219 protein-coding genes, 6 tRNA genes, 1 other RNA gene and 1 pseudogene (2 of these 227 running past the window's edge) are annotated in these 230686 nt (G+C 56.0%); 78 read left to right on the top strand and 149 right to left on the bottom strand.

Features of this window, described 5'->3' with window-relative positions; translation table 11 throughout:
• From rimM to ffh, 3 genes are all read right to left on the bottom strand, one after another.
• Nucleotides 1–33, bottom strand: the start of a protein-coding gene (rimM, locus tag I6L58_RS18640) for a ribosome maturation factor RimM (RefSeq protein WP_006178053.1). 507 nt of this gene lie to the left of the window's left edge; 33 of the gene's 540 nt are visible here — the first part of the coding sequence; the start codon lies at nt 31–33; its stop codon lies off the left edge, out of view.
• Nucleotides 34–48: 15 nt separating this feature from the next.
• A complete protein-coding gene (gene rpsP / locus I6L58_RS18635) occupies nt 49–297 on the bottom strand; it encodes a 30S ribosomal protein S16 (RefSeq protein WP_003863133.1) in 249 nt (82 codons plus the stop codon).
• Nucleotides 298–568: 271 nt separating this feature from the next.
• Nucleotides 569–1930: a signal recognition particle protein gene (ffh, locus tag I6L58_RS18630; RefSeq protein WP_006178054.1), complete on the bottom strand. Its 1362-nt coding sequence runs from the start codon at nt 1928–1930 to the stop codon at nt 569–571.
• 165 nt (nt 1931–2095) lie between these two features.
• On the opposite strand from ffh, the gene I6L58_RS18625 reads away from it, so the two are divergent.
• Nucleotides 2096–2887, top strand: a complete 792-nt coding sequence (locus tag I6L58_RS18625; RefSeq protein WP_042322262.1) for a cytochrome C assembly family protein — start codon at nt 2096–2098, stop codon at nt 2885–2887.
• Between the two features lie 18 nt (nt 2888–2905).
• Entirely contained in the window at nt 2906–4192 is a 1287-nt protein-coding gene (locus tag I6L58_RS18620) for an HlyC/CorC family transporter (RefSeq protein WP_042321706.1), read from the top strand.
• Nucleotides 4193–4244: 52 nt separating this feature from the next.
• Here I6L58_RS18620 and grpE read toward each other — a convergent pair whose 3' ends face one another.
• The gene (gene grpE / locus I6L58_RS18615) at nt 4245–4838 is read right to left on the bottom strand and encodes a nucleotide exchange factor GrpE (RefSeq protein WP_042321711.1); all 594 of its coding nucleotides are present in this window, start codon (nt 4836–4838) and stop codon (nt 4245–4247) included.
• 122 nt (nt 4839–4960) lie between these two features.
• On the opposite strand from grpE, the gene nadK reads away from it, so the two are divergent.
• From nadK to bamE, 3 genes are all read left to right on the top strand, one after another.
• Entirely contained in the window at nt 4961–5839 is an 879-nt protein-coding gene (gene nadK, locus I6L58_RS18610; RefSeq protein WP_042321716.1) for an NAD(+) kinase, read from the top strand.
• A gap of 85 nt (nt 5840–5924) precedes the next feature.
• Entirely contained in the window at nt 5925–7586 is a 1662-nt protein-coding gene (gene recN, locus I6L58_RS18605) for a DNA repair protein RecN (RefSeq protein WP_006178059.1), read from the top strand.
• A gap of 138 nt (nt 7587–7724) precedes the next feature.
• On the top strand, nt 7725–8063 hold the full coding sequence (gene bamE / locus I6L58_RS18600) for an outer membrane protein assembly factor BamE (RefSeq protein ID WP_006178060.1): 339 nt from the start codon (nt 7725–7727) through the stop codon (nt 8061–8063).
• A 94-nt stretch (nt 8064–8157) separates the two neighbouring features.
• Here bamE and I6L58_RS18595 read toward each other — a convergent pair whose 3' ends face one another.
• Together I6L58_RS18595 and I6L58_RS18590 are read right to left on the bottom strand one after the other, a co-directional pair.
• On the bottom strand, nt 8158–8445 hold the full coding sequence (locus I6L58_RS18595) for an RnfH family protein (protein WP_058608440.1): 288 nt from the start codon (nt 8443–8445) through the stop codon (nt 8158–8160).
• Entirely contained in the window at nt 8435–8872 is a 438-nt protein-coding gene (locus tag I6L58_RS18590; protein WP_199559838.1) for a type II toxin-antitoxin system RatA family toxin, read from the bottom strand. The genes I6L58_RS18595 and I6L58_RS18590 overlap by 11 nt, the downstream gene beginning before the upstream one ends.
• A gap of 156 nt (nt 8873–9028) precedes the next feature.
• On the opposite strand from I6L58_RS18590, the gene smpB reads away from it, so the two are divergent.
• The 4 genes from smpB to I6L58_RS18570 all read left to right on the top strand — a co-directional run bounded on the left by smpB (nt 9029) and on the right by I6L58_RS18570 (nt 11322).
• Nucleotides 9029–9511 carry an SsrA-binding protein SmpB gene (smpB, locus tag I6L58_RS18585; protein ID WP_006178063.1) on the top strand — a complete coding sequence of 161 codons (483 nt, stop codon included), beginning with the start codon at nt 9029–9031 and terminating at the stop codon, nt 9509–9511.
• A gap of 89 nt (nt 9512–9600) precedes the next feature.
• Nucleotides 9601–9963: a transfer-messenger RNA gene (gene ssrA, locus I6L58_RS18580) on the top strand.
• Nucleotides 9964–10234: 271 nt separating this feature from the next.
• The gene (locus I6L58_RS18575) at nt 10235–10474 is read left to right on the top strand and encodes a DinI family protein (protein ID WP_088209393.1); all 240 of its coding nucleotides are present in this window, start codon (nt 10235–10237) and stop codon (nt 10472–10474) included.
• Between the two features lie 191 nt (nt 10475–10665).
• On the top strand, nt 10666–11322 hold the full coding sequence (locus tag I6L58_RS18570) for a methyltransferase (protein ID WP_088209394.1): 657 nt from the start codon (nt 10666–10668) through the stop codon (nt 11320–11322).
• 44 nt (nt 11323–11366) lie between these two features.
• On the opposite strand, the gene I6L58_RS18565 is transcribed toward I6L58_RS18570, so the two are convergent.
• Nucleotides 11367–11792 carry a hypothetical protein gene (locus tag I6L58_RS18565; RefSeq protein WP_088209395.1) on the bottom strand — a complete coding sequence of 142 codons (426 nt, stop codon included), beginning with the start codon at nt 11790–11792 and terminating at the stop codon, nt 11367–11369.
• A gap of 404 nt (nt 11793–12196) precedes the next feature.
• Between I6L58_RS18565 and I6L58_RS18560 the strand changes: the two genes are divergently transcribed.
• From I6L58_RS18560 to I6L58_RS18545, 4 genes are all read left to right on the top strand, one after another.
• A complete protein-coding gene (locus tag I6L58_RS18560) occupies nt 12197–12463 on the top strand; it encodes a hypothetical protein (RefSeq protein WP_088209396.1) in 267 nt (88 codons plus the stop codon).
• A 67-nt stretch (nt 12464–12530) separates the two neighbouring features.
• Nucleotides 12531–12827, top strand: coding sequence for a hypothetical protein (locus I6L58_RS18555; protein WP_088209397.1), 297 nt, complete (start codon nt 12531–12533; stop codon nt 12825–12827).
• A gap of 741 nt (nt 12828–13568) precedes the next feature.
• On the top strand, nt 13569–14447 hold the full coding sequence (locus I6L58_RS18550) for a GNAT family N-acetyltransferase (RefSeq protein ID WP_176399451.1): 879 nt from the start codon (nt 13569–13571) through the stop codon (nt 14445–14447).
• A gap of 801 nt (nt 14448–15248) precedes the next feature.
• Nucleotides 15249–15560, top strand: a complete 312-nt coding sequence (locus I6L58_RS18545) for a hypothetical protein (RefSeq protein ID WP_088209399.1) — start codon at nt 15249–15251, stop codon at nt 15558–15560.
• A gap of 494 nt (nt 15561–16054) precedes the next feature.
• On the opposite strand, the gene I6L58_RS23010 is transcribed toward I6L58_RS18545, so the two are convergent.
• The 36 genes from I6L58_RS23010 to I6L58_RS18365 form a co-directional block, all read right to left on the bottom strand.
• Nucleotides 16055–16570, bottom strand: coding sequence for a tail fiber assembly protein (locus I6L58_RS23010; protein ID WP_088209400.1), 516 nt, complete (start codon nt 16568–16570; stop codon nt 16055–16057).
• Between the two features lie 2 nt (nt 16571–16572).
• Entirely contained in the window at nt 16573–18282 is a 1710-nt protein-coding gene (locus I6L58_RS18535) for a phage tail protein (RefSeq protein WP_088209401.1), read from the bottom strand.
• Between the two features lie 2 nt (nt 18283–18284).
• On the bottom strand, nt 18285–18836 hold the full coding sequence (locus I6L58_RS18530) for a phage tail protein I (RefSeq protein WP_088209402.1): 552 nt from the start codon (nt 18834–18836) through the stop codon (nt 18285–18287).
• Nucleotides 18829–19743, bottom strand: a complete 915-nt coding sequence (locus I6L58_RS18525; protein ID WP_088209403.1) for a baseplate assembly protein — start codon at nt 19741–19743, stop codon at nt 18829–18831. The genes I6L58_RS18530 and I6L58_RS18525 overlap by 8 nt, the downstream gene beginning before the upstream one ends.
• A complete protein-coding gene (locus I6L58_RS18520; RefSeq protein ID WP_088209404.1) occupies nt 19733–20080 on the bottom strand; it encodes a GPW/gp25 family protein in 348 nt (115 codons plus the stop codon). Before I6L58_RS18520 ends, I6L58_RS18525 begins: the two co-directional genes overlap by 11 nt.
• Nucleotides 20081–20118: 38 nt before the next feature.
• The gene (locus tag I6L58_RS18515; RefSeq protein WP_088209405.1) at nt 20119–21228 is read right to left on the bottom strand and encodes a contractile injection system protein, VgrG/Pvc8 family; all 1110 of its coding nucleotides are present in this window, start codon (nt 21226–21228) and stop codon (nt 20119–20121) included.
• Between the two features lies 1 nt (nt 21229).
• Nucleotides 21230–21445, bottom strand: a complete 216-nt coding sequence (locus I6L58_RS18510) for a tail protein X (RefSeq protein ID WP_088209406.1) — start codon at nt 21443–21445, stop codon at nt 21230–21232.
• Entirely contained in the window at nt 21420–21881 is a 462-nt protein-coding gene (locus I6L58_RS18505) for a phage tail protein (RefSeq protein WP_390881732.1), read from the bottom strand. Before I6L58_RS18505 ends, I6L58_RS18510 begins: the two co-directional genes overlap by 26 nt.
• A 5-nt stretch (nt 21882–21886) precedes the next feature.
• Entirely contained in the window at nt 21887–23785 is a 1899-nt protein-coding gene (locus tag I6L58_RS18500; protein WP_088209408.1) for an AAA family ATPase, read from the bottom strand.
• A gap of 114 nt (nt 23786–23899) precedes the next feature.
• Nucleotides 23900–24187 carry a phage tail assembly protein gene (locus I6L58_RS18495; protein ID WP_088209409.1) on the bottom strand — a complete coding sequence of 96 codons (288 nt, stop codon included), beginning with the start codon at nt 24185–24187 and terminating at the stop codon, nt 23900–23902.
• Between the two features lie 51 nt (nt 24188–24238).
• Nucleotides 24239–24745 carry a phage major tail tube protein gene (locus tag I6L58_RS18490; protein ID WP_088209410.1) on the bottom strand — a complete coding sequence of 169 codons (507 nt, stop codon included), beginning with the start codon at nt 24743–24745 and terminating at the stop codon, nt 24239–24241.
• The gene (locus I6L58_RS18485; protein WP_088209411.1) at nt 24742–26223 is read right to left on the bottom strand and encodes a phage tail sheath family protein; all 1482 of its coding nucleotides are present in this window, start codon (nt 26221–26223) and stop codon (nt 24742–24744) included. Before I6L58_RS18485 ends, I6L58_RS18490 begins: the two co-directional genes overlap by 4 nt.
• Nucleotides 26224–26261: 38 nt before the next feature.
• The gene (locus I6L58_RS18480) at nt 26262–26879 is read right to left on the bottom strand and encodes a phage baseplate assembly protein V (protein WP_088209412.1); all 618 of its coding nucleotides are present in this window, start codon (nt 26877–26879) and stop codon (nt 26262–26264) included.
• Nucleotides 26872–27426 (bottom strand): hypothetical protein, encoded by a 555-nt coding sequence (locus I6L58_RS18475; RefSeq protein ID WP_088209413.1) that lies wholly within the window; start codon nt 27424–27426, stop codon nt 26872–26874. The genes I6L58_RS18480 and I6L58_RS18475 overlap by 8 nt, the downstream gene beginning before the upstream one ends.
• An 8-nt stretch (nt 27427–27434) precedes the next feature.
• The gene (locus I6L58_RS18470; protein ID WP_088209414.1) at nt 27435–28097 is read right to left on the bottom strand and encodes a hypothetical protein; all 663 of its coding nucleotides are present in this window, start codon (nt 28095–28097) and stop codon (nt 27435–27437) included.
• 1 nt (nt 28098) lies between these two features.
• On the bottom strand, nt 28099–28455 hold the full coding sequence (locus tag I6L58_RS18465; RefSeq protein ID WP_088209415.1) for a head-tail joining protein: 357 nt from the start codon (nt 28453–28455) through the stop codon (nt 28099–28101).
• A complete protein-coding gene (locus I6L58_RS18460; protein ID WP_088209416.1) occupies nt 28455–28790 on the bottom strand; it encodes a DUF2190 family protein in 336 nt (111 codons plus the stop codon). The genes I6L58_RS18465 and I6L58_RS18460 overlap by 1 nt, the downstream gene beginning before the upstream one ends.
• Before the next feature lie 71 nt (nt 28791–28861).
• Nucleotides 28862–30982, bottom strand: coding sequence for a ClpP-like prohead protease/major capsid protein fusion protein (locus I6L58_RS18455; RefSeq protein ID WP_390881695.1), 2121 nt, complete (start codon nt 30980–30982; stop codon nt 28862–28864).
• Nucleotides 30930–32450: a phage portal protein gene (locus tag I6L58_RS18450; RefSeq protein ID WP_088209418.1), complete on the bottom strand. Its 1521-nt coding sequence runs from the start codon at nt 32448–32450 to the stop codon at nt 30930–30932. Before I6L58_RS18450 ends, I6L58_RS18455 begins: the two co-directional genes overlap by 53 nt.
• An 8-nt stretch (nt 32451–32458) precedes the next feature.
• A complete protein-coding gene (locus I6L58_RS18445; RefSeq protein ID WP_088209419.1) occupies nt 32459–32674 on the bottom strand; it encodes a hypothetical protein in 216 nt (71 codons plus the stop codon).
• The gene (locus I6L58_RS18440; RefSeq protein ID WP_088209420.1) at nt 32671–34788 is read right to left on the bottom strand and encodes a phage terminase large subunit family protein; all 2118 of its coding nucleotides are present in this window, start codon (nt 34786–34788) and stop codon (nt 32671–32673) included. The genes I6L58_RS18445 and I6L58_RS18440 overlap by 4 nt, the downstream gene beginning before the upstream one ends.
• A gap of 3 nt (nt 34789–34791) precedes the next feature.
• Nucleotides 34792–35295, bottom strand: coding sequence for a DUF1441 family protein (locus tag I6L58_RS18435; RefSeq protein ID WP_088209421.1), 504 nt, complete (start codon nt 35293–35295; stop codon nt 34792–34794).
• Between the two features lie 278 nt (nt 35296–35573).
• Nucleotides 35574–35852: a hypothetical protein gene (locus I6L58_RS18430; RefSeq protein ID WP_088209422.1), complete on the bottom strand. Its 279-nt coding sequence runs from the start codon at nt 35850–35852 to the stop codon at nt 35574–35576.
• A gap of 258 nt (nt 35853–36110) precedes the next feature.
• A complete protein-coding gene (locus I6L58_RS18425; protein WP_088209423.1) occupies nt 36111–36389 on the bottom strand; it encodes a hypothetical protein in 279 nt (92 codons plus the stop codon).
• A gap of 7 nt (nt 36390–36396) precedes the next feature.
• A complete protein-coding gene (locus I6L58_RS18420) occupies nt 36397–37026 on the bottom strand; it encodes a glycoside hydrolase family 19 protein (protein WP_088209424.1) in 630 nt (209 codons plus the stop codon).
• A complete protein-coding gene (locus I6L58_RS18415; RefSeq protein WP_088209425.1) occupies nt 37026–37307 on the bottom strand; it encodes a phage holin family protein in 282 nt (93 codons plus the stop codon). The genes I6L58_RS18420 and I6L58_RS18415 overlap by 1 nt, the downstream gene beginning before the upstream one ends.
• Nucleotides 37294–37680 carry a phage holin family protein gene (locus I6L58_RS18410; RefSeq protein ID WP_088209426.1) on the bottom strand — a complete coding sequence of 129 codons (387 nt, stop codon included), beginning with the start codon at nt 37678–37680 and terminating at the stop codon, nt 37294–37296. The genes I6L58_RS18415 and I6L58_RS18410 overlap by 14 nt, the downstream gene beginning before the upstream one ends.
• Before the next feature lie 78 nt (nt 37681–37758).
• Complete coding sequence (locus tag I6L58_RS18405; protein ID WP_140418830.1) at nt 37759–38493, bottom strand: hypothetical protein; 735 nt, start codon at nt 38491–38493, stop codon at nt 37759–37761.
• 556 nt (nt 38494–39049) lie between these two features.
• A tRNA-Arg gene (locus tag I6L58_RS18400) sits at nt 39050–39126 on the bottom strand.
• A 1027-nt stretch (nt 39127–40153) separates the two neighbouring features.
• Nucleotides 40154–40384, bottom strand: a complete 231-nt coding sequence (locus I6L58_RS18395; protein WP_088209427.1) for a putative hemolysin — start codon at nt 40382–40384, stop codon at nt 40154–40156.
• A 143-nt stretch (nt 40385–40527) separates the two neighbouring features.
• Nucleotides 40528–40710 carry a DUF1187 family protein gene (locus tag I6L58_RS18390; protein ID WP_088209428.1) on the bottom strand — a complete coding sequence of 61 codons (183 nt, stop codon included), beginning with the start codon at nt 40708–40710 and terminating at the stop codon, nt 40528–40530.
• A 61-nt stretch (nt 40711–40771) separates the two neighbouring features.
• Nucleotides 40772–41167, bottom strand: a complete 396-nt coding sequence (locus I6L58_RS18385; RefSeq protein ID WP_088209429.1) for an antiterminator Q family protein — start codon at nt 41165–41167, stop codon at nt 40772–40774.
• On the bottom strand, nt 41167–42141 hold the full coding sequence (locus I6L58_RS18380; RefSeq protein WP_088209430.1) for a DUF7146 domain-containing protein: 975 nt from the start codon (nt 42139–42141) through the stop codon (nt 41167–41169). Before I6L58_RS18380 ends, I6L58_RS18385 begins: the two co-directional genes overlap by 1 nt.
• Nucleotides 42138–43715, bottom strand: coding sequence for a DEAD/DEAH box helicase (locus tag I6L58_RS18375; RefSeq protein ID WP_254082166.1), 1578 nt, complete (start codon nt 43713–43715; stop codon nt 42138–42140). The genes I6L58_RS18380 and I6L58_RS18375 overlap by 4 nt, the downstream gene beginning before the upstream one ends.
• Before the next feature lie 373 nt (nt 43716–44088).
• Nucleotides 44089–44382, bottom strand: coding sequence for a hypothetical protein (locus I6L58_RS18370; protein ID WP_088209432.1), 294 nt, complete (start codon nt 44380–44382; stop codon nt 44089–44091).
• A 1-nt stretch (nt 44383) separates the two neighbouring features.
• The gene (locus I6L58_RS18365) at nt 44384–44611 is read right to left on the bottom strand and encodes a transcriptional regulator (RefSeq protein ID WP_088209433.1); all 228 of its coding nucleotides are present in this window, start codon (nt 44609–44611) and stop codon (nt 44384–44386) included.
• Between the two features lie 124 nt (nt 44612–44735).
• Between I6L58_RS18365 and I6L58_RS18360 the strand changes: the two genes are divergently transcribed.
• The 11 genes and pseudogenes from I6L58_RS18360 (at nt 44736) to I6L58_RS18320 (ending at nt 49440) form a co-directional block, all read left to right on the top strand.
• Nucleotides 44736–45437, top strand: a complete 702-nt coding sequence (locus tag I6L58_RS18360; protein ID WP_088209434.1) for an XRE family transcriptional regulator — start codon at nt 44736–44738, stop codon at nt 45435–45437.
• Between the two features lie 192 nt (nt 45438–45629).
• Nucleotides 45630–45851, top strand: a complete 222-nt coding sequence (locus tag I6L58_RS18355) for a hypothetical protein (protein ID WP_088209435.1) — start codon at nt 45630–45632, stop codon at nt 45849–45851.
• Nucleotides 45852–45911: 60 nt separating this feature from the next.
• A complete protein-coding gene (locus I6L58_RS18350) occupies nt 45912–46178 on the top strand; it encodes a hypothetical protein (RefSeq protein WP_176399452.1) in 267 nt (88 codons plus the stop codon).
• 116 nt (nt 46179–46294) lie between these two features.
• The gene (locus I6L58_RS18345) at nt 46295–46510 is read left to right on the top strand and encodes a hypothetical protein (protein ID WP_088209436.1); all 216 of its coding nucleotides are present in this window, start codon (nt 46295–46297) and stop codon (nt 46508–46510) included.
• Nucleotides 46503–46868, top strand: coding sequence for a hypothetical protein (locus I6L58_RS18340; RefSeq protein ID WP_088209437.1), 366 nt, complete (start codon nt 46503–46505; stop codon nt 46866–46868). The genes I6L58_RS18345 and I6L58_RS18340 overlap by 8 nt, the downstream gene beginning before the upstream one ends.
• Entirely contained in the window at nt 46861–47115 is a 255-nt protein-coding gene (locus I6L58_RS18335; RefSeq protein WP_088209438.1) for a hypothetical protein, read from the top strand. Before I6L58_RS18340 ends, I6L58_RS18335 begins: the two co-directional genes overlap by 8 nt.
• The gene (locus tag I6L58_RS23130) at nt 47087–47308 is read left to right on the top strand and encodes a ParE family toxin-like protein (protein WP_023332562.1); all 222 of its coding nucleotides are present in this window, start codon (nt 47087–47089) and stop codon (nt 47306–47308) included. Before I6L58_RS18335 ends, I6L58_RS23130 begins: the two co-directional genes overlap by 29 nt.
• Nucleotides 47305–47726 (top strand): annotated as a pseudogene (locus I6L58_RS18330) (hypothetical protein). The gene I6L58_RS23130 and the pseudogene I6L58_RS18330 overlap by 4 nt, the downstream one beginning before the upstream one ends.
• A 103-nt stretch (nt 47727–47829) precedes the next feature.
• Nucleotides 47830–48114 (top strand): hypothetical protein, encoded by a 285-nt coding sequence (locus I6L58_RS18325; RefSeq protein ID WP_088209439.1) that lies wholly within the window; start codon nt 47830–47832, stop codon nt 48112–48114.
• On the top strand, nt 48104–48313 hold the full coding sequence (locus I6L58_RS22950) for a hypothetical protein (RefSeq protein ID WP_000050710.1): 210 nt from the start codon (nt 48104–48106) through the stop codon (nt 48311–48313). Before I6L58_RS18325 ends, I6L58_RS22950 begins: the two co-directional genes overlap by 11 nt.
• Complete coding sequence (locus I6L58_RS18320; RefSeq protein ID WP_088209440.1) at nt 48268–49440, top strand: site-specific integrase; 1173 nt, start codon at nt 48268–48270, stop codon at nt 49438–49440. Before I6L58_RS22950 ends, I6L58_RS18320 begins: the two co-directional genes overlap by 46 nt.
• Before the next feature lie 696 nt (nt 49441–50136).
• On the opposite strand, the gene I6L58_RS18315 is transcribed toward I6L58_RS18320, so the two are convergent.
• From I6L58_RS18315 to I6L58_RS18285, 7 genes are all read right to left on the bottom strand, one after another.
• A complete protein-coding gene (locus I6L58_RS18315; protein ID WP_088209441.1) occupies nt 50137–54018 on the bottom strand; it encodes an inverse autotransporter beta domain-containing protein in 3882 nt (1293 codons plus the stop codon).
• A gap of 188 nt (nt 54019–54206) precedes the next feature.
• Nucleotides 54207–55124, bottom strand: coding sequence for a bifunctional helix-turn-helix transcriptional regulator/GNAT family N-acetyltransferase (locus tag I6L58_RS18310; protein ID WP_088209442.1), 918 nt, complete (start codon nt 55122–55124; stop codon nt 54207–54209).
• Between the two features lie 162 nt (nt 55125–55286).
• The gene (locus I6L58_RS18305; RefSeq protein WP_088209464.1) at nt 55287–56606 is read right to left on the bottom strand and encodes an amidase family protein; all 1320 of its coding nucleotides are present in this window, start codon (nt 56604–56606) and stop codon (nt 55287–55289) included.
• A 62-nt stretch (nt 56607–56668) separates the two neighbouring features.
• Nucleotides 56669–57964, bottom strand: a complete 1296-nt coding sequence (gene hisD, locus I6L58_RS18300) for a histidinol dehydrogenase (protein WP_006178070.1) — start codon at nt 57962–57964, stop codon at nt 56669–56671.
• Entirely contained in the window at nt 57965–59107 is a 1143-nt protein-coding gene (locus I6L58_RS18295; protein WP_088209443.1) for a nuclear transport factor 2 family protein, read from the bottom strand.
• 161 nt (nt 59108–59268) lie between these two features.
• The gene (locus tag I6L58_RS18290; RefSeq protein WP_058608452.1) at nt 59269–60240 is read right to left on the bottom strand and encodes a nuclear transport factor 2 family protein; all 972 of its coding nucleotides are present in this window, start codon (nt 60238–60240) and stop codon (nt 59269–59271) included.
• Nucleotides 60237–61307 carry a LacI family DNA-binding transcriptional regulator gene (locus tag I6L58_RS18285; protein ID WP_088209444.1) on the bottom strand — a complete coding sequence of 357 codons (1071 nt, stop codon included), beginning with the start codon at nt 61305–61307 and terminating at the stop codon, nt 60237–60239. The genes I6L58_RS18290 and I6L58_RS18285 overlap by 4 nt, the downstream gene beginning before the upstream one ends.
• A gap of 343 nt (nt 61308–61650) precedes the next feature.
• Between I6L58_RS18285 and I6L58_RS18280 the strand changes: the two genes are divergently transcribed.
• The 6 genes from I6L58_RS18280 to I6L58_RS18255 all read left to right on the top strand — a co-directional run bounded on the left by I6L58_RS18280 (nt 61651) and on the right by I6L58_RS18255 (nt 67767).
• Nucleotides 61651–62889 (top strand): MFS transporter, encoded by a 1239-nt coding sequence (locus tag I6L58_RS18280; protein ID WP_088209445.1) that lies wholly within the window; start codon nt 61651–61653, stop codon nt 62887–62889.
• Between the two features lie 75 nt (nt 62890–62964).
• Nucleotides 62965–64287 (top strand): histidinol dehydrogenase, encoded by a 1323-nt coding sequence (gene hisD, locus I6L58_RS18275; RefSeq protein ID WP_088209446.1) that lies wholly within the window; start codon nt 62965–62967, stop codon nt 64285–64287.
• A gap of 3 nt (nt 64288–64290) precedes the next feature.
• Nucleotides 64291–65055, top strand: coding sequence for an SDR family NAD(P)-dependent oxidoreductase (locus I6L58_RS18270; protein ID WP_088209447.1), 765 nt, complete (start codon nt 64291–64293; stop codon nt 65053–65055).
• A gap of 8 nt (nt 65056–65063) precedes the next feature.
• Nucleotides 65064–65807 carry an alpha/beta fold hydrolase gene (locus tag I6L58_RS18265; protein WP_088209448.1) on the top strand — a complete coding sequence of 248 codons (744 nt, stop codon included), beginning with the start codon at nt 65064–65066 and terminating at the stop codon, nt 65805–65807.
• Nucleotides 65789–66580 (top strand): HpcH/HpaI aldolase family protein, encoded by a 792-nt coding sequence (locus I6L58_RS18260; protein ID WP_006178080.1) that lies wholly within the window; start codon nt 65789–65791, stop codon nt 66578–66580. The genes I6L58_RS18265 and I6L58_RS18260 overlap by 19 nt, the downstream gene beginning before the upstream one ends.
• An 11-nt stretch (nt 66581–66591) precedes the next feature.
• A complete protein-coding gene (locus I6L58_RS18255) occupies nt 66592–67767 on the top strand; it encodes a cupin domain-containing protein (protein WP_088209449.1) in 1176 nt (391 codons plus the stop codon).
• A gap of 60 nt (nt 67768–67827) precedes the next feature.
• On the opposite strand, the gene I6L58_RS18250 is transcribed toward I6L58_RS18255, so the two are convergent.
• The 25 genes from I6L58_RS18250 to tssB all read right to left on the bottom strand — a co-directional run bounded on the left by I6L58_RS18250 (nt 67828) and on the right by tssB (nt 97799).
• Nucleotides 67828–68325, bottom strand: a complete 498-nt coding sequence (locus I6L58_RS18250; RefSeq protein ID WP_088209450.1) for a hypothetical protein — start codon at nt 68323–68325, stop codon at nt 67828–67830.
• A 110-nt stretch (nt 68326–68435) separates the two neighbouring features.
• On the bottom strand, nt 68436–69767 hold the full coding sequence (locus I6L58_RS18245) for a VasL domain-containing protein (protein WP_088209451.1): 1332 nt from the start codon (nt 69765–69767) through the stop codon (nt 68436–68438).
• Nucleotides 69768–69791: 24 nt separating this feature from the next.
• Nucleotides 69792–70235, bottom strand: coding sequence for a type VI secretion system baseplate subunit TssE (gene tssE, locus I6L58_RS18240; RefSeq protein WP_006178084.1), 444 nt, complete (start codon nt 70233–70235; stop codon nt 69792–69794).
• Between the two features lies 1 nt (nt 70236).
• On the bottom strand, nt 70237–70773 hold the full coding sequence (tssJ, locus tag I6L58_RS18235) for a type VI secretion system lipoprotein TssJ (protein WP_176399455.1): 537 nt from the start codon (nt 70771–70773) through the stop codon (nt 70237–70239).
• The gene (gene tssG, locus I6L58_RS18230; protein WP_088209453.1) at nt 70754–71809 is read right to left on the bottom strand and encodes a type VI secretion system baseplate subunit TssG; all 1056 of its coding nucleotides are present in this window, start codon (nt 71807–71809) and stop codon (nt 70754–70756) included. Before tssG ends, tssJ begins: the two co-directional genes overlap by 20 nt.
• On the bottom strand, nt 71809–73572 hold the full coding sequence (gene tssF, locus I6L58_RS18225) for a type VI secretion system baseplate subunit TssF (protein ID WP_088209454.1): 1764 nt from the start codon (nt 73570–73572) through the stop codon (nt 71809–71811). The genes tssG and tssF overlap by 1 nt, the downstream gene beginning before the upstream one ends.
• A gap of 13 nt (nt 73573–73585) precedes the next feature.
• Nucleotides 73586–74326 carry a hypothetical protein gene (locus I6L58_RS18220; protein ID WP_088209455.1) on the bottom strand — a complete coding sequence of 247 codons (741 nt, stop codon included), beginning with the start codon at nt 74324–74326 and terminating at the stop codon, nt 73586–73588.
• 45 nt (nt 74327–74371) lie between these two features.
• A complete protein-coding gene (gene tssA / locus I6L58_RS18215) occupies nt 74372–75949 on the bottom strand; it encodes a type VI secretion system protein TssA (protein WP_088209456.1) in 1578 nt (525 codons plus the stop codon).
• Nucleotides 75949–79242: an ImcF-related family protein gene (locus I6L58_RS18210; RefSeq protein WP_390881731.1), complete on the bottom strand. Its 3294-nt coding sequence runs from the start codon at nt 79240–79242 to the stop codon at nt 75949–75951. The genes tssA and I6L58_RS18210 overlap by 1 nt, the downstream gene beginning before the upstream one ends.
• A 131-nt stretch (nt 79243–79373) precedes the next feature.
• Complete coding sequence (locus tag I6L58_RS18205; protein WP_088209457.1) at nt 79374–80483, bottom strand: hypothetical protein; 1110 nt, start codon at nt 80481–80483, stop codon at nt 79374–79376.
• Nucleotides 80484–80485: 2 nt separating this feature from the next.
• On the bottom strand, nt 80486–80746 hold the full coding sequence (locus tag I6L58_RS18200) for a PAAR domain-containing protein (protein WP_088209458.1): 261 nt from the start codon (nt 80744–80746) through the stop codon (nt 80486–80488).
• A gap of 17 nt (nt 80747–80763) precedes the next feature.
• The gene (locus I6L58_RS18195) at nt 80764–81897 is read right to left on the bottom strand and encodes a T6SS immunity protein Tli4 family protein (protein WP_140418831.1); all 1134 of its coding nucleotides are present in this window, start codon (nt 81895–81897) and stop codon (nt 80764–80766) included.
• Nucleotides 81887–82240 (bottom strand): hypothetical protein, encoded by a 354-nt coding sequence (locus tag I6L58_RS18190; RefSeq protein WP_088209460.1) that lies wholly within the window; start codon nt 82238–82240, stop codon nt 81887–81889. The genes I6L58_RS18195 and I6L58_RS18190 overlap by 11 nt, the downstream gene beginning before the upstream one ends.
• Nucleotides 82241–82249: 9 nt before the next feature.
• Complete coding sequence (locus I6L58_RS18185) at nt 82250–83326, bottom strand: T6SS immunity protein Tli4 family protein (protein ID WP_140418832.1); 1077 nt, start codon at nt 83324–83326, stop codon at nt 82250–82252.
• Nucleotides 83316–84914 (bottom strand): esterase/lipase family protein, encoded by a 1599-nt coding sequence (locus tag I6L58_RS18180; RefSeq protein WP_140418833.1) that lies wholly within the window; start codon nt 84912–84914, stop codon nt 83316–83318. Before I6L58_RS18180 ends, I6L58_RS18185 begins: the two co-directional genes overlap by 11 nt.
• A 3-nt stretch (nt 84915–84917) precedes the next feature.
• Nucleotides 84918–87425, bottom strand: coding sequence for a type VI secretion system Vgr family protein (locus I6L58_RS18175; protein ID WP_088209462.1), 2508 nt, complete (start codon nt 87423–87425; stop codon nt 84918–84920).
• A 57-nt stretch (nt 87426–87482) separates the two neighbouring features.
• Nucleotides 87483–87857 carry a putative T6SS immunity periplasmic lipoprotein gene (locus I6L58_RS18170; RefSeq protein ID WP_088209463.1) on the bottom strand — a complete coding sequence of 125 codons (375 nt, stop codon included), beginning with the start codon at nt 87855–87857 and terminating at the stop codon, nt 87483–87485.
• 89 nt (nt 87858–87946) lie between these two features.
• Nucleotides 87947–88519, bottom strand: a complete 573-nt coding sequence (locus I6L58_RS18165) for a hypothetical protein (protein ID WP_006178102.1) — start codon at nt 88517–88519, stop codon at nt 87947–87949.
• Nucleotides 88516–91155, bottom strand: a complete 2640-nt coding sequence (tssH, locus tag I6L58_RS18160) for a type VI secretion system ATPase TssH (protein WP_217060239.1) — start codon at nt 91153–91155, stop codon at nt 88516–88518. Before tssH ends, I6L58_RS18165 begins: the two co-directional genes overlap by 4 nt.
• A 352-nt stretch (nt 91156–91507) precedes the next feature.
• Nucleotides 91508–91999, bottom strand: a complete 492-nt coding sequence (gene hcp / locus I6L58_RS18155) for a type VI secretion system effector Hcp (RefSeq protein ID WP_006178104.1) — start codon at nt 91997–91999, stop codon at nt 91508–91510.
• Between the two features lies 1 nt (nt 92000).
• Nucleotides 92001–93722: an OmpA family protein gene (locus I6L58_RS18150; protein WP_088209521.1), complete on the bottom strand. Its 1722-nt coding sequence runs from the start codon at nt 93720–93722 to the stop codon at nt 92001–92003.
• A gap of 3 nt (nt 93723–93725) precedes the next feature.
• On the bottom strand, nt 93726–94379 hold the full coding sequence (tssL, locus tag I6L58_RS18145; RefSeq protein ID WP_006178106.1) for a type VI secretion system protein TssL, short form: 654 nt from the start codon (nt 94377–94379) through the stop codon (nt 93726–93728).
• Complete coding sequence (gene tssK / locus I6L58_RS18140) at nt 94376–95716, bottom strand: type VI secretion system baseplate subunit TssK (RefSeq protein ID WP_088209522.1); 1341 nt, start codon at nt 95714–95716, stop codon at nt 94376–94378. Before tssK ends, tssL begins: the two co-directional genes overlap by 4 nt.
• Before the next feature lie 13 nt (nt 95717–95729).
• Nucleotides 95730–97265 carry a type VI secretion system contractile sheath large subunit gene (tssC, locus tag I6L58_RS18135; protein ID WP_102892058.1) on the bottom strand — a complete coding sequence of 512 codons (1536 nt, stop codon included), beginning with the start codon at nt 97263–97265 and terminating at the stop codon, nt 95730–95732.
• A gap of 42 nt (nt 97266–97307) precedes the next feature.
• On the bottom strand, nt 97308–97799 hold the full coding sequence (gene tssB / locus I6L58_RS18130) for a type VI secretion system contractile sheath small subunit (protein ID WP_006178109.1): 492 nt from the start codon (nt 97797–97799) through the stop codon (nt 97308–97310).
• A gap of 862 nt (nt 97800–98661) precedes the next feature.
• Between tssB and I6L58_RS18125 the strand changes: the two genes are divergently transcribed.
• The 5 genes from I6L58_RS18125 (at nt 98662) to I6L58_RS18105 (ending at nt 116594) form a co-directional block, all read left to right on the top strand.
• Nucleotides 98662–99018, top strand: coding sequence for a hypothetical protein (locus I6L58_RS18125; RefSeq protein WP_088208675.1), 357 nt, complete (start codon nt 98662–98664; stop codon nt 99016–99018).
• 690 nt (nt 99019–99708) lie between these two features.
• Nucleotides 99709–111741 carry a BapA/Bap/LapF family large adhesin gene (locus I6L58_RS18120; protein ID WP_088208674.1) on the top strand — a complete coding sequence of 4011 codons (12033 nt, stop codon included), beginning with the start codon at nt 99709–99711 and terminating at the stop codon, nt 111739–111741.
• Between the two features lie 80 nt (nt 111742–111821).
• Entirely contained in the window at nt 111822–113225 is a 1404-nt protein-coding gene (locus I6L58_RS18115; protein WP_058608478.1) for a TolC family outer membrane protein, read from the top strand.
• Nucleotides 113222–115414 (top strand): type I secretion system permease/ATPase, encoded by a 2193-nt coding sequence (locus I6L58_RS18110; protein WP_058608479.1) that lies wholly within the window; start codon nt 113222–113224, stop codon nt 115412–115414. Before I6L58_RS18115 ends, I6L58_RS18110 begins: the two co-directional genes overlap by 4 nt.
• Before the next feature lie 10 nt (nt 115415–115424).
• Entirely contained in the window at nt 115425–116594 is a 1170-nt protein-coding gene (locus tag I6L58_RS18105; protein WP_088208688.1) for an HlyD family efflux transporter periplasmic adaptor subunit, read from the top strand.
• 54 nt (nt 116595–116648) lie between these two features.
• On the opposite strand, the gene I6L58_RS18100 is transcribed toward I6L58_RS18105, so the two are convergent.
• From I6L58_RS18100 to I6L58_RS18085, 4 genes are all read right to left on the bottom strand, one after another.
• Nucleotides 116649–117830, bottom strand: coding sequence for an aminotransferase-like domain-containing protein (locus I6L58_RS18100; RefSeq protein WP_088208673.1), 1182 nt, complete (start codon nt 117828–117830; stop codon nt 116649–116651).
• A gap of 74 nt (nt 117831–117904) precedes the next feature.
• The gene (locus I6L58_RS18095; RefSeq protein ID WP_058608480.1) at nt 117905–118429 is read right to left on the bottom strand and encodes a 2-oxo-tetronate isomerase; all 525 of its coding nucleotides are present in this window, start codon (nt 118427–118429) and stop codon (nt 117905–117907) included.
• 10 nt (nt 118430–118439) lie between these two features.
• Nucleotides 118440–118886: a DUF421 domain-containing protein gene (locus I6L58_RS18090; protein WP_006178119.1), complete on the bottom strand. Its 447-nt coding sequence runs from the start codon at nt 118884–118886 to the stop codon at nt 118440–118442.
• A 9-nt stretch (nt 118887–118895) separates the two neighbouring features.
• The gene (locus I6L58_RS18085; protein WP_006178120.1) at nt 118896–119408 is read right to left on the bottom strand and encodes a hypothetical protein; all 513 of its coding nucleotides are present in this window, start codon (nt 119406–119408) and stop codon (nt 118896–118898) included.
• A gap of 140 nt (nt 119409–119548) precedes the next feature.
• On the opposite strand from I6L58_RS18085, the gene I6L58_RS18080 reads away from it, so the two are divergent.
• On the top strand, nt 119549–119938 hold the full coding sequence (locus I6L58_RS18080) for a YdeI family stress tolerance OB fold protein (protein WP_042321754.1): 390 nt from the start codon (nt 119549–119551) through the stop codon (nt 119936–119938).
• A gap of 76 nt (nt 119939–120014) precedes the next feature.
• Here the strand turns inward: I6L58_RS18080 and I6L58_RS18075 are convergent, their stop codons facing one another.
• Nucleotides 120015–120899: a LysR family transcriptional regulator gene (locus I6L58_RS18075; protein ID WP_058608481.1), complete on the bottom strand. Its 885-nt coding sequence runs from the start codon at nt 120897–120899 to the stop codon at nt 120015–120017.
• A gap of 97 nt (nt 120900–120996) precedes the next feature.
• Between I6L58_RS18075 and I6L58_RS18070 the strand changes: the two genes are divergently transcribed.
• The gene (locus tag I6L58_RS18070) at nt 120997–121599 is read left to right on the top strand and encodes a short chain dehydrogenase (RefSeq protein WP_088208672.1); all 603 of its coding nucleotides are present in this window, start codon (nt 120997–120999) and stop codon (nt 121597–121599) included.
• 131 nt (nt 121600–121730) lie between these two features.
• Here the strand turns inward: I6L58_RS18070 and I6L58_RS18065 are convergent, their stop codons facing one another.
• The 6 genes from I6L58_RS18065 to I6L58_RS18040 form a co-directional block, all read right to left on the bottom strand.
• Nucleotides 121731–123110 (bottom strand): amidohydrolase family protein, encoded by a 1380-nt coding sequence (locus I6L58_RS18065; RefSeq protein ID WP_088208671.1) that lies wholly within the window; start codon nt 123108–123110, stop codon nt 121731–121733.
• A 1-nt stretch (nt 123111) separates the two neighbouring features.
• Nucleotides 123112–124068 (bottom strand): carbamate kinase family protein, encoded by a 957-nt coding sequence (locus I6L58_RS18060; protein WP_088208670.1) that lies wholly within the window; start codon nt 124066–124068, stop codon nt 123112–123114.
• 120 nt (nt 124069–124188) lie between these two features.
• On the bottom strand, nt 124189–125733 hold the full coding sequence (locus I6L58_RS18055) for a xanthine permease (RefSeq protein WP_088208669.1): 1545 nt from the start codon (nt 125731–125733) through the stop codon (nt 124189–124191).
• 11 nt (nt 125734–125744) lie between these two features.
• Nucleotides 125745–127160 (bottom strand): YlbE family protein, encoded by a 1416-nt coding sequence (locus tag I6L58_RS18050; RefSeq protein WP_006178128.1) that lies wholly within the window; start codon nt 127158–127160, stop codon nt 125745–125747.
• A complete protein-coding gene (gene fdrA, locus I6L58_RS18045; protein WP_088208668.1) occupies nt 127160–128701 on the bottom strand; it encodes an acyl-CoA synthetase FdrA in 1542 nt (513 codons plus the stop codon). Before fdrA ends, I6L58_RS18050 begins: the two co-directional genes overlap by 1 nt.
• A gap of 106 nt (nt 128702–128807) precedes the next feature.
• Nucleotides 128808–129413, bottom strand: a complete 606-nt coding sequence (locus I6L58_RS18040) for an ankyrin repeat domain-containing protein (RefSeq protein ID WP_042321764.1) — start codon at nt 129411–129413, stop codon at nt 128808–128810.
• A gap of 321 nt (nt 129414–129734) precedes the next feature.
• Between I6L58_RS18040 and I6L58_RS18035 the strand changes: the two genes are divergently transcribed.
• The gene (locus I6L58_RS18035) at nt 129735–130664 is read left to right on the top strand and encodes a LysR substrate-binding domain-containing protein (RefSeq protein ID WP_042321768.1); all 930 of its coding nucleotides are present in this window, start codon (nt 129735–129737) and stop codon (nt 130662–130664) included.
• On the opposite strand, the gene I6L58_RS18030 is transcribed toward I6L58_RS18035, so the two are convergent.
• Complete coding sequence (locus tag I6L58_RS18030; RefSeq protein WP_006178132.1) at nt 130661–130819, bottom strand: YqaE/Pmp3 family membrane protein; 159 nt, start codon at nt 130817–130819, stop codon at nt 130661–130663. The genes I6L58_RS18035 and I6L58_RS18030 overlap by 4 nt on opposite strands.
• A gap of 179 nt (nt 130820–130998) precedes the next feature.
• Between I6L58_RS18030 and I6L58_RS18025 the strand changes: the two genes are divergently transcribed.
• From I6L58_RS18025 to I6L58_RS18015, 3 genes are all read left to right on the top strand, one after another.
• Nucleotides 130999–131298, top strand: a complete 300-nt coding sequence (locus I6L58_RS18025; protein ID WP_006178133.1) for an ArsR/SmtB family transcription factor — start codon at nt 130999–131001, stop codon at nt 131296–131298.
• 9 nt (nt 131299–131307) lie between these two features.
• Entirely contained in the window at nt 131308–131829 is a 522-nt protein-coding gene (locus tag I6L58_RS18020) for a rhodanese family protein (RefSeq protein ID WP_058608489.1), read from the top strand.
• A 79-nt stretch (nt 131830–131908) separates the two neighbouring features.
• Nucleotides 131909–132088 carry a hypothetical protein gene (locus I6L58_RS18015; protein WP_058608490.1) on the top strand — a complete coding sequence of 60 codons (180 nt, stop codon included), beginning with the start codon at nt 131909–131911 and terminating at the stop codon, nt 132086–132088.
• A gap of 38 nt (nt 132089–132126) precedes the next feature.
• On the opposite strand, the gene stpA is transcribed toward I6L58_RS18015, so the two are convergent.
• Nucleotides 132127–132531 (bottom strand): DNA-binding protein StpA, encoded by a 405-nt coding sequence (gene stpA / locus I6L58_RS18010; RefSeq protein ID WP_042322279.1) that lies wholly within the window; start codon nt 132529–132531, stop codon nt 132127–132129.
• Between the two features lie 458 nt (nt 132532–132989).
• On the opposite strand from stpA, the gene alaE reads away from it, so the two are divergent.
• Entirely contained in the window at nt 132990–133433 is a 444-nt protein-coding gene (alaE, locus tag I6L58_RS18005; RefSeq protein ID WP_042321769.1) for an L-alanine exporter AlaE, read from the top strand.
• A gap of 38 nt (nt 133434–133471) precedes the next feature.
• Here the strand turns inward: alaE and I6L58_RS18000 are convergent, their stop codons facing one another.
• Nucleotides 133472–133816, bottom strand: a complete 345-nt coding sequence (locus I6L58_RS18000; protein WP_006178138.1) for a DUF2002 family protein — start codon at nt 133814–133816, stop codon at nt 133472–133474.
• Between the two features lie 160 nt (nt 133817–133976).
• Here I6L58_RS18000 and I6L58_RS17995 point away from each other — a divergent pair, with 160 nt between their 5' ends.
• From I6L58_RS17995 to leuA, 13 genes are all read left to right on the top strand, one after another.
• Entirely contained in the window at nt 133977–134303 is a 327-nt protein-coding gene (locus I6L58_RS17995; protein WP_006178139.1) for a DUF883 domain-containing protein, read from the top strand.
• 245 nt (nt 134304–134548) lie between these two features.
• Nucleotides 134549–134788 (top strand): glutaredoxin-like protein NrdH, encoded by a 240-nt coding sequence (gene nrdH / locus I6L58_RS17990; RefSeq protein ID WP_042321774.1) that lies wholly within the window; start codon nt 134549–134551, stop codon nt 134786–134788.
• On the top strand, nt 134785–135195 hold the full coding sequence (nrdI, locus tag I6L58_RS17985; protein ID WP_058608491.1) for a class Ib ribonucleoside-diphosphate reductase assembly flavoprotein NrdI: 411 nt from the start codon (nt 134785–134787) through the stop codon (nt 135193–135195). Before nrdH ends, nrdI begins: the two co-directional genes overlap by 4 nt.
• Nucleotides 135168–137312, top strand: coding sequence for a class 1b ribonucleoside-diphosphate reductase subunit alpha (gene nrdE / locus I6L58_RS17980; RefSeq protein ID WP_088208667.1), 2145 nt, complete (start codon nt 135168–135170; stop codon nt 137310–137312). The genes nrdI and nrdE overlap by 28 nt, the downstream gene beginning before the upstream one ends.
• Nucleotides 137313–137321: 9 nt before the next feature.
• A complete protein-coding gene (gene nrdF / locus I6L58_RS17975; RefSeq protein WP_088208666.1) occupies nt 137322–138281 on the top strand; it encodes a class 1b ribonucleoside-diphosphate reductase subunit beta in 960 nt (319 codons plus the stop codon).
• A gap of 378 nt (nt 138282–138659) precedes the next feature.
• Nucleotides 138660–139862, top strand: a complete 1203-nt coding sequence (proV, locus tag I6L58_RS17970; RefSeq protein ID WP_006178144.1) for a glycine betaine/L-proline ABC transporter ATP-binding protein ProV — start codon at nt 138660–138662, stop codon at nt 139860–139862.
• The gene (gene proW / locus I6L58_RS17965; RefSeq protein ID WP_058608494.1) at nt 139855–140925 is read left to right on the top strand and encodes a glycine betaine/L-proline ABC transporter permease ProW; all 1071 of its coding nucleotides are present in this window, start codon (nt 139855–139857) and stop codon (nt 140923–140925) included. The genes proV and proW overlap by 8 nt, the downstream gene beginning before the upstream one ends.
• A gap of 9 nt (nt 140926–140934) precedes the next feature.
• The gene (gene proX, locus I6L58_RS17960; protein ID WP_006178146.1) at nt 140935–141930 is read left to right on the top strand and encodes a glycine betaine/L-proline ABC transporter substrate-binding protein ProX; all 996 of its coding nucleotides are present in this window, start codon (nt 140935–140937) and stop codon (nt 141928–141930) included.
• Nucleotides 141931–142091: 161 nt separating this feature from the next.
• Entirely contained in the window at nt 142092–143276 is a 1185-nt protein-coding gene (locus I6L58_RS17955) for an MFS transporter (protein WP_006178147.1), read from the top strand.
• A gap of 312 nt (nt 143277–143588) precedes the next feature.
• Nucleotides 143589–144119: a transcriptional repressor MprA gene (gene mprA, locus I6L58_RS17950; RefSeq protein ID WP_006178149.1), complete on the top strand. Its 531-nt coding sequence runs from the start codon at nt 143589–143591 to the stop codon at nt 144117–144119.
• Nucleotides 144120–144247: 128 nt separating this feature from the next.
• Nucleotides 144248–145420, top strand: coding sequence for a multidrug efflux MFS transporter periplasmic adaptor subunit EmrA (gene emrA / locus I6L58_RS17945; protein ID WP_006178150.1), 1173 nt, complete (start codon nt 144248–144250; stop codon nt 145418–145420).
• 16 nt (nt 145421–145436) lie between these two features.
• Nucleotides 145437–146984 carry a multidrug efflux MFS transporter permease subunit EmrB gene (emrB, locus tag I6L58_RS17940; RefSeq protein ID WP_006178151.1) on the top strand — a complete coding sequence of 516 codons (1548 nt, stop codon included), beginning with the start codon at nt 145437–145439 and terminating at the stop codon, nt 146982–146984.
• A gap of 198 nt (nt 146985–147182) precedes the next feature.
• A complete protein-coding gene (gene leuA / locus I6L58_RS17935) occupies nt 147183–148832 on the top strand; it encodes a 2-isopropylmalate synthase (RefSeq protein ID WP_088208665.1) in 1650 nt (549 codons plus the stop codon).
• On the opposite strand, the gene I6L58_RS17930 is transcribed toward leuA, so the two are convergent.
• The 19 genes from I6L58_RS17930 to mltB all read right to left on the bottom strand — a co-directional run bounded on the left by I6L58_RS17930 (nt 148829) and on the right by mltB (nt 163415).
• Nucleotides 148829–149593, bottom strand: a complete 765-nt coding sequence (locus I6L58_RS17930) for an AraC family transcriptional regulator (RefSeq protein WP_088208664.1) — start codon at nt 149591–149593, stop codon at nt 148829–148831. The two genes, leuA and I6L58_RS17930, sit on opposite strands and share 4 nt — an antisense overlap.
• Nucleotides 149594–149646: 53 nt before the next feature.
• Nucleotides 149647–150162 carry an S-ribosylhomocysteine lyase gene (gene luxS, locus I6L58_RS17925; protein ID WP_006178155.1) on the bottom strand — a complete coding sequence of 172 codons (516 nt, stop codon included), beginning with the start codon at nt 150160–150162 and terminating at the stop codon, nt 149647–149649.
• 152 nt (nt 150163–150314) lie between these two features.
• Nucleotides 150315–151859: a glutamate--cysteine ligase gene (gshA, locus tag I6L58_RS17920; RefSeq protein WP_058608496.1), complete on the bottom strand. Its 1545-nt coding sequence runs from the start codon at nt 151857–151859 to the stop codon at nt 150315–150317.
• Nucleotides 151860–151942: 83 nt separating this feature from the next.
• Nucleotides 151943–152371 (bottom strand): YqaA family protein, encoded by a 429-nt coding sequence (locus tag I6L58_RS17915; protein WP_058608497.1) that lies wholly within the window; start codon nt 152369–152371, stop codon nt 151943–151945.
• On the bottom strand, nt 152368–152934 hold the full coding sequence (yqaB, locus tag I6L58_RS17910; protein WP_006178158.1) for a fructose-1-phosphate/6-phosphogluconate phosphatase: 567 nt from the start codon (nt 152932–152934) through the stop codon (nt 152368–152370). The genes I6L58_RS17915 and yqaB overlap by 4 nt, the downstream gene beginning before the upstream one ends.
• Nucleotides 152935–153181: 247 nt before the next feature.
• Nucleotides 153182–153258 (bottom strand) — tRNA-Arg (locus tag I6L58_RS17905).
• A gap of 64 nt (nt 153259–153322) precedes the next feature.
• A tRNA-Arg gene (locus I6L58_RS17900) sits at nt 153323–153399 on the bottom strand.
• Nucleotides 153400–153462: 63 nt separating this feature from the next.
• Nucleotides 153463–153539 (bottom strand) — tRNA-Arg (locus I6L58_RS17895).
• Between the two features lie 64 nt (nt 153540–153603).
• A tRNA-Arg gene (locus tag I6L58_RS17890) sits at nt 153604–153680 on the bottom strand.
• A 4-nt stretch (nt 153681–153684) separates the two neighbouring features.
• A tRNA-Ser gene (locus tag I6L58_RS17885) sits at nt 153685–153777 on the bottom strand.
• A 344-nt stretch (nt 153778–154121) separates the two neighbouring features.
• On the bottom strand, nt 154122–154307 hold the full coding sequence (csrA, locus tag I6L58_RS17880; protein ID WP_000906486.1) for a carbon storage regulator CsrA: 186 nt from the start codon (nt 154305–154307) through the stop codon (nt 154122–154124).
• Nucleotides 154308–154548: 241 nt separating this feature from the next.
• Nucleotides 154549–157176, bottom strand: a complete 2628-nt coding sequence (alaS, locus tag I6L58_RS17875; RefSeq protein ID WP_006178159.1) for an alanine--tRNA ligase — start codon at nt 157174–157176, stop codon at nt 154549–154551.
• Between the two features lie 131 nt (nt 157177–157307).
• A complete protein-coding gene (gene recX, locus I6L58_RS17870; RefSeq protein WP_006178160.1) occupies nt 157308–157808 on the bottom strand; it encodes a recombination regulator RecX in 501 nt (166 codons plus the stop codon).
• 70 nt (nt 157809–157878) lie between these two features.
• Nucleotides 157879–158937: a recombinase RecA gene (gene recA / locus I6L58_RS17865; protein WP_042321788.1), complete on the bottom strand. Its 1059-nt coding sequence runs from the start codon at nt 158935–158937 to the stop codon at nt 157879–157881.
• 89 nt (nt 158938–159026) lie between these two features.
• Nucleotides 159027–159524 carry a nicotinamide-nucleotide amidase gene (gene pncC, locus I6L58_RS17860; protein WP_088208663.1) on the bottom strand — a complete coding sequence of 166 codons (498 nt, stop codon included), beginning with the start codon at nt 159522–159524 and terminating at the stop codon, nt 159027–159029.
• Between the two features lie 130 nt (nt 159525–159654).
• Nucleotides 159655–160533, bottom strand: coding sequence for a metal ABC transporter substrate-binding protein (locus I6L58_RS17855; RefSeq protein WP_042321791.1), 879 nt, complete (start codon nt 160531–160533; stop codon nt 159655–159657).
• Nucleotides 160533–161408 carry a metal ABC transporter permease gene (locus tag I6L58_RS17850; RefSeq protein ID WP_088208662.1) on the bottom strand — a complete coding sequence of 292 codons (876 nt, stop codon included), beginning with the start codon at nt 161406–161408 and terminating at the stop codon, nt 160533–160535. The genes I6L58_RS17855 and I6L58_RS17850 overlap by 1 nt, the downstream gene beginning before the upstream one ends.
• Complete coding sequence (locus I6L58_RS17845; RefSeq protein WP_088208661.1) at nt 161405–162058, bottom strand: metal ABC transporter ATP-binding protein; 654 nt, start codon at nt 162056–162058, stop codon at nt 161405–161407. Before I6L58_RS17845 ends, I6L58_RS17850 begins: the two co-directional genes overlap by 4 nt.
• 256 nt (nt 162059–162314) lie before the next feature.
• Nucleotides 162315–163415, bottom strand: coding sequence for a lytic murein transglycosylase B (gene mltB / locus I6L58_RS17840; protein ID WP_006178166.1), 1101 nt, complete (start codon nt 163413–163415; stop codon nt 162315–162317).
• Nucleotides 163416–163605: 190 nt separating this feature from the next.
• Between mltB and gutQ the strand changes: the two genes are divergently transcribed.
• Entirely contained in the window at nt 163606–164571 is a 966-nt protein-coding gene (gene gutQ / locus I6L58_RS17835; RefSeq protein WP_088208660.1) for an arabinose-5-phosphate isomerase GutQ, read from the top strand.
• Here gutQ and norR read toward each other — a convergent pair.
• On the bottom strand, nt 164564–166075 hold the full coding sequence (norR, locus tag I6L58_RS17830) for a nitric oxide reductase transcriptional regulator NorR (protein WP_088208659.1): 1512 nt from the start codon (nt 166073–166075) through the stop codon (nt 164564–164566). The two genes, gutQ and norR, sit on opposite strands and share 8 nt — an antisense overlap.
• 187 nt (nt 166076–166262) lie before the next feature.
• On the opposite strand from norR, the gene norV reads away from it, so the two are divergent.
• Complete coding sequence (norV, locus tag I6L58_RS17825) at nt 166263–167708, top strand: anaerobic nitric oxide reductase flavorubredoxin (RefSeq protein ID WP_006178170.1); 1446 nt, start codon at nt 166263–166265, stop codon at nt 167706–167708.
• Nucleotides 167705–168838, top strand: coding sequence for an NADH:flavorubredoxin reductase NorW (norW, locus tag I6L58_RS17820; RefSeq protein ID WP_088208658.1), 1134 nt, complete (start codon nt 167705–167707; stop codon nt 168836–168838). Before norV ends, norW begins: the two co-directional genes overlap by 4 nt.
• 489 nt (nt 168839–169327) lie before the next feature.
• Here norW and I6L58_RS17815 read toward each other — a convergent pair whose 3' ends face one another.
• The 4 genes from I6L58_RS17815 to I6L58_RS17800 all read right to left on the bottom strand — a co-directional run bounded on the left by I6L58_RS17815 (nt 169328) and on the right by I6L58_RS17800 (nt 174274).
• On the bottom strand, nt 169328–170350 hold the full coding sequence (locus I6L58_RS17815) for a HoxN/HupN/NixA family nickel/cobalt transporter (protein WP_088208657.1): 1023 nt from the start codon (nt 170348–170350) through the stop codon (nt 169328–169330).
• Complete coding sequence (hypF, locus tag I6L58_RS17810; RefSeq protein WP_088208656.1) at nt 170328–172574, bottom strand: carbamoyltransferase HypF; 2247 nt, start codon at nt 172572–172574, stop codon at nt 170328–170330. The genes I6L58_RS17815 and hypF overlap by 23 nt, the downstream gene beginning before the upstream one ends.
• A 6-nt stretch (nt 172575–172580) precedes the next feature.
• Complete coding sequence (gene hydN, locus I6L58_RS17805; RefSeq protein ID WP_006178177.1) at nt 172581–173126, bottom strand: electron transport protein HydN; 546 nt, start codon at nt 173124–173126, stop codon at nt 172581–172583.
• Between the two features lie 134 nt (nt 173127–173260).
• Nucleotides 173261–174274, bottom strand: coding sequence for a LacI family DNA-binding transcriptional regulator (locus tag I6L58_RS17800; RefSeq protein ID WP_088208655.1), 1014 nt, complete (start codon nt 174272–174274; stop codon nt 173261–173263).
• Between the two features lie 214 nt (nt 174275–174488).
• On the opposite strand from I6L58_RS17800, the gene ascF reads away from it, so the two are divergent.
• A complete protein-coding gene (gene ascF, locus I6L58_RS17795; RefSeq protein WP_088208654.1) occupies nt 174489–175940 on the top strand; it encodes a PTS cellobiose/arbutin/salicin transporter subunit IIBC in 1452 nt (483 codons plus the stop codon).
• Nucleotides 175941–175958: 18 nt separating this feature from the next.
• Entirely contained in the window at nt 175959–177383 is a 1425-nt protein-coding gene (locus I6L58_RS17790; protein WP_088208653.1) for a 6-phospho-beta-glucosidase, read from the top strand.
• Between the two features lie 88 nt (nt 177384–177471).
• On the opposite strand, the gene hycI is transcribed toward I6L58_RS17790, so the two are convergent.
• From hycI to hycA, 9 genes are all read right to left on the bottom strand, one after another.
• Nucleotides 177472–177927 carry a hydrogenase maturation peptidase HycI gene (hycI, locus tag I6L58_RS17785; protein WP_088208652.1) on the bottom strand — a complete coding sequence of 152 codons (456 nt, stop codon included), beginning with the start codon at nt 177925–177927 and terminating at the stop codon, nt 177472–177474.
• A complete protein-coding gene (locus tag I6L58_RS17780) occupies nt 177920–178330 on the bottom strand; it encodes a formate hydrogenlyase maturation HycH family protein (RefSeq protein WP_088208651.1) in 411 nt (136 codons plus the stop codon). Before I6L58_RS17780 ends, hycI begins: the two co-directional genes overlap by 8 nt.
• Nucleotides 178327–179094, bottom strand: coding sequence for an NADH-quinone oxidoreductase subunit B family protein (locus tag I6L58_RS17775; RefSeq protein WP_088208650.1), 768 nt, complete (start codon nt 179092–179094; stop codon nt 178327–178329). Before I6L58_RS17775 ends, I6L58_RS17780 begins: the two co-directional genes overlap by 4 nt.
• Entirely contained in the window at nt 179094–179636 is a 543-nt protein-coding gene (locus I6L58_RS17770; protein WP_058608507.1) for a formate hydrogenlyase complex iron-sulfur subunit, read from the bottom strand. The genes I6L58_RS17775 and I6L58_RS17770 overlap by 1 nt, the downstream gene beginning before the upstream one ends.
• Before the next feature lie 9 nt (nt 179637–179645).
• Nucleotides 179646–181355, bottom strand: coding sequence for a formate hydrogenlyase subunit HycE (hycE, locus tag I6L58_RS17765; RefSeq protein WP_058608508.1), 1710 nt, complete (start codon nt 181353–181355; stop codon nt 179646–179648).
• Between the two features lie 15 nt (nt 181356–181370).
• Complete coding sequence (locus I6L58_RS17760; protein WP_088208649.1) at nt 181371–182294, bottom strand: respiratory chain complex I subunit 1 family protein; 924 nt, start codon at nt 182292–182294, stop codon at nt 181371–181373.
• Between the two features lies 1 nt (nt 182295).
• Nucleotides 182296–184110, bottom strand: coding sequence for a formate hydrogenlyase subunit 3 (gene hycC, locus I6L58_RS17755; RefSeq protein WP_088208648.1), 1815 nt, complete (start codon nt 184108–184110; stop codon nt 182296–182298).
• Nucleotides 184107–184715 carry a 4Fe-4S dicluster domain-containing protein gene (locus I6L58_RS17750; RefSeq protein ID WP_088208647.1) on the bottom strand — a complete coding sequence of 203 codons (609 nt, stop codon included), beginning with the start codon at nt 184713–184715 and terminating at the stop codon, nt 184107–184109. Before I6L58_RS17750 ends, hycC begins: the two co-directional genes overlap by 4 nt.
• A 70-nt stretch (nt 184716–184785) precedes the next feature.
• Nucleotides 184786–185250, bottom strand: a complete 465-nt coding sequence (gene hycA, locus I6L58_RS17745; RefSeq protein WP_088208686.1) for a formate hydrogenlyase regulator HycA — start codon at nt 185248–185250, stop codon at nt 184786–184788.
• Nucleotides 185251–185460: 210 nt separating this feature from the next.
• Here hycA and hypA point away from each other — a divergent pair, with 210 nt between their 5' ends.
• From hypA to I6L58_RS17695, 10 genes are all read left to right on the top strand, one after another.
• Nucleotides 185461–185811 carry a hydrogenase maturation nickel metallochaperone HypA gene (hypA, locus tag I6L58_RS17740; RefSeq protein WP_006178194.1) on the top strand — a complete coding sequence of 117 codons (351 nt, stop codon included), beginning with the start codon at nt 185461–185463 and terminating at the stop codon, nt 185809–185811.
• A gap of 3 nt (nt 185812–185814) precedes the next feature.
• The gene (hypB, locus tag I6L58_RS17735) at nt 185815–186678 is read left to right on the top strand and encodes a hydrogenase nickel incorporation protein HypB (protein ID WP_088208646.1); all 864 of its coding nucleotides are present in this window, start codon (nt 185815–185817) and stop codon (nt 186676–186678) included.
• Nucleotides 186669–186941, top strand: a complete 273-nt coding sequence (locus tag I6L58_RS17730) for a HypC/HybG/HupF family hydrogenase formation chaperone (protein WP_088208645.1) — start codon at nt 186669–186671, stop codon at nt 186939–186941. Before hypB ends, I6L58_RS17730 begins: the two co-directional genes overlap by 10 nt.
• A gap of 3 nt (nt 186942–186944) precedes the next feature.
• Complete coding sequence (hypD, locus tag I6L58_RS17725) at nt 186945–188066, top strand: hydrogenase formation protein HypD (RefSeq protein ID WP_088208644.1); 1122 nt, start codon at nt 186945–186947, stop codon at nt 188064–188066.
• On the top strand, nt 188063–189073 hold the full coding sequence (gene hypE / locus I6L58_RS17720; RefSeq protein WP_058608515.1) for a hydrogenase expression/formation protein HypE: 1011 nt from the start codon (nt 188063–188065) through the stop codon (nt 189071–189073). Before hypD ends, hypE begins: the two co-directional genes overlap by 4 nt.
• Nucleotides 189074–189137: 64 nt before the next feature.
• The gene (gene flhA, locus I6L58_RS17715; RefSeq protein ID WP_088208643.1) at nt 189138–191210 is read left to right on the top strand and encodes a formate hydrogenlyase transcriptional activator FlhA; all 2073 of its coding nucleotides are present in this window, start codon (nt 189138–189140) and stop codon (nt 191208–191210) included.
• A gap of 153 nt (nt 191211–191363) precedes the next feature.
• Nucleotides 191364–192362: a siderophore ABC transporter substrate-binding protein EitA gene (locus I6L58_RS17710; RefSeq protein ID WP_058608517.1), complete on the top strand. Its 999-nt coding sequence runs from the start codon at nt 191364–191366 to the stop codon at nt 192360–192362.
• Nucleotides 192362–193399 (top strand): FecCD family ABC transporter permease, encoded by a 1038-nt coding sequence (locus tag I6L58_RS17705; protein ID WP_006178206.1) that lies wholly within the window; start codon nt 192362–192364, stop codon nt 193397–193399. The genes I6L58_RS17710 and I6L58_RS17705 overlap by 1 nt, the downstream gene beginning before the upstream one ends.
• Nucleotides 193399–194160: a siderophore ABC transporter ATP-binding protein EitC gene (locus I6L58_RS17700; RefSeq protein WP_088208642.1), complete on the top strand. Its 762-nt coding sequence runs from the start codon at nt 193399–193401 to the stop codon at nt 194158–194160. The genes I6L58_RS17705 and I6L58_RS17700 overlap by 1 nt, the downstream gene beginning before the upstream one ends.
• Before the next feature lie 16 nt (nt 194161–194176).
• A complete protein-coding gene (locus I6L58_RS17695) occupies nt 194177–195397 on the top strand; it encodes an MDR family MFS transporter (RefSeq protein ID WP_088208641.1) in 1221 nt (406 codons plus the stop codon).
• A 5-nt stretch (nt 195398–195402) separates the two neighbouring features.
• On the opposite strand, the gene I6L58_RS17690 is transcribed toward I6L58_RS17695, so the two are convergent.
• Entirely contained in the window at nt 195403–195747 is a 345-nt protein-coding gene (locus tag I6L58_RS17690) for a nitrous oxide-stimulated promoter family protein (RefSeq protein ID WP_176399431.1), read from the bottom strand.
• A 174-nt stretch (nt 195748–195921) separates the two neighbouring features.
• Between I6L58_RS17690 and I6L58_RS17685 the strand changes: the two genes are divergently transcribed.
• Entirely contained in the window at nt 195922–196152 is a 231-nt protein-coding gene (locus I6L58_RS17685) for a SymE family type I addiction module toxin (protein WP_006178214.1), read from the top strand.
• 113 nt (nt 196153–196265) lie between these two features.
• Nucleotides 196266–198827 carry a DNA mismatch repair protein MutS gene (mutS, locus tag I6L58_RS17680; RefSeq protein ID WP_088208640.1) on the top strand — a complete coding sequence of 854 codons (2562 nt, stop codon included), beginning with the start codon at nt 196266–196268 and terminating at the stop codon, nt 198825–198827.
• A gap of 91 nt (nt 198828–198918) precedes the next feature.
• On the opposite strand, the gene I6L58_RS17675 is transcribed toward mutS, so the two are convergent.
• Genes I6L58_RS17675 through I6L58_RS17665 form a run of 3 tightly spaced genes read right to left on the bottom strand, consistent with a single transcriptional unit; the run spans nt 198919 to nt 201170 of the window.
• Nucleotides 198919–199140: a non-oxidative hydroxyarylic acid decarboxylases subunit D gene (locus I6L58_RS17675; RefSeq protein ID WP_014071539.1), complete on the bottom strand. Its 222-nt coding sequence runs from the start codon at nt 199138–199140 to the stop codon at nt 198919–198921.
• A 10-nt stretch (nt 199141–199150) separates the two neighbouring features.
• A complete protein-coding gene (locus I6L58_RS17670; RefSeq protein ID WP_006178217.1) occupies nt 199151–200578 on the bottom strand; it encodes a non-oxidative hydroxyarylic acid decarboxylases subunit C in 1428 nt (475 codons plus the stop codon).
• Complete coding sequence (locus I6L58_RS17665; RefSeq protein WP_006178219.1) at nt 200568–201170, bottom strand: non-oxidative hydroxyarylic acid decarboxylases subunit B; 603 nt, start codon at nt 201168–201170, stop codon at nt 200568–200570. The genes I6L58_RS17670 and I6L58_RS17665 overlap by 11 nt, the downstream gene beginning before the upstream one ends.
• Before the next feature lie 173 nt (nt 201171–201343).
• Here I6L58_RS17665 and I6L58_RS17660 point away from each other — a divergent pair, with 173 nt between their 5' ends.
• A complete protein-coding gene (locus I6L58_RS17660; protein ID WP_058608523.1) occupies nt 201344–201751 on the top strand; it encodes a MarR family winged helix-turn-helix transcriptional regulator in 408 nt (135 codons plus the stop codon).
• Here the strand turns inward: I6L58_RS17660 and I6L58_RS17655 are convergent.
• Nucleotides 201748–202635: a LysR family transcriptional regulator gene (locus I6L58_RS17655; protein WP_042321811.1), complete on the bottom strand. Its 888-nt coding sequence runs from the start codon at nt 202633–202635 to the stop codon at nt 201748–201750. The genes I6L58_RS17660 and I6L58_RS17655 overlap by 4 nt on opposite strands.
• Before the next feature lie 106 nt (nt 202636–202741).
• Here I6L58_RS17655 and I6L58_RS17650 point away from each other — a divergent pair, with 106 nt between their 5' ends.
• Nucleotides 202742–203953, top strand: coding sequence for an MFS transporter (locus tag I6L58_RS17650; RefSeq protein ID WP_088208639.1), 1212 nt, complete (start codon nt 202742–202744; stop codon nt 203951–203953).
• On the top strand, nt 203950–204327 hold the full coding sequence (locus I6L58_RS17645) for a DUF4440 domain-containing protein (RefSeq protein WP_088208638.1): 378 nt from the start codon (nt 203950–203952) through the stop codon (nt 204325–204327). The genes I6L58_RS17650 and I6L58_RS17645 overlap by 4 nt, the downstream gene beginning before the upstream one ends.
• Nucleotides 204328–204379: 52 nt before the next feature.
• On the opposite strand, the gene rpoS is transcribed toward I6L58_RS17645, so the two are convergent.
• The 13 genes from rpoS to cysG all read right to left on the bottom strand — a co-directional run bounded on the left by rpoS (nt 204380) and on the right by cysG (nt 215466).
• A complete protein-coding gene (gene rpoS / locus I6L58_RS17640; protein WP_013098493.1) occupies nt 204380–205372 on the bottom strand; it encodes an RNA polymerase sigma factor RpoS in 993 nt (330 codons plus the stop codon).
• A 59-nt stretch (nt 205373–205431) separates the two neighbouring features.
• Entirely contained in the window at nt 205432–206556 is a 1125-nt protein-coding gene (gene nlpD / locus I6L58_RS17635; RefSeq protein ID WP_042321814.1) for a murein hydrolase activator NlpD, read from the bottom strand.
• Between the two features lie 115 nt (nt 206557–206671).
• On the bottom strand, nt 206672–207298 hold the full coding sequence (locus I6L58_RS17630; RefSeq protein ID WP_006178229.1) for a protein-L-isoaspartate(D-aspartate) O-methyltransferase: 627 nt from the start codon (nt 207296–207298) through the stop codon (nt 206672–206674).
• On the bottom strand, nt 207292–208053 hold the full coding sequence (gene surE / locus I6L58_RS17625) for a 5'/3'-nucleotidase SurE (RefSeq protein ID WP_006178231.1): 762 nt from the start codon (nt 208051–208053) through the stop codon (nt 207292–207294). The genes I6L58_RS17630 and surE overlap by 7 nt, the downstream gene beginning before the upstream one ends.
• Entirely contained in the window at nt 208034–209083 is a 1050-nt protein-coding gene (gene truD, locus I6L58_RS17620; protein WP_088208637.1) for a tRNA pseudouridine(13) synthase TruD, read from the bottom strand. The genes surE and truD overlap by 20 nt, the downstream gene beginning before the upstream one ends.
• On the bottom strand, nt 209080–209559 hold the full coding sequence (ispF, locus tag I6L58_RS17615) for a 2-C-methyl-D-erythritol 2,4-cyclodiphosphate synthase (RefSeq protein WP_006178233.1): 480 nt from the start codon (nt 209557–209559) through the stop codon (nt 209080–209082). Before ispF ends, truD begins: the two co-directional genes overlap by 4 nt.
• A complete protein-coding gene (ispD, locus tag I6L58_RS17610) occupies nt 209559–210269 on the bottom strand; it encodes a 2-C-methyl-D-erythritol 4-phosphate cytidylyltransferase (protein ID WP_088208636.1) in 711 nt (236 codons plus the stop codon). Before ispD ends, ispF begins: the two co-directional genes overlap by 1 nt.
• Nucleotides 210270–210288: 19 nt before the next feature.
• Nucleotides 210289–210600 carry a cell division protein FtsB gene (gene ftsB, locus I6L58_RS17605; RefSeq protein ID WP_003862095.1) on the bottom strand — a complete coding sequence of 104 codons (312 nt, stop codon included), beginning with the start codon at nt 210598–210600 and terminating at the stop codon, nt 210289–210291.
• Nucleotides 210601–210765: 165 nt separating this feature from the next.
• Nucleotides 210766–211092: a DUF3561 family protein gene (locus I6L58_RS17600; RefSeq protein WP_006178238.1), complete on the bottom strand. Its 327-nt coding sequence runs from the start codon at nt 211090–211092 to the stop codon at nt 210766–210768.
• A 58-nt stretch (nt 211093–211150) separates the two neighbouring features.
• Nucleotides 211151–211756, bottom strand: a complete 606-nt coding sequence (gene cysC / locus I6L58_RS17595; RefSeq protein WP_088208635.1) for an adenylyl-sulfate kinase — start codon at nt 211754–211756, stop codon at nt 211151–211153.
• Nucleotides 211756–213180, bottom strand: coding sequence for a sulfate adenylyltransferase subunit CysN (cysN, locus tag I6L58_RS17590; protein ID WP_088208634.1), 1425 nt, complete (start codon nt 213178–213180; stop codon nt 211756–211758). The genes cysC and cysN overlap by 1 nt, the downstream gene beginning before the upstream one ends.
• Before the next feature lie 9 nt (nt 213181–213189).
• Nucleotides 213190–214098 (bottom strand): sulfate adenylyltransferase subunit CysD, encoded by a 909-nt coding sequence (cysD, locus tag I6L58_RS17585; RefSeq protein WP_006178246.1) that lies wholly within the window; start codon nt 214096–214098, stop codon nt 213190–213192.
• A 9-nt stretch (nt 214099–214107) separates the two neighbouring features.
• Nucleotides 214108–215466 carry a siroheme synthase CysG gene (gene cysG, locus I6L58_RS17580; RefSeq protein ID WP_088208633.1) on the bottom strand — a complete coding sequence of 453 codons (1359 nt, stop codon included), beginning with the start codon at nt 215464–215466 and terminating at the stop codon, nt 214108–214110.
• Between the two features lie 238 nt (nt 215467–215704).
• Between cysG and I6L58_RS17575 the strand changes: the two genes are divergently transcribed.
• Entirely contained in the window at nt 215705–216748 is a 1044-nt protein-coding gene (locus I6L58_RS17575) for an aminopeptidase (RefSeq protein ID WP_088208632.1), read from the top strand.
• A gap of 162 nt (nt 216749–216910) precedes the next feature.
• Here I6L58_RS17575 and cysH read toward each other — a convergent pair whose 3' ends face one another.
• The 3 genes from cysH to cysJ all read right to left on the bottom strand — a co-directional run bounded on the left by cysH (nt 216911) and on the right by cysJ (nt 221238).
• Entirely contained in the window at nt 216911–217645 is a 735-nt protein-coding gene (gene cysH, locus I6L58_RS17570; RefSeq protein WP_006178250.1) for a phosphoadenosine phosphosulfate reductase, read from the bottom strand.
• A 75-nt stretch (nt 217646–217720) separates the two neighbouring features.
• Nucleotides 217721–219433: an assimilatory sulfite reductase (NADPH) hemoprotein subunit gene (gene cysI / locus I6L58_RS17565; RefSeq protein WP_088208631.1), complete on the bottom strand. Its 1713-nt coding sequence runs from the start codon at nt 219431–219433 to the stop codon at nt 217721–217723.
• Nucleotides 219433–221238 (bottom strand): NADPH-dependent assimilatory sulfite reductase flavoprotein subunit, encoded by a 1806-nt coding sequence (gene cysJ, locus I6L58_RS17560; protein WP_088208630.1) that lies wholly within the window; start codon nt 221236–221238, stop codon nt 219433–219435. The genes cysI and cysJ overlap by 1 nt, the downstream gene beginning before the upstream one ends.
• Nucleotides 221239–221543: 305 nt before the next feature.
• Between cysJ and queD the strand changes: the two genes are divergently transcribed.
• Entirely contained in the window at nt 221544–221909 is a 366-nt protein-coding gene (gene queD, locus I6L58_RS17555; RefSeq protein ID WP_167519829.1) for a 6-carboxytetrahydropterin synthase QueD, read from the top strand.
• A gap of 84 nt (nt 221910–221993) precedes the next feature.
• On the opposite strand, the gene queE is transcribed toward queD, so the two are convergent.
• From queE to rlmD, 6 genes are all read right to left on the bottom strand, one after another.
• Nucleotides 221994–222665, bottom strand: a complete 672-nt coding sequence (queE, locus tag I6L58_RS17550; protein WP_006178255.1) for a 7-carboxy-7-deazaguanine synthase QueE — start codon at nt 222663–222665, stop codon at nt 221994–221996.
• A gap of 131 nt (nt 222666–222796) precedes the next feature.
• Nucleotides 222797–224095, bottom strand: coding sequence for a phosphopyruvate hydratase (gene eno, locus I6L58_RS17545; protein ID WP_006178256.1), 1299 nt, complete (start codon nt 224093–224095; stop codon nt 222797–222799).
• An 82-nt stretch (nt 224096–224177) separates the two neighbouring features.
• On the bottom strand, nt 224178–225815 hold the full coding sequence (gene pyrG, locus I6L58_RS17540) for a glutamine hydrolyzing CTP synthase (protein ID WP_006178258.1): 1638 nt from the start codon (nt 225813–225815) through the stop codon (nt 224178–224180).
• Nucleotides 225816–226038: 223 nt separating this feature from the next.
• Entirely contained in the window at nt 226039–226830 is a 792-nt protein-coding gene (mazG, locus tag I6L58_RS17535; protein WP_088208629.1) for a nucleoside triphosphate pyrophosphohydrolase, read from the bottom strand.
• A gap of 66 nt (nt 226831–226896) precedes the next feature.
• A complete protein-coding gene (gene relA / locus I6L58_RS17530; RefSeq protein WP_088208628.1) occupies nt 226897–229128 on the bottom strand; it encodes a GTP diphosphokinase in 2232 nt (743 codons plus the stop codon).
• 51 nt (nt 229129–229179) lie between these two features.
• Complete coding sequence (rlmD, locus tag I6L58_RS17525; protein WP_088208627.1) at nt 229180–230478, bottom strand: 23S rRNA (uracil(1939)-C(5))-methyltransferase RlmD; 1299 nt, start codon at nt 230476–230478, stop codon at nt 229180–229182.
• Nucleotides 230479–230535: 57 nt separating this feature from the next.
• Between rlmD and barA the strand changes: the two genes are divergently transcribed.
• Nucleotides 230536–230686, top strand: partial view of a two-component sensor histidine kinase BarA gene (gene barA / locus I6L58_RS17520; RefSeq protein ID WP_006178263.1) — the start only. It continues 2609 nt past the right edge of the window; the window shows 151 of its 2760 coding nt (coding positions 1–151); it begins with the start codon at nt 230536–230538; its stop codon lies off the right edge, out of view.

The raw sequence follows: 230686 nt of genomic DNA, 5'->3' as shown, positions 1-230686 counted from the left end.
GATCGGTTCAACAGGTGCTTTATTGCTCATCATGACCACCGTGACAGATTAAGCTGCTTTGTTTGCTGCTTTGATCAGCGTAGCAACGCGATCGGAAACGGTAGCGCCCTGGCCAACCCAGTGAGCGATACGATCCAGATCCAGACGAGTTTCTTCTTCTGCGCCAGCGGCCAGTGGGTTGAAGAAACCAACGCGCTCGATGAAGCGACCGTTGCGTGCATTACGGCTGTCGGTTACAACAACCTGGTAGAACGGACGCTTTTTAGCGCCGTGACGAGCTAAACGAATAGTTACCATAACATCCTCTTGTGTGAATAAAACAACCGGGCCCCATCGAGGAACGGAGCCCGGGTGTCATATTAAAAGCCCGAAAATTTTACTGATTTCTGGGGAAATTGCAATCAGCATATGCTTCACATATGCCAAACAAGGGTTATAAGGCGTATATCGGTGCAGCCAGTTTAGTTCCGGCGTGCGCGCAGAAAGCGGAGCGTACACGTAGTACGTGAGCATTTCGAGCACACCCCGGAGCTAAAATGGCAAACAAGATAGCCTTATATCCCTTGTTTTAGCGGCCAGGGAATCCTGGGGGCATCATCCCCTTCATCCCGCGCATCATCTTCGCCATGCCGCCTTTCTTCATTTTCTTCATCATGCGCTGCATGTCGTCGAACTGTTTCAGAAGACGGTTTACGTCCTGCACCTGCATACCGCAACCTGCGGCGATACGGCGTTTACGCGAACCTTTAATGATTTCTGGCTTCGCACGTTCTTTCAGCGTCATTGAGTTAATGATCGCCTCCATACGCACCAGCACCTTGTCATCCATCTGCGACTTCACGTTGTCCGGGATCTGGCCCATGCCTGGCAGTTTGCCCATCAGGCTCGCCATGCCGCCCATGTTTTTCATCTGGCGCAGCTGCTCAAGGAAGTCGGTGAGGTCAAACCCATCGCCTTTTTTCAGCTTGCTGGCCAGCTTCTCGGCCTGCGCACGGTCAACTTTGCTCTCGATATCTTCGATCAGCGACAGCACGTCGCCCATGCCGAGGATACGGGAGGCAATACGATCCGGGTGGAACGGCTCCAGCGCGTCGGTTTTTTCACCAACACCGAGGAATTTGATCGGCTTACCGGTGATATGACGAATAGAGAGCGCCGCACCGCCGCGGGCGTCACCGTCCACTTTGGTCAGCACCACACCGGTTAACGGCAGCGCTTCGTTGAAGGCTTTCGCGGTATTTGCCGCATCCTGACCGGTCATGGCATCGACAACAAACAGGGTCTCTACCGGATTGATAGAGGCATGAACCTGCTTGATTTCGTCCATCATCGCTTCGTCAACGTGCAGACGGCCAGCGGTATCCACCAGCAGCACGTCGTAGAACTTCAGCTTCGCTTCTTTCAGCGCCGCGTTCACGATGTCGACAGGTTTCTGAGCGACGTCAGACGGGAAGAAATCCACGCCAACCTGCTCAGCCAGCGTTTCCAGCTGTTTGATCGCCGCCGGGCGATAAACGTCCGCGGAGACCACCAGCACTTTCTTCTTGTGCTTCTCGCGCAGGAATTTACCCAGCTTACCGACGCTGGTTGTTTTACCCGCACCCTGCAGGCCCGCCATCAGCACCACGGCCGGTGGCTGAGCGGCCAGGTTAAGCACCTGGTTTTCTTCGCCCATTGCCGCAACCAGTTCGTTACGGACAATTTTGACGAACTCCTGACCCGGGGTCAGGCTTTTGTTAACTTCATGCCCAACCGCTTTCTCTTTCACGCGGTTGATGAAATCACGCACGACCGGCAGCGCCACGTCGGCTTCGAGCAGCGCCATGCGGACTTCGCGCAGCGTCTCTTTAACATTTTCTTCAGTAAGGCGTCCGCGGCCGCTGATGTTGCGCAGCGTGCGCGACAAACGATCGGTTAAATTATCAAACATTGTCTCTCGCCTGGGTAGAAACGTTGGGTCGCATAAGCGACACATACACAGAATTTTGCCGGAGTATAACATGAAGGCAGCTTTGTTGTTATGCAACGGTTGGAGCAGGCGTCACGTAACGTTATACTGCTTCTCTTTCTTATTAAGACAACTGTCGACGCCTATATGCCCGTTTTCGCACTGATCGCCCTTGTTGCCTACTCTGTCAGCCTCGCGCTGATTATTCCCGGCCTGCTGCAAAAAAACAGCGGCTGGCGGCGCATGGCCATTCTTTCGGCGGTGATCGCACTGATTAGCCACGCCTTTGCGCTGGAATCACGTATCCTGCCCGGCGATGGCAGCGTGCAAAACCTGAGCGTGCTGAACGTGGGCTCGCTGGTAAGCCTGATGATCTGTACGGTGATGACCATCGTGGCGTCCAAAAATCGCGGCTGGCTGCTGCTGCCGATAATCTACGCCTTTGCGCTGATTAATCTGGCCTTAGCCACTTTTATGCCCAACGAGTTTATTACTCATCTGGAAGCCACGCCGGGAATGCTGGTGCATATCGGCCTGTCGCTGTTCTCGTATGCCACCCTGATTATTGCCGCGCTCTATGCCATGCAGCTGGCCTGGATTGATTACCAGCTGAAAAACAAAAAGCTGGCCTTTAATCATGAAATGCCGCCGCTGATGGTGATTGAGCGTAAGATGTTCCATATCACGCAGGTGGGCGTTGTTCTGCTCACGCTCACGCTCTGTACCGGCCTGTTTTATATGAAAAACCTGTTCAGCGTGGAGAATATTGATAAAGCCGTTCTCTCCATCATCGCGTGGTTTGTCTATATTGTCCTGTTATGGGGCCATTATCATGAAGGCTGGCGCGGTCGCCGCGTGGTCTGGTTCAACGTTGCGGGTGCAGGCATTCTTACTCTTGCCTATTTTGGCAGCCGCTTCATACAGCAATTTGCTGGTTAAGTCATAAAGGAGTTCCCCCTGGAACACATCTCTACCACCGCGCTGATCGTCACGCTGATCGTCATGGTGGTCATCTCCGCCTATTTCTCTGGCTCGGAAACCGGCATGATGACGCTAAACCGTTATCGGTTACGTCATCGCGCGAAGCAAGGTAACCGTGCCGCACGTCGTGTGGAAAAGCTGCTGCGTAAACCTGACCGCCTGATTAGCCTGGTGCTTATCGGCAATAACCTGGTCAATATTCTCGCCTCCGCGCTCGGCACCATCGTCGGGATGCGCCTTTACGGCAACGCGGGCGTCGCCATTGCGACCGGCGTACTGACGTTTGTGGTGCTGGTGTTTGCCGAAGTGCTACCCAAAACCGTCGCCGCGCTCTATCCCGAAAAAGTCGCCTACCCGAGCAGCTTCCTGCTGGCACCGCTGCTGATCCTGATGATGCCGCTGGTCTGGCTGCTCAATATGGTCACCCGGCTGCTGATGCGTATGGTGGGCATAAAAGCGGATGTCACCATCAGCAGCGCGCTCAGCAAAGACGAACTGCGCACCATCGTGAATGAATCCCGCTCGCAAATTTCGCGCCGCAACCAGGACATGCTCCTGTCGGTGTTAGATCTGGAAAAAGTCAGCGTCGACGACATCATGGTGCCGCGCAACGAGATTGTCGGAATCGATATCAACGACGACTGGAAAGCCATCGTCCGCCAGCTGACGCACTCTCCGCATGGCCGCATCGTGCTTTATCGCGACTCGCTGGACGACGCCATCAGCATGCTGCGCGTGCGTGAGGCCTATCGCCTGATGACCGAGAAAAAAGAGTTCACCAAAGAGGTGCTCCTGCGCGCCGCCGACGAAATTTACTACGTACCGGAAGGCACGCCGCTCAGCACGCAGCTGGTGAAGTTTCAGCGTAACAAGAAGAAAGTGGGTCTGGTGGTCGATGAATATGGCGATATTCAGGGTCTGGTGACGGTTGAAGATATTCTGGAAGAGATCGTCGGGGACTTTACGACCTCCATGTCACCTTCTCTCGCAGAGGAAGTCACTCCACAAAACGACGGCTCGGTTCTGATTGATGGCAGCGCGAACATTCGCGAGCTTAATAAAGCCTTTAACTGGCAGCTGCCGGAAGATGAAGCACGCACCATGAACGGGATGATTCTGGAAGCACTGGAGGAGATCCCGGCGGCGGGCACGCGGGTGCGCATCGATCAATACGATATTGATATTCTGGACGTACAGGACAACATGATTAAGCAGGTGAAGGTCCTGCCCGTTAAGCCTTTACGCGAAAGTATCGCCGAGTAATGTTGTAGGCCGGGTAAGGCGAAGCCGCCACCCGGCACTACGGGTCGGCAAATTACGCTTTCGCTTTCGCCACGGTCACCATCGCTGCGCGAATGGTACGGCCATTCAGGGTATAGCCTTTCTGCATCACGCCAAGCACGTTACCGGCCTGAACGTCGTCAGATTCCACCATAGCTATCGCCTGGTGAACGTTTGGATCCAGCGCGACGTTGGTCTCGGCAATCACTTCCACGCCGAATTTGCGTACCACATCCAGCATGGATTTCAGCGTCAGTTCGATACCTTCGATCATCGCCGTGTTGTCCGGGTTAGCCTTGTCAGCCACTTCCAGGGCGCGATCGAGACTGTCGATCACCGGCAGCAGTTCGTTGACAAACTTCTCCAGCGCGAATTTATGCGCTTTCTCAACGTCCAGCTCGGTACGACGACGCAGGTTTTCCATTTCCGCTTTGATGCGCAGTACAGCTTCGCGTTCGCGATTCTGCGCTTCTGCCAGCTGAGTTTCCAGGTTGGCAATTTTTTCATCGCGCGGGTCCACCTGATCAGCAGACGCGTCTGACTCTACGGCCTCAACCTCGTCGTGCTGTTCCGTGATAATTTCTTCCGGGGCTTGCCCCTCAGGCGTTTTCTGTTCTTTACTACTCATGAATTTCTCCGCGTTTTTCTGCATTCATCTCGCTAACTTCGCTTATTATGGGGATCAGTTTCCGGGATTCAAGGGAACAAGACAGATTGTCATCATTCATCAGGCACAAGGACCTCCAGAAAATGAATAATCATTTCAGGTGTATTGGGATCGTCGGGCATCCGCGTCACCCCACCGCATTGACGACACATGAAATGTTGTATCGCTGGCTGAGTGGCAAGGGCTATGACGTGATGGTTGAGCAGCAAATCGCCCAGGAGCTGCAGCTCAAAGGTGTCAAAACCGGCACGCTGGCAGAGATTGGTCAACAGGCCGATCTGGCGGTAGTGGTAGGCGGCGATGGCAATATGCTTGGTGCGGCCCGTACCCTGGCCCGCTATGACATCAAGGTTATCGGAGTCAACCGAGGCAATCTGGGTTTTTTAACTGACCTTGACCCGGACAACGCCCAGCAGCAGCTTGCCGACGTACTGGAAGGCCACTACATCAGCGAAAAACGCTTTTTGCTGGAAGCTCAGGTGTGCCAGCAGGATTGCCAGAAACGCATCAGCACCGCCATTAACGAAGTGGTTCTCCACCCCGGAAAAGTGGCGCACATGATTGAATTCGAAGTCTATATTGACGAGATTTTCGCCTTTTCCCAGCGTTCTGACGGCCTGATTATTTCTACCCCGACAGGCTCCACGGCCTACTCTCTCTCGGCCGGAGGCCCGATCCTCACTCCCTCGCTGGATGCCATAACGCTGGTGCCGATGTTCCCACATACGCTCTCTGCGCGCCCGCTGGTCATCAACGGCGACAGCACTATCCGCCTGCGGTTCTCACACCGCCGGAGCGACCTGGAGATCAGCTGCGACAGCCAGATTGCACTGCCGATACAGGAAGGTGAAGACGTGCTCATTCGCCGCTGCGATTATCACCTGAACCTGATTCATCCCAAAGACTACAGCTATTTCAACACATTAAGCTCGAAGCTAGGCTGGTCAAAAAAATTGTTCTGATTTTGCATCCAGCACTTTACTGTATAAAAAACCAGTTTATACTGTATGAAAACACAGTTATGGTTTTTCATACAGGAAAACAATTATGCTGGCACAACTGACCATCAGTAACTTTGCCATTGTTCGTGAGCTTGAGATCGATTTTCATAGCGGCATGACGGCGATCACCGGCGAAACCGGTGCAGGTAAATCCATTGCCATTGATGCCCTCGGCCTGTGCCTCGGCAGCCGTGCAGAAGGTGATATGGTTCGCACAGGTGCAAACCGTGCCGATCTCTGCGCGCGCTTTTCCCTGAAGGATACCCCGGCGGCACTCCGCTGGCTGGAAGCAAACCAGCTTGAAGACGGACGTGAGTGTTTACTTCGCCGCGTAATAAGCAGCGATGGTCGCTCACGCGGCTTCATCAACGGTACGGCGGTCCCCCTTTCTCAGCTTCGCGAACTCGGCCAGTTACTCATCCAGATCCACGGTCAACACGCTCACCAGCAGCTCATCAAACCTGAGCAACAAAAAGCCCTGTTGGATGGTTATGCAGGTGAGTACGCACTTACTCAGCTGATGGCCGATCACTATCGTCAGTGGCACCAGAGCTGCCGGGAACTTGCGCAGCATCAGCAGCAAAGCCAGGAACGCGCCGCGCGTGCCGAGCTGCTGGAGTACCAGCTGAAAGAGCTGAACGAATTCAACCCGCAGCCGGGCGAGTTTGAGCAAATCGACGAAGAGTACAAGCGTCTGGCCAACAGCGGGCACCTGCTCTCAACCAGTCAAAATGCGCTCAACATGCTGGCAGATGGCGAAGACGTCAACCTGCAGAGCCAATTGTATAATGTGCGCCAGCTGCTGACAGAACTGGCAGGCATGGATAGCAAGCTCGGCGGCGTGCTGGATATGCTGGAAGAAGCGGCCATTCAGATCTCTGAAGCCAGTGATGAGCTGCGCCATTACTGCGAGCGCCTGGAACTCGATCCAAATCGCCTGTTCGAGCTTGAGCAGCGCATTTCCCGCCAGATCTCGCTGGCGCGCAAACATCATGTCACTGCGGAAGAGTTACCTAATTACTATCAGTCTCTGCTCGAAGAGCAACAGCAGCTTGACGATCAGGCCGACTCGCTGGAGACCTTATCCCTGGCGGTGAACCTGCACCATCAGCAGGCGCTGGCAACGGCTAAGCAGCTGCATGACGTTCGCCAGCACTATGCACAGGAGTTGAGCCAGCACATCACCGACAGCATGCGCACGCTGGCAATGCCGCACGGTGTGTTCGCTATTGACGTTCGCTTCGAAGAGACACACTTAACGGCGGAAGGTGCCGATCGCATTGAATTCCGCGTGACCACGAACCCTGGTCAGCCTTTACAGGCTATTTCGAAAGTTGCCTCCGGCGGTGAGCTGTCGCGCATCGCGCTCGCCATCCAGGTAATTACCGCGCGTAAGATGGACACCCCGGCGCTGATTTTCGATGAAGTGGACGTAGGGATCAGTGGCCCGACGGCTGCCGTCGTGGGCAAACTGTTACGTCAACTGGGTGAATCAACGCAGGTGATGTGTGTTACCCACCTGCCGCAGGTTGCGGGTTGTGGTCATCATCACTTTATCGTCAGTAAAGAAACCGATGGTGAAATGACTGAAACGCACATGAAACCTCTCGACAAACGCGCGCGTTTACAAGAGCTGGCGCGCCTGCTGGGCGGAAGTGAGGTCACCCGTAACACCCTCGCTAACGCGAAAGAACTGCTGGCAGCATAAACTTTTTCGGGAGCTCAGGGTCATACAGAACAATAAAAACGCCGCCAGACCGGTTTCAAAGTGGGGCAAGGTCTATTATCATCGGCATATTACATATGAGCCGCGTACTGCTCGGGCCCGAAAAGGAATCAAATCACTATGCGCTGTAAAACGCTGACCGCTGCCGCTGCGGTTCTTCTGATGTTGACCGCAGGCTGTTCCACTCTGGAGAAAGTGGTTTACCGTCCTGACATCAACCAGGGGAACTACCTTACCCCTAACGATGTGTCTAAAATCCGTGTAGGGATGACACAACAGCAGGTCGCTTATGCACTGGGAACCCCGATGATGTCCGATCCATTCGGTACAAACACCTGGTTCTATGTGTTCCGTCAGCAGCCAGGTCACGAAAACGTGACCCAGCAGACCCTGACGCTGACCTTCAGCAGCGCCGGTGTGTTGACCAATATCGACAACAAGCCAGCCCTGACCAAGTAATCAGGCTACTGAATTGCAAAAAGGTGCTCAATGAGCACCTTTTTTGTATTTATCACCTCACCCGCCTGGGGAGAGGACAAGGCTGTTGGGATAATTACTTGCCGGATTTTTCCGCACGTTGACGACGCAGTTCTTTCGGGTCGGCAATGAGCGGGCGATAAATCTCAACCCTATCGCCATCCTTCAGTACATCAGCCAGTTTCACCGGACGGCTATAAATACCTACCTTATTCTTCGCCAGATCGATATCACTGCGAAGTTCAAGCAAGCCCGAAGCACGGATGGCATCTTCCACCGTCGCGCCCTCTTCCAGCGTTACGCGCTGTAAATATTGCTTCTCTGGCAGCGCATACACCACTTCCACAGCAATCTTAAGCGACACTGTAAACCTCTTTGGCGCGGGTGGTGAACGCCTGAACCATATTTGAGGCCAGCTCTTTGAAGATGCGGCCAAACGCCAGTTCGATCAGCTTATTGGTAAATTCAAAGTCCAGATGGAACTCAATGCGACAGGCATCCGCGCTCAGGGGCGTAAACTTCCAGCCCCCCATCAGGGACTTGAAGGGACCGTCCACCAGATGCATCAAAATACTCTGATTATTGGTCAACGTATTGCGCGTGGTGAACGTCTTGCTAATCCCCGCTTTGGACACATCCACTGCCGCCGTCATCTGGGTAGGACCGGATTCCAGCACCCGACTGCCGGTGCACCCCGGGATAAACTGCGGGTAAGACTTCACGTCGTTCACTAACTGATACATTTGTTCCGCGCTGTAAGGAACAAGCGCAGTACGGCTAATCTGAGGCATAGCATTTTCCATGGTCACACAACGGACAAATAATAGCATTTATCACCTGTTAAAAAAACGCTAAGCCTTATCTCGTGCTAATATAGCGCGTTAGACCTCACGGGACGCAATGAGGTGACTTTTTGAAATCAGATTACCGACGGCTTTACGACACTTATGACGAAGAAAAAAGCACATAAACCAGGCTCGGCGACCATTGCGCAGAACAAGCGTGCTCGCCACGAGTATTTCATCGAAGAAGAATTCGAAGCTGGCCTTGCGCTGCAGGGCTGGGAAGTAAAATCGCTGCGCGCGGGTAAAGCGAACATTGGCGATAGTTACGTGATCCTGAAAGACGGCGAGGCCTTCCTGTTCGGCGCAAACTTCACGCCACTGACGGTCGCCTCTTCACACTACGTGTGTGACCCCACGCGTACCCGTAAGCTGCTGCTGAACAAGCGCGAGCTGGAGTCCCTTTACGGACGTATTAACCGTGAAGGCTTCACCGTGGTGGCGCTCTCTATGTACTGGAAAAATGCCTGGTGCAAAGTGAAAATTGGCGTCGCGAAAGGTAAGAAACAACATGACAAACGTACTGATCTGAAAGAGCGCGAATGGCAGCTGGATAAAGCACGTATCATGAAAAACGCAGGACGTTGATTTCGAGCGCTTATTGTACAATTCAATAAGTTAGCTTTCCGGGCTGGTATCCTGAACGAGAAGTCTGGTATACTGTGCCTAACACTATTGGGGCTGATTCTGGATTCGACGGGATTTGCGAAACCCAAGGTGCATGCCGAGGGGCGGTTTGCCTCGTAAAAAGCCGCAAAAAAATAGTCGCAAACGACGAAAACTACGCTTTAGCAGCTTAATAACCTGCTAAGAGCCCTCTCTCCCTAGCTTCCGCTCTTAAGACGGGGATCAAGAGAGGTCAAACCCAAAAGAGATCGCGCGGATGCCCTGCCTGGGGTTGAAGTGCTAAAACTAATCAGGCTAGTTCGTTAGTGGCGTGTCTGTCCGCAGCTGGCGTGCGAATGTAAAGACAAACTAAGCATGTAGTACCGAGGATGTAGAAATTTCGGACGCGGGTTCAACTCCCGCCAGCTCCACCACTTTTGATAGGACTGCAACCGGACAGCGGCAATAAAAACAGCCACTTACGGACACTGACCAGACAGTGCGCAGACCGAGAAAAGACAAAAATATGCACGTGAAATGCACGTGCACTTTAAAAGAACCCCAGATCTCACGGTCTGGGGTTTTTCTATTTGTAACTAAGGGTAACAAAAATACACACCTCCCTCGCGTCGCGCTCGCCTTGACACTGTTTATTTTTATAGTAAAGATGCTGTATGTAACCACAGTAATTTTCCGGAGGCTTTTGTGTTTGTTGAACTGGTTTATGACAAGCGAAATGTAGAGGGACTTGAAGGGGCCAGAGAGATCATCCTGGCTGAGCTAACGAAGCGAGTGCACCAGATTTTCCTTGATGCCGAAGTGAGGGTGAAGCCGATGCAGGCAAACGGCTTGAACAGCGACGCCAGCAAAAGCGATCGGGAAAAGCTGAACCGCATGCTGGAGGAAATGTTTGATGAATCCGACATGTGGCTGATTGCTGATTAAACACTTTGCGCCTTCATCCCGAAAAAGTACAATCCGTTACGACTGGCGGCTATTTGATACTCGCACTATTGGATGATCGCCAGTCTGCCGTAGCTTGTGCTTGCATACCACAGGCTACGGCATCTATAACCTTGTAATCTGTACAAGTTACTGATGTAATTCACAGCACCAACCGTTACAAGGTGAAATCAATGAATATGAAGACTGATGAAGGGGCCAAGGTCTACACACCGCTAACTTTGAAGCTTTATGACTGGTGGGTGCTGAATTTTTCCAATGATTTTGCATGGCGCTGCCCGACAAAAAAGTACCTCCTTCCTCACTTTCTGAGAAATCTCAGTTCAAACCATTTGGATGTCGGAGTAGGAACCGGCTACTACTTAACTCATGCTCCAGATGACTGCGCCATTTCGCTATTAGACCTAAATAATTCCAGCCTTGAGGCAGCTTCGGCAAGGGCTGGGAAGCCGAAGATAAAATACCAAATTAATCATGATGTATTTGAGACTTATCCGGCTCACCTTAACAATCAATTCGACTCCATCTCAATGTTTTATCTCCTTCACTGTCTGCCGGGGACTATGGCCAATAAGGCTATAGTTATAGGAAATGCCAAAATGGCGTTGACTGTCGATGGAGTACTTTACGGTTCAACTATTCTTGGTAATGGCGTAAACCACAATAGTTTCGGAAAATTGCTTATGAATACTTACAATAGCAAAGGAATTTTCTCCAATAAAAATGACTCCGAGGCATCCTTAAGAAAAATACTTTCCGATCATTTTGAAACCGCTGAAGTGAGAGTGACCGGCACCGTGGCTTTATTTTCGGCTTCAGGAAAAAAATAATAGTTACCGCGATCTGATCTTTTACACAGATCGGTTGCGGGACTTCACTCTGTTAGAGTTAGGGTAAAAGCACTATTGCTGCTGACTACCTTTTTCGTCACACCAACGGCTGCCCTCTTCAGTGCTGTGTTAAATGCAATCAGCGTAACCGGGCATGGGGATGATTTGCGACAGTTTGAGTGGCTCTGAAAAAGAAACACATCATCCGGGTAACGCTTTCTCCGTGCCTGGATAATTTTTTTTATCCCTGGCCTTAACTCAATAATGCATTCTTTAAACTTACCCGCTGCTACGAACGTCTGTCTGTCATTGGTCAGATCGTCATATTTAAGTCTGAGAAGGCACAAAGGCCTGACCTGACTCAGATACAACATAGTCCAGAGATCTGACCATACATCAGAAATGGCCTCAAGTTTTCGTTTGATAGCAAAGAATTCATTTAAAGTGAGAATATTCACATCCGTTGACATAGCTGAAGCCATTCCTCTGATCAATACAGAACATAACAACTGCAAATAGGATACCTTGTTAAGATTAAACAATCAGTGTGCCTAAAGCTAGTTCACTTTCAAATGCTATTATTAACCTGCTGAATGCCCTAGTTTCTGTGTTTGCTGATTCTACTGAGCAAGATAAACCACCAATTTAGGTGGTAAAAATCAAATACCAAAATCACGTTTAGTCAAACAGATGACTTCAATCTCCGCAATCCGTATGACACCGATCAATAAACTTAAATTGATCGTTATCACCGATCACAATGTGTGACAAAGATCACTTTTTAGCCGAATCGATTAAGCAAAATACTATTACTGTTTCGTCATTCCAATGATGAGGCTGGCATTTTAGTGTTTCGAGTTCGAGGACTATACACATGCATAAATTACTCTCCCCTCGCCTGCAACAGGACATCCTGCAGGCCCTGTCCATTTTCTTTCCCTATCCGCCAACCGGTAAACAGTACTTCAGTTGTTTTGAGGACATCAGCGAGCTACAGATGGCTGTAAACATTGAAGCTCTTATTGAAAAACGCCTGATTTGCCGCCGGGCTATCTCACGAACTGATGATATCCCCTACGTCAGACTTGCTTATCTTCACCTGACAGAGAAGGGCTTTTCTTATGCCGTTGCACACTGCTGAACTGTCAGAAGGTTCAGGCAGGCCAGAGGCACTGTAGATTAACATCTGCTATGACTGGAGTTTGTAAATGAGTAAATACTTATCAGTCGCAACTTTTGAATGCGAAATTATTTTCTGGCTAAGGGCTCTCTTTCCCTGCCCTCCCGATGCGAAAGATTTCGTTCGCTTTTTTCCTGATGTCAGCATTTCGGAACTGATTAAATGCATTGCGGATCTGATAGACAGACAACTTGTGTCGAAAGCGGCACTGAGATATGAAGACGGCGATGCATATCTGTCATTTCAGGGGCTTGTTCTGACGGCTGACGGATGCACTTATGCACAGCAGCTTGCAAGAGGATGTGCCGGGAAGAGTAATTTTTAGCCGTCTCGTTGATAAACCATTTACTTTATGTAGTCTATGTTTAATTTGTTGAGTGATGTTTGCGGCCCTGTAACCATCTTCAACTTGTTGGACACATATCTGCTTTGATACGTCTTCTTTACTCCATCGAGGACATTACTCATCATTCACTCCTGATAATCGATATCATTGATGAGAACCACTGCTTTCGCGTTCACTCGACGGCAGTGGTAACTTGTTCCCCTCACCATCAAATCCAAGAGCACCAAAGTCATTGACCGTATTCACTCTCACTTCGAGGTAATTTAAATTACATCCAGAGTGCAGTACCTGCCGCTTGCTTGTTTAATAAGCGTTAACTCACAGTTGGTTAAGTAATACCCAATGTGACGCAATCTACAGTTGCGCATGTTCTCCGTCTAACAAATGGATATTGTTTCGTCCTTGTAAGCTCTTGTTTTCGCCAGCGCTTTTTCCGTCGCTTATTGCCGTTCACATAGTCATCGGTAGAATCACAGGCAAGCGTAGAGGAATGTTACAGCGGAGATGCTTCATTCGCTGCAGCTTACAAGGCTTAAGAAGGTCAGCGATGACCTGCTGGAAAACCTTATAGACTACCTCGGCCAAGCTCAAAACTGGGTAAAGTTCAATTTAATTCACTTTAAGTTAAATACACCTTAAACAAATCTGACGGCGTGCTTTACCATTAGAATATAGTTTTAGATTATCATCTTACGAAATTCTAAATGAACGATGGAAAGTATGTTAAAAGCAACCCTGTTAGGATGGAAAGAATGTAGCTTGGATGTTTATAAACAAGCATTTGCTATGTACGGAGGGAGTGTTTGTTGTCATCCAGATGTAATAACATATCTCAGTAACAAACTTGGCAAGGAAGTAAAGTACTATTGCAAAACTCAGGACGACGTTTTGATATGCGCATCGTACTCTATTCAGGGTGGGTTGTGTTTATTTTCAGGAGATTATCCTTTCGTTTATGAAGACATAATAATTCCTTGTAATCCTGACGGAAAAGTTATCTTGCCTTTTAGAACCAAAAAAATGTCGCCAAAGCAAACAGGATTTATACTTAATTCTTTCAGCAATAGATTACTTAAAAATAAAATATGTCACATTAAACAAAATTTTTCTTCAAAAACATCTCGAAAAAGAAATGGAGAAAGGAATCGATTCATAAAAGCGGGCGGTGAAATTTTAAACATTGAATCCTTGTCTTCAAAAGATATTTGTGATGCATATCTCAAACTCTTCAGGTTAAGATGGAAAGATAAACTCAGACCATTCCCAGAGGAAAATCTGTTTGAAACCATTGAACGATTTCGGCATATGTTGTTTGGTGCGGTGCTGACATTAAATGATGAAATTATAGCCATTGACTTGATTTTCAAAACTGAAGCAATCGATTGGGTATATTTCGATGATATAAATGGTGGCTATGACCCTTCTTATAGTGATTTGAGCGTGGGAAGCATTTTGCTCTGGGAGAATTACAACAGAGCGAAAGAACTTTGTCAGGAGGGAAATAAAAAACTCATCTTCTCTCTTGGGAAATATTGCGAGGAATGGGAATATAAGAAAACATGGTGTGAAGTATTATCTTTGCGCAGAACAATTTGTTAAAACTCGCAGGGCTTGAAATGAATTTTATAAGCCCTGTGAAAGTTGGTTTGGCGGTCATTTTATATCTAAAATTCATTTTTGTCACTCGCTTTAGAGAAAGTTAATGCTTATAATTCATTAATGTAATATTCAATTTATAAAACTTATCCTATCCTCTCGTTGCTACTTTCCAACTGAAGATAAGTTTGGCATTCAGTCGTGAGATCTTTGCATTCGCCAGAATGTTTTGTCGCTTAGCCGTTACAGCTTTCATATAGATAACAAGCATTTACTTCAGGATAAAACAAGATTTCATCCGGATCCGAGACCTTATTCTTTCCCACCATATTCCATCGTTGGAAGCTACATGGCCTTCTTGATGAACGTGCTGGGTTTATTATGACACTGCCGGTTTAAAAATTGATGAATTCCGTCAAGGAGCACCGCTTTTCGCGGTTGGACAGCAATATCAATATCCCATGTATGAGAACATTAGCAAATGTCTATCGACTTAAAATTTCCCATGGTTACCCCATAAATCATTTCCCAAAAAAGTCGCTATGCAAATTGCATCATAATCGAAAAAATTAATTTTGACCAAATGCCTACTCGCGAGTATCACCCGCTTTTGCGCCAAGTAACTAATCTTGAACCTACATTCCCAGTTAGCCTTTTTCTTGCTCCTCCCATCCTTCACTGAGCAAGATTCAACCGATCACTTTTTGATCGACAATAACGATCAATGGTTTCAGATTGATCGTTATTAACAATTTCAAAAGACAGGATATAGCTGCTAACTTGTCCATATATTAAGGAGGGTATATGTCAGTAAAATACACGGATGGTGCTAAAGCTTTTCTATGGATGATTTGCGCTCTTACAATGGCTCTTATCCTGTACATTATCTTTCTTTTCAAGCCTACCTCCCCTGCCAGCCCGGTATTCCTTGGCGAAACTCCTCCTGTGTTAATCTCATGTAAAGAGAATAATTATCTGCAAACCATTCCTGAAGGTAAAATCGACATCACACTAAAAGTCTTAACACCTGAATCGCTTGACCGAAGGACAATATGCCTGGTGAGAAAAGAACCTGACTCATGGGCCGTGTATTTCGAAAATAGTAAAGCTGGATGAAACCTTATGGAGGCGAAAATGCTCTTGTTGCTTTATTTCGCTCTTGGATACATTGTTTTCTGTCTGGCAGGCTATGGTTTATTTCATTATTTTATAGATAATGAAGAAGATAAATGACTATTTAAATTCATTTTATATAGGCTATGAACAACCCAAGTTAAAAGGATTTTTTCATTGAAAAAACATTTACCCATACGGTCAGACAGTGAAACTCCGTAATCTTATTCTGTGGGTTGCGCGCGCAGGAGTGCTTGCACTTGTAATTTATTGCTTATTTGCGGTACCTTTCAGGCATGCCCCATCCCATCTCCGAAGTTTTACACGCTTGGTCTCTCATGATTTTTTTCAGCTATTATGAAAATTATACAGGACAACAGGATTGAAATTAAATGGCCTGAGTCCGGTAGAATACCGAACCCCGGCCCTGACAGTCGCTTAACATGAACTGTCCAACTTTATGGGGTCAGTCCAAATTCGGGCTTTTTTGCTGCCTGTTAGTTATCGTCCGGCACCGGTGGCCAATCGATATCCGGCGCGTTACTTGTATCAACACGATTAAGTAAAACTCGGTATTTTTTCCATGCCTGTAACAGCGCTATTTCTGCGTCAGTAGCCTCACCAATATCAACGGCATCCTGAAGCGGAGCAATAGATCTATCCGCTTCCTCCATAAGCTCATTTTTCTTTTGCTCCGCAATTTCGGTAGCACCTGGCCGGATATCAATAAATACGCCATCAGAAAACTTGTAATTCCCTAATACATTGGCTGGTACATCTGCGGGATCGACTTCATATACATCACGCCCTTCCTGCATCCCCATAAATGACACATCTGCCTCGTAAGCAATCACGATCCTGTCATCATCCAAGGATATAGCGCCTTTCCAGTTGCGAAGTGTTTCGTACCAGTCGCGCCCATGAATGTCCTGAAAATACAGTCCCGTGCGCATTATTCCGTTAACTTCTACGTGCTCATATCTGTAAATTGTTGGATTAGTGAATTTGTCCATAATTAATCTCCTACGTTTACCCAGGCGCCAGTTTGCTTGTTGAGATACTGCATTTGACGGTAATAAACCCCTAGCTTTCGTCCGTCGCTTCTGTTTTCCATTGTTATGCCTGTAACGACGCAACCAGCAGGGGACTCCCAATTACCAAAGAAGACATCAGTAGGATTTCGTAGTTGTTGACCTCCACGGCGGAACCCGTTCATAACGCCATAGCGGGCGTCACTCTCAGCTTTCGTGTATGCCTGTCCTGCAGGAGTGTAGTTGCCTTTTGCCTGATAGCGGGCGTCGAAGTTGGTGTAGTTACCGGGGATGATCTGCTCTTTCATTTCCAGACGACCGCTACGCGTATTGATGTATCCGGTTAGTCCGGTTTCCTTTTGATTTGCATCGGTCAGCGTGCAGTAAAAACCGATCCCGTACCACGATTTCAGTAGCATGTTGTTACTAGTGTAACCTGCGGCATCATTACCGCTATACATACCTGTCTTTGACCTGACCCAAAGACCACCATTAAAACCAACCTCTTTCTGAAAGGTGCCACCATTTGTTGCGGAAACCGCATCAACATCACTGGCAGTCGGTTTATTTCGTGTGTGGTATAGCTCTCCCCACGCATTCCATGCGCCACCGGAATCGCCGTTGCGCGTGCGAAATGCAATCCGGTTTCCGTTGCCGTTATACTGCGCTGCCAATTGCACCCGATATTTACCGCTAGAACCAGCGTAATCAAGAACTGAGCCAGTGAAGCCGGGGGTGTTAGTTGCGTTGTCATAGCCAAAACTCACGGAATTTGCAGGGAGGTCATTAAAATCAGTAAGAGGCCTCCCGGCACCTGCCAGCGTTGTCCTCAAAGCCAAAGCGCCGCCATTAACCAGAACACGTCCAGCAGTAATATCATCTTTGGATGTCTGCACATCTTTTGATGCCGCTGTACCGAGAGTGTTTTTAACCGTGTTCAGTTCATCGTTAACCGCTTTAACCGCCTTTGGGGTAGCCGCCAGCGTCTCAGATGTGCTGTCGGTCGCGCTACTGAGTTGGACGATACCCTTTTTCACCGTGGTGGCATCCTGAGCTGTATATTTGCCGTTCGCAAGGTCGTATGCCGCCTTGACCGCTTTAGGTGTGGCAGCCAGCGCCTCAGTCGTACTGTCAATTGCGCTACTGAGCTGGACCAGACCTTTACGCGCAGTCGTAGCATCCAGAACGCCAATGGCTTCACGCGAACTTTTCTGGGCGGGTTCCCCTTTCGCCGCTATCTCAGAAAGATTCTTATCGATGCGCAGAAACAGGCCATCGCCGGTAGCGGCTTTAAGCTCAATGTTCGCTGACTCCGATACCGCAAGGCGGTACTGCAGATTCACGCTGACACCGTTCTCCGGCTTTTCAATCGCGGCACAGTTCGCAACGGAATACAGTTCCCCTGCATCCGTCAGCAGTCCGACTTCCCTCACCACGAACCCGCCCACTCCTGCCGCTAACACCAGCTGAGCAATAAACTGATTCGCCTGGTCCGGGGAAACCTGCAGCGCTGATATCGCGTTACGATAAACCTCGCGTGCCAGTTTCGTCTGCGCCGGATCCGGTTTTACGGCCTGGCCGTTCCCGTCACCCACCACAAAATCTTTAATGATAACGGGCTTCCCGGTCGCAGAGGACTGCGCCTCCAGCTCCTTGCCCCTGTTGGTCAGAATGCTGTAATACTTCTCAGCCATAGCTACACTCCTGCCTCAATAACAACGTCAATCCAGGCGGTAACAGCACCGCCGGTATAATAATTTCCCTTCGCGCCCAGGTCGGCGATCACATCTATTGTGGTCAGCAGGCTGCGAAGATTTTTGGCTTTATCCACCTGGCGGCGTATGCGCTGGTACAGCGCTTCATCAACGGCCTGCAGGCTGTAGACCTCCACACGGAACGTATAGGGATCTTTGCGTGGTTCATCCTCCCACCACTCCACGACGGTCGTCGGCAGGCTGACGGCACTGAGAGAGCGTCGAACAGCCCCGGCAGTACCGCGATGTTGATGAACATACGCGGCATCCTTGATAACCTGCCGTTTTTCCTCCTCCGTCCAGGCCTCTTCCCAGGAATCCACTGCAAACTCCCAGGCAAGCCAGGGCAGCAGATGGGCCGGACAGGTGTCAGGATTTTTCACCTTCCGGACCATGTCAGTATCCAGCCCCGCAATCAGCTCTGTGCCTGCCTGTTCCTGCGCCCGCTCCGGTTGAATGGCTGACGGGGGAAGGAGGGATCGAAATTTATCCACTGGTGCCTCCTTTACGCGTAACGTTTATCGCGCTGCACCAGGGGGCCTGCCCGGCGGCGGCTTCCAGATCGGCCGTCGGGCTGATCAATTTGACCCTTGATACACCAGGCTGCTGCAGGGAAGCGTATATTGCAGAGAGCGGGACGATGGCGTTGATGCGGTGGGAAAGCTGGGTATAGCTCGTCAGCGTGCTGATGGCATTCTCCAGCACCGTCTGCGCATCCGGCCCGTCAGGGATATCGAGTTCAGCCGTGACGGCATAGCTGGCAACGGTGGCACTTTTCACGCTGACATAATCAGTCAGTGGCCTGACTTCATCGGCACTCAGTGTATTCATCACGGTTTCGATCAGGAGAATTCCTGCCTCACCGTTACCCGTTCGCGACAGCACATACACATCCACCTCACCGGGTCGGTTATGGGTCTCCGGCCCGTATGCATCTGCGTCCAGCACATCGTTATCGGCCGATTTGGCATGAAAACGGTACGCGTTGCGTGCACCGGCGGTGTTCAGTTGCGCCCACGAAAGCTGGATGCGCTCGCGAAAAGCGTCATCATTTTCATAGACAGGTTCGACGGGCGGTACCGCATCCGGATCACCGGGGTCAATTACCAGGCGGGAAACGTTGAAGGCCGCCCCCACCTGGTCGAGATCGGCCCCTCTGGCGCTGGCAAGGAAGACCGCCCTTACCGCGTCGTTGACACGCTGAAACGCCAGCGTCAGCTGGTAGGCATTGATTTCCCCCTGTTTATACGCCGGGTCCGATTCCACCAGGGCATCGAACTCCGGATCAAGCTCTCGCAGGCGCGCCAGCCAGCGGGAAAAAATATCGGCGGCATCCGGTACCACAATGGCATCCGGAACCGCCAGCGCGGACAGGTTAATTACGTCGTAGCTACTTGCCATAAATCTGTATGCCTCCGGTGCTGACGGGAAGATTATTCTCTTTGTTGATCCCCTCGATATCGACGACACATCCTGCTTCATCGGCCGGGAAAGTGACCATCACACGCGTAACCCGCAACCGGGGCTCCCAGCGAGCCAGGGCTGAGGCTGTGGCCGCGATAATCCGCAGCCGGGTGAGATCGTCGCGCGGGTTGTCCACCAGCGAAAACAGGTCACTGCCGTAATCACGAACCAGCACGCGGCTGCCCAGCGGCGTGGAAAGGATATCGCTGACGGACTGGCGCAAATGGTCGCTGCCAGACAGGCGTTTACCTGTCCGGCTGTTTACACCGTTCATAATGTTTTTCCGTATGAGGATCGCCAGATGGCGGAGAGTTAACCGAAATAATCCGGGCCGGTTTTATTCTTGCTGCCGGATTTTTTTGAAGGTTTGCGAATATCCACCACCAGATTGTAGGTGTAGCTGAATCCGGCAGGCGTCAGGGAATACACCAGCGATTCCACCACCCAGGCACGATCTTCCCGCTCGCCAAAGCCGGACGTGGATACGCCGGATTCTGCCGTGAGGGGAACGTGTTTCGGGCGACAGGGGCCTGTCACCGTCATTTTTCGTTCGTTACGCCGGGCCTGCGTTTTCTTCGCTTTGGCCTGCTGATCGGCAGTGGCCTTCACGGGCTGCGTGTACGGATTTGCCATGGAGGGGCCATCATGATCAACCGTGGTGGTTTTTGTCTTACCGTCAGCCTCATCGTAATACCGCACGCCGATTTTCCCTGATGACTTTCCTTTGCTGCCGGTGGCCTTTCCTGTGGAACTCCCCCGCTCGCCTTCGCTGTATGACCAGCTGGAGACCTCTTCAGGAGTGATAACCAGTGCGCCTGATTGCTCACCAGAGGCACTGGCCGTGGCCCCCTGACGCAGAAAGAGCCAGTAGCCGCCCGATGGTTTGCTGACTGCGTTCCACGTTCGGGCAAGACGGGTCAGCAGATTCGCGTCGGATTCTGCCACCTGGTCCACGTGATCAATATGGATATTGGCGAGCTCAGCGGCCACCTTTGGGATCAGCCCGTTCTCTTTCGCCACGGTTTTAACCAAATCCGCCAGTCGCAGGTTATCCCAGCTGCGCGTTTTCTGGCTGATCACGTCTCCTGGCTGTTTCTGGGCGTTCATGGGCGCGGCGGTGGCATAAATCTCGATACGACGCGGCGGACCGCTGCTGCCCACGCCGGCCACCACGAACCAGCCTTTGTCCACCAACTGGTCGTTAAAGCCCAGCGCCACGCGAAGTCGCGCGCCTTTTGTCGGCAAAGGGAGGGTTTCTGATAAAAGTGTGATTTTCAGTTCATCCGCTTTTGCCGTGGCGCCGCCGTAATCGGTGAGCGTCAGCTCAGCCAGGCTTTGCTGCAGCGCGCGGGTGATATCCTTCCCCTCCGCGCTGACGCTGAAAGCGGGAGCATATTCCGGTTTAACAGTCTGTTCAGTCATTTTAATCCCACAGTCTGAAGGCCGACTCCTGGACTGGCGGTGCCAGATCCGGCAGGGTGATAAGCAGGCCTGACGGATAAACTGCACCGACATCGGCCAGACCAGGATTCGCTTCCAGAACCTGCGTCACAATATAAGACAGGTTTTCCGTGCCGTAATGCGCCGCACAGACAGCATCCAGCACGTCACCGTCACGGGTTTGATATGTCGTCTGCATAATGTTTCAGCGTCATCGTCCAGTTTTTGTTTCGGTGTCCACCGCCAGGCAGAAAACGACTGGTCGTGTCGGAGAAGTCGATCACCACCCACCAGCCCAGCACATCCCCTTCACCGCTGACCAGCTGCTGTGGCTTGTTCTGGTCGGCGAGATCGTAAAGATCGTTAACCGCATCCACCCCCTTCCGGAAGAACGCATGAGACTCCCCCTCAAGCCGGACGGTGCGCCCGGACTTGCCGGTATACTGCAGCAGATCCTGTTTGCCGATGCGCTCCTGCTCGCTCCATCTCCAGCTGGCCTCCCGGGTCAGCTGGTTATACGCCGTGGTGTCGATGGAAAATGCAAATTCGCCCAGCATCATCATCACACGGGCAGCCTGGGCTCCCCGCGCTGCGCTGGCACCTGCCTGACCGAAGTCTTCAAAGACCGGAATAATCTCACTCACCAGATTTGCCCTCCATCCAGCATGCTGCTGTCACCTTTGAATATGGGGTTAGTTTTCGTCACCCCGACAACTTCATCACCGATCGCCCGTTCGTCCTGCCCGGGTGCGCCGTGGATTTCATAGTGAAACTCAAATCGCCGGTTGTCGGTGAGCTGTCGTGCCGGAGGTGCTTTGTCCGCCAGTTCCAGCTCCTGCAGTAACGCCCCCCAGTCACTTTTATCCTCTTTGCCAGAGTCTCCGGGATCCGGTGCTGGAGGCAGCCGTAACGCTGTCGCTGGCGAATTATCGACATTCACGATTGGGTTAACGGTAAAAGACTCGTCTGATAATCCTGGTGATTTATCCACTGAGGACCAGTTGAGGCTTTTATCAAAAGCAGGTAAGGAAGGAAGTCCGTAATTATTCCAGGCACCGGCAGGTTTGTCGGATGTTTCACGCCCGGGCTGCGCGGGTATCGCCTTGTTCTGGTTGAGTGCTGAATCCCAGGAGAACGGTGCGGTGCTGCTTTCCGGCGTCACATACTTATCGAGTGTATTGTTGAATGTGTCCTCGTCGTCGCGGAAAAATCCACGGGTGTCCCGGTACGATTTTTTCACGTCATCAGGCAGGTCCGGCTTTTCCTTCAGTTGCTGCTCAAACCATTCGCCCTGCCCGTTGCGTTGCGCCGTCATGCGGGCGATATCGACCGAACCCGTCATTGCCAGCGACTTAAGCACGTCCCGCTGATCGCTTCGCTCATCCGGCAGCAGCCAGGACAGTTTTTTTGCCAGCGCGTAGGCCACTTTCCCGACGAAAACAATGCCCTGTCCGAACGTCAGCACGCCGGGGTACAGGTCATTGCGCAGGAAGCTGACAATCCGCTTTATCCCGCCGCCCTTAAACCACTCCGCCATATCGTCCGTCAGACGGCGGATATCCGGTGCCAGCTCGTTACCCAGTTGACCGGAGATTTCCGCCACAGCGGAGGAGAAGACGGTGCGCAAGTTAGTGACGGCGCGATTCCCTGCCATAGCCCCTTCGGCGCCCTCTTTCGTGACGAGGTTATAGCGCCGCTGTTCGTCCATCAGGTCACGGTAGCTCTTGCCGGACTGCTTGAGCAGCATCAACAGCTTGCTGGCCTCGCCGCCAAACAGCGAATCCAGTGCAAACGAGGCCTTCGATTCATCCTGCAGGCTGAGCGCACGCTCAACAATTTTTTCGAACTGCGCCATATCGCTGAGCCCGGCAAAATCACCCGCTTTAAAACCCAGCGTTTCAAACGCATCCTGCAGAGAACCCTGCTTGCCGTTCTGCTTGTACTCCCCCGACTTATGCAGATACTCCTCAAACAGATCGCCGATGTTCTCCCCGTTCATGTCGAACTGTTTCGCGAGCGTATCCCACGCATCAAACGTCGGGATATCGACACCATAGCTTTTCGCCACGCCAGCCCGCCGGGCGGTTTCTGCGTTGGTTGCCGCCGGTGCGATGAGGGTACCCAGTGCGGAAGCCACCACGCCCCCGCCGCCAATCGCCAGCCCGGGAGCAACCATCCCGCCCAGTTGTCCGGCCATACCGAGCCCACGGCGAAACAGCCCTTTGCCGGCTCCTTTGAAGGCTGCCAGCCGTTGCGTCTTCTGCATCTGCTGGTTTAGCTTCTGCTGTTCGGTTTCCGTTTTGCGGATTTCACGGGAGACGTCGCTGTAACGCCGTTTCAGATCGCCAAGGCTTTGCCCGGCCAGTTTTGCACGCTTAATCTCCGCCGCCAGCTTCGCCTGGTCTTTTGTCAGTTTTTCTGAGTGCTTCCCGACGTCCTTCAGGCTCTTTTGCAGGCCGTTCGCTGAACGGCTCCAGGAGCTGTCGATATTGCCGCCAAAGGTAATGACGGCCTTAAGGTTCTGGCTTAATCCGGCCACGGTTTACCGCCTCCACTTCGTCGGTGAGAAAATCAGAAAATACGCTGAACGGCATATCCAGGTATTCCGTCATGGGAAAATGCAGACGCCGCCCCAGAAAACGCATCGCCCGGATTAACTCTCTTTCGGACGCTCCCCGGGCGGGAGCATAAAAACGTTAAACGCGTCCAGCAGTTGGGCATAATCCGCCGCCGTCAGTTGCCAGATATCCTGTTCGCTGAGGTTGCACAGCAGCGCAATCATGCGCGCTTCTTTTTCTTCTTCACTGCCGCGGTCTTTGGAAAAGGCGATACGGTCACGCACCAGAGGCTCGCGCAGTGTCACCTCGTTGAGCGCACTGCCATTTTCAAGCGTGACGGGGGAATACAGTTTGATAACGCGGGTTTCACCAGGAAAAGACATGTTTATCTCCATAAAAAAACGGCCCGCAGGCCGTTGTCAGATGTTTTGAAATTAAAGACGGACTTTCGCCGCCAGGCCGGACAGGACATCCACACCATTCACCCGGCGCGCGAAGCGCTCGGTATCAATGGCAAAAAGCTCGCGGCCATCTTTGGTCTGGCGGTAATAACTCACGGCGATCTCCACCGTGATGGCATTTTCGGACAGACTGTCCTTACCCCGGGCATCCGGCGTAACGGTCTGCACAAAGCCTTCAATCTCCTCGATGGTGCCAAGCGCGGTACCGTTCGCCAGATAGCCCTGATACGCCGTAAAGCGCGGACGGCTGCCGCTGACAAAACCAAAAGCGGTCAGCATGTCCGTATCCACGCCGTAGAATTTCAGCTGGCAGGTCAGCGCCTCCATGCCATCATCCACGGGGGACGGCGCATCCTGCGCGCCGGTACGCAGGTCAGTTTTGACAATGGACAGTGTCGGCGGTGTGAATTCATGCGCCCCCTGAATACGGATCCCCTGCCGGAAGAAGGTCCAGACGCGTAGTGTGTTTTTTTCGCTCATGCTGCCAGCATCTCCTCAAGCGCATAGTTGTTATTCACCCGGACCCGCAGGCTGATAAGCTCAGTCGGCGATTTCGGACCAAAGTCATAGTTGATGTACAGCACGCCCGCCGCCATGCTCTCAGCGGTGTTAAGCTCTTCATCCAGCCAGGCGCGACCGCCGAAAATGGCACCGAGTCCGACCAGCTGGCGCATATAGGCGTTAATCGTGCCGATAATGTCGTCGGCGTTCTCCCGGTCCAGTGGACGGTCAACGTATTCCAGCATCGTTTCCTGAATACTGTCCTCGATGACGTCAGCGGTACGGCGAACCGATTCGAAACGCCACTGCGGATCGGTCCCACACAGGCGGTTCCCCCAGTGCTTAAAACCTGCCCGGCGGATGATGGTGGAGACGTTCTGCATGTTAAGCAGGTTCGCATCGCAGTTTTCATCGCCCAGAATAAATTCGTCGATCTGCTCCACGCCGAGGATGTTGTTGATGTCCTGGTTGGATTTGCTCCACCACCATCCTTTTTCAAAATCGATGCGGGCGCGCAGCCCCGCCGCGAATGCAGAATATGGACGCCAGACCAGCTGGCCGTCGGCGTTGCTGACCTGCACGCGCGGGCGCAGCAGCTCGGTACGCATGCCGTAGGACTGGCGTCGCTGGACCACCTCCTGCAGCGTGGCTTTGGACGCACAGTCAACATACGCCACCGCCCGCAGTTTGCCGGCCATGGTTTCCAGCGCCTTGCCGACGGCATCATCCTCACTGAATCCGGGCGCAATCAGGATGCGGGGCTGATACGTCGTCACGGTTTTCGCTGACGACAGCGCGCGGATCCCGGCCAGCAATGCAGCGCGCGTTTCAGATTCATCACCCTCCTCCGCCTTATTGTTTCCTGCCGCAACACGTACCACGACTGTCAGGGCATTGCGCTGGTCATTAATTTCTGTCAGCGCCTGCTTAAGCGTGCCGGTTTCCCCGAGGCGCGAGAGCATCGTGGTGCCAACAATCGCCACAGGAGTATTCAGCGGGAACGGTTCATCCTCACCGCCAGCAAGCTGAAGCGTAAATGGCGTAACCATGCCGCTTCCCGTTCCGTTGATAACCACTTTCACTGCCGGAACGGATTCCATTGCGTTTTTTACAGCGGCGGAATTTGCAGTAAGTTTCCCTGTTGCATCACATCCCAGCGTTATGTTCAGCGTGGTACCGTCCATTTCAGCGGTGGTCGGTACATCCTGTGGATCGTCCTTATCCGGCACACCTGCTACTGCATTCACAACAATCTGATTACCTGCGCGTCCCGATGCCGCTGCCGTGAAAATCATCTCATTGAAAAGCAACGGCGTACCCGCCGTTCCCGAAGCCGCGACGCCTGCTGATGCATCAGGCGCAGTACCCACCAGACCGATAATTGCCGTCTGGATCGTAGTAACCGCGACCGTACCGGATGTCAGTTCAATCGTTTCCACACCATGTAAATTCGCCATTTATTTTCTCCAGGCATAAAAAAACCTGCTCAAGCAGGTCACTTTTTCTGATTAGGTTTTCCGGTCGTGCCGCCACTGTCTCCACGGTGATCGTGATCATTGAACGTTTTACGGATCCCGCTCATTTTCCCGGTACCGTCCGAAATCTCCTGCGTAGCACCGATATTTCCGGCCACGTTCGTGTCGGCGTTTATCTGCGTTTTCCCCTGCACGGTCAGGGTATCGGTGATTTCCACCGGACCGTCCAGCGTGCCTTTCCCGATGATTTTGTAGGTCCCGCCCTCCGCCAGGGTGATGGTCAGGGCATGCGCGGCACGGTCATACCGGATCTCGGTACCGTCACCGTAGCGGGTGATATGTTCGCTGTCGCTGCCCTCCGGTACCGGCAGACCGCCGGTATTCCAGCCGGGAAACACCCGGCCATTATTCAGCTCGCCCGCCTCCGACAGCACCGTGACCGCATCTCCGACCGCATACGGATTGGAGTCAGCCCGGTTTGCCCCGGAAAAGCCCTGGCAGAGCGGCAGCCAGGTAGTGGTGATGTCGCCCAAATCCACCCGGCACTTCGGTATACCGTCATGCTTAACGGAATGAATAACCCCGCGCCGCACGATATTCGCAAGACGGCGCTGTAGATCGCCCTCGATATCACTCATCGGGTTTTGCCTCGTAAATCAGTTGGTAATCGTCCACATGCGCGCGCCCGATATCCGGGGCCTTGCCCAGCCAGGCCGCTTTCAGAGGAGCATTCAGCTGTGCAAACGGATCGGCACCAAAGGCGGCTGACTGTGTGAAGGAAATTCGCCAGACCAGATAATCATCCATGCGCGGATCAAACTCATCCCGTGACGCATCGATAAAGACGGCTGGATCCAGATGCGTCAGGCCGAACTGCTGGCCGTCAATCCACTGCGTGATATCGGCGGCGGCCGTGCGCAGGAAAATTTCGGGGCGGCTGACGCCAGCCCCTGCCGCATCCACAACCACGAACAAGTCGCAGGCGAGATTCACGTTAAGCTGCCCCTCGTTGCCTCCGCCCTGCTCCCAGCCGTTGATAGAGAAATACACTGCTGGGGTAGTCAGCCCGGTAAAACGGGGCACGTTTTTTTCCGGGTAGGCATCTGCATCACGCACCCACGCAATTTTTTTCAGCGCGCCGGTGACAGCATCGTGATACTGCCCCAGCAGTAATGGCTCGGCCATGATCAACCTCAGACAGAAATACGGGCTTTCACACGCCCGCGCAGATCGGTTTCAAAGTGATGCATGAAAATATCCATCGCCTCCGCAAAGGCGTTATCTTCGATGTAGTTCAGCATCGGCTCATAAATATCAACTTCCGCCTCGCGGGTGCGGCGTGTGTCATGATCGCGAATAACTACCGTTCGCCTGTTCTCACGACGTGAGCGTGCCACTTCCCCGTTTTCATACGTGCGCGGGGTAAGCATGCTGCCCTTTGGCGTAAACCCGGCATTGTCCGCCTGGCGTCGCGCCCTGATAAACCGTCCGGTGGATTTATCACGTCGGGAATGGCGAGGCCGCACCCGCCCGTTAATCCGGCCTTTCAGATCTTTTACCTTGATGGCATTCAGGCCAAACCAGAGACGAAAGTTATCCAGTTTTGACTGAGAGGCGCGATCAAGACGAAAGGAAAGCAGGCGTCGACGCACAAGGTCCAGGCTGCGGGGGGCCAGTCCGTCCTTCAGGTCTGCCATCGCTTTTTTACGCAGGGTAGCGGCGGTACGTTTGAGGGCGCGGGAATACGCTGCCCGAAACTGTTTATGGGTGGCACCGATGTGCTCAGCTATCCGCCAGATGGCATCCACATCGATATCGACGGGCAAATCCCGCCGCAGTCTGGACTCTCGCGCCATATCAGCTCCACTTATTGATGCCCGGCTGCACCTTACCCGGTGCGCCATACGCCAGCGTGACGCGGGTGCGGCCTTCTTCATCAGCCCCGACGTGCGTCACACGATAAGCCGTGCCGTTGATTTCCACGCCGTGGTGCTTCTCAAGCCCCGCAATATCGGCGGTCATCGCGCTGAATGCCGGAGAGCGATCCTGAATTTGCCCCCCGCCGGGCACGTCAACCGGGGCATCAGGCGTCTCGAAAATCACGGTAACAGGTCGCACCTCAGCGTCGATGGTCAGAACGGCGGGCAGCGTCTCGGAAAAAGCCCGGGAGATCCGCGCATCCGCACGGGCCAGCCGGGCACGAAAGCGGTTCATCAGTAGCCCAGCCGGACCGGAACAGTATCGACGTCCGCCGCAGCCGCAGCCCAGGCCGTACCCGCCAGGGGGTTCGGCGTCGCCGACTCACCCGCTTCCACTGTCAGTTTGCCGTCTGCCAGATAGAGCTTCTGACCTACAGTAACCGCCTCCGCCGCTTTTGGCAGAACGAACACGCCCGTGGTATGCAGCACGCCCCACAGCCCTGCAGGGATGTCATCGTGTGCGACGCCCACCAGCACACCCGAAAGCACGGCGTCCCCAGAATGAATATCAGTCGCACCGGTATTCTGAAAATCCAGGGTGTTGCCGTCCTGCTGATAATTTTTCGCCATTTTTCTCTCCGGAAATAAAAAGGAGCAGCACGCGCCGCTCCGTAATAAAAAAAACCGTCAGATGACGGTCATTATTTTTTGGTGACTTTAACCATGCCTCGCCAGTCAAGCGGCGCCACCCCGGCATCGATGCGCACCTTGAAGGCGGCACCGTCAACGGTAAAGCCCTGCTGCTGCTCCAGATACGGCGTATCGATACCGTCCAGATACGCCACCTCGATAGTGTCGCGTCCCTGCGCAGCGGTCAGGTAAAAATCGGTCGGGCTGCTGTCATCCAGACGCGCCTCAGAGGCCACGGTCACAAAGTTCTGGATCGGGTTCACGATACCGCTGTTGGCATCCGCGCCCGGCACGCTTGCAGATTTGATCAGCTGATTAGCCCGGGACTCGATAGCCACTGGCGTCAGCATCCAGGCCGGGCGAATATTCAGACGGCGATCGCCGGATTTTTGCAGCAGCATCGCCTTACGCGCCGTATCCAGGCCTTCGATACTCAGGTCGGCAGAGACCAGGTTGCCGTGGTCAGCGTGGAACAGCGGCTTACCGTCCGACATTTTCGGGTTGCTGGTCAGCACTGCCCACACCAGATCGCCCACGGTGGCACGTGCAGCGAGCCCCATCGCCTGTGGGATACGGGTCAGCATGTCCAGGTCATCGTTAATGATGGTCTGGCGGTCAATGCTGAACAGCTCACCATAGGTCGCCAGGGCAATTGGCTCACCGCGATCCTTGATGGTGACATATTTATATTCCGCCCCGGCGCGGACCTTGCGAAGCGATGCCAGTGATTCAAGACCGACGCGGTGCGCGGTTTTAAAATCGGTCAGCGTACCCTTACGGGTCCACTGTTCGAATGACTCTGTGGCCTCATCCCAGCCCAGCAGCGCCGCCTTGTGCGCCACGTCCATCAGGATATTGCCGAAGTCGCTGCTGCTGTGGGTGAACGCCAGACCGACCATTGCCTGCGCCGTTCCTGCGCCGGAGATCCCGATACCGCGATCCACCAGAGAGGCGCGCGCCAGCTCGCGCAGGGTGTAGCCGTTGTAAGCGTTATCCTTCTCGGCCTGCGCATAGCCCGCGCGGGTCATCACCGCTGCACGAATGGAGTCACCGACCAGATTACCGTTACCGGCATAAAGATGAATGGCCCCCGGACCGGCGCTCGGAGTGGTACCCGCCGCCAGCGCCTGCAGCAGTTTGTCGCGGGCTTTCTCAGCGCTGCAGGTGAAGTCGGCGAGGCACTCCGCCTTCAGCGTGGCGAAGGTGGGGAACGCCTCAAAAACGGCAGAAACCGTGCTCACTCGCTCGGCATTTGATGCCTGCATCTGCTGCTGCAGCTGCTGCGCCAGCGCGGCGACATCGATGTTTGTCATCTGCGGCGCGGGTTGCTGTGTCGCTGGCGGAGTAAGATTCGCTTGTACCGGTGCGGGCTGCTGCACCGGAGCAGGCTGCTGTGGCTGATTCACCGGAGCTTCGGCGCGCGGCGCAAAAAGGGATTTAATCTGTTCTGGCATGTTCTGGTAATCCTTCAGTTTATTTTCATTCACACAGGCCGCGGCCTGCAGTTCAGGTTCAAGCGTGTCGGCGAAACCTTTTTCCACCGCCTCGGCACCGTTAAGCCAGGTCTCCGCTTTCAGCATCGCCTCCAGCTCCTCCTGCCCCAGTCCGGTTTTGTTCATGTAGGCACTGAGCATCAGGGCTTCATTCCGGTCAAGCCAGGCGGCGTAGTCGCGCATGTCGTCAGAGTCCCCGGCAATGCCGCCCCACGGTTTGTGGACCATGATCCAGGCGTTTTCCGGCATGTGCACCGTAGCGCCGGGCAGGCAGACAATCATCGAGGCCATGCTGGCCGCCACGCCGTCCACCCAGATATCCACCTTTGCTTTCAGCCGTGACAGGGTGTTGTAAATGGCAAAGCCCTGCATGACATCGCCGCCGGGGCTGTGGATATGCAAATCCACCGCGCTGGCGTCAAACACCCCCGCCTCCTTACAGTCCGCGACAAACTGCTGGGCAGTGATGCCCCAGCCGCCGATCACGTCGTAAAGGAAAATTTCAACGCGCCCGGCGGCTAGCGCGCGGATCTCATACCAGCACTGCCCGTTTGCCGCATCGACACCAGCCAGGCTGGCGCGGGGGTTAATCATCATCGTCCGGCTCGCGCCGCTTATCGTTTGTTTCTGCCGTTGCATCTGGCATCGCTCCTTTGTCATTGGCGGCGTCGGAATCAAACACCAGCCCGTGTTGACGGTTAAATTCTGTTTCACGCAGTCGCTGGCGCTTAACCTCCTGCGGATTTTTACCCCTGGCCCGTGCCCATTCCGCTTCAGTACCCGCGCCGCCACGCACAATGGCTTTCCACGCGCTGGCCTCTTTACCCGGATCAATCCACGGCATCACAGGCCCGAGATAAAGCGCGTTATAGAGGGAATTCGGATCCACATCCGGCGGGACTTCAACGCCGCTCAGCAGTGCCATCGCTACCCAGGCGCGGTATACAGGACGGCTGTGCTGGCCGACAAACCACTGTTGCAGAACGTTGTAACCTTCGAAGCTTTCCACCAGCTCCTGGCGCTGGGAGCTGTAGGTGCCGTTATAGTCCCGGGCAATACTGGAATAGCTGCCGCGCGTACCTGCGGCCACGGCCCGCATCTGCCCGTTCCGGAATTCATAGAGGTGTACATTCGGACGGTTTGACTCCACCATGCCCAGGTCCTCGCCGGGCCTGAGTTCGTCATAAATCATCCCCGGCGCAATATCGTAGTGACGCTGGCCGCCAGGCGTTGAAAACTCACCGTCATCGCCAAGAGACTGCGCATCGCCACGCTTGATATAGAACCCCAGCGCGGCGGCAATACGGGCAGCGACGCGTTCACTCTCTTCGTAATCCTTAATATCCGAAAGCCGGGTTATGACTCCGTGGATCAGGCTGATACCGCGCAGCTGGTGCAGACGCTTACGTTGCGCCAGGTGAAGCATGTTGTCGGCAGAGACGGTTTTAAGCTCGGCGCTGAAGCGCGTCATGTTTGCCGGATGATATTTGTAAACCCGATATCCGGTGGGTCGCCCCCACTCGTTTACGATGATGCCCTGGCGCACCTGCTGGCCGGCAGTGCTGTTCAGATTGAACGGTACAAAATCCGCCTCCAGCATTTCCAGCGAGAAGGGCACAGAAGTGGCGTGCTGCAGGCCCGGCACATTCCCCCTGACCAGCTGCGTGAACACTTCCCCGTCACGCAGCGCAGAACGCAACAGCAGACGTTCAGCCTCCGGGCGGGTAAACATGCCGGTCACTTCCGGACGCACGGACCATTCAGCCCAGAGCGCCGAAAGCTGCCCGGCAAAATCGGAATGGAGATTGCCCTCCAGATCGAGAGGCTGGGGTTCAACATGGATGCCGTGAGCCCCAATCACCCTGTCTTCCATTTTGTCGAACAGGCCGATCACCAGGTCATGGTTTTCATCCAGCCAGCGGGCCTGTTCCCGCAGGGACTGGCCTGCGGCAAATACCGATGTGTCCGCTGACTGGCTCTGTTTTTTCGCCTTGTGCAGCCGTGAGGGGTTTGCCGCTTCATAAGCATTGAGCCTGAGACGGTCCCGCGCGCGTGCCGCTGCCCACCCGGGAGAAATAGCTCCCAGTGTTCTTTCAAGAATGCCCATAGAATGCCTTACAGAAAGTTAGCGAGTTTGTATGATCCGCCGCGGCTGTTAACCGTCCGCCAGCGCCGCTCCCAGTATTCAAGCTCGTCGCGCAGCGCTTTCGGATCGTGGTTGGTAATGGCGCGACCGTTTACGCCGGTAAAGGAGATACTCTTGCCGTCCAGCGAATCCTGGTAGGCCTGGCGCACCATCAGCAGCGTTTTCCAGATGTCGTCTTTCTTCACAGCCAGCCTCCCCTACCGGAAGACCCGAGCCAGCTGCCGGAGAGTGCTGTGTCCTTTTCAGGTTCAGCCTGGACAGGCGACTGAACAGGTTTTGATTTTTTCACGGATATCTCCCGGGGGCGTTCCCCTTCAAAAATATTTGGATTGAGATCCTGCGGCCCCGCCCATGCAGGGGGAGTTTCCCAGTCTCGAATTTTTTCGTAGCCGCGCAGGACCGCCACGGCATGGGCATAGCAGAACAGGTCAAAGGCTTCGTTGGCACCCTTGCCGGGCTTGCGCCATTTTCCGTCTGCGCCGCGCTCTTCGTAGGTCAGCTCCTCGTAGAACCATTCCCCAAGCCAGTCGGGAAAATGGATATAGCCCGCACCGGGGGTCTCACGGTCCAGGTTGTTGCTGAGCTGATCCTTGAGCAGGTCGGTCTGCAGCAGGTACACCGGCACCTCGCCGCGCGCGTCGGCGCGACGGTCGCTGCGTTCGGTATTATTCGGGTGGGTTTTGGTGATGACTTTCTGGCGTTTTGTACTGTCCCCCTTAACCAGGTAAACACGTTTACCCAGGCCATCACGGCGACACTGGCGCCAGAATTTATAGGCGTTGTCGGTCACACCCTCTTCACCGCCGCTGTCGACGGCCATCGCCAGTACCGGCATACAGCGCGTCGGATCAGCCTGCAGCGCATAGGTCTTCTCCAGCACATCGGAGACCAGCAACTGCCAGTCCTCCGGATACGCGCCGGGGTGAACAGGCTCCGCCTCGCCATGCTCATTGCAGCGCAGGGACTGGCGGATGTTGTAGCGGTCCACCAGCCAGCGCTCGCCGTTTTCGCCATAGCCAATAATCTGCACGACGAAACGGCGCTTTTTTCCCCCCTGGACGTCGACGGCCGCCAGCAGAAAACGCACTTTTGGCGGGACCAGGCGTTTACCGTAGTCTTCTGCTCGCAACATTAACGCATCGGCGCGTCGCTGTTCGCTGGCCGAGCGCGGCAGGTACGGCAGCCCCCAGTCGGTGTTGATTACCGCCTTCAGGGTTTCTTCGCTGCCTGTCGCCTCGTACTCCTGCTCAGCTGTCAGCAGTTTGTACACCAGCTGCGCCCAGGTCTGGTATGCGGCTGCGGGTCCTTCCATCCAGAACGATGCTATGCGCGAACGGCGAGGCTCGCCGGAAATATTGCCGTCACGGTCAATACTCTGGCCTTCACGCAACCAGACTCCCACCCCGTTCAGCTCGCGCTTTTTGTCAGCCGTGATAATACCGTTGCAATGCGGGCAAAGCAGATGGGCCGCCTCACTGGCTTTCACCGGATCAGGCTCATCGCGGTAGCCGGTCATCGCCTCCATCGCTGGCTGAAAATATTCACCACAGTGCGGGCACGGCCAGTACCACCGGCGGCGATCCCCACGGTTGTACAGAGAAAGCGCGCCAGTCGTGGGGGGCGCTTCATGGGGAGACTTGCGCCGCCATTTACTGTCGCGAATGTCCCGGCCTGGCGAACACTCCACCAGGGTCATGCCGGCGGACATAAAGGTGGTGGTACGTTTGGACGCCAGGGTGAAACCATCGCCCTCGCCGTCAATATCCTCGGGGAAACGGTCATAATCCGTCAGCGCCACGCATTTAAAATCTGACGAGGACATGATGTTGATGGAAGGCCAGCCAATCTTGAGATAGTTACCGGCCAGGAACGTCCGATCGTGCACGTTGTTGTCGTTCCGCAACGGGCTCAGGCGTTTAGCAACCTCCGGACTCACGCGGAAGGTTCGCGCCAGACGCTTTTTTGAGTGTTCCCGGGCTTTCTCTTCCGTCATTTGGACGACCAGCATATCCGACGGATCGCAGACGATGTTGTAGACCACCCAGCCATCAACCAGGCCAATCGTTTTACCCGTTCGCGCCGGACCCACAAACACCACCGCATCGTATTCACGCATCGCCAGACAGTTCATCGGCTCAATCACATAAGGGGCAACGGCAGGATCCCACGGGACTGAGTTACCGGCTCCCATCGGGACGCGCATAAATTTCTGTACTGCCTCAGCCACAGGCATACGGCGAGGAGCTTTTAGAATGGCGGAAGCGTTACGCCTGACTTCCGCTGCCGTGGCCTGTTGCATGACTTACTCCTCTTCTGGCATATCCTCCTGTTCCGGTGAGTCGGCCTGCTCAACTTTGAGGGCGATCTGATCGCGCAGATCGTCAATAACCTGCTGCACCCTGACAACGGCAGCAGGGGTCATCGCGCAGTCGCGCTCAAGAATATCGGGTAACGTTTCCAGCACCTGAACCATCGCTTTCGCCATGGAGGAAAACTCTCGGGTGACTTCGGATGCCGGGATCAGCTCCCCGGTTTCCTGCTGAAACTTGAGGCGTTCACGCTCCGACTGGAACCAGGCCTTACGATCGGGGGGAAGCATTTTGTCGACGTCCACCAGCTCGGACGGAGTGGTGCTTGTCAGCAGTTCCCGCAAAATATCGGTAATGGCATAAAGCTTAAGTTTTGGATTGCTGCCGGGTGCGGGTTGCACATTTGCAAGCCTGCCTGCGACCGTCTGCCGGTGCAGATCGGTAATGGCTGCCAGCTGAGTGATATTCAGCCGGAAATTTTTCAGTTCGTTATCCATGATGGTGAACAAAAAATAGTCATTTCGACATCCTGCAAATGCTCAGGACTGAAATATCAAGAGGTTAAACGGATGATGATGAAGCCCATAAAATGCAAAAAACTAGCCGTTTTCCGCGTGTCGTCGCCCCCTCGGTGTTCTGAATCGTCAGGAGTACCTTTTACAAATGATGTTAATTTTCATTTACAAGTTGAGAATTGTCTGTAAAAAAGCCCCGCGTGAGCGAGGCTATAGATATGCTATTTTATTTTGATTATGAAATCTGATTTGACTAGAATTCAGAGACTATTTTTTTGAGACTGTAAATTTTTGAGCTGCTCTTCCATTTCTACTTTCTTTTGCAAATCTGATTCGCCGCCGATTTTTGCCCGCAATTTATCTATTTTCATTTGAATGGCAAGTTTATTTTGTTGCCTGATTTGCTCACTACTTACTTCGTTGATAATTTTTGTTCGGACCGCATTACTTTTTTGCTCTAACTCGGCAAGATGCTGTTCAACATCAGCGAAAGCAGATGATGATACGAAAACAAATAGCGCACAAAGTATATGTTTCATGAAGTTCACCTATCCATCCTAGATGAAACTATCTTAATAATTTTTCCACTTTTGTTCTTAAAGTTATTGTTACATTTGGTTAATTAGTAGGCCATCCCTGCTGACTGCCAATGAATGCACGATATAAGGCTCTAATTCTCCAAGCAATTTGCCTGCCACGCTTTGTTATGCGCCAGGATGTCACGTTTGGTCTGTTTATCCAGCACGTCGATATCGTGATCAGTCAGGTAAATAATTCGGGTCCACAGACACCCTGTATCAACTACCACCGGGGCGGGTGAAGTTTTCGCGCAACTCGCGATCAACATCGTCATCAGGCATGTGATTAACAGTCTGCAGTGCATTACTGGCCTCTTTTGTAACTTCCGCTTTATGTTCTGCCGCGGCGACCGCTGTCGCTGCATTCTCTTCAGTGCGCTGCTGATTAGCTTTTGAATCAGCATTACTGCTGCCGTGGATATGGCCCAGCCCAAAACCACCAACAGCGGCGGCCATTACAGCGCCAATCGCCCAGAAAATTAATTCGATAAAACTCATTGCTACCTCACGCCAGCACGGATTTTGCCATGTTAAACAGCACGCGGCGTTTATCAAGCCCGTTACGGCCGCCGTTTATGAGCAGCGTCACGCGCTCCACGTCGCCTGAATGAAGCAGGCAGCCGTGCGAGACGTAGAACCATGCAGCTGAGCGAGCAGCATATTCATCCTGCTCCAGCAATTCAGGCTGTGTTACCAAATCCAGCTTCAGCGCCTGACCGCAGCTGCGGTAGTTGCTCAGCCCGGTGATTTGCTTCAGGCCGCGCCCGCGATATTTCCAGCCGTCGCCCGCTACCTGATTCCCCAGTTTATCTTTGCCCCACTCGCCGCCGTATACCAGATTGGCAATCGCTTTCTGGTTGGCCGGTTGTGTTGCCGTTCTACCGAGCGCGGCGGCCTGCTGGGGAGTAATGCGGTGCCTGCCAAATATGGGGACCAGGTTTTCCGCCGCATAGTTCAGGTTTTCCACCAGCCGGGTAAAGCGTGTGGACTCATGGCCCATCTGCGCGATGAACATGGCCTGATCTAGCGGTGCGGTTATGCCGTATTCTTTCGTAGCAGTGTCGATATGTGGAAACCAGCGCGAAGCGAGCCCGGCGCTAATGCCAGCCGCCTTTTGAAATAGTGATTGGTTCATTAGTGCCTCAGATGATCAACCAGGCGCGCAACGTTGCCTCTGACGGCCACCAGCACGGAAAGGAAAATAATATTGACCGCAATAGTGGCCCATGAGGAATGAGGATAAATGCCGCACAGATAGGCCAGTGGCACGGCGCTGTACGTGACCGTAATTAGCCAGGCTAAACGCGAAACCCATGGACGGTGGCGTGAATCACCACGTCGATAAAACATAAGGGTAATCACCACCCCGGCGCATAGCAGAGCGTTTAATGTTGCAGTTGGATCATTTAGTACCACCTGAACCTCCCCGACGCGTGATCAGCGCCACCAGTGAGCTTAAGTCCTGCTTGTTCAGGAATGTCAGGATTTGAACGGCTAAGGCAGAAGCTATAACGGCACCGATAGCATCCAGAGGCTTATCACTGTACCCAGTCAAGGAAGTGAGTTTTGAACCCAGCAAACCTGAACCAAGAATGCCGACGATATACGACACCACGAAGTAGGCAAGCCGGCGCAAAACACTTAGATCTGATGCTGTCGCTATATAGAATACAGCCCCTGCGAATGCGCCAAATACCACACCATAATCGGAACCTGTAAGCAACCCGTAGACACTGGCACCAGTCAGCGCAACACCAGTTAGTGCAGTGCTGGAAACCGGGTCAGACATTTAGCCCCCTTATAATGCATTGGACGTATAATCAGGAATTCATAAAAAGCCGCCCGTAGACGGCATGAATATTACAAATTAATTTGAAAAACCTAACGCATGTGTAGCCATCCATCGGCCCGTATTAAAACCGGCAAAGTTCGCTGCGCCCTTACATTTCCCATATTCGGATGGCCCTGTAATGATGGTCTTGTAGCCAGCAATACGAGGCTGATGATATTGAACAGAAATTTTTGGTAACTTCTCACAAGATGGCAGAGATTTGAAATATTCAATAAAGCCAAGTTCTGTTTTATTAATACCTTTGGTACTGCCAGTGATCTGCCATGAGCCAATAGGGATTTCGTTAGTGCCGTCACTCATTGAGCCGTGCCATAAGGATTTATCATTTGCATCTTGCTTAACGTTAAAATAATAAAGGGTCCCACGAACAAAGTTTGTGAAGACTGTACTGCATGAAACACCTGAACCTCCATCAGCGCCGCCGCTACAATTCGAGCTGATCGGCTTAGCTCCACTACCAAACACGGAAAAAATCAGCTGAGCATGCTTCTCAGAAGTAGCAAGAGGCTGAATACCGATATAACCAAGGTTTGCTCCGACAATACGAAATTGCTGAGCGAAATAATATCCTTTAGAAACCGGAGCCTCGTTTACTCTAATCGGAAACGAAATCTCACTTACCCCATTTGCTGGAGCATTCGTAATCGACCAGGTAGATTGTGAGAGCCCTCCCGGCGTAATGGTTGCATGTGAAGGAAATGACAGAGCAGCACTGGCGATAAAAACGGCTTTTGCTAACGTGTTTTGCATAACTTAAGTTCCTTTTAACATGGACATAGTGCAGATATTGGTTCTGCGAACATTTCGCTTTTTCATTTTGCTTGGCCTACTATTAGCAAAATTAAGAGGGAATAAAAAAGGCCGCCGATTGGCAGCCTTATTAGATAAGCGTTTATTAATATCGCTTTGTAGTGCTTACTGGTGTTCTTTCCGACCAATCAGGTCTCTCGCCAGCCATGATCGCGCGCTGTTGCGTAGGCGTCACAGACTGGGTAATTTCCGGCATTGGTTTGTAAACAGGTTGTTTAGGTGCATGTAAAACCAAATCAGAACTACAACCTGTCAGCAGAAAAATCGCAAGTAAGGATGAATTAAACTTGTACACTCTATACCCTTCCGATGGGACAAAAATATGAAAAGATTGTGGTGCCGCGTGCCTCCCGGTGACTCATCTCTGTTATCAAAGCCACGCGCATAACTGCACGTAGTAGTTAACCAGACGTCCCACCACTAAGAATGGATTCACCACAGTAATAACTTACCCAGGAATCCTTTAAGTCGTCAATATGTGAGAGAGAAGCTTTATTGGTTCGCCATCGAGGATTCAACTCCCTAACCACAGAGGTAGAAGCTCCGTGCTCTCTCCCGTTGAGCTAATGCCGAAAAAAAGACCAGCAAAGATTTGCTGGTCAGGGGTCATGCAGTTGTCTCTGCGTGTTAGGCGCGTCCCCGCCCCGTGTTTTGATGTATCGAGAGCATTATCGAATACCAGTTTAAATATAGCACTCTATGTAAACTTTCACTCTGTCAAAGGCCATCAGCAATAACCTTTTGCACAGCGTTATTTACTGAATTTAATCAAGGGCCTGAGCAGGGTAATTACCCCAACCACCAGCATGCCATCAGCGATGATTGGACTTCAGCGGATTTTAGAGTTTCAAAATCACAGCGCCAGCATCTCGCATCACAAGTCGACCCTCACAAATAATCTCGATCTTTTTCAATAAGTTAAGGGCTATACTTTAATGAAACCAAGGAAACTCTTAAGATAACTAAGGATGAAGTTATGTGGATAGTAATTGATAGTTTGATTGACCCATCGACAGGTACTGTATTCTCGTGGATTACCTCAACTAACAAGATGAATTTGATACTCTGGCATAGCGGGAAAATACAATTTCTACCTGGAGATGAGATAACAACTATAAGTGAAGGTATTAGCAGGGCTTCAGAACATAATAAATATACAATATATCATATAATCCCCTTCAAGCCCTCTTTGTGGTCAATACTGATATCCAATCTGAGGTGCCCTAAAAACAACAAAATATTTTCAAGCTGTCCAGATGCTTGTCGTATAGAGATTTGTTGTTACAAAAGTGACAACTAATCATTTGGCAAAATGCTCATGTCACTATCTATCCCACATCCAACAATGCGAATTATTCTAACTAACATCTATCAATCGATATGCAGTCGAGAAAAAGAAAAACCTCGCCGAAGCGAGGCCAAATGCTAGAGAGGCACCTCATCCAACAAACCTCCCGAGGTTAACCGGATTTAGACATGGTGCTTTTGGATGAGCGCTGAACCCAAAGGTCAGTATTTTTGCAAAAATCAGCGCCCATTCAAAACTGTAGCGTTTCTCTGTCACTCCGGGAGTGATCCATCATCGCAACCTGTAGCACGATTATTTCATGTTGTCACGACGAAATAAAGCCCATTCTTCGATACGCTCGCCTGATGGTAATGTGCAATAACCCACTTCACCGCGAGATTCTTTAACGATATCCAGTTTCCCGCCCTGTTTAATGCAGTGAACGGACGCTGGATTTGCCATACCGATAGGCTTTTCTTGCTTCTGTGAACTTGTACAACCAGCAACCAGTATGACTGAGGCGGCAATCACGGCTTTCTTCATAGGATCTCCTTTTTCAAATATGCTGATGCTAGCCGAGTTTACCAGAGAAATCAAAAACCCCGCCGAGGCAGGGTTTCGATGGTTAAGCTGTGTGTCGAAGTGACCACTCTTAACAGGATATTACGTATTTTACGTACGTAAACCTATTTTGCCTTCTCACAGCGAAAATTTTCGATCGTGACCTTAGCTCCATAGGATTTACCAGCCTCTTTGTCCCTGAAGAACATTTTTTCGCATTGTTCGCGAGTCATTTTGTGTTTAGAAAAGCGAATCCACTCAGCTGGTGTGCCTCCTGCTTTGATGATAGTCGCTGTGATTTTAAACATAACGTCCTCTGTATATCCCTCTGTTAAAATATTAAACAGTGAGACAGCAAGATGAATCAAATTACTTAATCACAAACGAACTTTTTTCAACATTGCGATCCATTTCCAGCCGGATATCAAGCATCATCAACATGCCCTCAATCACACCCTCAGCTTTCTGAAGTTTTTTACCAATATGACCGTCAGAGCAGCCATGCTTGCGGGCCAGCGCCATAAACGTCATGCCCATCACATAATAATCCACCAGCAGATCATGCAAATCCTTATTGTTTTTGTTTAGTCTTGCTATACATCCGCATAAAATCATTGCGTCATCGTCACAGCATTGTGGCCGTGATTTTACCCGTGCCGGGACGAGCCCTTTAAACCCAGCAGCAATAGAAGCCCATGTAACATCTTCATGATTGTTAGCGGCCCATGCTCCCCAGCGCTCTAATACCTGTTGGATGTCCCGCATTATGCCGCCTCTTTTTGTTTCTTGTAGAAGACCAACTCACGAACCTCATCGCCATTCATGAGCATATCGTTAAAGTCACTGTTGTCCGGCCAGCGTACGCTGACTTTCACAAGGTCATTTTTCGCCAGCAGATTGGCATGGGCGCACTCAAACGCCGCCGCCTGACCGGTGGCAGAATGCTTGTCCATGTCAGCGAAAACGATCAGATGTTTTACCCCTGCCGGCACCCGGAATTTTTTCATGAAATTGCTGTTCATAACCGCCCAGGTATTCACGCCATAAATCTGATAGCAGGAGAGCGCCGTTTCGATACCCTCTGCGATCCCCAGCGTTGAAGATACTGGGAACATACGGATGGCTACCGAGCGGGCGTGTTCGAGGTAGTTGTCTTCCTGCAGGGATTTTTGCCGTTTGGCGCTTTCGCCCAGCGGCGCTTTGCGATCCCCTTCGAGCAAGGTCCGGTGGAGATAGCACAGCTCACCTTTATCATCGGTGGCAAGAGCATAGAGAGCATGATAAATCCTGCCTGCATGGCGCTGCTTTTCGCAGAACCGGATCGCCTCAGAGGGTAGTTTGTTGATCCCGCGCTGGCGCAAATAACCTTCCCCGTTGGTACCCCGCAAGGGTAGCAGCTTCGCGAATTTACTGATGGCACGCTGGCGTAGCTTCGCCGCAGAGCTGTTGGCCGAGATTTTCTCCCGTCGGTAGTCATTGCCAATGAGCTGATCCACCTCGGCGCAAAGTGCCGAGAAAGTCTTCCCGGTCTGCGTGAGGGAAAGCAGTTTCATGCCGTCACCGCTGCCGCACACGCAGATCCACGTTCCGGCACCACCACGGTCGTCAATACGAAACTTGCTGCGTGCGCCACATACCGGACATTCACCCTTATAGTGATTTTTCCCGGTTATTGGCGGCAGGCCGTAATGTTCAAGAATTTCTGTCCAGCGACCTTTCGCCGCTTCCGCTGTCTTCACGCTGTTCTTCTCCCCAACATACTACGAATGTTAGCAACCTTATTCTTTGCGGAAATGATCCGGCTTGTGGTGTCCGCACTGCTGGCAGGCTCACCCGCCAGGCTGTCGGCCTTCTCCCGTCCCTTCGCAAATTTGATGAGTTTGTGCCTGATGTAGTTGTTTACCTCCGGGGTAATCTCCATCGGAAAATCGCTCAGCCCGTTGGGCCATTCGTTGAATTTTTCGCGGAATGTATGCGCACACCAGCCGTCGCTGATGGGTTTCCCCATCGAAGTGCGCTGGCGCTGATAGAATTTGATCTGGCTCCACCAGGACTGTTTGTCCGATTTGGTGTAAACCTTTTCGCCCTTGCTGAGCTTTTTGATATTGCGTTGCGTGTCAGTTTCCACATCCTCGCCGACCAGCGGTTTAAATCCGCATTTCGGGCAGACGTAGACACCTGCTGGCTTCATGAAATGACATTCCGGGCATTCCTTCGGGAGTTTTTCCTCCCGTTCTTCGGCTACGCGAGCTGCAACTTCTTTCATCCCGTCGTTTGTGGAGGGCAGATCGTTGTACTCGATGGCGTCAGGAAATCCCAGGCGATGGACGGTGCCGCTGTGATCGAAGATAAGGCAGGCATCTTTCCCCGGGGCAGTTCGCAGACCACGTCCCAGTGCCTGAAGCCAGCGAATTTCGCTTTTTGTCGGTCGGGCGTAAATGATGCAACGAACGTCACTGTCGAAACCCGCCACCAGTACGCCGACGCTGACGATGATTTTTGTAGCGCCCGTCTCGAAACGGTGGATCATCAGCTGGCGTTCTTCGTGTGGCGTTTCAGCCACCATGACTTCGGCATTAACACCGGCTTTGTTGAATTGCATGGTGACGTAATTGGCATGCGCTTTATTGACGCAGAACGCCACCGTCGGCAGGTCACGGCCATTACGCAGCCAGTTATCGACAATATCTCCCACCAGATCAGAGCCGCACATAATCTCTGCCAGCTGCGCTTCGTCGTAGTCGCTGCCATACTCCATCGAGGCTTTTGTCTTAACGCCTTTCAGATCCGGTTTAGTTGGCGCGAAAAATTCGTAATTACTCAGATCACCGCGCTGAATAAGTTCTCCGATGGTGGTCGGCTTAATCAGACGCTGGTAGTAATTCCCCAAGAAGGGTGAAAACGGGGTTCCGGAAAGGCCAATAACCTTCGCTTTGGTTTCTGTGGTGATCCGTTCAATCTCTTTCAGAATGCGACGTTTGCGCAAGTGAGCTTCATCCACAATCAACAGATCGATATCCTGAGGAAATTCTCGGCGGATCAGCGTGTCAGCGCTGGCGATCTGAATCTGCAGGCTTGGGTCATAGTTCGGATGGTCACGCCAGATAAAGCTGATCTGGTCCTCCGGAAGGCCATACTGAGCGAAGCGCTGAGCCGTCTGGTTAATCAGGATGGTGTAAGGGGCGACAAACAGAACGCGCATACCACGACTTACCAGACCAGCAGCAACGAAAGCAGCCAGACCAGTTTTGCCGCTGCCGGTCGGCATATACATCATGAAAGATTCGTATGCCTTCCAGTCACGGCGCAGCATATGGAGTGCGCGTTCCTGTGCAAAATTCGGTGTGATGTTCATCATTATCAACCCCCCTACATTTCACTCTTCCAGGAAAAACCTTTCCCGATTTCATACCCGACCAACCATGTACTACATTGCTAGTACGGTGGCGTTTTTGGGCTCTGTCTCTGAGATCTGCACCTACCTAACCAATGGAGCTGCCTTCTGGAAAAGGCCTATTCCCATCCCTCTCCGATCTCCCCCCTTACCCCCCTCTTACCTCTCCCTTATTCATGTACTAGCAAAAGAGTACAACGAGACAGTAAAAGGCAATCGGGAGCTACCACCCCACCAGCAGCTGACACCTTTAAGTCAGACTGCAACCAGGCACCTTTAAGCCCGGTATCAATCAGGAGCGGTGTTGCGTTCCTGCCAGGAGCGGTTGAGCCGTGTACCCCTGAATTGCCCGCCCGTGTGTTTCAACGAACCGGCGAAGCCTTACGTTAGCTTCATGCCTTGCCCGGTTCTCCTTGCGGTAGGAAACGGGCTCGGCTTCGAACGATTCCTGATACACAGCTGCATAACGCTGAATGGCTTTTAGTCGTGCTGCTGGCGTCAGGCTCAGTAACTGCTGCTTGAGCCAATCGGCATCGGCCTGGCTAAAAGCCCCGGGCAAATCAACCGGTTGATAATCAAGTGCCATATCACTGCTCTTTCTCTGGCTTTGGGAATAGCTCCGGCAAGTCAGGTCTGATTTGATATGCAGCTATTTGGCCACTGGCCGCAGCCACAATTTTCAATACATGCTCGGCCTTAACTTTTTTCCCATGACGCCATTTCCAGACCGTTGCTTGCGATACACCACACTGCTTTGCAAGCGCCCCCTGGCTTCCGGCACATCTGATCGCTATATCGATAGGCTCTGAAATCATAAAACCCCCTTAGTAATTAAATATAACTTTAGCGATTGAGAGGGTTACTTGCAAGGATGCCAATTACTTTTTGACTTGATTCTTCATTTGGTCTAAATTTTTAACAACTTTTGGAGTAATCACTATGTCTAACAACACTTTTGCAGATAGGCTTACGGAAGCCATGAGAGCGGCGGGAATGACTCAAGCATCCCTGGCTAAATTGGTTGGGATGTCGCAATCAAGTATTTGGAAGTTAACGTCAGGCAATGCCTCTGGCTCGCGCAGAACAGTAGAGCTAGCAAAAGCTCTGAATGTTCGACCTGAATGGCTTGCTTCAGGTGAAATGCCAGTAACCGATCAATCTTCTGAGCTGTTGCCCATGAAGGTAGTGGCGCCTGTTAGCACCGGCGCTTACAGGGTTGACTTGCTGGATATACAGGCGAGTGCAGGCCCCGGCACATTTTTGACTTCTGAGTTTATCGAAACCATACGCGCCATTGAGTTCACAGAGGAGCATGCCAGAAGCATGTTTGGTAACCGACCAGCTTCCGCAATAAAAGTGATTACAGTCAGGGGCGACAGCATGGAGGGAACCATTGATCCTGGTGACTTTATCTTTGTTGACACAACGGTTAATTACTTCGAAGGGGACGGAATCTACGTGTTTGTTTTCGGTAAAACCATCCATATAAAACGACTACAGATGCAGAAGAACAGCTTGGTTGTCCTATCAGATAACAAGCTGTATAGCTCTTGGCAAATTGATGCCACTGATGAAGATCAGTTCCGCGTTTTAGCGAAGGTATTAGTTAAGCAATCTGCCGCGATCAAACGCTTTGCCTAACCCCTCCAATTTATCGAATTAGACCGCTTAGGCGGTCTTTTTTTTTGCTTATCAAACAATAAATTACTTTACCCATTAAAAATAAAATCACTTTAGTGGTTGACCTTTTCCGTGTAACGATCCATCCTTACTAAAACTTAAGTAATTAAACGACATTCTTAATTACTTAAATCACTTAATGTAGGAGGCAGCATGGAAATCCAGAAAACAGTTCATTTAGACCGCCTTGAAACAAGCGATATGCTCATGAGCTGGTCACACGATTTACGCTGTTGCTCTGCTTCTTTATGGCTATTACTTGAAATGATGGTCAGCCAGGAAGAAGAACGTGAGCATGCTCTTATAACTCTGGTCGTTAAAACACTGGAAGAAGTTAACGACAGAATTGCAGATTTCGATACAAATAAACTTTGAAATTAATTTATCAATAAACGCCTTTATTGGTGCTAACAAACTCACCTTGAGAAATATTTTATGAAAAACAATAAAGTTATTCAGTTGCCAGAAGTTAATCGCACATATCGCAATCCAGCCGATCTCTATATTGATGACACAGCAAAAACCGCAGAAGCTGCAAATAAGTACGCTCAGGAATTGCGCGCTGAATTTATAGAATTACTCATGCCAGCAATAACACGCATCGACGTACGCATTGCGGGGCGTTTTACATCACTCATTAATGAACTGTGCACCATGACTTACATGACAAATAAAAACCTAAACAGGAGAAAGCAGCCATGACATTTATTAAAGGTAGACACGCCTTCAGAACAGCAATTTTAATGATTACTAATTACGGCAATGATTATTATCACATTGCAAACTTATTTATGCGAAAAGCCTATGGAGTATAGATTATGAGTAAACGAACTCCAACGACGGTAAATGCTCGTAACTGGACAGCGCAGGAAATGAGTGTGCATGCCGAGCAGTTGTATTACTTGCTTCAAACAATTTCTGAGAATTTCTTAAAAATGGAAGATGCCCAGCGCTTCGCATTGATTGAAATGGCCTGGAATCACTCATCCGATATTAACGCATGGTTTGGGGCGAACGAAAACAATGATGGATAATTTAATCAACACCTACCGACGCAGAATTTTAAAGGCAGCGTTATTACGCCACCTGCGTAAAACAGGCAGTAACTGCCTTGTTATTAAACTCAATAAAGGCGGCATTAACACGGTCGAGTTAACAGAGATTCTTCTCGATGGATTATTACGAAAATTCGAAAGGCTTGCGATCAGTGAGTACGGGAATGTCGAAGGCGTAAAAGCTATTAAGGGAATTTACAGCAGCGCTGTTGATGTTAATGGCAGCGGTGAATTCCTTACGGATAGCGGGAAGGAATTAATCGACGAGCTCATTTCTGAGCTGGTGGAGTTCGTCAAAAAGCAGAAACCAGTTAATGCGGAGATCGGCAATGGCTAACCAACAAACAATGCTCTATCAGGGTGTGCTGATCCCCCGCCCCGTGTTGAACGTGGATCTGCATGTCCTCCCTGATTTTACCGGGCGGGTAGTCCTGCACATCGAGCACGGGAGGGTGATATGTGACCGCCGGCTGTCCGACGACGAGCACATTTGCTCACTGGCCACGTTTATCGAAATGGCGCGCGAAATTGAGCTGAGATTTGAGGAGGTAGCTGGTGGCACTGACAGCGATACGAATTCCTGAGTGGGTTCACCTCAAGGCGGCTCACGTTTTAAGCCAGTTCAGGGCAAGGCGCATCCACCCCTGCCGTATGCACGGCTCCGGTAATTTGAGCCTCAAGGTCAATCACCGCTGGAGGCTACTCTCCCGCGATGGCGGAAAGAACTGGGAAGTAATGAGTCACGAACGATACAGCAAAGTTAAGGACCGGAAATGAACGATAAACGCACCGTAAGCATGATTGACCTGGCATTACAGAAACACGATACGCCAGTTGGCCCACTGTTCGTGGCAGTACGTCACGGTCGTATCAAAAAATGCTTCACGCAAGATACAGCGATCCGCTATCTGGCTTTCTTCATGACCACCGAGGCTTTTGAGCGTTCAGGTTTTCCGCAGCGTCACCCGCGGGTGCGTATTGATCGCGATGACAGGGAGGTATGGCGAGACGGGGAAACAAAGGCTGAGTATCTGGCCGCCCACCAGCGTTGTGTTCGCCGTCTGCGTCGCATCCTGGCGCGCAAGCGAGAAATGGAGAAATGGAGAAATGGTGTGAGAAATGGGACGCGATGCATGACCGATTCGTTAAAGAGGTTGATGCACTGCAGGCCATCAAACCAGCAGGGGTGAAATGATGAAGCCCTTCATTTTCAGCATCATTGTTTCCATGCTGCTGGCGGCCACCGTTATCGGCGCGCTGATTGAATATAAATTTTTGGTGAGGTAGCGAGGCGCTCCATGAATAAGCCAGTTTTAGAAATTATTAAGCGTTGGACCCGTCTGGCAACGGAGGCCAAGCAGCTGGGGCTCACCACTATCCCTATCGACCCGGAAAACATGCTGATGGTCCTGGGAGATCTGCCAGCCAGTAAAGACTATCAGGCTGGAATCGATTTTTTGCGCAAGAGAGCGGCCAGCGAGCTTGATGCCGGTTTTAGAGCGCACCACAACGCACTTATCTATGCGGCAAATGAACTGGAAAATGCCCAGGCATTTGGGCGGGAGGCCGGTCATGAGTCTTGATTGCGTACCACTTTCAACCTACTGCCGGGACGCCGGAGAAACGGTTGAAGCTGTTAACAAACGGATACAAAGGGGGTTATGGAAAGAGGGTGTCCATGTATTAAAAGTCGATGGCGTCAAAGAACGCTGGATAGACTTAACGGAGGTTTCAAAGTGGGCAAGAAAGAACAAGGATCATTATCTCTCCCAAGAGGAGTAACAATTCGCCAGCATAAAACTGGCGATACCTTGGTGATCACATTCACCTACAAGGGGGTTCTCTGCCGGGAGCCCCTATCCAGAATGGAAGCAAACGCGCGCGGCGTGAAGTATGCCGAGCGCCTGCTGGGAGAGATACAGAACCAGATCGCCGGCGGCACATTTGATTATGCGAAATACTTCCCCACCTCCAAAAAACTGGAGCTGTTCGGGGTAGTGAAGAAAACCAAAAATATTAAGTCCTACCTGGACGAGTATCTGAAAATCTGCCAGAACCGCAACCTTTCGCCGTCCACTATTGGCGGTTATGAAAAGTGCCTGTCTGCGCTATCTGCGCTGCACAAAATGCATGTATCGGAACTGACCCCTGCGGTCCTCAAAAACTGGATCGCCAGCAGAAAAACAAAGCTGAAAACGATAAGAAATAACCTCTCGTTTCTGCGCAGCGCCATAGATGAAGCGGTGACAGACGGCCTGCTGACAATCAACCCGGTAACCCTTGTCAGCGCGAGTCGGTACCACGTGATCGACAGCAGCCCGAATAGTGACGATTACGAAGTTGATCCGTTCACACCATCGGAAATTAGCGCTATTTACCAGAGCTGCAGATATCCGGAATGGGAAAATCTGTTCCGTTTCTCATTCAATACAGGTTTACGCAGCTCTGAGCTGTGTGCGTTGCGCTGGCCTGATCTCGACAATATCGCTAAAACAGCTCACGTTCAGGCGGCGAGTGTTGTTGGCGTTCTGAAAGGTACCAAAACAAAAGCCGGTACCCGTAAAGTAGAATTAAACAGCGAGGCGCTGGCCGCGCTGCAGGCGCAGAAACAATTCACTTTCATGAAAAGCGAGTTTATTTTCAGCGACCCTAAAACGGGAGAGCCCTGGGCGAACGCCGACGCAATACGAAAAAAAGCATGGGTGCCAACCCTCACAAAAGCTGGCGTTCGATACCGTAACCCGTACCAGACCCGCCACACATTCGCCACCAGACACATTAGCCAGGGCGTAAACCTTTTCTGGCTTGCCGGGCAGATGGGGCATAAAGGGCCGGAAATGCTGTTCCGCAATTACGGTAGATATCTGGCTGAATACGACGGAAAAACCGCCATTTCTGCAGCTCAGTAGCGTGGTGAATATTTCAAAATGTTGGACGGAATCAGGACGTTAGAGGGACCACGATATGCACTTAAAATGCACTTAAGGCCTTCCAAAAAACAGAAATCATTAATATTCAATAGGTTAATCATTATTCGGACACGGGTTCAACTCCCGCCAGCCCAAAATTCTCCATCGGTGATTATCAGAGTCATCCGATGAAGTCCTAAGAGCCCGCATGGCACAAGCCCTGCGGGCTTTTTTGTGCCTGCATTTTGTCCCGCGAAGTCTGATGCCAACTCATTAAATCCGAACCTGTTAGGTTCCTCTTTAAGCATTATTGTTGTTGAGATGCCATAATCGATGAAAACCCAGCAATGGCAAGACATATTTCTATCGATCAAGAAAATCGAATCTGCTCAACTCAAGGAAGCAGACTACGTCGGACGTACCGGGCAGAGACACTGTATTTTTATCGCTTCAGAAGCCTGAGTGAGGCGCAGGAAATTACAGCATGCTGAAACAGCCTCACGAATAGTCATGTACTGTGAGTAGCACTACACATCAAGTTGAGAGGGAAAATGTTTTCCCCTGTCACCACATTCAGGATAAAAAACACAGGGGATTTTCCCCTGTGTTTTTATCTTTAACTCAGCGCTGTGTCTTTTTCCCCCATAATCGCGACGTACCTGTACCCGCGCTGATGAGAATGCCACTGCCTGACGGTTAATTTACAGCCGAACAGTTAATGCTCTGGCTGTAACTTAGCCAGTCAATCACGCACTGGTTATTACCCTTTTCTAGATAGTTAAACTTCACGCTGAATTTATTGGTCGCCAGTATAGATTCAACAGTGGGAACCCAGGTGCCATATTCTCCCGCTACTGCATACTGGGTTCCATTTTTCCAGGGCTGACTGAACCAGTTATCGGTCACGGTAATAGGCCCCCTCGATGGCTGACCACGCACGCCAATTGAGGATCGATTGCTGGTACCGTAGCGGCCATAGTCAAACCAGTTTTGCGTGACTTCCATAAACGCGCCGGCCCCTTCAGACTGATATTTATGCATGTCAAACTGATGATAAGCGCCGCGCCCGCCACCATTTAATACCAAATTGTGATGCGCCGCATATCCTTCTCCAGCCTTGCCGCTGCCGGCAATCGAATGTCTGTTGCTGTTAAAAAGATTGCATGCAACTTCCGCCGTGGCATTACCGTTTTGAACAACAACGCCATAACCGAGTTCAGATTTGATATTGTCATGGATATAGCTGTGATGTACTCGCACATTTGTCGATTTTTTCACACTCACGGCTGCCCATGGCCATCCCCAGAGTTCCATATTATCCACCTCAACATTATGGCTGCCTTCCACCGTCTGGATACCAATAGTGGTATTTTTAGTCAGCGTACCTTTATAGGGCCCCTCATAGCGAATGCCAGACATTCGCGTATTGCTGTCCATAACGATAATCGGGAACTGATTATTTTGTTCGCTCAAATAGGGAATGCTGAGGCGAGCTCCCTCGCTACCGTCAGAACCGCGGTCGCTGAAAATAGTCGTTCCGCTTTTAATAAAGAGTGCATTTTTCGTGACCGGTAATTCAATTTCAACATCGCCCGGGATATAGATATAGGGCGTTCCGGCATCAACCAGCGCCTTCAGCGTCGTATAATCGGTCGCTTCCTGATAATTCACACTCTCTTTATCAATCTGGTTCGCATAACCCTCGCCCCCACCCACAACAGAGCACTGGCCGCTCGCATCCAGAAGTCGTGTTGTAACAACGATGTTCAAATCCAGCGGTGAGGATACCCGGCCTCTCTTATCGACGGCCCGTATCGTTACTGGGTATCGGTTTTCCCCACCCACGATAAAGCCCGGCAGGGTCAACTTAAAGCTTCCCTCTTTCTCCATGATAGTGCCCCCGGCGGCTTTGAAGGCGGAAGCGTCAATCTTGTAATTCGCCACACCGTACAGACTCTGAACCTCCGGCGTCACCTCGGTTGTACTGCCCTCAAAGCCCGTGACGGCCGTATCCGCGGTGATGACGAACGGGGCCTGACTGACGGCGATATCTATCTTCGTCGGTTCACTGATATTGCCGTGCGCGTCCTTTCCGGTAACCGTGATGCTGTAGTGGTTGCTTCCCGTTGCCTGCCATGCGGGCATAACAAAATGATAGTCAGGCAGTGTGCCGGTAATTTTACCGCCTGCGGCAAGGAAATCCTCCGCGCTGAACTGGACGTCACTTACGGTAGTTCCTTCTGACACCACGTTCAGGGTGGCATCCACCGTCTCCTGCTCGGTTCCTGTCAGCGTGCCGGGCGCCGAAACGGCAATGTTGACAGGCTGCACCTCTAGCGTCAGGGTGACCGGTGTCGATGAACGGCCAGACTTATCCCATGCGACAGCGCGCACAGAATAGCGGTTGGTCCCCTCTTTTTTCCATAAAGGCAGGGTGAACCGCCAGGCATTCGTGCCGTCCTGCGTGATTTTCCCGCCAGCGCTGAAAAATGCCTCACCCTGCCACTCGATGCGATCGATGCCGGACTGGGCGCTGGCCTGCGGCGTAACGACAAGTTCCTCACCTGATTTACCCGTCATATTTTCATCAAGAACAAGGTTAACGGTCGCTGAAGCCACTGAAACAGTGGCGGTTACCGGCGCGGAACGGTGATTCTGATCGTCACCTGCGGTAAGGGTAATGGCATACTGGTTGGAGCCCACGTCCGACCACGCAGGCAGTTCCAGCCAGACTTTTTCTTTTTCCACGCTGACTTTACCCCCACGGGCAATAAACTCGGGCGCCTCCCAGTCGAGCCGGGTCACGGGAGTTCTTGCATCAATCGTCAGCGGCAGCGCAATACGCTCCCCCTCATTACCCGCTACCTCTGGCGGAACGGTGAGCACAATAGAGCGAGGCTCAACCACGATTCGGGCTGAAGCGGTGTTAGACATGTTCCCCTCGCTGTCACTCACCGTCACTTCAATGGGATAACTGTTTTCACCGCCAGCCTTATAAGGAGGCAGAACGGCGCTATAGTTCAGGCTCAGGCTGTCTGCTTTTGCAGCACGCGTCTGGATAAATTTGCCCCCGGCAGCAAGAAATTCAGGCGCCTTCCAGTCAACTTTGCCAATGGCGCTGGTAGTGCGAACATTGAGGCCGATCGCCAGCGTTTGTCCCTCTTCGCCCTTCAGATCGCCCGCAAGCGAGATTTTGACATCCATCGGCAGAACATCCACCTCGACGCGGAACGGCGCTGAAAGATTGCCTTTTTCATCAATGGCGCGTCCTTCCAGCTGGTAATGATTACTTCCGGTTGTTTGCCATTCGGGCAGAGCCATAACGTAGGCGCCGTTTACATAGGTAATATCACCACCGGCGGCGAAGAACGCCTCGCCCTGCCAGCCAATCCCGGTCACGGCATAGCGCGAAGAAATGTCCAGGTTTAGCGCGAGCTGGCTGCTTTCAACGCCCGAAACCTTGTGATGCGGAGCCACGTTAAACAGGCGATCCTTTTTATATTCCAGAACAATAACGTTGTTTCTGTCCACCAGGTCATAGCGGGAGCCCGCCAGCGTGCGGTTAAAACGAACGCGGTCCGGGTCAAGCTGCGTTTTGAGCGGCAAGCCAAACTGCCAGGAGAAGTTCAGCCCTACGGAAAATTCGTCTCCCCCGCCACGCGTATTAACCGTTTTTTGCAGTGAAATGCCCGCCAGGGGTACAGGTGTGTAATTCAGACCGAGGGTCAGTACCTGAGGATCTTTCTGAAGATCATCCGGACCAAAAATGCCGACCCGATCGCCATAATATCGCGCCCAGGTGATTTTTCCGCCCAACTGCGGCAAACGAGGAAGCCAGGCCTCTGTCCGAATATCAAAGCCATTAGCGACGCGTTCGTGATAGTCCGTGAGATCGCGCGAGCGTTTCCAGTCGCTGAGCCGGTAATAGCCATTCGCAGAAACACGAAAGAAATCGCGCGCATACTCAAGACCTGTGCCAAGGCGCTTATGCTGGCGACTGACGTCGTAATCGTAAAACATATTGGCACCGAACATGGCGGTGTCAGAAGGCCAGAATCGATAACCCATACCGAGATTCGCCATGGTCCTGTCGTCAATCCGTCTTATTCCCGTCTGGGAAAAAAACAGATGGCTGCGGTTTTCATAAAGGGGCAGTAAAAAATCAAATTCACTGCCTTCAAGATGTGCGCTGCTTAAATTCAGCTTTACTCTTGCTGTACCAAAAGAAGAAAGACTTTGCTGTACGGCTGAGCTGAAGAGTCCGGAGGCCATGCTTCCCCCTACGGCGCTGATGCGTTGGGCGGAAGCGTCCTGCCCTAACACCTGTGCGAGTTTTGCGCCTGCACCCGCTCTTGTCCGTGCGAGAGTTTCTTCACGGCTATTTTGCCCTTCATGTAACGCGCGATATATACTTTCTCTGGCATTCATGGTTTGTTCATTTATATTGACTTCACTTCCGGTAGCCAGTCCGGGCTGCATAAAAAGTACAATATAAAGTCCATGTTTACGTTTAAGAGAAGGTAGACAGCTGACCACCATATTGATAATTGCTCCATAATTTAAATAGTCGCTCTCCATAAATGAGATGAAAATTCATCTTCACTGGCGACGGTATTGCCATGTAAAACGCAGTTAATCTGACTGTAGTTATATGTTGTTCATACCCTTAAGGCGTCACTACACGTACTGGTACCAAATTAAGGAAACTGGTACCAGATGGTATTCATCTTTGGTTTATACAAAACAGAAATACAAGAAGACGATTGCTACATTTTTTTCAACATGTATATGTCACAGCTGTCATGGCCGGTATTGCCAAGTCGTGCAATATGCTTGAATCCAAAAGCTTCGTAGAGATGCACGGCATGCTTCAGCTCTTTAAGTGTTTCAAGATAACAGGCGTGGTATCCCATGACTGAAGCCTGAGAAAGAATAAAAGCGATCATTCGTCTGCCCAGCCCCATCCCTTGTACTTCGCTTTTGAAAAATAACTTCTGCATTTCGCAAATGCCAGTTTCTCCGTCCAGTGACGAGAGTCCCGCTCCCCCAACAATCATTCCATTTGCTTCAGCAACCCAATATCCGGAACCGGGATGCTTATAGGCTTCACTTAAGGAATCGAGTTCTGGATCATGGAGACTTACGCCTTCAAGATGATCGATTTTATTCTCACGAAAGCTATTACGGATAATTTCTGCGATTGCGGCGTTATCTTGTGGCTCCAGACGCCTGATAACGATATTTGATTCACGCTGGCGACGTGCATTACGCAAACTACCTGAAAAGTGCAGTAAGGATTTACGTAAAACCTGAATTTCTTCCTCAGATGATGATGCGAGAGCGTCCACAACAAATCTGTCGGCGTTTTCTTCAAGCTTAGACAGGAGTTGCTTTCCGGAGTCGCTTAATCTGTACAGAGAGGCTCTGCCATCCTGGGCGTCATTTTCTTTAAGCAGGTATCCCTCATCACTAAGATTCTTTAGTGTGCGGCTCATACTTGCTTTCTCAACGCAAAGCTTCGAGGCGAGTTCGGTACACCCCTCAGGACGATTGCTGAGTTCAATCAATATATGACTCTGGAGAGGGGATAACTCGGTTCCACTTGCTTTACGGCTGAGCATACCCAGTTCTCTGACCATTTCACGCAATGTTGCGCGGAAAGAACGAATTTCTGACTGTTCCATAGTCCGGGACCTTCAATGATGTGAAGGCGTATGATACATAAAATAGTTAACGGTGTTAACTATGTTGTCCGTTTTTCCAAAATTCTCGATCTGTGATGATCAGAATTATCCGAAGACCTCCTGAGAGCCTGCACTGCACAAGCCCTACGAAATGTGTGCACCCTAACCCTTCCACCACTTCCCACCCAACACCTCCTCACAACCCCGCGCCAGCGCCAACAACCCCGTCTCCTCCGCCTGCACCGATAAAATCTCCATGCCTACTGGCAGCCCACTGCGGCTCACGCCACAGGGCAAGGTTATTGCAGGCAGACCGCTTATCGCGGACAACTCAGGCGCGCAGCCGGGCGGCATTTTCGCCATGCTGTCCGGCAACCGCTGTACCGTGGGATACACAAATCCATCCAGCCGCAGCTCCTCCGCTACATGGCACAGGTTCTGGCGCAGCTGGCGCTGAAAACGCCGCCCCGCCAGCCAGAGCGGGGTTTTGAGCGTGTTATACGTCAGCATCTGCCTGAGAAAGGGGGCGAACTCAGGCAAAAATGCGCCGGAGTCGATAATGTGCTTCAGCCCGGCAGGTGCATCAGGCTGTTTTGTCAGCCAGTGATCGATCGCCACGCGAAATTCAGACAGGCTCAGGCAGGTCGCCTGTCTGACTTCATCCATAAAAGGTAATGCTATCTCAACCAGCGTCGCCCCTGCCCGACTCAACGCATGCAGCGCCAGGTTCCAGACCGCCAGCTGCACGTCATCGCTTCCCTGCAACGCGGTTATCACGCCGAAGCGCACACCTTTCAGCGAACGTGGCGGCAGCGGAATCGGCGGCAGACCGTGGATGATGGCGTGCAACATGGCCGCATCTTCCACGCTGTGAACCATGGGCCCAACGGTATCTTTACTGGGAGAGAGCGGCGCCACACCGTCCAGCTGCGCGCGGCGATAGGCTGGGCGCAGCCCTACCAGCCCGGTATAGCTACAGGGAATACGAATAGAGCCGCCGGTGTCAGTTCCCAGCGCACCATCGGCCATGCCAGCGGCCACCGCGGCGGCGCATCCTCCGCTGGAACCGCCGGCGGTCACCGACGGGAGAAGCGGGTTTGCCACATCACCGCCCAGCGAGCTTCGGGACCGCACGTCAAATGCAAACTCGGACATATTGGCCCTGGCGAGAATAATGGCGCCGGCCCGGCGCAAACGCTGTATCACCCGCGCGTCTGAGGACGCCCTGAGCGAGGCCAGCGCCCGGCAGCCAAGGGTAATGGGCAGCGGCGCGCAGGCAATATTATCCTTGATAATCAACGGCACCCCGTGCAAAGGCCCGATATGCTCTCCGCGTTGACGCTGCTGCTGGCACCGTTTCGCCAGTAGCATGGCGTCGGGGTTAACGCCGAGGATGGCGTTTAGCCCAGGCTGCTGTTTTATCGCGTTAAGCCGACGGGCGATTTCATCCGGGCAATCCTCCGGTGGTATCAGGCGCATCATGGTCATGCGTGAGAATTCCTGTGCTAAAAGCCGGGCGCATGTCGCCCGGCGCTGTCTTTGATTTAGTCCCGCATGCCTGAGGTGATCGCATCGATGTCCTGCGCACGCAATCGGATCTCCGCCGCCCGTCGATGCCCCTGCATCCCTTCAGTACGGCTCTGGCGGATCGCCGGTTCCGCAATTGCCGGGATGCCCTGCTCATCAATCCACTGATGGGTGCAGATTTTGACATACGCCCCCACCCACAAGCCGCCGGTATAGCGCGCCGCCGCCATGGTTGGCAACGTGTGGTTGGTCCCGCAGCATTTATCGGAGAACACCACGCTGGCGTTCTGCCCAATAAACAGCGAGCCGTAGTTGCGGATCTTCGCCGCCGTGGCGTGCGGATCGCGGGTATGCACCTGCAGATGTTCCGTCGCCATATGGTCAGCAAAAGCGATAAGTTGCGCTTCGTCTTCGCAAAGTACAATCTCGCCCTGTCGACGCCACGCCTCGCCTGCCGTTGCCGCCGTGGGCAGGCTGGCCAACTGGCGCTCAACCTCAGCCAGCGTACGCTCGGCAATCTCCCGGCTGGTCGTCGCCAGCCCGACGCGGGTATGTACGTCATGCTCTGCCTGGGCCAGCATATCAGCGGCCAGAATACGCGGGTCGGCGCTGTCGTCCGCTATGGTGAAAATCTCGCTCGGCCCGGCGAGGGCATCAATGCCGACTTTGCCAAACACCTGACGTTTCGCCTCGTTAACAAAGGCGTTGCCTGGCCCCACGATTTTATCCACCGACGGTATGCTGTCCGTTCCCCAGGCCATGGCCGCAATCGCCTGCGCGCCGCCAACTTTGAAGATGCGATGCGCGCCCGCCAGATGGCACACCGCGATCATCGCCGGATGCGCGCCCGGCGGCAGACAGGCAATGATCTGTTCGCAGCCCGCCACCGTCGCCGGAACAATCGACATCACCGGCGCGGAGAGGATCGGATAGCGTCCTCCGGGGACGTAGCAGCCCACCGTCTGCACCGGGATGATCCGGTGCCCCAGGTGCACGCCCGGCAGGGTCTCGACCTCCAGCGGCTGCATGGTCGCCAGCTGCGCCTGGGCAAAACGGCGCACCTGACTGATGGCAAATTCACTGTCGCGACGGGTCTGGGCGTCCATACCGGCAAGTGCTTCGGCAATCTCCTGCTCGCTCACTTCGAACTGGGCTGGCACAACCTTATCGAACTGCTGTGAATAGGCCCTTAGCGCCGCGTCACCTTCATCTTTTACCCGCGCAATAATGCCGCTGACCGTCTCCGTCAGCGAACGATCGGCCTGTGCATCCTGCCCCTGCGGATGCTTGATCCAGATTACGTCATTCAACATTTACGCATCCTCCATCTGGCCAAGTTTGATTTGCGCCAGCAGCGCCAGGTGATCGTAAACCACCCACTCATCAACAATTTTCCCGTTGAGGATGTGGTAGTGCGACATCCCCATCACGAACAGCCGTTCTCCGGTCGGTTTACCCAGCTCGCCGTAACCCAGGTGATGCCCTTCGATAATCCAGCGAACCGCCACCTTCACGCCGCCCTCGTCGCAAGGGGTGGAGCAGATATGCTGCGGCAGCCACGCGCCGTCAGGGATCATACCCACCAGCGCCAGCGTCTGGTGGGTCACTGCCGCCGTTCCGTACAGCTCTTTCATCAACGGGCCGTGCCACTGCACGTTCGGGGCATACACCTCTTTGATTTTGCCGAACATCCGGCGGTTGTAGATCTCATGCAGCCAACGCAGGCACTGCTCTTCCGTATCGCTGTGCGCAAGAGAAACATCGCACGCGATCTCCGGCGGATATTGCCCCAGCATGCGGCCGTTTTCGCCGATATCCATCACGCGGAAGCCTTTATCAAACTGCTCTTTGGCCATATTAAAGGCGACTTCATCGGTGTTAAGGCCAAGCTGTTTCATTAACGACATGTTGTCGCTGACCACCCACTCGCGATAAATTTTGTTCTCGTGGATCATGCAATCCGCCACGGTCCGGGTAACAAATGTGCGGTTGGTCGGTTTGCCTAAATGGCTGTACTGGGTATGGCGCCCGCTTCCCGTGACCAGATGCGAGGTATAAAAACCGTCGACATCATTTCCGTTCCAGATAACCTGGGTTGCCATGCCGCGGCGTTCCGGGAAAGCAACCAGGCGCTGCAATGTATCCTGCACCACCTGTTCGCGGTTATATAACGTCCCCAGCGCGTTATAAAGCACGCAGTTATGGGTATAGTGGGAATAAATTAAGCCCACGTCTCGCTCATCCCATATTTTATGGGTGCAGCGAACAATATAATCGACGATATCGGTATAGCAGTCGTCAAAGCCTCTTAATGACTGCGCACGCGGGCGATTCTCCGGCACCAGATCGACAAAATCACGGCGCTCGACCTGTAATACGGACTCTTCTTTAAGCGCTTTCACGCTGCTTTTTTCGGGTACGGCTGGTGCTTTATTTGTTGCTTCAGTGGAAGACATATAAACTCCTGCTCTATTTTCAGAAAATATACCCGTAATACTTCGCGTTGCAGATGCGTTGGCTACGCGAATTATTTAGGGTATAAGAACCCGCACCCGTAAGTGAGGGTGAATTAAAAATGATGAGTATTGGCAGCGGAAATAAGGAGGCTGCCGCCCCGTTAATTAAATATTTGCGACCAAATCGCTAATTCATCAATACCTAAATATTCACGGAAAATTAACCCATCGCGTAATTCAAGCTGGGTAATACCGGTGACTGAAACAGGTTTACGCGTCGGCGCGCCAAACTTGCCGTATCCGTCATGCCAGGTCAGCAGCGACCAGCGCAATGAAATGCGAACCGGCTCGTTGGGATCTTTACGCACAACCAGGTGGTGCAGTTGCGTTTCGCTGTCGGCAAACGAGGCGCGGTAGCCGGAAAGCTGTGCGCCGATCTCCTGTTCACCGGTACAGGTGCAATGGCCGGGCGCATAGAGCGTTGCCGCCGGGTGGTATAAACCGGGTACCACGCCGCTGTTGCCGCCCGCCCACATCGTCAGGTAGCGCTCCACCACGCCTGCAAGTACACCTTCCACATCATCGCCTTCTGGGCCTCCCGCCCAGCGCGCATCCAGCGTCTCGGCGGAAACAGACTCCAGCCCAAGCTGCTGACGCATGGTCGCCAGGTTAAAAGCAAACTCGCGGATATCCAGCCCCAGTTGCGACACGATAGCGGCGCGATCCTGCAGCAGCCACTCCTGACGCACGGCTCCGTCGACGCAAATGCGATCGGCCCACGTACGTACCCAGACATTTTTGCCGGTTGGCGGACCAAAAAAGCCCTCCCCCTGATGCTGGATCCGCGCGACGGTGCGCTGAGCGGCATAGTACTCGTCACCCGGATTCTGGCTACAGAGGATGTCCTCGGTCAGCACGGTGCGCTGCGGAAAACTGTGCATCGCCTCAAGGGTGAGGCGCATAAACTGTGACAGCTCATGCAGCTGTTTTTCCGGGGTGGTAAATACCACTGGCGTGGCGTAAAAATCCGCCAGCTGGCCTATGTCTTTCTGCTCCCATACCACGTGTGTCAGCGTCAAAATAAACTGCTGGATGGAGTCGAACTGTGGGCTGAAGCCCCGCAATCTGGTCATTTGAGCTCCTTAGTCTGGAATAGCGATAAGCCATCTTTTTCGATAACGCCACTGCGCGGGCGGCGGGCTGAGTGGCGAATAACCAGCGTACCGGGCACCGTAATCTGCTCAGGCTCTATGGTTTCGCTTTCAATTTGCTTCATTAATAACTCGACCGTGGCGTCCACCATTTCGCCCACCGGCTGTGATGCAGAGGTTAAGGCATAGGAGGGCCAGCCTGAGGGACCGATGTCGTCGTACCCGACAACGGACACCTCCTCGGGAATGCGCAAACCAAACGCATAGCGTGCCACATCCATCACCGTCACGGCCATATGATCGTTGGCGACAAAGACCGCATCCGGCACAGGCGGTGCCGAAAACAGAGCATAGGCTGCCTGCGTGGTGTGCTGAACGTCGTAATTGCCATTCACCACCTGCACATCGGTGATGCCGTGCTCTTGCAGGGTGGAGATAAACCCGCGCTGACGGGCGATATTGACCGGGGAGTCAGGCACGCCGCCAACGTAGGCGAAACGCTTGTGCTCCCCCGCCAACAGAAACTCGGCTATCTGCCGTGACGCCGCCTCGTTATTGCTGTTGACGCTGGAGGCCATCCCACTCTCTTCGCTGCGGTTAAACAACACCACCGGGATCCCGGCGGCGAGGCACTCCTCGGATAACTCCAGCGATAGCGTGACCGATGCCAGCACGATACCGTCCACGCGGTACTGCATAATCTGGTCGAAAATGCGGTCGACATTGCCTTCCCGGTCGCCGACAAACAGCAGCAGGTGATAGTTCAGCGTATCCAGCTTTTGTGCCAGCGCCTCCAGCACCTGCGAGTAAAAGGGGTTATCGAAGTAAGAGATCACCACCCCAATAATGCGCGAGCGGGCCGTGTTGAGCGACCGGGCTATCGCGTTTGGACGATAACCAAGCTCACGCGCCGCTTTCAGCACTTTTTCACGTGTTGCCGGTGAAATGCTGGCCCCGGGCGTGAACGTTCGCGACACCGCGGATTGCGATACCCCCGCCAGCTGCGCGACCTGTTGAGATGTGACTGCTGCAAAAGTCTTACGTTTCATTACCCCGTTTTCCTTATCAACGACTTACCCACGTTCATTCTGTTCACGGACCGCGAAAAAGCCCCTTTTTTCACCTGTTCCGGACGCTTCAGCAGGTGGGTGTTTTTTATACTTACACCACCTTTGCATGCGTATGCAACACAAAAAAATAAAATTCTCACAACAAGATCGAGATCACTTTACAAACATGAAACCTTTTCGTAACTTCAAATCTTGAATACGTATGCAAAGAGTTTTCATACCGTCAAAGGTACCGGAGAGAACAGGAGTCGCCCAAAGGATTGAACCGGTAAACGTCGTACTTGGCTGGTTGTAACCCATTACTTTTAAGAGGTTCAAAACCATGTTTCGAGCACTGTTACGCCGTCGGGAAGCCCGGCTCTTTTTCATCATCAGCGTCCTGTTCTTTATCTGTATTCACAGCATCGATGCCTTCCTGGCACCAATGATGATCAACCAGGGCTTCGAGCCACAGATAATGGGCATCATTATGGGGGCGTCCGGGCTGGCTACGCTGCTTATCCGTTTCCCGTTGGGGATCATCTCCGACGTGGTAAAGAGCCGCAGGATTTTTATTCAAATCGGTTTACTGCTGCCCATTATCGCCTGGCCGATCGCCTGGTTCGAGCCTAACGCCGTCACGTTATATATGGCTAAAGCGGCTGACGGCGTCACGGCGGCCACGTGGGTGCTGTATAACATCTTGTTCATTCGCTATTTCGACCGTAACGAAGCCCCGGCGGCCGTGGCGCTGCTGGCGCTGGCCGGGCCGATCGGCGTGTTCCTCGGCAACTGTATTGGCGCCGTGCTGATCCACTACTTCGCCAACAACATCGCCTTTTTCGTCTCCTGCATCTCGGCCCTGGTGGCGCTGATCCTGACGACCCGCATTCAGGACGTTCATGATCCGGTGCAGGCTCCCACGCTGAAAGCCTGCATCACCGGGGCGCGACAGCAGCTGGCCGACCGTTCCGTCTGGTTGATTGGCATCCTGGCGACCATCGTGATTCTGGTTCCCTTTGCCACTCGCGACACCCTGACGCCGGTCTACGCCGAACAACTGGGCGCCCGGGCAGGGATCCTCGCCCTGCTCGGTAATATCCATCTTCTTTTTTACGGGCTGGCCATCGCCCTGTGCAGCTCGGTGTTTTATCAGCGCCTTGGGCTGGTAAAAACCGCCGTGCTCGGCATCGTGTTACAGGTGATCTCGACGCTTGGCATTCCTTTTACCAGCAATTTATATGTCATTTATTCGCTCCAGGCGCTGGCAGGTTTTTCCTTCGGCATGGCGTTTGCGGCATTTATGTCGCTCAGCGTGGTGAATACCACCGCCGATGAACAATCCACCCGCATGGGATTATTCCAGACGATCTATTCCTGCGGCATGTTTGTCGGGCCGGTGATGATGGGCGTGATGATGCAACATATTAATATCTCGTCCGGTTACCTGTTAATTGCCGCGCTCTCGGTCGTCGCTGCGATTGCCACGCCGCTGTCCGCACGCTGGGTTTATGCCCGTAAGGCGCAACACGCGTCCCGCTTATTAAAAAACGGGGCTTACGCCGCCGCGCCGGATCAATAACACATTCTGCAGTAATTCATTTATCCCGGTTCGCCGGGAGGGCAACTGACATCTTAAAAAGGTAAGGAGAAGCGTGTGTCCTGGAAATTAAAAAGCGGTAAAAGTACCGAAGAGCGCCAGCAGGCGAATCAGCAGGTCAGAGAAAAAGTTGAACATATCCTGGCGGATATTGAGAAGCGGGGAAATAAAGCCATTCGTGAATTATCGATTAAATTCGATCGCTATGACCGTCAGGATTATCGCCTGACGCCAGCGGAGATCGACCGCTGTATAAAACAGTTAAGCCGCCAGGATATTCAGGATATTGAATTTGCCCAACAGCAGGTGGCGAATTTTGCCCGCGCGCAGAAAGAGTGCCTGCGGGATCTCGAAATTGAAACGCGCCCCGGCGTGATCCTCGGCCATAAAAATATTCCGATCAATGCCGTGGGGTGTTATGTCCCCGGCGGGAAATATCCACTGCTGGCCTCTGCCCATATGTCCATCATTACCGCCAGCGTGGCGGGCTGCTCGCGGATCATCAGCTGTGCCCCGCCGTTTAACGGCGAACCCGCTCCGGCGATTGTCGCGGCACAAAAGATGGCGGGCGCAACGGAAATCTATGCCCTGGGCGGCATTCAGGCGATTGGCGCAATGGCATTGGGCACCGACTCGCTGGCACCGGTAGATATGCTGGTCGGCCCCGGCAACGCCTTTGTTGCGGAGGCCAAGCGCCAGCTCTTTGGCCGGGTGGGTATCGATCTGTTTGCCGGACCGACGGAAACGCTGGTCATCGCCGATGACACCGTAGACGCAGAAATATGCGCCACGGACCTGCTCGGGCAGGCCGAACACGGCGTCACCACCCCTGCCATTCTGCTGACCAACTCCCTGACGCTTGCTAAAGAGACGCAGCAGGAAGTGGAGCGGCTGCTGGAAAAACTTCCCACTGCCGATATCGCCCGCCAGTCGTGGCAGGATTATGGCGAAATCATCGTCTGTGACAGCTACGAAGAGATGCTGGCCGAGGCCGATCGCATCGCCTCCGAGCATGTTCAGGTGATGACCGACCGGGACGACTGGTTCCTCGCCAGGCTGACCAACTACGGCGCACTGTTCCTCGGCCCGCGCACTAACGTCGCCTACGGCGATAAGGTGATCGGCACCAACCACACGCTGCCAACGCAAAAAGCCGCGCGCTATACCGGCGGGCTGTGGGTCGGCAAGTTCATGAAAACCTGCACCTTCCAGAAGGTCCTCAGCGACGAAGCCACGGCCGAAATCGGCAGCTATTGCTCCCGCCTGTCGCTGCTTGAAGGATTTGCCGGACACGCCGAGCAGGCCAATATTCGCGTGCGTCGCTATGGCCAGACAGACGTGCCCTACGCGATGCCGGCCCCGGTCAGGGAAAAGGTGTAATCCATGACGCTTGTACAAACGCCCTCTTTCGCTCTGCACGGCAAACGCGCGCTGGTGACAGGTGGCTCGCGAGGGATTGGCTTCGCCGCTGCCGTCGCCCTCGCGCAGGCGGGCGCAGAGGTGTGGATTGCCGCCCGCAACCGCGAGGCGCTGGACCAGGCGGCCGATCTCGCCGCCGGGCATCGGCTCACTCTTCAGACGGTAACGCTGGATATCACCGACGCCCGGGAGGTGGACCGCGTGCTGGCGACCCTGCCGGAGATCGACATTCTGGTGAACAGCGCCGGGCTGGCCCGCCACCAGCCGTTTCTTGAGGTCAACGAAGACGACTTCGATGCGGTGATGTCGCTTAACCTCCGCGCCACTTTTTTCGTCAGCCAGCGCGTGGCGCGGCGTATGCGGGCGGGTGGTCGCGCCGGATCAATCATCCATATCTCATCGCAAATGGGGCACGTGGGCGGCCCCGAGCGGAGCGTTTACTGCGCCTCTAAGTTTGCGCTTGAAGGGTTAACCCGCACGATGGCGCTGGAGCTGGGCGAGGCCGGGATCCGGGTCAATACGCTGTGCCCGACTTTCATTGAAACCGATCTGTCGCGATCGGCGCTGGAAGATCCGGCATTTCGCCGCTACGTGCTGGAGAACATCAAGCTGCGCCGGTTAGGCCGACTGGAAGACATTATGGGGCCGGTGGTGTTCCTCGCCTCCGAGGCCGCCGCGATGATCACCGGCAGCGCCCTGATGGTTGACGGCGGCTGGACGGCAACGTGAGGCACGCAATGGAAAACGCTCTGCTGGATAACACCGACCTGCCGCTGGTGCTGCTTGGCGGCACGCTGTGCAACGCCCGGCTCTGGCAGCCTGTGATTGAGCGGTTAAACGTGACGGCGGTGCTGTGCGTCACGTTGACGGGGGCGGAATCGGCGCGGCAGGCATCGCAGCGTCTGCTCAGCGCGCTGCCGCCGCGCTTTTTGCTGGCCGGGTTTTCGCTGGGGGCAATCGTCGCGCTGCACATAGCCGCTGACGCGCCGGAAAGGCTTAGCGGGCTGGCGCTGATATCTGCCAACCCGCTTGCCGATCCGCCGGAAAACGCCGCACCACGGCGGGACGCGGTGCGCACCGCCCGGGCGCAGGGAATAGTTGACTGGCTGGTCCCGGCGCTGTGGCAACGTTACGTCGCCCCGTCGCGCCTCAACGACCGGGCTTTACAGGACATTATCTGTCAGATGGCAAGCGAGTGCGGTGTAACGACCTTTGCTCAGCAAACGGAAATCGCCATTCACCGGCAGGACAACCGGGCGGCGCTGGGCCATCTCTCCTGCCCGGTAGTGATCCTTAACGGCGCGCAGGATCCGATCTGCACGCCCCATCATCATCACTTACTGGCGGCAAGCGCCGCGAACGCAACCTGGCATACGGTGGCATCTGGCGGGCATTTTATTCCGCTCGAGACCCCGGATGAGGTCGCATCGCCGCTGCGCCAGTGGATTACGGAGTGCATATCGTGCGCAAGAACACACTAAAAACCGCCTTTCAGGACAATACCCCCATCATCAACGGCTGGCTGGCGATCCCCTCCGGCTACAGTGCGGAAATTGTCGGGCAGCAGGGCTTTGATGCCGTAACCGTCGATCTCCAGCACGGCATGATTGATTTTGCCAGCGCGCTGACGATGCTGCAGGCGCTGTCGGCCACGCCTGCGGTGCCGCTGGTGCGGGTGGCGGATAACGATCCGGCGCAAATCATGCGCGTACTGGATGCCGGGGCTTACGGGGTGATTTGTCCGATGATCTCCAGCGCCGAGGAGGCCCGCCGCTTCGTCGCCGCCTGCCGTTATCCGCCGCTGGGCGTACGTTCCTTTGGTCCGGCGCGGGGCCTGCTTTACGGCGGCAGCGATTATCCGCAGCACGCCAACGATGAAATCCTGACGCTGGCGATGATCGAAACCCGCGAAGGGCTGGCAAATCTTGACGCCATTCTCGACACCGACGGGCTGGATGGCGTGTTTATAGGCCCTAACGATCTCTCGCTGACGCTGACGGGCAACGCCAGCGCCGAATCCCAACACCCGGAGATGCTTGCTGCCGTTGAGCGGGTGATCGACCGCTGTCGCCAGCAGCAAAAAATCGCCGGGATCTTCTGCACCTCCGGCGCGGCTGCCGCAGCGCGTATTGCCCAGGGGTTTCATTTCGTTACCCCGGCAAACGACGTCATGCAACTGGGCCGCGCCTCGCGCGAAGCCATCGCCCTTGCGCGCGGTAACGCCATTCCTGCCACCGGCACATCCGGCTATTAAAAGGAGAAACGATGAACGCTATCCATCTTACCCAGAGCCAGGCGAGAAGCCGACTCATCACCCCCGATGATATGGTCTCCTGCAACCTTGCTTTTATTGACTGCAAGCTGCCCGGCTCGCACCTGAAGCAAAACTATTCGTTTATTGGCCCGGGCGTCACTCAGTCCTCCGAGCAGGTGGTGAATATTCCCGAGCCGCACGGTTTTAACATAGGCGCGGCGGCCATGCCGAAAGGGGTAACCAACAACCTGCATCTGCATTTTACGGCGGAAGTGTTCTTAATCCATGAAGGGACATGGCGTTTTCGCTGGGGCGCGCAGGGTGAACATGAAGCGGAATTCAGCGCCCCGGCGATCCTCTCCATCCCCACCTGGATTTTCCGGGGGTTTACTAACGTCAGTAAAGAGGACACCAGCGGCATGGTGTTCACCGTTCTGGGCGGCGACAACACGGGCGGGATCATCTGGCATCCGTCGGTGCTCGCGGCCGCCAGTGAGTACGGTATGTATTTAAGCAAAGAGAATATGTTGATTACGCAGGAACCCGGCGAGCCGCAGCCTGACCCCGCCACGCTGCTGACGCCGCTGTCGGAGGCGTATATTGCCGGGCTACGTGATTACAGCGTTGAGGAGATGCGCAAGCGCGCGGTGACAGGCGATGACCGTTGCTGGTCGGCACGGGGACTGCTGGACTCGGTGTTGCCGGGACACGGCGGCGAAATCGCGCCCGTTATCGGCTTTGGCATTTCCCAGGACCGGGATTCCTGCCCTGCGATTGTCAGCCCGCACGGTTTTTCCGTCGAGTGGCTGCGGCTCGCGGACAATTGCGTCACGGGCCGACATGTGTGTCCTGACGTGCAGGTCATCATGGTCTTTAAAGGTAAGCTTGAGGTCACCTGGAATGAGGCGGGCAAGGAAGTGAGTATTATCGCACCGGAACGGTCGGTCATCTCCATTCCGGCAAACAGCTGGCGGCGCTACCGCGCGATAGAGGGGAATATGGAATGCATTTTGACAACCCAGGGCGATCAACGTAAACGCCTGTACTGGGATGAGGAGATCCTGCAGCAGGCGAAAAATCATAACCGCTGTCTCGATCCGGATGGTTATGTCGCCGATGCCGATATACTGCCCGCCACGGCCCGCCGGGCTGGGGCAAAACGTGAAAAATGGCAGGCAGATGCCTGAAGGTATGCCTGAAACGAAAACTGGCGCAGCAGGTTGCCTGCGCCCGCTTTCCGGCCCCGGTCAGGCCAGCTTGTCGAGCGCCTGGAAAAAGCGATCTTCCGTCATGACGACATTCGCTTTTGCATCCTGATGCTCACGCCGGATAAACCAGCCGGTTTCCGGTGCCATGCTCAGGTGATACGCCTGGCGACTTTCAGGCGTCTCTATCCGCATTGTCACACAGCCCCGCTCCGCTCCGCGGCAGAGTTGTTCCGGTACAATGCTGGCGCTACGGTCTGCGTTCTGGATCCGGATAGTGGTTACCGGATACCGGCATATGCCGCAGTTCAGACTGTAACCAATCGTACTGAGGTCGTGTATATGTTTTGTCGATACGACAACCTCGATGCTTGACCCCGCAAACCACTCGCTGATTTGCTCCGCCAGCTCGTCCATCCGCCCACAAAACAGCCGGATCTCAGCCTCCGCAGACGATTTGCCGGGTGGGGTGATGTCATTATTTTGCTGCACTTTTTTAAAAAAACGTTCTTTGGCTGACACGCTGTCGTCCCTGTTCATTTTCACATGCTGTTAAGCCTGGTCCAGCGCACCGTGCGCTGAGCGGCCATCTTCAATTTTATCGTTGTAATGCTGTAATCGGGAGTCTGAAACTCATCATTGCACGAGGGTTATTGTGCCGTTTGTTGTTTGAGCACCGCATAGCGGGTAATAAGCTGTTGCAGATGCTGCTCCGTCTGGCTCTGCTGTGCCGCTGGCCAGGGCCGATCGTGCGGCAGGACTGAAAGCTGGCGCAGTTGTTCTTCTGCCGGTATGGCGCGGGTAAACGACTGCGTCATCGCAAACACTGCCGACTTGAGTTCGCTGACCGTCATGTATTTGCCACGCTTTTCATCCAGCGCGTTGAGCCGGTTCGCCAGCTGCTGGAGCTGGATCATCCCCTCATGCCAGCCGTTCAGCTCCGGTGCAGGAAGCGCGGCGGCAGCGACCTGCTGCTGCCACTGCTGTGCCAGCGGTTTCGCTTGTTCGGGCCACAGAGTAAGGGCCTGACGCACCAGACTATCGCCATAGCTGACGGCCCAGTCCGGTTTCAGCCGTAACAGCTGCGTCAGCTGTTGCTGCGTTTTGTCGATACCCGACGCGGGGGATGGCGACATGTGTCGCAGGGACTGTAGCTGTTCGGTGGATAGCGCGGCGGGTAACGGGGCCAGCGTGGCGGCGAGCTGCGTCTGTGCCGGGTCAGGCTGATGAAGTGCCTGCCAACCCCACGCGGCCGCACCTGCCACCACCAGCATGGTCAGCATACCGGCCGCAAACGGCTTCCAGGGTTTAACCGGGGGTGTACTTTCGGTCGCCACCTGCACATTCGGCAGCGGATCGGGCTGTACCACGTATACCCATTTCACCTGCTCTTCCGGGTTGGAGAGGCTTTTTTCAGGCGTGAGCGCCGCGTCATGGGGCACACTCACGCCGGTGTTGTCGCTGTTTTCCAGCCGCGCCGCCGTGTTATGCATCAGGATGCGCAGGGCATCAAGCTGGCTGGCGTGTTTCAATTCCAGACGCTGCAACACCTCACCCAGGGTATTCAGATGTTCCTCCGCCTGGTAGAGCTGGCTCAAATCCGCATACGTTAGCGTCCGGGTGCGCATCGCCTGCTGTAGCCGCCTGCTCAGCGCGCTGAGGATCTCCATTCGCGCGTGGACCGGCTGCGGCCAGATTTCTCCCCACTGCCGGGCAACCAGCGTAGCCAGGATCGCCAGACCTTCATTCATGCCATACAAACCGGCCAGTTGAGTACGGGCAAGCGTATACCAGGCGGTGGTCTGCAGCTCAATCCCGTTGTGCTCAAACAGCGAGAGGCAGAGCGTTTCCGCAAGCTGCCAGTTAACATCCGGGCGTGCCGGATGCGTCAGCTTGTTCATCTCATCGCGAAGGGCGGCATAATCCGCAAGCGTGCGCGGATCGCCGCCGGTATTAAGGTGGCGCTCAGAATGTGTCGTCATAACCGTTTTTGCCTGAGAAAAAAACTAGATTGCGGCGCGTACATCGAGGTACTGCTGCTGTTTCAGATGGCGGATTAAGACCCTGCCTTCCGGCATAAACTCGGTACCGTAGCGCACCAGTCCGATGCCCTTTAGTTCCGCATCAATGGCGTAGCGCAGCTCGCCAGGCTGCCTCTGATCCAGCATCACTACGGTGATTTTGCTCAGGCGCGGCTCGTATTTCAGCAGCACGGCGGAGAGCGTCGTGATCAGCTGGTGCGCGGTGCCGGGCATCCCCTGGAGGATTTTGGTCATATCCGGCAGGCCGTAGTCCGGCAGATGTGCCAGCGTCCCGGCGCGGCAGTTGAGAATGCGCTGCATGTTGTCCAGCACTGAAAGGATGAGCTGGTTCTCCTCGCTGACGCTGTTCAGGTCGAGGCCGCCGGCGAAGTTGCCGAAAAGCGTTTCATACAGAGACGGACGTGGCATTTCAGTCCTCCTTAAGCGGTTGCAGGGTCAGGCGGTTATTGCTGGCTTCAATAATACGAGGTTTATCCGGGTCGAGTTCGTCGCGGGTGAGGACCAGGCGCCATGTATTGTTCGCCTGGTCCGGCGACATAAACATCCCCGCCACCGCGACAAACTGCGCCGCCTCTTCCAGCGGCATGTCCAGCGTCACGGATTCTCCAGGACGAAGACGGATATCTTTTTCGGCCACCAGGTCAGCTTTAATGGCCTGGCTGTCATCGGCAAACAGCGACGGATAATCGGTGCTGTCGAATGCCTTGCGGTCTTTCAGCTGGTAAATGCGTACGACCGTCGCCAGCGACGCCCCTTTCGCGTTGTTATTTACCCCCGAGCGCGCCTGAATATCCAGATGCAGGGTTTTAACCTGTTTGTAAAAAATGGAGCGGGTCATTGAGACCGTCCCGTCTTTTACCGTTTGCGTCAGCCCGCAGCCGGTTAAGGCCGTGGCGAGTGTTAATGCCAGCAGCGTAGCGGTGGTGTTACCAGCGGTAATCGCCATCTTCATCGCTCTCCCTTCGGTGAATATTTTCCTGAACGCGCTGATAACGGCCCAGGTGAATGGTGATAACGTCATTATTGTTTTGCTGCGCATTGAGCGGCCGCAGTACCGCCGTCCGTCCGATCTGGCTCCCCTGGACGTCATTGCATGCCAGCCGGGCATCCGGCAGCAGATACCGCGCCACGCACAGCTGCATCCGCACGTCCAGATGCGATCCCAGATAGACATGCAGCAGCGCCATCAGATCGCCGTGCAGCTCCCCGCCGGGTAGCCAGCCGCGCACCTCTTCGGGGTTATCTGAGGTCAACTGCAACAGCACCTGACCATTCACGTCCGTTCCGTGCGTGCCCATGACAGGGCGAATCCGCAGGCCAATCGGCCGCTGCGTACTCATGGTGAGCGGATGCTTCAGCTCGATGCGGCAACGGTCGTGGGGATACACCGTCGCACGGGTATCCGGTGCCAGGAGTTGAACCAGCGCAGCGATCCCCTCCGCCGTGCGTCCCGGTAGCAACATGACCGGCAGCAGCGCCAGAAAGCGCGACAGCGGCGTGGCGGTATTGTCCGCACAACCGGGTATCCCCAGCCCCGCCAGCCCAAGCAGATACTGCGAGGTATTGTCCGTGCCGCCCGCCTCAAAGGTCGCCGGATAAGAGTACTTCCGCCAGATACGGTAATACTGGGCGATCAGCCGATGGTTGAAGATATCGAGAAAATCGCGTGTGGCTTCAACTCCCTCCCGCCGCTGGGCGATATCGTCGATATAGTGCGTCGGCAGCGGCGATTCGACGCCGTACAGGCCCATAAAGGTGATATTGACCGATGGCGACAGATGCGTATGTTCCGGTTCCGGCTCCGTCAGCCCCCTGATTTCACTGGCCGGAAACCCCATCCCCGGATGCGGGCGGAAACGGACAGGCTCCTGACGTAGCTGCCAGTCGCTGCCGGGCACCGGCGCATCCGGTTGACTTTGTTCAAGCAACCGGCAGAAGCGGTAAAAATTCATGTACGGCAGTTGGGGCCGTACCCTTTCCATTATCCGGGCAGGCGCGGACTTTGATTTTCTTTCCACCGGATACACTTCCCTTCAGGCTGAACAATCAGCGTGAGCTGGTTAAACTGGTTCATGTCGGCGTACAGGGCGAAAAAGCGGTTGAGCATTTCACCAAACAGGTGGATGTCGCCTTCACCCGTAAAGCCGTTGCTGTCGAGCGTCACTTCCACGTCCAGACCCCGCAGCAGAAACCCCTCTTCGAAACGCTGAATACGGTGGTGCCTGACGTCCAGAATGGCGTCCAGGCGACGGTTGTTTAACTCATCGTCCCGCCAGTTATAGAGCGACAGCGTGCCGCGCAGCACATCAGCGCTGCTCATCATGTTCAGAAAACGGGTTCCCAGATGGCTCATCACCCGCCAGTGGAAACGATCTTCCGCAGGGGGGTAGGCCGGGAGCGTCGGCTTACACAGGTTGCGCACGGTTAGCGGCGTTTCGGAGACCTGTTCACAGCGGTCAAGCAGCGTGCTTTGCAGCGCCCGGCGCGGCAGTTGGCCGTTGGTGCCGGTGATACGCAACGACACGGTTTCCCGGGCTATTTCCCGGTCAGCCTCCCACTGCTGGCCGCCGAGGATCAGCCAGGTATCGTGCATGCCGTTCACGCCCCGCTTCACGCGAGTGTGGAAATAGCGTTCCGGCGCGTGGCGGCGCATCATCCCGCCCTGATGACGGAAGCTGGTGAACGGCACATAGCGCGCATCCCCGGTACGCCCGGAGCCGGTAACGCTGTCAACGGAGTAAATCTCGGTGTGCCCGTCCTGCAGGCGCTTCGGACGCAGCAGGTACTCGCTTTCCAGCCCGCTGATGGTCAGCGGATCGGCCTCAAGCGTGAACAGGTTGATCACCGGCACGCAGTGCAGGCGCAGGGCGTCGCGGGTCACCGGCAAATCGCTCTGCCAGACCTGGCTGAACACCACTTCGATATCAACATGTTCTGTCCCCGACGGCAGTGTGATGTTTTCCAGGCCGTTAAGGTGCACGAACATAAATTTTTCGCGGAACGTGAAATACTCCAGCAGCAGCTGATACCCGCTAAACGCACTGCCCGCTTTGGGCCACAGGCCGTCTTCATCGCCAAAGCCGCCTGGCGAGAAGTAACCGTCGAACGCGATGCGATCCGTCTGACCCGGCAAACGCAGGTAAAGACTGGCCTGGCGTTTGGTCAGCCACAGGTGCAGGGCGCTGCCCGTCACAACCTCTTCCCCGAGATACAACGGCAGTCGGCGCAGATCGACCTGCGACCAGTCGGCCTGGCCGCTGCAAGTGAAGCGTAACCGCAGGACTGAACGTCCGTCCGGCTCTGTGGTCATCACCACGTCTGACACCACCAGTGGGTCGAGCACCAGATCACGGGTGGTGCGGTAGCGGCAAACGGTATTTTTCTGCCCTACCGGGCGGGACAAGATTTCCAGCCCGGCGGGAATGACTTCACTCATCTTCATCGCCGCAACGTCCGGGCTGAACGCCACAATCGACAGCGACGGAATGGTGCGCATGTAGTGTGGCCACAGCATGCTGACCAGCCCTTCCGTCAGCTCCGGCAGGTCGTCATCAATTTTTTCGCGCAGACGGCCCATCGAGAAGGCAAAGCCTTCAAACAGGCGCTCGACGTACGGGTCTGGCGTACCGGCCTTATCAAGATCCAGCATCGCCGCCCGGTCCGGGTGGGTTTGCGCGAACTCCTTTGCCGCCTCGCGCAGGTAGCGCATTTCGGCGTCAAAATAACGCAGGGTTAAATCTTCCATAGATTCCAGATCGTTAACGTCCAGTAGCGGAGTTGGTAATTAGCCCTAACACGCGAATACTAATTGGGAAAAAAACGATATCAGCAACCGCGGCGAAAGGCGTGAGAACGACATTTGTCACTAAATTAACAGGATGGAATTCTGTAGAATCATTATCGACATAAAATTCGACCTTATGGGGTTTATCCAGTAACGTCATATCGTTGAACAAACTGTTATTTTTCTCACGAGGAAGTATTACCCCAGCTAAAGATATACGTTTGACATAATCTTCACCTTTACGCTGAAAACCAGCCTGCTTTAACGTTTCGACATCGTGGTCTGTAATTGTTTTAATGTGTTGATTGACGAATACAAAGAGTTCATCGGATAAACTTAATACTGCATCATCATTATTTGGATTTTTAAGTTTAAGCCTTAAAGCATCTTTTTTCTCGAAGCCCGAGACTAAAGGGTATTGAGTCGATATTTTGTCTAGCGCCAGAAGATCATTAGCCCCAGCGGTAAGAATATAAACATTCTTTTTCCCCAGAAATGCAACCCCATTTTCAGGAATAGCTATTTTTATTGAAGATGTACCCTGCAAGGCCGTGACAGAAAGGTTTTTATACTGAAAAACCGCCGTTACATTGTCCTCAATAACCGTTGAATATCCATATCGATGTTCAACGACTTCATTACCGCTCCAAAGCAGAGCTGTGCATCCTGACGCCAAAAATACAAAAGACAACAAAACGTTTTTTACGAAACGCATATGTTTCTATTTCCTTATAGAACAAATAATGTGGTGAGAGCGTAATCAGTTACACAGTACTGCGGCTTTTACCGGATCAATTGCAACCAGCCCAGCCAGCAGCAGCTCCATTTCCGGATTCAGACGTGCCTTATCAGCCTCGCTACGTCCTGCTTTCATGCGCAGCAGTTTCAGGCGGCGGGCTTTTACTTCAAACAGCAGCCCGGGTTCCCACTGGGTGAGCGTGACGGTTGTCGCCCCGTCGTCCAGCTCACCCAAAAGGTGCAGCGCCAGCTCATTTTTGCCCGTCTGCTCGGCGACTCTCGCCATCAACAGACGCAGCAGCCAGCGGTTGCGCCTTGAGGTGATGCCAGGGCGATTTTGCAGCCACGCCAGCGCAGCCTCCGTCCCTTCGCTATCGGCAAGGGCTAAGGCTTCTGTCTCAAGCTGCAGAATGTCCTCATCGCCCACTGCGGGAGAAGCCCCGAGCGTGTGTGCCTCAGACCAGCCTGTCGTACTCTCCTGCACTTGCTGTTGGATCCAGTTAAGCGTCACTTCGTCGGCAAAGGGCGTACCGTCGTTAAAGGCCAGCGTCTCCAGCCCCGTCAGACGTGAGAGAAACCCTTTCAGGTCAGCCTGGATAATGGCCGCCTCGTGTTCACGGCCTGATTTTACCAGCGCCTGATGCAGATACCACTGCACATCCAGCCACAGATGGTTGGCCCCGCGTGACAGCAGGTTGTCCGCCTCCTCCATCAACTCCCGCCAGCTCTGCTGCAAATACAGGCGTTTCAGAAGCGCCCGCTGGTCGGGTTTCGGCGGCTCAATGCGGGTTCTGCCGTCTGCCAGGAGAGCCGGTAGCTGGTGAAGCGTGTCGTGGCGAAGGTTTTTTATTAAACGGTGGGCGGACAGCCAGCCTTCCGGCTGGTTTCTCAGGTAATCAGCCAGCACTCGCGCCTGCGCCAGCAGCTCCTGCCCTGACGCGATTCCGCCCAGCGAGGGCACGTTCGCGTCCGTCATGGATGTATGACCGGTATCGCTAACGTTTTGCGGCACAACGGCCTCCGGGCCGCCGGATTTTTGCAGACGCGTTTCCAGCGCGGTGTAAAGCCCAGCCGGTAAAACGATTTCTCCTGCCTGCTCCAGCAGTAACAGTGCACCGGCAGTACGCAGGGTATCGGCATTGTTGACTTCCGGGTAACGTGCGAGGCTGTCGAGCATTCTGGCGCTGGCAAGCCATTCGAACGCCCCCTGGCGACTGCGCTCGCGCTGCGGATGCAGTTGTACGCCATAACGCAGCACTAATGCTGCCATCAGCTCAAGACCGTCTGCCAGGCCCGCCTCACCATCGCGATGCAGGCGCGCCCAGGCATAATAAGAGACCACGCGAATATCTTTGGTTGTGGTGGTCAGCAGTTTTTCGGCAAGCTGACAGACCAGGTCCGTGTCTGCGCCGGAGAGTTTGTTTACCTCCTCCCGCATCTGCTGAAAATCATCATCGTAGCCCGGGTCTTCCCCGACTGGATTTTCAGCTGATACCGGTTGCAGCCAGTTTTCCCATAGCGACAGACGCTGTTGCGTCCGCGCAGCCACGTCATCCGCATTGGCCTGGCAGGCGCTAATCAATGTCTCAACGGTCGCCATCAGTACGTCTCCTCTGTATTATCTTCGTCCTCTGTCGGGTAGGCCATTGCAGGTGCGCTGACGCTGAATATGGCCTCCGGCAGGCTAAAATTACGTAATTTCAACAGAGCCAGCGGCCCTTCTCCCGCTTCGGTGCGCAGGGTATAGTTCAGCGGCCTGCCATCCTGAGCCTGCCAGCTCAGACTCCAGCTACTGCCCGTTCCCGGGTAGGCGCTGACCGTGGCTTTGTCCAGGAGCCGTATCCAGCCCCATGCGCCGGACATATCGGCGTACTGCCGCGTTCCGGCCTGGGTACTGATCCAGCTCAGGGCCGCCCCCGGGGCTTCCGTATCCGCAGGCCAGGTGAATCGCTTCCAGGCGGGCATCTGGTTCATATAACTCAGCTTTTGGCTATCAATCACCAGCGTGGTTTGCATAACGCCATCAGCCGTGCCGGGGCGGATCTCAAAAGAAAGCCCGGCCTCGCCGTTGGTAAACACCACATCGGAGAGGTGGCTCAGGGTATCGACCGCGCGAATGAAGGCCGGATTAAAGGTTAACCCCTGAGCGTTTATGCTGTCCGGCACCCAGTGACTTCCTTCTTTATGCAGTACGCCGTTTAGCCGGGTCTGCAGAAACTGCGTAATGCGTCCGGAATCGGCATTGAGGTATTTCGCCAGCAGCGGCAGGGATACCTCGCTGCTGACATCCTTAAACGGATACCTGCCGCCAAACGCCGTGTTCCAGTCCGCGACCACCGCGCTTTGCCACTGGGCATTGAGGCTTTCCGCTGCCGGGGTCAGCACCTGCTGCCAGGCCTGTTCCATGGGGCGAACGAATACCGTCTGCCCGAAGCCGCTCCACTCCTGGCCCAGTCCCGCCGCCACCAGGCTGCCGTAGTCCCGGGTTTCGGTTAAATCCACCGCCTTTCCCTGGAACACCGTCTGAGCCAGCGCCTGGGTCATCGCCTGCGGATCGGTGGCATTGGTCACCTGCTGTAGGCGCAGGCGCACCTGAGTCACGCGAGTCAGGAAGGTTTGCAGGCTGAGGTCCGCATTGCCCGTCCCTTTCGTCTGACTGCCCATCAGCGCCAGTACCGGCCCAAAGGTTGCATCGAGCGGGCCATGAGCACCGACCTGCTGGTCGATGGCGGGTTGCTCATCGCGGTTAAACAGGTTTTTCGCCGATTTGACCAGCGAATCGGATATTGCCTCCCCGGTCTGCCCGGTGCGTCCCTGTACGCTCAGGGTGTTCATCAGGGCTACCAGCGGCGACTGACGCACATCGGCCATCAGGGTCAACTGGTCAATAGCGTCCGACAGCGTGGCTGCCGGCTGGAGTCGCAGGCTATTGAGGAAGTCGAGCCAGACGCCGCCAAAATCAGCAAAGTATCGTTCCGTCAGGCGCGCTTTCAGCGCGTCCGGGGAGGCCTGCTGTGTGGCTGGCTGTTTAGTGTCGCTCAGTACCCAGTCCATTTCATCGCGACGCTCCCTGACGACCTTTTCAATGGCGGGCTGCACCGCCTGCTCCCACGCCTGGCGGGTGAACATCCCCGGCACCACTTCACCGGTCGTGAACAGGCGCGACGCATCCGTATCGCCGGTCATGTCCGACAGGCGCATGTCGGCATACTGGTTTGCCACCTGCGCGAGCATCTTCTGGTACAGCGTGGATTCGCTGTTACGCATCCCCATCTGGCGGATCAGCAGCGTCCGTGCCTGGCTAATCAGCCCTTCATCAGGATGCAATCGCCACTGCGGGTGGGTCACCAGATTGGCGCCGTAGAACCGAAGCAGCGAAGTGCCGCTTCCCTGCCAGATGCCGTCTTTCACACCCGAACGCTGCGGCCAGTCCTGCATCAGCATGCCGGAGAACCAGGCGGCGTCCATTCGCTCCGGTCGGGCCAGCATCAGGTACAGTTTCAACTGGTCGTAAGCGGTTTTGGTCATCTTCTCGCGTAGTGGGCTGTCCGGCGGAAGTTGCACGAAGGCGCTCAGCTGTTTCTGAAGATGGGTAGCCGCCGCATCGCGCAGCAGCGGTATCGCATTTTCGCCGTAGCGCGGCAGCAAGGCCGCCAGGAGTTCATCATTCTGGCTAAGGCCGCCGCGGGCGTACCACGGCGCACCGTGTTCCGCGCGATACTGAAGGCGGGAAAGGGTTTTCTGCAGTTCCGAAAGCGCCTGCAGACGCGCAGCCAGCGGCTGATTGTCTGCGGAGGCCTGTTGAACTTGCTCCTGTGCGGACGCTACCAGACTGCGGTTGGCGGTGAAGGAGACCATCATCGAAATGCCCCATCCCACCATCAATACAATGACCGCACCCAGGAGTATTTTTGGAGCGCTGATGCCGGGCTTACGCGGGCGCAGGCCCGCCGGGAGCGACTGCACCGAATCAGTAATAATGTCCCAGCGGTTATCCTTACCCCAGTGGTGTTTCACGCTGCGCGCGGCTCCCGCTGACGGCGGGCTGAACACCACGCCTGCCAGCGGGAGTGGACGGTATGGATTGAGCAGAATCGACAGCGGCCCTGCCACCGTTTCCGGCATGCGTGAGAGCTGGTCGGCCAGATTCAACAGGAAATTATGCTGGACCTTCGTGCATATCTGCTGAATACCCTGTGCAATAAGAGCAGGTGTCAGGGTGGCAAGCTGATTGCTTAGCCCTTCCGGGCGACTGCCAGATGGCAGCAGAAAACCAACGGGCTGGGTGATCCGATCGGCCTGCTGCCCGGCGCGGGTATGCAGGGACCAGACGTACAGCGGCAGTTGCCAGCCCAGGGCAGCATAACGCGCACTGAGCGACGCGGCGAGGCTGTCCATCGCATCTGGCGAGAGTGCCGGCGCATCGTTTTCTGCCTGTCGTTCCAGTTGTGACGTGACCCACACGATGCCGTCCACCGGGCGGCGGCGCAGTTTACGCAAGGCTGCCAGCCAGTCGGTGTCTGCCGGGGTCTTCAGGTCACCGCCCCACAAAAGCAGCGTGCCTTGATCTTCCTGCCAAAGCTCCTGCGTGAGGTTTGGGGTGAGTTGTTCGATGTCAGCGGTGCTGCCGGTCACGAGCAGGATGCGGAGCTTGCGGGACCAGGTGCGGCCATACTGGTAGCGCATAGCCTGGCGGATTTCATTCGATGGCAGTGAAACAAATGAATTAACTTTCGTTGTTGCTTTCTGAATTCCTTTACTGGCCAGAATATTTTCTGGATTGTAAATGTGTTGCTCCTTTCTAAACTTTCGCCGCAACCAGAATGGAAATACAATCACACCAGATAATAACCCGGAAAATACCACTCCCCAGATCATCCATGCCGTCGGCATCGTCACACCAAACGCAACCACTCTGTTCTGATTAAGGAACAGTAACAACGCACATATTCCGGCGAGACCGATTATCAGAATAATATATCCAGTAATACTGTAGCGGTTCTCAGCTATTAGTTTTTTCGCCGTCATAAAAATAACTCCTGAGCAACCAGACAAAATGAATATCCTTTTCCTTTCTGACAGGAAATGATCAATTGTATTTCACCTGTATTTACGGCTGCATCAACCATCAACGCAACAGAGACAGGGAATGATAGTGGTCCACTGGGGCCAAATGTATGATCAAGTAAATGGCAGGGGAGCTTCGCCGGCAGTTCCCACGGCAGATCTGCGGCATACTGAATAATGTTCACCCGATCATCACCGTCAGTGCCCGTCAACCAGACGTGACGTAACCGTATATCAGTTAATCTACTGTACTCACACAAAATATCCAGACCTTCACTTAGGGAATCAGAAGACAAAACCCGTCCAACCCCGGCTATAATTGGTAATTTATGCTCTGAAGCGAATGAAACTGATGTGATAATCTGTGCAGAAATAAACTCACTGTGTTTTTTGTTATTATCAGTAAACCAGTCCTGAATGCAAAGCAAAAGAATAAGTCCCTTCGATTCTGCTTCAGACTGGACATCATCTACTGAGTTAATATATTCAGGATACAAATCCCACTGTTCATAAACAGCTTTACTGACAGAGTGTTGCATGCGCATATCAGGAAGAAGTATTTGGATCGAGAAAAGAAAGTGACGATAACCTGGGCATTGCCTTTCTGAATGAATATCAATATATTTCAGTCGGTTATACAACCCTATAAGGGTGACATATAATGGGCGGGGTTTGCAAGGATAAGCGGGTATATCCGCATAATCCCCAAGCAAAGCACTTACTCCTTCTTTTTCTGGTGTCAAAACCACATTGCTCACAATCCCCCATTGCTGCATACACCAGTTTTGCCAATATATTTTTATACGTTCTGACTCTTTATTCCATAGCAGCGCATTGTTGACAGATTGCTCATAACGGTGCCAGATTATCCCATAGAAGCATAGCCAGATCAAAAACGCAGGTAGTGCTCCATAAAGAATTACCTCTCCGTAACTGGTCGCTCTGCCCACAAAAACTAACAGCGCTCCCCCGGTAATCACCATAAGAAAAAGCATCCCTCCCCACTTTTTATTCACAGGACGAGAGACGGGATGTTTCACTGGAATATCAGGAACAGGCCATTGCATAATTATGACTCAATACTGTTTTCGGCATAAGAACTAATGACGCGGCAACCGCATTCGCATAAGCAATTATCCACAACTACAGACACTCCTTCTTCTGATGCTGTAGAATCACCTTCAATAATACGGTTTGGTCCATGTTCCGGACAGGATATCAAGTCACCAACCAGTGCGACCTGAACACCGCTAATAAACATTGTGGAAGACGCTGAAATAACTTTACCACCGTGTGTGGTTGAATCTCCAAGACAGACTAATGCTGGCATAGTCTTTCCTCTTTTTTTTAAAAAGCATTCGGGCGCAAACGTATTGTATGTGTTATCGCATCCCAGAAAGCAATGAGTTCTTCCTGCGAATAAGGTAAAGGAGTTTGAGGAAAATTGTTCAATTCTACCGTCAATTCAGGATTGTTATAACTGGTCGTTTTTTCATTAATATAAAGACCGAAACTATATCTGGGTTTACTATCCGGTGGTTGTGGTGCCATCATCAGCATTTCTTCGACGTACAGTCCGTTAACATCGAAAGCCCCCTTCCTGACAATACGACCATTCACCTGCGCGAAATCATGCTCAATTTGTCCGGTTCGCTGTAGTACAGCGTCACTCCCTTTTGTGAAATTATCCATATTCAAAGAAACTTTTAATCCACGAACCTCATCGCTCAAATAATTACGATAAATATCTTCCTGTTCCTGAGCATATTTATCAGTAGCGATAAAAGCATCGGCAACGCAACTCCCAGGGATCTTTGGAATTTCGTCTTCCTGTCTGCCCGTTATCCGTGAAAGCAGATTATTCATTCTGTCAATATCACGGACAACAAAATTCTGAATTGGATCGCCATCTCTTTCTTTTTCGTAGCGTGGAGACGAGTCATTATAAGTTCTTTTTAGCAATTTAATAGCTACACCATTTGTGTATAAATAAGATTCTATTATTTGTACAGCATCCGGGGTAATAAGGCTTTCATTCCGTTGAAACATTATCCCTTTCAATCCATCTGGTAACTTCCAGACTTTTTTCAGATAAGGGCCATCCTGAGGTTCCACTACTGTTTCATTTCTTAATTCTTTTTCGCGCCGTTGAATGAACTGCAGGAATGCAGGATAATACATACGTTTGGTTGAAATAAATGATCTTCTCCTTCGATCATCATCAGGCATATTAATAGTTGTATCCCAACTATCCGGATCCTCCAACCGCTGAGAATCCCGATATGGTAAGAATGATGCGGGCAAGTCAATTAAGTAACGTCCAACACAGCGAGTTTTCATTTCTTTCAACATTTTTTCCACATTTGCCTCCTGGCGGGACGTAAGATTTTCCTTTGGGGGATAGGGTCGGTTATACCACCAAAGTATCGCACCAGCAGAAATAATAAAAAAAGCAACACTTAAATTTTTATTAATCTTCATAGACCAACCCTGTATTTTTTATGTCTTGCGCAATTTTAAGAATGGCCCTCAAGGTAAACCAGCGCGACTCCTCGCTTTTATAGGCACCTTCGTGATCCACACTAAATCCTGCCTGTGATTTAAGACCTGGAGCCTTAAAAATGGCTCCGCATACTGGAACCGTACCATCGCCGTCAGCATCCGGTGGTAAAAGCTCAAATTTATTGTACTGATGCTCACCATCCTCAGCAATCAACCCGACAAATCTGGTTGTTTTATTACTCACGTGTGGTGGATAAAATATAACACCACTATCGGCAATTCCTCTGTTGTTATTTTTTATACTGCGGTTAATGGAAAACACTTCCTCAAACTAAATAGCATTAGAACGAATACGTGTGGTTTCAATAATTTTCTGCCAAAGATAATGAATCTCTTTTTCTGATAAGTGCTGATCAGGTAATGGACCATGCATCATATTGACGCGTAAAAAAGGAGATTTATAATCACCATGTTTTTCATTTATATTTAGAATAAAATTGTGCCCACTAAGAACATCATCCCCCAGGCCTACCGTCAACCACTCCTCTGCTTCTAGTCCATTTATTTTTTTATAACCTTTCATTATTGTTCTCATTTTTTCTCTGGATAACACACTCGATATATCAGAACTACGCTCTAACATTGAATGGTCCTCCTGAAGAAAATTATTAGTCTCAATATTCACGTATACATTTGAATTAGCACTAGATTGATAAGAAAAAGAAACTTCTTCTTTTTCATCACTGGTCCCTTCGATTATGCCATTGGGTATGCACAAGCCTTTGCTCTTAGGTATAACATCTGCTTCGCGCCCTTGTAATCTTCCCAGAAATGAAATCATACTATGAACCTTTCTATCGACATTATTATAATAAACATCTGGTTCATTATTACGCTCTTCTGCATAGCGCTCCCCATCAGCATTAACAGCATCGATTATTAATTTAAAGGCTACTCCATTATCATATACATGTCCTTCTAAATTCCGAAATGCATCTGGAGCAACTTCACTGCTTGCATACTCAAATATTACACCATTCATTCCAGCGGGCAATTTATAAATTTTTTTTAAGAACGGAGAATTTATCGTATGAATTGGTTTTAACTCCTGCAATTCTTTTTCTCTTAGTCGGATTCGTTGTTCAAATGCTGGAAGATACATTCGCTGAGTTTCTATTTGTTTATCATTTATCATAGTTAACCCGCCTTTAAAAACAAAATCCTCAGGAAGATCAATTAAATACCTTCCAATACAACGTGGAGTATAATTACCCATTTTCTCATCCATAACCTTACGCTCATTTGCAGTTAACTGTTCTGTAGGCACCGGTGATTTTGGCCAAAACAAAACCGTAGCTATAGTTATAACAATCAATAGCATAACTGAAAGATTTTTTTTAGTATGCATCGTGATATCTCAAAGAGGTTTGTTTTATTTCTTGTACTATTTTTATGATTGCCCATAAAGTATAAACTTGCGCATCTGGATCTGTATAGGCTGGTTCATGCGCCACGGACAATTTACAACGCGAACGTAAATATCTATCCGGTATTTTAGAAGAACGAACAGGAACTGTACCATCACCTAAATCAGTTGGATCAGCAATTTTGTACTCCTGGTATATTCCAGTTTTCCAACCGCCCCCGCCTAACGGTGTTGCCACCGTTCTACTTGTAAAAATCTCTTCACCTTCTTTCCCTAATGCTCGCCCATCCAAAGGAAACCTTCTCTGATTCCTCGCTAATCTTTCATCCAGGTAATTTGTACTACCTTCCCAAATTAAATCTCCCAAGGTAGGAGTTGAACCTCCATAAAAAGAATGAGTACAATTGTGATAACATCCACTCAATGCTTCTATTACTGGTTGAACTTTTTCATCCATCATTCTTCTATATGATTGCCAGGCATTATCAATCTGTTCTTTATTTGATGTTTTAACATTTGGATCAATCAAGTTTTCTTCACATAAACTCCACCAATACCCACGAACCTTATATATTTCCACAAATGGATTCAAATTTGGCTTTTGATATATTTGCTCTCCATCCTTAATCTTAAACCAATTTCGGCCATATTCAATACCAGGCAATAACTGCAGTGGGCCTGGTGATTGAGAAAGAACAGCTGTCATTTCTGCAGCATTTCCCCCAGCAACCAAAGATACAGCCTTTCCTTTGACCCCTTCATACTCCATCCCTGCTTTCATACGTCGATAGGCTGAAGCAGCCCCTATCGCTGGCAGCACTCCATGCACCACCCCCAAAATAAGATTATTACCTTTTTTCAATTCAGAACAATATCGTGCAACCAATCCTCCCATCGAGTGGGTTACCAAAATAACCTTTTCACACATTTTATTTAAATCTTTATAGGACTGTATAATTTCAATTATTTTCGAAAGCAATATTTCCGATGAAGGCACAATGCTATCAAGCCAGTTATACCCCACTACATGTACAGGATATAAATACTTATAACTAAGACTCACTTCATCTTTTCCCAATGGTTCCTCACCTAATTCGAGATTAAGATTCATACCTATAAGTCTTGTTCGTAAATCTTCTTTTGCATTGTCGAAATCATCAAGAGCAGATTGTAACCACGGCAAAAACTGCCCATAACTCAAATAAGAGACCTCTCCCCATCCACGCTTACGCCGTGAAATAAAATGGCAGTCTGCTAAATCTTTATCAATTTTGCCACCAGGGTCCACTACAACTTTATTTGGATCTAATTTTTGCCGTCTATCCTTGGGACCTCGGAAAAACCATTTAGCGACAGTTTTGTTATCATCTAATCGCCAAAGAGCATCAGAAGGTCCATTCCCATTTTTTGTCATTAAATTACTACCCATAACACCAGGTAGGAAAATTACAGGAATAACTCTATCAGGCGTTTTATAAATTACCGCCTTGGCATCCTTCTCTTTTGCATCCATTACTATAGAGTGACCCCGAAGAATACTTTCATGATTATCCCAAGATACATTACTCATCTCTTAGTCCTTATCCTCTAAATACGCTTTTAACAATTCAGCATTGATTCCTGATTGCTTTGGAGCACTTCCTGAACCTGAGGTTGTAAGTTTCTGTTCGGTTCCATCTTCACTAACTAATCTGATCAACTGTCCTGCAATAGGGGCATCATCATACGGCCAGCGCACTTCCGGTGTAATAGCAAAATCTGCGCTATCCCACTGCTGGGCCGCTTCACTAATACTCTGACCACCGAATTTCTGCCATACCGCACCACGCTCAATTATTTTATCTGGCGCTGCACACTCAACCGTCCCATCAGCGATCCGAATATACCCACCACCACTGGTCAGGATAATTTCCTTTTTCGCACTAATTATTATTTTTCCCTCACTACTGCTAACCCGGATATCCTTCAGTGCATCCAGCGTCATTTCATCTCCCTGAGCCTGTATCTCCACTTTACCTTTACTGGCAAACAGTTTGATACCTAGCTTCTGGGCATAAAGACTGATTCGCTCGCCAACTGCCACTGTCAGTTTCTTCATGATGCTGAAATCGGTATTACCACCACTCGTGGCAATGATATTTTCACCGGCAGATAATTGCAGAGATTTTGGTGTAACCTGCGCTATCCCCGCAGGAGCGGACAGTAACAATGCAGATTTTTTAAGCTCTGTCAGAGCCTCGCTGAGTAAGGTTTTCTGGATCTGCATGTCAGCCAGTTCTGCTTTCGCCGTTTCTGCCGCACTGCTCAAAGACTCTACCAGACTCTGAGCCTGCTGCAGCTGGTTAAGAGCCGCAGCCATATCCAGCATTACCCCTTCGGCTGATTGCTGTATATCAGCGCTGATAAAAATCCCCTTCCCACCACGTATGGCTCCCCACGAGTCAGTTCTCAGCTCAAATCCTTCTCCCCGAAGTGTCCGCCCGGCATCCACATTATGCCCCAGGTTCAGCTGCGTTTTGCCGCCGTACTCGGTACTGAGCTTGATATGCTCCGCGCCGCGTTTGTCCTCCATCCGCAGTTTGTTGTTCGCCGGCGTGCGGATCACGTTGCGGGTGCTGTTCTTCTCCGTGACATGGTCGACGTGGCGGGAGTCGTGCAGGGCATGGGCGATATACGGCCGGTCAGGGTCGCCCTCATGAAACGCTATTGCCACTTCTGTCCCCTGAATTAACGGGAAGTGGAAGCCGTACACATCACCGCCGTAGGGTTTGGCGAGGCGCACCGGCATACTCTCCTGGCCCTGCGACTTGTCATCCCGGTCGGCATCAAACTTCACCCGGTACAGGCCGGACGCATCCTGCCAGGCATAGATATCGTTAGCCTTTGCGCTGGTGACGCGCGCGGTCATGGTACCGGTCACCTTCGGGCGCGGCAGCAGCGGCGGACGCCAGCACAGCGTTTCGCTGTACGGGACAGCTATGATATCCACACGCAGTGCATCTTTTCGGCTGGCGGTGAAATGTGTACTGACAATCAACACTGGTGCCTGAAACGTTTCTGGCAAAGTCGGCGGCAGGCTGTCGGTGATGGTAAGAACCTGCGCCGGAGAAAGGGTGGAATCGGTACTGGCAGCGGTTATCAACGTCTGATCCGCCAGAAAACGCTCATGGTCAAGACGTGCATAGAAGTTGGCGGTTTCCGCCTGCGGATCAATTTTATCGCCGCGCTCAAGGTGGCGCAGTCGGTAGTGATACACCTCGCCGTAGGTCATCCCTTCCCCGTCGCCCCGCGTCATATCGGCAGGGGCGGACTGGAGTATGCTTTGCGCGTCACGGTGGTTGTAATCTTTCGTGGTGACGTTCGCTTCCACCACGTTGTGTGAGACGTTGAGCCCCCACACCGAATCCGTGCCGCTGTCACTCATCCCGGACGGACTGTTTACTGGCAACGTTTTACCAAACATCAGCGCACGCTGTGCGTCGGCAAAGTGTACTACTTCCGACTGCGTATCCTCCTGGAGAGTGAACCAGTAAAATATCCCCACCTCGGCCAGCAAACGCTGAATAAAGGTAAGGTCGCTCTCCTGATACTGGTTTATCTGCTCACGCTTCGGGTAGTTCTGTTTGAGATTGAACTCGTACTCCCAGCCGTGCAGGCCGTGTTCTTGCAATACCTGCTCCACCACTTCCGGGACGGATTTGTTAACAAAAAAACGGTGAGTACGGAACTGCCGGCCCAAAAGCGCAAAAAACGGTTCAACGAGAATCTGGTAAGTAGACTGATCTGCTGAGCCACTGATACGTCGAAAATGTGTCACGGTGCCATGGATCACCTTCATTCCAGTCATGGCAGCCAGGGAGCCTGTTCCCATTGAGAGAGTGGCAGACTTATTCAGTAACTGTTCTGCAGAAATATCGTGGTCAACACTGGTGAAACGAATGGTGTACAGATACAACGCACTCATACATTCGCGGCCACTGAACTCTTCAACGTCCAGAGGTGACGTGCAGGACGGGATATCAAGGCGATAACGGTTAAGCGAAGATGTGAGAGTTTCAGAAAGCGTGTTTTTTAGACTCATGGCTCTGATTCCAGATTAATAAACTTTGCGCAATAAAAGACAGTTCAGGATCTGTTTTTATTGTGGGGATAATTCACCATATGGACGCGCAATCTCCCTGTCAGTTAGTTGCAGGTTATAAGCACGCTTGTTTTTCATGCCGACCCCGACAACTATCTTTCTGGCGACCCTGTCATCTTTATTAGTGTTGGAAACCAGAAGATATTCGACGATGAACTCCCCATCGTCTGCAAAGCGATAAAAAGAGGGGGATATACATAAACGGCCGTCGCTAATAATAAGCGCTGGATTAAATATGAATTTCTTATCCTTCGGTGGCGTCCCTCGTAAATTTATCGCGATATCGTAAAGTCGGTAGCCATTTGAAGAAGCAATGGAGAAACAAACATCATCCCCGGAGGAGTACACGCTCGCGGTTTCATCAAACTGCATCCTGTCTCCTGGGCCTGGGCATCCCATCAGGAGGAGTGAACCTCCCACTAGCAGGGCACAACGGTACCAGGTGCGAATACGATTTCTCATTACCATGGGAACCCCCTCAGACAGTGTTTATATTTCTCTCTGATAATTACTTCAGGGATATTATCATCGCAGGTGATTACCGGTTCTTTTCCTTGACGCAAGCGGTTCCATAAATAATATCCGCAACTGTCCAGTACAAAGTGGTCGGCAATAATCTGGGCCTGCTGCTCCATGGGATATTCGCTTAACAGCCTGCCATCCAGGGTATATCGGTAACTTACCAGCCAACTGCCCAGGCCCCGGGCAATAACATTCATCCCATGGCCGCGTTGCCAGACATGACTCATCTCATGGATAAAAAGGTGCTGGAAATCGTCTACCGATTGGGAAAAATCTTTATGGTATAACGGTAGCCGAAAATAGATCTCTCCATTCGGAGACATTGCCGTATGGTTATCCTGAAGACCAAAAGGCAGATAGCTGTCGCAGTGGATCCAAACTTTGTTATAGGGAATTGTGGACATGAAGACGGATTTTGCCAGTTTGATTTCTCCTGGCGTCAGTAACCGTAACGTCCCTTCCTTTTTATTCCCCTTTTTTTCGTCCTTTTTTGTATCATGGATAGTCATCATTCACCTGCCTGCTGCAACTCAATGACTATCCCCTCTTCCTCATCCCAGCCGAGGGTAAGATGCTCCGGCTTCTGCCCCGCCGCCATGTGCGTCAGCAGTTGCTGGCTCAGCACCGGCAGTATCTGCTGGTTCAGCAGGCTGTCGATGTTGCGCGCCCCGGTGTCCGGCAGCAGGCAGGCACCGGTCAGCGCGTCCAGCAGACCGTCGGCAATGACGGTTTTCATGCCGTAGTGGCGCGCCAGGCGTTTGCTCACCTGGTTCAGCTTCATCCCGACGATGGTGCGCATGGCCGGTTGTGTCAGCGGGCGGTAAATCACCGTCTGGAAGCGCGCCAGCAGCGCGGGCTGGAAGTGGTCGCGCAGGATGGGGCGCAGCAGTTCGTGCAGGTCCCCGTCGCTGGCCTCCGGCTGTTCCTCCAGCATCTGCATCAGGTGGTCGCTGCCGAGGTTCGAGGTCATCAGGATGACCGTGTTGCGAAAGTCGATTTCACGCCCCTCGCCGTCGCGCATGAAGCCCCGGTCAAACACCTGGTAGAACAGGTTCATCACGTCCCGGTGCGCTTTCTCGACCTCATCAAGCAGCACCACACTGTACGGGCGTTTCCTGACGGCTTCGGTAAGAATGCCGCCCTGGCCGTAGCCCACATAACCCGGCGGGGAGCCCTTGAGCTGGCTGACGGTGTGCGGCTCCTGGTACTCGGAGAGGTTGATGGTTATCAGCGATTTCTCACCGCCGAACAGCTCGTCAGCCAGCGCCAGCGCGGTCTCGGTCTTGCCGGTGCCGCTGGTCCCGGTCAGCAGGAACACGCCCTGCGGGCCGTTCTCCGGCGCGAGGCCGGTTTTGGCGGCGCGCAGGCGCTGTGCGATGGCGTTCAGCGCCGCGTCCTGGCCCACCACGCGCCGGGCCAGGTTATCCTCAAGGCTCAGCAGCCCCGTCTGCTCGTCCTTCATTAACGAGGAGAGCGGGACCCCGGTCCAGTCGGCAATCACCGTTGCCACCGTCCGGGCGTCCACGTCCAGGCCCAGCAGCGGGCTGCCCTGCTGCACGCCGGTGAGCTGCTGCTGCAGGTCCGCGATGTCCGCCTGGCGGGAGATGTCCTGGCGGCATTCCGAGAGCTGTTTTGTGAGGTTCAGCTCTTCCCCGTACCGGGCTTCCAGGGCACCGAGGTCGCGGGTGATGCGGCTCTCCTCCTGCTCAATCGCCGCCAGACGTTCGCCGGACAGGGGGCTGCCCATGGCGGTATCTTCCAGCAGCGCCTGCTTCTCCATATCCAGCGCCGTGAGCTGCGCCTTCATCCGGGTCAGCGGCTCCGGAACGGTGTCGAGGCTCATGCGCACACGCGCCGAGGCGGTGTCGAGCAGGTCCACCGCCTTGTCCGGCAGCTGGCGGCCCGTGAGGTAGCGTCTTGAGAGGGTGACGGCGGCGCGGACCGCCTCATCCGTGATGTGCACCCCGTGGTGCTGCGCGTAGCGGGATTTCAGCCCCCTGAGCATCAGGCAGGCGGTGTCGTCGTCCGGCTCGTCGACCTTCACCATCTGGAAGCGGCGCTCCAGCGCGGCGTCGCGCTCGAAGTACTGCTTGTACTCGCTCCAGGTGGTGGCGGCGATGGTCCTGAGCTCCCCGCGCGCCAGCGCGGGCTTGAGCAGGTTGGCCGCATCCGCGCCGCCCGCCTGGTTGCCCGCCCCGATGATGGTGTGGGCCTCGTCAATGAAAAGGAGAACGGGCAGCGGGGACTGCTGCACCGCCTCAATGATGTTTTTCAGGCGCTGCTCGAACTCCCCCTTCACGCCCGCCCCCGCCTGCAGCAGGCCGAGGTCGAGGGTGCGCACGGCGACGGGTTTCAGGCTCTCCGGGACGTTGCCTCCGGCAATGCGCAGCGCCAGCCCCTCCACCAGGGCGGTCTTGCCGACACCCGGCTCGCCGACCAGAATCGGGTTGTTCTTGCGCCGGCGTGAGAGGATGTCCACCATCTGGCGGATTTCATTGTCGCGGCCGAACACCGGGTCGATTTTACCGTCGCGGGCACGGGCGGTGACGTCGAGGGTGAACCTGTCCAGGGCGTTCTGCAGCGCCGGACTGAGCTCCCCTTCTTTTATATCCGCATTCACCGGGCGGCCCACAAATTCAACCTCATCACTTTTGGTTAATTCCTCTTCCTGCTGCACCTCCTCCCGCTCGTCGGACTGCGTATCCAGCAGCCCGCGCAGGCGCGCAAGCTGGCTCTGCCCGGTGGTGGTCAGCGGCCACAGGCCGTCGCAGCGCAGGAGCGACGGCTTTTCCACCACCGCCATCAGCAGGTGCTGGCTGCGGATATGCGTCTCCCCCGCCAGCGAGGCGTGCAGCCACGCGTTCTGCATCAGGGTCTGCAAACCGTCCGAGAGCTGCGGGCGGCTGCGCACCGAACGCGGAAGTGTCTCCAGGAATGCCAGCAGGTCCTGCCATATCGCCTCCATGTCCCACTCGTAGCGGCGGGCAATCACCGTGATGTCCCCCTCGCCCTGCTCCAGCAGCTTCAGCAGCCAGTGCTCGGGCAGGATTTCCGCATGCGCCCGGGTCTGACACAGGGAGGCGGCTCCTTCCATTGCACGGGCGCAGTAAGGGTTAAGACGACGTAGCAGGATGGCTGGATTTTCCATGAGATTCTCTCTTTGTCAGTTCCGGGCACGCTACCGCCCCTCGCTGTTGACTTACCAAAGCGCATCAGGTCAGGCAGGCAGATTGTGTGTTCTTTGCTGAGCGCCCGCGGGGCAGGCGCTCAGCAAAAACGGCGGACAGGGGCCCCTGTCCGCAAAGACGATTACCCTAAATCATTCGTGTCGCAGGACAAGGCACTTGTGCCTTGAACAGCGCCTGCGCTGGCCCCATAAGGGGCGAGGCCGCAGGCCGAGTAACGCGGCAAGTTCGCGAATCCCCGGGAGCATAGATAACTATGTGACCGGGGTGAGCGAACGCAGCCAACGCACCTGCGGCGCGAAGGATGACGGGTAATTAGGCAGTCGTGCGTTCGTTCCACGAGTCAGAATGAATGATGTTGCCGTCTTTATAGGTCCAGGTGATTTTCTCGTAGCGCAGCTCAATCTGTTCCAGATGGTTGTGCTTCTCGAACGCCGGGTCCTTGATGTCGTGCATTTTTGGCGCAACCTTCACCAGCTTCACGTTTTCCAGTTTTGTGTTGAAGTACTCCACTTCCTGGCCCGCGTCGTTGATTTTGTACCATTTGAATTCAGCCGATTTCAGGGTCTGGCCGGTGGTCACCGCCTTGTACAGGTACGGGCTGGAGGAGTCGATTTCCTTGGTGAACAGGAACGGCGTGTGGATACGCGTGCCGGTCAGCTTGCCGGTGTTGTTGTCGGTCGGGATGTACAGGTTATGCTCCTGCGCCACCACTTCGATACTGCCCTCGCGGTCCTTAACGTCCACGGACCCTTTGATGTCCGCGCCGCCGTCGTCCTTGAGCCACAGATAAACAGGAATTGCCATGTTATTTCTCCATTTCATTTTTTAATGCGCCATCATCCTGCGATGGCGCACGGGTGTTGCCCGGCGTCTGGCAGGCGTTCGCCTGCGGCACCAGGCTGATTTCGACACGGCGGTTCAGCGCCCGGCCTTCCGGCGTGTCATTGGTTGCGACAGGCCGGCTTTCGCCGTAGCCCTGCACCGCAAAACAGCTTTCCGGCACATCGCCGGTGTCACGCATCCAGTCGCGCACCGATTCCGCGCGCTTAAGGGAAAGCACCTGGTTGGATTTGTCGTCGCCGGTGCTGTCGGTATGGCCCGCCACCACGATGAGCCAGCCGGGCTTCGCCTTAATGCCCACCAGCGAGTTGACCAGCAGCTTCGTGGAACCGGGCTTCAGCGCCCACCTGCCGGTGTCGAACAGCGACATGCTGTCGAGGCGGATCGTCTGCGGTCCCTGCACGATCTGCTTGATGATCGGACGAGGCGGAGGTGGCGGCGTCCAGTCGTTTATGGCTGCCTCCACTGGCGGGATCAGACGCATCCCCTGATACAGCCCCAGACCGTAGCGCAGCGGCTCGCCGCGACGCAGCCAGTCATCAAGCAGGCGGCTGTCGGCGCGAAGACGCTGCTGAGCCTGCAGTTTTGGCTCAGGCGGCGTACCGCTAAGGCGGTGATAGACGGCAAGGTGATCGCCGACGCTGCGGACCAGCCGCTGGTTGTTAATAAAGGAAGCCAGCATCGCCAGCGCGAGGAAAAGAAAACAGACGCCCCCAGCCAGACGTATATCCTGCATCCGGCGACTGACACCCTGGCGGCGCGGCAGATACGGAAGAAGGACATCCGGGAGAGAGAGCATTTCCGACACGGGCGCACTGTCCGGGGCGAGCGTGGTGATCTCCCCTATTTGCTGCTGCCAGAGATTATCCGCAACGGCAGAGACCGGCGTCAGGCTGACACCGCAGGCGCAGAGTTTCAGGGCCGGAAGTTCTGCCTGTCGGGTACTCAGCGGCGGGTTAATATGACGCTCCGTCAACGCAAGCACGCTGTCCAGCCAGAGCGCGTGGTAGAGCCGGGAAACGTGACCGGTGGCCTCACGCTGCCAGTCCTCAACCGGAAGCGGAACATGGCTACTCTGACGCACCCGCACACCCGGCAGGTCCGGCGTCACGGTAAACCAGCGCTCCTCTTGCGGGCATTCGCCGTCCGGCGGCGTTACCCAGACTGTGCTCCAGACCGGCGGCAGGCCATTCAGCCACGCGCGGCACAGCGCAATGCTTCGCCGCCATCCGCGCAGGGACTGCGCCAGCCCCTCTTCTGAATGATGCTGCTCCGGCACGACCGCCAGCAGTACCGAAACCTGGGGTATCAGGTCAGGACGGGCGTTCGCCAGATGCTGGGCCAGCAACGGCAGTTGCTCAGCATTCTCTACCCGCAGATACCAGCCCTGGCGCGTTTCCCGATGCGCCAGACCCTGCGAAAACAGCGATGCGGTATCGCCACAGACGAATACCACTGCCCCCTGAAATCCCTCCGGCGGCAGACTGCTCTCTTCGCGCTGCTCACGGGCCGCAGATACACGGCGAAACCGTCGCCACTGCCGCCACAGCACCGCGCCGCCCGTCAGTAAAATACACAGGCAGAGGGCAAACCGACTCCCGCCGGAAAGCGGCCAGAAACCCAGGACCAGCCACAGCGCCAGTACAGTGGCGAGCATCGTCAGTACTACCCGGGATAATTCACGCATCCCTTATCCCTGCCCTGCAATTTGTGACACCATCTGCGCCAGTACTGAGGAAAAGGTGAACCACAGCGCCACCAGCACCACAAAACCTGCCGCCCAGCCCAGCCAGTACAGCCTGCGTCCACTGCGCAGTCCTGGTGCCTTGACCACCACAGGCGAATCCTGCGTCAGGGTAAAGGGCGGTACATGCTCGCTGAGCGCACGGATCACGTCCTCGCGCCGCTCGTCATTTTGCGCACGGTATTCGCCGACAAAACCGAGCTGTAACGTCCGGTACAGGCAGGTCAGTACCGCAACATCCGGCGCGGGTTCCCGCAGGATGAGGCGGATGCGCTCCCACAGCTCTTCACCCGCGTTCAGGGTGCTAAAAAACCGGGCCTGCAACGGATCTTTACGCCACCTGCGGTAGCCATCATCCTGCCTGTCACGGTTGAGCACGCTCTCATCCAGCAAGGCGCAGTAGGCATATAACATCCGGTCACAGCTCAGCTCGCTGAAGCCCGCCTGGGTCAGAGACTCGCGGGCGTCCTTCACCCACCGGCAGGCGCGGCGGTAAAGCGCCTCGCCGTCCTGTATCTCATGGCCACTTCGCAACTGGCTGACCATCAGCCAGCCTGGATAAAACGTTTGGTTAATCAGGTCTATATCCGGGGTATTCATGAGCGCAGCACCGCAAAGAGTTCAAGTTTCACGTCACCCAGCGATTGCGGCGTGTAGAAGGTGCAGTTTCCTGCTTCCAGCATGGCGCGGGCCGCATCGGTGGACAGGTCAAGCGCAAAGTACTGGTTCTCCAGACGCAGCGGGATAGCCGCAGGGACATGGCTCAGCGGTTTAATGACCATGCCGCTCAGGGCGATATTGACCACCTCAGACACATCGTCATGGCTACCTGCTTTACACAGCTGCGGGAAGCGGGTCTGCAGTTCGTGGTTTGGCATGGAAGAACGCACGGAGAGATAGAAATCCGCGCCTTCGCGCAGCCGCGCATCGTGCAGTTTTCCGCGCCAGATTTCCTGGTCCTCACCCTGTTCCAGCGCAATGGCGATAACCCGCGACGGCAGGCTGGCCTCCAGAAGATGGTCCAGAAGGGTAAACAGCGGCGGAAACACTCGCTCCGGCGTGTCGTGCCGGTAAGGAGGTATATCGTCGGCGTTGTGCTCGAGAGAAAACGTCAACAGGCTGCCGGCAAGCCGTGCCAGCTCCCGATACAGCAGTTCAGGGTGGCGTGTCGGCGTCTGGTGTAACTCAGTCAGCACGGGCTCGGCGCTGTTCAGGGCATTAAGCAGCCAGAACAGGGAAACGTCCGCCACGGCGAAATCCGCCATCCGCTCATTGCTTTCACGTCGCATCGACATCAGACGCTTACGTCTTGCTGACAGGCGGTGCAGGAGATCCCTGAGTTCCCCCGTCAGTACGGGGCTGGCCTCCAGCGACAGTAGCGGTGGGATAAATTCGGCATCCCGGACCCACTGCCCCTGCGTATTGCGGGTAAGCCTCGCCACCGGGCAGGTCAGGTACGCGCTGTTTTCCTGAGTGGACAGCCGCAACGACAGCGCATGACGCAGTACCGCCAGATCGCTACGTTCATGACCGGCAAGCTCCTGAACCGTCACCCGCTCAGACATCCAGCGACGAGGACGGGCGCTGTCGCGCCCGTCATCCAGATTACCGCCGTTCGCGCTGAGCAGTGGCAGGCACAGCAGCACCTCCACACTCTCTTGCCCCACTGCAGACACATCACATACCGGCGGCAGGTTATCCGCCAGATCCGTGTCCACCAACGTTCCGTCGGCAAAACGTACCGCCAGACGCGTGGCATTGAGGCGGGAGAGCGACAGTGCGCTGTCGTCAAACTCAGCGCACAGCACACCCCAGGGATGCGCCAGCGCCATTCGCGCGACGTTATCAGCAACGTGCGCATCCCAGCGGGCCTGCTGCTGGAACTGTTGCGGGGCGAGAAACGCCCCGTCACTCCATAACGGACGATAAATTTTCATCCCTGCTACCGCCTTACGCTTTCGCTTTCGGCATCTGGCTGACCAGAGACAGGTTCACGTCCATCCCTTCCACCTGGAAGTGCGGCACCGCATACAGACGCACGCGGAAGAAGCCCGGGTTGTCCTCGATGTCTTCCACCACCACCTTCGCATCGCGCAGCGGATGGGATGCCTGCAGTTCGTCGCCCGGATCGGTCATTTCGGTCACCAGACCCCGCACCCAGGTGTTTAACTCCAGCTCCAGCAGGCGGCGATCCTTGGTGGTGCCGATGTTTTCACGCTGGATCAGCTTCAGGTAGTGGGCAATGCGCGACAGCAGGAAGATGTACGGCAGACGCGCGTTGATGCGGCTGTTGGCGGTCGCATCGGCGGTGTCGTACAGCGCCGGTTTCTGGGCGGAGTTCGCCGAGAAGAAGCAGGCGTAATCGCGGTTCTTGTAGTAGGACAGCGGAATGAAACCCAGGTTGGCGAACTCGAACTCGCGGGTTTCCGGGATCATCACCTCTGACGGGATTTTCACCTGGTTACCGGTGCCGAGATCATACAGGTGGATAGGCAGATCTTTCACCGCGCCGCCCGCCTGCGGGCCACGAATTTGCACGCACCAGCCGTTGTTGATGAAGCTCTTCACCATATTGGAGGCGAAGGAGAACGCCGCGCTGGTCCACAGGTATTTCTCGTGATCCGGGCCCTTCACCTGCTCAACGTAGTTGAAGCTGCGCACCGGCACGGTGTCCGGACCATACGGCAGGCGGCCCAGCACGCGCGGCATCACCAGCCCGATGTAGCGGGAATCGTCGGTGTCGCGGAAGGATTTCCACTTGATGTATTCGGCGCGGTCGAAGTAGTTGCCGATATCCTTAATCGCGGCCACCTCTTCCATGGAGTCTTTCAGGAAGAATGCCGGGCCGACGGAGCCGATAAACGGCATGTGTGCCGCGGCGGAGACTTTGGAGATGTTGCGCAGCAGCGCGATGTCCTGCGGGCTGGCGTCGAACTCGTAAGAGGAGATCACCGAACCGATCGGCTCGCCGCCCGGGGTGTCGTACTCGGCGGTGTAGGTGTGCCAGTACAGGCCGCTCTGGACCAGCTCCGGCGCATCCTCGAAGTCCTGACGCAGATCGTCTTTTGAGACGTCCAGGATTTCGGTTTTCACGTTCTGGCGATAATCCGTGTTGTCGACCAGTTGCTGCAGGCCGCGCCACAGGGATTCCACCTTCTGGAACGCTTCATGGTGCATTACCGCGTCCAGCTGGCGGCTGATCTGATAGTCCAGTTCAGCGATGTGATGGTCAATCAGCGTCTTGTCGAGCTTTTCAACCTGCTGACCCGATTTACGAATGCAGTCCATAAAGACCTGCATCGCCGCGGTCAGACGTTCACCCGCCGGGGCGTCAGACAGGGCAGCATCGTCCAGAAAGGCGTTGATATCCCCCAGGCTGGACGCCGGGGCCAGGTTGATTTTTTCAAACAGGGAGGCGTAAACGCCATCTTTCTCAAGAACCGTGGTTTGCCCCTGTGCCGGGCTTGTTTCAGTATTAACAGACATCAGCATTCTCTCTTTTAATCCATTAAAAAACGTGCACGCAGCTTATTTCGGGGCAAGCGCGCTCATTTCGTCGCGTAATTCCCGGGACAGCGCCGGGTCTTTAAGAATTTTCTCGAGTTCTTTTCTGAAAGTGGCGTTATCAAGAAGATTGGATTTAAGGTCGCGTAATAAATTACGCATTGCCAGCATGGCGCGAAGCTGAGGGATCTGGCGGGCAACCTGCTCTGGTTCGAAGTCTTTCATATCGGAGAAACGTAATTTGACGTTCTCTTCTGAACCGTCTCCAGCCAGCGTATTACGGACAGTCAGATTAACCTCTGGAGAAAATTCTGAGAGCACACTGTTGAAGTTATTCTTGTTGACGTTGATTTTTTCGCGTTCAGATAATGGACGGGACTCTTTGCCATTACTGAAATCACCAACGGTAAGGAGTTTAAGGGGCAGTTCGACTTTCTTTTGCGCGCCCCCGGTGTGTAAAGCTAACTTTAAATTAATGCGTGCCTTAGGCACTTCATTCTGGAACGTATCAGCCATAGCAGTCCCTTTCCTTAAGGAATGATTGTTAAACGAACGACGTTTCTTTACACAGCAATACTAGAACAAATAACTACCCAAGATCAACTTGGCAGATCGATGATCTTCAATAGGATATTTCTTAAGAATTTTCCACTAAATGTAAACAAGAAGTCATGCTTTCATAGCATTAAATACAAGAAACATTGACTACTTTTTTACATAAATGCCGAATTAATAGCCACAAATGAGACAAAGAGTAGACAAATAAAGAATATCGTCTTTTTTATTGATTTAAATCAATACGGAATCTCAATCCCAGCAACATCAATACTTAACAAAGATTTTAAAGAAAGTAATAATCACCAGATTCTGAAGTATGGCGCTACTCTAAAACAGTCCAATAATGGACTATAATCGGGTTTAAAATACCGTCTATCCCGGCTAATAGATACTTTTAAAAAAACACATTTCATCCATCAATGATTGATTCGCCAGACTAATATTCTTTATTTATATTTCAAAAGAGAGGAGATACCCGTACCTCTAGCCATTTATCGGGCTGCGATGAGGTGCTGGGTTCGATTATAAAGGTTTATTGATTGCAGCTTGGCAAAGCAGGATAAAAAAATCTGCATATGCCTGTTCTTCTCTTTCAACATTATTTCTCAGATGAATAATTCTCAATAAAAATGAAAAATTCCGATTGATGGTATTTATCCACTTTCGCTCAGGATAGCCATTCCCAGCCCCCTCCCCTGCCCTCAGGATCCACTTGCGCGATCGGGGTCTTGATCTCATTACAGTTTTTTCCTAGAGCCACACCGTTTCGTCTGTGTCACCCTTAATCACGCTCACAACCGAAACGTTAGATGAGGATATTATGAAAAAAACAATTATTGCACTTTCTGCCATTCTGCTGGCTTCCCCTGTTTTAGCGGCAACTACACATGCAACAGATGATACCGTAGCGGCCGCCCATGCTAACGCTAACGACGCGAAGCAAAAGCTGCATGAAGAGCAGGACAAGGGTGAAGAGCTGAAGCTGAAGCAACAGCATGCCGCTGAAGGTAAGGGTGACAGCGTCGGCAGCAAGGTAAGCGAAGATTCGCAGAAAGCCTGGCACAAAACCAAAGAAGGTACCGAGAAAGGGTGGGATGCCACTAAAGAAGGGACCGAGAAAGGCTGGAATAAAACCAAACAAGGTGCCAGCGACTTAGAAAAGAAAGTCACTGAATAATTCTCTGTGAACTTAAAAGGCCGCGCCAGCGGCCTTTTTTATTTCTGCGAATAAACTTTCCGTTTTTATGCTTTATTTCTTAACGCTTAAATTTTCGTCCATAGCAGAAGATACAGTATGCACAGGAATATATTTAAAAAATGCGAACACACATAATATATCCTATAGCAGATAAGTTTACCCTAACTTAAATATTAATTAAGCACCCATACAACATAGAACTGTGTTAAATAATCCCTGGAAAATTTGCGCCGAAAAACACAGATGGAGAATCACACAACTCATTGTTTTACACAGATAAAAAACCCACAAATAAATAGCGTGTTTTTTATTAGCCGTAAATCATTTAATTTCCCCTTCATTGTTTCTCGATAGCTTTACAGAAGCTTAATTTGCATATTAATGCGTTTGTAGCTATATCATTTTTACACCTAAATATTTATTTCCTTTATTAATAACAGGGTTTTGCCTATTACAGGAAATTAATCACGCAACGTAATCTGTTCTAAATAAATAGTTTCATTCTGATGTTGCCACTTTTCACGCTGGCGGGCATCGATCGCGCCGAAAAAAGTACGGTAAGCGCTGATTAAACATCAGCAGCTTTGCCGGGGGCGCGCTTGTCCCTCCACAAAGAGATGGCCATGTCTTATTTGCCGTCCATGACAACTCTTCTGGAGTAATAACAATATGAGCCAAATCTCTGTTATCTCAAAACTTACCGGCGTGGAAACAACAATGGAGGGATCTCAGGTTACGCTGAGTCATTCCTCGATCGTGGAGCTTCATGTCGAGCGAGCCGATATTGCCAACTACGCGCGCAACGGGAACGATTTGGTCATTTCCCTTCACTCCGGCGAAGTGATTACCCTCAAGAATTTTTACGTCGCGGATGCGCAAGGCGTGAGCCAGCTGGTGCTTTCCGAGAGCGACGGCGCGCTGTGGTGGATAGAAGATCCTACCGGGGCTGCCACGTATGAATCCATTGCGTCGACAGACGTATTGCTTGCCGCCTCGGGGAGCGAAACCGGTGGCGCAGCCGTCTGGCCCTGGGTGCTGGGCGGGTTAGCCGCTGCTGGCGGGGTGGCTATCGCGGCAAGTAGCGGTGGTGGTGGCGGCGGAGATGACGATAATAATTCAAATCCCGGTAACCCGGGCAACCCCGGAAACCCAAACAATCCGGATACCACGCCGCCTGATGCACCGACCGGCCTACAGATTTCAGGCGATGGCAAAACGGTGACGGGCAGAGCCGAACCCGGCAGTACCATCACCTTGAAAGACAGCGAAGGTAACCTGATCGGCACGGGTAAAACCAACAGCGATGGCACCTTCACCATTGAGCTTGGCACACCGCTCACGAATGGGCAGCAAATTGTTGCGACGGCAACCGATCCCTCCGGAAATGTCAGCCAGGAGGCGCACGCCACCGCCCCGGACACCACCGCGCCGGACGCCCCTGAGATTGTGCTGGTCAATGACAACGTTGGCTCTGACGCTGGCCCCGTCGGCAACGGCAAGCCGACCAACGATGCAACCCCTACGCTAAGCGGCATTGGTGAGGCGGGTGCGACCATCACCGTTTACGATAACGGCAAAGCCATTGGCACCACGAAGGTGGATGCCGAAGGAAAATGGAGCTTTACGCCCGCAACCGCGCTGGCAGAAGGCAGCCATACTCTTACGGCCACGGCGACAGATGCAGCCGGAAATACCAGCCCCGCCTCGACAAACGTCTCGTTCATCGTAGACACCCTGGCACCTCAGGCCCCCGTCATTACCGGCGTGACCGATGATGTCTCCCCCAATACCGGCGCTGTGGGTAACGGCGGCAGCACCAACGATCAGCGTCCGACCCTGACCGGTACCGCCGAAGCTAATTCCACCGTCACCATTTACGATAAAGGGATCGCTATTGGCACCGTGAAGGCGGATGGCAGCGGCAAATGGACATTTACCCCAGACATTACGCTGGGTGAAGGCAGCCATCAGTTCACCGTCAAAGCCACCGATGCCGCCGGAAACACCGGTGCGGCATCCGGCGCGTACACGGTGATCGTAGACAGCGTCGCCCCAACGGTGCCCGTTTTAAGCAGCGTGACGGACGATGTGGGCACCCTCAAAGGCCCGCTCACCAGCGGGCAGGTGACCGATGACGCCCGTCCGACGTTCAACGGGACAGGCGAAGCCGGGACCATCATTTCCGTCTATGACAAAGGTGTCTACCTGGGTCAAACGACCGTTTCTTCTAACGGAACATGGGCCTTCACGCCGTCGGCCGATCTCGCTGAGGGGTCGCATCAGATAACCGTGCGTTCCACCGACGCGGCGGGTAACACCACGGCTGCGGGCGGAAGTTTTACCTTCACCGTCGACGTCACGCCACCCGCCACGCCGGTGGCCGTCATTGTCAATGACACCAGCGGCAGCATCGTGGGGGCGGTCGAGAACGGCGGGCTAACGGATGAAACGCGCCCACGACTGAGCGGTACAGGTACCGCGGGCGACACCATTACCATCTACGATAACGGCCAGCCTATTGCCACCGTTCCCGTCAGCGCGAACGGAACCTGGAGCTACACGCCAACGGGCGCTCTGGCTGAAGGGCCGCACGCCATCACCGTGCGGGAAACCGACCCGGCGGGCAACCAGAGCCAGCCGTCACAGCCGATCAACTTTGTGGTTGATACCACCCCGCCCGAACCGCCTCAGGTCGAGCCGATGGCCGATACCGGGATCTTCGTGACCGGCATAGCGGAAGCGGGCAGCACGGTCTTTATCTATGACGGCACCACGTTAATTGGACAGGGGATCGCCGGCACGGACGGACGCTATTCCGTTCGCGTGACGCCAGCGCAAACCGATGGCAAAACGCTGACCGCCGTCGCCGAAGATGCCGCCGGTAACCTCGGCAACGCCACGACCTTCACCGCCAGTAATTCCGGCTTCCCGGACACGCCAGTGATCATCCGCGTGGATAACGATAATGGAGACGACCCCGTCTCCGTCGGTTTCGGTCAGGCGACAAATGATAACACCCCGCTGATTAGCGGGACGTCGGCACCGAATGCCACTATCACCCTCTATGACAATGGCGTTCTGCTTGGCACCGCGCAGGCGAATGGCAGCGGTGAGTGGAGCTTCCCTTCACCAATCCTGCTCGATAACACGCACGTGATAACCGCAACGGCCACCACGCCAGCGGGCACCAGCGGTGATTCAATCTCCTTTACCGTGATTATCGATACCGTTCCTCCCGTTGCGCCTGACGATGTTGACGTTGTGGCGAACGGGACTCAGGTCACCGGCAGCGCCGAAGCGGGCAGCACCATCACCGTAAAAGATGCTAACGGCGTGACGATAGGCACGGGCGTCGCCGGAAACGATGGCAGCTTCACGGTGTCCATCACCCCGGCACAAAAAAATGGCGAAACCCTGAACGTTACCGCGACAGACAAAGCAGGTAACGGAAGTCTCGCCACCCCGGTTGAAGCCCCGGACAGCACGGCCCCGAACAGCCCAACCGGTGTGGTCGTTGCGCCTGACGGAGGAAGTATTTCAGGTAGCGCTGAACCAGGCAGTACCGTGACCATTAAAGATCCAGACGGCACGACGGTCGGCGAAGGCCCTGTCGGCCAGGATGGTACATTCACCATTCCATTAAGCCCGGCGCAAAATAATGGCGAAGTGCTCGACGTAACGGCCACAGACGGTACCGGCAATATCAGCACGCCGGCGCAAACCACAGCCCCGGATACCACGGCACCTGATGCACCGTCGGGTCTGACCGTTAGCCCGGATGGCACCACCCTGACCGGTACAGCAGAGCCAGGCACCACGGTGACGGTGAAACAGGGCACCACCACCATCGGCACTGGCCCGGTTGATGATGCGGGTAACTTCACGGTCACCCTTAATCCGCCGCAGAAAAATGGCGAAACCCTCGACGTTAGCGCCAAGGATCCTACCGGTAATATCGGCGATTCCACCCCGGTCAACGCACCGGATGTTACTCCGCCAGCGGTGCCGGTGATTGTCTCCGTGGAGGATAACGTTGAAGCGAATACGGGCCTGCTCGGCAATGGCGTGACCACCAATGACAACACCCCGCTGCTTCGTGGAACCGGCGAGGCTGGATCGACGCTCTCGATCTTCGATAACGGCAGGCTTGTCGATACGGTCCAGGTCGACGGAACCGGAAACTGGAGCTTCACGCCACCGGCGCTGGCCGAGGGCGGGCACATCTTTACCGTTTCAGCAGCCGATACGGCCGGGAACAGCAGCGGCTTGTCCAACAGCTGGAGCATCACGGTAGACACCCAACTGCCTGCCGCACCGGTGGTCAGCAGCGTGGTGGACGACGTCGAAGGCGTGACCGGGGCGCTGACCAGCGGTCAACAGACTAACGATAACCGCCCAACGCTCAACGGCTCCGGCGAGCCGGGTGCGACCATCACCATTCTCCTCGATGGTAATCCGCTCGGGACCGCAGTGGTGGGGCAGAACGGCGCATGGGTCTTTACGCCGCCTGCCGACATTCCTGATGGCAATTATGTCCTGACAACGGTTGCCACCGATGCTGCCGGGAACCAAAGCCCGGCCTCCCCAGGCTTTAACCTGAACATTTTCACCGACGCACCGTCGGTACCGGTGATCGAGTCGATTACCGACGACGTTGGGCCAGTGACTGGCGGCCTGACTGACGGCGCAGTCACTGACGATTCTTCGCCTCTGCTGCAGGGGACCACCGATCCGGGCACCACCATTACCGTCTTCGACGGGGCGAACCCTATCGGTACTGCAACAGTGAACGGCACTGGCCAGTGGACCTTCACACCATCCTCTCCCCTGCCCGACGGCACACATTCGCTGACCGTCGTCGCCACCAACAGCGCGGGGACAACGACCACCTCGGATCCAATCGTTATCCGGGTGGATACGCTGGCCCCGGATACGCCGGACGCCCCTGCCGTCACGGTGAATCCGGACGGTTCAGAGGTTACGCTCGGTTCAGGCGATATTACCCGTGATACCAACCCGGTGCTGTCTGGTACCGGCACCGAAGGCGATACCATCACCATTTATAACGGGAACGAAGCTCTCGGCACCGTGGTGATCCCGCCGGGCGGCGTCTGGACCTGGACCCCGCCGGGTGGGTTAGACGATGGCACATATAACCTGACGCTGACCGTCACCGCGAAGGACGGGGCCGGTAACGAAAGCGCGCCGTCACAACCGGTTTCGATAACCATTGACACCGAAGCACCGGATGCACCAACTCCGCCAACCGTCGTTGATAACGTCAACGAGGTGACGGGGCCAGTCACCGCAGGGGACAGCATCAACGATCCGCGTCCGGTCCTGAGCGGAACCGGCACGCCAAACGATGTCATCACCATCTTCGACAGCGTGAACGGCGGTGCAACCCAGCAGATTGGGGTGGTCACCGTCGGGGCGGACGGCAACTGGACGTGGCGTCCTGACACGCCGCTGGGCAATGCGCAGCATGCGATCACCACCACCGCCACCGATGAAGCCGGTAACGTCTCTGTTCCGTCTTCGGATATCACCTTTACCGTGGATACCACGCCACCCGTCACGCCGGTCATTACCGATGTCGCAGGCGTTGCTACCGGGGGAGCAACCGATGATGCCACCCCAACCCTCTCCGGGACGGGCACCACCGGCGATCAGGTGATTATTTACAATAACGGCATCGAAATCGCGCGCGTGGTCGTTAACGCTGGCGTCTGGACATACACGCCAGACACCGCATTGCCAAACGGCACGCTGAACCTCACCGCTTCATCGATTGATGCGGCGGGCAACGTCAGCGGCACCAGCCCGGTCTACAGCGTGACGATCGATACCGTTGCGCCAACGACACCGCTGGTGGATAGCGTTTCCGACAGTAATCTGGTCGGCGGCGTTCACTACACTCAGGATACGACACCGACGCTGAGCGGGACCGGTGAACCGGGTGCGACCATCACGGTCAGCATCGACAATACGCCATCGACCATCACCGCCGTGGTTCAGCCGGACGGCACCTGGACATGGTCACCCGACCCTGCGCTGGCGGATAACACCTCTCACACTCTCGTGGTCACCTCCACCGATGCGGCAGGCAACCTATCGGGATCGACCACCGTTACCCTCAACGTGGACAATCTGCCGCCGAGCGCGCCTGCCGACCTGGCGCTGACGGAGCAAGGCACGCCGCTTACCGGTACGGGTGATGCCGGTTCAACCATCACTGTCCGCGATGGCACCACCGTTATCGGCACCGGGGTTGTGGGGCAAGACGGGACCTTCTCTATCGCCCTGACGCCTGCGCAAACCAACCCAACCACGCTGGAGGTCACGGCCACCGACCTCGCCGGTAACGTAAGCGCTGAAACGCCGTTCACCGTCGTCGACGTGCCGGACCTGCCGGCTGTCCCGGTGATCGCCACCCTGATAGACAATGAAGGCCCGGTCACGGGCGATGTGAAAGGCAGAAGCTCGGATGACACCACGCCAACCCTGAACGGCACCGCCGTCGCCGGGAGTACCGTCACCCTTTATCTCGATGGTGTGTTACTGGACACCGTGGTCGCAGACGCCACGACCGGCGCGTGGAGCTACACCCCGACCACGGGACTGACGGAAGGATTACACCGCTTCGAGGTCACCGCGACGGTGGACGGGCAAACCAGCGGCCTCTCTCCGGCTGCGACGGTCACCATCGATACCACCGCGCCTGCGGCACCGACCATCGGTGCCGTAACGGATGATGTGGGGCCGGGAACCGGGCCACTCACCACCGGCCAGGCCACCAACGACGATCGTCCAACCCTCAGCGGTACCGCGACGCCTGGCGACACCCTTTCGGTTTACGATAACGGCAACCTGCTTGGCACCGTCGTGGTGGGCGCAACCGGCGCGTGGAGCTTTACGCCACCGTCTGCGCTCAGCAACGACACCCACTCTCTCACCGTGCGCGCCACGGATCCGGCGGGTAATCAGGGGCCAGACTCCGCTCCGTTTGTGGTTATTGTCGATACCGTGTCGACGACGCCGGTCATTACGGGCGCGGAGGATAACGTCGGGACGGTCGTCAACGTGCCGAGCGGCGGCACGACGAACGATGCCACGCCGTTGCTCTCGGGAACCGCCGAAGCGAACAGCACCATTGCCATTTTCGAAGGCGGCACGCAGATTGGCACCGTACTGGCCAACGCCAGCGGCGCATGGAGCTTTACGCCAACGTCACCGCTGACGGACGGAACCCACACCTTTAACGTCACGGCCACCGACCCACTGGGCAACGTCAGCTCATCATCGAATCAGTACACCGTTATCGTCGACACCGTAGTGCCCGATACGCCTGTGCTGACCGCCGTCACGGATAACGTTCCCGGCGGCGTGAATGGCGCGCTGACGTCAGGCCAGGTCACGAACGACAGCACCCCAACCCTGACCGGCACGGGAAATAACGGGGACACGATCCATATTCTCGATAACGGCACGGAAATCGCCACCGTGCAGGTGGGCAGCGACGGCACCTGGACATGGACGCCAGACACCGCCCTGCCGGAGGGGCCGCACAGCATTCGCATCAACGCCAGCGATGCCGCAGGCAACGTTTCGGCAAATACACCGGCCTTTGTTCTGACGGTGGATACCGCGCCGCCGGTTGCGCCAACCCTTACCAGCGTGCTGGATGATATTGGCCCGGGCACCGGTGCGTTAGTCACCGGCTCTACCACCAACGACACCCAACCGACCCTGAACGGCACCGGGGAAATTGGTTCCACCATCCATATCTTTGATAACAACGTCGAGATTGGTACCGCCGTGGTGAACGCCTCCGGCACGTGGACCTTTACCCCCACCACGCCGCTTGGCGAAGGGCCGCACGTTCTGGGCCTGACGGCGACCGATCCGGCGGGCAATACCAGCACCGGCACCACCCTGTTTAACCTGACGGTCGATACCCTGGTCCCTAACGCGCCGGTGCTCAACACCGTCACCGACGATCAGCTGCCGTCGACCGGTACCCTGACCAACGGCCAGGCAACCAACGATCCTCAGCCGACGCTCGCCGGAACTGCGGAAGCCAACGCGGTTATTCGCATCTACGATAACGGCGTGGAGATCGCCCAGACCCGCGCGGATGAGACCGGTAACTGGACCTTTTCACCCACGCTGGCCAACGGCAGCCACACGCTGACGCTGACGGCAACCGATGCCGCGGGCAACCTCAGCCAGCCGTCGACCGGATTCACGGTGGTAGTGGATACCGTTGCGCCTGTCGCACCGATTATCAGCCAGGGCGTTGACGATGTCGGCACCCTGACCGGCACCTTCGGCAGCGGACAAGTCACCGACGACACGCTGCCGGTGCTCAACGGAACCAGCGAAGCCAACGCCGTGGTGCATCTGTTTGAGAACGGCATACAGATCGGCCAGACCACCGCCGGGGCGGACGGCTCCTGGACGATTCAGCTCACGACGGCGCTGACCACCGGCCCGCATACCATTACCGCAACAGCGACCGATGCGGCGGGCAACGTCAGCACGCCGTCGGGGGACTTTGTCATTAACATCGACACTACCCCGCCAGCCGTGCCTGTTGTCACCTCGGTGGTGGACGACGTGGGCGCGACGGTTAACCTGACCAACGGCCAGGTGACCAACGATGCCCTGCCGACCCTCAACGGCACCGCAGAGGCCGGCGCAACGGTGAACATCTACGATGGAACCACCCTGCTGGGCAGCGTGGTCGCCACCGGCGGAAACTGGAGCTTTACCCCGACCACCGCGCTGGGGGACGGCTCTCACACCCTGACCGTCACCGCGACCGACGCAGCGGGTAATGTCAGTGCGCCAACCACCGGCTTTGTTATCGTCGTGGATGCCTCCGCGCCAGCCGCGCCGGTCATCAGTTCCATCGTGGACGATGTTGGCACCGTAACCGGGGCCATTACCGGCGGTAACCCGACCAACGACACCCGTCCGACGCTCAACGGCACCGCTGAAGCCAACGCAACGGTGCGGATCTACGATGGCACCACGCTGGTTGGCACCGTCACCGCCGATGCCAACGGCAACTGGACGCTGCCGCAGACCAGCACCACGCTGACCGAAGGCCAGCACAACTTTACCGCCACGGCGACCGATGCCGCAGGCAATACCAGCGCGGCATCACCTGTCACCTCGATCACCGTTGATGTGACACCGCCAGCACTGCCTGTCGGACTGGCTGTTATTACTAACGGTACACACGTAACGGGCACCGCCGAAGCGGGCAGCACCGTCACCATCACCACCAGCACCGGGACGGTACTGGGTACGGCGACGGCGGATGGCAGCGGCAACTTTAACGTGACCATTGCTCCGGCACAGACCGGGGGCGAAACGCTGCTGGCGTTTGCCACCGATAAAGCGGGTAACGCCGGTGCCAACGTCTCGGTTACGGCGCCGTTCACCACCCTGCCGAACGCGCCGGTGATCGCGACCATTAACGATAACGTCGGTACCGTGACCGGCAATCTGACCAACGGCAAAACCACCGATGACACCACCCCGACCCTGAGCGGGACGGCGCAGCCTAACGCTACCGTCACCCTGTATAACAACGGCGTGGCGATGGGGACCGTGGTTGCCGACGGTGCCGGGAACTGGACGTTCACCACCCCGGCGCTGAGCGAAGGCTCCCACGCCTTTACCGCCTCGGCATCCAACGCGACGGGCACCGGTCCGATATCTGGCGCCACAACGGTGATTGTCGACGTTACCGCGCCGACTCAGCCTACCGGCACCTTTAATACGGACGGCAGCGTGTTGACCGGCAACGCCGAAGCGGGCAGCACCGTGACCATTCGTCTGGCGGATAATTCGACGGTCACGACTACTGCCGACAGCAACGGGAACTTTACCTATACCTTCCTGAATAAGCAGACGGAAGGCCAGACGCTGCAAATTACCGCCACCGATGCCGCGGGCAACGTCTCCCCGATCGGTTCAGCGCTTGCGCCGGTCGTACCGCTGTCGGCCAGCACTAACGTCGAAGAGCTGGAGTTGAGCACCACGGCCACGGTGACGAACGCGCAGTACAACGACTATGGCTTCCTGCTGGTGGGCGCACTGGGCAACGCGCTGACGCTGCTCGGCAATGACACTGCGCAGGTTGGCTTTACGGTGGGAAGCGGCGGCAGCGCGGATATCTCCGTCAATGCCAACGCCACCGGCGCGGTGCTGTCACTGCTCAACACCCTTGAGCTGGTGGTGCAGCGTTTCGATAGCGTGAATAATACCTGGACCACGGTGGTGGATACCGGACAGCCGCAGTTCGCAGACCTGCTGACACTAGGCGCAACCGGCGTCTCCCTGAACCTGGCCGGGCTTGCCAACGGTCAGTATCGCGTGCTGAGCTACAACACCAACCTGCTGGCGACCGGCTCCTACACCAGTATTGATGTGGCGGTGAAAGAGACCAGCGCAGGCACCGTGACCGGGGAAACCAGCCTCGGCGGGAACGTGATTCTCGATACGGATCCTACAGCCGGCAGCGATAACGCCCCGGCGGGAACCACGGTCAGCGCGGTCACTAACTCTCAGGGCGACACGGTCAACGTCACGGCGAACGGCACCGTCATTCAGGGCCTCTACGGTACGTTAACCATCAACCTTGACGGGACCTACACCTACAACCTGACCAATACCAGCGCCTCGGTGATTGGCCGGACGGAGAACTTCACCTACACCATCACCCATAACGGTGCCAGCGCCTCGGCGAATCTGGTGCTGTCCCTGGGTGCAGGCACCACCGCGAACAGCATTGTGGCCGTCGATAACACGGCGTCGCTGACCTACGACACCACCGTGCATGAGATCAATAACGGTACTTCGTCGCAGGGCGGCTTTACCGTGGTGGGGATTAATCTTGGCAATACGCTCGGCCTGAACCTGCTGGATGACCTGAGCAATCCGATCATCTACAGCGTTGAGGAAGGCACCACCCGTACCATGACCATCCAGGCCTCTGTTGGCGGCGTGGCGCTGGCCTCGGTGTTTGACCTGTATGTCTACAAGTTCAACGATGCGACCCAGACGTTTGAGCAGATGCGCGTTCAGCCGGGCTGGCTGCGTGCGCCGCTGCTGGGTGGAACCTCGTCCCAGCTGACGCTGAACCTGCCGTCCGGAGAGTATCTGTTCCTGCTGAATACCGCCGCGGGGATCACGGCGCTGACGGGCTATACGCTTAACGTGCTGGAAGACCACGTCTACAGCGTCTCAAGCGTGGGCACCAGCACCACCGGTAACGTGCTCGCAGACGACATTGCCCCATCCGGCACCGTCGTGTCTGACGTGAACGGCGTCGCGGTGAACAACAGCGGCGTAACCAGCATTGTCGGGGAGTACGGCACGCTGACCATCAACGCATCCGGGCAGTACACCTACACCCTGAAAACGGGCGTCGGTGCAGACCATATCGACACCCCGGATACCTTTGTTTACACCATTACCGCACCTGGCGGCGCGAAGGATACGGCGTCGCTGAACATCACGCCAACCGCCCGGGCGATGGACGCGGTGAACGATGTCAGCCAGGTTCTGGATGTCACCTCGGTGCACCATACCTCGGCCTACTCGGACACCACGGTGGGCACGGCGAGCTGGAACGCCGCCCTGCTGGCCCCAACGTCGGGCAGCGGCAGCGGGACCTTCGTGGTCGATGCCAATACCGCGCTGCATAACGTGGTGCTGCACTTCAACGTCGCCTCGCTGCTGACGCTGGGCGGGCTGACCGTGAACTGGACGATCTCCCAGGGGGGCACCACTCTGCGGACCGGATCGTTCGGCGGCGGGCTGCTGCTGGGAGGCAATGCGGATATCGCCGTGACCGGTCTGGATCTTAACGCGGGCACCTACACCCTGAGCTATACGGGGAGCATGCCAGCACTTGGGCTGGGCGGCGTCACCATCACCCCGAGCGTCACCGGGACCACCTACTCCCTGAGCCAGTTCGACGCCACCAGCGGGCACACCGTCAACGGTAATATCTTTGACGGTACGGATTCCGCCGGGGCAATGGATCAGCTGCACTCAGTGGATACCCGCCTGAGCGTGACGGGCTACAACGGCGTAACCACCACGCTGGATCCGTACACCGGCAGCGCCACCGTCAACGTCGTCGGTCACTACGGCACGCTGGCGATTGCGGCGGACGGCCATTACACCTACACCCTCAACGCCGGGGTGTCGCTCTCCACCATCACCTCGAAGGAGGTCTTTAACTACACCCTGACCGATGCGGCCGGTAAGACGGACAGCGCCACGCTGACCATCAACATGGCACCGCAGTTCATCAGCTCTGAGCATAACGACGTCATCACCGGTACGGCTTACGGCGATACGCTGATTTATCAGGTGCTGAACAACACGGTGGGCAACGCCACGGCGGGTAACGTCAACAGCACGGCGGGCGATCACTGGACCAACTTCTCACTGGCGCAGGGAGACAAGATCGATATCGGCGATCTGCTGGTGGGCTGGAACGGCAGTGCCTCTACCCTGGGTAACTACCTGCATGTCACTAATAGTAATGGCAATACTGTGATCTCCATCGACCGTGATGGTGCAGGGGGCACCTACACTAATACCACGCTCGTTACGCTGGACAACGTTCAGACCACCTACGACGAGTTGGTAAACCAGCAACACATCATTACCTGATAGCACCTGCACCAAATGACCCGGGCGCACAGCGCCCGGGCATAAACAATAAAGCAGTACTTTTTTATTAGGGATAAGACATGGGAATAAAGATGCCTTACTGGTGGCTCTCGTGCTGCCTGATATCTGTGCCCGCTATCGCTGCCAGTTCCGCCGCGATGATTAATACAGGAGAATTGAGCGAATCACAGGAGCTACCTTCATTAAGCGGCCGCGTCGCGCCGGTGGTCGGGAACGCCGCACCCGGCACGCTCCAGCTCGGCGAAGCCGTTAACCGCGCCGTCACCTGGCACCCCGCCATCAGCGAAGCCGTCGGTAAACTTTACCAGCAGAGCGAAGAGGTCGACGTCGCCAAATCGAAATACTATCCGCAGGTTAATGCCGGCATGGAGAATGGCTACACCCACGACGGCGGTGACAATGGTTTTACCCCGTCGCTGGTGCTCTCCCTTTCCCAGATGCTCTACGATTTCGGCAAAGTCGCCAGCCAGGTCCGCGCCGAAACCGCCGGGGTGGCCCAGCAGCAGGCCAACGTGCTGGTCAGCATCGATACCATCGCGCACGATACCGCCATCGCCATGGTACAGGTGCAAACTATGCAGCAGATGGTCGACACCGCCAAAGAGCAGCTTGATGCGCTCTCCTCCATCGGCAAACTGACCAAACTGCGAAACGACGAAGGGGCAACGTCGCTTTCTGACGTGGTGCAGACCGACGCCCGTATCGAAGGGGCACGCGCGCAGCTGATGCAGTATCAGGCCAGCCTCGACAGCGCTCGCGCCACGCTGATGAGCTTCCTCGGCTGGAACAGCCTCAACACCGTCAGCAACGACTTCCCGCAAAGCCTGTCCCGCAGCTGCGATATCGCCGAGCCGGACGACCGCCTGGTGCCCGCCGTGCTGGCAGCCTGGGCACAGGCGAACGTGGCGCAGGCTAATCTCGACTACGCCAACGCCCAGATGACCCCTACCGTCTCGCTGGAGCCGGAGGTGCGTCACTACCTTAACGATCGCTACGCGGGCAACCAAACGCTGGACCGCACGCAGTATTCCGCGTGGGTGAAAGTGCAGATGCCGCTCTATCAGGGCGGCGGCCTGACCGCCAGACGCAACGCCGCCGGACACGCGGTGGAGTCCGCGCAATCCACAATCCAGCGCACCCGTCTCGACGTGCGGCAGAAGCTGCTGGAGGCACGCAGTCAGGTGTTAAGCCTGATGAGCACGCTGCAAATTCAGGGTCGTCAGGAGGCGCTCAGCGCCCGCACCCGCGAACTCTATCAGCAGCAGTATCTCGACCTCGGATCGCGCCCGTTGCTGGACGTCCTCAACGCCGAGCAGGAAGTTTATCAGGCCCGCTTCACCCAGCAGCAAACCGCCGGGCAGCTTCATCAGCTCCAGCTGAACTGCCTCTACAATACCGGACGCCTGCGCCACGCGTTCGACCTTGAAAATCGCACCATCCAGACCGTGGAGATCCAGCCATGAAGCAACGCGATATCCCGCAGGGTGAGCCCATGACGGATGAGGCGCTGGCGCAGTGGGCGCAGGCCTTTGGCTACGTTGCCACGCGCTATCGCGTGGCCTGTTCGCCCGGCGCGCTGATGGCAGGTGCCCCGTGGCTTAAGGGCAAGCAGAGGGTCCCGGCCCTTACCCAGCTCGCCCGCGAAGCCGGGCTGTCGTTTCAGCTACTGACGGCGGATCGGCATGCCATCAACAGCTGGCGTCTGCCGGTGGTGGTGGAGCTAACCGAGGGGAGAATTGGCGTCATCGATCACTTCGACGGCGAGGACACCCTGGAAGTCAGTTTCTTCGATGACGCAACACACACCAACCGTCTGTCGCTGAGCGCGATGCTGCCCGCCATCCGCCACGTTATTGCCCTGCGCCCGCTGGCCGCGCTGAAGGACAGCCGCGTGGACGCCTATATCTCGAAATACCGTCCGGACTGGCTCTACCGGCTGGTGATGCGCGACCTGCGCCCCTACAGTTGGGTGATGCTGGCGGCGCTGTTTATCAACGTGCTGTCGCTGTCGGGCATTGTCTTTTCAATGCAGGTGTACGACCGGGTGATCCCCGCCCAGTCCTACCCTACGCTTTACGTGCTGACCATCGGCGTGCTGATCGCCACGCTGTTTGGCTTTGTGCTGCGCGTGGCGCGCGGGCACATCATGGATCTGCTGGGCAAACGCTCGGATCTGCGCGTCTCGGATCGCGTCTTCGGCCACGCCCTGCGCCTGCGCAACAGCGCCATCCCGCGCTCTACCGGCAGCTTTATCTCCCAGCTGCGCGAGCTGGAGCAGATCCGCGAGATGGTCACCTCCTCCACCATTTCGACCATTGTCGATCTCCCCTTCTTCTTACTGTTCGTGGTGGTGCTGGCGATCATCGCCCCGCAGCTGGCGTGGATCGCCCCGGTCGCGGCGGTCATCATGGTGCTGCCCGGCCTGCTGCTGCAAAAGAAACTGGCGGCGCTGGCGAAGCAGTCGGCGCATGAATCAACCCTGCGCAACGCGGTGCTGGTGGAGAGCGTGCAGGGGCTGGAGGACATCAAGCTGATGCAGGCGGAGAACCGCTTTTTGCAGCAGTGGAACAGCTATATCCAGATCACCGCCGAATCCGGCCTGCGCACCCGCGAGCTGACGCAGAACCTGATCAACTGGGGGATGACCATTCAAAGCCTGGTGTATGCCGGGGTGATCGTGGTCGGCGCACCGATGGTGATCGACGGCACCTTAACCACCGGTTCGGTGGTCGCCGCCTCGATGCTGGCCTCGCGCATGATTGCGCCGATGGCCACCCTGTGCGGCGTGCTGGCGCGCTGGCAGCAGGTCAAAGCGGCGAAGGAAGGGCTGGACAGCATCATGCAACTGCCCACGGAAAACCAGCGGGAAGAGACACCGATCCGCCAGGACGTGCTGCGCGGCCATTATCTGTTTGAGCAGGCGCAGTTCCGCTATCACCCGGAAGATCCGCGCATGGCGCTGCGTATTAACCGCCTGGAGATCAAACCCGGCGAGAAGGTGGCGATCCTCGGGCGCAACGGCGCGGGGAAATCGACGCTGCTACAGGCGATGGCGGGCGGCATGGATCTGGCGGGCGGCGAGCTGCGTCTCGACAACTTCAGTCTGCCTCATCTCGACGTGGCGGACGTGCGGCGCAACGTCGGCTTTATGACCCAGAACGCGCGGCTGTTTTACGGCACCCTGCGCGAGAACATCACTCTCGGCATGCCGCGCGCCACCGACGAAGAAATTTTCGAGGTGCTGGAGATGTGCGGCGCAGCGGCTTTTGTCCAGAAGCTGCCGAAAGGGCTGGACTACCCAATTATGGAAAACGGCGTCGGGTTATCCGGCGGTCAGCGCCAGTCCATTTTGCTGGCGCGTATGCTCCTGCGGGACCCGAATATCGTGCTGATGGATGAACCCACGGCCTCGCTGGACGAGCACACCGAGCGGGAGTTTATCCAGCGTCTGAGCGCCTGGCTCGGCAACCGCACCCTGGTGGTCGCTACCCACCGCGTTCCGGTGCTGGAGCTGGTGGAGCGCGTGGTGGTGCTGAAAGAGGGCATGCTGGTGATGGACGCGCCGAAAGCGCAGGCCCTGAGCAACAGCCGTATGCAGCAACAGCAGCAGGCAACCGGACGGGAGTGGAAAAATGAAAATCAGTCAGCGTGACGTCGCCGCGATGGAAGACCTGGACAATGCCCTCGACTCCGAAAGCGGCTACACCGGCGCACGGCGGATCGTGATCTTCTCCCTGCTGCTGTTTATCGCGCTCGGCATCTGGGCGTGGTTCGGCGTGCTTGATGAAGTTTCCACCGGGACCGGGAAAGTGATCCCCAGCTCGCGCGAGCAGGTTTTACAGTCGCTCGACGGCGGGATCCTCACTGAACTGAACGTCCACGAGGGCGATCAGGTCCAGGCCGGTCAGATCCTGGCGCGTCTCGATCCCACGCGATCGGAATCTAACGTTGGTGAAAGTGCCGCCCGCTATCGCGCGTCGCTGGCTTCCAGCGTGCGTCTGTATGCCGAGGTCAACGATCTGCCGCTGACGTTCCCGCCGTCGCTGGCGAAATGGAAGGATCTGATCGCCGCCGAAACGCGTCTCTACAATTCGCGTCGTGCCCAACTGGAGGACACCCAGCGAGAGCTGCGTGCAGCGCTCGATCTTGCCAACAAGGAGCTGGCTATCACCCAGCGTCTGGTGAAAACCGGGGCCGCCAGCCATGTCGAAGTGTTGCGTCTGCAGCGGCAGAAAAGCGACCTGGAGCTCAAGCTTACCGACGTGCGCTCGCAGTATTACGTGCAGGCGCGCGAAGCGTTATCCAAAGCCAATGCCGAAGTGGATATGGTCTCGGCGGTCCTGAAGGGGCGGGAAGATTCCGTCACGCGTCTGACGGTCAAATCCCCGGTGCGTGGCATCGTGAAAAATATCAAAGTCACCACCATCGGCGGCGTGATCCCGCCGAACGGCGAGCTGATGGAGATTGTGCCGGTGGACGACCACCTGCTGATTGAGACCCGCCTCTCCCCGCGTGATATCGCCTTCATCCACCCAAACCAGGAGGCGCTGGTGAAAATCACCGCCTACGATTACGCCATTTACGGCGGGCTGCACGGGGTGGTGGAAACCATTTCACCGGACACCATTCAGGACGAAGCGAAACCAGAAGTGTTCTACTACCGGGTGTTCATCCGCACCAGCCAGGATTATCTGGTCAACAAAGCGGGACGGCATTTTTCGATTGTGCCGGGGATGATTGCGACGGTGGATATCAAAACCGGTGAGAAAACGGTGCTGGATTACATGATCAAACCGTTTAACCGCGCGAAAGAGGCGCTGCGGGAGCGGTAAGCAGTGCGACGCGTAGCCCTCTCCCGTTAAGAGAGGGCTACGTCAGGAACCCGCTTATAAAGAGGCTTTCAACCGTTTAACGGCATCAATAAGCTGTTCATCCGTTGGCGTCACAAATGACATACGCAAGGTGGTGTGGTCCGGGTTAGCGCAGTAGAAAAACTCGCCCGGCACGAACACCACGCCGTTGCTTAAGGTTTTCTCCAGCCAGCGCGTGGTGTTGATGCCATTGTTCATGTTGGCCCACAGGAACATCCCGCCTTTCGGTTTATGGAAGGACATCACGTCCCCCAGTTCCGCTTCAAGCTCGCGGGCAAAAAGCTGATACTTCTGACGGTAGGCTTCGCGGATGGTGGCAATCTGCCCTTTCAGACGTCCGGTTTTGAGGTACTCGGAGGTCATCAGCTGTGAGAGCGTGCTGGTGTGGAGATCCGTGGTCTGCTTAAGGTTAACCACCGCACGTTTCAGCCATTCAGGGACAATCACCCAGCCCACGCGAGTACCCGGGGCGAGAATTTTCGAGAAGGTGGAGGTATACACGACGTTATCCTCATTACCGATGGCTTTGGCATGGGCAATCAGCGGGCGGAACACCTCGTCGGTATAATTAATTTCGCTGTAGGGGTCGTCTTCGATGATGACAAAATCGTAGCGCTGGGATAGGGCCACCAGCTGCTTACGCCGCGCCTCAGACAGCGTGACGCCACCCGGGTTGCCAAAGGTTGGGACGATATAGACCGCTTTGATGGTTTTGTTTTGTACCAGCGTTTCCAGCTCATCGACAATCATGCCATCGCCATCGGTACCCACGGATTCAAACTGCGCCTGCGCCAGGCCAAACACCTGCAGTGCGGCTAAATAGGTTGGGCGCTCGACCACAACGATATCGCCTGGGTTAATTAAGGCGCGGGCGAGCACATCTAAAGACTGTTGCGAACCGGAGGTGACAACCACGTCATCCGCCGAACAGTGAATACCTCTGTCGGCACAGATCTGCTGGATCCCCTCGCGTAACGCCGGAACCCCTTCCGTCAGGCCGTACTGAAATGCCTCGCCAAACTGCTGGGATAACACGGCATCAGCCGCAATTTTTAGCCCTTCATGATCGAAAAGCGCAGGGTTTGGAATGCCGCCGCCCAGCGAAATCACGCCCGCCATTTTGCTATGTTTCAGAAGTTCGCGGATGGCGGAAGATTGCAGGCTTTGCACGCTGGTGGCGAGTTTTTGGGATGACATGCTGTTGGTACCTTATTTTTTCTTATGATCTCCTTCTTAGTATCATATGTCTGACGCTTTGATAACCCCTGCGCTTATGCCTTGCTCTTTTTCCATGCATAGAGGCTGGCGACCAGTTCCGCCAGAGCGTACCTTACCGACTTCTCCACCACGTCCTGACAATCCCCTGAAAAGAGCTGGCGGTCGGTCTTGATCTGGCCGTGGAAATTCCACGCAAACCAGACGGTGCCCGCGGGGGTGCCATCGTCTCCGCCGTCCGGCCCGGCATAGCCGCTGATGGCGATGCTGATATCGGCCCCGGCACGTTCCAGCGCGCCTGCCGACATCTCCCGGACGGCCTGCTCGCTGACGGCGGTGTACTTCTCAAGCGTTGAGGCCTGCACGCCCAGCATCTTCTGTTTGGCCTCATCGCTAAAGGTGATCACCCCAATGTCATAGAACGCCGCGGTACCCTCTTCCGCACAAAGCGCGGTGGCTAAATTGCCCCCCGTGCAGGACTCCGCCGTGGTTAACCGCAGGCCGCGATCGGTCAGAACGTTGGCGACCTGTTTGGTCAGTTCGCCGGTGGTTTTCGCTACGTTATAGGCTGATTGATTCATATCGCACCTTTTAACTTTCAACAGGAATAATTGAGATGTGGCCGTTGCGTTCCAGGATGGCATATTTGATTTTACTGAACTCGGTGATCCCCTGGTTTTGCCGCGCGGCGACCAGAATATCGTCGCAGGAGACATCCACCTTTTTAAGTTTGTCGGTAAAAGGCATGCCGTTTTCCACCAGAATCACCGGCGTGCCATCCAGCAGATTCTCGGCACCGGAGAAATATTTCTTCGCAATACCAAACAGAATATCGACCACCACCAGCGTGACAATGGTGAGCATGGCCCCGGTGACGGAGAAATCATTTCCCAGCAGCGCCTGCTGGGTGGCTTCGCTGATAATGAGCAGCAGAATGAGATCGAAGCTGGTCATCTGCAGCAATGCGCGACGACCGGCGATTTTAAATACCACCAGCAGAATCAGATAAATCGCCAGGGCACGGAATACCATCTCCATATCGTTCTCCTAGGGGTAGATAAATTGCCGGAAGGTGATGTCCGGCTGGTTATTCAGACCAAGCGAACTGACCGTATTCCCGAATTGCGTAGGGGTGATATACAGCCAGACGGTGAAGTCCTGTTTATTGCTGACGTTGTTATAGATCAGGTGCAGCGTATTACCCCGGCTGAACATGCTGTCCGGCTGCGGCGTAATACTGCCGGGCTGGAATGCCTTATTAAAATCGCCCCCCAGGCGAAACTCATAATGGTCTGCCTGTACCCCCTTCGCCGTAAAGGCCAGCTTATATTCCGTTTGTAATCGCCCATAACGCTCATAATTAACCGTCAGCGTTTTGGCGGTATTTTCTTTTGTTGCCGTGCTGACATAGCCGTTAGAGAAAACGCCCGCCACGGCCAATAAAATAATCAGTAAAAGAAGGCCCAGCCCCAGGCGCTGACAGGCGGCTTCAAAATTCAGTGCCAGACGACTCTCGTTTACGCCGGGTAAGGTATCTTCTTCACCATCAAATCCCGCCATTTGTCACTCCGTGCATTCCATTAAATTAATCATCCTTATGATTTATAAGGAAAAGCCCTTTTAAGACACATCTCGTTTGCCAGATTAAGCAATAGCAACCAGGCTTAATAAGTCAAGCCAACACGCTACCGGAGGCAAGAATGAAATTTTCCTACGCACCCTTATTTTGCTGCCTGCTGATGTCAACGGCCTGGGCAGACGATAACGGTGGATTGAAAAAAGGCGAGGCACCGCCACCACCGCATGCCCTGGACGATGGATATCGCGGTGCCGAGGATGCACGTATCATGACGGTCGAGCAGGCTAAAGAGATGCACGACGGGGCCACCATTTCACTGCGCGGGAATTTGATCGACGGCTCCGGGGACAAATACCGTTTCCGTGATAAAACGGGTGAAATAGATCTCGTCATTCCAAAGGCAGTATTTGATGGCCGAACGGTAGAACCTGATAATATGCTCTCCATCAACGGGAGTCTGGATAAAAAATCCTCACCGCCTGTCGTTCGTGTCAATCATATTCAAAAATAAATCCCGTTCGTACGCTACGCTTATTTCCCTTGTCGTTATCCTTATTTCCTCCCCCGCCATCCGGGGGAGAGAAATATCAGGCCAACGCGTGACGGATAAGATGTGCAATAAATTCTGTCAGTTTTGGCAGCGGGCGTAGATCCTGTCGCCACAGCAGATTTACCGGCCTCGGCGTTGGGGTGTAGTGCTCCAGCACCCGAACCAGCCCGCCGCTTGCCAGTTCTTCCGCCACCAGCACCTCCGGTTGAAGCAGCAGCCCCGCGCCCGCCCGGGCCGCCATGCGTAACCCGTAGCCGTCGTTACAGCGCAACACCGCATCGCGTTTCCAGCGCACCTCCCCTTCCACGCCCGGCAGCCGCCACTCGTTGCGCGCGGTCCACACCGTATGGGAAAGACACAGATGATCCACCAGGTCGGCAGGCGTTTGCGGCGTACCGTAGCGTGCCAGATAGTCCGGCGCGGCGCAGATCACCATCCGGTAGGGGCACAGATATTTCGCGACAACATCGTCGGCATGCATGTCCCCAATGCGAATTGCCAGATCGACCCCTTCCTCGACCAAATCGACCCGGCGGTTAGTCAGATCGAGTTCGACGCGCACCTGCGGGTAGCGCTGTAAAAACGTGGCGGTGAGTGGCGCTATCACGCATCCGCCAAACGACGTAGGGGCGGTGACGCGCAGCGTTCCGGCGGGCGTGGCGCGCAGCCGTTCGACCGCACTTTCGGCAATGGTGACCTGCTCCAGCACCCGCTTTGCCTCATCGTAATAGACGCGCCCGGCGTCGGTTAAACTCTGGCGGCGGGTATTGCGCTCCAGCAGGCGCGTGCCAAGGCGCGATTCCAGCTGGGCGATGTATTTCCCGACCATCACCGCCGACATCTCAAGCCTGGACGCCGCGCCGGTAAAACTTCCGCTTTCAACCACGGCGATAAAGGTCTCCATGCCGCGTAGCTTATCCATATTGCAAACCTCTGGTTAGTAATCCTCTAACTTTAGCCCAGTTTATCCGACTTCTTATTTATTAAAGAATGCATGCTCACAACATAAGGAGTCGGCTATGAAAATCGTGATTATTGGTGCCAGCGGTACGGTCGGTCGGGCGGTGACGGAGGAGTTGAGCCGTCGTCATGAGACGATCCGCGTGGGCCGCACGCAGGGCGATCTGCAGGTGGATATCACCTCTCAGGAGAGCGTCAGCGCGCTGTTTGACTCGGTAGGTAAGGTGGATGCCATCGTCTCTGCCAGCGGTGGTCTGCACTTCGGCCCGCTCTCTACCATGAAAGACAGCGATTTCAACCAGGGCTTACAGGACAAACTGCTGGGACAGGTACGCCTGGCGTTAACCGGGCAACATTACCTGAACGAGGGGGGCTCTATCACGCTCATCAGCGGCATTGTGGCGCACGAGCCGATTGCCCAGGGGGTGAATGCCACCACGGTGAACGCCGCGCTGGAAGGGTTCGTCCGCGCTGCCGCCTGCGAACTGCCGCGCGGGATCCGCATCAATTTGATTAGCCCGACCGTACTCACCGAGTCCGCCGACGCCTATGACGGTTTCTTCCCGGGTTTTGAAAGCGTCCCCGCCGCGCGCGTGGCGCAGGCCTATCGCCGCAGCGTGGAAGGGGTGCAGAGCGGACGGATATATACGGTAGGTTACTGAGCCTTACGGGCAGCGACTAATACCAGCATCGGGAATGCCGGGTGGCGCTGCGCTTACCCGGCCTACAAAAGGAGCGTGCGGCCTGATGCCCTCACCCCTCCCTCTCCCACGTGAAGAGGGAGAAATGCACATCAGCCCACCGTCCCCCAGACGAGGTTGCCGTTATGGAACGTCGCGGTACGCGGTGAAATGCGCGCCACGGCCTCGGCGGAGCAGGAGGCATCCACCAGCACAAAGCTGGCGGCATCCTGCGCTTTCGGCCAGACGCGCTCGCCTTTCTCGTTCAGCGGCAGCACGTCACCGGTGGCGATACCCAACGCCCGGGAGAGCGACTGCTCGTTCGGGCGGATATAGAGCTGGGCGTAAAGGTTGGCTTTTTCCAGCATGTCCCCCAGACCGTACGGCGACCAGTGGTCGATCACGCTGTCGGTGCCGGTCATGACAAACACGCCCTTATCGCGCAGCTGCTTCAGCGGCATGTGCAGTGTGCCAATTGGCACCGTGGAGGCAATGGTCACCTGCTGCGCCGCCATGCGGGTGGCGATCTCGTCCACCTGCTGTTCGTTCAGCGTCGCCAGCGCGAAGGCGTGGCTGATGGTCAGTTTACCCTTCAGTTCAGGCGTTTTTTCTACCGTCTCCACCATGTAATTCACCGCCGCCACGCCCGCCGGGCTGGTTTCATGCAGGTGGGTGTCCACCCCTTTGTCGTAGTCCAGCGCAATCTGGAACATGGTATCAAGCGACTTCTCCATTGCGCCGTCCACGTTAGTCGGATCCAGCCCGCCCACGTAGTGCGCCCCGGCCTGCATCGCTTCGCGCATCAGCTTTTCAGAGTTCGATAACAGCAGGCCGTGCTGCGGGAAGGCCACGATTTCGCAGTCAAATCCTGCGCTGCGACGCGCCAGCACCGCCTGCAGGTTTTCGAGATTTTTCAGGCCGGATACCGGCTCGATGTTGCAGTGGCTACGGGCGATGGTGGAACCTTTCGACTGAATCAGGTCGATCAGCTTTTCTGCACGCGCCTGAGTGTAGGGCTGCAGCTCCGGCAGCAGCTTTTGCTCAAGGCGGATCATATCCTGAATGGTGGTGCCCGCCGGGCGGTTAAGCGAGCGCCACGGGCCGCCGTAAAAGGTTTTATCGAGGTGGATATGCATATCGCGCATCGCCGGGAGCATCAGTTTACCGCCCGCGTCATAGTGCGGCAGCGTGGCGTCGGCGTGGCTTTGGTTGTCGCGCAGGGCGACGATTTTGCCGTCCCGGATCTCCAGCGTTTTCTGCTCGGTGCGGGTGCTTGTCGCCACCCCGCCGTCGAAAGTAAACCCGGCCTCCAGCAGCACGTTATCCAGGTAGTAGTGTTTTGCGGTGATGCTCATTGGTTTGCCGGTCTCGCAGGTTGGCTTTGCGCTATCGGCAGCATACGCGACGGAACCGGTCGCGCCAAACAGCGCGCAGGCGGTGACCATTTTGCCGCTCTGGCTAATAAACTCGCGGCGGCTTTTATTCTCTTTCATCTTATCTTCCTTCATTAACAATATGGGTACCGGTTTCGCCGCGCAGCGCCGCGGCCAGGCAGTCCGGTGAGGTAATCACCACGCGTTTGCCGCCATGATGCAGGAATTCCAGAGAGGCAACGATTTTCGGCAGCATACTGCCCGCCGGGAAGTGTCCCTCCTCCCTGTAGCGCGTCATCTGCGCCACGCTCACCCGGTCCAGAGCCTGCTGGTTCGGCTTGCCGAAGTTGATGCACACTTTCTCTACGCCGGTGGTGATGACCAGCACGTCGGCGTGGATCTCGCGCGCCAGCAGCGCGGTGGAGAGATCTTTATCGATCACCGCGTCCACGCTCTGATACTCGCCCGCTTGTGTACGGACCACCGGAATACCGCCGCCGCCCGCGCCTATCACCACGAAGCCTTTTTGCGTCAGCGTTTTAATGGCATCGGCTTCTACAATGCGCAGCGGCTGCGGCGAGGCCACCACGCGACGATAGCCCCGGCCAGAATCTTCAACGAACTGCCATGCCGGATGCTCAAGCTGGAGCGCATCGCGCTGCGCCTCGCTGAAGAACGCGCCAATGGGTTTGGTGGGATGGGTAAAGCCCGGATCGTTTTCATCCACCTCCACCTGCGTAACAACGGTGACCGCTTTTTGCTCGCCGCGCGCCGCCAGGCGGTTGTTCAGCGCCTGCTGGATCAGGTAGCCGATGCCGCCCTGCGTATCCGCCACGCAGTTGGCCAGCGGGGTGAGCGGCAGCCCTTCACGCTCGTGGGCAATTTCGGCGCGGCGCAGATCCAGCCCCACCTGCGGGCCGTTGCCGTGGGTGAGCACAATGTCATAGTCGGATGCCAGCATCTCCAGCACCGACTCAGCTACCGCTTTTACCGCCTGGGCCTGATGTTCCACCGACTGACTGGCGTTATCTTTGATAATGCTGTTGCCGCCGATGGCGACGACCATGAGCTCTTTCATTTGTTTTCCTTTAAAAAGGTGCGTTCTGGTGCCCTCACCCCGGCCCTCTCCCACAGGGAGAGGGGGATTAACGTTCCCTCTCCCCGTGGGAGAGGGTTAGGGTGAGGGCATCAGGCATTATCAGGACTCAGAAACCGGTGCCGCCGCGCTTGCCGTCTCGCGACTGTCCAGCACATGCTTCACCACGAACATGCCGCCCATCATCAGGTAGGCCGTGACGAACAGCAGCGAGCTGCCCTCGGCGAAGCCGACCACCGGCGCGTGGATCACCCCGAACAGCGCCAGCAGCGCGCCACCTGCGGCAGCTACCGCGCCGCGCAGCGGTTTGTTGATGATGGCGAAGATGGCGATACAGCCCCAGAGCATGCTGGCGAGCGGCGCGCCGCTGCCGAGATGCACCAGCCCTTCGTAGTAAATCCCTTTGCTGTGCAGCACGTCAGTCCCTATTTTCGCCGCGCTGGTGCCCGCCGCGCCCATCACGCTATTCACCATGGTCAGCGCCCAGTTGGCGATCCACGGGAACAGGCAGATGAAGATAACGGGCACCTCCACCTTCGGCGTTTCGCGCACCACCTGGTTGGCGGTGACCACGCCGATAAACACCAGGATCGGCACGATGGCGGTCATCGGAATGATGGCGAGCATAAAGGCCCCCAGCCCGAACAGCGGCACGATGAACATGGTCACGCCGGAGGCCAGGGTGTAGCCGATGCTGGCCCCCATTGCCTTCCAGCCCGCGTGGCCCACGTAGACCGTCACCGGGAACGGGTTGCCCATCAGACAGCCGAGCATCGACGCCAGGCCGTTCGCCAGCATCACTTTACGCGTCGGGTATTCGTCTCCCGCCGCGTGGGCGCTCTCGATGTTCTCCAGGTCAAAGATGTAGTTCGCCAGCCCCAGCGGCACGGCGGAGGCCAGATACGGCAGCGCGTGCGGCAGACCCTGCATAAAGCCGTCGATGTGTACGGATGGCGGGTTAAAGCCGAACGACGACATTGAGGCCCTGATCGCTTCCGGGCTTTGCAGGCCGGAGATCCACGCCAGCAGAGTACCGGCGATCAACAGCAGCAGGCCGGTCGGAATGCGGGCAAAGATCGGCTTCTTGCCGAACCAGTTGATGAAAATCAGCAGCAGTACGATGAACGACACGGTCGGCGCTTCGAAGGCCTGCAGCATCGGGTTCATCGCCAGCAGCAGCAAACCAAGGCCAGAGAGGCACGACAGCAGCACGGTGCGCGGGATCATCCTGCGGATGGTCTCCCCGAGGAAGGAGCCGCCCGCGAGGATCAGCGCCTCAACGAAGCACCACACCAGGCCAATCTGAATGGCGAAATCCGCATCGCCGGTTTGCTGATAGACCGGCATCAGCACCAGAAAGGTCACGGTGAAAATCGACGGCGCGCTGGGGCCCGACGGCAGCGCGGTCACGTCGTTACGCCCGGTCTGGCGCGCCATCTGCAGGCCAAACCAGGTGTAGCAGACGCTCGCCACCAGAACCGCCAGCCCGAAGGCTGGCGCGATACGTCCATAAACAATCTCCTTCGGGATGCCGACGACAAAAATGAGCAGCCCCATCATGGTCAGCAAATTGGTCAGGTTGTTGGTCATCAACCCGAAATACGCCGCCCAGTCACCTCTTTTCCACTCCAGTTTCATGTTTTTCATGGATGCATGCCTTATAAAAAGTAGCGATCGCGGAAGGTCAACAGCGCCTTTTCAAAACAGCTAAACGGCGGGTGAACAATGCCCGCGCCAATCATGCCGATACCGGCGTCCTTGTGGGCAATGGCGGTGTTGATCACCGGCAAAATGCCGCTGCCCGCTACCCTGGTGATGTCGATGGCGGTCGGAATGCCCATGAACGACAGCAGCGGAATGGTGACGTTGGGGTTTTCCCCGAGGGTGATTTCGCGCATCTGGCGGGAGACGTCGACGGCCTCCTCTACGGTGCCGCCCACCAGCGCCACAATCGCCGGGGCGGTTGCCATCGCGAAGCCGCCAATGCCGTAGGTTTCGGTGATGGCGCTGTCGCCGATGTCCAGCCCGGAGTCTTCCGGCCTGTAGCCTGCGAACATCGGGCCAATTACCTGCTGCGCCGGGCCGGTGAACCACTGCCCCGGCAGGCCGGAGACGCGCAGGCCAAACTCGTAGCCGTTGCGCGCCATGGTGGTGACCACGGTGCTGTACTCGATACCGTGCGCGGCGTCGAGCGCGGCCTTGCACATCGCCATCCACGTCGGGCCGGAGAAGTAGTCGCTGCTGGCGACAAATTCGAACACTTCGCGCTGCTGCTCTACCGGATACCCCGCCTGAATCAGCCCCGGCGTCAGCGCCTGGATCAACAGCGTGGTGCCCGCGTTGTTGCGGTTGTGGCACTCGTCACCCATATGCAGCGCCTGCGCCAGCATCAGACGCAGATCGATTTCGCCGAGAATGTTCATTGCGTCGCGCAGCATCGGGCCGAGCACGTCACGCATCCAGTTCAGACGGTCGATCACGCTCTGATCGTTGGCACCCATGCGCAGGATCTTCGCCATCTGCTCGCTGAGGTTGGTAAACGCGCGGTTGCCGTAGGTTTTATTCTCCACGATGTGCATAAACATCGACGCGGAGGTGACGCCCGCCATCGAACCCACGCAGTCGTGCTCGTGGCACGGCGAGAAGGTGATGTCGCCCGAGGCCGCGACGCGCTCCGCGTCTTCGATATCTTTCGCCAGCCCCTCGAATACCAGCGCCCCGGTGACCGCCCCCTTCATCGCACCGCACATGTTTTCCCAGGCAACCGGCGGACCGGCATGAAGAATGGTGGTACGGGTCATGCCCGGCACCACGTTGATCGCCTGGTCGTAACCCACCAGCACCGGATGGGACTGAATAATGCGCTCCAGCGCAATGGCGTTAGCGGCGGCGATTTTTTCCGCCAGCGGTGCGTCCGCCAGCTGGTCGAGCGCCTCCACCACCTGCATATTGCCCTGCCCCGGCGGCGTCCAGTCGAGGTGGGTGACAGGAATGTGCTGCTGTTTAAGATCGTCACTGAACATCGCAATGCCAACGTTGATCACGTTCAGCGGCTGGTTAAATAAGGTGGTCATTATGCATTCTCCCCTTTGCAGACAAATTCGCGGGCCAGTAAGCCGGTGTTGGTGCTGCTGCTGGCCCAAATCACGCCAGCGTCGGTCAGCCGCTCGCACTGCTGCGCCAGCGACTGGGGATCCTGGTCGGTGCCGAGTACGTAGCCCAGAATGACCAGCGGACGATTATCGGCTTTCGCTATCGCCTGCGCCTCCTGTATGGCGTCGATCATCACCCCGACCGGATCGTCATGTGCGCCAAAACCGAGCACGAAGTCCATCACGATCACCGCCACTTCCGGATCGCGCGCCTCCTGCAGCAGGCGGGTGATGCGGTTGCTCGGATCGATCATCGGGTGCGGCCTGCCGTGGGTGAAGTCGTCATCGCCAAAATCCAGGAAGGTGTGGGCCTGGCTGACGTTGATGTCGCTCAGTCGCTTTGCCGGATCGGGCTGGATGTTGCTGTAGACGTCATCGTATTTCTCCAGCGCGGCAAACATCGCTTCATCGCACAGCGTGCCGCCGCAGAACAGGCCGCGAATATACTTTTGTTGCGGAGTCAGGCGGGCGCGTACCTCTTCAATCAGCGGCCAGTTGAGCGGGTGTAGATCGAGGGATTCCTGTTTGATGCCTGTCAACAGCACCGCTTTAAGGGCTGCCTCTTTGGTGCCTCGGGCAAACTGCAGGCCGTCCTCGTCTGCGGGCGGTGCGTTGCGCCCCAGGAAACATGCAATAACCGGTTTGCGGCAGGCGCGGGCGCGGGCCAGAACTTTCTCCGCCACCGCAGGAGCTGGCGGCTTGGAGATGAGGACGATCGCCTGAGTGTTCTCGTCGGCTTCCAGCATGGCGATCGCGTCGAGCATCATCAGGCCGCCAATTTTTTCGCTCAGATCGCGCCCGCCGGTGCCAATCAGCTGCGACACGCCGCCACCGAATTCGTGAATGCGCACGCTCAGCTCCTGGCTGCCGGTGCCGGACGCCCCGACGATGCCGATCGATCCGCGACGCACGGCGTTGGCGAAGCACAGTCCCGCGCCGTTAATGATGGCGGTGCCGCAGTCCGGCCCCATCATCAGCAGTCCTTTCTGGTGCGCCAGTTGCTTGAGCGCCAGTTCGTCGTCAAGGGAGACATTATCGGAGAACAGCATCACGTTGAGATCGTTCTCCAGGGCCTGTCGCGCCTCGCGGGCGGCAAAGGTGCCGTTGACGGAGATCACCGCCAGGTTTGCGTCAGGGCGGTGGGCTTTGGCGCTGGCAATAGTGGCGTAGCGGGCTTCATGGGAGCCTGCACTTTCCTTGCGGGTGAATAAGGCTTCAATGGCGGCCAGCGTTTCATCATTCGCCGCCTCGCCTTTAATCACGATCATCAGGTCGCCGTTTTTGGCCTCGGCTAATTCCGGCGTAAGCAGCCCGAGGTTATGTAATACGCCCTTATTCATTTCCGTCGCCATGGCCACGACGGCCTGCTCAACGCCCGGTAATTTATTGGCTTTGGTCGATACCGACATGAGCGAGACGGAATCAAACCAGGTATTCTTTTTGATAACGATTTTGGTGGGCATGGGTTTCTCCTGAATGCGGATAAAAGGGGGCCGCCATCGTGCAAAACGCACGACGGTAGAATGCTTTTTTATGTCGCTGCCAGCCGGAAAGGGCTGGCCGGATTAATTACGCGCCTGCGGCAAGCAGCAGGTCGGCGATTTCATCGAAGCCTTTTTCCCGGGCCAGTTCGAGGGGAGATTTTCCGTATTTATCGGTCATGTGCGGGTTCGCGCCGTTTTCCAACAGCAGCCTGACGATCTCCTGCTGCTTCGCGCCGCCGTCATTGAGGACAATGGCTTCCAGCAGCGGCGTCCAGCCGACAAAGTTGGTGTGGTTGACGTTGATATCGGTTTTTTCCAGCAGCTCGCGAACAATGTCGACGTGGCCTTTTTCACTGGCGGGGGTGATCCCCACGCCGCCAAAGCGCGTAAGGCGATCGAGATCGGGATTCGCAGGAAGCACAATGCGCAGCAAAGTAAGATCGTTGGTCAGGCAGCTAATCAGGAAAGGGTTAAAGCAGGTCTGATCCTGTTTATCAATATCCGCGCCGGCGGCAATTAAATATTCCACACACGGATAATGCTTTTTCAGGCTGGCAATAATAATGGCGGTTCTTTTCTGGCGATTCGTGGCGTTGATATCCACGCCTTTATCGAGGCAGGCTTTAAGCGCATCCACGTTTCCCTGCTCGGCCGCCAGCAGAAATTCAGTCACGAGTTCAGTTGCAGACATATTCACACTCCCTGGTTTTTCATTGCTGATGTCCCGAGAATAGCAACAGCCTTTCAGGAAAAGAATCCGCTTAAAAATCATTCATCGACAGGCAATTCATTATTGAGTTAAATTCAACAGTTCAGCCAAAATGTGCGGGTGTGCACTCTTTTTCTTATGTTTCGCCGCGTTTTTACGCCCGGCGCGACATTATGCTTATGGCTAAAAAAGCCTTGCGCCACGCGGCACGTAGCTACGCATCAAAATTGTGATCCGCTTCAAATGCGGTGTAACTGCGTTGTTAAAATATGTTCAAAACTGATGGTGGACGGGAGCAGTGATATGAATTCCATCTTTACCGAAGAAAACCTGCTGGCCTTCACCATGGCGGCGCGTTACAGCAGCTTCAGCAAGGCGGCGGAAGAGCTGGGCGTGACAACCTCAGCCATCAGCTACACCATCAAGCGCATGGAGACCGGGCTGGACGTGGTGCTGTTCGTGCGTAACACCCGCAACATTGAGCTGACCGAGTCAGGGTTTTACTTTTATCGCAAGGCGACCGACCTGCTGAACGACTTTCACGCCATCAAGCGCGGGATCGACACCATCTCGCAGGGCATCGAAACGCGGGTCAGGATCTGCATTAATCAGCTTTTGTATACGCCCCGCCACACCGCCCGGCTGCTGCAGGTGCTGAAAAAACAGTTTCCGACCTGCCAGATCACGGTGACAACCGAGGTCTACAACGGGGTGTGGGATTCCATCATCAATAATCAGGCTAATATCGCCATCGGCGCGCCGGACACCCTGCTCGACGGCGGCGGCATTGATTACACCGAGATCGGCGCGATTCGCTGGGTCTTTGCGATCTCGCCCGAACACCCGCTGGCATTTACCCCGGAGCCGATTGCCGAAAGCCAACTGCGCCTGTACCCCAATATCATGGTCGAAGACACGGCCCACACCATCAACAAAAAGGTGGGCTGGCTGCTGCACGGTCAGGAGGCGATTCTGGTGCCGGACTTCAACACCAAATGCCAGTGTCAGATCCTGGGGGAAGGGATTGGATTTTTACCGGAGTATATGGCGCGGGAGGCCGTGGAAGAGGGGCTGCTGGTGACGCGGCGCATTAATAACCCGCGTCAGGATTCGCGCATGCTGCTTGCCACACAGCATGCGGCTACCGGTCAGGTGACCCGCTGGGTTAAACAACAGTTTGGCCCTGAGGGGGTACTGACCGGAATTTATCGCGATTTACTCTGGCGCACTTAGCTTTTGGTCTGCACCCAGAACGCGTGGATCAGGCCTGGAATATAGCCCAGCAGCGTCAGGACGATATTCAGGATAAATGCCCATCCGAAGCCTTTACCCAGTAAAACACCCAGTGGCGGAAGAATGATTGTAAAGACGATGCGCCAAAAACCCATAAAATCTCCATGCAAGCTAAACAGTTGAATCTAAAAAAGAGTATGCCCTCTAAGCGTAGCCAGTTTACCTGCCCTCGCCATCACTTTTGCACCCTTTTACCCTCTTTTACGCTTTTGACACTGGTTTAATCCACCCCATTAGTTTAGCATTATCTTAATTAAGGTAATGCTAAATAACCATGACTGAACTCGAACAACTTCAGGCCAGCGCTGAGCAGGCCGCCACGCTGTTAAAAGCCATGAGCAATCCGCACCGGCTGCTGATCCTGTGTACGCTGTGCGACGCCCCCGGAACCCGCGCGGGCGATCTGGCGCGCGCCACCGGGCTAAGCCCCTCGGCCACCTCTCAGCATCTGGCGCGTATGCGTGAAGAGGGGCTTATCGACAGCACCCGGGAAGCGCAACGCATTCTTTACTCCATCAAAAACGATGCGGTGCATAAGCTTATCAGCACCCTTAAATCCCTTTACTGTCCGTGAGGAGCTGCCATGTCACTTCCTGTTATTTCACCGCAGCAGGCACGCGCCCTGATTGATAAGGGCGCAAAACTTGTCGATATTCGCGATGCCGACGAGTATGCCCGCGAGCATATTCCGGCCGCGCGCGCCATACCGCTGGATTCCTTACCCGGCGAGCTACACCCGGCTCCCGGTGAAACGGTCATTTTTCACTGTCAGTCCGGGATGCGAACCTCAAACAATGCCGCACGTCTTGCCCTGGCGGCGTCGCCTGCGCAGGCATTCGTGGTTGAGGGGGGAATTCAGGGCTGGAAACAGGCCGGGCTGCCGACCATTGAAGACAAAACCCAGCCGCTTCCGCTGATGCGTCAGGTGCAGATCGCCGCCGGGCTGCTGATCCTTTGCGGCGTGTTGCTGGGTTACGGCGTCTCCAGCCTCTTTTTCCTGCTGAGCGGATTTGTGGGGGCCGGACTGCTGTTCGCTGGCGTAACCGGTTTTTGCGGCATGGCGCGATTGCTGAAAGTGATGCCGTGGAACCGCCGTACCTCATAAGCAGTAACAGACAGATTAGACTGTACCCCGTCCGGGACGTGGGCTATGGTGAAGATCATTACAACGATGAGGAGGTGCTATGTTTTCTGTCGGCGATTATGTCCAACCGCGTCAGGGCGGTCCTAAATTAAAAGTGCTCGACGTGAAGGGTGAAAGCATTGTGGCCGTACAGGCCAGCGATGAGCAGGGCGAGAAATATACACTGAAAGCGGCGGACGTTGTGCTGTATACCGAAGAAGGTGACTTCGGCGTCTGCTAAGTCAATAACCGGGCGGACTCTGCCGCCCGATTCACGGATTAGATCAGGAAATCATCCAGGCTCTTACCGTTTGCCAGTGCAGTCGCAATAGGCTTCGGCGTGCGGCCCTGGCCGGTCCACGTTTTCACCTCACCGTTGGCGTCGGTAAAGCGATATTTTGGTTCGCGCGTTTTACGTTTTTTCGCCGGCTGGCCCGCATTGATCAGGTCATTGCCGAGCAAATCGCTCGGGGAAATACCGTCGGCTTTCATCAGCTCCAGCAGCGCATTAATTTTCTCCTGCTGTTCAGCGCGCTGCCGTTCCAATTCCGCCTGCTCGGTGCGTTTTTCCTCAGTCACGATCCTGACTTTTTCCAGCACGTCTTCCAGAACTTCCAGGGATAATTCACGCGCCAGCGCACGAAGCGTACGGATATTATTAAGATTCTGTAACGTCAAAGACATATAAATTAAAAACCTTTTCAGAGGGGTAAATTGAAAATTAAGCTGCAAGAATAATTCATTTTTATCGCAATATCCACCCATGGACCCTTTTTGACATTATTGTAAATATTTTGAAAACATATTATTCATATATCCCCTCAGCACATGGATAGCGTTCCGGCGTATTAATCATCCCATCAATCAATGCTTCCCCGGATGAAAGGCAGGTTTCGGCACACTGTTAGCTCAACACGTTGATTTGTAGTAATAAATGCGGGTAAGAGAGAGAAAATAACGCAGCGCGTAAGAAATAACCAATTTTAGAGAATTTTGTGGACAAAACGCCTGCAAATAAAAATTTATCACTAGTTGTTAGTTTATGGCCAGAGACTTATTCTATGCTCGATAAACAAACCAACCTAATACACTGGCTTAACCCGCTCAATGCCGTCATTTTGTCCATTTCAAGGAGTTCAGACATGTTCTCACCGCAATCTCGCCTGCGCCACGCGGTAGCGGATACGTTCGCGATGGTTGTCTACTGTTCCGTTGTGAACATGGTGATTGAAATCGTTCTCTCTGGCATGACGTTTGAGCAGTCGCTCTCCTCGCGCCTGGTGGCTATCCCGGTCAATATCCTGATTGCCTGGCCTTACGGGTTTTACCGTGACGCCGTGATGCGCTTTGCCCGCCGCGTTAGCCCGGGTGGATGGGCAAAAAATCTGGCGGATGTGCTGGCGTATGTGACCTTCCAGTCGCCGGTATATGTGGTGATTTTATTGACGGTAGGAGCAAGCTGGCAGCAAATCGCCGCGGCGGTCAGCTCGAATATCGTGGTGTCGATGCTGATGGGTGCGGTGTACGGTTATTTTCTCGACTACTGCCGTCGCCTGTTTAAGGTCAGCCGCTACAGCCAGGCCTGAGCAGGAAGGTAAGCGACTGGCGCAGGCCAGTCGCACGTTTACTGCGCGTCGCCAAACAGTCCCTGCAGGAACCGTTCCAGCGCCATGCGTGAACTGAAACCATGCGGTATACCATAATGCTCATGCCTTTCTCCGCCTAAATAGAGCGGAAATTGCTGATACTGATCGCAGGTTTTAATATCCGAGGCAGGCTCAGCAAATGTCTGACTTCTGTCTTTCAGTGTCGGGTGAATAATGAGAGCCGTACGCCCCATTCTCGCTTCACGGTTGACGTAAACATAATTCTCACCGCGGCGATATCCATAGGCTTTAGTCGTCACCGCATCCATGGTAAATCCCGCCTTTTCAAGAACGCGCGCCACCTCATCAGGTCGTAAATACATATATATTCCTCGTTATCTTTTCCTGCACGGCAACCTTACCGTATTGAGCAATAGCAGCGCCCTCAGAATATTCCATAAACTGCGCAATACGCCGTGACTGACTTCAGATATTAAATTCATGAGCTAAACTAAACGGGAATGCAAAATTAAGGAGGATCGTATGTTTAACAGACCGAACCGAAACGAAATTAACGACGACGCTCAGGATATTCGTAACGATGTCAGCCAATTAGCGGACACGCTGGAGGAAGTGCTGAAATCCTGGGGTTCTGATGCGAAGGACGAAGCAGATGCCGCGAAACGTAAGGCTCAGTCTCTGCTGCGTGAAACCCGTGCCCGGATGAACGGCCGTTCACGCACTTCCCAGGCCGCCTGCGACGCGATGAGCTGCGCCAGCACCTTCGTGCGTGAGAAACCGATGTGCGCGCTGGGAACCGTCGCCGCCGTCGGTATTTTTGTCGGCGCACTGCTCAGCCTGCGTAAGTAATCCGCGGTGAACGCTGCCCCGGTTGCCTCAGGCGCCGGGGCTTTTCTTTGCCTGCTACGCTGAAAAACCCGTACAGCACACCCTGCCCCGCTATGCTCATCATCGTGGCGATATCAATCTAAATTTCCCATATCTTGTATGGTTGAAACTTATCACAACTACATCTAGTATTCCCTTTAGCAAGATACACACAACCTGACGCGATACATCGCGCCGCTTTCTCATTCTAAATGGAAATAAGAATCATGAGCATTATTATTTACACTCGTAACAATTGTGTTCAGTGCCACGCCACCAAACGCGCCATGGAAAGCCGCGGCGTTGCGTTTGAGATGGTGAATATCGACACGGTCCCGGACGCCGCAGACTCCCTGCGTGCGCAGGGTTTCCGGCAGTTGCCGGTGGTTATCGCCGGGGAAACCAGCTGGTCTGGCTTTCGCCCGGATATGATCAACCGCCTTGCCGCCCAGGCCGCCCGTGCATGAGTGGGCTGGTCTTCTTCTCCAGCAGTTCGGAAAACACGCTCCGCTTTATGGCGCGCGTCGGGTTGCCTGCGATCCGCATTCCGCTCAACGAGCGGGAGCGGATTCAGGTGACTGAACCCTACATCCTGGTGGTGCCCAGCTATGGCGGCGGCGGAACGGCGGGGGCCGTGCCCCGGCAGGTGATCCGCTTTCTTAACGATCCTCAAAACCGACAGCTTATCCGCGGCGTGATCGCGGCGGGTAACCGTAATTTCGGCGATGCGTTTGGACGCGCCGGGGATGTCATCTCTCAAAAATGCGGCGTGCCGTATCTCTATCGCTTTGAACTGATGGGGACACAGCAGGACGTAGAAAACGTGCGTAAAGGAGTGAACGAATTTTGGCAACGACAACCGCAGAACCCGTAGTCCAGGCGACACCGGATTATCACGCATTAAACGCGATGCTTAACCTCTACGATCGTGAGGGGCACATTCAGTTTGGCAAAGACCATGATGCGGTGGACGCCTTTTTTGCCACCCACGTTCGCCCGAACACCGTGGCTTTTGAGAGCATCCAACAGCGTCTCGATTATCTTGTCAAAGAGGGCTACTACGAAGAGCGCGTGCTCGCCCGCTACGGGCGTGACGCCATCGTTAAGCTGTTCGAGCATGCGCACGCCAGGGGTTTTCGCTTCCAGACCTTTCTCGGGGTGTGGAAGTATTACACCAGCTACACCCTGAAAACCTTCGACGGTAAACGCTATCTCGAAACCTTCGAGGATCGGGTGGTGATGGTGGCACTCACCCTGGCGCAGGGGGATGAGGCGCTGGCCGTGCAACTCACCGATGAGATCCTCTCGGGCCGTTTCCAGCCAGCCACCCCAACCTTTCTCAACGCCGGGAAAGCGCAGCGCGGCGAACTGGTCTCCTGCTTCCTGCTGCGCATTGAAGACAATATGGAGTCGATTGGCCGGGCGGTGAACTCGGCTTTGCAGCTCTCCAAACGCGGCGGCGGCGTGGCGTTTCTGCTCTCTAACCTGCGCGAAGCGGGTGCGCCGATTAAGCGCATCGAAAACCAGTCCTCCGGCGTTATTCCGGTGATGAAAATGCTCGAGGATGCGTTCTCCTACGCTAACCAGCTGGGGGCGCGTCAGGGAGCCGGGGCGGTGTATCTGCATGCGCACCACCCGGATATCCTGCGTTTTCTGGATACCAAACGCGAAAACGCCGATGAAAAAATTCGCATTAAAACCCTGTCGCTTGGCGTGGTGATCCCGGATATCACCTTCCAACTGGCGAAAGAGAATGCCGATATGGCGCTGTTCTCACCCTACGATATCGAACGTCTTTACGGTAAAGCCTTTGGCGACGTGGCGATAAGCGAACGTTACGATGAACTCGTGGCCGACGATCGCATCCGCAAAAAGTACATAAACGCCCGCGATTTCTTCCAGACGCTCGCCGAGATCCAGTTTGAGTCCGGCTATCCGTACATCATGTACGAGGACACGGTAAACCGCGCCAATCCGATTGCCGGGCGCATCAACATGAGCAACCTGTGCTCGGAAATTTTGCAGGTCAACGCGGCGTCGACCTATGACGAAAACCTTGATTACGCCGACGTGGGCAAGGATATCTCCTGCAACCTCGGGTCGCTGAATATTGCGCACACCATGGACTCCCCCAATTTTGGCCGCACCGTGGAGACCGCCGTACGCGGGCTTACGGCGGTGTCGGACATGAGCCATATTCGCAGCGTGCCCTCGATTGAAGCAGGCAACGCCGCGTCGCACGCCATCGGCCTTGGGCAGATGAACCTGCATGGTTATCTGGCGCGCGAAGGAATAGCCTACGGCAGCCCCGAAGGGCTGGATTTCACCAATCTCTATTTCTACACCATCACCTGGCACGCGCTGCACACTTCAATGATGCTGGCGCGCGAGCGCGGCCAGCGGTTCGCGGGCTTTGAGCAGTCGCGCTACGCCAGCGGCGAGTATTTTAATCAGTATCTGGAAAATGACTGGCAGCCGAAAACCGAAATGGTGCGCCAGCTGTTTGCCCGCACCGGGGTCACGCTGCCCACGCGCACGATGTGGCAGCAACTGCGCGATGAGGTGATGCAATACGGCATCTATAACCAAAACCTGCAGGCGGTGCCGCCCACGGGGTCGATCTCCTACATCAACCACGCCACGTCGAGCATCCACCCGATTGTGTCCAAAATTGAGATCCGCAAGGAAGGCAAAACCGGCCGCGTCTATTACCCGGCCCCGTTTATGACCAACGAGAACCTGGCCCTGTATCAGGACGCGTATGAGATCGGCCCGGAGAAGATCATCGATACCTACGCCGAGGCGACAAAACATGTGGATCAGGGTCTGTCGCTGACGCTTTTCTTCCCGGATACCGCCACCACGCGCGATATCAACCGGGCGCAGATCTATGCCTGGAAGAAAGGCATCAAGACGCTCTACTACATTCGCCTGCGCCAGCTTGCGCTGGAAGGCACCGAAATCGAAGGCTGCGTGTCCTGCGCGCTGTAAGGAGAAAGGATGAAACTGTCACGCGTGAGTGCCGTTAACTGGAACAAGATCCAGGACGATAAAGACCTGGAGGTGTGGAACCGCCTGACCAGCAACTTCTGGTTGCCAGAGAAAGTGCCGTTATCTAACGATATTCCGGCCTGGCAAACGCTTAGCCACGCCGAGCAGCAGCTGACCATCCGCGTCTTTACCGGGCTGACGCTGCTCGACACCATTCAGAATACCGTGGGTGCGCCCGCGCTGATGAGTGACGCGCTGACGCCGCATGAAGAGGCGGTGATGTCGAACATCAGCTTTATGGAGGCGGTTCACGCCCGCTCCTACAGCTCGATTTTCTCAACCCTGTGTCAGACCAAAGATGTGGACGCCGCGTACGACTGGAGTGAGGAGTGCGAATCATTGCAGCGCAAGGCGAACCTGGTGCTGGAGTATTATCAGGCCGACGATCCGCTGAAGAAGAAAATCGCCAGCGTATTTCTGGAATCGTTCCTGTTCTATTCCGGATTCTGGCTGCCGATGTACTGGTCGAGCCGCGGCAAGCTGACCAACACCGCCGATTTGATTCGTCTGATCATTCGCGATGAAGCCGTACACGGATATTACATTGGCTATAAATATCAGAAAGGGCTGGAGAGCGTCAGCGAAGCCCGGCGCGAGGAGCTGAAAGGCTTTGCGCTGGATCTGCTGATGGATCTCTATGACAACGAGCTGAGCTATACCGAGGCGCTGTACGCCGGCTCCGGCTGGGAGGACGAGGTCAAAGTGTTTCTCTGCTACAACGCCAATAAGGCGCTGATGAACCTCGGCTACGAGGCGCTGTTTCCACCGGACATGGCGGACGTAAACCCGGCCATTCTGGCGGCGCTTTCACCCAATGCTGATGAAAACCACGATTTCTTCTCCGGCTCCGGATCGTCTTACGTAATGGGCAAAGCGGTTGAAACTGAAGATGAGGATTGGGATTTTTAAATCATTATTCCCCTCACGCTGCCCTCTCCCCTCAGGGCAGCGTGAGGGGATAATTAACGTTCATTAATTTATGATAAATCCCATGATTTTCTCCCTTATATTTCCCTGGCTACTACACTGTAATTTCCACGTCATATTCGCCTGAATCTCTTCGATACAGGCGAAATTTCCCGATGCAGAAACAAAAAATTGAGAAAAATTGAAACTGCCCTCAGCCCTTCTATCATGGGAAATTCAGCCGTTTCGCCTGTGGCAAAATTCGTGCCATAAGCAAACCCAGGGTTGTCTCAGATTCTGAGTATGTTAGGGTAATGCCAGTTAACTATTTACCATGGTAATGATATCGACATAAACAAATAACAGGACACTCTATATTGCATGGCAATTAAATTAGAAGTGAAAAATCTTTATAAAATATTTGGCGAGCATCCGCAGCGCGCATTCAAATATATTGAGAAAGGCCTCTCGAAAGAACAAATTCTGGAAAAAACCGGGCTATCGCTTGGCGTTAAAGACGCCAGTCTGGCCATTGAAGAAGGCGAGATTTTTGTCATCATGGGATTATCCGGTTCGGGTAAATCCACTATGGTTCGCCTTCTCAATCGCCTGATTGAACCCACCCGTGGACAGGTGCTGATTGATGGCGTGGATATCGCCAGAATATCAGATGCTGAGCTTCGCGAGGTGCGCAGAAAGAAGATTGCAATGGTCTTTCAGTCATTTGCGCTGATGCCACACATGACGGTATTAGATAATACCGCCTTTGGCATGGAATTAGCAGGCGCAGGCGCCGCTGAACGTCAGGAAAAAGCGCTGGATGCATTACGTCAGGTGGGCCTTGAAAATTATGCCCACGCTTATCCAGATGAACTTTCTGGTGGGATGCGTCAGCGCGTAGGATTAGCCCGCGCATTAGCCATTAATCCCGATATTTTATTAATGGATGAAGCCTTCTCCGCGCTCGATCCGCTAATTCGTACTGAAATGCAGGATGAGCTGGTAAAATTACAGGCTAAACATCAACGAACCGTGGTATTTATTTCTCACGATCTTGATGAAGCCATGCGTATTGGCGATCGCATTGCCATTATGCAAAACGGTGAAGTCGTGCAGGTCGGTACACCGGATGAAATACTCAATAATCCGGCGAATGATTATGTGCGAACCTTCTTCCGCGGTGTGGATATTAGCCAGGTGTTTAGCGCCAAAGATATTGCGCGCCGCACGCCGAACGGCATCATTCGCAAAACGCCAGGCTTCGGCCCACGCTCCGCGCTCAAACTGCTGCAGGATGAAGACCGTGAATACGGTTATCTGGTTGAACGCGGTAACAAATTTGTTGGCGTGGTCTCCATCGACTCCCTGAAAACCGCTCTGGCTGAAAATCAGAGCATTGATGCGGCCGTGATCGACGCCCCGCTTGCCGTGGACGCCGAAACGCCGCTTAGCGAGCTGCTTTCACACGTTGGCCAGGCACCCTGTGCCGTTCCGGTCGTCGGTGAAGAACAACAGTACGTCGGCATCATCTCAAAACGCATGTTGCTGCAGGCTTTAGATCGCGAGGGGACAAACAATGGCTGATCAATCTAACCCGTGGGGCACCACTGAAGCAGCAGACAGCGCTGCACAATCTGCCGACGCGTGGGGGTCATCCACGCCTGCGCCAACCGATGGCGGCACGGCGGACTGGCTCAACAGCGCGCCTGCACCGGCGCCTGAACACTTCAATATTATGGATCCGTTCCACAAAACGCTGATCCCGCTCGACCGCTGGGTAACCGAGGGGATCGACTGGGTGGTGACGCACTTCCGCCCGGTATTCCAGGGGATCCGCGTCCCGGTGGATTACATCCTGAACGGTTTCCAGCAGATGTTACTGGGTATGCCCGCGCCGGTGGCGATTATTCTGTTCTCCCTGATCGCCTGGCAGTTTGGCAGCGCGGGGATGGGGGTCGCCACGCTGATCTCGCTGATTGCCATCGGGGCGATTGGTGCATGGTCGCAGGCGATGATCACCCTGGCGCTGGTCTTAACCGCCCTTCTCTTCTGCGTGGTGATCGGCCTGCCGATGGGGATCTGGCTGGCGCGAAGCCCGCGGGCGGCGAAGATCATTCGCCCGCTGCTGGACGCCATGCAGACCACGCCTGCGTTCGTCTACCTGGTACCTATCGTCATGCTGTTCGGTATTGGTAACGTGCCGGGCGTGGTGGTGACCATTATCTTCGCCCTGCCGCCGATTATTCGTCTGACCATTCTGGGGATTAACCAGGTGCCAGCCGATCTCATTGAGGCGTCACGCTCGTTCGGTGCAAGCCCGCGTCAGATGCTGTTTAAGGTTCAGCTTCCGCTGGCCATGCCAACCATCATGGCAGGCGTTAACCAGACGCTGATGCTGGCGCTGTCGATGGTGGTTATCGCCTCGATGATCGCCGTGGGCGGTCTGGGCCAGATGGTGCTGCGCGGCATTGGCCGGCTCGATATGGGGCTGGCTACCGTAGGCGGCGTGGGCATTGTGATCCTCGCCATTATTCTTGACCGCCTGACCCAGGCCGTCGGTCGTGATTCACGCAGTCGCGGCAACCGTCGCTGGTATACCACCGGCCCTGTCGGGTTAATCACCCGCCCTTTCACGAAATCAAAATAAGGAACAACGATGCGACATAAGGTACTTTTTGCCACAGCGTTTGCCACCCTTGTCTCCACCAGCACGTTTGCGGCAGACCTGCCGGGCAAAGGCATCACCGTACAGCCGGTGCAGAGCACCATTTCGGAAGAGAGTTTCCAGACGTTGATCGTCAGCCGCGCGCTGGAAAAACTGGGCTACACGGTGAACACGCCGAGCGAAGTGGATTACAACGTGGGCTACACCTCCATTGCCTCCGGCGATGCGACGTTCACCGCCGTTAACTGGCAGCCGCTGCACGACGACATGTATGCCGCTGCGGGCGGGGACAAGAAGTTTTATCGTGAAGGCACCTTCGTGACCGGCGCGGCGCAGGGTTATCTGATCGACAAGAAAACCGCCGAGCAGTATCACATCACCAATATTGAACAGCTGAAAGATCCGAAGATCGCCAAACTGTTCGACACCAACGGTGACGGCAAGGCCGATATGATGGGCTGCTCACCGGGCTGGGGCTGCGAGGCGGTCATTAACCACCAGAACAAAGCCTTCGATCTGGAGAAAACCGTCGACGTAAGCCACGGCAACTACTCGGCGATGATGGCCGATACCATTGCCCGCTTCAAAGAGGGTAAGCCGGTTATCTATTACACCTGGACCCCATACTGGGTGAGCGACGTGCTGAAGCCGGGTAAAGACGTGGTGTGGCTGCAGGTGCCGTTCTCTTCTCTGCCGGGCGAGCAGAAAGATATCGACACTAAGCTGCCGAACGGCATGAACTACGGCTTCCCGGTCAATACCATGCACATCGTTGCCAACAAAGCCTGGGCTGAGAAAAACCCGGCGGCGGCGAAGCTGTTCTCGGTAATGAAACTGCCGCTGGCGGACATCAACGCCCAGAACGCCATGATGCATGACGGCAAATCGTCTGAAGCGGACGTGAAAGGCCATGTCGACGGCTGGATCAAAGCCCACCAGCAGCAGTTTGATGGCTGGGTGAAAGAGGCGCTGGCCGCGCAGAAGTAATGCTTTGTCCCTTCACTCCTGCCCTCTCCCTCCGGGAGAGGGTCAGGGTAAGGGAGACCTAAACCGCACAATCCACCACGTAACAACTCCCCAACATTCTCAATCATTCGGTATGATGGTTTCCGGAAAAATAATCACTCAACTGACGATCCGCAAACCTGATGACCAAATCAACTCAAGGGCTTAGCCCGGCGCTTATCCTTTTAATGTCTGTGGCAACGGGCCTTGCCGTCGCCAGCAACTATTACGCACAGCCTCTGCTCGACACCATCGCCCGCGCGTTTGACCTCTCTGCCAGCTCGGCGGGTTTTATTGTAACGGCCGCGCAGCTCGGCTATGCCGCAGGGCTGCTGTTCCTCGTCCCGCTCGGGGATATGTTTGAGCGTCGCATGCTGATTGTCTCCATGACGCTGCTGGCCGCAGGCGGCATGCTGATCACCGCAAGCAGCCAGTCGCTGGGGATGATGATCCTCGGCACCGCGTTGACGGGGCTGTTCTCGGTGGTGGCGCAAATTCTGGTCCCGCTCGCCGCTACGCTTGCCGCTCCGGAAAAGCGTGGCAAAGTGGTCGGGACCATCATGAGCGGCCTGCTGCTGGGGATTTTGCTGGCGCGAACCGTTGCGGGGCTGCTGGCGAGTCTCGGCGGATGGCGTACCGTGTACTGGGTGGCGAGCGTGCTGATGGTAATCATGGCCCTGGCGCTGTGGCGCGGTCTGCCAAAGGTGAAGCAGGAAAACCACCTGAACTATCCCCAGCTTCTGGCCTCCGTTTTTAGCCTGTTCACTCAGGATAAACTGCTGCGCACCCGCGCTATTCTGGGCTGTTTCACTTTTGCCAACTTTAGCATTCTGTGGACATCGATGGCGTTCCTGCTCGCTGCGCCGCCGTTTAACTATTCCGAAGGCGTAATTGGCCTGTTTGGCCTCGCGGGGGCGGCCGGTGCCCTGGGCGCGCGTCCGGCCGGTGGGCTGGCCGATAAGGGCAAGTCGCACATGACCACCAGCGCCGGGCTGGTGCTGTTGCTACTCTCGTGGGCCGCTATCTGGTATGGACATGTTTCCGTGCTGGCGCTGATCGTCGGTATTCTGGTGCTCGACCTCACCGTGCAGGGCGTGCACATCACTAACCAGACCGTCATTTACCGGGTGAAGCCTGAAGCGCGTAACCGCCTGACCGCGGGCTACATGACCAGCTACTTTATCGGTGGTGCAGCCGGGTCGTTGATTTCGGCCTCTGCCTGGCAGCATGCCGGCTGGACGGGCGTCTGCGCCATCGGGGCCATTGTCGCCACGCTGAACCTGCTGGTCTGGTGGCGCGGCTATCATCGGCAGGACGCGATTCATTAAGTTTTACATTGCTTTGGGCCTCTTAGGGTGTAAAGGGGCCCTGCTCTCTGTTAATGTAAACGTAATCATTTATCCCAGAAATTTTAATGTGGGTGACATATTTACAACCGGCATGAATAGTTCAGACCCCCGTCCTCACATCCTCCTTCCCTGGGAAATTCCCCGCCCTTTCTGTGCTCACCGGGTCACGGACCTACCCGGCGCTTTATGATGGTGACATTCATGCTGCGGATATAACCGCACAAATAATTCATTTACATTATTTGTCACTATCGTTACTATATCGGCTGTAATTAATGAGGTTATGCCCAAATGGATAGTTCGTTTACGCCCATTGAACAAATGCTTAAATTCCGCGCCAGTCGTCATGAGGACTTCCCGTATCAGGAGATCCTGTTGACCCGCCTGTGCATGCACATGCAGGGTAAGCTGCTGGATAACCGTAATAAGATGCTGAAAGCTCAAGGGATTAACGAGACGTTATTTATGGCGTTGATTACGCTGGAGTCTCAGGAAAACCACAGTATTCAGCCGTCTGAGCTGAGCTGCGCGCTGGGCTCGTCCCGCACCAATGCTACCCGTATCGCCGATGAGCTGGAAAAACGCGGCTGGATTGAGCGCCGTGAAAGCGATAACGATCGTCGTTGCCTGCATCTGCAACTGACCGATAAAGGACACCAATTCCTGCGTGAGGTGCTGCCACCTCAGCACAACTGCCTGCACCAGCTTTGGTCTGCCCTCAGCACCGCCGAGCGCGAGCAGCTTGAGCAAATTACGCGCAAACTTCTTACCCGTCTGGACCAGATGGATGAAGATGGCGCCGTTCTTGAGGCGCTGCGCTAACGCGACAACACGCTCGAACATCCAGAGTTTAAAAAGAAAATCGACAGGCCAGCACGTAATACTGCTGGCCTTTCTGACAACAGGTCGGCTCAGCCGATGTGAAAATAAGAAGATTGTGGAGAACAACAATGAGCGCAAATGCGGAGACCACCAACCCGCAGCAACCGGCCAACAAGAAAGGTAAACGTAAGGGCGCCCTTCTTCTGTTGACCTTGCTCTTTATTATTATTGCCGTGGCATATGGGATTTATTGGTTTTTGGTATTGCGTCACGTCGAAGAGACGGACGATGCCTACGTGGCAGGGAACCAGGTACAAATTATGGCGCAGGTGTCGGGCAGCGTGACGAAAGTCTGGGCTGACAATACCGACTTTGTGCAAAAAGGCGATGTGCTGGTCACGCTCGACCCGACCGACGCCCAACAGGCGTTTGAAAAAGCGCAGACGCAGCTGGCCTCCAGCGTGCGTCAGACCCGCCAGCTGATGATCAACAGTAAACAGCTGCAGGCCAGCATCGACGTGCAGAAAACCGCACTGGCGCAGGCCCAGAGCGACCTGAACCGTCGCGTTCCGCTCGGCACCGCCAACCTGATTGGCCGTGAAGAGCTGCAGCACGCGCGTGACGCCGTGGCCAGCGCGCAGGCCCAGTTGGATGTCGCCATTCAGCAATACAACGCCAACCAGGCGATGGTGCTGGGCACCAGTCTGGAAAACCAGCCTGCGGTAAAACAGGCGGCGACCGAAGTGCGTAACGCATGGCTTGCCCTGCAGCGTACCAAAATCGTCAGCCCAATGACCGGCTACGTCTCTCGCCGCTCGGTTCAGCCTGGCGCGCAGATCGGCACAACGACCCCGCTGATGGCGGTGGTTCCGGCAAACAACCTGTGGGTGGATGCCAACTTCAAAGAGACGCAGCTTGCCCACATGCGTATCGGCCAGACCGCAACCGTTGTCAGCGACATCTACGGTGATGACGTGAAATACACCGGTAAAGTGGTGGGTCTCGATATGGGTACCGGCAGCGCATTTAGCCTGCTGCCTGCGCAGAACGCCACCGGTAACTGGATCAAAGTGGTTCAGCGTCTGCCCGTGCGTATCGAACTGGATGCCAAACAGCTGGCGGATCATCCGCTGCGTATTGGCCTTTCCACGCTGGTGACGGTCGATACCGCCAACCGCGACGGGCAGATCCTGGCAAGCCAGGTGCGTAGCAGCCCGGCGTACGAAAGTAACGCCCGTGAAATTAACCTCGATCCGGTCAACAAGCTGATCGATGACATCGTGAAGGCAAACGCCGGTTAAGCCGAAGGTGAGCGCTATGCAACAGCAAAAGCCGCAAAAACCGCTGGAAGGGGCGCAACTGGTCATTATGACCATTGCGCTTTCGCTGGCGACATTCATGCAGGTGCTGGACTCCACCATCGCAAACGTGGCGATCCCAACGATTGCCGGCAACCTTGGCTCGTCGCTGAGCCAGGGAACCTGGGTCATTACCTCGTTCGGGGTGGCGAACGCCATCTCTATCCCCATCACCGGCTGGCTGGCGAAGCGCGTCGGTGAGGTGAAACTGTTCCTCTGGTCGACTATCGCCTTTGTTCTCGCCTCGTGGGCGTGCGGCGTGTCATCCAGCCTGACCATGCTGATCTTCTTCCGCGTGATCCAGGGGATCGTTGCCGGGCCGTTGATTCCGCTGTCGCAGAGTCTGCTGCTCAACAACTATCCGCCCGCCAAACGCTCTATCGCGCTGGCGCTGTGGTCAATGACGGTGATTGTCGCCCCGATTTGCGGTCCTATTCTGGGCGGCTATATCAGCGATAACTATCACTGGGGCTGGATCTTCTTCATCAACGTGCCGATTGGCGCGGTCGTGGTGATGTTGACCCTGCAAACGCTGCGTGGTCGCGAAACCCGAACCGAGCAGCGGCGAATTGATGCCGTTGGCCTGGCGCTGCTGGTGCTGGGGATTGGTAGCCTGCAGGTGATGCTCGATCAGGGTAAAGAGCTGGACTGGTTTAACTCGAAAGAGATTATCGTTCTGACGGTTGTCGCGGTGATCTCGCTGAGCTTCCTGATTGTCTGGGAGCTGACGGACGATAACCCAATTGTCGATCTCTCGCTCTTTAAGTCGCGAAACTTCACCATCGGCTGCCTGTGTATCAGCCTGGCCTATATGCTCTACTTCGGCGCAATTGTGTTGCTGCCGCAGCTTTTGCAGGAGGTATACGGCTACACCGCAACCTGGGCAGGGCTGGCCTCTGCGCCGGTTGGGCTGATCCCAGTGCTGCTGTCGCCGATTATTGGCCGCTTCGCCCACAAGCTCGATATGCGCAGGCTGGTGACGTTCAGCTTCATTATGTATGCCGTGTGCTTCTACTGGCGAGCCTATACCTTCGAACCGGGCATGGACTTTGGCGCCTCCGCGTGGCCGCAGTTTATTCAGGGCTTCGCCGTGGCGTGCTTCTTTATGCCGCTCACCACCATCACGCTTTCCGGCTTGCCGCCTGAGCGCATGGCGGCGGCGTCGAGCCTGTCGAACTTTACCCGAACGCTGGCAGGCTCCATCGGGACATCGATCACCACCACGCTCTGGACAAACCGCGAATCGATGCACCATGCCCAGCTGACGGAAGCGGTGAATCCGTTTAACCCGAATGCCCAGCAGATGTACAGCCAGCTGCAGGGTATGGGCATGACGGAGCAGCAGGCGTCCGGCTGGATCGCCCAGCAGATTACCAACCAGGGGCTGATTATCTCCGCCAACGAGATTTTCTGGATCTCAGCAGGGATTTTCCTCGTCCTGCTGGGGCTGGTGTGGTTTGCCAGACCACCGTTTGGTGCCGGTAGCGGCGGCGGCGGCGCGCACTAACCTTCTGTGCAGGATGCCGGGCGGCGGCTACGCTTATCCGGCCTATGTTAACCGGCACATCCGTAGGCCCGGTAAGGCGTAGCCGCCACCGGGCAACCATCGCCACCCTTGTCCAAAACGCGACAGCGATTGTCAGTTCCGATAAAGCAGCGCACCTGAAATCGATTCACGATAGTGAAAAGACAACAGGAGCGCATCATGCTGAATACACCCGCCGACAAATACCACCCCTATCCTACCGTTTCATTGCCCGACCGCCGCTGGCCTGAACAGCGCATTACCCATGCGCCACGCTGGCTCTCAACGGACTTACGCGATGGCAACCAGGCGCTTGCCGAGCCGATGGACAGCGCGCGCAAGCTGCAGTTCTGGGATCTGCTGCTGAGCTGTGGGTTCAAAGAGATTGAGGTCGCCTTTCCGTCGGCCTCGCAGACCGACTTCAACTTTGTTCGCCAGCTGATTGAAGAGAACCGCATTCCGGATGACGTCACGATTCAGGTGTTAACCCAAGCGCGGGAAGATCTGATCCTCCGCACTTTTGAGTCCCTGCGCGGCGCAAAACAGGCCACGGTGCATCTCTATAACGCGACCGCCCCGCTGTTCCGTCGCCTGGTGTTCGGCATGGAGAAGACGCACGTCGTGGAGCTGGCCACGCGGTCCACGCGCCTGATCCGTCAGCTTTGCGAGGCTAACCCTGAAACCCGCTGGCAGTATGAATACTCGCCGGAAACCTTCTGTTTCACCGAGCCGGAGTTTGCCCTGGAGATTTGCGAAGCCGTGGCGGACATCTGGCAGCCGTGCGCCGAACGCCCGATGGTGATCAACTTACCCGCCACCGTAGAAGTCAACACGCCGAACGTCTATGCCGATCAGATTGAGTATTTCTGCCGCCACTTTAGCCGCCGCCGCGACGTTTGTATCAGCGTGCACCCGCATAACGACCGCGGCACCGGCGTTGCCAGCGCGGAGCTGGCCGTGATGGCCGGGGCCGACCGCGTGGAGGGCTGCCTGTTTGGTAACGGCGAGCGCACGGGCAACGTCTGCCTGGTAACGCTGGCGATGAACCTCTACAGCCAGGGCGTTAGCCCGAACCTCGACTTCAGCGAGATGGCGCGCGTGGTGGAAGTGGTAGAAAACTGTAATCAGCTCCCGGTTCATCCGCGCCATCCGTGGGCCGGCCGGCTGGCCTACACCGCGTTTTCCGGCTCGCATCAGGATGCGATTAAAAAAGGTTTTGATGCCCGCAAGCCTGACGCGCGCTGGGAGATGCCTTATCTGCCGGTCGACCCACAGGATATTGGCTGCACGTACGAAGCGGTGATCCGCGTGAACAGCCAGTCCGGTAAGAGCGGGAGCGCGTGGCTGATAGAGCAGAATCATGGGCTGAAATTACCCCGTGCGTTGCAGCAGGACTTTAGCCAGCACGTGCAGCAGGAAACCGACCGTCACGGAAAAGAGATGACCCAGAACGCGCTCTGGCAGCTGTTCCGCAGCCGCTACGGCCTGGTGGCGACGCCGCGCTTTGCGCTGCAGTCCTATCGCAGCGACAGCGAGCAGGACGGGCTGTTACGCTTGACGGCAAGTATCCTGACCGAGGGAGGAATCCGCCAGCTGGACGGACAGGGAAACGGCTTGTTATCCGCCGCGGCTAACGGGCTGAGCCGCTGGATCAATGCGCCGTTTGCGATCAAGGATTATCACGAACACACGCTGGGCGAGCGCAGCGACAGCCGTTCAGTGGCCTATATTCGCTGCCTGTTCCAGGACGGCAGCAGCCGCTGGGGCGTGGGGATCGACAGCGACGTGGCGCGCGCTTCGCTGCAGGCGCTGCTGAATGCCGTCGGTTAACCGTCTTTGAAATACTCGCTGGGTGAAATGCCCATCACCCGGCGGAACATTGCGGTAAAGGCGCTGTGGCTGCCGTAGCCCAGATCCAGCGCCACGCGTAATACCGGCTGGCCCTGCGCCAGCCGTACCAGCGCCTCCAGCAAACGCGCCCTTCTCACCCACTCGCCGTAGCGTAACCCCGTCTGCTGCTGAAAATGGCGGTTCAGCGTGCGCTCACTCATCCCGAGGGCGTTGGCAGCCTGGGCGCTGCTCCAGGGTTCACCCGGAGAATGGCGAATACGCAGGCTAAGCGTACGTAACGGTTCACTTTGCGGTTCGGGCAGATGAAAGGGCAGCACCGGCATCACGCGGATTTCATCCAGAATCAACTCATACACGCGTTCATCGCGGCTGCCGGGCGCGTAAGACTCGGGAAGCGTCAGGGAGGCGAGGATCAGCTCGCGCAACAGCGCGGAAATCTGCACGATCTGACAGGTGGCCGGGAGATCGGCGCGCGCCAGCGGATCGATAAACAGCGTGCGGGCAGCAACGTTGCCGGAGATACGCAGGGAATGCGGTGTATCCGCCGGTAGCCAGACGCCGCGCCCCGGTGGGACAACCCAACTGCCGGAGGCGGTGTCCACCCGCACCACGCCGCTCAGGCTGTGCAGCAGCTGGGCGCAGTCGTGCTGATGCCACGGCTCGCTGTCGCCATGAAGGTAATCATGCGCAAAGGGAATAAGGGGGCGATGGGTAAAGGAGAAGGTTGCGGTTGTGGTCATGGGTTAAACAACCCTCACCCTACCCTCTCCCTGAGGGAGAGGGAAAAGGTGCACTAGATGTGCAGTTCCTGCAGTTTTTCTTTCGGCAGCGCCAGTTCGTCGTTGCTGTTCACGCGGACATCACGTTCGATGATGTGGCGCGCGATCTCCTGCGCTTCTTCCAGAGAGTGCATCTGGTAAGTACCGCACTGGTATACGTTCAGCTCAGGGATCTGATTCTGCTCTTTTACCTTCAGCACGTCCTGCATCGCCGCTTTCCAGGCATCCGCCACGCGTTTTTCTTCCGGCGTGCCAATCAGGCTCATGTAGAAACCGGTCCGGCAGCCCATTGGAGAGATATCGATGATCTCCACACCGTTGCCGTTCAGGTGGTCACGCATAAACCCGGCGAAGAGGTGCTCCAGGGTGTGAATGCCTTTTTCAGGCATCACTTCTTTGTTCGGCACGCAGAAGCGCAGATCGAAAACGGTGATCGTGTCGCCGTGCGGGGTGTGCATGGTCTTCGCCACACGTACAGCAGGTGCTTCCATACGGGTATGGTCGACGGTAAAGCTATCTAATAACGGCATACGTCACCTCCGATAGTGATTTTTTTTAAAATAAACTGAACTCTTCTACAGAATGCGCGTCTGAGTAAATGAAAGACGCGCATTTGTTATCATCATCCCTGAATTCAGAGATGTATATTTTGGCCACAGCGATGTGGCCTTTTTCTTTTGGCTCAGGCCTGCTTCGCCAGAAACGCCTCAAACGACTCGGTATCTGCCGCCTCGACCTCTCTCTGACGCACGATAGACGCCTCGCGTTCCGCCACAAAATCGGCTTCACTCAGCACCTCTAACGGCTCCTGCATCAGCATCTCACGGTACTCCGCTGCAAGCGAACGCCCGGTACCGCCAATGCCCTGATCAATCATAGAACGCAAGATACGCGCTGAGAACGTCAGTTCAGGGTTATCAAAGCTTTCGACCAGCTGGTCGCACACTTTTTGATACTCCTCACCGCCATAGACGCTGTCCAGAGTCTGGGCGACACGTTTCAGATCGCGGAAAAGATCTTTGCCTACCTTCGGCAGCGGGAATTGCGCGGTTTCACAGCCAATGCCCAGCGTCAGACCCGGTTTGCGCCCTTCCAGAATCACCCGATTCCAGTTCGTGCGGGTGCAGAGCAACTCATCCGCACTCATTTCCGGCGCATCCGCCAGCACGCACCAGACCATAAACAGATCGAGGAAGCGAACCTGCTGTTCATCAACGCCTATCGGTGAGAACGGGTTGATATCGAGCGAGCGAACTTCGATGTACTCAATCCCCCCGCGCTGCAGCGCATCCGACGGCGTTTCACCGCTGCGCGTTACGCGCTTCGGACGAATAGGCGCATACAGTTCATTCTCAATCTGCAGCACGTTGCTGTTGATTTGCAGGCGCTTGCCGTCTTTTTCGAGGCCGATTTTTTCGTACTCTTCAGACGGCGTTTTGATCGCCCGCTTCAATCCTGCCACATATTCATGCAATTCGTTAAACGTAATACCGAGATTGCTTTGCGATTTATTGGTATAGCCAAGATCGCTCAGGCGCAGAGAGGTGGCATACGGCAGGTAGTACATACCGCACTCGGTCTTCTCAAACGGCAATGTGGTCGGTTTCCCCTGCAGGAACGACGAGCAGATGGCCGGAGAGGCACCAAACAGATAAGGAATGACCCAGCCAAAACGGTAATAGTTGCGGATCAGGCGAAAATAGCCCGCAGAGATCGCCTCTTTATCCGTTTCACCGCATTTCGCCTGCCAGAACGCCATCGGCAGTGAGAAGTTGTAATGGACACCGGAGATAGTCTGCATCAACGCGCCGTAGCGGTTTTTCAGCCCTTCGCGGTAGAGCGTTTTCAGACGACCCACGTTAGAGGTGCCGTACTGCGCCAGCTCAATCTCCTGCCCCTGCTCGATATAGCACGGCATGCTGAGCGGCCACATGCGCTCGTCGCCCAGATTACGGGCGGTGAAGCGATGGACATCGCGCAGCGTTTTCAGCATATGATCAATATCGCCGTCTACCGGAGTAATGAACTCCAGCAGCGCTTCGGCGAAATCAGTTGTGATCCATTTATGTGTCAGCGCCGAGCCTAACGCTTCCGGGTGACCCGTTGTCGCTAAGCTACCATCCGCATTAACGCGCAGCGTTTCGCGTTCCAGCCCACGCTGAATACCCTTCAGTGCCTGAGGGTGGTTTTCCAGCCAGGCCAGCGCCTGTGATACGTCCGGGATCAATTTGACCTCCCGCCTGTCAAAGTAATGTTTCTCAGCATAATTGTAATGGTTGACGATTGAAGGTCGCTATCTCACTCCACCAATTAGTGCCACCACGTCATACCCTGTAGTGTTACCCATGCCACGAGAACATACCGTAACGCCTTGCCAAGGCACAAAAAAAAGAGAACCGGCCCCCAGGAGATGCGCATCCATCCCGCCAGAAGGCACAGCAAATCACCTATTACAGGCATCCAGCTTAATAACAGCGTGGCAGCGCCATAGCGTTTTAGCCAGCCGACTGCCTTTTCCTGCCAGCGCGATTTTTCGCGTAGCGGAAAGAAACGCCCAAGAATAACGTTAGTCAGCCCTCCAAGGCTATTACCCATTGTTGCTATTAACACGAGCAACCAGGGCTGACTTGCGCCGGACAACAGCATCGCCACCAGTACGACTTCCGAGTTGCCCGGTAATAGCGTAGCGCTTAAGAAACTGCTGGCAAACAGTGAAGCAAGTGATAGCGCGTCACTCACAGTAAGCGAACATCCACCGCGGCCATTCCGGCATCACGCGCAGCCTGAATACCAAAATCGGCATCCTCGAAAACAACGCATTTTGCTGCGGGTACGCCCATCAGTTCAGCACAGAGCAGAAAAGTGTCCGGTGCGGGCTTATGATTTTTAACATGATCGGCGGCAACCACGGCAGAAAAATAGTGGCGCAGGCCCAGATGATTCAGCAAGGCTTCCGCCACTGCGCTTTCGCTGCCCGTACCGACCGACATCGGACGACGTCCGTGCCACGCCTTCACCACATCAATCAACGGCAAAGGACGTACGGTATCTAATAGCATAGCTTTCACTGCGTCGGTTTTTTCGCGTGCGAGTTGATGCGGGTCGAGATCGGCCTGATTCAGCTCAATCACGGCCTGGGCAATACGCCAGGTGGGAGATCCGTTGAGGGCAACCATCGCCTGTAAATCGAAACGCATACCGTAACGACCCAGGACATCATCCCAGGCTTTGCGATGCGTCGGCTCGGTGTCTAAGAGGGTGCCATCCATATCAAAGATCAGACCGTCATACTGTGCGTACATCGTGCTCTCGCTAAACGATTAACAAAGCATTACTTTATCGTAAACGAGCGTTTTTGTCGCTGAAAGAGAGTGGGATTACTGACGGAACGTCGAAGGAATAAACAAGAGGAGAATATGGTGCATCCGGGAGGATTACCTGGCTGCGCCTTGCCCTTCGGGCCGTTGCTAAAGCAACGTTATCCTCCCTGGTGCTTGCAGCTAAACCGCAGACCTTGAAACAATAGCGTAGCTATTATCTCGGAGAATATGGTGCATCCGGGAGGATTCGAACCTCCGACCGCTCGGTTCGTAGCCGAGTACTCTATCCAGCTGAGCTACGGATGCATCAGGGTTTACTGCTGTACTACTCGATATTCATATCACTTCTAAAGCAATATGAAGTAATAGATGGTGCATCCGGGAGGATTCGAACCTCCGACCGCTCGGTTCGTAGCCGAGTACTCTATCCAGCTGAGCTACGGATGCATCGGGATTTACTGCTGTACTACTCGATGTTCATATCACGACCAGGTAATATGAAATAGTAAATGGTGCATCCGGGAGGATTCGAACCTCCGACCGCTCGGTTCGTAGCCGAGTACTCTATCCAGCTGAGCTACGGATGCATCGGGATTTACTACTGTACTACTCGATATTCATATCACTTCTAAAGCAATATGAAGTAATAGATGGTGCATCCGGGAGGATTCGAACCTCCGACCGCTCGGTTCGTAGCCGAGTACTCTATCCAGCTGAGCTACGGATGCAAAATGGCGGTGAGGCGGGGATTCGAACCCCGGATGCAGCTTTTGACCGCATACTCCCTTAGCAGGGGAGCGCCTTCAGCCTCTCGGCCACCTCACCACACAACGCCTCTTTCGAGTGCTTCGAGTAACTCGTTAAGAGCTTCTCGTCGCTGCGTGGCGCATATATTACTTTCTGGGACTTATAAGTCAAACAATTTTCCAAAAGCTTTTATCGTTTGGACAAATCGCAGGCAATTCGCATGTAAAACCCGCAAAGAGGGTGTTTTATAAGCGGATTTTGCAGGCAGATATGCAGCATTCTCACGTGAGAAGCGTGAACTTTGCGGACGTTAAGGGTTATGGAGCGGTCAAAAAGAGCGCAATTGAAATAGAACGGTAACTTTATGGAGGAAGAATAACAGGAGGGGGTTGCGTCTCGCCCGACAGCGAGACGCAATAATATCAGTAACTGGACTGCTGGGATTTTTCAGCCTGGATACGCTGGTAGATCTCTTCACGGTGGACAGATACTTCTTTAGGAGCGTTAACACCAATACGTACCTGGTTACCCTTTACCCCTAAAACTGTCACGGTGACCTCATCCCCAATCATGAGGGTCTCACCAACTCGACGAGTCAGAATCAGCATTCTTTGCTCCTTGAAAGATTAAAAGAGTCGGGTCTCTTGTATCCCGGCATTATCCATCATATAACGCCAAAAAGTAAGCGATGACAAACACGTAAAGTGTAAGCAGTCACGGCATCACATTCTGTTAAACGTAAGTTTAGCCGATATACACAAACTCAACCTGACTTTATCGTTATCGATAGCGCAGTGAACAAGACGCCATAACGTTACCGCTACGGCGTCTGTTTGTGCTTTGTTGTTATTACAGTTTGGCGCTTACCCAGCTTTCAACACTGGCTAATGCCGCAGGAAGTGCCGCCGAATCAGTACCGCCGGCTTGCGCCATGTCCGGACGACCGCCACCTTTACCGCCCACCTGCTGAGCGACCATACCGATCAATTCCCCTGCTTTAACACGATCCGTCACATCCTTAGAGACGCCCGCAATCAGAGAAACCTTACCTTCTGCCACCGTCGCCAGCACGATTACCGCCGAACCTAACTGGTTCTTCAGGTCGTCGACCATAGTGCGCAGCATCTTAGGCTCAACGCCAGCCAGCTCGCTGACCAGCAGTTTGACGCCCTTAATGTCTACCGCTTTGCTGGAGAGGCTTGCGCTCTCCTGTGCTGCCGCCTGTTCTTTCAACTGCTGCAGCTCTTTCTCCAGCTGGCGGGTACGATCCAGCGCAACACGCACTTTCTCGCCCAGATTCTGGCTATCGCCTTTCAGCAGCTGCGCGATATCGTGCAGCTGGTCGCTCTGCGCGTGCAGGCTGGCAATAGCGGCCTCACCCGTCACCGCTTCGATACGACGAACGCCTGCCGCCGTGCCTGACTCAGACAGGATGCGGAACAGACCGATATCACCGGTGCGTGATGCGTGAGTCCCACCGCACAGCTCGGTTGAGAAGTCGCCCATGCTCAGCACGCGAACACGTTCGTCATATTTCTCACCAAACAGCGCCATAGCCCCTTTGTTCTTCGCGGCCTCGAGATCCATGATGTTGGTCTCGATTGGCAGGTTACGACGGATCTGCGCGTTCACCAGATCTTCCACCGCACGGATTTCAGACGGTTTCATCGCTTCAAAATGCGAGAAGTCGAAACGCAGCACTTTGTCGTTAACCAGAGACCCTTTCTGTGCCACGTGCGTGCCCAGCACCTCGCGCAGCGCGGCGTGCATCAGGTGTGTTGCAGAGTGGTTCAGACGGATGCGCGCACGGCGAGCTTCATCGACGTTAGCCTGCACGCCTTCACCGACTTTCAGTGAACCGGAAACCAGTTTGCCCTGGTGACCAATGGCCTGGCCGTATTTCTGCGTATCGCTCACGCTGAAGCTGAAACCGTTGCCCTTCAGTTCGCCTTTATCGCCAACCTGACCGCCGGATTCGGCATAGAACGGCGTTTTGTCGAGGATGACAACGGCTTCCTGGCCCGCGCTGATGCTGTCTACGGCTTTACCGTCAACAAACAGTGCAGTGACGTTGCCGGTCAGTTCCAGCGCGTCGTAGCCTTTAAATTCAGAGGCGCTATCAACACGGATCATTGCGTTGTAGTCTGCGCCAAAACCGCTGGATTCACGCGCGCGACGACGCTGCTCTTCCATCGCGGCTTCAAAGCCGGCTTCGTCAACTTTGATGTTGCGCTCACGGCAAACGTCCGCCGTCAGGTCAACCGGGAAGCCGTAGGTGTCGTACAGGCGGAAAGCGGTTTCGCCATCCAGCGTGTCGCCCTTGAGCTTAGACAGTTCGTCGTCCAGCAGCGCCAGACCGCGCTCCAGAGTACGGGCAAACTGCTCTTCTTCGGTTTTCAGAACCTGCTCCACCTGCGCCTGCTGGCGTTTCAGTTCGTCGCCGGCAGAACCCATCACGCCAATCAGTGGCCCAACGAGCTTATAGAAGAAGGTATCTTTCGCGCCCAGCATGTTGCCGTGACGAATTGCGCGACGAATGATACGACGCAGCACGTAGCCACGGTTTTCATTCGACGGGATCACGCCGTCGGCAATCAGGAATGCGCAGGATCGGATATGGTCAGCGATAACGCGCAGCGATTTGTTATTCAGATCGGTTGCGCCCGTCACTTCGGCAACGGCTTTAATCAGCGTGCTGAACAGGTCAATTTCGTAGTTGGAGTTAACGTGCTGCAGAACCGCAGCAATACGCTCCAGACCCATGCCGGTATCCACGGACGGTTTCGGCAGTGGCTCCATGGTGCCGTCGGCCTGACGGTTAAACTGCATGAAGACGATGTTCCAGATCTCAATGTAGCGATCGCCATCTTCTTCTGCGCTGCCCGGCGGGCCACCCCAGATATGGTCGCCGTGATCGTAGAAGATCTCGGTGCACGGGCCGCAAGGACCGGTGTCACCCATCTGCCAGAAGTTGTCTGAAGCAAACGGTGCGCCTTTGTTATCACCAATACGGATAATACGTTCGCGCGGGATACCGACTTCTTTTTCCCAGATGTCGAACGCTTCGTCGTCCGTTTCATAGACGGTAACCCACAGACGCTCTTTTGGCAGGTTGAACCAGTTTTCACCGGTCAGCAGTTCCCATGCATATTGAATGGCATCGTGTTTGAAATAGTCGCCGAAGCTGAAGTTACCCAGCATTTCGAAGAAGGTGTGGTGACGCGCGGTGTAACCGACGTTTTCCAGGTCATTATGTTTACCGCCCGCACGCACGCAACGCTGTGAGGTTGTCGCGCGGGAATAATTACGCTTGTCGAGACCAAGGAATACGTCCTTGAACTGGTTCATCCCGGCGTTGGTAAACAGCAGAGTCGGGTCGTTATTTGGTACCAGGGAGCTGCTGGCAACAACCTGGTGTCCCTTACTATGGAAAAAATCGAGAAACGCCTGACGGATCTCAGCGGTGCTCTTGCTCATAATTATCCTGAAATCAAGCTAACAAAATGTCGCAGCAAGTCTGTATCTGTTTACAGTTGGACAGACCAGCTACTGGAAAAAGTGGGAATAAGATAAGTTTTCTTTAGTGGGAAGTAAAATCCCGCATGCGTTCAATCGACAAAATTGCGCCAGATATCCTGAATATCTTCCATCAGGAAGCCGCGGTAGAGTAAAAATCGCTGAATTTTGACTTTTTCCGAAAATTCACGCGGCAGCGGTTCTCCGTATTTCCGGATCGCCTGCTCTCGCGCCATCTCACACCAGTCGAGATCGCACTCTCGCAGGGTTTTATCAATCGATTCCCGGGAGATACCCTTCTGGTTAAGCTCCTGGCGGATACGTGCAGGGCCGTAACCTTTCCGGCCACGGCTGGCAAGAAACCGGGAGGCGAAACGGTCGTCATCAAGATAGTTCTGCTCATAGCACCAGGCAATCACGCGGTCGTAGTCTTCCGCCGTGGCATCAATCTCTTCCGGTCCGTTTTTACTCATCACGGGTGCCGCCAGTTTACGCCGTAACTCCTGCTCGCTGTGGTCACGCACTGCCAGAATACGTACCGCGCGATCCAGCAGGCGCGCATAGGCAGGGCGACGAGATGTCGGTTCACTCATAAAAAAACCTGCTAATTCAGAAATGCAAAAAGGGCCGCATTCGCAGCCCTTCATTTTCTACACGGAAGAATTAGAAATCTTCGTTGGTTTCTTCAGCATCTGCAGCATCAACCACGAAATCCGGTTTGGAGTCCTGGTTGTTCAGCAGAAGCTCACGCACCTTTTTCTCGATCTCTTTCGCCGCGGCCGGGTTATCTTTCAGCCAGGAAATGGCATTGGCTTTACCCTGACCAATTTTATCGCCGTTGTAGCTGTACCAGGCACCCGCTTTCTCAATCAGCTTCTCTTTCACGCCCAGGTCAACCAGCTCGCCGTAGAAGTTGATACCTTCGCCGTAGAGGATCTGGAATTCAGCCTGTTTGAACGGTGCTGCGATCTTGTTCTTCACAACCTTCACGCGGGTTTCACTGCCCACCACGTTCTCACCGTCTTTCACCGCGCCAATACGGCGGATATCAAGACGCACAGACGCGTAGAATTTCAGCGCGTTACCGCCAGTGGTGGTTTCCGGGTTACCGAACATCACACCAATTTTCATACGGATCTGGTTGATGAAGATCAGCAGCGTGTTGGACTGTTTCAGGTTACCTGCCAGCTTACGCATCGCCTGGCTCATCATACGTGCCGCGAGGCCCATGTGAGAGTCACCGATTTCACCTTCGATTTCGGCTTTTGGCGTCAGCGCGGCAACGGAGTCAACCACGATAACGTCAACCGCACCAGAACGTGCCAGCGCGTCACAAATTTCCAGCGCTTGCTCGCCGGTGTCCGGCTGAGAACACAGCAGATTGTCGATATCAACACCCAGCTTACGTGCGTAGACGGGGTCAAGCGCGTGCTCGGCATCGATAAACGCACAGGTTTTACCTTCGCGCTGTGCCGCCGCAACGACCTGCAGGGTCAGCGTGGTTTTACCTGAGGATTCCGGCCCGTAGATTTCTACGATACGGCCCATCGGCAAACCGCCCGCGCCCAGTGCGATATCCAGAGAAAGCGAACCGGTGGAGATAGTTTCCACATCCATGGAACGGTCTTCACCCAGGCGCATGATGGAGCCTTTACCGAATTGCTTTTCGATCTGGCCCAGTGCTGCCGCCAACGCTTTCTGTTTGTTTTCGTCGATAGCCATTATTACTCCTGTCATGCCGGGAGAAGCAACTGCGCTTCACCGTGGATTTCTGTTCTGTTGGTGCAATTATACTGTATAGTCATACAGTATCAAGTATTTTGTAGAAAATGTTGCCAGAGCGTTTTTAACGCATATTCCGTCGCCTGACGACGCACGCTTTCGCGATCGCCGCTGAAGCATTCCCGGCGCGTTATCCCCTCGCCTTTCGAGGTTGCGAAACCAAACCACACGGTGCCGACAGGCTTCACGTCGCTGCCGCCATCCGGCCCGGCGATGCCGCTAATCGAAATCGCATAGTCTGCGCGCGCCTCTTTCAGGGCACCAATCGCCATCTCAATGACCACCGGTTCGCTGACCGCGCCATGCTGTTCAAGCGTCGCTTCACACACGCCGATCATCTGGGCTTTAGCTTCATTACTGTAGGTCACAAAGCCGCGTTCAAACCAGGCGGAACTGCCCGCAATGTCGGTAATCACTTTGGCTACCCAGCCACCTGTACAGGACTCGGCGGTGGTGATGGTCGCCCCGCGCTGCTTCAACGCCAGCCCTACCACTTCGCTAAGCTGCATCAATTCATGGTCAGTCATTTTCGCTCCAGGCTTCGGAAAAACGTGCAGCACAAGATAGCACTTTCTCGTTAAATATGGGGATGCGCTTCAGGTTTTACGAGGGAGCTTCAGAAAAAAGCCGACGCGGGCGCATCGGCTTGAAAGAACATTACTTCATGCTGTCGGCGAGGGTATTCACGTTGTGGCGGAACGCCCTGACGTAGGTATCCGCCACGCCGCCTTTTGCCGACAAGGCTTCCGGGTAGAGTTCACCGCCAGGCTCGGCTCCTGTTGCGCTGGCAATTTGCTTCACCAGACGCGGGTCGAGCTGGTTTTCCATAAACCAGGTTTTAACGCCGTCGGCTTTAATCTGGTTGATGATCTCAGCCACCTGCGCCGCGCTGGCTTCGCTCTCAGACGACAGCCCCTGCGGCGCCATAAAGGTGACACCGTAGGCGCGGCTGAAATAGCCGAAAGCGTCATGGCTGGTCAGTACGTTGCGTTTTGCCTGCGGGATCTGGCTAAAGCGCGTTTTGGCCCAGCCGTCCAGTTGGGTCAGTTGGGCGATATACGGCTTCCCGGTAGCCTCCAGCGCGGCTTTATCGTCCGGGTCAGCTTTCACCAGCGCCGACAGTATATTTTGCGCATACAGCGCCCCGTTCGCCGCGCTGTTCCAGGCATGGGGATCGGTCACGGTTTTGCCGTCTTCTTCCAGCGTGTGCGTTTTCACCCCCGCCGAGGCCACCACCAGCTGGCCTTTAAAGCCGGAGGCTTTCACCAGACGGTCAAGCCAGCCCTCAAGCCCTAATCCGTTAACCACCACCACGTCCGCCTTGCTTAACGCCGCACTGTCTTTCGGCGACGGTTCAAAGGTGTGCGGATCGCCATCCGGCCCCACCAGCGTAGTCACCTTCACATGTTCGCCCCCCACCTCCTGCGTAATATCACCCAGGATGGAAAAGCTGGTCACCACATTAAGCGTTTTCGCCATCAACCCCGGCGACATCATTCCTAGCGCGAGCGCAATAGCTAACCCTGTACGTTTCATCATTTCCCCTTGCGTTGAAAAAGCGCACGCAGGCTGCCAGCCAGCCTGCTGCGCGAACCCAATAAAATCGAGATAAAAAACAGCGCGCTGGCGGTCAGCACAATGGACGGCCCGGCAGGTAAGCTTGCGGCCCAGGAGAGGCTTAATCCCAGCCACGCACAGCCGATACCGCTGATACCCGCCACCGCCAGCAGCCCCGGTAGCGTGCGGGCCCAGCAGCGCGCCGCAACCGCCGGGAGCATCATCAGCCCAACGGCCATCAGCGTGCCGAGCACCTGAAAACCGGCCACCAGGTTGAGCACCAGCAGGGCGAGAAACAGGCCGTGCAGCAGTCCGGGCAGCCAGCGGGCATTCACCTGCAGCCACGCGGTATCAAACGCCTCGGTAACCAGCCCACGATAGAAAATCGCCAGCATAATAAGGGTGACCATACACACGCCCGCGACGAACAGCGCGGCGTCGTTGTCCACCGCGAGAATAGAACCGAAGAGAAGATGCAGCAGGTCTACGTTCGATCCGCGCAGCGAGACCAGAGTCACGCCGAGGGCAAGCGATCCGAGGTAGAACCCGGCGAAGCTGGCGTCCTCTTTGAGCGGCGTGCGGCGGCTGACCACGCCCGCCACCAGCGCGACGGTAATGCCCGCCACGAAACCGCCCACGCTCATCGCCAGCAGCGACATTCCGCTAAGCAGATACCCCACCGCCACGCCGGGCAAAATGGCATGGGAGAGCGCATCGCCCATCAGGCTCATCTGACGCAGTTGCAAAAAGACGCCCAGCGCCGTCGTGCTGACGGAGAGCGCCAGGCAGACCACCAGCGCGCGGCGCATAAAGCCGTATTCGATAAAGGGCTGAAAGAAGATGTGCCAGATCATGCCACCCTCACCCGTTCCGTGGTCCAGCAGGGAATATCGTGATCCAGCCGCAACGTTTGTGGGAAGTGCCGCGACACGCGCTCACTGTCGTGTAACACCGCCAGCAGCGTCTGCCCCTGCATGTACATCTCCAGCATGATCTCCATCAGGACGTTACTGGTCGCTTCATCGACACCGGTAAAAGGTTCATCGAGCATCACCAGCGGCGCCTGCTGCACTAACACGCGCGCAAATAACATGCGCTGAAACTGGCCGCCGGAGAGCGCATCGATGGTCGACAGCACCATTGACGCCAGCCCCACTCGCTCAAGCGCCCCCGCAATTCGCAGACGCGCGTCACGGCTAAACCCGGAAAAAAGTGAGACGCGTGGCCAGCAGCCCATCCCTACCACGTCCTGCACGTTCAGCGGAAATTGCGCCTCCAGCGCGTGCCGCTGCGCCAGCCAGCCAATCACCGGGCGTTTTCCCTGCCAGCGAAAGCTGCCGCTTACCGGCGGAAGAAAACCCGCGAGCGTTTTGAGCAGCGTGGATTTCCCGCAGCCGTTCGCACCGACGATGGCAGTCAGGCTGCCGCGCTCAATAGCCCCCGATAACGCCCGCGTGACGGGCTGGCGGTCATAGCCCGCAATAAGTTCGTTCATCACGATCATGGCAGCGCCACCGCCCAGCGCACGGCGAGACCGAGAAAGATCATCAGCACCAGGGCCAGCAGAAGCCGCGCCTGAGCGGAGAGCGATAAAAAGGAAGTCGACATCTTTACACCACTTTAAATGTTATAACATAACAATAATAAAAGATGACAATGATGTAAATGAAGGAAGGGTAAAGGGAGTGTGGCGAAATGTTTCTAAGAAGAACGGGGCGCACGGCTCCCCTCTCCCAACGGGAGAGGGGGTATAAGGTAACTTACTGGCTAAACGGTGATGCCGCCGGCACGCGCGCCTGGGAAACCGCCAGCCCCAGCTGCCACACGGCCATCGCATAATGCGTGCTGTGGTTATAGCGGGTGATGGTGTAGAAGTTAGGCAGACCGTACCAGTACTGATAACCCGTACCGACATCCAGGCGCAGCAGGCTCACCTGCTGGGCGTCACCCAGCGGCTGGGTCGGCGTTAAGCCTGCCGCCATCAGCTGCGCAGGGCTGTACTGGGTTTTGAAGCCATTTTCCAGGCCAAACGCCTGGCCGTTGGCCTGCACCGCCACCTGGCCGCCCGGCGTCCAGCCGTGCGCTTTGAAGTAGTTTGCCACGCTGCCGATAGCATCTACCGGATCCCACAGGTTGATGTGACCATCCCCATTGAAATCGACGGCATATTGCTTATAGGAAGACGGCATAAACTGACCGTAGCCCATCGCACCGGCAAACGAGCCTTTCAGATCCAGCGGATCGTCCTGCTCGTTACGCGCCATCAGCAGGAAGGTTTCCAGTTCGGACGAGAAGTATTCGGCGCGGCGCGGGTAGTTAAAGGAGAGCGTTGCCAGCGCGTCGAGGATGCGGGTTTTGCCCATCACGCGGCCCCAGCGGGTTTCCACGCCGATAATCCCGACGATGATTTCAGGCGGAACGCCGTAAACCTGCCACGCGCGGTTGAGCGCATCTTCATACTGATTCCAGAACGCCACGCCGTTTTGCACGTTGTCCGGGGTAATAAACTGTTTGCGGTAGCGCAGCCACGCACCGTTCGGCCCGGTTGGAACCTGTGCCGTCGGGGCCTGCCTGTCCATCAGACGCAGCACGTAGTCCAGACGTTTCGCCTGAGACAAAATCTCGTGCAGCTGCTGGCGGTCAAAGCCGTGCTTGCTCACCATTTTGTCGATAAAGGCTTCCGCAGCCGGGTTGTTCGCAAAATCGCCACCCATCTGCATCATATTGTGCTGCGGCTCCAGCAAGAAGCCCCCGGACGGCGCGCCAGCCGTCTGCTGAACAGCTTCGGTCTTTGGTTTGCTACTACAGGCGGACAGCAAAATAAGTGCAGGCAACAGCGCTGCATAACGACGCTTGAACATGGGACATCCATTTAACGAGTTCGATAAGAACCCAGTATGGTAAAGCATCCCCAACTCCTCAAGGAAGCGGTTCTGTGGCCGTAAGCAAAATCTTTCGACATTGACCACGATCGCCGAAAGGAGAATGGATTACTATAGCGCCCTCCTTCCGCCGCGAAGGGAATGGAAACGATCGAAACCGGAGAGAGTGATGAGTGATTTTCTGTTAAACGCAGGCCGCCAGACCCTGCTGCTGGAGTTGCAGGAAGCAAGCCGCCTGCCGGAACGTCTGGGCGAGGATTTTGTCCGCGCGGCCAACACCCTTATTCAGTGTGAAGGAAAAGTGATTGTGGCGGGGATTGGTAAATCCGGCCATATCGGCAAAAAGATTGCCGCAACGCTTGCCAGCACCGGCACGCCCGCCTTTTTCGTCCATCCGGCTGAAGCGCTGCATGGCGATCTGGGGATGATTGAAAGCCGCGACGTGATGCTGTTCATCTCCTACTCCGGTTCAGCTAAAGAGCTGGATCTCATCATCCCTCGCCTGCAGGAAAAATCGGTAGCGCTGCTGGCGATGACCGGCAAACCCCGCTCGCCGCTGGCGCTGGCAGCCAAAGCCACGCTGGATATCTCTGTTGAACGCGAAGCCTGCCCGATGCACCTCGCCCCCACCTCCAGCACCGTCAATACGCTGATGATGGGCGATGCGCTGGCCATGGCGGTGATGCAGGCGCGCGGGTTTAACGAAGAAGATTTTGCCCGCTCGCATCCGGCGGGGGCGCTGGGCGCGCGTCTGCTCAATAAAGTGCACCACCTGATGCGCACCGACGAGGCCACGCCGCAGGTCACGCTTGATACCAGCGTGATGGACGCAATGCTGGAGCTGAGCCGTACCGGGCTGGGGCTGGTTGCCGTGTGTGATGACGGCGGCTTCGTCAAAGGCGTCTTTACCGACGGCGACCTGCGCCGCTGGCTGGTTGGCGGCGGTAAGCTGGAATCGCAGGTGTCAGACGCCATGACCACAGGCGGCTTAACGCTCAACGCCGAAAGCCGCGCCATTGAGGCTAAAGAGGTGCTGATGAAGCGTAAAATTACCGCCGCACCGGTGGTGGATGACAGCGGCAAGCTGTGCGGGGCCATCAACCTGCAGGATTTCTATCAGGCCGGTATTATTTAAGCCCAAGACGCTTCGCCAGCCGGTGCAGGTTGGCGACGTCCGTCTCCAGCGCACGCGCGCACGCGGCCCAGCTGCGATTATTCTGCTCCAGCGCACGGGCGATAGTCTGTCGCTGAAACGCCTCCGTCGCCTCACGCAGATTCTGGGTAGCAATCTCCGGGACAACCTGCGTCACGGTCTGCACGGCTTCATCGTGCAGGGCAAAATGACGGGCGTGGATCACCACCTCATCCCCTGACCGCGTGGCCCGCGCCAGCACCACCGCACGGTGAATGGCATGTTCCAGCTCGCGCACGTTTCCCGGCCAGTCGTAGCTCAGCAGATGGCTGCGCGCGCCCGGGCTTAACACCACGCGGGAAAGCCCCATCTTCAGACGACACTGCTCGCAGAAATAGCCTGCCAACAGCACCACATCTTCACCACGCTCGCGCAGCGGCGGCACGGAGAGCGGGAAAACGCTCAGTCGGTGAAACAGGTCGGCACGGAACTGTCCGGCCAGCACGGCTTCACGCAGATCGCGGTTAGTGGCGGCCAGCACGCGCACGTCGACGCGCAGGCTGCGATCGTCCCCGACGCGCTGAATATCACCATACTGCAGCACGCGCAGCAGCTTCGCCTGCAGCGACAGCGACAGCTCACCAATTTCGTCGAGGAACAGCGTGCCGTTATCTGCCATTTCAAACTTGCCGCTGCGGTTGCTGATGGCCCCGGTAAACGCCCCTTTGACGTGACCAAACAGCTCGCTTTCCGCCACGCTCTCCGGCAGCGCCGCGCAGTTAAGGTAGACCAGCGGGTTAACCGCACGCGGCGAGGCCTCGTGAATCGACTTCGCCACCAGCTCCTTCCCGGTGCCGGTTTCACCAAAAATCAGCACGTTCAAATCCGAGGCCGCCACAATGTCGATCTCTTTTTTAAGCTGCGCCATGCCCGGCGACAGGCCGATCATCTCGGTGTGAGCCACCTGCTCAAACGCTGCCGGGCTGCCGGGAAGAATGTTCTGGCTCTCCAGTTGCTCAATCAGCAGCGCATTGTTGAGCGCGCCAGCGGCCAGCGCGGCAATCAGCCGCAGCTCCTCGTCGCTGAACGTGTCGAACTGATCCGGCGACATGCCGTCAAGCGTGAGCGCGCCGATGAGGTTTTGCCCGGCAAACAGCGGCAGGCCAATGCAGGCGTGCACCTTCAGGCTCTCCTGGCCGGGGATCAACCCGTCATAGGGATCGGGCAGATCGCTGTCTGCCGGAAAGCGCACCACGTCCCCCGCCCTGGCGATAGTTTCCAGGCGCGGGTGGCCTTCAAGGGTAAAGCGACGCCCCAGCACGTCCTGCGCCAGCCCGTCGATCGCCAGGGGGATAAACTGCCGCCCCTCGTAGCGCAGCAGCGCCGATGCATCGCACTCCAGCACGTGGCGCAGCGTGGAAATCAGCCGCTGAAAACGGTCCTGATGCCCAATCCCGGTTTGCAGTTCAATGGCAATCTTCGCCAGTACATCTACAGTAAAGCTCATGTTGACCTCGCTGTCATTTTGACAATACACATTGTCATATTGACAGTATTTATCATAGTCATTATGACTACCCATTAGGGAGGATAAAAAATAAAACCATATACAATCAATAAGTTAAAAAGTTGGCACGCAACTTGATATAGCTAAACCATCTTATTTAAAAACGTCGCATTAAACTGAGGTTGCTATGTCTATTCTGGTTAAAAATAACATTCATTGGGTTGGCCAACGTGACTGGGAAGTTCGTGATTTCCACGGAACTGAATACAAAACGCTGCGCGGCAGCAGCTACAACAGCTATCTCATTCGTGAAGGCAAAAACGTCCTGATTGATACCGTCGATCACAAATTCAGCCGTGAGTTCGTGCAGAACCTGCGCAGCGAAATCGACCTGAATGACATCGACTACATCATTATTAACCATGCGGAAGAAGATCACGCCGGCGCGCTGACCGAGTTGATGTCCCATATCCCGAATACGCCAATCTACTGCACCACCAACGCGATTGACTCCATTAACGGCCATCATCACCATCCGGAGTGGAATTTCCACACCGTGAAAACCGGTGACTCCCTGGATATCGGTAACGGCAAACAGCTGATCTTCGTGGAAACGCCTATGCTGCACTGGCCTGACAGCATGATGACCTACATGACCGGCGACGCGGTGCTGTTCAGTAACGACGCCTTCGGCCAGCACTACTGCGATGAGCGTTTGTTCAACGACGAAGTGGATCAGACCGAGCTGTTCGAGCAGTGCCAGCGCTACTACGCCAACATCCTTACGCCGTTCAGCCGTCTTGTAACGCCAAAAATCACTGAGATCCTCGGCTTTAACCTGCCGGTGGATATGATTGCCACCTCTCACGGCGTGGTATGGCGTGAAAATCCAACCCAGATTGTCGAACTGTATCTGAAATGGGCGGCAGATTATCAGGAAGATCGCATCACTATCTTCTACGACACCATGTCCAACAACACCCGCATGATGGCGGATGCAATCGCGCAGGGTATCAACGAAGTTGACCCGAACGTAGCGGTGAAAATCTTCAACGTCGCCCGCAGCGATAAAAACGAGATTCTGACCAATACCTTCCGCTCCAAAGGCGTGCTGGTGGGCACCTCCACCATGAACAACGTGATGATGCCAAAAATTGCGGGTCTGGTAGAAGAGATGACCGGCCTGCGCTTCCGCAATAAACGCGCCAGCGCCTTTGGCTCCCACGGCTGGAGCGGCGGCGCGGTTGACCGTCTCTCAACCCGCCTGCAGGATGCCGGTTTTGAAATGTCCATGAGCCTCAAGGCCAAATGGCGCCCGGACATCGACGCACTGGAAATCTGCCGCCAGCACGGTCGCGATATCGCACGTCAGTGGGCGCTCGCTCCACTGCCTGAAGCCGTAGCAAAACCGGCCGAACCACAGCCCGCCAGCAGCTGTGCCGCCGCTTCTGCCGATCTCGGCCCGCGCATGCAGTGCAGCGTCTGCCAGTGGATTTACGACCCGGAACTGGGCGAGCCACTGCAGGATGTCGCCCCGGGCACGCCGTGGAGTGACGTACCGGACAACTTCCTCTGCCCGGAATGTTCCCTTGGTAAAGACGTCTTTGACGAACTGGCTACGGAGGCAAAATGAGCAACGGGATCGTCATCATCGGCTCGGGCTTTGCCGCCCGCCAGCTGGTGAAAAACATTCGTAAACAGGATGCCAGCGTGCCGTTGACGGTGATCGCCGCCGACAGCATGGACGAGTACAACAAGCCTGATTTAAGCCACGTCATTAGCCAGAATCAGCGTGCAGAAGACCTCACCCGCCAGTCGGCGGGGGAGTTCGCGGAACAGTTTAACCTGCGCCTGTTTCCCTACACCTGGGTAACCGATATCGACGCTGCCGCCCACGTCGTGAAAGCGAAAGACCAGAGCTGGCAGTACGATAAGTTAGTGCTTGCTACCGGCGCTTCTGCCTTTGTTCCACCGGTTGAAGGCCGCGAGCTGATGCTCACCCTGAACAGCCAGCAGGAGTACCAGGCCAGCGAAACGAGGCTTCGCGATGCGCAGCGCGTGATGATTGTTGGCGGCGGCCTGATTGGCACCGAGCTGGCGATGGACTTCTGCCGGGCGGGTAAAGCCGTCACCTTAGTGGACCACGCGGCGAGCATCCTGTCGGCGCTGATGCCTGCGGAAGTAAGCAGTCGCTTACAGCATCGCCTGACCGATATGGGCGTGCACCTGCTGCTGAAATCGCAGCTGCACAGTCTGACCAAAACCGAGGGCGGCGTGCGCGCTACGCTCGACGGCAATCGCAGCGTAGAGGTAGACGTCGTTATCGCTGCGACCGGGCTGCGTCCGGTAACGGCGCTGGCTCACCGTGCCGGAGCCGAGACCCACCGCGGCGTGAAGGTAGACAGCTACCTGCGCACCACGCAGCCCGACATCTATGCGCTGGGCGATTGCGCGGAGATCAACGGCCAGGTTCTGCCGTTCCTGCAGCCGATACAGCTTAGCGCGATGTATCTGGCGAAAAACCTGCTTGGGGGCAGTGCGCCCCTGAAATTACCCGCGATGCTGGTGAAGGTGAAAACACCCGAGCTGCCGCTGCACCTTGCCGGTGAAACCCAGCGCCGGGATCTTAACTGGCACATCACCCTTGAGTCTCAGGGGATGGTGGCACGCGGTGCTGACGATGAGGGCAATCTGCGCGCCTTCGTGGTCAGTGAAGATCGGATGAAGGAGGCTTTCGCTCTGCTGAAATCGCTGCCCGCTTAACCCTTAGCCTTTTACCACGCTTACTTAACCTTGGGATTTTATTATCCGCAGCCCCGATGTCCTGGGGCTTTTTTTTACGCAATCTATTCATAAAATAAATACAAATCAGATAAATCACCGCTATCAGTCCTTTTATTATTTTTTCCATCAATACTGAAATACGAAATCACTAAAAAACACCGACCCGTTTTATTTTACTGATTTTATCTTAGCCCGGAAGCCCGCACTGCGCGGCTGCATATCCTGCTGAAACCTGCCACCAGGGTAAGTAGCAAAGGCCATGGCACCCTTTTTAATGGTGTAAAATGCGGAATATCTTATTTAAGAATGTATGGTATATTTAAATAATAATTCGCCGTAAAAATATAATTTAAATTCATTTGTCATGCATTATTTTTTATTTCCCGGGCATCACCCTTTTCGTAAAGCTGTTATTTTTAACAGCCGGAGGCTGGCCCGAGGTTACCCAGGCGAGCCTCCGTCGCAGGTTCAGGAACGGACGACCAGCGCATCGTAGCCGCGCCAGCGGTAGTTAACCATCGAGATCAGCCAGCAGGCGACAAACAGCCCAACGACGACAAATCCGGCGTTGCCGAGGTTGTCTTTGACCGCGCCAATCAGCTCCCACACGCCGCCGCTGAGTGCGAATTTATCCATCAGCAGGCCCAGCGCTTCCAGCCCACCGATGAACAGCGCCACTATCACGGATGTCCCGGTGATGGTCATGTTGTAGTAGAGCTTGCGCTGTGGTTTATTAAACGCCCAGCCGTAAGCGCCCACCATTAACAGATTATCAAGCGTGTCGATCAGCGCCATGCCGCTGGCGAACAGGGCCGGGAAGATCATGATCGCCCACACCGACATCCCCTTTGAGGCGCTGGCCGCGGAGATGCCCAGCACGCCAATCTCGGTGGCGGTGTCAAAACCCAGTCCGAACAGGAAGCCGACCAGGTACATCTGCCAGCTTTTGTTGACCAGGCGGAACGTCGCGCCAAACAGCCAGTTCATCACCCCGCCCTGCGCTGGCAGCGCAAGATCGCCGCTGGCCGAACGCCCTTTTTTCAGCGCCTGAAAACTGCGCCAGACGCCGCGTAAAATCACCATATTCACCAGTGCCATTGCCAGCAGGAACGTGGCCGACACGGCGGTGCCAATCATCCCGCCCGTCTCGTGGAACCAGGCCATGTTTTTCTGGAAGGCCGTGGCGGTTGCCGCGATTGCAATGGACGCCAGCACCACGATGGTAGAGTGCCCCAGCGAAAACCACGCCCCCACGCCGGACGGGCGTTTGCCCTGCTGCATCATCTTACGCGTGACGGTATCGATAGCCGCAATATGGTCGGCATCCACCGCGTGTCGCAGTCCGTAGCACCAGGCCAGCAGGCTTGCGGCCATCAGTGCCGGGCTGGCGCTGAAGGTTGACCATGCCCATCCCCATGCAAGCAGATTTGCCATTACCAGAGCCAGCAGCAGGAACGCCGCGCGAGGTTCATTGCGTAAGAGTCGTAACATTTTGAGTCCTTTGTGAACATGACCGGGCGGCGGCGACAACCGCCTGCCCGAAGGAGATAGCCCCGTCACCTGCGGGCAGCTGACGAGGAAAAAGAAGGTGGTAGTCGGCAAGGTAATGACTAAGCCGCGCGCGCAGCAGACGGTTATGGAACACGCCGCCGCTGCAGCACACCGTTGAAAGCGACAGACGCCGGGCATGGCGCACGGCAAGTTCTGCCAGCCCTTTTGCCAGGGCGTCATGGAAGGCCCATGCCCGCTCGCAGGGTTCTGCCTGCCAGTTGAGCCACTGCTGCCAGAAGAGAGAGAGGTTTTCCACCGACAGGGTAACCGGATGCGCCACACCCGCACACTGCGACGCCAGCGCTTCCAGCCCGCAGGCGGCTTCCCCTTCGTAGCGCTGGTTTTCAGCGGCAATGCCCAGCGCGCAGGCCACCGCGTCGAACAGCCGTCCACAGGATGAGGCCCGCGGCGCGTTGATCCCGCGCGCGATGGCGGCAGAAAGCAGCGGCCAGTTTTGCCGCTGCACGGCCTGCGTTTCCGGATAGCGTTGCCACGCCGGCACAAAAGCCAGGCAGTGGGCAAGCAAATTGCGCCACGGCTGGACGGCAGCCAGATCCCCGCCCGGCAGCGCCACGGCGGGCAGGCCGCCCAGATGTTCGCATTCGAGATAGTTCACCCGCAGGCATTCCCCGCCCCACAGCGCGCCGTTCTCGCCCATACCAATGCCGTCCAGCGTCAGGGCAATCACATCCCCGCCGTCCAGCGGCCAGCCGTGCTCGGCCATGCAGGCCGCCGCGTGCGCGTGGTGGTGCAGCACCGTCTCGAGCGGCAACGCCTGCTCTTTGGCCCACGCGTGGGCGTGATACCCCGGATGCGCATCACAGACCACGCGTTCCGCCTGGAAGGCGTAGATCCGCTGCATCACGTCAAGCGACGCGCGCCACTGCGCCTCCACGCCCTCCTCGCTGAGATCGCCAAAGTGCTGGCTCACAACCGCCTGGCTGCCGCGCACCAGACAAAACGTGTTTTTCAGCTCCGCGCCGGTGCACAGCATGGCGGGGATATCGCAAAACCCTGCGGGTAACGTGATGGCATCCGGCACAAAACCGCGCGCGCGGCGCAGCATCACGCCGTCCTGATCCAGCACGGAGTCATCCATCCGCTGGAGGATGTCGCGGTTGTGCAGCAGGAACCCGTCCGCGATGTCACCCAGCTCGTCCAGCGCCTGCTGGTTGGTCATGGCTGGCGGCCTGCCGCTGAGGTTGCCGGAGGTCATCACCAGCGGACGCTGGCAGTCCATCATCAGCAGATGCTGCAGCGGGTTCGCCGGGAGCATGACGCCAATCGTCGAAAGACCGGGAGCAATCCCGTCGGGCAGGTCAGGAAGCCACGATGCCGGCACTAACACGATGGGCGCAGCAGGAGAGTGCAGCAGCGTTTGGATCGAATCCGGCAGGCCATCCGCCTGCGGGAGGATCACCGCCAGCGGCTTCGCCGGACGACGCTTGCGCAAACGCAGTGTGGCTATCGCCTGCGGATGGCGGGCATCGCAGGCAAGGTGAAAACCGCCCAGCCCTTTGATGGCGACGATGCCGCCGTTTTTCAGCATCTCAACCGCGGCGCTCAGGGCCGCTTCACGCACGGCGGTTTTATCACCCGCGCGCCATTCCAGCCAGGGGCCACAGTCCGGGCACGCCACCGGCTGGGCATGAAAACGCCGGTCGGCGGGGTCGCGGTACTCCGTTTCACAGGGCGTGCACAGCGGGAAGTGCGCCATTGCCGTGGCCGGACGGTCATACGGCATCGCGCGGATAATGGTGAAACGCGGGCCGCAGTGGGTGCAGTTGATAAAGGGATAGCGGTAGCGGCGCCCGGCAGGGTCGCGCATTTCGGCCAGACACGCCGGGCAGGTGGCGGCATCCGGAACAATCTGGGTGTCCATGGTCCCGCCCGCGCTGTGGCGAATGGAAAAATCGTCCGGCACGCGCGTCCAGGTAAAGGGCTGCGTATCAACGTGGTCAATGCGTGCCAGGGGTGGGCAGTCCTGATGCAGCCTCGCGGTAAAGGCCCCCCCATCACCCGCGAGGCGCACCAGCACGCCCTGTGCGTCATTGCAGACATCGCCCCTCAGCTGAAGCTGGTTCGCCAGCTGCCAGACGAAGGGACGAAAACCGACGCCCTGCACCCTGCCGCGTATGCGTAGCTGCACACCGTTACTGCTCATCGCGGCTTAAAACAGCAGAGATGACGACGTGTCGAACGCTGCCCGACGGCGTTTTTCCGCGCTCATCTGTTCGAGTTTGTCGCGATCCACGCAGACCAGCGCGTGCGTCGGACAGGCTTCCATGCAGGCCGGGCCGGCTTCGCGGTGGTAGCAGAGGTCGCATTTATTGGCTTCGGCCTTCTCCGCTCGCACGCTCAGCCCCGCGCCGCTGTTGCGCACCACCGGGCGAACGACCACTTCCATCGCGCCATACGGACAGGCCACCACGCAGGTTTTGCAGCCGATGCAGCGCTCCTGCATCACGTGTACAAATCCTTTTTCGCGTTTGATTGCCCCGTTAGGGCAGACGTTGGCGCACGGCGCGTCTTCGCACTGGCGGCAGATCGCCGCCGTAGAGATATCCACGCCTTTGATAACGTGAATGCGCGGCAGGAAAGATTCCGGGGTCAGGGAGGCACAATCCTGATCCGCCTGGTGGGATACCACGCAGGCGACTTCACAGGTTCGGCAACCAATGCACTTACTGGCATCGGCCATCATAAAACGGTTCATCTACTACTCCAGCATATCAGTCATGCGCGAAGCTATTCACAAACCGTGCCAATTATTAACATATTGATTTATATATAAATGAACAACGAAAGCGGCACCGTCATCGTCACTTCTGACGATGACGGCTGTCGACGTCAGCGATGCGGACCGTCAGTGACGGAGTCGCGCAGGATCAGCTCGCCGGAGAAGGTTTGCTGAGAGGTGAACTCCCCGCCATCCAGCATGAAGATTAAGCGGCTGATGGTCTCTTTGATCATCTCCGTCACCGGAATACGCACGCTGGAGAGCGACGGCACGGTGTATGGCGCAATGGCAACATCGTCGAACCCAATCACCGACACCGCCTCCGGCGCGGCGATTCCGCTGTCATGAAGCTGTTTCAGGGCACCTATCGCCATATCGTCATTGCTCGCCACCAGCGCCGTAAAACGCTCGCCGCGGGATAACAGCCCGGCGACGGCCGCCGAACCGCTTGCCGGGGTCCACTTCCCTTCTGCTATCAGTTCTTCGCGCAGGGCAATGCCGTGCTGCGCCAGCGCGGCTTTGTAACCTGACAGACGCTCAACCCCGGTCGGGGAATCCAGCGAGCCGGTGATAAACGCAATCTCCCGGTGCCCTTTCGCAATCAGCTGCGACACCGCCTCCTGAGAGGAGGATTTATGATCGGACCAGACGCTGTGGCTGCTGTTTTTGCGCAGACGGCGGTTCAGCACCATAATCGGCTGCTCGCATTTCTCAACGATCTCGTCCATCTCCTCCACGCTGAGAAAACGCGGATAGATAATCACCGCGTCGCAGCGCATATCCAGCAGATACTGGATCGCCTCGCGCTCCTCTTCGGCGCTGTGCTTGCCGTCCGCCAGGATCAGCTGCCGCCCTTTCTCTTCGGTCATGCGCGCGGCGTTGAACAGCAGTTCGCTAAAGTAGACGCCGTGATACAGGGTGTTGGTCACCACCAGCCCCAGCGTCTGGGTGCGCCTGGTCGCCAGGTTGCGCGCCAGCAAATTCGGGCGATAGCCGCTTTCGTCGATGGCCTGAAACACCCGGTCTTTGGTCTCCTGGCTGACGTAGCCATTGCCCGACAGCACCCTGGAAACCGTCGCTTTCGAAACGCCTGCCCGTTTCGCCACTTCCAGCATCGTGGTCATCGTGTTCTTCCCTCTCAATCTGATGGTTCGCAGTGTACTGCACCGCATAAAAATTGTCGCAGCGGCAGCATCACGCTTTTTTCCGCGCCGGGTGATCGTCGTCACGAAACGAAGAAATGGACAAAAAGCGATCTTGTTTCATCAGGAAAAACTCATGATGATTATGTGAAACCGGTTTCCTACACGACTCACAACGATAACAGGAACACATCCGATGGCCAAAAACTATGCCGCGCTGGCAAACGACGTGATCAGCGCGCTCGGCGGTAAAGATAACATCGTCGCCGTCACCCACTGCATGACGCGTCTGCGCTTTGTTCTGAAAGACGAAAGTCTTACCGACGCCGCGCGTCTGAAAAGCATCAGCGGCGTGCTCGGCGTGGTGCGCAGCGATAACCAGTGCCAGGTGATTATTGGCAACACCGTTTCTCAGGCCTACCGCGAAGTGGTCAGCCTGTTACCCACCGACCTCCAGCCTGCCGTGCCGGAAGGTCCGCAAAAAATGACCTTGCGGCGGATAGGCGCAGGGATCCTTGATGCGCTGATCGGCACCATGTCACCGCTGATCCCGGCGATCATCGGCGGCTCGATGGTCAAGCTGCTGGCGATGATCCTCGAGATGACCGGCGTGCTGGAGAAAGGCGCGCCGACCCTGACCATCCTGACCGTCATCGGCGACGGGGCGTTCTTCTTCCTGCCGCTGATGGTTGCGGCTTCGGCGGCGGTGAAATTCAAAACCAATATGTCGCTCGCCATCGCTATTGCGGGCGTGCTGGTACACCCGAGCTTTATCGAGCTGATGGCGAAAGCGGCGCAGGGCGAGCATGTAGAATTTGCCTTAATTCCGGTCACGGCGGTGAAATATACCTACACCGTGATCCCGGCGCTGGTCATGACCTGGTGCCTGTCGTATATCGAACGCTGGGTGGATCGCATCACGCCGGCGGTGACAAAAAACTTCCTGAAGCCGATGCTGATCGTGCTGATTGCCGCCCCGCTCGCCATTGTGCTGATTGGGCCGCTGGGGATCTGGATCGGCAGTGCCATCTCCGCGCTGGTGTACACCATTCACGGCTATCTGGGGTGGCTGTCGGTCGCCATCATGGGCGCGCTGTGGCCGCTGCTGGTGATGACCGGTATGCACCGCGTGTTTACGCCAACCATCATCCAGACCATTGCCGAAACGGGCAAAGAAGGGATGGTGATGCCCTCAGAAATCGGCGCCAACCTGTCGCTTGGCGGCTCGTCGCTGGCAGTGGCGTGGAAAACTAAAAACCCGGAGCTGCGCCAGACGGCGCTGGCGGCCGCGGCCTCTGCCATCATGGCGGGGATCTCTGAGCCGGCCCTGTACGGCGTAGCGGTGCGGCTGAAGCGTCCGCTGATTGCGAGCCTGATCAGCGGCTTTATCTGTGGCGCGGTGGCCGGTGTGGCAGGCCTTGCCAGCCACTCGATGGCTGCGCCGGGGCTGTTTACCAGCGTCCAGTTCTTCGACCCGGCGAACCCGATGACCATCGTCTGGGTATTCGGCGTGATGGGGCTGGCGGTAGTGCTGTCGTTTGTTCTGACCCTGATATTAGGCTTTGAAGATATCCCGGTTGAAGACGACGCCGAAAAGGCACGCGCCCTGCAAACCGCCCCGGTTCAGGCCAACGCAGCACGAGCATAATTGTATAGCGAGGTAGAAATGTCGGTTTTTCCACAAGGATTTTTATGGGGCGGCGCGCTTGCCGCCAACCAGAGTGAAGGCGCGTACCGCGAGGGCGGCAAAGGGCTGACCACGGTCGATATGATCCCCCACGGTGCGAACCGTCTGGCGGTGAAACTCGGGAAGGAAAAACGTTTTTCATTGCGGGACGACGAGTTTTACCCGAGCCACGAGGCGATTGATTTTTACCACCGCTATAAAGAGGACATCGCCCTGATGGCGGAGATGGGCTTCACGGTGTTCCGCACCTCAATTGCCTGGAGCCGCCTCTATCCGAACGGTGACGAGCCGCTGCCGAACCAGGAGGGCATCGCCTTCTACCGCGCGGTATTCGAGGAGTGCAAAAAGTACAACATCGAGCCGCTGGTGACCCTGTGCCACTTCGACGTGCCGATGCATCTGGTCACCGAATACGGCTCGTGGCGCAACCGCAGGATGGTCGATTTCTTCGCCCGCTACGCGCGGACCTGCTTCGAAGCGTTTAACGGCCTGGTGAAATACTGGCTGACCTTCAACGAAATCAACATCATGCTACACAGCCCGTTCTCCGGCGCGGGGCTGGTGTTCGAGGAGGGTGAGAACGAGGACCAGGTGAAATACCAGGCCGCGCATCACGAGCTGGTGGCGAGCGCGCTGGCGACCAAAATCGCCCACGAGGTTAACCCTGAAAACCAGGTCGGCTGTATGCTGGCGGGCGGTAATTTCTACCCTTACTCCTGCAAGCCGGAAGACGTGTGGATGGCGCTGGAGAAAGATCGCGAGAACCTGTTCTTTATCGACGTGCAGGCGCGCGGCCGCTATCCGGCCTACTCTGCCCGGGTGTTCCGCGAGAAAGGGGTGGTGATTGTTAAAGACCCCGGCGACGACGAACTGCTGACAAACACCGTTGATTTTGTCTCGTTCAGCTATTACGCCTCGCGCTGTGCGTCGGCGGACATGAACGCGAACAATACCAATGCGGCGAACATCGTGAAGTCGTTACGTAACCCGCACATTGCGGTGAGCGAGTGGGGTTGGGGGATTGACCCGCTGGGCCTGCGCATCACCATGAACATGATGTACGACCGCTATCAGAAGCCGCTGTTCCTGGTGGAAAACGGCCTCGGCGCGAAGGACGAAATCGACGCCAACGGCGAGATCAACGACGACTACCGCATCAGCTACCTGCGCGAGCACATCCGCGCGATGGGCGACGCGATCGAGGACGGTGTGCCGCTGATGGGGTACACCACCTGGGGCTGTATCGACCTGGTGGCCGCCTCGACGGGCGAGATGAGCAAGCGCTACGGGTTTGTCTACGTGGATCGCGATGATGCCGGTAACGGCACGCTGGAGAGAACGCGCAAGAAATCGTTCGGGTGGTATAAGAAGGTGATTGCGAGCAACGGGGGGGATCTGGCGTAGCCTGTTGCCCTCACCCCGGCCCTCTCCCACAGGGAGAGGGAGATGGGTTTTGTAGGCCGGGTAAGGCGAAGCCGTCACCCGGCACTGCTCAGAGTGGAGCAAAACCCCCATCCCCCACCCACTCCGCAAGGCGGGAGTAAACATCCTCCACCGCCGCTTTCACCGGTGGCGTCATCGGGTAATAAAACCCAACGATGTCCGGCTGAATACCCAAAAACAGCACCTCGCCCACGTCGTCTTTAATCTGATCGACCAGATAGTTCAGCGGCATATTGTGGGTGGTCATCATAAACATCCCGGCGATGTCGTCCGGGTCAATCAGGCGGATCTCGCCGGGGTTAAGCCCCATATCGGTAGCATCGACGATTAACAGCTTTTCAGGGCGCAGTTCGCGAATGGCAACCACGTCGTTTTCCGGGGCGCTGCCGCCGTCAATCACCACCCAGTTGCCCTGCGGGTTTGCGGCAAACATCTCTGCCAGCAGCGGGCCGGCACCGTCGTCGCCCATCATGCTGTTGCCCACACACAGTAAAACGTCAGTCACGTAATCTCCTCACCATCAGGTAGATGGCGCTCTCCTGATGAATGTCGTGCAGCATGCTAAGCAGCGTTTTGCTCCATGCCTGCTGCGCCGGGGTTTGCTGGCGCAGCGCGGCATCAAAGGCGTTGGCGAGCATCGCAATGTGGTTGGCGTCGATGACGATCTCGCCGTACTTCGGTACCCCCTCCATTTTACGCCGCGCCGCGCTGCCCTCCTCCAGCGTGCCTATCCACGCCAGATACTCCGCCCACGGGCAGCTCAGCGCTGCCTCCAGGCAGTCGATGACGCCAAGGTGGTGCCCAATCGCCAGGCTGTAATAGACCACCTGCTGCGCCGCATCCGGCGTGGCGTCGTTCTCATCAATAAACTTACGGCTCAGCTGGCTGAACACCACCGTTTCACTCATCGGATACGCGCCTCATCAACGATCTGGTTCAGGTTCGCCACGATCTCATTAAGACGTGGATCGTTTTCCGCGTCCAGCCAGCGCGCAACCTGATGGTCGCCCTGCCCCAGCAGACGCAGATAGTCATCGGCAATCTGGCGGCCATAGCGATACCCCGCCAGCCTGCGCGCGGTGCGGTCAACCTTCACGCGCAGCGGCTGCACCATATCCGGATGCAAAATGGTAGCAGGCTGGCTATCACGCTCGCCGGGTTCGCGGGCGTGGATTTTCTGCTCCAGCAGGCCGAGCGCCATCGCAAAGCCGTACAGCGTGGCGGCAGGCGTCGGCGGGCAGCCTGGAATATAGACATCCACCGGTACGATTTTATCGGTCCCGCCCCAGACGCAGTACAGGTCGTGGAAGATGCCTCCGCTGTTGCCGCAGGCCCCGTAGGAGATGCAGATTTTGGGATCCGGCGCGGACTGCCAGGCGCGCAGCGCAGGGGATCGCATTGCGCGGGTGACGGCCCCGGTAAACAGCAGGATGTCCGCATGGCGCGGAGACGGCACCACTTTTATCCCGAAGCGTTCAGCGTCAAACAGCGGCGACAGCGTGGCGAAGATCTCAATCTCGCAGCCGTTGCAGCCGCCGCAGTCCACGCGGTAGACGTAGGCCGAACGTTTGATTTTTTTCAGCAGCGACGCCTTCATGCTGGCGATGGATTCGTCCACCGTCATCGGCACCGGAATGCCGTTGTCGTCGCGCGGGCCGAGTAAACTTTCCATCAGCTGGCCTCTCTCATGTGACGGGTTAAATCGATGCGGTCAGACGGCAGCAGGCATTTCTGACGCTTACATTCCGGGCAGGTTTCAAAGCCTTCGCGGTGGTGTTCCGCGCGGACATCGCCATTGTGTTTCAGCAACGCAATGGCGTAGTCGATCTCTTTTTGTACGGCAAACGGACGCTTGCAGACGCGGCAGTTGCACAGCGCAAAGCGCGACTGCTGCAGGAAGTCCTCTTTTTTCCACACCGCCAGTTCGTACTCCTGGGAAAGACGAATGGCCGCCGTCGGGCAGACCTCCTCGCAGCGGCCGCAGAAGATGCAGCGTCCCAGGTTAAACTGCCAGGCCAGCTCGCCGCTTTTCAGGTCGGTTTCTACCGTCAGCGCATTCGACGGGCAGGCATTGACGCAGGCCGCGCAGCCGATGCACTGCTGCGGGTTATGCTCCGGCTTGCCGCGAAAGTTTTTGTCGACCGGCAGCGGCTCCAGCGGATAGCGGCTGGTCTGCGTGCCGGTTTTGATCACTTTTTTGATAAAGGTAAACATGGCGAATCCTTATTTCAGCGGCGAGTTCTTACGCTCGATGCTGTAGCGCTCAAGCTCTTTGTACGGCACCACCTGGCTTTTCTTCTTGCGCACGTCCACCACGGTCATGCGGTCGGTGCAGGAGTAGCACGGATCGAGGCTGCCAATGATCAGCGGCGCGTCGGAGACCGTATTCCCGCGCAGCATGTAGCGCAGGGTTGGCCAGTTGGCGTAGGTCGCCGCACGGCAGCGCCAGCGGTATAGCTTCTGGTTGTCGCCGGTCATGCTCCAGTGGATATCGTCCCCGCGCGGGGCTTCGGCAAAGCCGAGGGCAAAGCGGTTTGGAATATAGGTGAAGCCTTCCACCATCAGCGGGCCGCCCGGCAGGTTATCGAGACCGAAGTCGATCATGTTCAGCGCGGTAAATACCTCGTTGATACGCACTTTGAGACGGGAGATAACGTCGCAGCCCTGCTCGCTGTGCACCTCCATCGGCAGCAGGCCATAGCCAACAAACGGGTGGTCGGCGCGGGTGTCGCGGGCGTGGCCGCTGGCGCGCACCATCGGGCCGACGTTGCTGAAGTCACGGGCAATTTGCGGATCAAGACGGCCAATGCCAACGGTGCGCTGCTCGATGTTTGGCGTGCTGAGCAGCATATCCACCAGCTCCTGCACGTCGCGACGCATCTGCTGAGCAAGCTGCCGGGTCTGGATCATGTCATCTTTCAGCAGGTCGCGGCGGATCCCGCCGATCAGGTTCAGGCCATAGGTTTTACGTGCCCCGGTGAGAATTTCAGCCATCTTCATCGACGCTTCACGCACGCGGAAGAACTGCATGAACCCGGAGTCGAAACCGACAAAGTGGCAGGCCAGGCCAAGGTTCAGCAGGTGCGAGTGCAGACGCTCCACCTCCAGCAGGATGGCGCGGATCATCTGCGCGCGCTCCGGCACCACGATCCCCATCCCGTTCTCCACCGAGGTGGTGTAGGCGGTGCTGTGGGCGAAGCCGCAGATGCCGCACACGCGGTCGGAGAGGAACGTTACTTCGTTGTAGCCCATGCGGGTTTCAGCCAGTTTTTCCATGCCGCGATGGACGTAGAACAGGCGGTAGTCGGCGTCGATAATGTTCTCGCCGTCAACGAACAGGCGGAAATGGCCGGGTTCGTCAGAGGTCACGTGCAGAGGGCCGATCGGCACCACGTTGTTCTTTTTACTACCCAGCTCGTTGATAAACTCGTAGGTCTCGCTGTCAGTGGTCGGCGCGGGGCGCTGGCGGTAGTCCATGCTGTCTTTGCGCAGCGGATAGAGTTCGTCCGGCCAGTCGTCCGGCAGCACCAGACGGCGCTCGTCAGGCAGCCCCACCGGCACCAGACCGTACATATCACGCACTTCGCGCTCGCCCCAGACGGCGGCAGGCACGCGCGGCGTGACCGACGGGTACTCCGGCTTGTTCGGATCAACCTCGACGCGCACGGTGAGCCAGCACTTCTCCCCCTGCTCCATCGACATCACGTAGTACACCGCGTAGTTGCCGCACAGCTGGCGCTCGTCGTTACCGAACAGCACGGAGAGCCAGCCGCCCTGCTGGTAATAGAGAAACTCCACTACTTCCGGCAGATAATTCACCTTCACGGTGACGGTAATCTGGTCTTTGGTCTGCCAGGACTCCTCCAGCACCACGCCGGGAAAAGCCTGATGCAACGCGGCGAGATACTGCTGACCTTTCTTTTCTTCAGACATAAATACTCTCTTAAATCACGCCACCAGCAAGGAGACGAAAGCTAAAAATGCAAAACCAAAACCGGCCCACGTGATACGCGACGTCGCCGCAAAGCGCAGGCGCGCCATGCTGTTTTCAAACAGGGCAATCACCAGCACGCCAACCAGCAGTTTGAACGCCGCAATCACCACGGCCAGCACCAGGCCGCCAGCGGTGAAATGCGTCATCTGCCCCCACGGGAAGAAGACGCCAACGAACATCTGCAGCACCACCAGTTGCTTAAGGCTGATGCCCCACTTCAGTACCGCAAAGCCGTAGCCGCTGTATTCGGTGAGCGGCCCCTCCTGCAGTTCCTGCTCCGCTTCCGCGAGGTCAAAAGGCAGTTTGCCCATCTCAATAAAGGTGGCGAACGCGCAGGCGCAGAGCGCCAGGACCAGCGGAATGGTGCGGGCAAACGGCCAGTGATAAACGGTATCGGTGATAAAGCTGATGTGGGTTGATCCGGCGACCTGCGCGGCGACCCACAGTCCGAGCAGCAGGATCGGCTCGACCAGTACGCCGAGCATGGCTTCACGGCTGGCACCGATACCGGTAAAAGGGCTACCGGTGTCGAGGCCCGCAATCGCGAAGAAAAAGCGCGCGATGGCAAAGAGGTAGATCAGGGTGATCAGATCGCCCAGCGCCGGCAGCGGCGACCCCACGGTCACCACCGGCAGCGCGGTCGCGATGGTCAGCATCACGCCCACCATCACAAAGGGCGTCAGGCGGAACACCCAGCCTGCGGCGTCCGGGGCCACGCTTTGACGCGCAAGCAGTTTGAACAGATCGCGGTACTCCTGCAGCACGCCAGGCCCGCGACGGTTGTGCATCCGGGCGCGCGCCACGCGGCTTATCCCGGAGAGCAAAGGCGCGACGGCGAATAACACCAGCGCCTGAAGTATTGCCAGAAACAGACTCATGTCAGGCTCCTCGTGAAATCACAATCACTACCAGCACCGCCAGCTCGATAACCGCCAGTCGGCGGAACAGCGCGGGCGCGGCGGCGCTCTGCCAGCCGGGCACCCGTCCTGCCGGGTTTAGCCAGTGGCGCAGCTTCAGCACGGCGGAAAAGTTTTCTTTCACCGGCATGGCAAAACCGTGCGCGGTGATCACCATCGACTGCTCATGCTCATAGCCGCAGGCCCAGGCTGCGCCGCGCGCGCGGGAACCAAGGCGGTCACGCCTGAAGAACAGCATCAGCACAAACGGCAGCAGCGGAGAGGCAATCAGCAGCAGCGCGATCATCGGTTGGGAAACCCCGGTGTGCGCCGTCGCAAGCGGCAACGGAATAACGCTTTCCAGAAGCGGGATCAGCCACGGGGCAGCGACCCCGCCCGCAATACAGCACAGCGCGAGGGCAACGACGCTTATCGTCATCAGCACGGGCGCAGCGCGGGCGGTTTCCGCTTCACGCGTACGCGGCGCACCGAGGAAGGTAACGCCGTAGACTTTCGCCATACACATCACCGCCAGCGCGCCGGTGATCGCCAGCCCAACGGCCAGCAGCGGCCCCAGCAACCGTGCGATAAACGCCTCGCTCTGACCGAGCGCGAAGAAGGACTGATAAATCACCCACTCTCCGGCAAATCCGTTCAGCGGCGGCAGCGCGGCCATCGCCATCAGCCCCACCAGCATGGCGAGCGAAATGACCGGCATTTTTTTACCGATCCCACCGAGCTTTTCGATATCGCGATGACCGGTGCGGAACCAGACGCTGCCCGCCCCGAGGAACAGGGTGCTTTTAAACAGGCTGTGGTTGATAAGATGGTAGAGCCCGCCGATAAACCCGGCGGCAATCAGCGCCGGTTGGCTGAGCGCCAGCCCGGTGACGCCCGCGCCAAGGCCGAGCAGGATAATGCCGATGTTTTCCAGGGTGTGGTACGCCAGCAGACGCTGAATGTTGTGCTCCATCAGCGCGTAAAGCCCGCCGACGAACGCGGTGATCATCCCGGCTAACAGCAGCACTACGCCCCACCACAGCGGCGGTTGGCCGCTCGTCAGCGTCAGCGTCAGAATGCCGAACAGGCCAACTTTCATCACCACCGTCGAGAACAGCGCGGCGGCGGGCGCAGAGGCGTTGGCATGCGCCTGCGGCACCCAGCCGTGCAGCGGGATAATGCCCGCCAGCAGACCAAAGCCCACCACGCCCAGCAGCCAGACGTCGTTGCCCAGCGTCTGGCCGTCGAGCGCAGCGAAGTCCAGCGTGCCAAAACGCTGCCACACCAGCCAGCAGGCCAGCGCCAGCAGCAGCGTACCGAGGCGGCCCAGCGCGAACCACAGCTTGCCGGAGGCGGTGCAGCCCGTCAGGAACACGCCGCACAGGGCCATGATTTCCGCCATCATCACCAGCGCCCCAAGGTTACTGGCGGTAACCGCACAGACCGCCGTCGCCATCAGCAGATTCACCAGCAGCCCGTTGGCGCTGGCGTTCGGATGGCGGTGCCAGTCAATATTAAACACGCTGATAAACAGCCCGCACAGGCCGAACGTGATAAGCCAGATCGCGTTCAGCGGCGTGACCTGCACCGCGTGATGGACAAACGGCATCACCGTGTAAACGCGCCCGCCGCCGAGCAGCACCACGCCGCCCGCGCCCAGCGTCAGCACGCTGCCAACGGCCCCGCCGATACCGGCAATCCAGCCGCTGAACGCTGTAGAGAAGGAGAAGATCGTCGCCAGTACGGCAGCAGCAGCAAAGACCGCTACGCCGGTGTTCATCATCGTCACGGCGTTCATTGTGCCCCCTCGTTAAATGCCTGCAGCAGAGAAAGATCGCCCACGTCGGTGTTGATGGTCAGCTCGCGTTTACGCCTGCTGGTGCGGGCGATGTCGCGGATGTTGACCAGAATCAACGCGTTGGTCGGGCAGGTGCGTACGCAGGCCGGGCCTTGCTCATCAAAGCTGCACAGGTCGCACTTCACCGCGACGGCGCGCACGCCGGGCACCCAGTCCAGCAGCGTGCTTACGCGTGCCGGCGCGGGAGGCGCAGGCGGCGCTTTGGGCGAGTTGGCATTCGCCGGGATATGCAGCGGGCGGCTGCCGGAAAACTCAATCGCGCCGAACGGGCAGGCGATGCCGCACAGCTTGCAGCTCACGCACAGGCTTTCGTTCAGCTGCACGGCCCCCTCAACGCGGGTAATGGCGTTGACCGGGCAGACGCCCGCGCACGGGGCATCTTCACAGTGGTGGCAGAGCTGCGGGGCAGACTCTTTTTCATTACGCATGACGCGCAGGCGCGGCATGGACTGCAGACCGTACAGGCGGTGCGTTTCCGAACACGCCGCTTCACAGGTTCGACAGCCAATACAGACCGTCGAGTCAGCAATTACAAAACGGTTCACCGGGCAATCCTCTGGTGATAGTCATTTTTGACGAAAAGATGTCTTCTCGACACTTCTCGACACTCGGGGATCAGGCAACGTGCGTTGGCGTCGTTGCCGCCACCAGCTGTTTCAGGTTGACAGGCAGGTCATGTTCAACCGCTGCGTACAGGCCGTTGTATACCGGCTCGATTTTTTCCAGATAGTGCTCCAGCACCTGCTGGCGATCGCGGTTGGAGACGTGACCATCGATCATGCCGTCGGACATCAGCTGCGCCTGTGCAATCCGTTGTTTTTCACCCGCTTTTGTTTCGACGTAGTACTCAATGGTGTGGCTGTTAAAGGTGTTCGCCAGGGTGACGAAAATCGTGAAATGGCCGAAGAGGACAAAGCGCATATCCCCCTGCGCCGCACAGCTCATGGCGTGGTGAAGACGGGCTTTCGACAGGGTAATGCCCTGAATCAGAGAGTTGCAGTACTGGTGCCATTGCTCCTGCAGCTGCTGATGACGCCGTGCGATGTAATCGGCTTTTTCGCTGATTTCCCAAATAGTCATAAAACGCATCCGGTTAGTGAAGATTTCGGCTATTAAGCAGATTCCATGCCAGTTTTTAATGTATTGATTTACATAGGCTTTAATCTGGACAGCCCTGTCACATCGTCGGTGTCGACGTGTCATTTCGACAGCGTTGACATCGTCACCCCTTAAGGGAAATCAAGCTGGCACTGTTATTGCATTACAGGGTCAATTCATTGAGGAGGCGTCATGCACGAAATCACCCTCTGCCAGCGGGCTCTGGAACTTATCGAACAGCAGGCAGTACACAACCACGCCAAACGCGTGACGGGCGTCTGGCTGAAAGTCGGCGCATTTTCCTGCGTCGAAACCAGCGCCCTCACCTTCTGCTTTGAGCTGGTGTGTCGCGGCACGCTGGCGGAAGGCTGCGAACTTCACATTGAGGAGCAGCAGGCGGAGTGCTGGTGCGAGCAGTGCCAGCAGTACGTCACCCTGCTGTCATCAAAGGTTCAGCGCTGCCCGCTCTGCCAGTGTGCGGGGCTGCGCATCGTGGCGGATGACGGCATGCAGATCCAACGCCTCGAAATTGAGAAGGAGTAACGTATGTGCAGTACCTGCGGTTGCGCTGAAGGCAACCTGTATATTGAAGGGGATGAACACCGTCCCCACTCCGCGTTTCGCTCAGCCCCCTTTTCCCCTGCGCCGCGCCCGGCGGCGGCATTCACCGGGGTCACCTTCACGCCGAAACGGTCCGTTGAGGGCGATTTGCACTACGGACACGGCGCAGCCGGCACTCACGCTCCGGGCATCAGCCAGCGCCAGATGCTGGAGGTGGAGATCAACGTGCTCGACAAAAATAACCAGCTCGCAGCCCGCAACCGCGCCCGCTTTGATGCGCGTAACCAGCTGGTGCTGAATCTGGTCTCCAGCCCCGGCTCCGGCAAAACCACGCTGCTTACCGAAACCCTCAAACGCCTGAATGCGCGCGTCTCCTGTGCGGTAATAGAGGGCGATCAGCAGACGGTGAATGACGCGGCGCGCATTCGTGAAACCGGCACGCCCGCCATTCAGGTTAATACCGGTAAAGGCTGCCACCTTGATGCGCAGATGATTGCCGACGCCGCGCCGCGTCTGCCGCTGGCGGATAACGGCATTCTGTTTATCGAGAACGTCGGAAACCTGGTCTGCCCGGCGAGCTTCGACCTGGGCGAGCGGCATAAGGTGGCCGTGCTCTCCGTCACCGAAGGGGAGGACAAACCGCTGAAATATCCGCATATGTTTGCCGCCGCCTCGCTGATGCTGCTAAACAAAGTGGATTTACTGCCTTACCTCAACTTCGACGTGGAGAAATGCCTGGCCTGTGCCCGGGAAGTGAATCCGGATATTGAGATCCTGCTGGTCTCCGCCACGCGCGGCGAGGGCATGGAACACTGGCTGAACTGGCTGGAGCGTGAACGATGTGCATAGGCGTACCCGGACAAATTCACGCTATTGACGGCAATCAGGCCAAAGTGGACGTGTGCGGTATTCTGCGCGATGTCGACCTGACGCTGGTGGGCAGCACCGATGACACCGGCGCATCACGGCTTGGTCAGTGGGTGCTGGTTCACGTTGGCTTTGCGATGAGCGTGATTAACGAAGCGGAGGCCCGGGATACGCTCGACGCGCTGCAAAACATGTTTGACGTGGAGCCGGATGTGGGCGCACTGCTGTACGGCGAGGAACGGTAATCTATGCGCTACGTTGATGAATACCGTGCCCCTGAACAGGTGATGCAGCTGATTGACCATCTGCAATCCCGCGCATTATTACTTGAGTACACCGCCGAAAAACCGTTACGCATCATGGAAGTCTGCGGTGGACACACCCACGCTATCTTTAAGTTTGGCCTTGACCAGTTGCTGCCGAAAAACATCGAATTCATTCACGGCCCCGGCTGCCCGGTGTGCGTGTTGCCGATGGGGCGTATCGACAGCTGCCTTGAGATTGCCCACCATCCGGAGGTGATCTTCTGCACCTTCGGCGATGCGATGCGCGTGCCGGGCAAAAATGGCTCGCTGCTGCAGGCCAGAGCGCGCGGCGCGGATATCCGCATCGTTTACTCACCAATGGATGCACTGAAGCTGGCGGCCGACAATCCGACGCGAAAAGTGGTCTTTTTTGGGCTGGGTTTTGAAACCACTATGCCCGCAACGGCCATCACACTCCAGCAGGCGAAAGCCCGCAACATCGGCAATTTTTACGTTTTCTGTCAGCACATCACGCTCATTCCCACCCTTCGCAGCCTGCTTGAAGAGCCGGACAACGGTATTGATGCTTTTCTCGCGCCGGGCCATGTCAGCATGGTGATCGGTACTGAGGCGTATGGTTTTATCGCCGGGGAGTACCATCGCCCATTAGTGGTAGCTGGTTTCGAACCACTTGATCTACTACAAGGCGTGACCATGCTGGTTGAGCAGAAAATAGCGGCTCTGAGCGTCGTCGAAAATCAGTATCGCCGCGTGGTGCCGGACGAGGGGAATGTGCATGCGCAGCAGGCCATTCGCGAGGTGTTCAGAGTGGAAGGCAACAGCGAATGGCGCGGGCTGGGGCTGATTGCCGAATCCGGCGTACACCTGACGCCGCCGTATCGTTCCTTCGATGCCGAGGCGCATTTCCGCCCGCAGCCACAGCAGGTGTGCGACGATCCTGACGCCCGCTGCGGCGAGGTGCTCACCGGCAAATGCAAACCTCATCAGTGCCCGTTATTTGGCAGCACCTGTAACCCGCAAACCGCATTCGGTGCGCTGATGGTCTCCTCCGAAGGGGCCTGCGCCGCGTGGTATCAGTATCGCAATCAGGAGAGTGAAGCATGAAGACCGTGGAAATGGCGCACGGCAGCGGCGGACAGGCGATGCAGCAGCTCATCAATCAGCTGTTTATGGACGCCTTTAACAACCCCTGGCTGGCCGAGCAGGAGGATCAGGCGCGCATTGCGCTCTCCACGCTTACCGCCCAGGGCGACAGGCTGGCGTTCTCCACCGACAGCTATGTCATCGATCCGCTGTTCTTCCCCGGCGGAGATATCGGCAAACTGGCTGTTTGCGGTACCGCCAATGATGTGGCCGTCAGTGGCGCGGTGCCACGCTACCTCTCCTGCGGGTTTATCCTCGAAGAGGGGCTGCCGATGGAGACACTCAAAACGGTTGTCGCCAGCATGGCGCAGACCGCGCGCGAGGCGGGGATCGCTATCGTCACCGGCGATACCAAGGTCGTGCAGCGCGGCGCGGCGGATAAACTGTTCATCAATACGGCAGGAATGGGGGCGATCCCGGCGGATATTCACTGGGGCGCACAGCAGCTTGCCGTGGGCGACGTGCTGTTAGTCACCGGCACGCTGGGCTGCCACGGGGCGACTATCCTTAACCTGCGCGAAGGTCTGGGGCTGGACGGTGAGCTTCGCAGCGACTGCGCGGTGCTGACGCCCCTTATCCAGACGCTTCGCACAATACCTGGGGTGAAAGCCCTGCGCGACGCCACCCGGGGCGGCGTTAATGCTGTGATGCACGAGTTCGCCGCACGCTGCGGCTGTGGAATTGAACTGAACGAGCGCAGCCTGCCCGTTAAGCCTGCCGTGCGCGGGCTTTGCGAGCTGCTGGGGCTCGATCCGCTAAACTTTGCCAATGAAGGCAAGCTGGCGATTGGCGTTGAACGCCAGGCTGCCGACGCGGTACTGGCAGAACTGCGCGCCCATCCGTTAGGGAAAGAGGCCGCCATTATTGGTGAAGTGGTTGAACGCAAAGGGGTGCGTTTGACCGGGCTTTACGGCGTGAAGCGCACGCTGGATCTGCCGCACGCCGAACCGTTACCCCGAATTTGCTAGAACCGCGCCATAAGCGGTCAGCGCTGACGTTCTCTTTTTTGCCAGTTTCTATTGGAAAGCAATAATGCCGTATACACCGATGAGCGATCTTGGACAGCAGGGCCTGTTTGACATCACACGCACTCTTTTACAGCAGCCCGATTTAGGCTCGCTGAGCGATACCCTGACGCGGCTGGTCAGGCAATCAGCGCTGGCGGACAGCGCCGCTATCGTGCTCTGGCACAGCGGGACCCAGCGGGCGAGCTACTACTCAACGCGTGATAACGGCAAAGTCTTTGAATATGAGGATGAAACTTACCTCGCCCACGGCCCGGTGCGGCGTATTCTTTCCCGTCCTGAAATCCTGCACTGCAGCGCTGAAGAGTTCCGCCAGGCCTGGCCGATGCTGGCGGATAGCAATATCTATCAGCCTTTCGGCCATTACTGCATGCTCCCTCTGGCGGTGGAAGGCCATATTTTTGGCGGCTGCGAGTTTCTGCGCACTACCGACCTGCCGTGGAGCGAGGCGGAATATGAGCGTCTGCACACCTTTACCCAGATTGTCGGCGTGGTGGCGGAGCAGATCCAGAGTCGCGTCAACAATAATGTTGATTACGATCTGCTGAGCCGCGAGCGCGACAACTTCCGTATTCTGGTGGCGATCACCAACGCCGTGCTGTCGCGCCTGGACATGGACGAGCTGGTCAGCGAGGTCTCAAAAGAGATCCATCACTACTTCAAAATCGACGCTATCAGCATTGCGCTACGGGGCAATCGTAAGGGAAAACTCAACATTTACTCCACGCACTATCTGGATGAGGCCAACCCGGCGCACGAGCAGAGCGAAGTGGACGAAGCGGGCACCCTGTCCGAGCGGGTGTTCAAAAGTAAAGAGATCCTGCTGCTCAACCTGCACGAGCGTGACGTGCTGGCCCCCTACGAGCGGATGCTGTTTAACACCTGGGGCAATAAAATCCAGACGCTATGCCTGCTGCCGTTGATGTCGGGCAATACCATGCTTGGCGTGCTGAAGCTGGCGCAGTGCGATGAGGGCGTATTTACCACCGCCAACCTCAAGCTGCTGCGCCAGATTGCCGAACGTATCTCCATTGCCCTGGATAACGCCCTCGCCTATCAGGAGATCCATCGCCTGAAGGAGCGGCTGGTGGATGAGAACCTCGCCCTGACCGAGCAACTCAATAACGTGGACAGCGAGTTTGGCGAAATCATTGGCCGCAGTGATGCGATGTACAGCATCCTCAAGCAGGTTGAGATGGTGGCGCAGAGCGACAGCACGGTGCTGATTCTGGGCGAGACGGGTACCGGGAAAGAGCTGATCGCCCGGGCGATCCACAACTTAAGCAACCGCAACAGCCGGCGGATGGTGAAGATGAACTGCGCCGCCATGCCTGCGGGTCTGCTGGAAAGTGACCTCTTCGGTCATGAGCGCGGCGCCTTTACCGGGGCCAGCAGCCAGCGGCTGGGCCGGTTTGAGCTGGCAGATAAAAGCTCGCTGTTCCTCGACGAAGTGGGCGATATGCCGCTGGAACTGCAGCCTAAGCTGCTGCGTGTGTTGCAGGAGCAGGAGTTTGAGCGCCTCGGCAGCAACAAGCTTATCCAGACGGACGTGCGGCTGATTGCCGCCACCAACCGGGATCTTAAAAAAATGGTCGCCGACCGCGAATTCAGAAGCGATCTCTACTATCGCCTGAACGTCTTCCCGATCTGCCTGCCCCCGCTGCGCGAACGCCCGGAAGATATCCCTCTGCTGGTGAAAGCCTTTACCGCCAAAATTGCGCGGCGGATGGGGCGCAACATCTACAGCATTCCGGCAGAGACGCTCCGCACGCTCTCGGCAATGGAGTGGCCGGGTAACGTCCGCGAACTGGAAAACGTCATTGAGCGAGCGGTGCTGCTCACGCGCGGCAACGTGCTGCAACTCTCCCTGCCGGAGGTTTCTCTGCCTGAAACGACCGTGAGCGCAGCCGAGATGGCGAAAGAGGGAGAAGATGAATACCACCTTATTCTGCGCGTGCTGAAAGAGACCAACGGTGTGGTCGCCGGGCCGAAAGGTGCAGCCCAGCGTTTAGGGTTAAAACGCACCACCCTGCTGTCGCGCATGAAGCGCCTCGGGATTGATAAAGAGAACCTGATGTAAGTCCGCACTACGGCGGTGTTACTCTGACACCGCCTTTCGTCACCCTGCGCAATTGTCCCTCATTGACACAAAATCCTTTCCTCTGTATAAAATTCCGCCTTAATAATGAGTTTCATTTGCATCAAAAATAATATTAATGAAGGGTAGCGTTTAATGAAAAAGGTCATCTGCGCGTTGGGCCTGGCGTTTGCGTCGGTCAGTTCTGCTCTGGCAACCACATATCCTCTGACCATTGAAAACTGTGGTTATAAAGAGACCTTCACCAAAGCGCCGGAACGCGTGGTGGCCCTGGGTCAGAATACCGTCGAAATTTTGCTCCTGCTCGGCCTGGAAGATAAGGTGAAGGCCAGCGCCTTCTGGCCAACCAAAGTGTTGCCGCAGCTGGCTGAACAGAACGCAAAAATCAAAACCCTGACGGTAGAAATCCCGACCCTTGAATCCATCCTTTCGCAAAACCCTGATTTTGTGCCTGCGCAGCTTCCCCTGTTACTTGGGCCTGAAAGTAAGGTGGCGAAACGTGAAGATTTGGCCACGGTCGGTGTGAACAGCTACGTGTCACCGGGCATGTGCGCCACCAAAAAAGCCGCAGGTGATATGTACGGCAGCCGCCAGAAGCTGTGGGACATGACCTATCTCTATAAAGAGATTGAGGATTTCGCCAAAATCTTTAACGTGGAAGATCGCGGCCAGGCCGTGATTGCCGATTTCAAAAAACGTGAAGCTGACCTGCGCCAGGAGTTTGGTAAAAACAAAAAAGACCTCTCCTTTGTTTTCTGGTTCTCAAGCTCCTCTCCTTCGGCTGATGCCTATGTCGGCGGTAAAAACAGCGCCTCCGGTTTTATTGCTAACGTGCTGGGCGGGCACAACGCCATCACCTCCGAAACCGAATGGCCCACCGTGGGCTGGGAAAGCATTATTGCCGCTAATCCGGATGTGATTGTGGTTTCCAGCCTGGATCGCAACCGCTGGGCGCTGGATAACGCGGAAGAAAAAATCAAATTCCTGAAAACCGATCCTGCCGTCAGCCAGCTGGATGCCGTCAAAAAAGGCCATATCGTGGTGATGGACGGCCAGGCGATGAACCCGACGATCCGTACGATTTACGGTGCTGAACAGGTGGGTGAGCAGCTCAGAAAACTGGGGCTGAACTGATGACAGCCGCTGTACTTCAGGCCCGCCAGGGCCTGTTCCTGACCACGTCTGCTCTGCTTGCCGTTGTAGTGTTGTTTCTGGTGATCGCCCTCGGTGTCAGCGTCGGTGAGCTGTCCATCCCGCTTAATAACGTGTTTTACGCCATCAGCAACAGAATGGGGCTCACCGAGGTTCCGCTCAACCGCATCTATGAGAGCGTAATCTGGGACTTCCGCCTGAGCCGTGCGCTGGTCGCAGCCTGCTGTGGTGCAGGGTTAGCCATTTGCGGTGCCGTATTGCAGAGCCTGCTGAAGAACGCCCTGGCGGAGCCCTACGTGCTGGGCGTCTCTGCCGGCGCGTCAACGGGTGCGGTTTCCGTCGTGGTGCTGGGAGTGGGGACCGGGGCCGTTTCGCTCTCAGCGGGTGCCTTCGCGGGGGCATTCGCCGCGTTTGCATTTGTCGCCTTTCTGACGAACGGCGCGCGCGGCGGCAATGAACGCACCATTCTGGCAGGCGTGGCAGCCTCTCAGCTGTTCAACGCCATTACCGCCTACACCATCAGTACGTCTGCCAGCGCCCAGCAGGCGCGTGATGTGATGTTCTGGCTGCTGGGCAGTTTCAGCGGCGTACGCTGGCCTGAATTCCAGCTGGTGCTGGTTGTCGTCCTGACAGGGTTAGCCGTTTGCCTTTACTATTCCCGGGCGCTGGATGCCTTTACGTTCGGTGACGACGCAGCCGCGTCGCTGGGTATTGCCGTTCCCTGGGTGCGCCTGGCGTTATTTATCACGACCGCACTGATCACCGCGACGATCGTCAGCATGGCGGGCTCTATCGGCTTTGTGGGGCTGGTGGTTCCGCACGTCATGCGTTTCCTGTTCGGGCCGCTGCATCGCACCCTGCTGATTGCCAGCGCGCTGGCCGGGGCGATCCTGATGGTGCTGGCAGACATTGCCTCGCGCATGCTGATTGCGCCGCAAAGCCTGCCCGTCGGCGTAGTGACCGCGCTGGTCGGTGTGCCTTTCTTTGCCGTGATTATCTACCGTTCAAGGAATAAGTGATGAATATCTGCGCTGAAAATATCACCTGGAAGGTCGGCAAAAAAGTTATCGTCAGTGACGTGTCACTGAAGGTTTCTCGGGGGGAAACCGTTGGGCTGCTGGGCCCAAACGGCTGCGGAAAGTCGTCTCTGTTGCGTATTCTGGCGGGACTGCGTCGCCCGGATGCGGGCAGCGTGACCCTGGACGGACAGGACATTTCCCGCATCGCCAAAAAGCAGCTCGCCCGCCGGGTCGCATTCGTTGAGCAGCACGGGATGACCGACGCCAACATGCGCGTGCGCGACGTGGTAAAACTCGGGCGTATTCCGCACCACTCCCCTTTTTCTAACTGGAGCAAGCAGGATGACGACACCGTCACCGCGGCCCTGCAACGTGTGGATATGCTGGACAAAAGCGACCAGGGCTGGCTGAGCCTGTCCGGCGGAGAGCGTCAGCGCGTTCACATCGCCCGCGCGCTGGCCCAGACCCCGACGGAAATCCTGCTGGATGAACCCACCAACCACCTGGACATTCATCATCAGATACAGCTGATGCATTTAATCAGCGAATTACCCGTGACCAGTATTGTCGCCATCCACGATCTCAACCACGCCTCGATGTTCTGTGACTCGCTGATTGTGATGCAGAAAGGGCAAATTGTGGCGACGGGAACCCCGCAGGACATTTTATCCGAGTCGTTGCTCTGGGATGTCTTCAGAGTCAAAACCAAAATTGAGATATCGCCGTTCCATGGCAAAAAGCACATTCACTTTATCCTGTAGGGGCGAGTAAACCACAATGCCCCTTCGCCCTGCCACCACGCTCTGGCCGCCCGTTTTACTGGGTAGCCAGTTTGTTTTTAACATCGGCTTTTACGCCGTTGTTCCCTTCCTTGCGATATTCCTGCGCGACGACATGCTGCTTTCCGGCGGGCTTATCGGGCTGATTCTGGGTCTGCGCACCTTCTCACAGCAGGGGATGTTTATCGTTGGGGGCGCACTCTCAGACCGGTTTGGCGCGAAAGTGGTCATCCTGAGCGGCTGTATTGTTCGTGTTTCGGGTTACCTGCTGCTGGCCTTCGGGGGCACTCTGTGGCCAATCATTCTGGGTGCCTGCCTGACGGGCGTCGGCGGTGCACTATTCTCCCCTTCGATTGAGGCGTTGCTGGCAAAAGCGGGCACCCACAGTGAGGCGAAAGGGAAACGAAGCCGGGCGGAGTGGTTTGCGCTGTTTGCGGTCTGCGGGGAACTCGGCGCGGTACTGGGCCCGGTTGCTGGTGCCCTGCTGACGGGGCTTGGCTTCCGCCAGGTGGCGCTGGCAGGTGCCGGGGTGTTTATTGTTGCGTTAGTGGTGCTCTACTTCTGCCTCCCTGCTTCTGACCACCGTTCACAAACGCTGAAAATACAGCCCTGGTGGACAACGTTCCGCCAGCCTCGTTTCGTCGCCTTTATCATTGCCTATAGCTCGTGGCTGTTAAGCTACAACCAGCTTTATCTGGCGCTGCCGGTGGAGATCCAGCGGTCTGGCGGTAACGAGAAAGATCTCGGCCCGCTTTTTATGCTCGCCTCCGTGTTGATCATTACTCTACAGCTGCCGCTGGCACGCTTCGCCCGCCGCGTGGGCGCGGTGAGGATCCTGCCGGTAGGCTTTTTACTGCTGTCTGCCGCCTTTGCGAGCGTGGCGATGTTTGCGGCGACTGAACCGCCGGAGGGCTGGTGGCGGCTACTGCCGTCAGTCTCATTGGTTACGCTGCTGACGCTGGGACAGATGCTGCTGGTACCCTCGGCTAAAGATCTCATTCCGCGGTTTGCTGAGGAGTCCACGTTGGGGGCGCACTACGGCGCACTCTCCACTGCCGGAGGCATTGCGGTACTGGCAGGAAATTTGTTGTTTGGCAGTCTGCTGGATCGCGCGCTGGTGCCTTCACCCCAGGCGATTTACCCCTGGCTGCTGCTGGCCCTCTTCCCGTTATGCAGCGCACTGGCCGTGAACGTGATTTGCCGGCCGCTAAGACGCTGAACGACTCACTTTTTCGGGCGATACTTTTCCGGTAATTCCGGCACCGGACGACGATCATCAATCAGATGACGAACGGTCAGGATGGGGTGACGCCATAACATGCGCGGGCCGGCCCAGCGCATTATCTGCTTCATCTCTTCACGCTTTACAGGCTGGTAGCAGTGTACCGGGCACTGTTTACAGGCGGGCTTTTCTTCACCAAAAACACACTTGTCCAGACGCTTGTCGGCATACGCCCTGAGCGCCTGATAGTGCCCCTCTTCCTGAGAAGCCTGCGGGCACTGCTTCTCAAACAACGCGATCATTTTGGCGATCGTCTCTTTCTCTCGTGCGATACGTTTACCGGACATGGACAATGACCTCATATAAAGTGCATCCATAATACCTCTTTGCGCGTCGGTTTTCAGTCGTTGCATTTTATTTTCTGAAGACGCCTTCCAGTATTAAAGCGGCCAGACGGGTCAAACACTGGTATTTTATACAGGCAATGAGAACGCCCGTTGCCCAACTTTTTCGGAGGCCGTATGCCAGAGATCGTCATCACCCAACCCTATCGCCATTTAAAAGTGGGCTATTTCAGAAAGCGCCACGAGGATCGCCGAACCAAAATCCCGACGCGCTATAGCGTCCATGCCGCCCTCAGCCTTAAAGGCGACTGGCTGGAAAAAGCCGGATTTACCACCCATTCGCAGGTTCGGGTGGGCGTGGCGCACGGGAAAATCATCATCGAACTGATGCAGGAAGGCGCCTCGTAAAGTCGCGACTTTTTTCTGCGCCGCGCCATTTTTTCATGCGACAATAGAGGAAACCTACGGCCAACGAGCCGCGTAAAGACCATTATTATCAAAGAAATGGATATCATAACTCCATGAGCACAATCGACAATTTCGACGCACATACGCCGATGATGCAGCAGTATCTGAAGCTGAAAGCACAGCATCCGGAAATCCTGCTGTTTTACCGTATGGGCGATTTCTACGAGCTGTTTTATGACGATGCCAAACGTGCATCGCAGTTGCTCGACATTTCGCTGACCAAACGTGGCGCATCGGCAGGCGAGCCGATTCCGATGGCGGGTATCCCGCACCATGCCGTGGAAAACTACCTTGCGAAGCTGGTGAACCAGGGTGAATCCGTCGCGATCTGCGAGCAAATTGGCGATCCGGCCACCTCGAAAGGCCCGGTTGAGCGCAAGGTCGTGCGCATCGTCACGCCGGGCACCATCAGTGACGAAGCCCTGCTCCAGGAGCGCCAGGATAACCTGCTGGCGGCCCTGTGGCAGGATGGCAAAGGGTTTGGCTACGCGACGCTGGACATCAGTTCCGGTCGTTTCCGCCTGAGCGAGCCCGCCGACCGTGAAACCATGGCGGCCGAGCTGCAGCGCACAAACCCTGCGGAGTTGCTGTACGCCGAAGACTTTGCAGAGACCTCGCTGATTGAAGGTCGTCGCGGCTTACGCCGCCGCCCGCTGTGGGAATTCGAAATTGATACCGCGCGCCAGCAGTTGAATCTGCAGTTTGGCACCCGCGATCTGATTGGCTTTGGCGTTGAGAATGCTCCGCGCGGCCTGTGCGCCGCAGGCTGTCTGCTGCAGTACGTCAAAGACACCCAGCGTACCGCCCTGCCGCACATCCGTTCGATTACGATGGAACGCCAGCAGGACAGTATCATCATGGATGCGGCAACGCGCCGTAACCTTGAGATCACCCAGAACCTGGCGGGAGGCATCGAGAACACCCTCGCCTCGGTGCTGGACAATACGGTGACGCCGATGGGCAGCCGTATGTTGAAACGCTGGCTGCATATGCCCATTCGCGATACCCATACGCTTGTCTGCCGCCAGCAGACGATTGCCGCGTTGCAGGATCGCTACACCGAGCTGCAGCCCGTCCTGCGCCAGGTGGGCGATCTTGAGCGTATCCTTGCCCGTCTGGCATTGCGTACCGCCCGCCCTCGCGATCTTGCGCGTATGCGTCATGCTTTCCAGCAGTTACCGGAACTGCGTGCTCAGTTAAGCGACATTGACAGTGCACCCGTTCAGAAACTCCGTGAAACGATGGGCGAATTTACCGAGCTGCGCGAGCTGCTTGAGCGCGCCATTATCGATGCGCCGCCGGTTCTGGTGCGCGACGGCGGGGTCATTGCGCCGGGCTACAACGAGGAGCTGGACGAATGGCGCGCGCTGGCTGACGGTGCAACGGACTATCTCGACAAGCTTGAGATCCGCGAGCGCGAACGCCTGGGCCTTGATACCCTGAAAGTCGGCTATAACGCGGTACACGGCTACTTCATTCAGATCAGCCGTGGGCAGAGCCACCTGGCCCCTATCCACTACGTACGTCGCCAGACGTTGAAAAACGCCGAGCGCTACATTATTCCTGAGCTGAAAGAGTACGAAGATAAAGTTCTCACCTCGAAAGGCAAAGCGCTGGCGCTGGAAAAGCAGCTGTATGACGAACTGTTCGACATGCTCATGCCGCATCTCGGCGACCTGCAGCTCAGCGCGGGCGCGCTGGCAGAGCTGGATGTGCTGGTTAACCTGGCAGAGCGTGCGGAAACGCTGAACTACACCTGCCCGACCTTCATCGACAAACCGGGCATTCGTATTACCGAAGGCCGCCACCCGGTGGTGGAGCAGGTGCTGAACGAACCGTTCATCGCTAACCCGCTGAACCTGTCGCCGCAGAGAAGAATGCTGATCATTACCGGTCCGAACATGGGCGGTAAAAGCACCTATATGCGCCAGACGGCACTGATTGCGCTGCTCGCCTACATTGGCAGCTATGTCCCGGCGCAGCACGTCGAGATTGGCCCAATAGACCGCATCTTTACCCGCGTGGGCGCGGCGGACGATCTGGCAAGCGGTCGTTCAACCTTCATGGTGGAGATGACCGAAACCGCCAACATTCTGCATAACGCGACGGAACATAGCCTGGTGCTGATGGATGAAGTTGGGCGCGGAACCTCCACCTATGACGGACTGTCGCTGGCGTGGGCGTGTGCCGAAAGCCTGGCGAATAAAATCAAGGCGATGACGCTGTTTGCCACCCACTACTTCGAGCTGACGCAGTTGCCGGAAAAGATGGAAGGCGTAGCCAACGTCCACCTTGATGCGCTGGAGCACGGGGACACCATCGCCTTTATGCACTCAGTGCAGGATGGCGCAGCAAGCAAGAGCTACGGTCTGGCGGTTGCGGCGCTGGCAGGTGTGCCAAAAGAGGTGATTAAGCGCGCGCGTCAGAAGCTGCGTGAGCTGGAAAGCCTGTCACCGAATGCTGCGGCAACGCAGATTGATGGCACGCAGATGTCGCTGTTGGTGCCTGCGGAAGAGACCTCTCCGGCTGTTGAAGCGCTGGAGAACCTCGATCCGGATTCCCTGACGCCACGCCAGGCGCTGGAGTGGATTTATCGGTTGAAGAATCTGGTTTAGTTCTCGGTTTTTATTGCCGGGTGGCGGCTTCGCCTTACCCGGCCTACAAAACCTACAAGCCCGGTAAGCGGTTACGCCTCCGGGCTTATTTTTACAACAACGGCGGGATCGTCGGCACCTGCGGCGCGTCGTCAATATCCTTCTGCGTCATACGGAACGCTTCGGGATAATGCTCGCGACTGGTGCGGCGCAGGGGTTCGGTATCGCGCCAGGTATACAGGCAGTGCTGGCACTGGTAAACGGTCCAGACATCTTTCACCGGCGATGTCGCCATCACTTCGATATGCTCATCGGCACAACGTGGACAAATCATCATTTCCTCCTTATTGGCGCGCGGCCAGCATCGCGGTCAGTTTCTCAGCCCAGGCTTTGGTTTCAGGCAGATCCCGTACCGGCTGGCTATAGTGGCCGCGGTTATCCGGCGCGACGGGGGTGGTGGCATCAATAATCAGCTTGTCGGTGATCCCCGCCGGGCTGGAGCCAGGGTCGAGTTCAAGCACCGACATATTCGGCAGTTGCACCAGATCGCCTGCCGGATTGACCTTGGATGACAGCGCCCACATCACCTGCGGCAGGTTAAACGGATCGACGTCTTCATCGACCATAATGACCATCTTCACATAGCCGAGGCCGTGCGGCGTGGTCATGGCGCGTAATCCGACCGCGCGGGCAAAACCGCCGTAGCGTTTTTTGGTAGAGATAATCGCCAGCAGGCCGTGGGTGTACATGGCGTTCACCGCCTGCACTTCCGGGAACTCCGCCTTGAGTTGCTGATAGAGCGGCACGCAGGTTGCCGGGCCCATCAGATAGTCAATCTCTGTCCACGGCATGCCGAGGTAAAGAGATTCGAAAATCGGTTTGGTGCGGTAAGAGACTTTATCAATGCGCACTACCGTCATATTGCGGCCACCGGAGTAGTGTCCGGTGAACTCCCCGAACGGTCCTTCGATTTCGCGCTTGCGGCCTTCAATGACCCCTTCGAGGATCACTTCAGAGCCCCACGGCACGTCAAAGCCGGTCAGCGGTGCGGTGGCGATCGGGTACGGGCTTTCGCGCAGGGCGCCCGCCATTTCGTACTCGGACTGATCGTATTTCAGCGGCGTGGCGCCCATCAGGGTGATGATCGGATCGTTGCCGAGGGTGATCGCAATCGGCAGATCTTCGCCGCGCTCCTCCGCCTTATGCAGATGCAGCGCGATATCGTGCATCGGCACTGGCTGCAACCCCAGCTTGCGCTTGCCCTTCACTTCCATGCGATAAATGCCGACGTTCTGTTTACCGAAGTGGTCCGGGTCGAGGGGATCGCGTGACACCACGCAGGCTTTATCCAGGTAGAATCCCCCGTCGCCGTCGTTCAGACGAAACAGCGGCAGAATATCGAACAGGTTAATGTCTTCTCCGTCCACCGTGTTCTCGGCCCAGGGCGGGCTGGCGCGGCGCTCCGGTGCAACCGGGAAGTTATCCCAGCGACGGATAAATTCGTCGATCTGCTTTTTCACCGGCGTATTGGGGGGAAGCCCCAGCGAAATGGCGTGGTTCTGCCACGAGCCGATGGTGTTCATCGCCACGCGGGCATCGGTAAAGCCACGAATGTTATCGAACCACAGCGCGGGCGCGCCGTCCCCGATGCGCCCGGTGGCGTTGGCGGCCGCCGCCAGATCCGGTTCGGCGTTAACCTCTTCCTCTATTTTCAGCAGTTGCCCTTGCTCATCGAGCGCCTGCAGGAAGCTTCTCAAATCATCAAATGCCATTTTTATTCTCCTGTGAAACGTGTTTCGCCTCCTGCAGACCGTTCCAGCGGCGGGCCTTTTTGTGCTCCAGACCAAACTGGTCAAGCACGCGGGTCACAATATGCTGGGTGATGTCATCAGCGGTCTGCGGGTGGTTGTAATACGCCGGCATGGGCGGGACCATTGCGACGCCCATGCGGGAAAGCGCGAGCATGTTCTCAAGGTGGATAGTGCTGAGCGGCGTCTCGCGCGGGACCAGCACCAGCTTGCGCCCCTCTTTCAGCACCACATCTGCCGCGCGTCCGACCAGCCCTTCGGCGTAGCCCGCGCGGATCCCGGCCAGCGTTTTCATGCTGCACGGGATGACGATCATGCCGTCGGTACGAAACGAGCCTGAGGAGATGGTGGCGGCTTGATCCGCCGGGCTGTGCACGACGTCTGCCAGTGCGGCGACGTCCTGTGCGGTATAGGGGGTTTCCAGTTCTATCGTCGTCTTCGCCCACTTCGACATCACCAGATGCGTCTCTACGTCCGGCATCTCACGCAGCGCCTTGAGCAGCGCCACGCCCAGTGGAGCACCCGTTGCCCCCGTCATCCCAACAATCAGTCTCATTTATCACCTCGCAACTATTTGTTCGCATACGAACATAATGCTTACGCTACTCCCGGATTGGCTTTCTGGCAAGATCGTTCGCACACGATCACATTAATTGCTAAAAAATGACGCGTTAAAATCCCGGGCAAACGGGGCTATCATAGGGAGAGAATTTTTTCGTCGGAGTGTTCATGGACCTAAGACAAGAGGCGTTTCACCTGTTACGTCAGCTTTTTCAGCAGCATACCGCCCAGTGGCAGCATGCCCTCCCGGAACTGACCAAGCCACAGTATGCGGTGTTACGTTCGATTGCCGAGCATCCGGGGATTGAGCAGGTGGCCTTAACCGAAGTGGCCGTGAGTACCAAGGCGACGCTGGCGGAGATGCTGAGCCGCATGGAGTCCCGGGGTCTGGTAAAACGCGAGCACGATCCTGCCGACAAGCGTCGCCGCTTTGTCTTTTTAACACCGGAAGGCGAGGCGCTGCTCGCGCGCTGTCAGCCCGTCGGGAATGATGTGGATGAGGCGTTTTTAGGCCGCCTCAGCAGGGAAGAACGGGAGCAGTTCTCGGCGCTCATCAAAAAAATGATGCACAACTAGTTTACCCGGGCGCGCATAAAATCAATAAACGTGCGCACCTTCGCCGAAACATGCTGGGCATCAGGATAGACAGCATAGATGCCCTGCTGCGCAAAAGTGTATTCCGGCAACACCGGGACCAGTTGCCCGGTATCGAGCGCGTTTTGTACCAGCCACGCGGGCAACAGCGCCACACCGCTGCCGGCCAGGGCAAAGGCCATCAGCGCCTGCGCGCTGTCGGCGTATAAGCGCGGGGCTTTTTTTATCTCCAGCACAACACTTTCACCGTCCGCTTTACGCAGCTGCCAGCGCAGCGGTGAAGCGAGACGTTCATGAATGATCCATTCCGCCTGCGCCAGCGCCTCTGGCGAATCCACGGGATGGGCGTGCAGCCACGCCGGCGACGCCACGGGCAGGATGGCAAAGTGCGAAATCAGCGCGGCGTGATAGCGCGAATCTGCTAGCGTCCCGAGCCGGATGGCAACATCAAAACGTTCTGAAATAAGATCCCTGTGCAGCGAGGATGACACCAGCCGCACGCGCAGCTCCGGGTGCAGGAGGCTAAATTCGGCCAGCAGGGGCACCACCACTTTCGCCCCATATTCCGGGGTGCTGGTAATGCGCAGTTCTCCCGTCAGCCCCGCATGGTTGGCGCGCACATCATCCGCGAGACTCTCCGCATTTTTAAGCAGCGCCAGGCTTCGCTGATAGAACAGCTCCCCGGCTTCGGTCAGGCGCAGACGACGGGTAGAACGCAGCAACAGCGTGACGCCCAGCTCATCTTCAAGCTGGCGAATATTAAAACTGACAACCGCTTTCGTTAGCCCCAGGGCGTCAGCGGCAGCAGTGAAGCTTCCGCTCTCGACCACCGCCACAAACATCGCCGTGCGCTGCAAATTCAACATGCTGCGCCTTTTCACTGTCAAAATTTTTTTGACAGTATATCGCGCTTTGTCGCGTTTATCTGCGCCGCACCGACCGCTACGATACGCCCTCACTGGAGGAGTTCCCATGATGTATCGCACCAGGGTCGCCGTTGTGTTTCTGCTCGGCTTTTTTCTCGACCTGATTAACATGTTCATCGCCAGCGTGGCCTTTCCGGCGATGGGCGAGGCGCTACACGCCACGCCCTCCGCGCTTGCGTGGGTCAGTAATGGCTACATTGCCGGGCTGACGCTGGTTATCCCGTTCAGCGCAATGCTGGCGCGCCTGCTTGGGGCCAAACGCCTGATCCTGCTTTCGCTTTTTGTGTTTAGCGCCGCATCTGCCGCCGCGGGCCTGGCGTCGACGCTCGACAGCCTGATCGCCTGGCGTGTAATTCAGGGGCTTGGCGGCGGATTGCTGATACCGGTTGGGCAGGCGCTGGCGTGGCAGCAGTTTAAGCCGCACGAACGTGCCAGGCTCTCCTCGGCGGTCATGCTGGTGGCCCTGCTGGCACCGGCATGCTCGCCAGCGCTGGGCGGCGTGCTGGTTCAGACGTTCGGCTGGCGATGGATTTTTTTCGCTACCCTGCCCGTTGCCGCACTCGCCTTTGTCCTGGCCGGGCTGTGGCTTCGCAACGAAAAGCCGCAGCAGACCCTGACAAGGCGGCTGCTTCACCTCCCGCTGCTGAAGGATCCGCTGCTGCGCTTCTCCATGCTGGTCTACCTGTGCGTTCCCGGCACGTTCATCGGCGTGAACGTGATGGGCATGTTTTACCTGCAAAGCATCGCCAGGCTGACGCCTGCCGAAACCGGGGCGCTGATGCTTCCCTGGTCACTGGCCTCTTTTGTGGCCATCACGGCAACGGGGCGCTACTTCAACCGTACCGGCCCACGGCCGCTCATCGTGCTCGGCTGTCTTTTGCAGGCTATCGGGATGGGGCTTCTTATCGGTATCGGGCCAGATACCCCGTTCACGCTGCCGGTGCTGGCGTTTACCCTGATGGGCGCGGGCGGTAGCCTGTGCAGCAGCACGGCGCAAAGCAGCGCGTTTTTGACAATCCCGCATGATGCGATGCCGGACGCCAGTGCGCTGTGGAACCTTAATCGTCAGCTGAGCTTTTTTCTGGGGGCGCTGGTGTTAGCCGCGCTGCTTAGCCTGGCGCAGCGCTACCTGCCGCCACTTACGGCGTGGCACGGTATCTTTCTTTTTGCCGCAGGCGTAACGTTACTGCCCCTGCTGGCCGTTATTCGTCTTAACAATGCGAAGGTGCTGAGGCAGCTTCAACAGGAGAACGTATGACCCCCTACGAAACCGAAATTATCGATCTTCACGTGGCGCTCGAACAGTGGCTGGGAGAGGGGGAAGGCGACATTAACGCCCTGCTCGCCCGCTTTCGTCCGGACTTTATGATGATTCCACCAGGCGGTACGCATCTGGATCATGCGGCGCTGGTCAGCTTCCTGGAAAACCAGCGCGGTAGCCGCCCCGGCCTGAAAATAAGGATCGACAGGCTTACCACGGTGCAGCAGTGGGACGGTGGCGCGGTGATGCACTACCGGGAGACGCAAACCCGCCCGGATTGCCCCGTCAACGTGCGCGGGTCAACCGCGGTGCTTAATCAGGAAGGAAATACGGTGAGCTGGCGGCTGCTGCACGAAACCGCACAGGCGTAGCGCAAAAGAAAAAGGCCCGTCTCACGACGGGCCTTTTTTGACGAAAGGGTGCTTATTCGCGGAACAGCGCTTCGATATTCAGACCTTGCCCCTGCAGGATTTCACGCAGGCGACGCAGACCTTCAACCTGAATCTGACGAACACGTTCACGGGTCAGGCCAATTTCGCGGCCGACGTCTTCCAGTGTTGCAGCTTCATACCCCAGTAAACCGAAACGACGTGCCAGCACTTCACGCTGTTTGGCGTTCAGTTCGAACAGCCATTTGACGATGCTCTGTTTCATGTCATCGTCCTGCGTGGTGTCTTCCGGGCCGTTGTCTTTTTCATCGGCCAGGATGTCCAGCAGCGCTTTCTCGGAGTCGCCACCCAGCGGGGTGTCAACGGAGGTAATGCGCTCGTTGAGACGCAGCATACGGCTTACGTCATCAACCGGTTTATCCAGTTGTTCGGCAATCTCTTCAGCGCTCGGCTCGTGGTCCAGTTTATGGGACAACTCGCGCGCAGTACGCAGATAGACGTTCAACTCTTTGACGATGTGGATCGGCAGTCGAATCGTACGGGTTTGGTTCATAATAGCCCGTTCGATGGTCTGACGAATCCACCAGGTTGCGTAGGTTGAGAAACGGAACCCGCGTTCCGGGTCAAACTTCTCAACTGCGCGGATGAGACCTAAGTTGCCCTCTTCAATCAGGTCAAGCAAAGCCAGACCACGATTGCCGTAACGGCGAGCAATTTTCACGACCAGACGCAAGTTACTTTCAATCATGCGACGGCGCGAGGCAACATCACCACGCAAAGCACGACGTGCGAAATAGACTTCTTCTTCGGCCGTTAACAGAGGGGAATAACCAATCTCCCCAAGGTAAAGCTGAGTCGCGTCCAGCACACGCTGTGTGGCACCCTGCGATAACAGCTCTTCTTCAGCTAAATCGTTATCACTGGGTTCCTCTTCTACTAAGGCTTTTTCGTCAAAAGCCTCTGCTCCGTTCTCATCAAATTCCGCATCTTCATTTAAATCATGAACTTTCAGCGTATTCTGACTCATAAGGTGGCTCCTACCCGTGATCCCTGGACGAGACACCCTGGCTTGCATGCCTCGTCAATTTATCGCTGCGGCAAATACTGCAGCGGGTTTACGGATTTCCCCTTGTAACGAATTTCAAAATGCAAGCGTGTAGAACTGGTTCCGGTGCTACCCATGGTAGCGATTTTTTGCCCCGCCTTAACTTCTTGTTGTTCCCGGACCAGCATAGTGTCGTTATGGGCGTAGGCACTCAGATAATCATCGTTATGTTTTATGATAATAAGATTACCGTAACCGCGCAGCGCGTTACCGGCATACACAACGCGTCCGTCTGCGGTCGCGATGATAGCCTGTCCCTTACTTCCTGCGATATCGATCCCTTTGTTACCCCCCTCTGAGGTGGCAAAGTTCTCGATAATCTTGCCATCAGTCGGCCAGCGCCATGCTGAGATAGGCGAACTGGACGTCATACTGCTGGCAGTCGGTTCGGTAGAGCTAACCACAGGTGCCGTTACCGGTGCTGTGACAACCGTCGCAGTACCTTTATTATTCGGCAACATTTTGTTAGCACTCTGATCACCTGAGTCCTCAGAATACGTAATTACCGGTTGCGAAGCAACTACCGTGCTGGTTTTTTGTGCAGGTTTAACACTGTTATTTTGCGCCGTTACGTCTGCAGCAGAAACGGTATTACCCGGCGTTAACGGTTTGCCGGTTGCATTGCCGACCTGCAGCGTTTGGCCGACTTCCAGTCCATACGGGGCCTGGACGTTATTGCGCTGTGCCAGATCGCGGAAATCGTTCCCGGTGATCCAGGCAATATAGAACAGCGTATCACCGCGCTTCACGGTGTAGGTGCTGCCGCCGGTATAGCTTCCTTTCGGAATGTTCCCATACTGGCGGTTATACACTATGCGGCCATTTTCGGTCTGCACAGGCTGTTGTACTGGCTGAATCTGCGTTGGCTGCGTAACAGGCGTCTGAACCGGCTGAATTTGTGGTGTTTGCTGCGCCGCCGTATTGCCCATCTTAGGCGGTGGCGTGATCAACATTCCGCTGGACGTGTTGCCCGAGCCGCTGCTGCCGCCCACGGAGGAAACAGGTGCAGGTGGATTATTTGAATTTGAACAGCCCGCCAGCCAGAGCGAAACCAGTGATAATGCCGCAACACGGCTGATGGTGAATTTAGGGCTTCCCGCGCTCATTTATCCCCCAGGAATGTAATGACTTTTAGTGACGAAAAATAACCGTGACGGCACGAACCTTTCGCGCCACACCATACGCTGTATTTGCCTTAATAAACCTGGAAATTTCCGAGTCTCAGGCCAGCTCCCCTTTCACAAGAGGCACGAAGCGCACGGCTTCCACGGTATCGATAATAAACTCGCCGCCGCGTCGACGAACGCGCTTTAAAAGCTGATGTTCGTCCCCGACGGGCAAGACAAGAATGCCGCCTTCATCCAGCTGCGACAGAAGCGCGGCGGGAATTTCAGGCGGTGCTGCCGTAACGATAATGGCGTCGAACGGGGCGCGAGCCTTCCAACCCTGCCAGCCATCACCGTGTCGTGTCGAAACATTATGTAAATCAAGTTGTTTCAGGCGACGACGCGCCTGCCACTGCAACCCTTTAATGCGCTCAACGGAGCAAACATGGTGCACAAGGTGCGCCAGAATGGCCGTTTGATATCCCGACCCGGTGCCAATCTCCAGCACGCGTGATTCTGGCGTTAACTCCAGAAGTTCCGTCATGCGGGCCACCATGTAGGGCTGTGAAATCGTCTGGCCTTGGCCGATTGGCAACGCCACGTTTTCCCAGGCTTTATGTTCAAACGCCTCGTCGACAAACTTCTCACGGGGAACCTGAGCAAGCGCCTCAAGCACATGCTCGTCCGCGATCCCCTGAGCGCGTAACTGTTCCAGAAGAGTTTGTACACGTTTGCTTACCATTGCGCGTTCACTCCGACCCGATCCAGCCAGTCCGATACCACATCATGCGCGCTGTAAGCGGTTAAATCTACGTGCAAAGGAGTAACGGAAACATACCCTTCATCAACGGCCGCGAAGTCGGTATCGGGTCCCGCGTCGCACTTGTCGCCAGGCGGTCCAATCCAGTACAGCGTGTTCCCGCGCGGATCTTCCTGCGGGATCACCTTATCGGCCGGATGACGGCTGCCGCAGCGCGTCACGCGGATGCCTTTGATCTCGTCGAGCGGCAAATCAGGGACATTGATGTTGAGGATGCGCCCGGTGCGCAGCGGTTCGCGGCCAAGTGCGCGAAGAATGGAGCAGGTCACCGCCGCCGCCGTGTCGTAATGGGTATAGCCATTCAGCGACACCGCCAGCGCCGGGAACCCCAGGTGACGCCCTTCCATTGCCGCCGCGACGGTACCGGAGTAGATAACGTCATCGCCGAGATTAGGCCCGGCATTGATACCCGATACCACGATATCCGGACGTGGGCGCATCAGCGCGTTCACCCCCAGAAAGACGCAGTCGGTCGGCGTGCCCATCTGCACGGCAATATCGCCGTTATCAAAGGTAAACGTCCGAAGCGACGATTCCAGCGTTAAAGAGTTAGACGCGCCACTGCGGTTACGATCGGGAGCCACGACCTGCACATCCGCAAATTCGCGGAGGTGTTTCGCCAGCGTCTGAATACCTGGCGCATGGATCCCGTCATCGTTACTCAGCAATATTCGCATAATCACCCGACGTGTTGATAAGTTCCCTGACAACACTGGTGGCAAAACTGCCTGCCGGCAGCCAGAAGCGCAACTCAACGGTTACGTCATCCCACCAGTTCCAGCTCAGCTGTTGCGGATAGAGCAGCATCGCACGGCGTGCTGCCTCGACCTTTTCCCGCACCAGCAAGGATTGTAATTCCGGCGCATCCGCGACGGCAGCCTGTTCTGCGGCCAGCGCGCTCTCCTGCGTTCCCCAGTCGCCCTTGCCGGGCAAGGCTGCGGTAATCATCAGCGTTTTGGCGTCCACGCGCGCCTGGACATCGGCCAGCTCTTCAGCCGTTGCCACAAACCAGCTCCCGCGCCCCGCTAATTGTAGCGCATCGCCGACAACAACTTGATTCGCGTCCGGTTTTTTCAACCGCTCGCTCACCATCTGATTAAACAACGCACTGCGGGCCGCAGACAACCAAAAACTGCGTTTATTCCTGTCGCGTACCGGCGCATCGCTTTGCGCCCAGCGCAGTGCGCCCTGCAGGTTGCTGCCGCCAATGCCAAAGCGCTGCGCGCCAAAGTAGTTCGGCACGCCCTGCTCGCGGATGGCGTTCAGCCGTTTTTCCACGTCATCGCGGTTTGTAACTTCGCGTAAAATCACCGTGAACGCATTGCCTTTCAGCGCGCCCAGTCGCAGCTTGCGCTTGTGGCGGGCGTACTCCAGCACTTTACAGCCTTCAAGCTCAAATTGGCTTAAATCGGGCATGGCATTGCCCGGCACACGGGCGCAGATCCACTGTTCAGTAACGGCATGTTTGTCTTTCTGCCCGGCGAAGCTCACTTCACGGGCGTGAATTTTCAGGAATTTTGCCAGCGCATCGGCGACGAAACGGGTATTGCAGCCGTTTTTCAGGATGCGAACCAGAATATGCTCGCCCTCGCCGTCCGGCTCAAAACCGAGGTCTTCCACCACCACAAAATCTTCCGGACTGGCTTTCAGCAGGCCGTGACCCTCGGGTTTTCCGTGCAGCCAGGTCAGGTTATCGAAATCGGTCATTTTGCCGCCTTCACCAGCAGCGCCACCGCTTCACAGGCAATGCCTTCGCCGCGACCGGTAAAGCCGAGCTTCTCGGTGGTGGTCGCTTTGACGTTGACATCATCCATGTGGCAGCCGAGATCTTCGGCGATAAACACGCGCATCTGTGGAATATGCGGCAGCATTTTAGGGGCCTGGGCGATAATGGTTACGTCAACGTTGCCGAGGGTATACCCCCTGGCCTGGATGCGACGCCAGGCTTCGCGCAGCAGCTCGCGGCTGTCCGCCCCTTTAAATGCCGGATCGGTGTCCGGGAACAGTTTGCCGATATCGCCAAGCGCAGCGGCACCGAGCAGCGCGTCCGTCAGGGCATGGAGCGCGACGTCGCCATCAGAGTGCGCCAGCAGACCTTTTTCATAAGGAATGCGTACGCCGCCAATGATAATTGGGCCTTCTCCGCCAAAGGCGTGTACATCAAAACCGTGTCCAATTCGCATTATGCCTTCTCCTGAGGGGTCGAACGGGTAAGATAAAATTCCGCGAGCCGTAAATCTTCCGGGCGCGTGACTTTGATATTATCAGCGCGGCCTTCGATAAGCTCAGGGTGGAAACCGCAATACTCCAGCGCAGAGGCTTCGTCCGTAATGGTCGCACCTTCTTTGAGCGCCCGCGTCAGGCAGTCATGGAGTAATTCACGGGGGAAAAACTGCGGCGTTAACGCGTGCCATAAATCGACGCGTTCAACGGTATGGGCGATAGCCTGCTTGCCCGGTTCGGCGCGCTTCATGGTGTCGCGCACCGGGGCGGCCAGAATGCCACCGACGCGGCTGGTTTCGCTAAGCGCCAGCAGGCGCGCCAGGTCGTCCGGGTGCAGGCACGGGCGCGCGGCGTCATGCACCAGCACCCACTGCGCGTTTCTGGCGGCCTGAATGCCAGCCAGCACGGAATCGGCGCGTTCGGCACCGCCATCAACAACCGTAATCTGCGGATGATTTGCCAGCGGCAGCTGTGCAAAACGCACATCGCCCGGGCTGATTGCGATAACGACGTGGGTCACACGCGGGTGCGCCAGCAGCGCCGCCACGGCGTGCTCAAGGATCGTTTTATCGCCAATTGAGAGATACTGCTTGGGACATTCTGTCTGCATGCGCCGGCCAAAACCCGCGGCCGGCACCACGGCGCATACGTCCGAAAAAGTTACTGCCATGTCGTAATCCTGGGCCTGATTATCGATTGTTTTGTGCTGAGCCCTGATTGCGTTTAGACGCATCCGGAACCAGACGATAAAAGGTTTCGCCCGGCTTAGTCATACTGAGTTCATTGCGTGCGCGTTCCTCAATCGCCTCCTGACCGCCATTGAGGTCGTCAATTTCAGCAAAGAGTTGATCGTTTCGCGCCTTAAGTTTGGCGTTTGTTGCCTGCTGTGCCGCGACGTCATCGCTCACCCGGCTGTAGTCGTGCAGTCCGTTTTTACCGAACCACAGCGAATATTGCAGCCAGACCAGCAAAGCCAGCAACAGCAGCGTTAGTTTACCCATCCTGCCCCCTGAAAAACGGCATCCTCATCCCAAAACGCCCCTGGACTCTACGCCGGGGTCACAGAGATGCCGCAATATCGCGGGCAAATGTACCACATTTTTTTTGCAGAATCGCCCTGCACAATATCGTCATACTGTTGGTTACGGTTTGAATTATGGCTGAAGTTAGCCCATGAGCCACAAAAATAACAGGCCAAACATCAGGACCACCGTCACAATCGTGACAACGGTGCTGTACAGCAGTTTGCCATTGAGCAGGGAGTGCAGCGCAATGCCGACCACCACCGCGACAGGCATCAGCGCGAGGAAGAAAGGCCAGGTATAGAGGAAGAAGAACAGCGTGTTACCGCCGTAGATGAGAAACGGAATTCCCAGCGCCAGTAGCCACGAGACGAAGCCGACGAAAGCCCCAGGAAAGGACCAGGTCGTCTCGTCGTCGGTGGTTAACGGCTCCGACCCGGTGGTGATAATGTAGTTTTCACTGTTACGCATAGCTAATCCTGTGACCGTGACTCATCGTTCGGGAAATCGGCTCCCGAACGATACCGCCTCAGGATCTGATAATATCGTCCCGCCTGAGCAGGTCTAATAATTGGCTTACTAAATTTGTTACCAATTGTTGACCATCCAGATGAATCTCTGGGGAATCAGGCGCTTCGTAAACCGCGTCAATGCCGGTGAAATTTCGCAGTTCGCCCGCCCGCGCTTTCTTGTACAGCCCTTTCGGATCGCGCGATTCGCAAATCTCCAGCGGGGTATCGACGAACACTTCGATAAAGCGATGGTGCCCGACGCGCTCGCGTACCATCTGGCGCTCGGCGCGGTGCGGTGAGATAAACGCGGTGAGCACCACCAGCCCGGCATCTGCCATCAGGCTGGCAACTTCCCCCACACGGCGGATATTCTCTTTGCGGTCTTCATCACTGAACCCTAAATCACTGCACAGGCCGTGGCGCACGTTGTCACCGTCCAGCAGGTAAGTGCTTACCCCCTGCTGATGTAACGCCTCTTCCAGCGCACCCGCGACCGTCGATTTCCCCGAGCCGGACAGCCCGGTAAACCACAGCACAACCCCACGATGGCCGTGGAGTTGTTCGCGCTGGGCAACGGTGACCGGATGAGGATGCCAGACGACGTTCTCATCGTGAGCGGCCATTACTTGCCTCCCAGCAAATCGCGCGCGCCCCAGTGCGGGAAGTGCTTACGCACCAGCGCGTTTAGCTCCAGCTCAAAGGCGCTGAATTCAGCGCTCACCGCAGCCTGCGCGTTTGGCTCTCGCACCATTCCGGCACCCACGGTGACGTTCGTCAGCCTGTCGATCACGATCAGCCCGCCCGTGACCGGGTTCTGCTGATAAGGATCCAGCACCAGCGGCTCGTCGAACGTGAAGTCCACCAGACCGATACCGTTCAGCGGCAGTTCATTGACGTCGCGCTGGGTCAGGTTGTTGATATCAACCTGATACTGAATACCGTCCACCCGGGCACGGGTTTTCTTGCCCACGATTTTGATGTCGTAGCTTTGCCCCGCGGTCAGCGGCTGCTCGGCCATCCACACCACGTCGACAGACGCGCCCTGCACCGCCGCCAGCGTTTCACTGACGTCGACCAGCAGATCGCCGCGGCTGATATCAATTTCGTCTTTCAGCACCAGCGTCACCGCTTCGCCAGCTCCCGCTTCCGGCAGGTCTCCATCAAAGGTGACGATGCGGGCAACCGTGGATTCCACGCCGGACGGCAGCACTTTTACGCGCTGGCCAACCTGCACGGTGCCGGAGGCAACCGTGCCCGAGAAGCCGCGGAAATCGAGGTTAGGCCGGTTAACATACTGCACCGGGAAGCGCATCGGCTGTGTCTCAACCACGCGCTGAATTTGCACGGTTTCAAGCATCTCCAGCAGCGTCGGGCCGGTGTACCACGGCATGCTGGCGCTCTGGGAGGCAACGTTATCCCCTTCGAGCGCGGAAAGCGGCACGAAACGAATATCGAGATTGCCCGGCAGCTGTTCGGCAAAGGTCAGATACTCTTCACGGATCCGGTTGAAGGTCTCTTCGCTGTAGTCCACCAGGTCCATTTTGTTGACCGCCACCACCAGATGTTTGATCCCCAGTAGCGTAGAGATGAAGCTGTGACGGCGGGTCTGATCCAGCACGCCTTTGCGGGCATCCATCAGCAGGATCGCCAGGTCGCAGGTGGACGCACCGGTCGCCATGTTGCGGGTGTACTGCTCGTGTCCCGGCGTGTCGGCAATAATAAATTTACGCTTCTCAGTAGAGAAATAGCGGTAGGCCACGTCGATGGTGATGCCCTGCTCGCGCTCCGCCTGCAGGCCGTCCACCAGCAGCGCCAGGTCGAGCTTTTCGCCCTGAGTCCCGTGACGCTTGCTGTCGTTATGCAGCGACGAGAGCTGATCTTCATAAATCTGGCGCGTGTCGTGCAGCAGGCGGCCAATCAGGGTACTTTTCCCGTCATCGACGCTGCCGCAGGTCAGAAAGCGCAGCAGGCTTTTATGCTGCTGAGCATGCAGGTAGGCTTCAACCCCGCCTTCATCGGCAATTTGTTGTGCAATCGTGGTGTTCATGGCGGCTCCTTAGAAATAACCCTGACGTTTCTTCAGCTCCATGGAGCCTGCCTGGTCGCGGTCAATCACGCGGCCCTGTCGTTCACTAGTGGTCGAGACCAGCATCTCTTCGATGATCTCCGGCAGCGTTTGCGCACTGGATTCCACCGCGCCGGTCAACGGCCAGCAGCCGAGCGTCCGGAAGCGCACCATCCGTTTTTTGATCACCTCGCCCGGCTGCAGGTCGATGCGATCGTCGTCGATCATCATCAACATGCCGTCACGTTCCAGCACCGGACGTTCGGCGGCCAGGTACAGCGGAACGATGTCGATATTTTCCAGGAAAATGTACTGCCAGATATCCAGCTCGGTCCAGTTGGAGAGCGGGAAGACGCGAATGCTTTCACCCTTGTTAATCTGGCCGTTGTAGTTGTGCCACAGTTCCGGGCGCTGGTTTTTCGGGTCCCAGCGGTGGAAACGGTCGCGGAAGGAGTAGATACGCTCTTTGGCGCGGGATTTTTCTTCATCACGGCGCGCGCCGCCAAAGGCCGCGTCAAAACCGTATTTATTCAGCGCCTGCTTCAGCCCTTCGGTTTTCATGATGTCAGTGTGTTTTGCGCTGCCGTGCACGAACGGGTTAATGCCCATCGCCACCCCTTCCGGGTTTTTATGCACCAGCAGCTCGCAGCCATAGGCTTTGGCGGTACGGTCGCGGAACGCGTACATCTCACGGAATTTCCAGCCGGTATCAACGTGCAGCAGCGGGAACGGCAGCGTGCCCGGATAAAACGCTTTACGCGCCAGATGCAGCATTACGCTGGAGTCTTTGCCGATGGAGTACATCATCACCGGATTAGAGAACTCGGCCGCCACTTCGCGGATAATATGGATACTTTCCGCTTCGAGCTGCCGCAGGTGAGTAAGTCGTTTTTGGTCCATAACCGTTCCTTAAGCCAGAGTCACCACAGAAGAACGGAGGTTCTCTGCGTCTGTTGTATGTTGAAACCAGGCGAGCGTGTCGTGCAGCTGCACCACTTCCCCCACCACGATCAGGGCGGGCATGGGCGCGTCTTTCGCGAGGCGTGCAAGATCGTGTAATGTGCCGGTCGCAACGTGCTGATCGACGCGCGTGCCGCGTGAAATCACGGCAACGGGCGTCGTGGCGTCGCGACCGTGCTGAATAAGCTGTTCGCTGATGTCGGCCGCTTTCATGGTGCCCATGTAGATCGCCAGCGTCTGACGGCTCTGGGCCAGATGCGACCAGTCAAACGGCGTGCTGTCGGCCTTGTAATGGCCGGTGACAAAAGTCACGCTCTGGGCATAATCGCGATGCGTCAGCGGAATGCCGGCGTAGGCCGTGACGGCGGAAGCCGCCGTAATGCCGGGCACCACCTGGAACGGTACGCCCGCGTCGGCCGCCGCCTGCAGCTCCTCGCCGCCGCGCCCGAAGATAAAGGGATCGCCGCCCTTCAGGCGCACCACGGTTTTGCCCGCTTTTGCCGCCGCAACCAGCATTGCATTGGTCTCATGCTGCGCCACCGAGTGCTCACCGGCGCGTTTGCCCACGCAGATTTGCTCTGCGTCGCGGCGGATCAACTCGCGCACGCCGTCGGTGACCAGATGATCGTAAAAGACGACATCCGCCTGCTGGATCACCTGCAGGCCGCGCAGGGTCAACAGCCCCGCATCGCCCGGCCCGGCACCCACCAGAATAATCTCCCCCTGCGCCTGCTCGGGCTGCGTCAGCGAGGCTTCAAGCACCTCCCCCGCCTCACGTTCATTGCCCGCGGCCATCAGGCTGGCGAAGCGTCCCCGGAAGGCACGATCCCAGAATCGACGGCGTCCGTCGGTGGTTTTCACCTGCGTTTTGAGCCGCTCGCGGAAGTTCCCTGCCACCTCGGCCATCCGTCCGAGGCTTGCGGGAAGCAGCGCTTCAAGCTTTTCACGCAGCAGGCGCGCCAGCACGGGCGCATTCCCACCGGAGGAGATAGCAATCAGCAGCGGGGAACGATCGACAATAGAGGGAAAGATAAATGAGCAGAGCGGCTGGTCATCCACCACGTTGACCAGTCGGTGGCGCGCATTGGCGGCGTCGAAGACCCGGCGATTAACCGCGCGATCGTCGGTGGCGGCAATCACCAGCACCACGTTATCGAGCAATGAGTCGTGAAAATCCTCGCCTTCGATCACCTGTACGCACGCGCCAGCCCGCCGCAAAAAGGCAATTTTGCGTTCGGCGATCTCGCCCGAGCCAACAACCAGCACCGGACGATCTTTAATGGCAGCAAATAAAGGCAGGTAATCCACAACGCGACAGCTCAACTAAAAATGAGGAATAGAGGGACTATAGGGGGCGGTTTAGAACGAATGAAATTACGAATTGGAATGAGTAGTTACTCAATGGAATAACGCCTCAGAAAAGCAAATATCAAAAAGTGCTTAACTCGCGAAAATTCGGGCATTTAAGCGCAATTCAAATTGTGTATACCGGATCACAGTTTCATACTACGCGAGTTAAAATTTTGCTCTGTTTTAAGGACTCACTATGTTTTCCGCAACGCGCCACCGTATTGCTGCTCTGGCGTTCGGCGTTTGCTTTATTTTTGCGGCTCAGGCCAAAAATACACCGCTGGGCGAAATCGCGAACCAGCAGGCGCGGCATATTGCGACGGTCTTTCCTGGCCGCATGACCGGCACGCCCGCCGAGATGCTCTCCGCCGACTATATTCGCCAGCAGTTTGCCGATATGGGCTATCAGAGCGATATCCGCTCATTTCACAGCCGCTATATCTATACCTCACGCAATAAAATGAAAAACTGGCACAACGTGACCGGCAGTACCGTCATTGCCGCGCATGAGGGGAAATCAGCCGAACAGATTATCATCATGGCGCATCTCGATACCTTTGCGCCGATGAGTGACGCCGACACCGATAATAATCTCGGCGGGCTGACGTTACAGGGAATTGACGATAACGCGGCGGGGCTGGGCGTCATGCTTGAGCTGGCCGAACGGCTGAAAAATATCCCGACGAAATACGGCATTCGTTTTATTGCGACCAGCGGCGAAGAGGAAGGAAAACTCGGCGCTGAGAATCTCCTTAAGCGCATGAGCAATGACGAGAAGAAAAATACGCTGCTGGTGATTAACCTCGATAACTTGATCGTTGGCGATAAGCTTTATTTCAATAGCGGACAGAGCACCCCGAGCACCGTGCGTAAATTAACGCGCGACAGGGCGCTGGCTATTGCACGCAGTCACGGGGTCTATGCCTCTACGAACCCTGGCGGTAACCCGGATTACCCTAAAGGCACCGGCTGCTGCAACGACGGTGAAGTGTTTGATAAAGCGGGGATCCCGGTCCTGTACGTCGAGGCCACCAACTGGGGGCTGGGTCAAAAAGATGGCTATCAGCAGCGCGCTAAATCAAAATCCTTCCCCGATGGAACAAGCTGGCATGATGTCAGGCTGGATAACCAGCAGCACATTGACAGTGCCCTACCGAAACGGATTGAGCACCGCAGCCGCGACGTCGTGAAGGTGATGCTGCCGCTGGTGAAGGAGCTGGCGAAAGCAGGGAAAGCCTGAGGTTTTTTAGTATCGTGGGGCCAGATGCCCTCACCCCCCCCTCTCCCACAGGGAGAGGGAGCAAACCCCCATCACCCGTAGGCCTGGTAAGCGCAGCGCCACCGGGCAAAGGCTTAAGCACGGTCTGATGCCCTCCCCCACAGGGAAAGGACTGAAAGCTGATCACCCTTCGTGCAACCCGCATTCGCGCTTCAGCCCGAAGAAGCGCGTCTCTTCTTCGGCCATGCCCGGCTCCCATTTACGCGTGGTGTGGGTATCCCCTACCGACAGATAGCCTTCATCCCACAGCGGATGGTATTTCAACCCGTGTTTTTGCAGATACTGGTATACCGTCCGGTTATCCCAGTCGATGATTGGCAGCACCTTAAACACGCCGCGCTGCACCGCCAGTACCGGCAGCGAGGCCCTGCTACCGGACTGCTCGCGACGCAAACCGGCAAACCAGGTTTGCGCATTCAGCTCTTTTAACGCCCGGTTCATCGGCTCGACCTTGTTAAGCTCATTGTATTTCTCAATGCCCTCAACGCCCTGCTCCCACAGCTTGCCGTAGCGTGCCTCCTGCCAGGCCGCGCTTTCCGTCGCGCGGTAGACCTTCAGGTTCAGCTTGAGCTTGTCCGTCAGTTCGTCAATAAACCGGTAGGTTTCCGGGAACAGGTAGCCGGTATCGGTGAGGATCACCGGAATGTCCGGGCGGATCTGGTTCACCAGATGCAGGCTGACCGCCGCCTGGATACCGAAGCTCGACGAGAGCACATAGTCACCCGGCAGGTTTTCCAGCGCCCACGCCACGCGCCCTTCGGCGTCCAGCGTTTCGAGATGCGCGTTGGTTTCTGCGAGAGCCAGAATACGTTCGACTTTTGGCAATGCGTTAAGCGCGTTTAGATCGAGTACGGACATAAAGACCTCGTTAGCCTGTTTTCCGGGCGGCACGGCGTATGCCCGGCCTACAACACCTGTTAAACCGTCGGGATGTTACTCCCAAAAATCCCGTGCGGGATCGAGCACCGGGCGGATGATGCCCGCACGTACCGTAAAGTCGCCGAAGCCTTCACCCGCTTCGCGCTCTTTCGCCCAGCGCCCGACAAGCTGGTCAATGGAATCGAGAATTTCCGGCTCCGTGATGTTTTCGCGGTACATCCGTGGAATACGTGTCCCCATACGGTTACCGCCAAGGTGAACGTTGTAGCGGCCCGGCGCTTTGCCAACCAGCCCCAGCTCGGCCAGCATCGCACGGCCACAGCCGTTCGGGCAGCCGGTAACGCGCATAACAATATGCTCGTCCGGGATACCGTATTTTTGAAGAATCGCTTCGACCTTGTCGGTAAACGATGGCAGGAAGCGTTCCGCCTCGGCCATCGCCAGCGGGCAGGTCGGGAATGACACGCAGGCCATCGAGTTTTCGCGCTGCGGCTTCACGGCGTTCATCAATCCGTGTTCCCGCGCCAGCGCCTCGATCGTCGCCTTCTGGTTTTCCGGCACGCCGGCAATAATCAGGTTCTGGTTAGCGGTAATGCGGAACTCGCCCTGGTGAATTTTTGCAATTTCCAGCAGACCGGTTTTCAGCGGACGGCCCGGATAATCCTGGATACGGCCATTTTCGATAAACAGCGTCAGGTGCCAGTTATCGTCGATACCTTTCACCCAGCCAATGCGGTCGCCGCGACCGGTGAATTCATAAGGACGGATCGGTTCAAATTTAATACCTGCGCGACGCTCCACTTCCTCTTTGAACGTCTCAACGCCCACGCGCTCAAGGGTGTATTTGGTTTTGGCATTCTTACGGTCGGTACGGTTTCCCCAGTCGCGCTGGGTCGTAACCACCGCTTCCGCGACGGCCAGCGTGTGCTCCAGCGGCAGGTAGCCAAACTCGCTTGCGGTACGAGCGTAGGTTTTCTTATTCCCGTGTTCAATGGAGAGACCACCGCCCACCAGCAGGTTAAAGCCGACCAGCTTGCCGTTTTCAGCGATCGCCACGAAGTTCATGTCATTGGCGTGCAGATCGATATCGTTCTGCGGCGGGATCACCACCGTGGTTTTGAACTTACGCGGCAGATAGGTCTGGCCGAGGATCGGTTCTTCGTCGGTGGTCGCGACTTTTTCCTGATCGAGCCAGATCTCCGCATAGGCGCGGGTGCGCGGCAGCAGATGTTCGGAGATCTTCTTCGCCCATTCGTAGGCTTCGGCATGCAGCTCGGACTCGTACGGGTTCGAGGTGCAGAGCACGTTACGGTTCATGTCGTTGGCGGTCGCCAGCGCGTCCAGGCCCACGGAGTGCAGCATCTGATGCACCGGTTTGACGTTCTTCTTCAGAATGCCGTGGAACTGGAAGGTCTGACGGTTGGTCAGACGGATGCTGCCGTAAATAGTGTTTTCACCGGCAAACTTGTCGATCGCCTGCCACTGTTTCGTGGTGATCACCCCACCCGGTAGGCGGCAGCGCAGCAGCATCGCGTGGCGCGGCTCCAGCTTCTGCTCCGCGCGCTCGGCGCGGATATCGCGGTCGTCCTGCTGGTACATTCCGTGGAAACGGATCAGCAGGAAGTTATCGCCTTTGAAACCGCCGGTCAGACCGTCGTTCAAATCTTCGGCAATGGTGCCGCGCAGGTAGTTGCTCTCTACCTTCATGCGCTCGGCATCAGACAGTTTGCCTTCGACCACCAGTGGGCCAGGATGTTTTTCGCTCATTAGTAGACATCTCGCTGATAACGGCGCTCAACGCGCAGCTCACTTAAAAACTCGTCCGCCGTTTCGACGTCCATACCGCCGAATTCGGCAATCACTTCCAGTAACGCCTGCTCAACGTCTTTCGCCATGCGATTGGCGTCGCCGCAGACATAAATGTGGGCACCGTCATTGATCCAGCGCCACAGCTCTGCGCCCTGTTCGCGCAGTTTGTCTTGTACGTAGACTTTTTCTTTTTGGTCGCGAGACCAGGCCAGGTCGATGCGCGAGAGCACGCCCTCTTTGACATAGCGCTGCCACTCAACCTGATAGAGGAAATCCTCGGTAAAGTGCGGGTTGCCGAAGAACAACCAGTTTTTGCCCGGGGCCTCGTCCGCCGCGCGCTGCTGCATAAAGGCGCGGAACGGCGCGATGCCGGTGCCCGGGCCAATCATAATGACCGGTGTTTCCGGGTTGGCCGGCAGGCGGAAGTTATCGTTGTGCTCAATGAACACGCGCACGTCGCCCTCTTCCTCCACGCGGTCGGCCAGGAAACTCGAGGCGCCACCAGCCCGCGCGCGGCCTTCGATGTCGTAACGTACTACGCCCACGGTGACGTGCACTTCGTTTTCCACTTCTGCCTGCGAGGAGGCAATGGAGTACAGGCGCGGCGTCAGCGGACGCAGCAGGCCGATCAGGGCGTCGGCATCCAGCTGTGCCGGAGAGAAACGCACCATATCGACAATCGGCGTGGTCGCCGCGTAATGCTGCAGCTTCGCTTTATCGCCCACCAGCGGCAGCAGCGATTCGCTGCGCGTTAAGGTGGCGTAGTTCTCAACGATATTGGCGGTATTCACCGTCAGCTCAAAATGCCACTGCAGTGCTTCGGCAAGCGGCAGCGTTTTGCCGTCCAGGGTGACGGTTTCATCGCCCTTCAGCCACAGCAACTCCACCAGCTCGTTCACTAATGCAGGGTCGTTCTGATACCAGACGCCCAGCGCATCGCCCGGCTGGTAGCGCAGGCCAGAGTCGCCGAGATCGATTTCGATATGGCGAACGTCTTTTTCAGAGTCGCGACCGGTAATTTTCTGATTAACGGAGAGGCTCGCCGTCAGCGGCTCTTCTTTGGTATACGGGCTGGTGTGAATATCGTTCACTGCGCCAGCGGCGGTAACCGCCGCCTGGGCCGGGGACTCTTGCGGGACGCGCGATTTCAGCACGTCAACAATACGTGCACGCCACTCGGCCGCCGCGGGCTGGTATTCCACATCCGCATCCACGCGATCCAGCAGACGCTCTGCGCCCAGTTCCGCCAGCCTGCTGTCGAAATCTTTTCCGGACTGGCTGAAGAATTCATAGGAAGTATCCCCCAGGCCGAACACGGCAAAGGCGGTACCCTCAAGCTTAGGGGCTTTCTTCGAGAACAAGAACTTATGCAACGCTACCGCTTCTTCAGCGGGTTCACCTTCACCCTGGGTAGAGGCCACCACCACCAGCAATTTTTCCGACGCGATTTGTTTGAATTTATACTCCCCGGCATTCACCAGGTTCACGTTCAGTTTGGCTGCCAGCAGATCATCGCGAAGCTGCTCTGCCACGCGGCGCGCGTTACCCGTCTGCGAGGCGGAAATCAGCGTAATGGCCGGGGGTTGTGCGACAGCAGCAGGCGCCGTCGCCACAGCACCAGGCTGCTGGTTCAACATTCCCCAGAAATAGCCGGAGACCCAGGCGAGCTGTGTGGGTGAAAAATCAGTGGTCGCGGCCTGAAGGCGCGCCAGTTGCTCCGGGTTTAGCGGAAGCAAGTTTGAAGGTGGGGCCTGTGTTGTCATGCGTCGTTATGTTCCAGTAGCAAAGCGGACTTTAAGCGAATAAATCCAAACTGAAGATAAGGTTAACGGCGAGGATAATAACAATTAAAGAAGGGATGGAAATAATTAATAACCAAATGAACTAACCTGTTTTAGTTATCGTTCTTAACGATAAAAGCGATTAATTAAGTTACTGATATAGAAAAATAAAAACCATAATTTGGGTCACTTTTTGCAGCCGTCACTGTAAAGGCCGTTTTAGTTAATGCTAAAAAATGTGCTTTCCGGTACTATGCGGCGGTTTTTTCCGCATTATTTGAGAGTTCATGATGTCCACCACACTGTTTAAAGATTTCATCTTCGAAGCCGCACACCATCTTCCACACGTTCCCGCCGGGCACAAATGTGGCCGTCTGCACGGGCACTCTTTTATGGTGCGTCTTGAAATCACAGGTGAAGTCGATCCGCATACCGGTTGGATCATGGATTTCGCCGAGCTGAAAGCGGCGTTCAAACCGACGTACGATCGTCTGGATCACTACTATCTGAACGATATTCCGGGCCTTGAAAACCCGACCAGCGAAGTGCTGGCAAAGTGGATTTGGGATCAGGTGAAACCGCTGGTGCCGCTGCTCAGCGCGGTGATGATCAAAGAGACCTGCACGGCAGGCTGTATCTATCGCGGCGAGTGAAGCTAAGCGCCGGATGGCGACGCAAAGCGTCTTATCCGGCCTACAAAACAGGCCCGGTAAGCGCTAGCGCCACCGGGCTTTTTTTTAAGCAATATTCAGGTACTTATGCGTTTGCATAGACAGACGCCAGTTACGCGCAATGCAGGTTTCGATGCACAGGCGCGTGGCATCTTCTTTCTGGCTGATGGGCTGTAGCGCAATGATGCGCTGTTTTTCATCCGTCAGCGTCGCCAGCAGTTCGTCCAGGGCTTCGATATCCCGCACGCGGCCAACCGGATGTTTAATCTCATCCGCGCGCTCCAGCGCCTGAGACAGCACGTCGTATCCGCCGCGCATGTTTACCTTCGGCGAGACCGTGACCCAGGTCGTGTGAGAGCAGCGAACTTCATGGGTGCCGCTGGTTTCGATCTGGCAGCTATAGCCGTTCTTCTCAAGCAGTTCGGTCAACGGCATTAAGTCGTGAATGCAGGGTTCACCACCGGTGATCACCACATGGCGCGCCGTCCAGCCCTGACGGCCGATGATAGCCAGCAGATCTTCCGCGTTGCCCGCGCCCCACTTATCGCTCTCTTTGGTTTTCGCCAGAATGCTAAACAGCGACACTTCCCGATCTGCGAGTTTATCCCACGTATGTTTGGTATCACACCAGGCGCAGCCAACCGGGCATCCCTGTAAACGAATAAAAATAGCGGGAACGCCGGTAAAGTAACCCTCGCCTTGCAGGGTCTGGAACATCTCGTTAATCGGGTACTGCATAGTCAACTCTGTTAATGGGGTGAACACTAATTATCGCAGATGTTGCCCTCAAGGTCATCCGCGAGAGCTGCTTTAGCGCAGACATAAAAAAACCCGCCGAAGCGGGTTTTTATCAGAACGCAGGTTCAGGATTAAGCCTGACCTTTGATCTCTTTACGGCCGTTGTATGGTGCTTTTTCGCCCAGGGCTTCTTCGATACGAATCAGCTGGTTGTATTTAGCAACACGGTCAGAACGGCTCATAGAACCGGTTTTGATCTGGCCTGCAGCGGTACCCACTGCCAGGTCAGCAATGGTCGCATCTTCAGTTTCGCCAGAACGGTGAGAGATAACAGCGGTGTAGCCAGCGTCTTTCGCCATTTTGATCGCAGCCAGAGTTTCGGTCAGAGAACCGATCTGGTTGAATTTGATCAGGATGGAGTTAACGATGCCTTTCTCGATGCCTTCTTTCAGGATCTTGGTGTTGGTTACGAACAGGTCGTCACCAACCAGCTGGATTTTGTCGCCCAGTACTTTGGTCTGGTATGCGAAACCATCCCAGTCAGACTCGTCCAGACCGTCTTCGATAGAAACGATTGGGTACTGTTTGGTCAGGTCTTCCAGGAAGTGAGTGAACTCTTCGGAGGTGAACGCTTTGTTGCCTTCGCCAGCCAGAACGTATTTACCGTCTTTGTAGAATTCAGATGCTGCACAGTCCATCGCCAGGGTGATGTCTTTACCCAGCTCGTAACCTGCTGCTTTTACCGCTTCAGCGATAACAGCCAGTGCTTCTGCGTTAGAACCCAGGTTTGGCGCGTAGCCACCTTCGTCACCTACAGCCGTGTTCATACCTTTAGCTTTCAGAACTTTCGCCAGGTTGTGGAACACTTCAGAACCCATACGTACCGCTTCTTTCAGGGTTTTCGCGCCAACTGGCTGAATCATGAATTCCTGAATATCAACGTTGTTGTCTGCGTGCTCACCACCGTTGATGATGTTCATCATTGGTACAGGCATGGAGTATTTGCCTGGGGTGCCGTTCAGTTCAGCGATGTGCTCGAACAGTGGCTGACCTTTAGCCGCAGCTGCCGCTTTGGCGTTAGCCAGAGACACGGCCAGGATTGCGTTCGCACCGAAGTTAGATTTGTTTTCAGTACCGTCCAGATCGATCATGATCTTGTCGATGCCAGCCTGGTCTTTGGCATCTTTGCCAAGGATTGCCTGAGCAATAGGGCCGTTTACAGCGCCAACAGCTTTCAGGACGCCTTTGCCCATGAAGCGGGATTTGTCGCCATCGCGCAGTTCCAGCGCTTCGCGGGAACCCGTAGAAGCACCTGATGGAGCAGCTGCCATACCGACGAAACCACCTTCCAGATGAACTTCAGCTTCAACGGTCGGGTTACCACGGGAGTCGATGATTTCACGACCGATGACTTTAACGATTTTGGACATTAGATTTTCCTCAGTACAAGTTAAACTAAAACTCCAGACAAACAACGCGTACCAAAGGTACGCGTTGCCGTTCTAACTTTTTTTACTTCGCCTGACGCTTCTGGTAATCGCTGGCGGCTTTCACGAAACCTGCAAACAGCGGATGCCCGTCACGCGGCGTTGAAGTAAATTCCGGGTGGAATTGGCAGGCAACGAACCACGGATGGTTTGGCACCTCGATGATCTCGACTAACTGATCGTCCCCGGAGCGGCCCGCAACGCGCAGGCCCGCAGCTTCAATCTGTTTCAACAACATGTTGTTGACTTCATAGCGGTGACGATGGCGCTCGGTAATGGTCGGTTCGCCATACAGCTTGCGAACCACGCTATCATCGGACAGCTGGCAGGCCTGTGCGCCAAGACGCATAGTGCCACCCAGATCGCTCTTCTCGGTACGGACTTCGACGTTACCTTCTTCGTCACGCCATTCAGTGATAAGCGCCACGACAGGGTACTTACAGTCTGGCACAAATTCCGTAGAGTTCGCGTTTTCCATCCCCGCGACGTTGCGCGCAAATTCTATCAGCGCAACCTGCATACCCAGGCAAATGCCGAGGTAAGGAATATTGTTTTCACGCGCATAGCGCGCGGTGGCGATCTTGCCTTCTACACCGCGGTAGCCGAAGCCGCCAGGGATCAGAATCGCATCCAGATCTTTCAGGATTTCGACGCCACGCGTTTCAACATCCTGCGAATCAATCAGCTTGATGTTCACAGAAACGCGGTTCTTCAGACCACCGTGTTTCAGCGCTTCGATAACTGACTTATAGGCATCTGGCAGTTCAATGTACTTACCTACCATACCGATAGTCACTTCGCCTGCCGGGTTCGCTTCTTCATAAATAACCTGTTCCCATTCAGACAGGTTAGCTTCCGGACAGTTCAAGCTGAATCGTTTACAAATATAATCGTCCAGGCCCTGTGATTTCAACAGGCCCGGGATTTTATAAATGGAATCGACGTCTTTCATTGAAATAACGGCTTTTTCCGGCACGTTACAGAACAATGCAATTTTCGCACGTTCGTTCGCTGGCACCGCGCGATCGGAGCGGCACACCAGGATATCTGGCTGAATACCAATAGAAAGCAGTTCTTTTACCGAGTGTTGCGTCGGTTTGGTTTTCACTTCACCTGCGGCTGCCATGTAAGGCACCAGCGTCAGGTGCATGAACAGCGCGTGCTCACGACCAATATCCACCGCCAGCTGGCGAATCGCTTCCAGGAACGGCAGGGATTCGATATCGCCTACGGTACCGCCGATTTCAACCAGCACCACGTCATGGCCTTCGCCACCGGCGACAATGCGCTCTTTGATGGCATTGGTAATGTGCGGGATAACCTGAACGGTCGCGCCCAGATAGTCGCCACGGCGCTCTTTACGCAGAACGTCAGAGTAGATGCGGCCAGTCGTGAAGTTGTTACGACGGGTCATTTTGGTGCGGATGAAACGCTCGTAGTGGCCAAGATCCAGATCGGTTTCAGCGCCGTCTTCAGTAACGAACACTTCCCCGTGTTGGATTGGACTCATGGTGCCCGGATCGACGTTGATGTACGGATCCAGTTTCATCATGGTCACATTGAGGCCACGGGCTTCAAGAATGGCTGCGAGGGAGGCTGCGGCAATGCCTTTACCCAGAGAGGATACGACCCCGCCGGTCACAAAAATATAGTTCGTTGTCATGCTGAACCTGAGAAGTTAGGGTGAAACGATGGAATAACCAGGACGGGAAAGTAGTATACCCGAACACGGCGAGCGCCACAAACATTCATTCTCCGTCTCCATTCCAGGCCATGACAAACATAAGGTGTGAGAAAATAGCCCCTTTTGGGTAAATGTTTTTGACGCAAATCAAGCGCTTGTCATTTAAAAAATCACACAAATTGCGCTTGATCGCAAAATACCGTTAGAGATCAGATTCCTGGCGTTTTACTTCCTGCCACACCTCTTCCATCACATCAAGGTCAATCCCGGTCATTTCCAGGCCGCGCGAGGCCACAATGCGTTCGACTTCACGAAAGCGTCGTTCAAACTTTATGTTGGCTTTTTGCAGCGCGGTTTCCGCTTTTACCCCCAGGTGGCGTGAAAGATTGACGGTGGCAAACAGCAGATCGCCCATCTCCTCCTCGAGTTTCGCCTCATCCACCACGGCCTGCTGCGCTTCGTGCATCACTTCATCAATTTCTTCATGCACTTTATCCAGCACCGGGCCGAGGGAGGTCCAGTCAAAGCCAACGGCAGAACAGCGTTTCTGAATTTTATGGGCGCGCATCAGCGCGGGCAGGTTCAGCGGGATGTCGTCCAGCGCAGAGTGTTGGGATTTTTCCGCGCGTTCGTCGCTTTTGATCGCTTCCCAGCGCGCCAGCACTTCCGTGCTGTTGCCCGCGGTGGCATCGCCAAAAATGTGCGGATGACGGCGCTCCAGCTTGTCGCTGATGGCGGCGCAGATATCGTCAAAGTTAAAACGCCCCTCTTCCTGCGCCATCTGGGCGTAGAACACCACCTGGAACAGCAGATCGCCCAGCTCGCCGCGCAGGTCGTCAAAATCTTCGCGAGAAATGGCGTCCAGCACTTCGTAGGTCTCTTCAAGCGTGTACGGGGCGATGGTCGCGTATGTCTGCTCTTTGTCCCACGGGCAGCCGTTTTCCGGGTCGCGCAGGCGTTTCATGATGCCGAGCAGGCGGTCGATTTGCGTCATAGTCTTTTCCATTAAAAAATAAGCCGGGTGGCGGCGAAGCCTTACCCGGCCTGCAGAAGAGTGTGTTTAACCGCCGTGAAGACGACGGGCGTCAATCACATCCGGCACCTGGTTCAGTTTGCCGAGCACGCGGCCCAGCACCTGCAGGTTGTAGATTTCGATAGTCATATCGATAGTGGCAAGCTGCTCGCGGGTATCACTGCGGCTGGCAACGCCCAGCACGTTCACCTTCTCGTTGGCGAGAATGGTGGTGATATCGCGCAGCAGGCCGCTGCGGTCGTTTGCGGTGACACGAACCACCAGCGAATACCCGGCGGAGTAGCTTTCGCCCCAGACGGCCTCCACGATGCGCTCCGGCGCGTGCGATTGCAGCTCGGCGAGCTGGTCGCAGTCGGAGCGGTGGATAGAGATCCCGCGCCCCTGGGTGATAAAGCCGACGATATCGTCGCCAGGGATCGGCTGACAGCAGCGGGCAATGTGGTGCATCAAGTTACCTACCCCTTCAACCACCACCCGGCCATTGTCTTTGCTGCGCTGCTGCGGGGCGTAGGTTTTCTGCTGAAGCTGCTTGAGCGCCGCCGCGTCCTGCTCTTCCGCACTCGGCTTGTTGAACTGCGCCTGCAGGAAGTTGACCATCTGGTTGAGACGGATATCCCCGCCGCCAATCGCCGCCAGCAGCTCGTCAAGCTCGTTAAAGTTGTAGCGCGGCAGCAGGAATTTCTCCGCCTCTTTCAGGCTGATGCCGATATGTTCCAGCTCGTCGTCAAGGATCTGGCGACCGGCAAGAATGTTTTTGTCACGATCCTGCTTGCGGAACCAGGCGTGAATTTTAGACCGTCCGCGGCTGGTGGTGACATAGCCCAGGTTCGGGTTAAGCCAGTCCCGGCTCGGGTTCGGCTGCTTCTGGGTGATGATTTCGATCTGGTCACCCATCTGCAGCTGATAGGTAAACGGCACAATGCGCCCGCCGATTTTCGCGCCGATGCAGCGGTGCCCCACATCGCTGTGAATGTGATAGGCAAAGTCGAGCGGCGTAGAGCCCGCCGGCAGATCGACAACGTCGCCTTTCGGCGTAAAGACGTACACCCGGTCGTCAAAGACCTGACTGCGTACTTCGTCGAGCATTTCACCGGAATCGGCCATCTCTTCCTGCCACGCAATCAGCTTGCGCAGCCAGGCGATGCGGTCTTCATGGCCGGAGCGCGCTCCGCCAGAGGAGCCTTCTTTGTACTTCCAGTGTGCGGCCACGCCCAGCTCGGCTTCTTCGTGCATCTGTTTGGTACGGATCTGGATTTCAACCGTCTTGCCGCCCGGGCCAAGCACCACGGTATGAATGGACTGATAGCCGTTCGGTTTCGGGTTGGCGACGTAGTCATCAAACTCGTCCGGCAGATGGCGGAAGTGAGTATGCACTATCCCCAGAGCGGCATAGCAGTCCTGCAGGCGCTCCGCCACGATCCGCACGGCGCGCACGTCAAACAACTCGTCAAAGGCGAGATGTTTTTTCTGCATTTTGCGCCAGATACTGTAGATGTGTTTCGGGCGGCCATACACTTCAGCCCGCACGTTCTCTTCTTTCATCGACTTGCGTAAGCCGCCGACAAACTCTTCGATGTAGTGCTCGCGGTCGATACGGCGCTCATGCAGCAGTTTCGCAATGCGCTTGTACTCCGCCGGGTGCAGATAGCGGAAGCAGTAATCTTCCAGTTCCCACTTCAGCTGGCCGATACCCAGGCGGTTGGCCAGCGGCGCATAAATATTGGTGCACTCCTTCGCGGCGAGCACGCGCTCGTCTTCCGGGGCATCTTTCACCTCGCGCAGGTGGGCAATCCGTTCCGCCAGCTTAATCACCACGCAGCGGAAATCATCTACCATCGCCAGCAGCATTCTACGCACGTTATCGACTTGATCCGACGAGACTGAATCGGTTTGCGCCGCTTTAAGCTGGCGAATGGCCGCCATATCCCGCACGCCGTGAATCAACGACACCACGGGTTTTCCGACGCTTTCAACCAGCACGTCTTCACTGACCACGTCCGCGTCTGCCAGCGGGAACAGAAGCGCTGCCTGCAGCGTTTCGATATCCATGTTCAGCATGGACAGGATTTCGACCATTTCGATGCCGCGCCACAGCAGGAGTTCGGCGTCAGGGTGCCCTGTGGTGGTGCGAAGACAATAGGCCCAGGTTTCGGTTAAGCGTTCACACGACTGCTGGCTGGAAATTCCCAGACTTGCGATCCATTTCTGTGGGTCAAACTCACCAGCTTTATTAAGATGTGCACTTCTTACCGCAACCATCGTCCTCTCCTTTAGGGACCAGGGCCTGTCGAAGTCGACAAGCCAAACTCATTAGATGTGCTCAAACAACACGATCGATTCCAGATGACCAGTGTGCGGGAACATGTCCAGCATTGCCAGACGCTGAATCTGGTAACCCCCGCTCACTAATGCTTCGCTGTCTCTGGCAAGCGTTGCCGGATTACAGGAAACATAGACCACACGCTTTGGCGCGAGTTTAATAATATGTTGCATGACCCCCGGCGCACCGGCGCGGGCCGGGTCGAGCAGGATCTTGTCAAAGCCCTGTCTTGCCCAGGGTTGTTGCGTGACATCATCCTCAAGATTTTGATGAAAGAATGTCACATTTTGCAACCCGTTCTCTCGGGCATTTTCCTGGCCTTTCGCCACCAGCGCCTCTACGCCCTCCACGCCAACCACGCTGGCAGCTTTCTGCGCCAGCGGCAGGGTGAAGTTCCCCATTCCGCAGAACAGGTCGAGCACGCGGTCGCTCTGTTGCACGTCCAGCCAGGCCAGTGCGGTAGCGATCATCTGCTGATTCACCCCGTCATTCACCTGGATGAAATCCCGTGGGCTGAACGTTAAGCGTAGCCCGTTTGAGGCGTACCAGGGGGCCTCTCCCGTAACCTGCTCCAGTATCTCGCTTTGCGGCGCAAGGAACAGGGCGAGATCCTGTGAATGCGAAAAGCGTTCCAGTTTTTCTCGATCTTTTTTCGACAGCGCAGCGGTATGGCGAAGCACCATCAGCGGACCGTTGTTCGCCAGCACCAGTTCGATATGTCCCAGATGACGCACGCCGTCTAGCGTAGAGAGACAAGCGTGCACGTCCGGAAGCAATGCCTCAAGACGGGGCACCAAAATGGGGCATTGCCTGATATCCACGATATCGCTGGAGGCCGCTTTACGAAAACCCATCTCCAGACGTGCTGTTTTGGGCTGGTAGCTGAGGCTCAGACGGGCACGGCGGCGGTAGCCCCAGGGCTGGTCGGCGATAATCTCGTCAACATCGTGTTTGATAAGGCGCGCCAGCGCGCGGCTTTTGCTCTCCTGCTGAAGGGCAACGCTCGCATGCTGCTGCTGACAGCCACCGCAGACGCCAAAGTACGGGCAACGTGGTGCGCGGCGTTCAGGGCTATCATTCAAACGGCGTTTCACCTGCCCACGGGCATACTGGCGCTTATCTTCCGTCAGGGTGATTTCTGCTCGTTCCGATGGCAGCAAACCTGCTATAAACAGAGCCTTGCCATTGTGCCGTGCAACACCCTGACCGAAGGGATCAAGTTCGGTGGCTTCAACAGTTATGATCTGACGCGTCGTCACGCGTCGCTTTGCAGAGTAGAATTGCGCCATTGCCGAGATTTTTCTCAAATAAACATAATTGTCCTAATTGTCCCATAACGGAACGCCATGACCAACTACAGCCTGCGTGCGCGCATGATGATTTTGATCCTCGCCCCGACCGTTCTCATCGGTTTGCTGCTGAGCATCTTCTTTGTCGTCCACCGCTATAACGATTTACAGCGGCAGCTGGAAGATGCGGGAGCGAGCATCATTGAGC

Origin of the sequence: Enterobacter cancerogenus (assembly GCF_019047785.1) — a bacterium.
In the GTDB taxonomy this organism is placed as follows: Bacteria; Pseudomonadota; Gammaproteobacteria; order Enterobacterales; family Enterobacteriaceae; genus Enterobacter; species Enterobacter cancerogenus.
The sequence above is the reverse complement of the archived record's forward strand: the minus strand, read 5'-3'. Positions and strand labels throughout refer to the sequence as shown.

Excerpts from the sequence above, each read along its gene's own strand:
- rpsP (WP_003863133.1), bottom strand. The coding sequence starts at position 297 with ATGGTAACTATTCGTTTAGCTCGTCACGGCGCTAAAAAGCGTCCGTTC.
- ffh (WP_006178054.1), bottom strand. The coding sequence starts at position 1,930 with ATGTTTGATAATTTAACCGATCGTTTGTCGCGCACGCTGCGCAACATC.
- I6L58_RS18625 (WP_042322262.1), top strand. The coding sequence starts at position 2,096 with ATGCCCGTTTTCGCACTGATCGCCCTTGTTGCCTACTCTGTCAGCCTC.
- grpE (WP_042321711.1), bottom strand. The coding sequence starts at position 4,838 with ATGAGTAGTAAAGAACAGAAAACGCCTGAGGGGCAAGCCCCGGAAGAA.
- nadK (WP_042321716.1), top strand. The coding sequence starts at position 4,961 with ATGAATAATCATTTCAGGTGTATTGGGATCGTCGGGCATCCGCGTCAC.
- recN (WP_006178059.1), top strand. The coding sequence starts at position 5,925 with ATGCTGGCACAACTGACCATCAGTAACTTTGCCATTGTTCGTGAGCTT.
- bamE (WP_006178060.1), top strand. The coding sequence starts at position 7,725 with ATGCGCTGTAAAACGCTGACCGCTGCCGCTGCGGTTCTTCTGATGTTG.
- I6L58_RS18590 (WP_199559838.1), bottom strand. The coding sequence starts at position 8,872 with ATGCCTCAGATTAGCCGTACTGCGCTTGTTCCTTACAGCGCGGAACAA.
- smpB (WP_006178063.1), top strand. The coding sequence starts at position 9,029 with ATGACGAAGAAAAAAGCACATAAACCAGGCTCGGCGACCATTGCGCAG.
- I6L58_RS18570 (WP_088209394.1), top strand. The coding sequence starts at position 10,666 with ATGAATATGAAGACTGATGAAGGGGCCAAGGTCTACACACCGCTAACT.
- I6L58_RS18565 (WP_088209395.1), bottom strand. The coding sequence starts at position 11,792 with ATGTCAACGGATGTGAATATTCTCACTTTAAATGAATTCTTTGCTATC.
- I6L58_RS18560 (WP_088209396.1), top strand. The coding sequence starts at position 12,197 with ATGCATAAATTACTCTCCCCTCGCCTGCAACAGGACATCCTGCAGGCC.
- I6L58_RS18555 (WP_088209397.1), top strand. The coding sequence starts at position 12,531 with ATGAGTAAATACTTATCAGTCGCAACTTTTGAATGCGAAATTATTTTC.
- I6L58_RS18550 (WP_176399451.1), top strand. The coding sequence starts at position 13,569 with ATGTTAAAAGCAACCCTGTTAGGATGGAAAGAATGTAGCTTGGATGTT.
- I6L58_RS18545 (WP_088209399.1), top strand. The coding sequence starts at position 15,249 with ATGTCAGTAAAATACACGGATGGTGCTAAAGCTTTTCTATGGATGATT.
- I6L58_RS23010 (WP_088209400.1), bottom strand. The coding sequence starts at position 16,570 with ATGGACAAATTCACTAATCCAACAATTTACAGATATGAGCACGTAGAA.
- I6L58_RS18535 (WP_088209401.1), bottom strand. The coding sequence starts at position 18,282 with ATGGCTGAGAAGTATTACAGCATTCTGACCAACAGGGGCAAGGAGCTG.
- I6L58_RS18525 (WP_088209403.1), bottom strand. The coding sequence starts at position 19,743 with ATGGCAAGTAGCTACGACGTAATTAACCTGTCCGCGCTGGCGGTTCCG.
- I6L58_RS18520 (WP_088209404.1), bottom strand. The coding sequence starts at position 20,080 with ATGAACGGTGTAAACAGCCGGACAGGTAAACGCCTGTCTGGCAGCGAC.
- I6L58_RS18515 (WP_088209405.1), bottom strand. The coding sequence starts at position 21,228 with ATGACTGAACAGACTGTTAAACCGGAATATGCTCCCGCTTTCAGCGTC.
- I6L58_RS18510 (WP_088209406.1), bottom strand. The coding sequence starts at position 21,445 with ATGCAGACGACATATCAAACCCGTGACGGTGACGTGCTGGATGCTGTC.
- I6L58_RS18495 (WP_088209409.1), bottom strand. The coding sequence starts at position 24,187 with ATGTCTTTTCCTGGTGAAACCCGCGTTATCAAACTGTATTCCCCCGTC.
- I6L58_RS18490 (WP_088209410.1), bottom strand. The coding sequence starts at position 24,745 with ATGAGCGAAAAAAACACACTACGCGTCTGGACCTTCTTCCGGCAGGGG.
- I6L58_RS18485 (WP_088209411.1), bottom strand. The coding sequence starts at position 26,223 with ATGGCGAATTTACATGGTGTGGAAACGATTGAACTGACATCCGGTACG.
- I6L58_RS18480 (WP_088209412.1), bottom strand. The coding sequence starts at position 26,879 with ATGAGTGATATCGAGGGCGATCTACAGCGCCGTCTTGCGAATATCGTG.
- I6L58_RS18475 (WP_088209413.1), bottom strand. The coding sequence starts at position 27,426 with ATGGCCGAGCCATTACTGCTGGGGCAGTATCACGATGCTGTCACCGGC.
- I6L58_RS18470 (WP_088209414.1), bottom strand. The coding sequence starts at position 28,097 with ATGGCGCGAGAGTCCAGACTGCGGCGGGATTTGCCCGTCGATATCGAT.
- I6L58_RS18465 (WP_088209415.1), bottom strand. The coding sequence starts at position 28,455 with ATGAACCGCTTTCGTGCCCGGCTGGCCCGTGCGGATGCGCGGATCTCC.
- I6L58_RS18460 (WP_088209416.1), bottom strand. The coding sequence starts at position 28,790 with ATGGCGAAAAATTATCAGCAGGACGGCAACACCCTGGATTTTCAGAAT.
- I6L58_RS18455 (WP_390881695.1), bottom strand. The coding sequence starts at position 30,982 with ATGCAACGGCAGAAACAAACGATAAGCGGCGCGAGCCGGACGATGATG.
- I6L58_RS18450 (WP_088209418.1), bottom strand. The coding sequence starts at position 32,450 with ATGGGCATTCTTGAAAGAACACTGGGAGCTATTTCTCCCGGGTGGGCA.
- I6L58_RS18440 (WP_088209420.1), bottom strand. The coding sequence starts at position 34,788 with ATGCAACAGGCCACGGCAGCGGAAGTCAGGCGTAACGCTTCCGCCATT.
- I6L58_RS18435 (WP_088209421.1), bottom strand. The coding sequence starts at position 35,295 with ATGGATAACGAACTGAAAAATTTCCGGCTGAATATCACTCAGCTGGCA.
- I6L58_RS18430 (WP_088209422.1), bottom strand. The coding sequence starts at position 35,852 with ATGAAACATATACTTTGTGCGCTATTTGTTTTCGTATCATCATCTGCT.
- I6L58_RS18425 (WP_088209423.1), bottom strand. The coding sequence starts at position 36,389 with ATGAGTTTTATCGAATTAATTTTCTGGGCGATTGGCGCTGTAATGGCC.
- I6L58_RS18420 (WP_088209424.1), bottom strand. The coding sequence starts at position 37,026 with ATGAACCAATCACTATTTCAAAAGGCGGCTGGCATTAGCGCCGGGCTC.
- I6L58_RS18410 (WP_088209426.1), bottom strand. The coding sequence starts at position 37,680 with ATGTCTGACCCGGTTTCCAGCACTGCACTAACTGGTGTTGCGCTGACT.
- I6L58_RS18405 (WP_140418830.1), bottom strand. The coding sequence starts at position 38,493 with ATGCAAAACACGTTAGCAAAAGCCGTTTTTATCGCCAGTGCTGCTCTG.
- I6L58_RS18395 (WP_088209427.1), bottom strand. The coding sequence starts at position 40,384 with ATGAAGAAAGCCGTGATTGCCGCCTCAGTCATACTGGTTGCTGGTTGT.
- I6L58_RS18390 (WP_088209428.1), bottom strand. The coding sequence starts at position 40,710 with ATGTTTAAAATCACAGCGACTATCATCAAAGCAGGAGGCACACCAGCT.
- I6L58_RS18385 (WP_088209429.1), bottom strand. The coding sequence starts at position 41,167 with ATGCGGGACATCCAACAGGTATTAGAGCGCTGGGGAGCATGGGCCGCT.
- I6L58_RS18375 (WP_254082166.1), bottom strand. The coding sequence starts at position 43,715 with ATGCTGCGCCGTGACTGGAAGGCATACGAATCTTTCATGATGTATATG.
- I6L58_RS18370 (WP_088209432.1), bottom strand. The coding sequence starts at position 44,382 with ATGGCACTTGATTATCAACCGGTTGATTTGCCCGGGGCTTTTAGCCAG.
- I6L58_RS18365 (WP_088209433.1), bottom strand. The coding sequence starts at position 44,611 with ATGATTTCAGAGCCTATCGATATAGCGATCAGATGTGCCGGAAGCCAG.
- I6L58_RS18360 (WP_088209434.1), top strand. The coding sequence starts at position 44,736 with ATGTCTAACAACACTTTTGCAGATAGGCTTACGGAAGCCATGAGAGCG.
- I6L58_RS18355 (WP_088209435.1), top strand. The coding sequence starts at position 45,630 with ATGGAAATCCAGAAAACAGTTCATTTAGACCGCCTTGAAACAAGCGAT.
- I6L58_RS18350 (WP_176399452.1), top strand. The coding sequence starts at position 45,912 with ATGAAAAACAATAAAGTTATTCAGTTGCCAGAAGTTAATCGCACATAT.
- I6L58_RS18345 (WP_088209436.1), top strand. The coding sequence starts at position 46,295 with ATGAGTAAACGAACTCCAACGACGGTAAATGCTCGTAACTGGACAGCG.
- I6L58_RS18340 (WP_088209437.1), top strand. The coding sequence starts at position 46,503 with ATGGATAATTTAATCAACACCTACCGACGCAGAATTTTAAAGGCAGCG.
- I6L58_RS18335 (WP_088209438.1), top strand. The coding sequence starts at position 46,861 with ATGGCTAACCAACAAACAATGCTCTATCAGGGTGTGCTGATCCCCCGC.
- I6L58_RS18325 (WP_088209439.1), top strand. The coding sequence starts at position 47,830 with ATGAATAAGCCAGTTTTAGAAATTATTAAGCGTTGGACCCGTCTGGCA.
- I6L58_RS22950 (WP_000050710.1), top strand. The coding sequence starts at position 48,104 with ATGAGTCTTGATTGCGTACCACTTTCAACCTACTGCCGGGACGCCGGA.
- I6L58_RS18315 (WP_088209441.1), bottom strand. The coding sequence starts at position 54,018 with ATGGAGAGCGACTATTTAAATTATGGAGCAATTATCAATATGGTGGTC.
- I6L58_RS18310 (WP_088209442.1), bottom strand. The coding sequence starts at position 55,124 with ATGGAACAGTCAGAAATTCGTTCTTTCCGCGCAACATTGCGTGAAATG.
- I6L58_RS18305 (WP_088209464.1), bottom strand. The coding sequence starts at position 56,606 with ATGATGCGCCTGATACCACCGGAGGATTGCCCGGATGAAATCGCCCGT.
- hisD (WP_006178070.1), bottom strand. The coding sequence starts at position 57,964 with ATGTTGAATGACGTAATCTGGATCAAGCATCCGCAGGGGCAGGATGCA.
- I6L58_RS18295 (WP_088209443.1), bottom strand. The coding sequence starts at position 59,107 with ATGTCTTCCACTGAAGCAACAAATAAAGCACCAGCCGTACCCGAAAAA.
- I6L58_RS18290 (WP_058608452.1), bottom strand. The coding sequence starts at position 60,240 with ATGACCAGATTGCGGGGCTTCAGCCCACAGTTCGACTCCATCCAGCAG.
- I6L58_RS18285 (WP_088209444.1), bottom strand. The coding sequence starts at position 61,307 with ATGAAACGTAAGACTTTTGCAGCAGTCACATCTCAACAGGTCGCGCAG.
- I6L58_RS18280 (WP_088209445.1), top strand. The coding sequence starts at position 61,651 with ATGTTTCGAGCACTGTTACGCCGTCGGGAAGCCCGGCTCTTTTTCATC.
- I6L58_RS18270 (WP_088209447.1), top strand. The coding sequence starts at position 64,291 with ATGACGCTTGTACAAACGCCCTCTTTCGCTCTGCACGGCAAACGCGCG.
- I6L58_RS18265 (WP_088209448.1), top strand. The coding sequence starts at position 65,064 with ATGGAAAACGCTCTGCTGGATAACACCGACCTGCCGCTGGTGCTGCTT.
- I6L58_RS18255 (WP_088209449.1), top strand. The coding sequence starts at position 66,592 with ATGAACGCTATCCATCTTACCCAGAGCCAGGCGAGAAGCCGACTCATC.
- I6L58_RS18250 (WP_088209450.1), bottom strand. The coding sequence starts at position 68,325 with ATGAACAGGGACGACAGCGTGTCAGCCAAAGAACGTTTTTTTAAAAAA.
- I6L58_RS18245 (WP_088209451.1), bottom strand. The coding sequence starts at position 69,767 with ATGACGACACATTCTGAGCGCCACCTTAATACCGGCGGCGATCCGCGC.
- tssE (WP_006178084.1), bottom strand. The coding sequence starts at position 70,235 with ATGCCACGTCCGTCTCTGTATGAAACGCTTTTCGGCAACTTCGCCGGC.
- tssJ (WP_176399455.1), bottom strand. The coding sequence starts at position 70,773 with ATGGCGATTACCGCTGGTAACACCACCGCTACGCTGCTGGCATTAACA.
- tssG (WP_088209453.1), bottom strand. The coding sequence starts at position 71,809 with ATGGAAAGGGTACGGCCCCAACTGCCGTACATGAATTTTTACCGCTTC.
- tssF (WP_088209454.1), bottom strand. The coding sequence starts at position 73,572 with ATGGAAGATTTAACCCTGCGTTATTTTGACGCCGAAATGCGCTACCTG.
- I6L58_RS18220 (WP_088209455.1), bottom strand. The coding sequence starts at position 74,326 with ATGCGTTTCGTAAAAAACGTTTTGTTGTCTTTTGTATTTTTGGCGTCA.
- tssA (WP_088209456.1), bottom strand. The coding sequence starts at position 75,949 with ATGGCGACCGTTGAGACATTGATTAGCGCCTGCCAGGCCAATGCGGAT.
- I6L58_RS18210 (WP_390881731.1), bottom strand. The coding sequence starts at position 79,242 with ATGCCGACGGCATGGATGATCTGGGGAGTGGTATTTTCCGGGTTATTA.
- I6L58_RS18205 (WP_088209457.1), bottom strand. The coding sequence starts at position 80,483 with ATGCAATGGCCTGTTCCTGATATTCCAGTGAAACATCCCGTCTCTCGT.
- I6L58_RS18200 (WP_088209458.1), bottom strand. The coding sequence starts at position 80,746 with ATGCCAGCATTAGTCTGTCTTGGAGATTCAACCACACACGGTGGTAAA.
- I6L58_RS18195 (WP_140418831.1), bottom strand. The coding sequence starts at position 81,897 with ATGAAGATTAATAAAAATTTAAGTGTTGCTTTTTTTATTATTTCTGCT.
- I6L58_RS18185 (WP_140418832.1), bottom strand. The coding sequence starts at position 83,326 with ATGCATACTAAAAAAAATCTTTCAGTTATGCTATTGATTGTTATAACT.
- I6L58_RS18180 (WP_140418833.1), bottom strand. The coding sequence starts at position 84,914 with ATGAGTAATGTATCTTGGGATAATCATGAAAGTATTCTTCGGGGTCAC.
- I6L58_RS18175 (WP_088209462.1), bottom strand. The coding sequence starts at position 87,425 with ATGAGTCTAAAAAACACGCTTTCTGAAACTCTCACATCTTCGCTTAAC.
- I6L58_RS18170 (WP_088209463.1), bottom strand. The coding sequence starts at position 87,857 with ATGCAGTTTGATGAAACCGCGAGCGTGTACTCCTCCGGGGATGATGTT.
- I6L58_RS18165 (WP_006178102.1), bottom strand. The coding sequence starts at position 88,519 with ATGATGACTATCCATGATACAAAAAAGGACGAAAAAAAGGGGAATAAA.
- tssH (WP_217060239.1), bottom strand. The coding sequence starts at position 91,155 with ATGGAAAATCCAGCCATCCTGCTACGTCGTCTTAACCCTTACTGCGCC.
- hcp (WP_006178104.1), bottom strand. The coding sequence starts at position 91,999 with ATGGCAATTCCTGTTTATCTGTGGCTCAAGGACGACGGCGGCGCGGAC.
- I6L58_RS18150 (WP_088209521.1), bottom strand. The coding sequence starts at position 93,722 with ATGCGTGAATTATCCCGGGTAGTACTGACGATGCTCGCCACTGTACTG.
- tssL (WP_006178106.1), bottom strand. The coding sequence starts at position 94,379 with ATGAATACCCCGGATATAGACCTGATTAACCAAACGTTTTATCCAGGC.
- tssK (WP_088209522.1), bottom strand. The coding sequence starts at position 95,716 with ATGAAAATTTATCGTCCGTTATGGAGTGACGGGGCGTTTCTCGCCCCG.
- tssC (WP_102892058.1), bottom strand. The coding sequence starts at position 97,265 with ATGTCTGTTAATACTGAAACAAGCCCGGCACAGGGGCAAACCACGGTT.
- tssB (WP_006178109.1), bottom strand. The coding sequence starts at position 97,799 with ATGGCTGATACGTTCCAGAATGAAGTGCCTAAGGCACGCATTAATTTA.
- I6L58_RS18125 (WP_088208675.1), top strand. The coding sequence starts at position 98,662 with ATGAAAAAAACAATTATTGCACTTTCTGCCATTCTGCTGGCTTCCCCT.
- I6L58_RS18120 (WP_088208674.1), top strand. The coding sequence starts at position 99,709 with ATGAGCCAAATCTCTGTTATCTCAAAACTTACCGGCGTGGAAACAACA.
- I6L58_RS18115 (WP_058608478.1), top strand. The coding sequence starts at position 111,822 with ATGGGAATAAAGATGCCTTACTGGTGGCTCTCGTGCTGCCTGATATCT.
- I6L58_RS18110 (WP_058608479.1), top strand. The coding sequence starts at position 113,222 with ATGAAGCAACGCGATATCCCGCAGGGTGAGCCCATGACGGATGAGGCG.
- I6L58_RS18105 (WP_088208688.1), top strand. The coding sequence starts at position 115,425 with ATGGAAGACCTGGACAATGCCCTCGACTCCGAAAGCGGCTACACCGGC.
- I6L58_RS18100 (WP_088208673.1), bottom strand. The coding sequence starts at position 117,830 with ATGTCATCCCAAAAACTCGCCACCAGCGTGCAAAGCCTGCAATCTTCC.
- I6L58_RS18095 (WP_058608480.1), bottom strand. The coding sequence starts at position 118,429 with ATGAATCAATCAGCCTATAACGTAGCGAAAACCACCGGCGAACTGACC.
- I6L58_RS18090 (WP_006178119.1), bottom strand. The coding sequence starts at position 118,886 with ATGGAGATGGTATTCCGTGCCCTGGCGATTTATCTGATTCTGCTGGTG.
- I6L58_RS18085 (WP_006178120.1), bottom strand. The coding sequence starts at position 119,408 with ATGGCGGGATTTGATGGTGAAGAAGATACCTTACCCGGCGTAAACGAG.
- I6L58_RS18080 (WP_042321754.1), top strand. The coding sequence starts at position 119,549 with ATGAAATTTTCCTACGCACCCTTATTTTGCTGCCTGCTGATGTCAACG.
- I6L58_RS18075 (WP_058608481.1), bottom strand. The coding sequence starts at position 120,899 with ATGGATAAGCTACGCGGCATGGAGACCTTTATCGCCGTGGTTGAAAGC.
- I6L58_RS18070 (WP_088208672.1), top strand. The coding sequence starts at position 120,997 with ATGAAAATCGTGATTATTGGTGCCAGCGGTACGGTCGGTCGGGCGGTG.
- I6L58_RS18065 (WP_088208671.1), bottom strand. The coding sequence starts at position 123,110 with ATGAAAGAGAATAAAAGCCGCCGCGAGTTTATTAGCCAGAGCGGCAAA.
- I6L58_RS18060 (WP_088208670.1), bottom strand. The coding sequence starts at position 124,068 with ATGAAAGAGCTCATGGTCGTCGCCATCGGCGGCAACAGCATTATCAAA.
- I6L58_RS18055 (WP_088208669.1), bottom strand. The coding sequence starts at position 125,733 with ATGAAAAACATGAAACTGGAGTGGAAAAGAGGTGACTGGGCGGCGTAT.
- I6L58_RS18050 (WP_006178128.1), bottom strand. The coding sequence starts at position 127,160 with ATGACCACCTTATTTAACCAGCCGCTGAACGTGATCAACGTTGGCATT.
- fdrA (WP_088208668.1), bottom strand. The coding sequence starts at position 128,701 with ATGCCCACCAAAATCGTTATCAAAAAGAATACCTGGTTTGATTCCGTC.
- I6L58_RS18040 (WP_042321764.1), bottom strand. The coding sequence starts at position 129,413 with ATGTCTGCAACTGAACTCGTGACTGAATTTCTGCTGGCGGCCGAGCAG.
- I6L58_RS18035 (WP_042321768.1), top strand. The coding sequence starts at position 129,735 with ATGAATTCCATCTTTACCGAAGAAAACCTGCTGGCCTTCACCATGGCG.
- I6L58_RS18030 (WP_006178132.1), bottom strand. The coding sequence starts at position 130,819 with ATGGGTTTTTGGCGCATCGTCTTTACAATCATTCTTCCGCCACTGGGT.
- I6L58_RS18025 (WP_006178133.1), top strand. The coding sequence starts at position 130,999 with ATGACTGAACTCGAACAACTTCAGGCCAGCGCTGAGCAGGCCGCCACG.
- I6L58_RS18020 (WP_058608489.1), top strand. The coding sequence starts at position 131,308 with ATGTCACTTCCTGTTATTTCACCGCAGCAGGCACGCGCCCTGATTGAT.
- I6L58_RS18015 (WP_058608490.1), top strand. The coding sequence starts at position 131,909 with ATGTTTTCTGTCGGCGATTATGTCCAACCGCGTCAGGGCGGTCCTAAA.
- stpA (WP_042322279.1), bottom strand. The coding sequence starts at position 132,531 with ATGTCTTTGACGTTACAGAATCTTAATAATATCCGTACGCTTCGTGCG.
- alaE (WP_042321769.1), top strand. The coding sequence starts at position 132,990 with ATGTTCTCACCGCAATCTCGCCTGCGCCACGCGGTAGCGGATACGTTC.
- I6L58_RS18000 (WP_006178138.1), bottom strand. The coding sequence starts at position 133,816 with ATGTATTTACGACCTGATGAGGTGGCGCGCGTTCTTGAAAAGGCGGGA.
- I6L58_RS17995 (WP_006178139.1), top strand. The coding sequence starts at position 133,977 with ATGTTTAACAGACCGAACCGAAACGAAATTAACGACGACGCTCAGGAT.
- nrdH (WP_042321774.1), top strand. The coding sequence starts at position 134,549 with ATGAGCATTATTATTTACACTCGTAACAATTGTGTTCAGTGCCACGCC.
- nrdI (WP_058608491.1), top strand. The coding sequence starts at position 134,785 with ATGAGTGGGCTGGTCTTCTTCTCCAGCAGTTCGGAAAACACGCTCCGC.
- nrdF (WP_088208666.1), top strand. The coding sequence starts at position 137,322 with ATGAAACTGTCACGCGTGAGTGCCGTTAACTGGAACAAGATCCAGGAC.
- proV (WP_006178144.1), top strand. The coding sequence starts at position 138,660 with ATGGCAATTAAATTAGAAGTGAAAAATCTTTATAAAATATTTGGCGAG.
- proW (WP_058608494.1), top strand. The coding sequence starts at position 139,855 with ATGGCTGATCAATCTAACCCGTGGGGCACCACTGAAGCAGCAGACAGC.
- proX (WP_006178146.1), top strand. The coding sequence starts at position 140,935 with ATGCGACATAAGGTACTTTTTGCCACAGCGTTTGCCACCCTTGTCTCC.
- I6L58_RS17955 (WP_006178147.1), top strand. The coding sequence starts at position 142,092 with ATGACCAAATCAACTCAAGGGCTTAGCCCGGCGCTTATCCTTTTAATG.
- mprA (WP_006178149.1), top strand. The coding sequence starts at position 143,589 with ATGGATAGTTCGTTTACGCCCATTGAACAAATGCTTAAATTCCGCGCC.
- emrA (WP_006178150.1), top strand. The coding sequence starts at position 144,248 with ATGAGCGCAAATGCGGAGACCACCAACCCGCAGCAACCGGCCAACAAG.
- emrB (WP_006178151.1), top strand. The coding sequence starts at position 145,437 with ATGCAACAGCAAAAGCCGCAAAAACCGCTGGAAGGGGCGCAACTGGTC.
- leuA (WP_088208665.1), top strand. The coding sequence starts at position 147,183 with ATGCTGAATACACCCGCCGACAAATACCACCCCTATCCTACCGTTTCA.
- I6L58_RS17930 (WP_088208664.1), bottom strand. The coding sequence starts at position 149,593 with ATGACCACAACCGCAACCTTCTCCTTTACCCATCGCCCCCTTATTCCC.
- luxS (WP_006178155.1), bottom strand. The coding sequence starts at position 150,162 with ATGCCGTTATTAGATAGCTTTACCGTCGACCATACCCGTATGGAAGCA.
- yqaB (WP_006178158.1), bottom strand. The coding sequence starts at position 152,934 with ATGTACGCACAGTATGACGGTCTGATCTTTGATATGGATGGCACCCTC.
- csrA (WP_000906486.1), bottom strand. The coding sequence starts at position 154,307 with ATGCTGATTCTGACTCGTCGAGTTGGTGAGACCCTCATGATTGGGGAT.
- alaS (WP_006178159.1), bottom strand. The coding sequence starts at position 157,176 with ATGAGCAAGAGCACCGCTGAGATCCGTCAGGCGTTTCTCGATTTTTTC.
- recX (WP_006178160.1), bottom strand. The coding sequence starts at position 157,808 with ATGAGTGAACCGACATCTCGTCGCCCTGCCTATGCGCGCCTGCTGGAT.
- recA (WP_042321788.1), bottom strand. The coding sequence starts at position 158,937 with ATGGCTATCGACGAAAACAAACAGAAAGCGTTGGCGGCAGCACTGGGC.
- pncC (WP_088208663.1), bottom strand. The coding sequence starts at position 159,524 with ATGACTGACCATGAATTGATGCAGCTTAGCGAAGTGGTAGGGCTGGCG.
- I6L58_RS17855 (WP_042321791.1), bottom strand. The coding sequence starts at position 160,533 with ATGAAACGTACAGGGTTAGCTATTGCGCTCGCGCTAGGAATGATGTCG.
- I6L58_RS17850 (WP_088208662.1), bottom strand. The coding sequence starts at position 161,408 with ATGATCTGGCACATCTTCTTTCAGCCCTTTATCGAATACGGCTTTATG.
- I6L58_RS17845 (WP_088208661.1), bottom strand. The coding sequence starts at position 162,058 with ATGATCGTGATGAACGAACTTATTGCGGGCTATGACCGCCAGCCCGTC.
- mltB (WP_006178166.1), bottom strand. The coding sequence starts at position 163,415 with ATGTTCAAGCGTCGTTATGCAGCGCTGTTGCCTGCACTTATTTTGCTG.
- gutQ (WP_088208660.1), top strand. The coding sequence starts at position 163,606 with ATGAGTGATTTTCTGTTAAACGCAGGCCGCCAGACCCTGCTGCTGGAG.
- norR (WP_088208659.1), bottom strand. The coding sequence starts at position 166,075 with ATGAGCTTTACTGTAGATGTACTGGCGAAGATTGCCATTGAACTGCAA.
- norV (WP_006178170.1), top strand. The coding sequence starts at position 166,263 with ATGTCTATTCTGGTTAAAAATAACATTCATTGGGTTGGCCAACGTGAC.
- norW (WP_088208658.1), top strand. The coding sequence starts at position 167,705 with ATGAGCAACGGGATCGTCATCATCGGCTCGGGCTTTGCCGCCCGCCAG.
- I6L58_RS17815 (WP_088208657.1), bottom strand. The coding sequence starts at position 170,350 with ATGTTACGACTCTTACGCAATGAACCTCGCGCGGCGTTCCTGCTGCTG.
- hypF (WP_088208656.1), bottom strand. The coding sequence starts at position 172,574 with ATGAGCAGTAACGGTGTGCAGCTACGCATACGCGGCAGGGTGCAGGGC.
- hydN (WP_006178177.1), bottom strand. The coding sequence starts at position 173,126 with ATGAACCGTTTTATGATGGCCGATGCCAGTAAGTGCATTGGTTGCCGA.
- I6L58_RS17800 (WP_088208655.1), bottom strand. The coding sequence starts at position 174,274 with ATGACCACGATGCTGGAAGTGGCGAAACGGGCAGGCGTTTCGAAAGCG.
- ascF (WP_088208654.1), top strand. The coding sequence starts at position 174,489 with ATGGCCAAAAACTATGCCGCGCTGGCAAACGACGTGATCAGCGCGCTC.
- I6L58_RS17790 (WP_088208653.1), top strand. The coding sequence starts at position 175,959 with ATGTCGGTTTTTCCACAAGGATTTTTATGGGGCGGCGCGCTTGCCGCC.
- I6L58_RS17780 (WP_088208651.1), bottom strand. The coding sequence starts at position 178,330 with ATGAGTGAAACGGTGGTGTTCAGCCAGCTGAGCCGTAAGTTTATTGAT.
- I6L58_RS17775 (WP_088208650.1), bottom strand. The coding sequence starts at position 179,094 with ATGGAAAGTTTACTCGGCCCGCGCGACGACAACGGCATTCCGGTGCCG.
- I6L58_RS17770 (WP_058608507.1), bottom strand. The coding sequence starts at position 179,636 with ATGTTTACCTTTATCAAAAAAGTGATCAAAACCGGCACGCAGACCAGC.
- hycE (WP_058608508.1), bottom strand. The coding sequence starts at position 181,355 with ATGTCTGAAGAAAAGAAAGGTCAGCAGTATCTCGCCGCGTTGCATCAG.
- I6L58_RS17760 (WP_088208649.1), bottom strand. The coding sequence starts at position 182,294 with ATGAGTCTGTTTCTGGCAATACTTCAGGCGCTGGTGTTATTCGCCGTC.
- hycC (WP_088208648.1), bottom strand. The coding sequence starts at position 184,110 with ATGAACGCCGTGACGATGATGAACACCGGCGTAGCGGTCTTTGCTGCT.
- hycA (WP_088208686.1), bottom strand. The coding sequence starts at position 185,250 with ATGACTATTTGGGAAATCAGCGAAAAAGCCGATTACATCGCACGGCGT.
- hypA (WP_006178194.1), top strand. The coding sequence starts at position 185,461 with ATGCACGAAATCACCCTCTGCCAGCGGGCTCTGGAACTTATCGAACAG.
- hypB (WP_088208646.1), top strand. The coding sequence starts at position 185,815 with ATGTGCAGTACCTGCGGTTGCGCTGAAGGCAACCTGTATATTGAAGGG.
- I6L58_RS17730 (WP_088208645.1), top strand. The coding sequence starts at position 186,669 with ATGTGCATAGGCGTACCCGGACAAATTCACGCTATTGACGGCAATCAG.
- hypD (WP_088208644.1), top strand. The coding sequence starts at position 186,945 with ATGCGCTACGTTGATGAATACCGTGCCCCTGAACAGGTGATGCAGCTG.
- hypE (WP_058608515.1), top strand. The coding sequence starts at position 188,063 with ATGAAGACCGTGGAAATGGCGCACGGCAGCGGCGGACAGGCGATGCAG.
- flhA (WP_088208643.1), top strand. The coding sequence starts at position 189,138 with ATGCCGTATACACCGATGAGCGATCTTGGACAGCAGGGCCTGTTTGAC.
- I6L58_RS17710 (WP_058608517.1), top strand. The coding sequence starts at position 191,364 with ATGAAAAAGGTCATCTGCGCGTTGGGCCTGGCGTTTGCGTCGGTCAGT.
- I6L58_RS17705 (WP_006178206.1), top strand. The coding sequence starts at position 192,362 with ATGACAGCCGCTGTACTTCAGGCCCGCCAGGGCCTGTTCCTGACCACG.
- I6L58_RS17700 (WP_088208642.1), top strand. The coding sequence starts at position 193,399 with ATGAATATCTGCGCTGAAAATATCACCTGGAAGGTCGGCAAAAAAGTT.
- I6L58_RS17695 (WP_088208641.1), top strand. The coding sequence starts at position 194,177 with ATGCCCCTTCGCCCTGCCACCACGCTCTGGCCGCCCGTTTTACTGGGT.
- I6L58_RS17690 (WP_176399431.1), bottom strand. The coding sequence starts at position 195,747 with ATGTCCGGTAAACGTATCGCACGAGAGAAAGAGACGATCGCCAAAATG.
- I6L58_RS17685 (WP_006178214.1), top strand. The coding sequence starts at position 195,922 with ATGCCAGAGATCGTCATCACCCAACCCTATCGCCATTTAAAAGTGGGC.
- mutS (WP_088208640.1), top strand. The coding sequence starts at position 196,266 with ATGAGCACAATCGACAATTTCGACGCACATACGCCGATGATGCAGCAG.
- I6L58_RS17675 (WP_014071539.1), bottom strand. The coding sequence starts at position 199,140 with ATGATTTGTCCACGTTGTGCCGATGAGCATATCGAAGTGATGGCGACA.
- I6L58_RS17670 (WP_006178217.1), bottom strand. The coding sequence starts at position 200,578 with ATGGCATTTGATGATTTGAGAAGCTTCCTGCAGGCGCTCGATGAGCAA.
- I6L58_RS17665 (WP_006178219.1), bottom strand. The coding sequence starts at position 201,170 with ATGAGACTGATTGTTGGGATGACGGGGGCAACGGGTGCTCCACTGGGC.
- I6L58_RS17660 (WP_058608523.1), top strand. The coding sequence starts at position 201,344 with ATGGACCTAAGACAAGAGGCGTTTCACCTGTTACGTCAGCTTTTTCAG.
- I6L58_RS17655 (WP_042321811.1), bottom strand. The coding sequence starts at position 202,635 with ATGTTGAATTTGCAGCGCACGGCGATGTTTGTGGCGGTGGTCGAGAGC.
- I6L58_RS17650 (WP_088208639.1), top strand. The coding sequence starts at position 202,742 with ATGATGTATCGCACCAGGGTCGCCGTTGTGTTTCTGCTCGGCTTTTTT.
- I6L58_RS17645 (WP_088208638.1), top strand. The coding sequence starts at position 203,950 with ATGACCCCCTACGAAACCGAAATTATCGATCTTCACGTGGCGCTCGAA.
- rpoS (WP_013098493.1), bottom strand. The coding sequence starts at position 205,372 with ATGAGTCAGAATACGCTGAAAGTTCATGATTTAAATGAAGATGCGGAA.
- nlpD (WP_042321814.1), bottom strand. The coding sequence starts at position 206,556 with ATGAGCGCGGGAAGCCCTAAATTCACCATCAGCCGTGTTGCGGCATTA.
- I6L58_RS17630 (WP_006178229.1), bottom strand. The coding sequence starts at position 207,298 with ATGGTAAGCAAACGTGTACAAACTCTTCTGGAACAGTTACGCGCTCAG.
- surE (WP_006178231.1), bottom strand. The coding sequence starts at position 208,053 with ATGCGAATATTGCTGAGTAACGATGACGGGATCCATGCGCCAGGTATT.
- truD (WP_088208637.1), bottom strand. The coding sequence starts at position 209,083 with ATGACCGATTTCGATAACCTGACCTGGCTGCACGGAAAACCCGAGGGT.
- ispF (WP_006178233.1), bottom strand. The coding sequence starts at position 209,559 with ATGCGAATTGGACACGGTTTTGATGTACACGCCTTTGGCGGAGAAGGC.
- ispD (WP_088208636.1), bottom strand. The coding sequence starts at position 210,269 with ATGGCAGTAACTTTTTCGGACGTATGCGCCGTGGTGCCGGCCGCGGGT.
- ftsB (WP_003862095.1), bottom strand. The coding sequence starts at position 210,600 with ATGGGTAAACTAACGCTGCTGTTGCTGGCTTTGCTGGTCTGGCTGCAA.
- I6L58_RS17600 (WP_006178238.1), bottom strand. The coding sequence starts at position 211,092 with ATGCGTAACAGTGAAAACTACATTATCACCACCGGGTCGGAGCCGTTA.
- cysC (WP_088208635.1), bottom strand. The coding sequence starts at position 211,756 with ATGGCCGCTCACGATGAGAACGTCGTCTGGCATCCTCATCCGGTCACC.
- cysN (WP_088208634.1), bottom strand. The coding sequence starts at position 213,180 with ATGAACACCACGATTGCACAACAAATTGCCGATGAAGGCGGGGTTGAA.
- cysD (WP_006178246.1), bottom strand. The coding sequence starts at position 214,098 with ATGGACCAAAAACGACTTACTCACCTGCGGCAGCTCGAAGCGGAAAGT.
- I6L58_RS17575 (WP_088208632.1), top strand. The coding sequence starts at position 215,705 with ATGTTTTCCGCAACGCGCCACCGTATTGCTGCTCTGGCGTTCGGCGTT.
- cysH (WP_006178250.1), bottom strand. The coding sequence starts at position 217,645 with ATGTCCGTACTCGATCTAAACGCGCTTAACGCATTGCCAAAAGTCGAA.
- cysI (WP_088208631.1), bottom strand. The coding sequence starts at position 219,433 with ATGAGCGAAAAACATCCTGGCCCACTGGTGGTCGAAGGCAAACTGTCT.
- cysJ (WP_088208630.1), bottom strand. The coding sequence starts at position 221,238 with ATGACAACACAGGCCCCACCTTCAAACTTGCTTCCGCTAAACCCGGAG.
- queD (WP_167519829.1), top strand. The coding sequence starts at position 221,544 with ATGATGTCCACCACACTGTTTAAAGATTTCATCTTCGAAGCCGCACAC.
- queE (WP_006178255.1), bottom strand. The coding sequence starts at position 222,665 with ATGCAGTACCCGATTAACGAGATGTTCCAGACCCTGCAAGGCGAGGGT.
- eno (WP_006178256.1), bottom strand. The coding sequence starts at position 224,095 with ATGTCCAAAATCGTTAAAGTCATCGGTCGTGAAATCATCGACTCCCGT.
- pyrG (WP_006178258.1), bottom strand. The coding sequence starts at position 225,815 with ATGACAACGAACTATATTTTTGTGACCGGCGGGGTCGTATCCTCTCTG.
- mazG (WP_088208629.1), bottom strand. The coding sequence starts at position 226,830 with ATGACGCAAATCGACCGCCTGCTCGGCATCATGAAACGCCTGCGCGAC.
- relA (WP_088208628.1), bottom strand. The coding sequence starts at position 229,128 with ATGGTTGCGGTAAGAAGTGCACATCTTAATAAAGCTGGTGAGTTTGAC.
- rlmD (WP_088208627.1), bottom strand. The coding sequence starts at position 230,478 with ATGGCGCAATTCTACTCTGCAAAGCGACGCGTGACGACGCGTCAGATC.